Source organism: Corynebacterium sp. NML 120412, assembly GCF_002285155.1.
Lineage (GTDB): Bacteria > Actinomycetota > Actinomycetes > Mycobacteriales > Mycobacteriaceae > Corynebacterium > Corynebacterium gottingense.
This window is the reverse complement of record NZ_NSGL01000001.1, coordinates 968,863-1,194,786: the sequence shown is the minus strand read 5'-3', so window position 1 is coordinate 1,194,786 and position 225,924 is coordinate 968,863. Positions and strand designations below refer to the sequence as shown.

Annotated in this window: 209 protein-coding genes, 5 pseudogenes and 1 riboswitch (1 of these 215 only partly in view); of the genes and pseudogenes, 123 read left to right on the top strand and 91 right to left on the bottom strand. The window is 66.7% G+C overall.

What is annotated here, in order from left to right; translation table 11 throughout:
- The 4 genes from argS to thrB all read left to right on the top strand — a co-directional run.
- Positions 1-815, top strand: partial view of an arginine--tRNA ligase gene (gene argS, locus CKJ84_RS05475; RefSeq protein WP_095546174.1) — the final stretch only. It extends 838 nt beyond the left edge of the window; only the last 815 of its 1,653 coding nucleotides appear in the window; its start codon lies off the left edge, out of view; its stop codon occupies positions 813-815.
- A 17-nt stretch (positions 816-832) separates the two neighbouring features.
- Positions 833-2,188: a diaminopimelate decarboxylase gene (gene lysA / locus CKJ84_RS05470; RefSeq protein ID WP_095546173.1), complete on the top strand. Its 1,356-nt coding sequence runs from the start codon at positions 833-835 to the stop codon at positions 2,186-2,188.
- Positions 2,189-2,273: 85 nt separating this feature from the next.
- Positions 2,274-3,626, top strand: coding sequence for a homoserine dehydrogenase (locus CKJ84_RS05465; RefSeq protein ID WP_095546172.1), 1,353 nt, complete (start codon positions 2,274-2,276; stop codon positions 3,624-3,626).
- Positions 3,627-3,643: 17 nt separating this feature from the next.
- Positions 3,644-4,573, top strand: coding sequence for a homoserine kinase (gene thrB / locus CKJ84_RS05460; protein WP_095275963.1), 930 nt, complete (start codon positions 3,644-3,646; stop codon positions 4,571-4,573).
- 10 nt (positions 4,574-4,583) lie between these two features.
- Here thrB and CKJ84_RS05455 read toward each other — a convergent pair whose 3' ends face one another.
- The 4 genes from CKJ84_RS05455 to CKJ84_RS05440 are packed head-to-tail and all read right to left on the bottom strand — an operon-like array spanning position 4,584 to position 7,721.
- Positions 4,584-5,594 (bottom strand): ThiF family adenylyltransferase, encoded by a 1,011-nt coding sequence (locus tag CKJ84_RS05455; RefSeq protein WP_095546171.1) that lies wholly within the window; start codon positions 5,592-5,594, stop codon positions 4,584-4,586.
- On the bottom strand, positions 5,587-6,069 hold the full coding sequence (locus tag CKJ84_RS05450; protein WP_095546170.1) for a molybdenum cofactor biosynthesis protein MoaE: 483 nt from the start codon (positions 6,067-6,069) through the stop codon (positions 5,587-5,589). Before CKJ84_RS05450 ends, CKJ84_RS05455 begins: the two co-directional genes overlap by 8 nt.
- The gene (locus tag CKJ84_RS05445; RefSeq protein ID WP_095546169.1) at positions 6,059-6,532 is read right to left on the bottom strand and encodes a MogA/MoaB family molybdenum cofactor biosynthesis protein; all 474 of its coding nucleotides are present in this window, start codon (positions 6,530-6,532) and stop codon (positions 6,059-6,061) included. The genes CKJ84_RS05450 and CKJ84_RS05445 overlap by 11 nt, the downstream gene beginning before the upstream one ends.
- Positions 6,533-6,557: 25 nt before the next feature.
- The gene (locus CKJ84_RS05440) at positions 6,558-7,721 is read right to left on the bottom strand and encodes a molybdopterin molybdotransferase MoeA (protein ID WP_095546416.1); all 1,164 of its coding nucleotides are present in this window, start codon (positions 7,719-7,721) and stop codon (positions 6,558-6,560) included.
- Between the two features lie 40 nt (positions 7,722-7,761).
- Here CKJ84_RS05440 and CKJ84_RS05435 point away from each other — a divergent pair, with 40 nt between their 5' ends.
- Positions 7,762-8,016: a MoaD/ThiS family protein gene (locus CKJ84_RS05435; protein ID WP_095275974.1), complete on the top strand. Its 255-nt coding sequence runs from the start codon at positions 7,762-7,764 to the stop codon at positions 8,014-8,016.
- A gap of 29 nt (positions 8,017-8,045) precedes the next feature.
- On the opposite strand, the gene CKJ84_RS12340 is transcribed toward CKJ84_RS05435, so the two are convergent.
- Positions 8,046-8,405 carry a hypothetical protein gene (locus CKJ84_RS12340; RefSeq protein WP_198949260.1) on the bottom strand — a complete coding sequence of 120 codons (360 nt, stop codon included), beginning with the start codon at positions 8,403-8,405 and terminating at the stop codon, positions 8,046-8,048.
- Here CKJ84_RS12340 and CKJ84_RS12335 point away from each other — a divergent pair.
- Positions 8,404-9,099 carry a hypothetical protein gene (locus CKJ84_RS12335; protein ID WP_198949259.1) on the top strand — a complete coding sequence of 232 codons (696 nt, stop codon included), beginning with the start codon at positions 8,404-8,406 and terminating at the stop codon, positions 9,097-9,099. The two genes, CKJ84_RS12340 and CKJ84_RS12335, sit on opposite strands and share 2 nt — an antisense overlap.
- A 282-nt stretch (positions 9,100-9,381) precedes the next feature.
- Complete coding sequence (locus CKJ84_RS12695; protein ID WP_198949258.1) at positions 9,382-9,546, top strand: hypothetical protein; 165 nt, start codon at positions 9,382-9,384, stop codon at positions 9,544-9,546.
- A 248-nt stretch (positions 9,547-9,794) separates the two neighbouring features.
- On the opposite strand, the gene modA is transcribed toward CKJ84_RS12695, so the two are convergent.
- Positions 9,795-10,538 (bottom strand): molybdate ABC transporter substrate-binding protein, encoded by a 744-nt coding sequence (modA, locus tag CKJ84_RS05415; protein WP_233125506.1) that lies wholly within the window; start codon positions 10,536-10,538, stop codon positions 9,795-9,797.
- Between the two features lie 297 nt (positions 10,539-10,835).
- Here modA and CKJ84_RS05410 point away from each other — a divergent pair, with 297 nt between their 5' ends.
- A complete protein-coding gene (locus CKJ84_RS05410) occupies positions 10,836-12,122 on the top strand; it encodes an HNH endonuclease signature motif containing protein (RefSeq protein ID WP_095546165.1) in 1,287 nt (428 codons plus the stop codon).
- Here the strand turns inward: CKJ84_RS05410 and CKJ84_RS05405 are convergent.
- Genes CKJ84_RS05405 through CKJ84_RS05385 form a run of 5 tightly spaced genes read right to left on the bottom strand, consistent with a single transcriptional unit; the run spans position 12,086 to position 17,258 of the window.
- Positions 12,086-12,685: a molybdenum cofactor guanylyltransferase gene (locus CKJ84_RS05405; RefSeq protein ID WP_255407222.1), complete on the bottom strand. Its 600-nt coding sequence runs from the start codon at positions 12,683-12,685 to the stop codon at positions 12,086-12,088. The two genes, CKJ84_RS05410 and CKJ84_RS05405, sit on opposite strands and share 37 nt — an antisense overlap.
- Positions 12,686-12,688: 3 nt before the next feature.
- Positions 12,689-13,186: a cyclic pyranopterin monophosphate synthase MoaC gene (gene moaC, locus CKJ84_RS05400; RefSeq protein WP_095546164.1), complete on the bottom strand. Its 498-nt coding sequence runs from the start codon at positions 13,184-13,186 to the stop codon at positions 12,689-12,691.
- An 8-nt stretch (positions 13,187-13,194) separates the two neighbouring features.
- A complete protein-coding gene (locus CKJ84_RS05395; RefSeq protein WP_095546163.1) occupies positions 13,195-14,457 on the bottom strand; it encodes a molybdopterin molybdotransferase MoeA in 1,263 nt (420 codons plus the stop codon).
- A gap of 3 nt (positions 14,458-14,460) precedes the next feature.
- Positions 14,461-15,489 (bottom strand): GTP 3',8-cyclase MoaA, encoded by a 1,029-nt coding sequence (moaA, locus tag CKJ84_RS05390; protein ID WP_095546162.1) that lies wholly within the window; start codon positions 15,487-15,489, stop codon positions 14,461-14,463.
- Complete coding sequence (locus CKJ84_RS05385; protein WP_095546161.1) at positions 15,486-17,258, bottom strand: long-chain fatty-acid--CoA ligase; 1,773 nt, start codon at positions 17,256-17,258, stop codon at positions 15,486-15,488. Before CKJ84_RS05385 ends, moaA begins: the two co-directional genes overlap by 4 nt.
- A 393-nt stretch (positions 17,259-17,651) precedes the next feature.
- On the opposite strand from CKJ84_RS05385, the gene rho reads away from it, so the two are divergent.
- The 19 genes from rho to CKJ84_RS05290 all read left to right on the top strand — a co-directional run bounded on the left by rho (position 17,652) and on the right by CKJ84_RS05290 (position 34,407).
- Entirely contained in the window at positions 17,652-19,490 is a 1,839-nt protein-coding gene (rho, locus tag CKJ84_RS05380; protein WP_095546160.1) for a transcription termination factor Rho, read from the top strand.
- Positions 19,490-20,563 (top strand): peptide chain release factor 1, encoded by a 1,074-nt coding sequence (gene prfA / locus CKJ84_RS05375; RefSeq protein ID WP_095275994.1) that lies wholly within the window; start codon positions 19,490-19,492, stop codon positions 20,561-20,563. The genes rho and prfA overlap by 1 nt, the downstream gene beginning before the upstream one ends.
- A 10-nt stretch (positions 20,564-20,573) precedes the next feature.
- Positions 20,574-21,404, top strand: a complete 831-nt coding sequence (gene prmC / locus CKJ84_RS05370) for a peptide chain release factor N(5)-glutamine methyltransferase (protein WP_095546159.1) — start codon at positions 20,574-20,576, stop codon at positions 21,402-21,404.
- A gap of 24 nt (positions 21,405-21,428) precedes the next feature.
- A complete protein-coding gene (locus CKJ84_RS05365; protein WP_095546158.1) occupies positions 21,429-22,088 on the top strand; it encodes an L-threonylcarbamoyladenylate synthase in 660 nt (219 codons plus the stop codon).
- Positions 22,089-23,291: a glycosyltransferase family 4 protein gene (locus CKJ84_RS05360; RefSeq protein WP_095546157.1), complete on the top strand. Its 1,203-nt coding sequence runs from the start codon at positions 22,089-22,091 to the stop codon at positions 23,289-23,291.
- An 11-nt stretch (positions 23,292-23,302) separates the two neighbouring features.
- Positions 23,303-23,767: a hypothetical protein gene (locus CKJ84_RS05355; RefSeq protein ID WP_095276003.1), complete on the top strand. Its 465-nt coding sequence runs from the start codon at positions 23,303-23,305 to the stop codon at positions 23,765-23,767.
- Between the two features lie 440 nt (positions 23,768-24,207).
- On the top strand, positions 24,208-25,002 hold the full coding sequence (gene atpB, locus CKJ84_RS05350) for a F0F1 ATP synthase subunit A (RefSeq protein WP_095276005.1): 795 nt from the start codon (positions 24,208-24,210) through the stop codon (positions 25,000-25,002).
- 101 nt (positions 25,003-25,103) lie between these two features.
- The gene (locus tag CKJ84_RS05345) at positions 25,104-25,349 is read left to right on the top strand and encodes an ATP synthase F0 subunit C (RefSeq protein ID WP_095276007.1); all 246 of its coding nucleotides are present in this window, start codon (positions 25,104-25,106) and stop codon (positions 25,347-25,349) included.
- Between the two features lie 54 nt (positions 25,350-25,403).
- Positions 25,404-25,976: a F0F1 ATP synthase subunit B gene (locus CKJ84_RS05340; protein ID WP_095536947.1), complete on the top strand. Its 573-nt coding sequence runs from the start codon at positions 25,404-25,406 to the stop codon at positions 25,974-25,976.
- Positions 25,977-25,981: 5 nt separating this feature from the next.
- Positions 25,982-26,815, top strand: coding sequence for a F0F1 ATP synthase subunit delta (locus CKJ84_RS05335; RefSeq protein ID WP_095276012.1), 834 nt, complete (start codon positions 25,982-25,984; stop codon positions 26,813-26,815).
- 10 nt (positions 26,816-26,825) lie between these two features.
- On the top strand, positions 26,826-28,490 hold the full coding sequence (gene atpA, locus CKJ84_RS05330; protein WP_095276014.1) for a F0F1 ATP synthase subunit alpha: 1,665 nt from the start codon (positions 26,826-26,828) through the stop codon (positions 28,488-28,490).
- Between the two features lie 56 nt (positions 28,491-28,546).
- Entirely contained in the window at positions 28,547-29,521 is a 975-nt protein-coding gene (locus CKJ84_RS05325) for a F0F1 ATP synthase subunit gamma (protein ID WP_095546156.1), read from the top strand.
- 3 nt (positions 29,522-29,524) lie between these two features.
- A complete protein-coding gene (atpD, locus tag CKJ84_RS05320) occupies positions 29,525-31,033 on the top strand; it encodes a F0F1 ATP synthase subunit beta (protein WP_233125505.1) in 1,509 nt (502 codons plus the stop codon).
- Between the two features lie 9 nt (positions 31,034-31,042).
- Positions 31,043-31,414: a F0F1 ATP synthase subunit epsilon gene (locus CKJ84_RS05315; RefSeq protein WP_095546155.1), complete on the top strand. Its 372-nt coding sequence runs from the start codon at positions 31,043-31,045 to the stop codon at positions 31,412-31,414.
- A 220-nt stretch (positions 31,415-31,634) separates the two neighbouring features.
- The gene (locus CKJ84_RS05310) at positions 31,635-32,093 is read left to right on the top strand and encodes a DUF2550 domain-containing protein (RefSeq protein WP_095546154.1); all 459 of its coding nucleotides are present in this window, start codon (positions 31,635-31,637) and stop codon (positions 32,091-32,093) included.
- A gap of 74 nt (positions 32,094-32,167) precedes the next feature.
- Complete coding sequence (gene nucS, locus CKJ84_RS05305; RefSeq protein ID WP_095276025.1) at positions 32,168-32,860, top strand: endonuclease NucS; 693 nt, start codon at positions 32,168-32,170, stop codon at positions 32,858-32,860.
- A 16-nt stretch (positions 32,861-32,876) separates the two neighbouring features.
- Complete coding sequence (locus tag CKJ84_RS05300; RefSeq protein WP_095276028.1) at positions 32,877-33,164, top strand: hypothetical protein; 288 nt, start codon at positions 32,877-32,879, stop codon at positions 33,162-33,164.
- A 25-nt stretch (positions 33,165-33,189) separates the two neighbouring features.
- On the top strand, positions 33,190-33,534 hold the full coding sequence (locus CKJ84_RS05295; RefSeq protein ID WP_095276030.1) for a thiamine-binding protein: 345 nt from the start codon (positions 33,190-33,192) through the stop codon (positions 33,532-33,534).
- Entirely contained in the window at positions 33,535-34,407 is an 873-nt protein-coding gene (locus tag CKJ84_RS05290) for a tetratricopeptide repeat protein (protein WP_095546153.1), read from the top strand.
- Here CKJ84_RS05290 and glgB read toward each other — a convergent pair.
- Positions 34,404-36,608, bottom strand: coding sequence for a 1,4-alpha-glucan branching protein GlgB (glgB, locus tag CKJ84_RS05285; RefSeq protein ID WP_095535172.1), 2,205 nt, complete (start codon positions 36,606-36,608; stop codon positions 34,404-34,406). The genes CKJ84_RS05290 and glgB overlap by 4 nt on opposite strands.
- Positions 36,609-36,646: 38 nt before the next feature.
- Positions 36,647-38,671 (bottom strand): maltotransferase domain-containing protein, encoded by a 2,025-nt coding sequence (locus CKJ84_RS05280; RefSeq protein ID WP_095546152.1) that lies wholly within the window; start codon positions 38,669-38,671, stop codon positions 36,647-36,649.
- Between the two features lie 188 nt (positions 38,672-38,859).
- Between CKJ84_RS05280 and CKJ84_RS05275 the strand changes: the two genes are divergently transcribed.
- The 5 genes and pseudogenes from CKJ84_RS05275 (at position 38,860) to CKJ84_RS05255 (ending at position 44,149) form a co-directional block, all read left to right on the top strand.
- Positions 38,860-39,717 (top strand): ABC transporter ATP-binding protein, encoded by an 858-nt coding sequence (locus tag CKJ84_RS05275; protein WP_095546151.1) that lies wholly within the window; start codon positions 38,860-38,862, stop codon positions 39,715-39,717.
- A gap of 52 nt (positions 39,718-39,769) precedes the next feature.
- Complete coding sequence (locus tag CKJ84_RS05270; RefSeq protein ID WP_095546150.1) at positions 39,770-40,642, top strand: NUDIX domain-containing protein; 873 nt, start codon at positions 39,770-39,772, stop codon at positions 40,640-40,642.
- Positions 40,623-41,785, top strand: a pseudogene (locus CKJ84_RS05265) (SAM-dependent methyltransferase). The gene CKJ84_RS05270 and the pseudogene CKJ84_RS05265 overlap by 20 nt, the downstream one beginning before the upstream one ends.
- A gap of 21 nt (positions 41,786-41,806) precedes the next feature.
- Complete coding sequence (locus tag CKJ84_RS05260; RefSeq protein ID WP_095546149.1) at positions 41,807-42,943, top strand: cysteine desulfurase family protein; 1,137 nt, start codon at positions 41,807-41,809, stop codon at positions 42,941-42,943.
- Between the two features lie 102 nt (positions 42,944-43,045).
- Positions 43,046-44,149, top strand: a complete 1,104-nt coding sequence (locus CKJ84_RS05255) for a glycoside hydrolase family 25 protein (protein ID WP_095546148.1) — start codon at positions 43,046-43,048, stop codon at positions 44,147-44,149.
- A 13-nt stretch (positions 44,150-44,162) separates the two neighbouring features.
- On the opposite strand, the gene CKJ84_RS05250 is transcribed toward CKJ84_RS05255, so the two are convergent.
- The 6 genes from CKJ84_RS05250 to CKJ84_RS05225 all read right to left on the bottom strand — a co-directional run bounded on the left by CKJ84_RS05250 (position 44,163) and on the right by CKJ84_RS05225 (position 49,394).
- A complete protein-coding gene (locus CKJ84_RS05250; protein WP_095546147.1) occupies positions 44,163-44,993 on the bottom strand; it encodes a spermidine synthase in 831 nt (276 codons plus the stop codon).
- A gap of 31 nt (positions 44,994-45,024) precedes the next feature.
- Entirely contained in the window at positions 45,025-45,774 is a 750-nt protein-coding gene (locus tag CKJ84_RS05245) for an ABC transporter permease (RefSeq protein WP_095546146.1), read from the bottom strand.
- Between the two features lie 2 nt (positions 45,775-45,776).
- Positions 45,777-46,523 carry an ABC transporter permease gene (locus CKJ84_RS05240; RefSeq protein WP_095546145.1) on the bottom strand — a complete coding sequence of 249 codons (747 nt, stop codon included), beginning with the start codon at positions 46,521-46,523 and terminating at the stop codon, positions 45,777-45,779.
- The gene (locus tag CKJ84_RS05235; protein ID WP_095546414.1) at positions 46,520-47,434 is read right to left on the bottom strand and encodes an ABC transporter ATP-binding protein; all 915 of its coding nucleotides are present in this window, start codon (positions 47,432-47,434) and stop codon (positions 46,520-46,522) included. The genes CKJ84_RS05240 and CKJ84_RS05235 overlap by 4 nt, the downstream gene beginning before the upstream one ends.
- Before the next feature lie 83 nt (positions 47,435-47,517).
- Positions 47,518-48,219, bottom strand: a complete 702-nt coding sequence (locus tag CKJ84_RS05230) for a response regulator transcription factor (protein ID WP_198949238.1) — start codon at positions 48,217-48,219, stop codon at positions 47,518-47,520.
- Positions 48,216-49,394 (bottom strand): sensor histidine kinase, encoded by a 1,179-nt coding sequence (locus CKJ84_RS05225; RefSeq protein WP_095546144.1) that lies wholly within the window; start codon positions 49,392-49,394, stop codon positions 48,216-48,218. The genes CKJ84_RS05230 and CKJ84_RS05225 overlap by 4 nt, the downstream gene beginning before the upstream one ends.
- Positions 49,395-49,516: 122 nt before the next feature.
- Between CKJ84_RS05225 and mnmA the strand changes: the two genes are divergently transcribed.
- Both mnmA and CKJ84_RS05215 read left to right on the top strand, forming a co-directional pair.
- Entirely contained in the window at positions 49,517-50,596 is a 1,080-nt protein-coding gene (gene mnmA, locus CKJ84_RS05220) for a tRNA 2-thiouridine(34) synthase MnmA (protein WP_095536932.1), read from the top strand.
- Between the two features lie 10 nt (positions 50,597-50,606).
- Complete coding sequence (locus CKJ84_RS05215; protein WP_095546143.1) at positions 50,607-51,452, top strand: methionine synthase; 846 nt, start codon at positions 50,607-50,609, stop codon at positions 51,450-51,452.
- Positions 51,453-51,818: 366 nt separating this feature from the next.
- Here CKJ84_RS05215 and CKJ84_RS05210 read toward each other — a convergent pair whose 3' ends face one another.
- Positions 51,819-52,514, bottom strand: a complete 696-nt coding sequence (locus CKJ84_RS05210) for a 3'-5' exonuclease (protein ID WP_198949237.1) — start codon at positions 52,512-52,514, stop codon at positions 51,819-51,821.
- A gap of 144 nt (positions 52,515-52,658) precedes the next feature.
- Here CKJ84_RS05210 and CKJ84_RS05205 point away from each other — a divergent pair, with 144 nt between their 5' ends.
- Together CKJ84_RS05205 and ligA are read left to right on the top strand one after the other, a co-directional pair.
- Positions 52,659-53,399, top strand: a complete 741-nt coding sequence (locus CKJ84_RS05205) for a cyclase family protein (protein WP_095546142.1) — start codon at positions 52,659-52,661, stop codon at positions 53,397-53,399.
- A 61-nt stretch (positions 53,400-53,460) separates the two neighbouring features.
- The gene (gene ligA, locus CKJ84_RS05200) at positions 53,461-55,524 is read left to right on the top strand and encodes an NAD-dependent DNA ligase LigA (RefSeq protein ID WP_095546141.1); all 2,064 of its coding nucleotides are present in this window, start codon (positions 53,461-53,463) and stop codon (positions 55,522-55,524) included.
- On the opposite strand, the gene CKJ84_RS05195 is transcribed toward ligA, so the two are convergent.
- The 3 genes from CKJ84_RS05195 to CKJ84_RS05185 are packed head-to-tail and all read right to left on the bottom strand — an operon-like array spanning position 55,521 to position 57,336.
- On the bottom strand, positions 55,521-56,042 hold the full coding sequence (locus CKJ84_RS05195; RefSeq protein WP_095546140.1) for a helix-turn-helix transcriptional regulator: 522 nt from the start codon (positions 56,040-56,042) through the stop codon (positions 55,521-55,523). The two genes, ligA and CKJ84_RS05195, sit on opposite strands and share 4 nt — an antisense overlap.
- A gap of 5 nt (positions 56,043-56,047) precedes the next feature.
- Entirely contained in the window at positions 56,048-56,308 is a 261-nt protein-coding gene (locus CKJ84_RS05190) for a hypothetical protein (protein WP_095535034.1), read from the bottom strand.
- Positions 56,305-57,336 carry a serine hydrolase gene (locus CKJ84_RS05185; RefSeq protein ID WP_095546139.1) on the bottom strand — a complete coding sequence of 344 codons (1,032 nt, stop codon included), beginning with the start codon at positions 57,334-57,336 and terminating at the stop codon, positions 56,305-56,307. Before CKJ84_RS05185 ends, CKJ84_RS05190 begins: the two co-directional genes overlap by 4 nt.
- A 171-nt stretch (positions 57,337-57,507) precedes the next feature.
- Between CKJ84_RS05185 and CKJ84_RS05180 the strand changes: the two genes are divergently transcribed.
- Positions 57,508-58,971 carry an integrase core domain-containing protein gene (locus CKJ84_RS05180; protein WP_095546138.1) on the top strand — a complete coding sequence of 488 codons (1,464 nt, stop codon included), beginning with the start codon at positions 57,508-57,510 and terminating at the stop codon, positions 58,969-58,971.
- 89 nt (positions 58,972-59,060) lie between these two features.
- On the opposite strand, the gene CKJ84_RS05175 is transcribed toward CKJ84_RS05180, so the two are convergent.
- Positions 59,061-59,813 carry an amino acid-binding ACT domain protein gene (locus tag CKJ84_RS05175; protein WP_233125504.1) on the bottom strand — a complete coding sequence of 251 codons (753 nt, stop codon included), beginning with the start codon at positions 59,811-59,813 and terminating at the stop codon, positions 59,061-59,063.
- A 19-nt stretch (positions 59,814-59,832) separates the two neighbouring features.
- Between CKJ84_RS05175 and CKJ84_RS05170 the strand changes: the two genes are divergently transcribed.
- A complete protein-coding gene (locus CKJ84_RS05170) occupies positions 59,833-60,234 on the top strand; it encodes a hypothetical protein (protein ID WP_143340314.1) in 402 nt (133 codons plus the stop codon).
- Between the two features lie 68 nt (positions 60,235-60,302).
- The gene (guaA, locus tag CKJ84_RS05165; RefSeq protein WP_198949236.1) at positions 60,303-61,868 is read left to right on the top strand and encodes a glutamine-hydrolyzing GMP synthase; all 1,566 of its coding nucleotides are present in this window, start codon (positions 60,303-60,305) and stop codon (positions 61,866-61,868) included.
- A gap of 97 nt (positions 61,869-61,965) precedes the next feature.
- Here guaA and CKJ84_RS05160 read toward each other — a convergent pair whose 3' ends face one another.
- Both CKJ84_RS05160 and CKJ84_RS05155 read right to left on the bottom strand, forming a co-directional pair.
- A complete protein-coding gene (locus CKJ84_RS05160) occupies positions 61,966-63,708 on the bottom strand; it encodes a hypothetical protein (RefSeq protein WP_095535325.1) in 1,743 nt (580 codons plus the stop codon).
- Complete coding sequence (locus CKJ84_RS05155; protein ID WP_133064717.1) at positions 63,705-64,412, bottom strand: ABC transporter ATP-binding protein; 708 nt, start codon at positions 64,410-64,412, stop codon at positions 63,705-63,707. Before CKJ84_RS05155 ends, CKJ84_RS05160 begins: the two co-directional genes overlap by 4 nt.
- 118 nt (positions 64,413-64,530) lie before the next feature.
- Between CKJ84_RS05155 and CKJ84_RS05150 the strand changes: the two are divergent.
- Positions 64,531-64,701 (top strand): annotated as a pseudogene (locus tag CKJ84_RS05150) (transposase); the annotation flags it as partial.
- Between the two features lie 15 nt (positions 64,702-64,716).
- On the opposite strand, the gene CKJ84_RS05145 reads toward CKJ84_RS05150, so the two are convergent.
- Complete coding sequence (locus CKJ84_RS05145) at positions 64,717-65,883, bottom strand: PspC domain-containing protein (RefSeq protein WP_158221673.1); 1,167 nt, start codon at positions 65,881-65,883, stop codon at positions 64,717-64,719.
- A 132-nt stretch (positions 65,884-66,015) separates the two neighbouring features.
- Between CKJ84_RS05145 and CKJ84_RS05140 the strand changes: the two genes are divergently transcribed.
- Both CKJ84_RS05140 and CKJ84_RS05135 read left to right on the top strand, forming a co-directional pair.
- Positions 66,016-67,212 carry an ATP-binding protein gene (locus CKJ84_RS05140; protein ID WP_095546135.1) on the top strand — a complete coding sequence of 399 codons (1,197 nt, stop codon included), beginning with the start codon at positions 66,016-66,018 and terminating at the stop codon, positions 67,210-67,212.
- A 20-nt stretch (positions 67,213-67,232) separates the two neighbouring features.
- On the top strand, positions 67,233-67,892 hold the full coding sequence (locus CKJ84_RS05135) for a response regulator transcription factor (protein WP_095277766.1): 660 nt from the start codon (positions 67,233-67,235) through the stop codon (positions 67,890-67,892).
- Here CKJ84_RS05135 and CKJ84_RS05130 read toward each other — a convergent pair whose 3' ends face one another.
- A complete protein-coding gene (locus CKJ84_RS05130) occupies positions 67,893-68,300 on the bottom strand; it encodes a hypothetical protein (RefSeq protein ID WP_095535329.1) in 408 nt (135 codons plus the stop codon). It lies immediately after the preceding gene.
- Positions 68,301-68,505: 205 nt separating this feature from the next.
- On the opposite strand from CKJ84_RS05130, the gene CKJ84_RS05125 reads away from it, so the two are divergent.
- The 3 genes and pseudogenes from CKJ84_RS05125 to CKJ84_RS05115 all read left to right on the top strand — a co-directional run bounded on the left by CKJ84_RS05125 (position 68,506) and on the right by CKJ84_RS05115 (position 71,273).
- Positions 68,506-69,171 (top strand): hypothetical protein, encoded by a 666-nt coding sequence (locus CKJ84_RS05125; RefSeq protein WP_233125503.1) that lies wholly within the window; start codon positions 68,506-68,508, stop codon positions 69,169-69,171.
- Positions 69,172-70,279: pseudogene (locus CKJ84_RS05120) on the top strand (DNA polymerase Y family protein).
- A gap of 55 nt (positions 70,280-70,334) precedes the next feature.
- The gene (locus tag CKJ84_RS05115) at positions 70,335-71,273 is read left to right on the top strand and encodes a sucrase ferredoxin (protein WP_095535343.1); all 939 of its coding nucleotides are present in this window, start codon (positions 70,335-70,337) and stop codon (positions 71,271-71,273) included.
- On the opposite strand, the gene CKJ84_RS05110 is transcribed toward CKJ84_RS05115, so the two are convergent.
- Positions 71,239-72,015, bottom strand: coding sequence for an HAD family hydrolase (locus CKJ84_RS05110; protein ID WP_095535331.1), 777 nt, complete (start codon positions 72,013-72,015; stop codon positions 71,239-71,241). The genes CKJ84_RS05115 and CKJ84_RS05110 overlap by 35 nt on opposite strands.
- Positions 72,016-72,093: 78 nt before the next feature.
- On the opposite strand from CKJ84_RS05110, the gene CKJ84_RS05105 reads away from it, so the two are divergent.
- Positions 72,094-73,254 carry a hypothetical protein gene (locus CKJ84_RS05105; RefSeq protein WP_095277752.1) on the top strand — a complete coding sequence of 387 codons (1,161 nt, stop codon included), beginning with the start codon at positions 72,094-72,096 and terminating at the stop codon, positions 73,252-73,254.
- 157 nt (positions 73,255-73,411) lie between these two features.
- On the opposite strand, the gene CKJ84_RS05100 is transcribed toward CKJ84_RS05105, so the two are convergent.
- The 5 genes from CKJ84_RS05100 to CKJ84_RS05080 all read right to left on the bottom strand — a co-directional run bounded on the left by CKJ84_RS05100 (position 73,412) and on the right by CKJ84_RS05080 (position 78,011).
- Positions 73,412-74,092, bottom strand: coding sequence for a methionine ABC transporter permease (locus CKJ84_RS05100; protein WP_095546133.1), 681 nt, complete (start codon positions 74,090-74,092; stop codon positions 73,412-73,414).
- On the bottom strand, positions 74,089-75,120 hold the full coding sequence (locus CKJ84_RS05095) for a methionine ABC transporter ATP-binding protein (protein WP_095546132.1): 1,032 nt from the start codon (positions 75,118-75,120) through the stop codon (positions 74,089-74,091). The genes CKJ84_RS05100 and CKJ84_RS05095 overlap by 4 nt, the downstream gene beginning before the upstream one ends.
- A complete protein-coding gene (locus CKJ84_RS05090) occupies positions 75,120-76,004 on the bottom strand; it encodes a MetQ/NlpA family ABC transporter substrate-binding protein (RefSeq protein WP_095546131.1) in 885 nt (294 codons plus the stop codon). The genes CKJ84_RS05095 and CKJ84_RS05090 overlap by 1 nt, the downstream gene beginning before the upstream one ends.
- Positions 76,005-76,025: 21 nt before the next feature.
- On the bottom strand, positions 76,026-76,916 hold the full coding sequence (locus tag CKJ84_RS05085) for a MetQ/NlpA family ABC transporter substrate-binding protein (protein ID WP_095536507.1): 891 nt from the start codon (positions 76,914-76,916) through the stop codon (positions 76,026-76,028).
- Between the two features lie 747 nt (positions 76,917-77,663).
- Complete coding sequence (locus CKJ84_RS05080; RefSeq protein ID WP_095537205.1) at positions 77,664-78,011, bottom strand: helix-turn-helix transcriptional regulator; 348 nt, start codon at positions 78,009-78,011, stop codon at positions 77,664-77,666.
- Positions 78,012-78,093: 82 nt separating this feature from the next.
- Between CKJ84_RS05080 and arsB the strand changes: the two genes are divergently transcribed.
- On the top strand, positions 78,094-79,173 hold the full coding sequence (gene arsB / locus CKJ84_RS05075) for an ACR3 family arsenite efflux transporter (protein WP_095537204.1): 1,080 nt from the start codon (positions 78,094-78,096) through the stop codon (positions 79,171-79,173).
- A 9-nt stretch (positions 79,174-79,182) separates the two neighbouring features.
- On the top strand, positions 79,183-79,590 hold the full coding sequence (locus tag CKJ84_RS05070; RefSeq protein ID WP_095537203.1) for a low molecular weight phosphatase family protein: 408 nt from the start codon (positions 79,183-79,185) through the stop codon (positions 79,588-79,590).
- Between the two features lie 6 nt (positions 79,591-79,596).
- Here the strand turns inward: CKJ84_RS05070 and CKJ84_RS12205 are convergent, their stop codons facing one another.
- Together CKJ84_RS12205 and CKJ84_RS05065 are read right to left on the bottom strand one after the other, a co-directional pair.
- Positions 79,597-79,752, bottom strand: coding sequence for a hypothetical protein (locus tag CKJ84_RS12205; RefSeq protein WP_158221608.1), 156 nt, complete (start codon positions 79,750-79,752; stop codon positions 79,597-79,599).
- Between the two features lie 21 nt (positions 79,753-79,773).
- On the bottom strand, positions 79,774-80,376 hold the full coding sequence (locus tag CKJ84_RS05065) for a TetR/AcrR family transcriptional regulator (RefSeq protein WP_095536510.1): 603 nt from the start codon (positions 80,374-80,376) through the stop codon (positions 79,774-79,776).
- Between the two features lie 89 nt (positions 80,377-80,465).
- Between CKJ84_RS05065 and CKJ84_RS05060 the strand changes: the two genes are divergently transcribed.
- The 4 genes from CKJ84_RS05060 to CKJ84_RS05040 all read left to right on the top strand — a co-directional run bounded on the left by CKJ84_RS05060 (position 80,466) and on the right by CKJ84_RS05040 (position 86,809).
- Complete coding sequence (locus tag CKJ84_RS05060; RefSeq protein ID WP_231699057.1) at positions 80,466-81,470, top strand: ABC transporter permease; 1,005 nt, start codon at positions 80,466-80,468, stop codon at positions 81,468-81,470.
- A gap of 232 nt (positions 81,471-81,702) precedes the next feature.
- Positions 81,703-84,840, top strand: coding sequence for an error-prone DNA polymerase (locus CKJ84_RS05050; protein ID WP_095546129.1), 3,138 nt, complete (start codon positions 81,703-81,705; stop codon positions 84,838-84,840).
- Positions 84,841-84,872: 32 nt separating this feature from the next.
- Complete coding sequence (locus CKJ84_RS05045) at positions 84,873-85,385, top strand: PH domain-containing protein (RefSeq protein WP_233125502.1); 513 nt, start codon at positions 84,873-84,875, stop codon at positions 85,383-85,385.
- Positions 85,382-86,809 carry a PH domain-containing protein gene (locus tag CKJ84_RS05040; protein WP_095277730.1) on the top strand — a complete coding sequence of 476 codons (1,428 nt, stop codon included), beginning with the start codon at positions 85,382-85,384 and terminating at the stop codon, positions 86,807-86,809. The genes CKJ84_RS05045 and CKJ84_RS05040 overlap by 4 nt, the downstream gene beginning before the upstream one ends.
- Positions 86,810-86,817: 8 nt before the next feature.
- Here CKJ84_RS05040 and CKJ84_RS05035 read toward each other — a convergent pair whose 3' ends face one another.
- Positions 86,818-87,783, bottom strand: coding sequence for a hypothetical protein (locus CKJ84_RS05035; RefSeq protein ID WP_095277728.1), 966 nt, complete (start codon positions 87,781-87,783; stop codon positions 86,818-86,820).
- Positions 87,784-87,863: 80 nt separating this feature from the next.
- Between CKJ84_RS05035 and CKJ84_RS05030 the strand changes: the two genes are divergently transcribed.
- The gene (locus tag CKJ84_RS05030) at positions 87,864-88,532 is read left to right on the top strand and encodes an MOSC domain-containing protein (protein ID WP_095277725.1); all 669 of its coding nucleotides are present in this window, start codon (positions 87,864-87,866) and stop codon (positions 88,530-88,532) included.
- 18 nt (positions 88,533-88,550) lie between these two features.
- On the opposite strand, the gene CKJ84_RS05025 is transcribed toward CKJ84_RS05030, so the two are convergent.
- Complete coding sequence (locus tag CKJ84_RS05025) at positions 88,551-89,021, bottom strand: tRNA (cytidine(34)-2'-O)-methyltransferase (protein WP_095277722.1); 471 nt, start codon at positions 89,019-89,021, stop codon at positions 88,551-88,553.
- A 23-nt stretch (positions 89,022-89,044) separates the two neighbouring features.
- Between CKJ84_RS05025 and CKJ84_RS05020 the strand changes: the two genes are divergently transcribed.
- From CKJ84_RS05020 to CKJ84_RS04990, 7 genes are all read left to right on the top strand, one after another.
- Positions 89,045-89,914 (top strand): bifunctional methylenetetrahydrofolate dehydrogenase/methenyltetrahydrofolate cyclohydrolase, encoded by an 870-nt coding sequence (locus tag CKJ84_RS05020; RefSeq protein ID WP_186439346.1) that lies wholly within the window; start codon positions 89,045-89,047, stop codon positions 89,912-89,914.
- Positions 89,915-89,928: 14 nt separating this feature from the next.
- Positions 89,929-90,246 carry a DUF3017 domain-containing protein gene (locus CKJ84_RS05015; RefSeq protein WP_095277717.1) on the top strand — a complete coding sequence of 106 codons (318 nt, stop codon included), beginning with the start codon at positions 89,929-89,931 and terminating at the stop codon, positions 90,244-90,246.
- Positions 90,247-90,315: 69 nt separating this feature from the next.
- Entirely contained in the window at positions 90,316-91,173 is an 858-nt protein-coding gene (locus CKJ84_RS05010) for a hypothetical protein (protein ID WP_133064808.1), read from the top strand.
- Complete coding sequence (locus CKJ84_RS05005; protein WP_233125501.1) at positions 91,161-92,150, top strand: ABC transporter ATP-binding protein; 990 nt, start codon at positions 91,161-91,163, stop codon at positions 92,148-92,150. Before CKJ84_RS05010 ends, CKJ84_RS05005 begins: the two co-directional genes overlap by 13 nt.
- A gap of 73 nt (positions 92,151-92,223) precedes the next feature.
- Complete coding sequence (locus CKJ84_RS05000) at positions 92,224-93,294, top strand: ABC transporter substrate-binding protein (RefSeq protein WP_095277710.1); 1,071 nt, start codon at positions 92,224-92,226, stop codon at positions 93,292-93,294.
- Positions 93,295-93,345: 51 nt separating this feature from the next.
- Positions 93,346-95,100, top strand: coding sequence for an iron ABC transporter permease (locus CKJ84_RS04995; RefSeq protein WP_233125500.1), 1,755 nt, complete (start codon positions 93,346-93,348; stop codon positions 95,098-95,100).
- Between the two features lie 9 nt (positions 95,101-95,109).
- On the top strand, positions 95,110-95,763 hold the full coding sequence (locus tag CKJ84_RS04990; RefSeq protein WP_095546128.1) for a metallophosphoesterase: 654 nt from the start codon (positions 95,110-95,112) through the stop codon (positions 95,761-95,763).
- Positions 95,764-95,770: 7 nt separating this feature from the next.
- Here CKJ84_RS04990 and CKJ84_RS04985 read toward each other — a convergent pair whose 3' ends face one another.
- Both CKJ84_RS04985 and CKJ84_RS04980 read right to left on the bottom strand, forming a co-directional pair.
- On the bottom strand, positions 95,771-96,916 hold the full coding sequence (locus CKJ84_RS04985) for a homoserine O-acetyltransferase (RefSeq protein WP_095546127.1): 1,146 nt from the start codon (positions 96,914-96,916) through the stop codon (positions 95,771-95,773).
- A gap of 9 nt (positions 96,917-96,925) precedes the next feature.
- The gene (locus CKJ84_RS04980; RefSeq protein WP_095546126.1) at positions 96,926-98,248 is read right to left on the bottom strand and encodes an O-acetylhomoserine/O-acetylserine sulfhydrylase; all 1,323 of its coding nucleotides are present in this window, start codon (positions 98,246-98,248) and stop codon (positions 96,926-96,928) included.
- 201 nt (positions 98,249-98,449) lie between these two features.
- On the opposite strand from CKJ84_RS04980, the gene ppc reads away from it, so the two are divergent.
- Entirely contained in the window at positions 98,450-101,107 is a 2,658-nt protein-coding gene (gene ppc / locus CKJ84_RS04975) for a phosphoenolpyruvate carboxylase (protein ID WP_095546125.1), read from the top strand.
- A gap of 51 nt (positions 101,108-101,158) precedes the next feature.
- Positions 101,159-102,106 (top strand): hypothetical protein, encoded by a 948-nt coding sequence (locus CKJ84_RS04970; RefSeq protein ID WP_095277699.1) that lies wholly within the window; start codon positions 101,159-101,161, stop codon positions 102,104-102,106.
- A gap of 250 nt (positions 102,107-102,356) precedes the next feature.
- On the opposite strand, the gene CKJ84_RS04965 is transcribed toward CKJ84_RS04970, so the two are convergent.
- Positions 102,357-104,534, bottom strand: a complete 2,178-nt coding sequence (locus CKJ84_RS04965) for an NADP-dependent isocitrate dehydrogenase (protein WP_095546124.1) — start codon at positions 104,532-104,534, stop codon at positions 102,357-102,359.
- A gap of 91 nt (positions 104,535-104,625) precedes the next feature.
- Between CKJ84_RS04965 and CKJ84_RS04960 the strand changes: the two genes are divergently transcribed.
- From CKJ84_RS04960 to CKJ84_RS04945, 4 genes are all read left to right on the top strand, one after another.
- Positions 104,626-105,567 carry an exodeoxyribonuclease III gene (locus CKJ84_RS04960; protein ID WP_095536522.1) on the top strand — a complete coding sequence of 314 codons (942 nt, stop codon included), beginning with the start codon at positions 104,626-104,628 and terminating at the stop codon, positions 105,565-105,567.
- Positions 105,564-106,364 carry a trimeric intracellular cation channel family protein gene (locus CKJ84_RS04955; protein WP_095546123.1) on the top strand — a complete coding sequence of 267 codons (801 nt, stop codon included), beginning with the start codon at positions 105,564-105,566 and terminating at the stop codon, positions 106,362-106,364. The genes CKJ84_RS04960 and CKJ84_RS04955 overlap by 4 nt, the downstream gene beginning before the upstream one ends.
- A 122-nt stretch (positions 106,365-106,486) precedes the next feature.
- Entirely contained in the window at positions 106,487-107,533 is a 1,047-nt protein-coding gene (bioB, locus tag CKJ84_RS04950) for a biotin synthase BioB (RefSeq protein ID WP_095277691.1), read from the top strand.
- On the top strand, positions 107,533-107,736 hold the full coding sequence (locus CKJ84_RS04945) for a hypothetical protein (protein ID WP_095546122.1): 204 nt from the start codon (positions 107,533-107,535) through the stop codon (positions 107,734-107,736). The genes bioB and CKJ84_RS04945 overlap by 1 nt, the downstream gene beginning before the upstream one ends.
- 18 nt (positions 107,737-107,754) lie before the next feature.
- Here CKJ84_RS04945 and CKJ84_RS04940 read toward each other — a convergent pair whose 3' ends face one another.
- The 4 genes from CKJ84_RS04940 to CKJ84_RS12690 all read right to left on the bottom strand — a co-directional run bounded on the left by CKJ84_RS04940 (position 107,755) and on the right by CKJ84_RS12690 (position 110,027).
- Entirely contained in the window at positions 107,755-108,438 is a 684-nt protein-coding gene (locus CKJ84_RS04940) for a hypothetical protein (RefSeq protein WP_095546121.1), read from the bottom strand.
- Positions 108,435-109,118 carry a hypothetical protein gene (locus CKJ84_RS04935; RefSeq protein ID WP_095537185.1) on the bottom strand — a complete coding sequence of 228 codons (684 nt, stop codon included), beginning with the start codon at positions 109,116-109,118 and terminating at the stop codon, positions 108,435-108,437. The genes CKJ84_RS04940 and CKJ84_RS04935 overlap by 4 nt, the downstream gene beginning before the upstream one ends.
- On the bottom strand, positions 109,115-109,468 hold the full coding sequence (locus tag CKJ84_RS04930; protein WP_095537184.1) for a GntR family transcriptional regulator: 354 nt from the start codon (positions 109,466-109,468) through the stop codon (positions 109,115-109,117). Before CKJ84_RS04930 ends, CKJ84_RS04935 begins: the two co-directional genes overlap by 4 nt.
- A gap of 178 nt (positions 109,469-109,646) precedes the next feature.
- Positions 109,647-110,027 (bottom strand): hypothetical protein, encoded by a 381-nt coding sequence (locus CKJ84_RS12690; RefSeq protein ID WP_369801167.1) that lies wholly within the window; start codon positions 110,025-110,027, stop codon positions 109,647-109,649.
- On the opposite strand from CKJ84_RS12690, the gene CKJ84_RS12485 reads away from it, so the two are divergent.
- From CKJ84_RS12485 to CKJ84_RS04915, 3 genes are all read left to right on the top strand, one after another.
- Positions 109,914-110,153: a hypothetical protein gene (locus CKJ84_RS12485; protein ID WP_233125499.1), complete on the top strand. Its 240-nt coding sequence runs from the start codon at positions 109,914-109,916 to the stop codon at positions 110,151-110,153. The genes CKJ84_RS12690 and CKJ84_RS12485 overlap by 114 nt on opposite strands.
- Before the next feature lie 209 nt (positions 110,154-110,362).
- Positions 110,363-111,370: a tryptophan--tRNA ligase gene (gene trpS, locus CKJ84_RS04920; RefSeq protein ID WP_095546119.1), complete on the top strand. Its 1,008-nt coding sequence runs from the start codon at positions 110,363-110,365 to the stop codon at positions 111,368-111,370.
- Positions 111,371-111,461: 91 nt separating this feature from the next.
- On the top strand, positions 111,462-112,547 hold the full coding sequence (locus tag CKJ84_RS04915) for a YhjD/YihY/BrkB family envelope integrity protein (protein ID WP_095546118.1): 1,086 nt from the start codon (positions 111,462-111,464) through the stop codon (positions 112,545-112,547).
- Here CKJ84_RS04915 and CKJ84_RS04910 read toward each other — a convergent pair.
- From CKJ84_RS04910 to CKJ84_RS04890, 5 genes are read right to left on the bottom strand one after another with little or no spacing between them, the layout of a single operon-like run.
- Positions 112,498-113,799 carry a D-alanyl-D-alanine carboxypeptidase family protein gene (locus tag CKJ84_RS04910; protein ID WP_369801155.1) on the bottom strand — a complete coding sequence of 434 codons (1,302 nt, stop codon included), beginning with the start codon at positions 113,797-113,799 and terminating at the stop codon, positions 112,498-112,500. The genes CKJ84_RS04915 and CKJ84_RS04910 overlap by 50 nt on opposite strands.
- A gap of 57 nt (positions 113,800-113,856) precedes the next feature.
- A complete protein-coding gene (locus tag CKJ84_RS04905; protein ID WP_095277673.1) occupies positions 113,857-114,996 on the bottom strand; it encodes a trimeric intracellular cation channel family protein in 1,140 nt (379 codons plus the stop codon).
- Between the two features lie 22 nt (positions 114,997-115,018).
- Complete coding sequence (locus CKJ84_RS04900) at positions 115,019-116,257, bottom strand: hypothetical protein (RefSeq protein WP_095546117.1); 1,239 nt, start codon at positions 116,255-116,257, stop codon at positions 115,019-115,021.
- Between the two features lie 60 nt (positions 116,258-116,317).
- The gene (locus tag CKJ84_RS12630) at positions 116,318-117,406 is read right to left on the bottom strand and encodes a C40 family peptidase (protein WP_304441708.1); all 1,089 of its coding nucleotides are present in this window, start codon (positions 117,404-117,406) and stop codon (positions 116,318-116,320) included.
- Complete coding sequence (locus CKJ84_RS04890; RefSeq protein WP_095546116.1) at positions 117,403-117,684, bottom strand: hypothetical protein; 282 nt, start codon at positions 117,682-117,684, stop codon at positions 117,403-117,405. The genes CKJ84_RS12630 and CKJ84_RS04890 overlap by 4 nt, the downstream gene beginning before the upstream one ends.
- A gap of 130 nt (positions 117,685-117,814) precedes the next feature.
- Between CKJ84_RS04890 and upp the strand changes: the two genes are divergently transcribed.
- From upp to CKJ84_RS04875, 3 genes are all read left to right on the top strand, one after another.
- Complete coding sequence (gene upp, locus CKJ84_RS04885) at positions 117,815-118,450, top strand: uracil phosphoribosyltransferase (protein WP_095537178.1); 636 nt, start codon at positions 117,815-117,817, stop codon at positions 118,448-118,450.
- A gap of 70 nt (positions 118,451-118,520) precedes the next feature.
- Positions 118,521-119,705 (top strand): amidohydrolase, encoded by a 1,185-nt coding sequence (locus CKJ84_RS04880; RefSeq protein ID WP_095546115.1) that lies wholly within the window; start codon positions 118,521-118,523, stop codon positions 119,703-119,705.
- A 61-nt stretch (positions 119,706-119,766) separates the two neighbouring features.
- Positions 119,767-121,173 carry an NAD(P)H-quinone dehydrogenase gene (locus CKJ84_RS04875; RefSeq protein ID WP_095546114.1) on the top strand — a complete coding sequence of 469 codons (1,407 nt, stop codon included), beginning with the start codon at positions 119,767-119,769 and terminating at the stop codon, positions 121,171-121,173.
- Between the two features lie 3 nt (positions 121,174-121,176).
- Here CKJ84_RS04875 and CKJ84_RS04870 read toward each other — a convergent pair whose 3' ends face one another.
- Entirely contained in the window at positions 121,177-122,439 is a 1,263-nt protein-coding gene (locus tag CKJ84_RS04870; RefSeq protein ID WP_095546113.1) for a short-chain fatty acyl-CoA regulator family protein, read from the bottom strand.
- A 190-nt stretch (positions 122,440-122,629) separates the two neighbouring features.
- Here CKJ84_RS04870 and prpD point away from each other — a divergent pair, with 190 nt between their 5' ends.
- The 5 genes from prpD (at position 122,630) to CKJ84_RS04845 (ending at position 130,682) form a co-directional block, all read left to right on the top strand.
- A complete protein-coding gene (gene prpD, locus CKJ84_RS04865) occupies positions 122,630-124,141 on the top strand; it encodes a 2-methylcitrate dehydratase PrpD (RefSeq protein WP_095546112.1) in 1,512 nt (503 codons plus the stop codon).
- Positions 124,142-125,062, top strand: a complete 921-nt coding sequence (gene prpB / locus CKJ84_RS04860) for a methylisocitrate lyase (protein ID WP_095546111.1) — start codon at positions 124,142-124,144, stop codon at positions 125,060-125,062. It begins immediately after the preceding gene.
- A gap of 32 nt (positions 125,063-125,094) precedes the next feature.
- Entirely contained in the window at positions 125,095-126,234 is a 1,140-nt protein-coding gene (locus tag CKJ84_RS04855) for a bifunctional 2-methylcitrate synthase/citrate synthase (protein WP_095546110.1), read from the top strand.
- A 184-nt stretch (positions 126,235-126,418) separates the two neighbouring features.
- The gene (locus CKJ84_RS04850) at positions 126,419-129,847 is read left to right on the top strand and encodes a pyruvate carboxylase (protein WP_233125497.1); all 3,429 of its coding nucleotides are present in this window, start codon (positions 126,419-126,421) and stop codon (positions 129,845-129,847) included.
- A gap of 37 nt (positions 129,848-129,884) precedes the next feature.
- Positions 129,885-130,682, top strand: a complete 798-nt coding sequence (locus tag CKJ84_RS04845; protein ID WP_143340311.1) for a S1 family peptidase — start codon at positions 129,885-129,887, stop codon at positions 130,680-130,682.
- On the opposite strand, the gene CKJ84_RS04840 is transcribed toward CKJ84_RS04845, so the two are convergent.
- Together CKJ84_RS04840 and CKJ84_RS04835 are read right to left on the bottom strand one after the other, a co-directional pair.
- On the bottom strand, positions 130,679-131,779 hold the full coding sequence (locus tag CKJ84_RS04840) for an HNH endonuclease signature motif containing protein (protein WP_095546107.1): 1,101 nt from the start codon (positions 131,777-131,779) through the stop codon (positions 130,679-130,681). The genes CKJ84_RS04845 and CKJ84_RS04840 overlap by 4 nt on opposite strands.
- 44 nt (positions 131,780-131,823) lie before the next feature.
- The gene (locus CKJ84_RS04835) at positions 131,824-132,312 is read right to left on the bottom strand and encodes a GNAT family N-acetyltransferase (protein WP_095277640.1); all 489 of its coding nucleotides are present in this window, start codon (positions 132,310-132,312) and stop codon (positions 131,824-131,826) included.
- Between the two features lie 55 nt (positions 132,313-132,367).
- Between CKJ84_RS04835 and CKJ84_RS04830 the strand changes: the two genes are divergently transcribed.
- Positions 132,368-133,264 carry a hypothetical protein gene (locus CKJ84_RS04830; protein WP_095546106.1) on the top strand — a complete coding sequence of 299 codons (897 nt, stop codon included), beginning with the start codon at positions 132,368-132,370 and terminating at the stop codon, positions 133,262-133,264.
- Positions 133,265-133,268: 4 nt separating this feature from the next.
- Here the strand turns inward: CKJ84_RS04830 and CKJ84_RS04825 are convergent, their stop codons facing one another.
- Positions 133,269-135,047: an acetyl/propionyl/methylcrotonyl-CoA carboxylase subunit alpha gene (locus CKJ84_RS04825; protein WP_095546105.1), complete on the bottom strand. Its 1,779-nt coding sequence runs from the start codon at positions 135,045-135,047 to the stop codon at positions 133,269-133,271.
- Between the two features lie 115 nt (positions 135,048-135,162).
- Entirely contained in the window at positions 135,163-136,050 is an 888-nt protein-coding gene (locus CKJ84_RS04820) for a sulfurtransferase (RefSeq protein WP_095537167.1), read from the bottom strand.
- Between the two features lie 280 nt (positions 136,051-136,330).
- Between CKJ84_RS04820 and CKJ84_RS04815 the strand changes: the two genes are divergently transcribed.
- Positions 136,331-137,392 carry a Cj0069 family protein gene (locus CKJ84_RS04815; RefSeq protein WP_095537166.1) on the top strand — a complete coding sequence of 354 codons (1,062 nt, stop codon included), beginning with the start codon at positions 136,331-136,333 and terminating at the stop codon, positions 137,390-137,392.
- Positions 137,393-137,482: 90 nt separating this feature from the next.
- Positions 137,483-138,634, top strand: coding sequence for a nuclease-related domain-containing protein (locus CKJ84_RS04810; RefSeq protein ID WP_095277627.1), 1,152 nt, complete (start codon positions 137,483-137,485; stop codon positions 138,632-138,634).
- Positions 138,635-138,650: 16 nt separating this feature from the next.
- Here the strand turns inward: CKJ84_RS04810 and CKJ84_RS04805 are convergent, their stop codons facing one another.
- Complete coding sequence (locus CKJ84_RS04805) at positions 138,651-139,346, bottom strand: hypothetical protein (protein ID WP_143340310.1); 696 nt, start codon at positions 139,344-139,346, stop codon at positions 138,651-138,653.
- Positions 139,347-139,352: 6 nt separating this feature from the next.
- The gene (locus CKJ84_RS04800) at positions 139,353-139,748 is read right to left on the bottom strand and encodes a DUF3151 domain-containing protein (RefSeq protein WP_095537163.1); all 396 of its coding nucleotides are present in this window, start codon (positions 139,746-139,748) and stop codon (positions 139,353-139,355) included.
- Between the two features lie 89 nt (positions 139,749-139,837).
- On the opposite strand from CKJ84_RS04800, the gene CKJ84_RS04795 reads away from it, so the two are divergent.
- Entirely contained in the window at positions 139,838-140,365 is a 528-nt protein-coding gene (locus CKJ84_RS04795; protein ID WP_095546103.1) for a hypothetical protein, read from the top strand.
- 15 nt (positions 140,366-140,380) lie between these two features.
- The gene (locus tag CKJ84_RS04790) at positions 140,381-140,902 is read left to right on the top strand and encodes an ankyrin repeat domain-containing protein (protein ID WP_095278773.1); all 522 of its coding nucleotides are present in this window, start codon (positions 140,381-140,383) and stop codon (positions 140,900-140,902) included.
- On the opposite strand, the gene CKJ84_RS04785 is transcribed toward CKJ84_RS04790, so the two are convergent.
- From CKJ84_RS04785 to CKJ84_RS04775, 3 genes are read right to left on the bottom strand one after another with little or no spacing between them, the layout of a single operon-like run.
- Complete coding sequence (locus CKJ84_RS04785) at positions 140,899-141,489, bottom strand: nucleoside triphosphate pyrophosphatase (RefSeq protein ID WP_095546102.1); 591 nt, start codon at positions 141,487-141,489, stop codon at positions 140,899-140,901. The genes CKJ84_RS04790 and CKJ84_RS04785 overlap by 4 nt on opposite strands.
- A 4-nt stretch (positions 141,490-141,493) precedes the next feature.
- A complete protein-coding gene (locus tag CKJ84_RS04780; protein ID WP_095278771.1) occupies positions 141,494-141,709 on the bottom strand; it encodes an acyl-CoA carboxylase subunit epsilon in 216 nt (71 codons plus the stop codon).
- Positions 141,710-141,757: 48 nt separating this feature from the next.
- Complete coding sequence (locus tag CKJ84_RS04775) at positions 141,758-143,296, bottom strand: acyl-CoA carboxylase subunit beta (protein WP_095546101.1); 1,539 nt, start codon at positions 143,294-143,296, stop codon at positions 141,758-141,760.
- Between the two features lie 137 nt (positions 143,297-143,433).
- On the opposite strand from CKJ84_RS04775, the gene CKJ84_RS04770 reads away from it, so the two are divergent.
- The gene (locus CKJ84_RS04770; RefSeq protein WP_095278769.1) at positions 143,434-143,928 is read left to right on the top strand and encodes a hypothetical protein; all 495 of its coding nucleotides are present in this window, start codon (positions 143,434-143,436) and stop codon (positions 143,926-143,928) included.
- 79 nt (positions 143,929-144,007) lie between these two features.
- On the opposite strand, the gene CKJ84_RS04765 is transcribed toward CKJ84_RS04770, so the two are convergent.
- Both CKJ84_RS04765 and CKJ84_RS04760 read right to left on the bottom strand, forming a co-directional pair.
- Positions 144,008-147,502 carry an exodeoxyribonuclease V subunit beta gene (locus CKJ84_RS04765; protein WP_095546100.1) on the bottom strand — a complete coding sequence of 1,165 codons (3,495 nt, stop codon included), beginning with the start codon at positions 147,500-147,502 and terminating at the stop codon, positions 144,008-144,010.
- 19 nt (positions 147,503-147,521) lie between these two features.
- Positions 147,522-150,365 (bottom strand): PD-(D/E)XK nuclease family protein, encoded by a 2,844-nt coding sequence (locus CKJ84_RS04760; RefSeq protein ID WP_158221672.1) that lies wholly within the window; start codon positions 150,363-150,365, stop codon positions 147,522-147,524.
- A gap of 185 nt (positions 150,366-150,550) precedes the next feature.
- On the opposite strand from CKJ84_RS04760, the gene CKJ84_RS04755 reads away from it, so the two are divergent.
- Positions 150,551-150,892 (top strand): Fic family protein, encoded by a 342-nt coding sequence (locus CKJ84_RS04755; RefSeq protein ID WP_095536438.1) that lies wholly within the window; start codon positions 150,551-150,553, stop codon positions 150,890-150,892.
- 17 nt (positions 150,893-150,909) lie between these two features.
- On the opposite strand, the gene CKJ84_RS04750 is transcribed toward CKJ84_RS04755, so the two are convergent.
- Positions 150,910-151,275, bottom strand: coding sequence for a hypothetical protein (locus CKJ84_RS04750; protein WP_095546098.1), 366 nt, complete (start codon positions 151,273-151,275; stop codon positions 150,910-150,912).
- A gap of 670 nt (positions 151,276-151,945) precedes the next feature.
- Between CKJ84_RS04750 and CKJ84_RS04745 the strand changes: the two are divergent.
- From CKJ84_RS04745 to CKJ84_RS12685, 4 genes and pseudogenes are all read left to right on the top strand, one after another.
- Positions 151,946-152,089: pseudogene (locus CKJ84_RS04745) on the top strand (HNH endonuclease); the annotation flags it as partial.
- A 362-nt stretch (positions 152,090-152,451) separates the two neighbouring features.
- On the top strand, positions 152,452-153,678 hold the full coding sequence (locus CKJ84_RS04735) for an IS1249 family transposase (RefSeq protein WP_095546097.1): 1,227 nt from the start codon (positions 152,452-152,454) through the stop codon (positions 153,676-153,678).
- Positions 153,679-154,209: 531 nt separating this feature from the next.
- Positions 154,210-154,506: a hypothetical protein gene (locus tag CKJ84_RS12475; RefSeq protein ID WP_233125495.1), complete on the top strand. Its 297-nt coding sequence runs from the start codon at positions 154,210-154,212 to the stop codon at positions 154,504-154,506.
- A gap of 190 nt (positions 154,507-154,696) precedes the next feature.
- A complete protein-coding gene (locus CKJ84_RS12685; RefSeq protein WP_369801166.1) occupies positions 154,697-154,897 on the top strand; it encodes a hypothetical protein in 201 nt (66 codons plus the stop codon).
- A gap of 366 nt (positions 154,898-155,263) precedes the next feature.
- On the opposite strand, the gene CKJ84_RS04725 is transcribed toward CKJ84_RS12685, so the two are convergent.
- Positions 155,264-164,344, bottom strand: coding sequence for a type I polyketide synthase (locus tag CKJ84_RS04725; RefSeq protein WP_095546096.1), 9,081 nt, complete (start codon positions 164,342-164,344; stop codon positions 155,264-155,266).
- A 28-nt stretch (positions 164,345-164,372) separates the two neighbouring features.
- Positions 164,373-165,986 (bottom strand): acyl-CoA carboxylase subunit beta, encoded by a 1,614-nt coding sequence (locus CKJ84_RS04720; RefSeq protein ID WP_095546095.1) that lies wholly within the window; start codon positions 165,984-165,986, stop codon positions 164,373-164,375.
- Positions 165,987-166,140: 154 nt separating this feature from the next.
- Between CKJ84_RS04720 and CKJ84_RS04715 the strand changes: the two genes are divergently transcribed.
- Genes CKJ84_RS04715 through CKJ84_RS04705 form a run of 3 tightly spaced genes read left to right on the top strand, consistent with a single transcriptional unit; the run spans position 166,141 to position 167,739 of the window.
- Complete coding sequence (locus tag CKJ84_RS04715) at positions 166,141-166,521, top strand: holo-ACP synthase (RefSeq protein ID WP_095546094.1); 381 nt, start codon at positions 166,141-166,143, stop codon at positions 166,519-166,521.
- A gap of 21 nt (positions 166,522-166,542) precedes the next feature.
- The gene (locus tag CKJ84_RS04710; RefSeq protein ID WP_095546093.1) at positions 166,543-167,265 is read left to right on the top strand and encodes a biotin--[acetyl-CoA-carboxylase] ligase; all 723 of its coding nucleotides are present in this window, start codon (positions 166,543-166,545) and stop codon (positions 167,263-167,265) included.
- A gap of 9 nt (positions 167,266-167,274) precedes the next feature.
- On the top strand, positions 167,275-167,739 hold the full coding sequence (locus CKJ84_RS04705) for a hypothetical protein (RefSeq protein WP_095546092.1): 465 nt from the start codon (positions 167,275-167,277) through the stop codon (positions 167,737-167,739).
- A 53-nt stretch (positions 167,740-167,792) separates the two neighbouring features.
- Here CKJ84_RS04705 and CKJ84_RS04700 read toward each other — a convergent pair whose 3' ends face one another.
- Complete coding sequence (locus tag CKJ84_RS04700; protein WP_158221671.1) at positions 167,793-167,984, bottom strand: PLDc N-terminal domain-containing protein; 192 nt, start codon at positions 167,982-167,984, stop codon at positions 167,793-167,795.
- 273 nt (positions 167,985-168,257) lie between these two features.
- Positions 168,258-169,010, bottom strand: a complete 753-nt coding sequence (gene budA, locus CKJ84_RS04695) for an acetolactate decarboxylase (RefSeq protein ID WP_095546090.1) — start codon at positions 169,008-169,010, stop codon at positions 168,258-168,260.
- Positions 169,011-169,051: 41 nt separating this feature from the next.
- On the opposite strand from budA, the gene CKJ84_RS04690 reads away from it, so the two are divergent.
- From CKJ84_RS04690 to CKJ84_RS04675, 4 genes are all read left to right on the top strand, one after another.
- The gene (locus CKJ84_RS04690) at positions 169,052-170,212 is read left to right on the top strand and encodes a 5-(carboxyamino)imidazole ribonucleotide synthase (RefSeq protein ID WP_095546089.1); all 1,161 of its coding nucleotides are present in this window, start codon (positions 169,052-169,054) and stop codon (positions 170,210-170,212) included.
- Between the two features lie 40 nt (positions 170,213-170,252).
- Positions 170,253-170,762, top strand: coding sequence for a 5-(carboxyamino)imidazole ribonucleotide mutase (gene purE, locus CKJ84_RS04685; protein ID WP_095546088.1), 510 nt, complete (start codon positions 170,253-170,255; stop codon positions 170,760-170,762).
- Positions 170,755-171,246: a YdcF family protein gene (locus CKJ84_RS04680; RefSeq protein ID WP_233125494.1), complete on the top strand. Its 492-nt coding sequence runs from the start codon at positions 170,755-170,757 to the stop codon at positions 171,244-171,246. The genes purE and CKJ84_RS04680 overlap by 8 nt, the downstream gene beginning before the upstream one ends.
- A 108-nt stretch (positions 171,247-171,354) precedes the next feature.
- Entirely contained in the window at positions 171,355-171,981 is a 627-nt protein-coding gene (locus tag CKJ84_RS04675) for a DUF305 domain-containing protein (protein ID WP_158221670.1), read from the top strand.
- Between the two features lie 17 nt (positions 171,982-171,998).
- On the opposite strand, the gene CKJ84_RS04670 is transcribed toward CKJ84_RS04675, so the two are convergent.
- The 7 genes from CKJ84_RS04670 to CKJ84_RS04640 form a co-directional block, all read right to left on the bottom strand.
- Positions 171,999-173,105 carry a ThiF family adenylyltransferase gene (locus CKJ84_RS04670; protein WP_095546085.1) on the bottom strand — a complete coding sequence of 369 codons (1,107 nt, stop codon included), beginning with the start codon at positions 173,103-173,105 and terminating at the stop codon, positions 171,999-172,001.
- Entirely contained in the window at positions 173,102-173,896 is a 795-nt protein-coding gene (locus CKJ84_RS04665; protein WP_095546084.1) for a thiazole synthase, read from the bottom strand. Before CKJ84_RS04665 ends, CKJ84_RS04670 begins: the two co-directional genes overlap by 4 nt.
- A gap of 2 nt (positions 173,897-173,898) precedes the next feature.
- Positions 173,899-174,096 (bottom strand): sulfur carrier protein ThiS, encoded by a 198-nt coding sequence (gene thiS / locus CKJ84_RS04660; protein ID WP_095546083.1) that lies wholly within the window; start codon positions 174,094-174,096, stop codon positions 173,899-173,901.
- A gap of 9 nt (positions 174,097-174,105) precedes the next feature.
- Positions 174,106-175,197 carry a glycine oxidase ThiO gene (thiO, locus tag CKJ84_RS04655; protein WP_095546082.1) on the bottom strand — a complete coding sequence of 364 codons (1,092 nt, stop codon included), beginning with the start codon at positions 175,195-175,197 and terminating at the stop codon, positions 174,106-174,108.
- A 112-nt stretch (positions 175,198-175,309) separates the two neighbouring features.
- Entirely contained in the window at positions 175,310-175,906 is a 597-nt protein-coding gene (locus CKJ84_RS04650) for a thiamine phosphate synthase (RefSeq protein WP_095546081.1), read from the bottom strand.
- Positions 175,899-177,410: a bifunctional hydroxymethylpyrimidine kinase/phosphomethylpyrimidine kinase gene (locus CKJ84_RS04645; RefSeq protein ID WP_095546080.1), complete on the bottom strand. Its 1,512-nt coding sequence runs from the start codon at positions 177,408-177,410 to the stop codon at positions 175,899-175,901. Before CKJ84_RS04645 ends, CKJ84_RS04650 begins: the two co-directional genes overlap by 8 nt.
- A riboswitch (TPP riboswitch) is annotated at positions 177,401-177,497 on the bottom strand. (Overlaps the previous gene by 10 nt.)
- Before the next feature lie 26 nt (positions 177,498-177,523).
- Positions 177,524-177,916 (bottom strand): hypothetical protein, encoded by a 393-nt coding sequence (locus tag CKJ84_RS04640; RefSeq protein ID WP_095546079.1) that lies wholly within the window; start codon positions 177,914-177,916, stop codon positions 177,524-177,526.
- A 158-nt stretch (positions 177,917-178,074) separates the two neighbouring features.
- Between CKJ84_RS04640 and CKJ84_RS04635 the strand changes: the two genes are divergently transcribed.
- Positions 178,075-179,163, top strand: a complete 1,089-nt coding sequence (locus CKJ84_RS04635) for an HNH endonuclease signature motif containing protein (RefSeq protein WP_143340309.1) — start codon at positions 178,075-178,077, stop codon at positions 179,161-179,163.
- An 18-nt stretch (positions 179,164-179,181) separates the two neighbouring features.
- Here the strand turns inward: CKJ84_RS04635 and CKJ84_RS04630 are convergent, their stop codons facing one another.
- The 6 genes from CKJ84_RS04630 to CKJ84_RS04605 form a co-directional block, all read right to left on the bottom strand.
- Complete coding sequence (locus CKJ84_RS04630) at positions 179,182-179,406, bottom strand: hypothetical protein (protein ID WP_095546077.1); 225 nt, start codon at positions 179,404-179,406, stop codon at positions 179,182-179,184.
- A gap of 1 nt (position 179,407) precedes the next feature.
- Positions 179,408-180,229: a carbohydrate ABC transporter permease gene (locus CKJ84_RS04625; protein ID WP_095279030.1), complete on the bottom strand. Its 822-nt coding sequence runs from the start codon at positions 180,227-180,229 to the stop codon at positions 179,408-179,410.
- On the bottom strand, positions 180,226-181,209 hold the full coding sequence (locus CKJ84_RS04620; protein WP_095546076.1) for a carbohydrate ABC transporter permease: 984 nt from the start codon (positions 181,207-181,209) through the stop codon (positions 180,226-180,228). The genes CKJ84_RS04625 and CKJ84_RS04620 overlap by 4 nt, the downstream gene beginning before the upstream one ends.
- 87 nt (positions 181,210-181,296) lie before the next feature.
- Complete coding sequence (locus CKJ84_RS04615) at positions 181,297-182,565, bottom strand: ABC transporter substrate-binding protein (RefSeq protein WP_095546075.1); 1,269 nt, start codon at positions 182,563-182,565, stop codon at positions 181,297-181,299.
- Positions 182,566-182,668: 103 nt separating this feature from the next.
- Positions 182,669-183,343: a TIGR03089 family protein gene (locus tag CKJ84_RS04610; protein WP_095546074.1), complete on the bottom strand. Its 675-nt coding sequence runs from the start codon at positions 183,341-183,343 to the stop codon at positions 182,669-182,671.
- A gap of 19 nt (positions 183,344-183,362) precedes the next feature.
- Positions 183,363-184,961 carry an LCP family protein gene (locus tag CKJ84_RS04605; RefSeq protein WP_095546073.1) on the bottom strand — a complete coding sequence of 533 codons (1,599 nt, stop codon included), beginning with the start codon at positions 184,959-184,961 and terminating at the stop codon, positions 183,363-183,365.
- Positions 184,962-185,060: 99 nt separating this feature from the next.
- Here CKJ84_RS04605 and CKJ84_RS04600 point away from each other — a divergent pair, with 99 nt between their 5' ends.
- The 3 genes from CKJ84_RS04600 to CKJ84_RS04590 all read left to right on the top strand — a co-directional run bounded on the left by CKJ84_RS04600 (position 185,061) and on the right by CKJ84_RS04590 (position 187,731).
- Positions 185,061-185,996: a glycosyltransferase family 2 protein gene (locus CKJ84_RS04600; protein WP_233125492.1), complete on the top strand. Its 936-nt coding sequence runs from the start codon at positions 185,061-185,063 to the stop codon at positions 185,994-185,996.
- Positions 185,997-186,002: 6 nt separating this feature from the next.
- Positions 186,003-187,097, top strand: a complete 1,095-nt coding sequence (locus tag CKJ84_RS04595; RefSeq protein ID WP_095546071.1) for a sugar phosphate nucleotidyltransferase — start codon at positions 186,003-186,005, stop codon at positions 187,095-187,097.
- Between the two features lie 385 nt (positions 187,098-187,482).
- Positions 187,483-187,731 (top strand): WhiB family transcriptional regulator, encoded by a 249-nt coding sequence (locus CKJ84_RS04590; RefSeq protein WP_095279042.1) that lies wholly within the window; start codon positions 187,483-187,485, stop codon positions 187,729-187,731.
- Between the two features lie 27 nt (positions 187,732-187,758).
- Here the strand turns inward: CKJ84_RS04590 and CKJ84_RS04585 are convergent, their stop codons facing one another.
- On the bottom strand, positions 187,759-188,259 hold the full coding sequence (locus CKJ84_RS04585; RefSeq protein WP_095537131.1) for a metallopeptidase family protein: 501 nt from the start codon (positions 188,257-188,259) through the stop codon (positions 187,759-187,761).
- Between the two features lie 94 nt (positions 188,260-188,353).
- On the opposite strand from CKJ84_RS04585, the gene CKJ84_RS04580 reads away from it, so the two are divergent.
- From CKJ84_RS04580 to manA, 5 genes are read left to right on the top strand one after another with little or no spacing between them, the layout of a single operon-like run.
- Positions 188,354-188,938, top strand: coding sequence for a DUF3499 domain-containing protein (locus CKJ84_RS04580; RefSeq protein WP_095546070.1), 585 nt, complete (start codon positions 188,354-188,356; stop codon positions 188,936-188,938).
- 30 nt (positions 188,939-188,968) lie between these two features.
- Positions 188,969-190,339 carry a phosphomannomutase/phosphoglucomutase gene (locus tag CKJ84_RS04575; RefSeq protein WP_095546069.1) on the top strand — a complete coding sequence of 457 codons (1,371 nt, stop codon included), beginning with the start codon at positions 188,969-188,971 and terminating at the stop codon, positions 190,337-190,339.
- 35 nt (positions 190,340-190,374) lie between these two features.
- Entirely contained in the window at positions 190,375-190,674 is a 300-nt protein-coding gene (locus CKJ84_RS04570) for a hypothetical protein (protein ID WP_095546068.1), read from the top strand.
- Positions 190,675-190,684: 10 nt separating this feature from the next.
- A complete protein-coding gene (locus CKJ84_RS12680) occupies positions 190,685-191,560 on the top strand; it encodes a zinc ABC transporter substrate-binding protein (RefSeq protein ID WP_198949235.1) in 876 nt (291 codons plus the stop codon).
- A 39-nt stretch (positions 191,561-191,599) separates the two neighbouring features.
- Complete coding sequence (gene manA / locus CKJ84_RS04560) at positions 191,600-192,829, top strand: mannose-6-phosphate isomerase, class I (RefSeq protein ID WP_095546067.1); 1,230 nt, start codon at positions 191,600-191,602, stop codon at positions 192,827-192,829.
- Between the two features lie 78 nt (positions 192,830-192,907).
- Here manA and CKJ84_RS12600 read toward each other — a convergent pair whose 3' ends face one another.
- From CKJ84_RS12600 to CKJ84_RS04545, 3 genes and pseudogenes are all read right to left on the bottom strand, one after another.
- Positions 192,908-197,320, bottom strand: a complete 4,413-nt coding sequence (locus tag CKJ84_RS12600; protein WP_095546066.1) for a Rib/alpha-like domain-containing protein — start codon at positions 197,318-197,320, stop codon at positions 192,908-192,910.
- 23 nt (positions 197,321-197,343) lie between these two features.
- Positions 197,344-198,078: pseudogene (locus CKJ84_RS12595) on the bottom strand (Rib/alpha-like domain-containing protein); the annotation flags it as partial.
- 1,224 nt (positions 198,079-199,302) lie between these two features.
- On the bottom strand, positions 199,303-200,295 hold the full coding sequence (locus CKJ84_RS04545) for a hypothetical protein (protein ID WP_095546065.1): 993 nt from the start codon (positions 200,293-200,295) through the stop codon (positions 199,303-199,305).
- A 186-nt stretch (positions 200,296-200,481) separates the two neighbouring features.
- Between CKJ84_RS04545 and CKJ84_RS04540 the strand changes: the two genes are divergently transcribed.
- The 10 genes from CKJ84_RS04540 to CKJ84_RS04495 all read left to right on the top strand — a co-directional run bounded on the left by CKJ84_RS04540 (position 200,482) and on the right by CKJ84_RS04495 (position 210,814).
- Entirely contained in the window at positions 200,482-200,847 is a 366-nt protein-coding gene (locus CKJ84_RS04540; protein WP_095546064.1) for a DUF4259 domain-containing protein, read from the top strand.
- A 10-nt stretch (positions 200,848-200,857) separates the two neighbouring features.
- Entirely contained in the window at positions 200,858-201,472 is a 615-nt protein-coding gene (locus CKJ84_RS04535; RefSeq protein WP_095546063.1) for a dTMP kinase, read from the top strand.
- Positions 201,472-202,155, top strand: coding sequence for an MtrAB system response regulator MtrA (gene mtrA / locus CKJ84_RS04530; protein WP_095278806.1), 684 nt, complete (start codon positions 201,472-201,474; stop codon positions 202,153-202,155). Before CKJ84_RS04535 ends, mtrA begins: the two co-directional genes overlap by 1 nt.
- A gap of 63 nt (positions 202,156-202,218) precedes the next feature.
- Entirely contained in the window at positions 202,219-203,808 is a 1,590-nt protein-coding gene (mtrB, locus tag CKJ84_RS04525; RefSeq protein ID WP_304441711.1) for an MtrAB system histidine kinase MtrB, read from the top strand.
- Complete coding sequence (locus tag CKJ84_RS04520; RefSeq protein ID WP_095546062.1) at positions 203,792-205,537, top strand: LpqB family beta-propeller domain-containing protein; 1,746 nt, start codon at positions 203,792-203,794, stop codon at positions 205,535-205,537. Before mtrB ends, CKJ84_RS04520 begins: the two co-directional genes overlap by 17 nt.
- Positions 205,538-205,565: 28 nt before the next feature.
- Positions 205,566-206,183 (top strand): ComF family protein, encoded by a 618-nt coding sequence (locus tag CKJ84_RS04515; protein WP_095546061.1) that lies wholly within the window; start codon positions 205,566-205,568, stop codon positions 206,181-206,183.
- Between the two features lie 170 nt (positions 206,184-206,353).
- Positions 206,354-207,022 carry a ribosome hibernation-promoting factor, HPF/YfiA family gene (hpf, locus tag CKJ84_RS04510; protein WP_095536395.1) on the top strand — a complete coding sequence of 223 codons (669 nt, stop codon included), beginning with the start codon at positions 206,354-206,356 and terminating at the stop codon, positions 207,020-207,022.
- A gap of 279 nt (positions 207,023-207,301) precedes the next feature.
- On the top strand, positions 207,302-209,866 hold the full coding sequence (gene secA, locus CKJ84_RS04505) for a preprotein translocase subunit SecA (protein WP_095546060.1): 2,565 nt from the start codon (positions 207,302-207,304) through the stop codon (positions 209,864-209,866).
- A gap of 40 nt (positions 209,867-209,906) precedes the next feature.
- Complete coding sequence (locus tag CKJ84_RS04500) at positions 209,907-210,320, top strand: HAD family hydrolase (RefSeq protein WP_095536393.1); 414 nt, start codon at positions 209,907-209,909, stop codon at positions 210,318-210,320.
- Positions 210,320-210,814, top strand: coding sequence for a hypothetical protein (locus CKJ84_RS04495; RefSeq protein WP_095546059.1), 495 nt, complete (start codon positions 210,320-210,322; stop codon positions 210,812-210,814). The genes CKJ84_RS04500 and CKJ84_RS04495 overlap by 1 nt, the downstream gene beginning before the upstream one ends.
- On the opposite strand, the gene rsgA is transcribed toward CKJ84_RS04495, so the two are convergent.
- Both rsgA and aroA read right to left on the bottom strand, forming a co-directional pair.
- The gene (rsgA, locus tag CKJ84_RS04490) at positions 210,788-211,816 is read right to left on the bottom strand and encodes a ribosome small subunit-dependent GTPase A (RefSeq protein ID WP_095546058.1); all 1,029 of its coding nucleotides are present in this window, start codon (positions 211,814-211,816) and stop codon (positions 210,788-210,790) included. The genes CKJ84_RS04495 and rsgA overlap by 27 nt on opposite strands.
- Positions 211,816-213,096 (bottom strand): 3-phosphoshikimate 1-carboxyvinyltransferase, encoded by a 1,281-nt coding sequence (gene aroA / locus CKJ84_RS04485; protein WP_233125543.1) that lies wholly within the window; start codon positions 213,094-213,096, stop codon positions 211,816-211,818. The genes rsgA and aroA overlap by 1 nt, the downstream gene beginning before the upstream one ends.
- 12 nt (positions 213,097-213,108) lie before the next feature.
- Here aroA and CKJ84_RS04480 point away from each other — a divergent pair, with 12 nt between their 5' ends.
- Positions 213,109-213,792, top strand: coding sequence for an SOS response-associated peptidase (locus CKJ84_RS04480; RefSeq protein WP_095546056.1), 684 nt, complete (start codon positions 213,109-213,111; stop codon positions 213,790-213,792).
- 4 nt (positions 213,793-213,796) lie between these two features.
- On the opposite strand, the gene CKJ84_RS04475 is transcribed toward CKJ84_RS04480, so the two are convergent.
- A complete protein-coding gene (locus tag CKJ84_RS04475) occupies positions 213,797-214,270 on the bottom strand; it encodes an aminoacyl-tRNA deacylase (protein WP_095546055.1) in 474 nt (157 codons plus the stop codon).
- 67 nt (positions 214,271-214,337) lie between these two features.
- On the opposite strand from CKJ84_RS04475, the gene CKJ84_RS04470 reads away from it, so the two are divergent.
- The 3 genes from CKJ84_RS04470 (at position 214,338) to CKJ84_RS04460 (ending at position 218,266) form a co-directional block, all read left to right on the top strand.
- Positions 214,338-214,958 (top strand): sigma-70 family RNA polymerase sigma factor, encoded by a 621-nt coding sequence (locus CKJ84_RS04470; protein WP_095278795.1) that lies wholly within the window; start codon positions 214,338-214,340, stop codon positions 214,956-214,958.
- Positions 214,958-215,272 carry a mycothiol system anti-sigma-R factor gene (locus CKJ84_RS04465; RefSeq protein WP_143340196.1) on the top strand — a complete coding sequence of 105 codons (315 nt, stop codon included), beginning with the start codon at positions 214,958-214,960 and terminating at the stop codon, positions 215,270-215,272. The genes CKJ84_RS04470 and CKJ84_RS04465 overlap by 1 nt, the downstream gene beginning before the upstream one ends.
- 624 nt (positions 215,273-215,896) lie before the next feature.
- Positions 215,897-218,266 (top strand): hypothetical protein, encoded by a 2,370-nt coding sequence (locus tag CKJ84_RS04460; protein WP_095546054.1) that lies wholly within the window; start codon positions 215,897-215,899, stop codon positions 218,264-218,266.
- A gap of 566 nt (positions 218,267-218,832) precedes the next feature.
- Here CKJ84_RS04460 and CKJ84_RS12675 read toward each other — a convergent pair.
- Complete coding sequence (locus tag CKJ84_RS12675; protein ID WP_095066802.1) at positions 218,833-218,907, bottom strand: 50S ribosomal protein bL37; 75 nt, start codon at positions 218,905-218,907, stop codon at positions 218,833-218,835.
- A gap of 153 nt (positions 218,908-219,060) precedes the next feature.
- On the bottom strand, positions 219,061-219,324 hold the full coding sequence (locus CKJ84_RS04450; RefSeq protein ID WP_095278793.1) for a WhiB family transcriptional regulator: 264 nt from the start codon (positions 219,322-219,324) through the stop codon (positions 219,061-219,063).
- A 511-nt stretch (positions 219,325-219,835) separates the two neighbouring features.
- On the opposite strand from CKJ84_RS04450, the gene CKJ84_RS04445 reads away from it, so the two are divergent.
- Positions 219,836-220,336: a hypothetical protein gene (locus CKJ84_RS04445; protein ID WP_233125489.1), complete on the top strand. Its 501-nt coding sequence runs from the start codon at positions 219,836-219,838 to the stop codon at positions 220,334-220,336.
- A 21-nt stretch (positions 220,337-220,357) separates the two neighbouring features.
- Here CKJ84_RS04445 and CKJ84_RS04440 read toward each other — a convergent pair whose 3' ends face one another.
- Both CKJ84_RS04440 and CKJ84_RS04435 read right to left on the bottom strand, forming a co-directional pair.
- Entirely contained in the window at positions 220,358-221,563 is a 1,206-nt protein-coding gene (locus CKJ84_RS04440) for a hypothetical protein (RefSeq protein ID WP_095536386.1), read from the bottom strand.
- Positions 221,560-222,870 (bottom strand): DEAD/DEAH box helicase, encoded by a 1,311-nt coding sequence (locus CKJ84_RS04435; RefSeq protein ID WP_095546053.1) that lies wholly within the window; start codon positions 222,868-222,870, stop codon positions 221,560-221,562. Before CKJ84_RS04435 ends, CKJ84_RS04440 begins: the two co-directional genes overlap by 4 nt.
- Before the next feature lie 96 nt (positions 222,871-222,966).
- On the opposite strand from CKJ84_RS04435, the gene CKJ84_RS04430 reads away from it, so the two are divergent.
- From CKJ84_RS04430 to CKJ84_RS04415, 4 genes are all read left to right on the top strand, one after another.
- Entirely contained in the window at positions 222,967-223,191 is a 225-nt protein-coding gene (locus CKJ84_RS04430; protein WP_095278790.1) for a DUF3107 domain-containing protein, read from the top strand.
- Between the two features lie 11 nt (positions 223,192-223,202).
- Positions 223,203-224,228, top strand: coding sequence for a DUF3152 domain-containing protein (locus CKJ84_RS04425; RefSeq protein ID WP_095546052.1), 1,026 nt, complete (start codon positions 223,203-223,205; stop codon positions 224,226-224,228).
- A gap of 10 nt (positions 224,229-224,238) precedes the next feature.
- Positions 224,239-224,955: a hypothetical protein gene (locus tag CKJ84_RS04420; protein ID WP_095537111.1), complete on the top strand. Its 717-nt coding sequence runs from the start codon at positions 224,239-224,241 to the stop codon at positions 224,953-224,955.
- A gap of 18 nt (positions 224,956-224,973) precedes the next feature.
- The coding region (locus tag CKJ84_RS04415; protein WP_233125488.1) for a UvrD-helicase domain-containing protein at positions 224,974-225,924 on the top strand (951 nt) is incomplete at its 3' end.

Below are 225,924 nucleotides of genomic sequence, written 5' to 3'. Positions count from 1 at the left end.
CCGAGGGGGCCTGGTGGCTGCGCTCGAGCGACTTCGGCGACGACAAAGACCGCGTCGTGCTGAAGTCCGACGGCAACGCCGCCTACATTGCAGGCGATATTGCCTACGTGGCGGACAAGTTTGATCGCGGCCACGACCTGGCCATCTACATGCTCGGCGCGGACCACCACGGCTACATCGCGCGACTGCGGGCCGCAGCGCAGGCGCTGGGCTACAACCCGGAGGCCGTCGAGGTGCTCATCGGCCAGATGGTGAACCTGGTGCGCGACGGCAAGCCGGTGAAGATGTCCAAGCGCGCGGGCACGATCATCACGCTGGATGATCTTGTGGACGCCATCGGTGTGGACGGCGCGCGCTACTCGCTGGTCCGCTCCTCCGTCGACTCCAGCTTGGACATCGACCTAGACCTGTGGACGAAGCAGTCCAGCGACAACCCGGTCTACTACGTGCAGTACGGCCACGCGCGCCTGTGCTCGCTGGCACGCAACGCGCAGGACGCCGGCGTGAGCGCCGAGGGCGCGGACTTCGCGCTGCTCACGCACGAGAAGGAGGGTGACCTGATCCGCACGCTCGGCGAGTTCCCGGCAGTGGTCAAGGCCGCCGCCGAGCTGCGCGAGCCGCACCGCATTGCCCGCTACGCCGAGGAGCTGGCGAGCTCCTTCCACAAGTTCTACGACTCCTGCCAGGTCCTGCCGAAGGCCGGCGAGGACACCGCCCCGATCCACGGCGCACGCTTCGCGCTATCTATGGCCACCCGCCAGGTGCTGGCAAACGCGCTGCGCATGGTCGGCGTGTCCGCCCCGGAGCGGATGTAGGGGGGGGCTGGTGCACCATGGATAACGCTGTAGAAACCCCGTCTGCGCAGCAGTTTAATGAGCTCCCCGCGCACGTCTGGCCCCGCAACGCGGCGCGCCAGGAGGATGGCGTGATCACCATCGCGGGTGTGCCGCTGCCCGAGATCGCCGCGGAGTACGGCACGCCCGTCATGGTGGTGGACGAGGACGATTTCCGTTCGCGGTGCCGCGACATGGCAGAGGCGTTCGGCTCCGCCCGCAACGTGCACTACGCGTCGAAGGCGTTTTTGACCCGCCACATCGCCCGCTGGGTCGACGAAGAAGGCCTGGCCCTTGACGTAGCGAGCGAGAACGAGCTGCGCATCGCGCTGGCCGCCGATTTCCCGCCGGAGCGGATCACGGTCCACGGCAACAACAAGTCCGCCAGCTTCCTGCGCCTGTGCCTGGACGCCGGCGTGGGCCACGTGGTGATCGACTCCCGCCAGGAACTCACCGAACTCGCGGCGCTGGCGGAAGAGTGTGGCAAGGTGCAGGACGTCTTCGTCCGCGCCAAGCCGGGCGTGGACGCGCACACGCATGAGTTCATCGCCACCAGCCATGAGGACCAGAAGTTCGGCCTGTCGCTTGCCTCCGGCTCGGCGTACGAGGCCGCGGTCGCCGCGATCCGCTCGCCGCACCTGGAGCTCACCGGCTTGCACTGCCACGTAGGCTCCCAGGTCTTCGACGCGGAGGGCTTCAAGCTCGCCGCCCAGCGCGTCCTTGGCCTCTACGCCCAGATCTGGAAGGAACAGGGCGTCGCGCTCAAGTTCCTCGACTTGGGCGGCGGCTACGGCATTGCATACATGAACGGTGAGGAGCCGCTGGACGTCGGGGCGGTGGCGAAGGACCTCCTGCGCGAGGTCCAGCACGTCGCCGACGACCTGGGCATCGAGGCCCCCACGGTGGTGGTCGAGCCCGGCCGCGCCATCGCGGGCCCGTCCACGGTGACGGTGTACCGCGCCGGCATCGTCAAAGACGTCCACACCTCGTACACCGCGACGCGCCGCTACATCGCAGTCGACGGCGGCATGAGCGATAACATCAGGCCAGCGCTCTACGCATCGCTTTACGACGCCCGCGTGGCCAACCGCTTCACCGAGGGCACCCCAGTGCCGACGCGCCTGGTCGGCTCGCACTGCGAGTCCGGCGACATCCTGGTGGAAAACGCCGCGTGGCCCGACGACATTGCGTCCGACGACCTCATCGCCATCGCGGCGACGGGCGCGTACTGCTACTCCATGAGCTCGAACTACAACTCATTCGGGCGCCCGGCCGTGGTTGCCGTGCGCGCGGGGCAGGTAAAACCCATGGTCAGGCGCGAAACTGTCGAGGACATTTTGGCCCGCGAATATTAAAGCGCGCACCCGGCCCCGAAAAAGTAGACCAAGCGGTACACTGTGCCGGGTACGCAGACCCGTTACTTGAGGAGAGGGAACACGCATGACCGTCGCAAGCGCCGAAGGCCACAACGGCAACTACCCGGGCAAGGGGATTGGACACGCCGTGGGCGTGGCCGTGCTGGGCAAGGGCACCGTGGGCACCGAGGTGCTGCGCCTGCTCAAGGAGTTTTCTGACAGCCTGGAGCAGCGCGTCGGCGGTCCGCTCGAGGTCCGCGGCGTCGCCGTGTCCAACCTGGACAAGCACAAGGACGCGCCGGAAGTCCAGGACGTGTACCTGACCGATGATGCCTCCGAGCTGGTCACGCGCGACGACGTCGACGTCGTCGTGGAGCTGATCGGTGGCATCGATTACCCGCGCGAGCTGGTGCTCAAAGCGCTGCACGCGGGGAAGTCCGTCGTGACCGCGAACAAGGCGCTGGTGGCGGCGCACGGCTCCGAGCTCGCGGACGCCGCCAACGAGGCCGGCGTGGACCTCTACTACGAGGCGGCCGTCGCCGCGGCCATCCCCGTGGTCGGCATGCTGCGCCGCTCGCTGGCGGGCGACAAGGTGGAGCGGATCTCCGGCATCGTCAACGGCACCACCAACTTCATCCTGGACGCCATGGCGTCGACTGGCGCGAGCTACGAGGACGCGCTGGCGGAGGCGACCCGCCTGGGCTACGCCGAGGCCGACCCGACCGCGGATGTGGAGGGCCACGACGCGGCGTCGAAAGCCGCGATCCTTGCGTCCATGGGCTTCCACACCCGCGTGACCTTTGATGATGTGTACTGCGAGGGGATCTCCAAGATCACTGCGGATGACATCGCGGCGGCGAAGAAGTCGAACCAGACGATCAAGCTGCTGGCCATCTGCGAGCGGCTGTACGACGACGCGGGCAACACCACCGCCGTCAACGCCCGCGTCCACCCGACCCTGGTGCCCAACGAGCACCCGCTGGCCACGGTGGATAAGTCCTACAACGCCATCTTCGTGGAGGCGGAGGCGGCCGGCCGCCTCATGTTCTACGGCAACGGCGCCGGCGGTGCGCCCACGGCGTCGGCGGTGCTCGGCGACCTGGTCGGCGCCGCCCGCAACAAGGTGCACGGCGGCCGCGCCCCCGCGGAGAACCCCTACGCCGACTACGACGTCGTGGCCTTCGACGAGGTCCCCACGCGCTACCACATCAACATGACGGTCTCCGACCGCGTCGGCGTGCTGGCCGACCTCGCCCGGCACTTTGCCGACGACGGCGTTTCGCTCTCCGCGGTGCGCCAGGAAGAGTCCGGGAATGAGGCCCACCTCATCGTGGTCACCCACAAGGCGTTGGAGAAGGACTTGCGCGCGATTGTGCAGAGGCTCTCCGAGCACGACGCCGTCCAGGCGGTTAACTCCGTCATCCGTCTCGACTCCTAAGGCAGAAAGGGAACGCAATGCCCACCGACCTGCAAGTAGGCCTCAAGGCCACCGTGACCGTCCCGGGTTCCTCCGCGAACCTGGGCCCGGGGTTTGACACCCTGGGCATCGCCGTGAGCATCTACGACACGGTGGAGGTCGAGGTCACCGCCTCCGGTCTGGACGTACAGATCTTTGGCGAGGGCGCCGACGAGCTGCCGCGTGACAACTCCCACCTGGTGGTCAAGGCGATCCGCTCGGGGCTCAAGGCGGCTGACGTCGAGGCGCCGGGGCTGAAAGTGACCTGCAACAACAACATCCCGCAGTCGCGCGGCCTAGGGTCCTCCGCGGCCGCCGCGGTAGCGGGCGTTGTCGCCGCGAACACACTCGCGGGCGGTCCGCTGAGCACCGACGAAATCGTCCAGCTGTCCAGCGAATTCGAGGGGCACCCCGACAACGCCGGTGCGTCCGTACTCGGCGCGGCAGTCGTGTCCTGGACGGAAATCCCGGTGGACGGGCGCTCACTGCCCGAGTACCGGGCTGTGGGCGTAGACGTGGACCCGCGGATCCGGGCGTACGCGCTGGTGCCGGACTTCCACGCCTCCACCAACGCGGTGCGCAAGGTGCTGCCCAGCCACGTCACGCACACGGACGCGCGCTTCAACGTGTCGCGCACCGCGGTGATGACGGTGGCGATTCAGAACCACCCGGAGCTGCTGTGGGAGGGCACCCGCGACCGCCTGCACCAGCCGTACCGGTCCGACGTGCTCCCGGTGACGGCGGAGTGGGTCAACCGCCTGCGCAACCGCGGCTACGCCGCGTACCTGTCCGGCGCCGGCCCGACCGCGATGGTGCTGTGCACCGAGCCCGTCGACGAGGCGATCCTGGACGAGGCCCGCGCCGCCGGCCTGCGCGTGCTGGACCTCGAGGTCGCCGGCCCGGTCAAAGCCGAGCTGACGAGCGACTAGGGGCGAGCGCCTAACGCCGCAGGCCGTCCATCCCGCCGCGCAGGCTCGCCACCCCTCGCACGCCCCGGGCCTCGAGCGCGGCGACCGCCCGCGCGGAGCGGGCGCCCGAGGCGCAGATGAGCACCCCGCCGCCTGCTAACTCCGGCGGGGTGTAGCCGTCGAGGACCCTGCCCAGTGGCACGTTGATCGCGCCCCGGATGTGGTCGGTGGCGTATTCGGAGGGCTCGCGGACGTCGATAAGCACTGCCCCCGGCGGTATGCTGCCTACTTCCGCGGGCCCGTGCGGTGGGTCAAGCTCGCGGACGCGCTCGGTCACGGCTGGGTCCGCGTTGAGCGGGACGTATTCCCAGGTGCCGGCGAGGCCGTCGAAGTAGCCGAGCGTGCCCACGAGCGGCGTGCCCATACCGGTGGCGAGCTTGAGCGCCTCCATCGCCATCGCTGAGCCGACGACGCCGACGAGCGGCCCAAGCACGCCCGCCTGCGAGCACGACGGGACCGAGCCGGGCGGCGGCGGGGCGGGGAAGAGGTCCTCGTAGACGGGGCCGTGGCCGGCCCAGAAGACGGAGAGCTGCGCCTCGACACCGAGGATGGAGCCCCAGATGTGCGGGATGCCCAGGCGTGCCGCGGCGTGGGAGATGACGTGGCGGGTGTCAAAGTTGTCGGAGCCGTCGAGGACCATGTCGGCGCTGGCGAGCTGCGCCACGGCGTTGTCCCATGTCAGGCGCGTGCGGACCGGGTCGACCTCCGTGTCGGGGTTGAGGGCTTCGAGCGCGTCCATGGCGGAGAGCACTTTAGCGTCGCCGACGGTGCCGGTGGTGTGGATGACTTGGCGGTGCAGGTTGGAGAGGGCGACCGCGTCGTCGTCGATAAGCACGATGCTCCCGACGCCCGCGCCCGCGAGGTAGAGGAGGGCGGGGGAGCCGAGGCCGCCCGCGCCGACGACGGCGATGCGCGCGCCGCGGAGTTTCTGCTGGGCGGCCTCGCCGATGAGCGCGGTTTGGCGCACGTAGCGGCTATCCATCAATGCCCACCCACTGGGTCTCGCCGCTGGCCATGACCTGCCGTTTCCAGATCGGCACCTCGGACTTGACGCGGTCGGCGGTTGTCTCGCACGCGTCGAAGGCGTCGCCGCGGTGCGCGCTGGCGGCGAGGACGAGGAAGGCGAGCTTGCCGATGGGCACCTCGCCCGTGCGGTGCGCGGTGAAGAGGCGGACGGGGTGGGCGGCCGCGACCTCCGCGGCGACGCGCCGCAGCTCATCGGTGGCGCTGGGGTGCGCCTCGTAGGCGAGGGTACGGACGCGCTGGCCGCCGTCGTGGTCGCGGACAATCCCGTCGAAGCGGACGAGCGCGCCCATCGCGTCGGTGAGTGTGTCGGTGGTGGCCTGCTGTGCGAGCAGCTCGAGCGGTTGGTCCGTGACGACGGCGCCGATGACCTGGCCGGTCTGCGCGGCGACGTAGGCGGGATCGGGGTCGGGGTCGGGGCGGCTAGTGTGCATGGTTGCCTTCCAGCTGGTCGAGGAGGTGGGGCAGGATCGGGGCGAGCACCGCGCAGCCGTCTTGCACGCCGCCGCGCGACCCGGGCAGCGCCATGATGAAGGTGCCGCGCTGGGTGATGCCGGCGACGGTGCGAGAGAGGATAGCGGTCGGGGTGGAGGCGAGACCTTGCTGGTAGAAGGCGTGCGCGATCCCCGGGAGCTCGCGATCCACGTGCGCGGCGACGGCCTCGACCGTGCGGTCGTCGGGGCTGACGCCGGTACCGCCGGAGGTGAGGACGACGCTGGGCCGGCGGGCGATGGCGTCGCGCACAGCGGCGTCGATGTCGGCGTCCGCGACCACGGTGGCGTCCGGGGTGCGCAGGTCCATTCCGCGCAGGAACTCGACCGCGATCGGCCCGGATTCATCCTGGTAGATGCCTTGCGACGCCCGCGTGGACGCGACGATGACCTCTGCGTTTCTCATAGCGTCCCCATCGTACCGCCGGGCGCTACAGCGGGTACGCGGCGGCGAGCTCGCCGGCCCGCAGGGTGGCACCCGCGGGAATCCGGATGAGGTGCGTCGCCTGCGCCCCCTGCGCGAGGAGGTGTGAGCCGGGGCCGCCGATCGGCCGAAGCGCCCCGTGCTTGACCGCGCCGCGCAAGAACTGCTCCCTGCCCTCCAACCCCGCGACATCGCAAGCAAGCGGCGCCAGAATCGGCTCGGGCGCGTGCCCGAGCAGCGGCGCGACGTAGGTACGGAAGCTGACCAGCGTGGAGATCGGATTGCCGGGCAGGCTGATCACGGGCGTCTCGGCGAAGCGGCTGAGCCCTTGCGGGCCTCCCGGTTGCTGGGCCACGTGCCCGTACCAGCCCTGGCGGAAGATTTGGCGGACCACCTCGAACTTGCCGTGGCTGATCCCGCCGGAGGTGACCACTGCGTCCGGCGCGTGCTCCGCGATTGCATCCCGCACCTGCGCCTCCAGCTCGTCCGGGGCATCGCTGGTGCGCACGTGCGCAGCGACCCCGATGCCGTACCGCGCCGCCAACGCCCGCAGCATCGGCCCGTTGGCGTCGGGGATCGTCGCGGGGCCGGTAGGCCTTGCGGTGACTTCGGCGCCCCCGGTCACGATGACAATCCGCGCCGCCCGCACGACCTCGACCTCGCTGATGCCCTGGCTTGCCAGCGCGCCGACGAGCGCCGGGGTAACCGGCGCGCCCGCCGGAGCGAGCTCCTCGCCCGCGGCGATGTCGGAGCCCGCCCGCCGCACGAAGGCGCCTTCTTCCGTTGCCGGCAGGCGCACGCATTCGCCCTCGCCGACGAACTTGGCCGGGGCGCACGCCTCCACAGGCACGACCGCCCGCGTCCCGCTCGGCAGCTTGGCCCCCGTCATCACCGGCGCCGCCAGCGCGCCCAGCCCCACCGGGTACGCGGTGTCCGGGTCCGCGCCCGCAGCAACTGTGGGGCCGACTACCGCCTCGCGAGCGCCCACCTCACCCACCGCGTACCCATCCATCTGCGAGTTTGTAAAGGGCGGTTGCTGGCGCAGCGTCACGACGGCGCCGGCAAGCGACGCCCCGCGCGCGGCAGCGTCAAGCGGCGTGGTCAGCTCGCTGCGGCGCTCGCCCAGCGCTGCAGCCACCGCGGCGAAATGCGTTTCGGGGGTTCGGCTCATGGGGCCATCGTACGGCGCAGCACGCAGGTATCGTGTGAGCATGCAGATCCACTACTTCGCCGCCGCCCGCGCGGCCACCGGCACGCCGTGCGAGGACGTCGGCGAGTTCTCAACGCTCGAGCAGTTGCTTATCGACGCCACGTCGCGCCACACCGGCACCACCGATTCCGGCCAGACGCTCGCGGACATCGTGGCGCGCTGCACATTCCTCGTCGACGGCACCCGGTCGGACCCTTCCACGCCGCTGGCCGGCGCGTCGCGCGTCGACGTGCTTCCGCCGTTCGCGGGTGGGTAGTGAAGTTTTTCCGCACGTGCGGAAAAACTTCACCCGTGTTCCGCCGGGATGAGCCTGACCTTCCGCACGTCTAACGCGCAGGTCACCTGCGTTCCGGGCGCGAGATCCTGGCGCAGCACCGCCTCGCGGTCCACGAGCAGCGAAACGTAGTGCTCGGTGTGCTCGGTGTGCTCGGCGTCCCCGCCCACGGCCAGCTCGACGGCGGCGCCGCCTCCCGGGAGCAGGTCGACCGCGCTGACCCGCCCGCGGAGCAGGTGGGAGCCCGCGGGCTGTGGGGTGCGAATCACAGAGAGCGCGTCCGGGGGGAAGGAGGCGCGGAGGGGGCGGGGCACGGTGGCGTCGGGAAGCGGTGGCCCCTCGAGCAGGCTGAGGTCCGCGAGCAGGTTCATGCCCAGTAGGCGTGCGGAAAATGCGGTGGCGGGGGCGGCGAGCTCGTCGGCGGCGGGGCGCAGGCTGACGACGCTGCCGCTGCGCATGACGGCGACGTGGTCCGCAAGCGTCGCGACGTCGATGGCGTCGTGCGTGACCACGATCGTGGTGCGTTCGCGGGCCGTGGCCTGCAGCAGGCGGCGCCACTGGGCGGTGGTGGCGGCGTCGATGGCGGCGAGCGCGGACCAGCGCGACCTGGGCGGCCTGCCCGCCGGACAGCGCGGGGACGGGGACGTCTGCCAGCGATGCGAGCCCGGCCGCGCGCAGCAGCTGCTCGGCGCTGCGGGTGACCATAGCGAGAGCGGTGCGCGGCGTCGCGGTCGGCGGCAGTGCGGGGTCCTGCGTGAGCAGCACTACGCCCCGTTGCTTTGCAACGCCCCTGGCCAGCGTCGTCTTCCCCGCGCCATTCGGCCCGATGAGCGCCGTCGTTGCGTTGGCGGGGAAGCGGGTGGCGCCGGCACGGACTTCCTCGCCGCGCGCGTCGGGGCGGGTCAGCTGACTGAGTTTCGCGGCGTCGATCGTGCCGGTTTCCCGCGGTTGTTCCGCGGGCCGGTGTCGGCCGCGCCACTGCGCGAGCGCGGCTGGCAGGGCGGTTGCCGCCAGCGCGAGGACCGCGAACCCCACCAGAATGGCGGAAAGCCCGTAGGCGAGTGACTGGTCGACCTCGCGCGCCAGGTAGATCCCCAGCGGCATGGTTCGTGTGGTGCCAGGCATGGAGCCGGCAAAGGTGAGGGTGGTGCCGAACTCGCCCAGCGAGCGGGCGAACGCGAGCCCAGCGGCGGTGACGAGAGCCGGGGCGATGGCGGGCAGGATAATCCGGCGAACGATCCGTCCCGGCGGGATCCCGACCGCCTCCGCCGAAGCGGCCACCTCCGGCCCCAGTTGGCGCAGCGCGGAATCGAGCGTGATGACCACGAAGGGCAGGGCAACGTACACGTGAGCGGCGACAACGCCGGGGAAGGCGAAGGCGAACTGCCAGTGCAGCGCGTCGAGGAGCGGGGCGGCGAGGCCTCGCCTGCCGATGAGCGCCGAGAGCGCAAGGCCCGCGACCACCGGCGGCATTGCCAGTGGCAGGAGGACGAGGAGCCGCGCCAGCGATGACCCGCGGCGGACCCGCTGGAGCCACAGCGCCAGCGGCGTGCCGAGCGCGACCGCGATGACCGTGGCAAGCATGGCCGACGCAACCGTTACCCGCAGCAGTTCGTGCGTTTCCGGTGTCCGGAGCACGGCGCCGAGGTCGGTCCACGGCACGCGCGCTCCGAGCGCAAACACGGGCAGGACGATGAGCGCGAGCGTGATCGCCGCCAGCGCCGAAACGGCTGGCGGGGTAGGGTTCGGCCGAGCGCGCATCATGCTGCCGGGGTGAAGCCGGACTGCTCCCACATCTCGCGCGCCTGCGGGCTGTGGAGTCGGTGCACCAGTTCGCCGGCCTCGCCCGGGTGCTCGGAGCTCGTGACGACGCCCGCGACCAGGGAATTCGGGAACTCGGCGGCGTGCGGAATGTCGACGGTGTCCACGTCTCCGTCAGCCGCAGCCGCGTCGGTGCGGTACACGAACGCGGCGTCGGCTTCGCCCGAGACCACTTTGCCCAGCGTGTCTGCCACGTTGTGCTCCAACGAGACGGGGTGAACGTCGAGCGAGTTGACGCGGAGAAGCTGCTGCGACACCGCGCCGCAGGGGACCTGGGCGTCGCACATGACAAAGTTCACGTCGTCGCGCTCCAGGTCATCGGCGCTGCGCACGCCCGCCGGGTTCCCCTTCGGAACTACGAGCACCATCGAATTCGTCGCCACGATCTCGGGGGCGCGCGCCACGCCCGCGCGCACCGCGTCGTCCATGTTTTTCTGGTCGGCGGTGATGAGCACGTCTCCGGGTGCGCCCTCGCGCAGCTGCTGCACGAGGGTGGAGGAGCCTGCGTTGTTGAAGGTGAGTGGGGCGTCGATAAGCGTGCGCATCTCGTCGTTGAGGACTCTTGTCGACGCCGCGCCGAGGACGACCACCGCCTCGCTGCCGCCGGGAACGGGGTCGCTTGCGCACGAGGCGAGCAGGGATGCGAGCGCGGTCGCGGCGATGGCGGTGTGAACGGCGCGCACGGCGGCTCCTTTGTGGCGGCGAATTGTACGGAGAGAATCTACCACGCAGGGGTGTGCGCAACGGCGCGGTGCGATGGGCCGGTTTTTCCGCACAGGCGGAATTTCTGGCGGGCTGATTTTTCCGCACGGGCGGAAAACCGAATGCATGTGTGTGCGTAAATGTGGCGGGTTTTAAGGGGAGAATGTTCGGCCAGAGTATGCGCCGTTACCTGCTATGTTCGAAAATTTTGGACTCCTTGTTCGGTGAGGGTGTTACTGTTCGCACAAACATGAGATCGATGATTTGGAGACGGGACAATGACTACCACCTTGGAGCGGCCGAAGAGCCTCAAAGCGCTCTCGGCGGAGATAGTGAAAGCGAGCCACGCGCTGAGCCAGAGCCACGCTGCGGTGCTGGATGCGATAGGGCAGTTTGATGAGGCAGACTACGCTGGCGAAACCGGGTGCCGCAGCACCGCGGCGTGGCTCATCCGTTATTGCAGGATGAAGAAGTCCCGCGCCTACGAATACGCTGATGTTGCCCGCAAGCTGCGCCCATACGAGCTGCTTCGTGAGGCGTTTGCTGGTGGGGAGCTTGATTATTCGACGGTCAGGCTTGTCCTGAAGTACATCACGCCGGACAACGAGGCGGTGCTTGTTGAGCAGGCTGTTGAGCTGGGTTACCACGGGCTCAAGCAGGCGCTGGCGGGCAGTATGGAGATCGATTCGGGCGGATCCACGCACTCCGCCAATGGGTTGCAGCTGAGGGAGGATGGGGAGAAGACTCGAATCTGGGGCACGATGAGCGCTGTCGACGGAGCGCAGTTCAAAGCGGCGCTGAAGGCAGGGGCGCTTGCGTACCACGCCGGGATGAGCGACATGCGCGACTACCTGGACGCGGACGGCATGCTGGACCACGCCAAGCTGGACGCGGCGCTGGACAAGGTCGCCGACCTCCCGGACGCCGCGCAGGCTGACCTGTTGAAATCGGGGACGGGTCTGCCTCCGCAGCGGCTGCTGCTCGCGTCGCTGATGGGGATGGTGCAGCTGGTCCGCTCGGGGATGGCCAGGTCGACCAAGCTCGCCCCGGCAGCGCAGGTGACCATCATGATGGACACCCAGGGGCGGGGATATTTGCCCAACAACACTTCGGTGCCGGCGTTCAGGCTGGCAAACATCGCGGCGAACGCAGAGGCGCGCGGGGTGCTCGCCGACACCCACGGGCTGATCATCAATTACGGGAGAAAACGCAGGCTGGCCAGCAAAACCCAGATGCAGGCGCTCTCCGCGATGTGGGGAAGTCAATGTGCCATGCCCGGATGCACGCATGACCACTTCATCGAGGCGCACCACATCGACGACTGGGCCAACGGCGGGCTGACCGACCTGGACAACCTCCTCCCGCTGTGCAGTTCGTGCCACTCCATGGTCTCCGACGGGGAAATACGAATTCTGCGGCAGGGCGACGACATCCACTTCGTCGGGCCCGACGGCGCGCGGTGGGTCTCGCGGGACCGGCGCACCCCGCTGCGCGACGACGATGCCCGCGTCATGGCGGAGCTGCCAGATTACGGCGAATGCTTCGACGATTGGTTGGACGCATGAGTGGGGCCGAGTTCGACCTCACCGAGGGCGCCCAGTTCCTCTGGGGTGTCGTAGTCCTGCTCGCGGCCGTCGCCGGGTACGCGCGCCACCTGCGTGGGGGCGTCGAAAAGCCGCTTTGCGGCGACACCGCTTGCCCCCGCGCGCTCGAGCGCCCGGAGCAGCGCTGCGCGGTGCCAGACGGCGCACAACGGCTGCAAGTAGCCGTCTTCGGCTTCGACCGCAGCGACGTCGGTCTCCTTGTCGGTGAGGGTGCGCACCAGGCAGGGCAGCAGCGCGCCGGACCGGGGAGCGTCCACGGCGATCACGCCGACGAGGTCGGTTTCGAGCGCGCCCAGACCCGCGGCAATCCCCGCGACGGGGCCGCCGAACGGCGGGTCCTCTGCGACCTGGCTGACGCCGCGCAGTCCCAGCGGGAATGGGGACACCACCACGACATCCGCATCGTCCGGCAACGAGGCGATGACGTGGTCGACCAGCCGCTGGCCGTCGAGTTTGACCTGCGCCTTCTCCGCGCCCATGCGCGTGGACCTGCCGCCAGCGAGGACGATGACGCCGAGCGACACGCGCTACGCCTCCGGCTGCTCGCGCAGCGTGGGCAGCTCGCGCGACCAGTCACCGGAGCGCCCACCCGACTTCGCCGTAATGCCGCAGCGGCGGATGTACGCGGACCGGTCCACACCCTTCACCATGTCCACGATCGACAGCGCGGCGACGTTCACCGCTGTGAGCGCCTCCATCTCCACGCCGGTACGGTCAGCAGTGCGCACCGTCGCCTGGATAAACACGTGGTCCTCGCGCAGCGCAATCTCGACCGCGCAGCCGTGCACGCCAATCGTGTGCGCCAGCGGCAGCAACTCTGGCACGCGCTTCGCAGCGGCGATCCCGGCGACGCGCGCCACCGCGAGCACGTCGCCCTTCGGCACGGTTCCGTTCGCCAGCGCCGCCATCACCTCGGGCGAGCACGCGACCTCGCCCTGCGCCGTCGCCGTGCGCACGGTCGGCCACTTCTTCGTGACGTCGACCATGTAGGCCTCGCCAGCGCCGTTCAAGTGGGTGAATTCCATCATGCTCCTTAGAGATATACGTGTATTGGGCCAGAGTGCTTATCGACGACAGCGAGCCCGTCCACACCCGCCAACGATGCCACGAAACTCGAGCTCGTCGCCGCCGAAAACGGCTCCGCCACCGCCCGGTCGCCGTCGTACCGCAGCCGGACGGGAACCGCGAACGTCGTGTCCGGCTTCGATGTCGACGGGAACCCGGGTGCGCGCTCGGCCACAACCCGCGGACGCTCGGCGAGACGCAGTCGGTCGGTGCGTCCGGCGTGGGCTGCAATCAACGGCGCGGCGTACAGGACGAACGAGACGTAGGCGGCAACCGGATTGCCCGGCAGGCACACCATTGGGGTGCCGCGGAACGTGCCGGCCCCCTGTGGGCTGCCGGGGCGTTGCGCAACGTGGCCGAACCACATCGACCCGCTCGCCTCGTCCTCCGCCACCGCGCGGACCACATCGAACGCTCCGGCGCTGACGCCGCCGGAAGTAATGACCAGGTCTGAGGATGCGGCGGCGCGGGCAAGGAGGTCCGCGGCGTCGGTGGCGGCGTCGTTGGCGTGGAAGCGCTGGACGGTCCCGCGGTGCCCGGTCGCTGCGGCGGCCAGTTCTGCGAGCATTGGCAGGTTCGAGTCGGGGATCTGCGGGCCGCTGACCGCGCCGGGCCAGGGCACGAGTTCGCTCCCCGTGGACACGACGGCGATGCGAGGCGCCGCGAAGACGTCGACGGTGCGAATGCCGGTGGAGACGCACGCGGCGAGCGTGGGGGCGTCGCAAAGCGTGCCGCGGCTGGCTATCCGCGTGCCGGGGCGGACGTTCTCGCCGGCGCGCCGGATGTGGCTGCGCGAGGTGTCGGCTTCGTTGATGGTCACGTGCTGCGGGAGCGGGTGCGGGCCGCGGGGGATGCTGGTCTGCTCGACCGGGACGACAATCAGGTCGGAGTCGGCTCCGTCGACGGGGGCGCCCGTCATGACCCGGATGGCGTGGCCCGCGGGGCAGGCGAGTGCGGGCGAGCCGGCGGGGACGTCGCCCGCGACCGGGAGCGTCCACGGGCCGGGGGCGGGGAGGTCTGACGCGTGGACGGCGAACCCGTCGACGGCGGAGTTGTCAAACGGGGGAACGGCGAGCGCTGCGCTGACGTCGGAGGCGAGCACGAGGCCGGCTGCGGCGTCGAGCGGGACGTCGCGTTCGACGCGCGGGTGGGCGAGCGAGAGCACGCGTTCGAGGTGTTCGGTAACGCTCGGCCGTGTGCCCTGGCCTTCTCCGGGGTGGTGGGCGCTCATGGGTTAGCCGCCGATCTCGCTCATGAGGCGTTCGGGCTGGAGGAAGCCTTCGTCGTCAATGCCGTGACCTGGCTTCTTCAGCCACATGGCCTGGGCCCAGGCGTCGGCAAGTTCGTCGTCCGAGGCTCCTGCGCGCATGAGGTCGCGCAGCGACACCTCGTCCGCGGTTGAAGAGAATAGGCAGGAGCGGACCGCGCCATCTGTGGTGAGGCGCGTGCGGTCGCAGGCACCACAGAACGGGTGCGTCACCGATGCGATGACCCCCAGGGTGCCCGAGCGGGTGCCGTCCGTGATGTTCCACAGGGCGGCGGGTGCCGAGCCGCGCGGTGATTCGGCGGGCGAGAGCGCGTAGCGTTCCTCGACCCGGGCGAGGATGTCGGTGGCCGTCACCATGTCGCTGCGTCGCCAGTTTTCCCGCGGCCCCAGTGGCATCTGCTCGATGAAGCGCAGCTGGAGTCCCTTGTCCAGGGCGAAGTCGACGAGGTCGAGGATCCCGTCCTCGTTCACCCCCGGCATGACCACCGCGTTGACCTTGACGGGGGTCAGGCCGGCGGCGAGGGCGGCGTCGATGCCCGCGAAAACGTCGTGGATGCGGTCGCGGCGCGTCAGGCGCGTGAACAGGTCCGGGCTCGTGGTGTCTAGGGACACGTTGATGCGGTCCAGCCCCGCATCGGCGAGCGCGGAGGCGCGGCGCGCCAGGCCGAGCGCGTTGGTGGTGAGGGCGGTGGTGGGAGGGGTGGGCGTGGCGTCGATACGCATGCGCTTCGTCGCGGCGACAATCTGCTCGAGCGACTTGCGCAGGAGCGGCTCGCCACCGGTGAAGCGAACCTGGCGGATGCCCAGCGACTCGACGGCGAGACGGATGAGGCGGATGGTTTCCTCGTCCGTGAGTGCTTGCTCGGTGGGCATCCACTCGAGGCCGTCTGCCGGCATGCAGTACGTGCAGCGCAGGTTGCAGCGGTCGGTCAGGCTGACACGGAGGTCTCGGGCGGTGCGTCCGTAGCGGTCATCAAGCGTGCGGGCTCCTGTCACTTTCGCTCCTCTTCGTGCGCGGCCTCCACCTCCGCCGTCGACGGGTTGCCGTGCGACCGGTTGCCGGGGCCGGGCAGCGCAATGATGTCGAACTCGTCGCGAGCGAGGTGCTTGCGCAGGTCTTTCTTGTCAAACTTTCCCACGGAGGTTTTGTCGATGGAATCCACAAACGTCCAGTACTCCGGCGTCATCCACTTGGGCAGCACCGATTCCAGCCCGGCGCGCAGCCGCTCGGCGGTGGCGGGGGACGCCTCGATGCCTTTGAGCAGCTTCGTCACCGCGAGCGGGCGCTCGCCCCACTTCTTGTCGGGGATGCCGATGACGGCACACTCGACGACGACGTCGGACTCCATGATGAGATTTTCCACCTGTGCGGAATAAATCCACTCGCCGCCGGAGCGGATGACGTCGCGGGCGCGGTCGTAGAGCGTCATGAACCCGTCGTTGGTCACGGTGCCAACGTCGCCGGTGCGGAGCCAGCCGTCGGCGGTGAAGTGCTTGCGGGCGTCGGTAATCTGCTCCCCGCGGAACTCGGAGGCGAGTTCTCCGGGCTCCTGGGTCGGGGAGTGGTAGTAGCCCTTGGCCACGAGGTTGCCTCGGACCTGGATCTCGCCCTGGGTCAGGTCCGTCGAGGCCATGATCTGGCCGTCGTTGACCACCCGGTACTCCAGCGAGGGTGAGAACCGGCCCTGGGAGATGCGGTACGCCCAGCGGGCCTCGCCGGACGCGCCCGACGGCGGGCGCGCAACCGTGCCAACCGTGGACGTCTCGGTCATGCCCCACACGTGGACAACGTCGACGCCGTAGCGCTCCTCCCACATCTTGATCAGTGCCGGCGGGGCGGGGGAGCCGCCGACGTAGAGCTCCTGGAGGCTCATGCGTTCCGGGGGATTGTGCAGGTAGTGGACCATCAGCTGGATCCAGAGTGTCGGCACGCCGTGGGCGACGCGCGGGTGCGTGGTGGCGATGAGCTTGGCCAGCGTCGGCGCGGACATGTCCGAGTCGGGCAGGACCAGGGGCGCGCCGGCGAGGAACGCGGCGAAGGGCACACCCCAGCTCAGCACGTGGTAGATGGGGATGCAGCAGAGGAATGATTCGCCATGGGTCACGGCGAGCGAGTCCATGGCGCGCAGGCTTGTCGCCTCGAGCCACAGCGAGCGGTGCGAGTACGCCACGCCCTTCGGAGCGCCGGTCGTCGCGGTGGAGTACACCAGGGCGGCGGCCGTGTTTTCGGGGAGGGTGGGCCAGGGGAAGACGGTGCTGCGGCCGTCGAGAAGCTGCTCATAGCTCGCCGTGCGAACCCCCTCCGGAATCTCCGCCGAGGGTTCCGCGATGGGGTAGGGGCCGGTGAACACGACCGTCTCCACCAGCGGGCACTGTGCGAGGAGGCGGCCGAGCTTGGGCGCGAGGCGCGGGTCGGCGACCACGACCTTCGCCTCGGAGTGGTTGACAATGTAGGCGATCTGGTCCTCCATGAGCTGGATATTCAGCGGCGTGAAGACCGCGCCCTTCGCGGCGACGGCGAACATCACCTCGAGGTGCTCGGCGCAGTTGTACATGAAGGTGGCCACGCGCTGGTCGCCGTCAATCCCCAGGTCATCGTGCAGTGCGTTGGCGAACGCCCCGGCGCGCGCGCCAATGTCCGCAAACGTGCATTCCTCTGCGCCGGTCGCGCGCCAGGTCGTGCACTTGGTGGACCCGTGGGTGTGCTGACCGTAGTGCAAAATCTGCGCGACTGAGAACGGCACTTCCTGCATCGTTGAAAGCATGCGGTCTAGTCTAGCCAGTCCGACTCGCCGGAAAACAAGGGCAGGAAGTACACGTGTTGCGCTATGCGTTACACTGTTCGCGGGTTCGACATAGTGCCTGGGCGCTTGACGCGCAGTCGGGGTTCCAGGTAGTTCCCACCAACCCTCCGCACTCGTCGCGTCGCGCACGCAGGCGGCGCACGAATGGTGCGAGGCCAGTGATGCCTTGGCCACCACGACCTCGAGGCCTTTGAGGGGAACACTCGCGGCGAGCAAGTGCCGCATAGAGATTGACACGCCGGTTTAGGCGATGAACGTCCCACATATTGCGCACGGAAACGCGATCGCTTCCGGAGCGCCCGCCGGCTCCTTGGCGGGGGACACCACAATTGGTCAAGCGACGAAAGGACATTCGTGACCGACACGGGTAACGCGGCAGCAGGCGGCAACGCCGATCTTTCCGCACTCAAGATCCCCGAGCTGCGCAAGATGGCGGCGGAAAAGGGCCTGAAGGGCGTCTCCGGTTTGCGGAAGGGCGACCTGATCCAGGCGATTGTGACCGGGGAGGTTCCGCGCAAGGCACGCGCCGCGGCGGCCGAGGCAGCAGCCGAGGAACACACCCACGAGGAGCATCACCGCCGCGCTTCTCGACGCTCCGCTGGTCCCGCGGACGGTGAGCACGCAGCGCAGGACACGCAAGCGGAACAGCCGCAGCAGGGCGAGCAGGCTGAGAACGAGGGGCAGAAGTACGAATCGCGCTCGGCCGCGCGTCGGGCGCGCCGCAACCGCGCACGCCAGGACCAGGACGACAACAACAATCGCGACGACAAGCGCGATGAGAAGCGTGACAACAACGATCACGACAATCGCGACAACCGCGACAACAACAACGACAACAACGGTCGCGGCGGCAAGCACAACAATCACGGCGGCCGAAACAACCGCGACAACAACGACGACGGCAACCAGGGCGGTGGCGGACGCCGCGGCCGCCGGAACCGCCGCAACCGGAACCGAAACCGGGACAACCGCGACAACCAGCACAATCAGAACGACAACAACCAGCAGTTCGACCCGGAGGAGCTGCAGGAAGTTGCCGGCATCGTGGACATCGTGGACAACAACGCCGCGTTTGTCCGCACCACCGGTTACCGCAAGAACAGCGCAGACGTGTACGTGAACCAGAAGCTGGTGCGCCAGAACGGCCTGCGCGCGGGCGACGCCGTGATCGGCCAGGTTCGCCAGAATGGGCAAAGCCATTCCCACGGCAACGGCCGCAACCGCCAGCGCTACAACCAGCTCGTCCGCGTCGACTCCGTCAACGGGATGACCACGGAGGAGGCGAAGCAGCGCGCCGAGTTCCACAAGCTCACCCCGCTGTACCCGAACAAGCGCCTCCGCCTGGAGACCGAGCCGAAGATCCTCACCACCCGCGTGATCGACCTGGTCATGCCGATTGGTAAGGGGCAGCGCGCGCTGATTGTCTCCCCGCCGAAGGCTGGTAAGACGACGATCCTGCAGAACATCGCCAATGCGATCGCCACTAACAACCCGGAGTGCTACCTCATGGTCGTTCTCGTCGACGAGCGCCCGGAAGAGGTCACGGACATGCAGCGCAGCGTGAAGGGCGAGGTCATCGCGTCGACCTTCGATCGCCCGCCGTCAGAGCACACTGCCGTCGCGGAGCTCGCGATCGAGCGCGCGAAGCGTCTGGTGGAGATGGGGCAGGACGTCGTCGTGCTGCTCGACTCCATCACCCGCCTGGGCCGCGCGTACAACAACTCCTCGCCGGCGTCGGGCCGCATCCTTTCCGGTGGTGTGGACTCCAACGCCCTGTACCCGCCGAAGCGCTTCCTGGGTGCAGCCCGAAACATCGAGGAGGGCGGCTCGCTGACCATCATCGCGACCGCCATGGTGGAGACCGGTTCCGCCGGCGACACCGTCATCTTCGAGGAGTTCAAGGGCACCGGCAACGCGGAGCTCAAGCTGGACCGGAAGATCGCGGAGCGCCGCGTGTTCCCAGCGGTGGACGTCAACCCGTCCGGTACGCGCAAGGATGATCTGCTCATGAGCCCGGAGGAGACGCGCATTATGCACAAGCTGCGCCGCATCCTCTCGGCGCTGGATCCGCAGCAGTCCATCGATATGCTGATTAAGCAGCTGAAGAAGACGAAGTCGAACGGCGAGTTCCTCATGGGTGTGGCCAACTCCGCTCCCATGGTCGCGGACAAAGACGAAGAGGAGTACAAGTAATGGCGAATGAAGTCTCACTTGTAGACGACTACGTCTCCGAGTACCAGGGCATCCAGGCCCAGATGAGTGACCCGGAGGTGACCTCGGACCAGAACCTGTTCCGCAAGCTGTCCAAGCGCTACGCCGAGTTGCAGCCGATCATCAAAGCGAACGACGCGCTCCAGCAGGCCAAGGACGACCACGAGGCGGCAGCCGAGATGGCCAGCGAGGACAAGGAGTTCGCGGAGGAGGCGGAGCGCCTCGAGGGCGAGATCGTCCGCCTGGAGGAGGAGCTCGCAGACCTCCTCGCCCCGCGCGACGAGCACGATGGCGACGACGTCATCATGGAGCTCAAAGCCGGTGCGGGCGGCGAAGAGGCTGCCCTGTTCGCGGGCGACCTGGCGCGCATGTACCAGAAGTACTGCGAGAAGAACGGCCTGAAGTGGGACGTCCTCGACGCCGCGGAGACCGACCTCGGTGGCATCAAGGACATGACGGTGTCCGTCAAGGCGAAGAACCCGTCGCGCGACGGCGCCTGGTCCAAGCTGAAGTTCGAGGGCGGCGTCCACCGCGTGCAGCGCGTGCCCGTCACCGAGTCCCAGGGCCGCATCCAGACCTCCGCGGCAGGCGTCTATGTCTTCCCGGAGGCCGACGAGGTCGAGTCCGTCCACATCGACGAGAAGGACATCCGCGTCGACGTCTACCGCTCCTCCGGTAAGGGCGGCCAGGGCGTGAACACCACGGACTCCGCGGTGCGCATCACGCACCTGCCCACCAACATCGTGGTGACCTGCCAGAATGAGCGCTCCCAGATTCAGAACCGCGCCCGCGCGATGCAGGTTCTGCAGGCCCGCCTGGACCAGCTGGAGCGTGAGAAGGCCGAGGCCGCCGAGGCCGAAGGCCGCGCCTCCCAGGTCCGCACGATGGACCGCTCAGAGCGCATCCGCACCTACAATTGGCCGGAGAACCGCATCTCGGATCACCGCATCAACTTCAAGGCGAACAACCTGGATTCGGTCCTCGACGGCAACATGGAGGACCTGATCTCCGCGCTACAAACCCACGAGCGCCAGGAGCGACTTGAAGCCGAGTAGGCGCACCACGATGTGGGAGCAGCTTCTCGACGCCACCTCGATCCTCGCCGACGCCGGCGTCCCCACCCCGGACGTCGACGCCCGCCTGCTCGCCGCCCACGTGCTGGGCGTGAGCCCGATGGCGGTGACGTTTGCGGAGTTGGACGAGACGTTTGCTGAGCGTTTCGCTGGCGTCGTTAAGCGTCGTGCGCAGCGCGAGCCGCTCCAGCACATCACGGGCACGGCCCCCTTCGGGCCGCTCGAACTCGCCGTCGGCCCGGGCGTGTTCATCCCGCGCCCGGAGACGGAAGTCCTGGCCGATTGGGCCGTGCGCACCCTCGCCGGCACGCCGGCACCCGCCGTGGTGGACATGGGCACCGGCTCGGGGGCGCTGGCCATCTACGTTGCCAGCCATATCCCCGAAGCACGCGTGTACGCCGTCGAGCTCTCCGCCACCGCGCGTGAGTACGCGGCGCGCAACGCCGCCTCGCACGGGGTGCGCATCACGCTTGTCGACGCCTCCATGACCGACCCCCAGCTCCTCCGCGACCTCGACGGCGCGGTGGATCTCGTGGTGGCCAACCCGCCGTACGTCCCGGACACCCCGGACCTCGAGCCGGAGGTGTACTGCGACCCGCCCGAGGCCGTCTTCTCCGGCACCGACGGCATGGACGCAATCCGCGGGCTCGTACCGGTGGCCCAGCGACTGCTGCGCCCCGGGGGCTGGTTGGGCGTGGAGCATGACGACGTGACGTCGACAAGCACGTGCTCCGTGATTGAGGCCTGCGACGGCTTCGGTCCGCCGACGGTACTGCGCGACCTGGCCGGGCGGAACCGGTTTGTGTGCGCGAGTAAGCTGTAGCCGAAACGGAACCGAAGGAGCGATATGGGGAGCATGATCTACAACTGCCTCGAGCCGAGCGGGCGCGAGGCGGGGCTGACCGCTGCGGTCGAACAGGTGCAGGCGGGTCGCTGCGTCGTGCTGCCCACGGACACGGTCTACGGGATCGGCGCTGACGCCTTTAATAACGACGCCGTGGCGAGCCTCCTGGCCACCAAGCGCCGCGGGCCGGACATGCCGGTGCCGGTGCTCGTCGGCTCCTGGACCACCATTCAGGGGCTCGTGCGGGAGTTCTCCGACACGGCGAAGACGCTGGTCGAGGCCTTTTGGCCGGGCGGGCTCTCCATCGTCGTCCCGGAGGCGCCGAGCCTGCCGTGGAACCTGGGCGATACGCGCGGCACCGTGCTGTTGCGCATGCCTAACCAGCCGCTCGCGCTGGAGCTGCTGCAGAGGACGGGGCCGATGGCGGTGTCGTCCGCCAACATCTCTGGCAATCCGCCGGCGCTCAACGCAGCGAACGCGAAGCAGCAGTTTGGCGACGCGATCGGCGTGTACCTCGACGGTGGCGACGCGCAGGTGGGCGAGCCTTCCACGATCATCGACATCTCGGGCCGCCACCCGCAGATCTTGCGCGAGGCCGTGATCAGCGCCGAACGGCTCGGTGAAGTTCTGAACCTTGACCCGGAGAGCTTGCGGAGGAAGTAGATGACGGGAGCTGGCGTCCCGCTGCGCGAGCTCGGCCTCGTCCTGCTCGTAGCCGCCGCAATCACGTACCTAGCCACCGGCCCGGTGCGCTCATTGCTCGTGCGCACCGGGCGTGTCGCGGAGGTCCGCAAACGAGACGTGCACACGCAGCCGACGCCGTCCGTGGGCGGGCTTGCTATGTTCACCGGCTTCGTTTGCGCCGTGTTCCTCGCACAGCAGCTTCCCGCGCTGACCCGCGGTTTTGCGCCGATCACCCCGGAGATGACGGCGGTGCTGGCGGGCGCGTTTGCGATCGTCATCGTGGGCATCGTGGACGACCTCTACGAGCTCGGCGCAATGACGAAGCTGCTGGGGCAGTTCTTGGCCGCCATCATTATGTGCCTGATGGGCATTGCGTTCACCGTGTTCTACGTGCCCTTCGGTGAGGGCACCACGCTGATTCTGGACCAGATGCAGGGCATGGTGATCGCTGCCGTGTTTACGGTGCTGCTGGTCAACGCCGTGAACTTCGTCGACGGCATCGACGGGCTCGCCGCGGGGATCGGCGTCATCGCCGGCGCAGCGATCCTGGTGTTTTCGCTCACCGTCCTGCACGAGCAGGGCGGTGCCGTGTCCGCGTATCCGCCTGCGATCATTTGCGCGGCGCTCGTGGGCATCTGCGCGGGTTTCCTTCCGCACAATTTTGAGCCGGCACGCATCTTCATGGGCGACTCGGGCGCGATGCTGATCGGATTGCTGCTGGCTGCGGCGTCGATCTCGGCGTCGGGCAAGATCAACATGTCGCTGTACGGGACCGCAGACCTGGTGGCGTTGATCAGTCCGATCATCGTGGTCGCTGCTGCGATTGCGCTTCCGGTGGTGGACCTGGTTTGGGCGGTGATTCGACGCACCGCGAGGGGGCAAAGCCCCTTTGCTGCGGACGCCGGGCACATCCACCACAGGCTTCTGCGCTTGGGGCATACGCACCGACGCACCGTGCTCGTTCTGTACTTCTGGGTCGCCGCTGTGGCGTTTGGCGCGGTGAGCTTCTCCATCGTCCCGGTGCGGGTGGCAGCGGTGTTCACCGCTGTACTCTTGCTCGGCGCCTTTCTGCTCACACTCGTCCCGTTGATGGCCGGAAAGATTGGGCCGAAACCGGTCGAGGCCCCGCAGGGGTCCGGCGAGGGGAGAGGGCGCGGGGAGGTCGAGCACGCGCGTAGGTAAACTTACCCACCGTGACTACTTCCAGCCCGAATCCGGAATCCCAGCCCCGCGACCTCAACGTACGCGACGCCTCAGAGTACACGGACCAGCGTCGGCCGATCATCCGTGCCCTGAAGGTCGCCGGGGGAGCGCTTGTCGCGCTCACCTTGATCAGCCTGATGGCATGGGGCGCCACGCGTGATCTCCCCGGGATCTGGGCCGTGCTCTTGGGCGTGGCGATTGGCGGTGGGTTCGTCCTGGCCACCGCAGTCACCGTCCTGGTGACCTCCGAATCCTCGCCCAGCACCACGATGGCGGTCGTCCTCGGCGGGTGGCTGGTCAAGATGGTGGTCTTGATTTTGCTCTTCGTCTGGTTGCGTAACTTCAACTTTTATGATTCGACGGCGTTCGGTGTCACCACGCTCGCGGCGCTCGTCGTCGCGCTGGCCGCCGAGGCGTGGGGCGTTATTACGACGAGGACGTCGTACCTGAGCTAGCCCCGAGCTAGCGCCGATCCGACCTGCCCCCGGAGGTGCGCAACCGGGGGTAGCCAGGCCCTCGCCTTGGCCAAAGAAGGGGAAAATTCCACCCCTTTTCGCGTGTGTGTGACTGATGTTACAGGAGGGCAAATCTGCAGGCTGTTGAGCCAAAGTTGGCCGCAAACTTCCCAGGTTGAGAGCGCATAGTGCCCGAGTCCCCCCAAAGTCCAGGAAACTCACGATGACCTGTTAAAGTATCCGCTGGGCTTACTTGAGGCAGGGGACTGCCCAGCGCCGCTGGGTCTCGCTGCCTGAAGAGACTCCCCTGTCCCCGCGGAAGCAGATGTGCGACGGAGTCCGCCGCGGGAGACAGCCTTGATGAAGACGTCCATCGCACCGCATTCTTTGAGGATGCGGCCCGAGAACGGGAGAGAACGCTGAGCGTTACAACTTTGGCCATGAAGGGTTCATTCCACGCACCCGAACTTGGTCCAGAAATTTTCCCGGGGCACACGTACGACCAGTTCATTGGTGAAGACTTTGCCAATGGATGGTTCGCGCTCGACCGCATTATGCTTGTCCGACTTCTTGTCGCGGCAATCCTTGTGGTCCTCTTTGTTATTGCCTTTAGGAAGCCGAAGCTGGTTCCTAAGGGGCTGCAAAACTTCGCAGAGATGGGCGTGGACTTCGTCCGCGTCAACATTGCAGAAGATACGTTGGGGAAGAAGGACGGAAACCGGTTCCTGCCGGTCATTGCCACCATCTTCTTCACCGTGCTGTTCATGAATGCCGCGACGATCATTCCGTTCCTCAACATCTCACCTAACGCACGTATCGGCATGCCGGCCGTGCTGGCGGTTGTTGCCTACATCGCGATGATCTACGCGGGCGTCCAGCGCTACGGTGTGGCGTTTTTCAAGCACTCCACCGTCATTCCTGGACTGCCTTTCTTCCTCCACTTCCTCGTGGTGCCGATTGAGATCTTCTCAACCTTCATCCTGCGTCCGGTCACCCTGGCAATTCGTCTGATGGCGAACTTCCTGGCCGGCCACATCATTTTGGTCCTGCTGTACTCTGCTACGAACTTCTTCTTCTGGCAGCTCAACGGGTGGACCGCATTCAGTGGCCTGACCATCATTGCTGCGATTCTGTTCACGCTCTACGAGCTCATCGTTATTTTCCTGCAGGCATACATTTTTGCCCTGCTGACGGCGGTGTACATCGAACTATCGCTGCATGCGGATGCGCACTAACAAAGCGCGACCAACCGGTCAAACTGAATAACCCCTCCACATTGTCACTCGCCCTCCCGCACTAGGAGCGGGGGAGCACCTAGAAAGGGAACGACTTTCACATGAACGACATCATCCTCGCCCAGGCAAACGAGTCTGTCACCGCGTTCGACGGCCTCCAGTCCATCGGCTACGGCATCGCCACCATCGGCCCCGGCATCGGTATCGGCATGCTGGTTGGCAAGACCGTTGAGGGCATGGCTCGCCAGCCCGAGATGGCTGGTCAGCTGCGTACCACCATGTTCCTGGGTATCGCCTTCGTTGAGGCCCTTGCCCTCATCGGCCTCGTTGCCGGCTTCCTGTTCTAAGAAAAGCTCGCACCACCTAGCGAACAGATTTCATTTCTAGAACAGGAGCAACCAATGACTAACGTCAACGAATTTCTCGTGGCGGCAGAAGGGACCGAGGAGATTCCGATGACTTCGGAGCCCTCCGTGCTTCTGCCTGCCCCGTACGACGTGGTTTGGTCGCTTGTCGTCTTCATCATCATCTTCCTCCTCTTCTGGAAGTACGTGCTTCCGAAGTTCCGGGAAGTGCTGGCGGAGCGCGAAGACCAAATCAAGGGTGGCATTGAGCGCGCTCAGGCTGCCCAGGCTGAAGCATCGGCTGCCCTGGAAAAGAACAATGCTGAGCTTGCCGAGGCACGCGCCGAGGCCGCCGCGATCCGCGAAGCTGCCCGCACCAAGGGTAAGGAGATCGAGGCGGAGTCCCGCGAGCGCGCCGAGGCAGAGTCCAAGCGCATTGTGGAAGCTGGAGAGAAGCAGCTTCTGGCATCCCGTGAGCAGGTCGTCGCAGAGCTGCGCAACGATTTGGGCCAGAACTCGATCAACCTCGCCGAGCGTCTGCTTGGCACCGAGCTGTCGGACTCCACCCGCCGCTCGAACACGATCGACTCCTTCCTCTCTGAGCTCGACAACGTCTCGACGAGAAAGTAGGCGAGATGAAGGCAGCGAGTCGCGAAGCACAAGCAAAGGTCTCGGAGAAGCTTGATCAGCTGATCCAGAATTCCGACAATGCCGTCGCCGTGGCGATGAACGTCGGTGCTGAGCTCTTCCTCATCGTGAACCAGCTCGACGGCGAGCGCGCACTGCGCATCGCCGTTGCTGATAACTCGGTGGAAAGCTCCCAGCGCACCGGCATTATGCGCGACGTGTTCAGCGCCAAGGTCGCAGATCCGACGCTTGAGGTCCTGCTGGCAGCAGCCGAGCAGGAGTGGTCCACGCCCCGCGAGTTCCGCACCGGGCTGGTCAACCTCGGCCGCCGCGCAATCGCGCGCGGTGCCGAGAAAGACGGCAAGCTCGAGCAGGTTGAAACTGAGCTGTACCAGCTCGCCAACGTGCTGGAGCGCGAAAAGGATCTGACCCAGCTGTTGTCCGACCGCACGGCGGCCTCCGAGAAAAAGCGAGGATTGCTGGCAAACGTGATTTACGGCAAGGTGACGATGTTCACCGAGGCTTTGGCTTTGCAGGTCATCGGTCGCCCGCGCCACAACCCGGTAGATGACTTGGTGGAGCTGTCCTCCGAGTTTGCCGGTATGCGTGGCAAGACCGTGGCACGTGTCGCCACCGCGGAGGAGTTGTCCGACTCCCAGCGCGGCGTCCTGGCGCAGAAGCTTGAGAAGATTTACGGCCGCGAGATGGCCATCCACTCCGAGGTTGACCCCAGCCTCCTCGGTGGTGTGGTTATCCGCGTTGGTGACGAAGTGATTGACGGTTCGACGCGTGGCAAGCTCACGCGCCTGCGCACCGACGTCGCTGCCAACGCGGCCCTTTAGAACGAAGATAATGCTGGAACAAACTACCGAGAGCAGGAAGAACATGGCGGAGCTGACGATCTCCTCCGATGAGATCCGTAGCGCGATAGCGAACTACACCTCGAGCTACTCCGCGGAGGCCTCCCGTGAGGAGGTCGGCGTGGTGACTTCGGCTGCAGATGGTATTGCCCAGGTTTCCGGGCTGCCAGGGTGCATGACGAACGAGCTGCTCGAGTTCCCGAACGGCGTCATTGGCGTCGCACAGAACCTCGAGACCGATTCCATCGGTGTCGTGGTGCTGGGTAACTTTGAGTCCCTGACCGAAGGCGACGAAGTCAAGCGGACGGGCGAAGTCCTGTCCATCCCCGTTGGGGAAGACTTCCTTGGCCGAGTAATCAACCCCCTGGGTCAGCCGATTGACGGCCTTGGCCCGATTGAGTCCAAAGAAGAGCGCGCCCTGGAGCTCCAGGCCGCAGGCGTTCTCGACCGCCAGCCGGTCGAGGAGCCGCTGCAGACGGGCATGAAGGCGATTGACGCCATGACCCCGATCGGCCGCGGCCAGCGTCAGCTCATCATTGGTGACCGCAAGACCGGTAAGACCGCGGTCTGCATCGACACCATCCTCAACCAGAAGGCTTTCTGGGAGACCGGTGACCCGTCGAAGCAGGTGCGCTGCATCTACGTGGCTGTGGGCCAGAAGGGCTCCACCATCGCTGGTGTGCGCAAGACCCTGGAGGATCACGGTGCGCTGGAGTACACCACCATCGTGGCGGCTCCGGCGTCCGACTCCGCAGGCTTCAAGTGGCTGGCACCGTTCTCCGGCGCTGCACTCGGCCAGCACTGGATGTACCAGGGCAAGCACGTCCTGGTCATCTACGATGATCTGACCAAGCAGGCCGAGGCCTACCGTGCGATCTCGCTGCTGCTGCGCCGCCCGCCGGGCCGCGAGGCATACCCGGGCGACGTCTTCTACCTGCACTCCCGTCTCCTGGAGCGTGCAGCGAAGCTGAACGACGAGCTCGGCGCTGGCTCCCTGACCGCACTGCCGATCATCGAGACCAAGGCAAACGACGTGGGCGCGTTCATTCCGACCAACGTCATTTCCATTACGGACGGCCAGGTCTTCCTCCAGTCCGACCTGTTCAACCAGGGCGTGCGCCCGGCTATCGACGTGGGTATCTCTGTCTCCCGTGTCGGTGGCGCTGCGCAGACCAAGGGCATGAAGAAGGTCGCAGGTAACCTGCGTCTGGACCTCGCCGCATACCGCGACCTCGAGGCGTTCGCGGCCTTCGCTTCCGACCTCGACGCTGCTTCCAAGAAGCAGCTTGAGCGCGGTCAGCGTCTGGTCGAGCTGCTGAAGCAGTCCGAGAACGCACCGCAACCGGTTGAGTACCAGATCGTGTCCATCTGGGCAGCGAACGAGGGCCTCTTCGACGTCGTTCCCGTCGAGGATGTCCGCCGTTACGAGTCCGAGCTGCAGGAGGCCATCCAGTCCTCCGCACCCGAGGTCTTTAGCCAGATCGAGGGCGGCAAGCAGCTCGACGACGCTTCGAAGGACGCCATCAAGCGCGTCAACGAAGAGTTCGCTCGCACCTTCCAGGCTTCCTCGGGCGAGCGCGTCGTGCGCGAGCCGGAGGCGCAGGCCCTGGACGCCGGCGAAGTGTCCAAGAACAAGCTCAACGTCAGCCGCTCCTAGGTTCTGCAGCGCGCAGGACTTTAGGACCTACATAAAGGAAGGGAGGAAACAGCACCATGGCAACACTTCGCGAATTGCGTGACCGCATCCGGTCCGTTAACTCAACGAAGAAGATCACCAAGGCCCAAGAGCTGATCGCTACGTCGCAGATCACCAAGGCCCAGGCTCGCGTCGCTGCGGCGAAGCCGTACGCGGACGAGATGCAAGACGTCATGGAACGCCTCGCCGCCGCGAGCTCCCTCGACCACCCCATGCTCCGTGAGCGTGACGGTGGGCGAGTCGCGGCGATCCTCGTGGTCACCTCTGACCGCGGTATGGCTGGCGGCTACAACCACAACGTGCTGAAGAAGGCCGCTGAGCTTGAGCGCATGCTGAGCGACGCAGGCTACGAGGTGGTTCGCTACGTCACCGGTAACAAGGGAGTTACCCACTTCCGGTTCCGTGACATGGACGTCGCTGGCGCGTGGACCGGCTGGTCCCAGAAGCCGTCGTGGGAGGATACGCACAACGTGCGTCGCCACATCATCGACGGTTTCATGGCTGGTTCCGAGGACACCGCCAAGTGGCGCGAAGGCGTCAACGGCACGGAGGGCCAGGGCGTGCGCGGTTTCGACCAAGTGCACGTCGTCTATACCGAATTCGTGTCTATGCTCTCGCAGGAAGCGCGCGTGCACCAGCTGCTGCCCATCGAGCCCGTCCTCGAGGAATTCGAGTACGAGCAGAAGAGCATGCTGGAGCAGGACGGCTCCGTGAACCCGGATATGAGCTTCGAGCCAGATCCGGACACGCTGCTGACCTCGTTGCTTCCGGCATATGTTTCCAGGTCGCTCTACTCGATCTTCTTGGAAGCATCGGCTTCGGAATCCGCTTCTCGCCGTACGGCGATGAAGAACGCGACGGATAACGCCACTGACCTGGCGAACAATCTGTCCCGTGAGGCTAACCAAGCCCGTCAGGCAAAAATCACCCAGGAAATCACCGAGATTATCGGCGGCGCTGGCGCGCTGTCCGGTAGTGGAGAAAGTGACTAAATCATGACTACTGCTCAATCTTTTGATGAGCGCAACGATGAGCCGGTGGGCGAGGCCGAGACCAAGGCTGCAGCCCACGAGGCACAGTCCGCGCAGAACCCGCAGGGTTCTGACAACGGACGCGTCGTTCGCGTAATCGGCGCAGTCGTCGACGTGGAGTTCCCGCGCGGCGAGCTGCCCGCTCTGTACAACGCACTCGAGGTCGACATCGAGCTCGAGGGCATGTCCCGCACCATCGTGCTCGAGGTTGCCCAGTTCCTGGGCGACAACCTGCTGCGTACCATCGCCATGGCCCCGACGGACGGCCTTGTGCGTGGCGCGAAGGTGCTCGACACCGGCAACCCGATCTCCGTCCCGGTCGGCGACCAGGTCAAGGGCCACGTGTTCAACGCACTCGGCCAGTGTTTGGACGACCCGAGCGTCGGCGAGAACGGCGACCGCTGGGGCATCCACCGCCAGCCGCCGGCCTTCAAGGACCTCGAGGGTAAGACCGAGATCCTGGAAACCGGTATTAAGGTCATCGACCTGCTCACCCCGTACGTGAAGGGCGGCAAGATCGGCCTCTTCGGCGGCGCAGGTGTGGGCAAGACGGTCCTCATCCAGGAGATGATTACCCGTATCGCCCGCGAGTTCTCCGGTACGTCGGTCTTCGCCGGCGTCGGCGAGCGTACCCGTGAGGGCACCGACCTCTTCCTCGAGATGGAAGAGATGGGCGTGCTCCCAGATACGGCCCTTGTCTTCGGCCAGATGGATGAGCCGCCGGGGGTTCGTATGCGTGTGGCCCTGTCCGGCCTGACCATGGCGGAGTACTTCCGCGATGTGCAGAACCAGGACGTGCTGCTCTTCATCGACAACATCTTCCGTTTCACCCAGGCCGGTTCCGAGGTCTCGACCCTGCTGGGTCGTATGCCTTCCGCCGTGGGCTACCAGCCCACCCTGGCTGATGAGATGGGCGTGCTGCAGGAGCGCATTACCTCCACCAAGGGTCGCTCCATTACCTCGCTGCAGGCGGTCTACGTGCCTGCCGATGACTACACCGACCCGGCACCGGCGACCACCTTCGCCCACCTGGATGCGACGACCGAGCTGTCGCGTTCCATTGCCTCCAAGGGTATTTACCCGGCTGTGGACCCGCTGACCTCGACCTCCCGCATCCTGGAGCCGGGCATTGTCGGCGAGCGTCACTACGCAGTCGCGCAGAAGGTGATCGGTATTCTGCAGAAGAACAAGGAGCTGCAGGACATCATCGCCATCCTTGGTATGGACGAGCTGTCCGAAGAGGACAAGATCACCGTTATGCGTGCTCGTAAGCTGCAGCGCTTCCTCGGCCAGAACTTCTTCGTGGCGAAGAAGTTCACGGGCGACGAGGGCTCCTACGTCCCGCTCGAGGAGACGATCGAGGCCTTCGACAAGCTCTGCGAGGGCGAGTTCGACGCCTACCCGGAGCAGGCCTTCAGCAACCTCGGTGGTCTCGACGACGTCGAGGCCGCGTACCAGAAGCTGCAGGGCTAGGAGGCAGACATGGCTGAACTTACCGCGCAATTGGTGTCGGTGGACCGCATGCTTTGGTCGGGTCAGGCCAGCATCGTCACCGCCCAGACCATCGAAGGTGAGATCGGCGTGCTGCCCGGTCACGAGCCGTTCCTTGGCCAGCTCAAGGAGAACGGCGTGGTGACCATCCGTCCCACCAGCGGCGACCGCATCGTTGCCGCTGTGCAGGGCGGGTTCCTCTCCGTCCAGGGCGACAAGGTGACCATCCTCGCTGACTTCGCGAAGCTCGCGGACGAGGTTGACACCACCGAGGCAGAGTCCGGCCTGCACGCCGACGACTCCCTCGTGAAGGCCCGCTCGGAGGCCGAGCTTGCCGCGGTTCGCCGCAACAGCTCGCGCTAGACCGAGTTTGCGTCAGCGCCCGGGAGGAGGGCAACGCACGCTCCTTCCTTGCACGTTTCGCGCCCCCACCTGCCGTGAGGTAGGTGGGGGCGCGACGTCGTTAAGCGGCCGCCCCGATGATGCTTGCATTGTCTGCGCAGCAAAGTAGGATTATCGCTTAAGCGTGCTTCCACGATGTGCGGGGGGCCTGGCAACAACGGAATCTCGCAGGGAGGTGTCGATGGAGATCATCGTCTCTGTGGTGCTGCTTGTGGTCATCGGGGTCACGGGCATTGCTATCTGGCGGTTTGCCATGTTCCGGAATTCCGGCGGGCGCGCGCTGATCCGCAAGCTGCCGGCCCAGGGGCTGCACGGCTGGCGGCACGGTATTCTGCGATACACGGGGGAAGAGCTGCAGTTTTATAAGCTGCGGTCGCTGTCATCAAACTACGATTACGCGCTGGACCGCCGCGACCTGACTATCAACGGGGTGCGCGACCTGACTGCGGATGAGCAGGAGATTATGCCGGGGGTGTCGACGGTCCTGGAAATGACCAGCCCGCGCGGGCAACTCGAGTTTGCGGCGGATCGCCACGTGGAGATGGCGCTCATTTCTTGGGTGGAGTCTGCGCCGGATCGTCGCCAGCAGCGCTTGGACGTTCGCTCGCTGGCACAGCGCGTGCAGCGCGGCCGCGCCTAAGTGCTTCTCGACGCCACTGCGCACCCACCCGACCCGTTTCTGTTCCCCGTTGCGCGCCCGGTACCCTGTGGTGCATGCGTCTCGTCATAGCTCGTTGTTCCGTTGACTACGTTGGTCGCCTCGCGGCGCACCTTCCGTCCGCGCTGCGCCTCATCTTGCTGAAATCCGACGGCTCGGTGTCCGTCCACGCGGACGACCGTGCTTACAAGCCCCTGAACTGGATGACGCCGCCGTGCACCCTGAAGGAGGAAGCGGTGGTGGACATCGACGGCGAGGATACCGGCGAGCAACTCTGGATCGTGGAGAACCCGAAGGGGGAGCAGCTGCGCATCACGGTGGAAGAGATTCTGTCGGACTCCTCCTACGAGCTGGGCGAGGACCCGGGACTGGTCAAGGACGGCGTCGAGGCGCACCTGCAGGAGCTGCTGGCGGAGCACATTGGCACCCTCGGCGAGGGCTACAGCCTGGTGCGCCGCGAGTACCCCACGGCGATCGGTCCGGTGGACATCCTCGCCAGGGATGCGGACGGGCAGACCGTGGCGGTAGAGATCAAGCGGCGCGGCGGGATCGACGGCGTGGAGCAGCTCACTCGCTACGTTGAGCTGCTCAACCGCGACGAGGTGCTCAAGCCGGTGCGCGGGGTGTTCGCGGCGCAAGAGATCAAGCCGCAGGCGCGCACGCTCGCCGAGGACCGCGGCTTCCGCTGCCTGACCCTGGACTACGACGAGCTCCGCGGCATCGAGTCCGACGAGCTGCGGCTCTTCTAGGCGCGAAGGGGAAACGATGCCGAGACGGAACCGGAGACACAACGTCACCCCGTCCTACGTGCTACCGCGCGACGGGTCCACATTCATTGGGACCCAGGAGGTCGAGGGCCCCAGCTGGGCGAACGGGGAGATCTACCTCGTGCGCCAGATCGGCGCCGCAGCGGCGAATAAGTTCTACGTGTGCCCGCGATGCAACCAGAACATTCCGCCGGGCGTGGCGCACGTCGTGGCGTGGCCGCGCGACACAGGCGGGCGTGGCGACGATCGCCGCCACTGGCACAAGCACTGCTGGGAGAAGCGGTAGCGTCCGTCCGGGTAGGCTGGGCCGCATGATTGCTGCATTTTCTGTCGCCCCAACGGTGACCAATAACGCTACTGCAGAGATGTCGGAAGCCGTGTCGCGCGCCGTGCGCGTTGTGCGCGAATCCGGGCTGCCGCACGAGACGACCGCGATGTTTACCACGATCGAGGGGGAGTGGGACGAGGTCATGGACGTGATCAAGCGTGCCACGCAAGCGGTGGAGGCGGTGTCCCCACGGGTATCGTTGGTGATCAAAGCTGACATCAGGCCGGGCTACACCGACATGATGCACCAAAAAGTCGCGTCGCTAGAGAAGCACTTTTCCAATGACGCCAATGACGTCAATGACGCCAATGACGAAGGAGCGAACTAAATGCCGGATTTCGGACCAGGCGCAGTTGACCTGAACAAGCTGGTGGAGCAGAAGGAGGCGCAGCAGCAGCTCAAGGAGGGCGGATTCGAGCCGTTTATCACGGTCACCGAGAAGGACATCGAGGCCCGCGCCTTCCAGCGCTCCGTGCAGGTGCCGGTGGTGCTGATGATTGGCACTTCCCGGTCGGAGGATTCGGAGTCGCTCAAGGCGACGCTGCAGCAGTTGGCGGCGGGGCAGCGCAAGTTCCTCGTCGCGTACGTCGACGCGGACGCCACGCCGCAGGTGGCGCAGATGTTCGGTCTTCGCGCCCTGCCGACGGTGGTGGCGCTGGCAGCCGGCCAACCGGTGACTAACTTTGAGGGCAACCAGCCCGCCGACCAGCTCAAGCAGTGGGTCGACGCGCTGGTGAAGAACGTCGGCCCGCAGCTGCAGGGTCTGGACGACGAGCCGGAGACGGATGCCCCCGAGCCGGAAGACCCGCGACTGGCCCAGGCAACCGCCGCGCTGAATAGGAGCGATTTCGAGGGAGCCACCGCGCTTTATAACGCCATCTTGGCCGACGAGCCCGACAACCAGCCCGTCAAGCAGGCGAAGGCGACGGTGGCAGTCCTGCAGCGCCTCGACCCCCAGCGCCGCACCACCGACCCGATCGCGGAGGCGGAGCAGGACCCGCAGGACGTGGACAAGCAGCTCGTTGCGGCGGACGCTGAGGTTATCGCTGGCGCGCCGGAGAAGGCGTTCGAGCGTCTGCTGCGCTACGTCAAGGCCGAGCCGAAGGCGAAGGAGCGCCTGCTCGAGCTCTTCACCTTGTTCGAGCCGGGCGATCCGCGCGTGATCAACGCGCGGACCGCCCTGGCCAGCGCACTGTTCTAGCCACGCAGCGTGTACAGCTGCACGCTCATCGCCGGGATGTGCAGGTTGAGGGACTGGTCGAACTGGTCCCAGGTGGTGGGCTCGGTGTCCACGGTGGGGAGGAGCTCGTTGCCTGCTCCGCCGTAGACGGCGTCATCGGTGTTGATGAGCAGCTCCCACGTGCCCGCCTTGGGTGAGCCCAGGCGGTAATTCGGCTGCGAGGCGCCGGAGAGGTTCACCACCGCGAGGACGGCCGAGCCGTCCGCGCCCCAGCGGACGTAGGCGAGGATGTTGTTTTGCGCGTCGTCGCCCTTGATCCACTGGAAACCCATGGGCGTGTTGTCCTGGGAGAACAGCGCCGGGGTGTCGCGGTAGACCAGGTTGAGGTCGCGCACGAGGCGCCGGATGCCCTTGTGGTAGTCGTGGCCCCAGTCATCGGCAAGGTTGTCCCAGTTGACGGAGTGGGCTTCGTCCCATTCGGTGGTCTGCCCCCACTCGCAGCCCATAAACATGAGCTGCTTGCCCGGGTGCGAGAACATGTAGCCGTAGAGCGCGCGCAGTCCCGCGGCCTTGTTCCAGTCATCGCCCGGCATGCGGGTCCACAGCGAGCCCTTGCCGTGCACGACCTCGTCGTGGCTAAACGGCAGGACGTACTTCTCGCTGAACGCGTAGACCAGGGAGAACGTGATCTCGTTGTGGTGGTAGGAGCGGTGGATGGGGTCGAGGGAGAAGTACTCCAGCGAGTCGTTCATCCAGCCCATGTTCCACTTCAGGGAGAACCCGAGGCCGTCGGACTCGGTGGGCGCGGTCACGCCGGGCCACGCGGTGGACTCCTCGGCTACGGTGATCACGCCCGGGTGGGTGCGGTGGACCGTGGCGTTCATCTCCTGCAGGAACTGGACCGCGTCCCAGTGCTCGCGGCCGCCGAACTGGTTGGGCAGCCACTCGCCGGGTTCGCGCGAGTAGTCCAGGTAGAGCATGGAGGCCACGGCGTCCACGCGCAGGCCGTCGAGGTGGAACTCTTCGCACCAGTAGAGCGCGTTCGCCACGAGGAAGTTGCGGACCTCGTTGCGGCCGAAGTCGAAGACGTAAGTGCCCCAGTCCTTCTGCTCGCCGCGGCGCCAGTCGGGGTGCTCGTAGAGCGCGGTGCCGTCGAAGCGCGCGAGCGCCCAGGCGTCCTTGGGGAAGTGTGCGGGGACCCAGTCGACGAGGACGCCGATGTTGTGCGCGTGGAGCTCGTCGACAAGCGCGCGGAACTCGTCTGGCGTGCCCCAGCGCGCGGTGGGTGCGTAGTAGCCGCTGACCTGGTAGCCCCAGGAGCCACCGAAGGGGTGCTCGGCAACCGGGAGGAACTCCACGTGGGTGAAGCCGTGCTCGACCAGGTACGGGACGAGCTCTTCGCGCAGCGTGTTGTAGTTCGAGCCCTGCTTCCAGGAGCCGATGTGGCACTCGTAGACGCTCATGGGGGAGTTCGCCGGGTCCATACCCTGGCGGCGCTGCATCCACTCGGCGTCGCGCCACTCGTACTCGGTGGTGTCGGCGACGACGGAGACGGTCTCCGGCGGGGCGAGGGTGGCCTTGGCCAGCGGGTCGGCCTTGTCCACGCGGTAGCCTTCGGAGGTCTGGACCGCGAACTTGTAGTGGGCGCCGGGCGCGATTCCGGGGATGAAGATCTCCCACACGCCCGTCGAGCCCAGGGTGCGCATCGGGTACTGGTTTGGGTTCCAGTTGCAGAAGTCGCCGACGACCGCCACACCCTTGGCGTTCGGGGCCCAGACCGCGAAGGCGGTGCCGGTGACCTGGCCGAGGTCGGTGGTGTAGGTGTGGACGTTCGCGCCGAGGACCTCCCAGAGACGCTCGTGACGCCCCTCGGCGATCAGGTGCAGGTCCAGCGAGCCGACGGTGGGCAGGAAGAAGTAGGGGTCCGCGATGATCTGCGGCTCCGCGTCCGGGTAGGTGACCTTGAGGCGGTAGTCGCTCGCGTGCTCGCCCTCGAGCTCGGCGATCCAGATGTCGTCGCCGGTGTGGTGCATTTGCACGGCGTCGTTGTGAATGAGCAGCTGCACGTCGGTCGCGCCGAGCAGGCGGGTGCGCACGACGGTGTTTCCGGCCACGGCGTGGCGGCCGTAGAAGTCGTGCGGTGCGTGGTGCTTGCACTCGAGGAGGCGTTGGCGGTCGTGCTCCGGGATGAGCGCTGCGGGGGAAAGTTCGTGGCCGGTCATCATCGTCTTTCTAGTAAAGCGAATGGAGAAGGTGCTGGTTACGGGCGGTAGTCGTGGTCCGAGATCTGGCGGTACGCGAGCGCTTCACGACGCTCCGGAGCAACCTCGGGCAGGCGGAAGATATGGGCAACGTTTTGCTGCGGCACGAGCTGGACGTAGTTGTGCTCGTTCCAGGTGTAGCGGTCGCCGGTGATGAGGTCGTGGACCGGGAAGGGCTCGCCGTTGTCCAGGCCGAGTGAGGCGGCGTCGATATGCACCATGCCCTCTTGCATGTGCCAGGGGTCCAGGTTGACCACAACGAGGACGGCGTTGCCCGTGACCGCGTCGACCTTGGAGTAGGCGATGATCTGGTCGTTGGTCACCTCGTGGAAGCGGATCTGGCGCAGCTGCTGCAGGGCAGGCTGCTCGCGGCGGATGCGGTTGAGCAGGGTGAGGTAGGGCTCGAGGGACTGGCCGCGCTCGAGGGCCGCCTCGAAGTCGCGGGGGCGCAGCTGGTACTTCTCAGAATCCATGTACTCCTCGGAGCCGCCGTGCACGGGGATGGACTCGTAGAGCTCGTAGCCGGAGTAGACACCCCACAGCGGGCTCATCGTCGCGGCGAGTGTGGCGCGGAGCGCGAAGGCGGCGGGGCCGCCCTGCTGCAGCGAGGCATGCAGGATGTCGGGGGTGTTGACAAACAGGTTGGGGCGGGAGACGTCGGCGACGTCGATGAGCAGCTGGGTGAAGTCGGTGAGCTCTTCCTTGCTCACCTTCCAGGTGAAGTGGGTGTAAGACTGTGAGAAACCGGCCTTGGACAGCCCGTACATGCGCGGCGGGCGGGTAAACGCCTCGGCGAGGAAGATGACGTCCGGGTGGGTCTCGTGCACCTTGGCAATGAGCCAGTGCCAGAAGTTCACCGGCTTGGTGTGCGGGTTGTCCACGCGGAAGGTAGAGATGCCCAGCTCGACCCAGTACATGATGACGCGGTAGACCTCGTCGTAGAGGGTCTCCGGGTCATTATCAAAGTTGATGGGGTAGATGTCCTGGTACTTCTTCGGCGGATTCTCCGCGTAGGCGATGGTGCCGTCCGCGAGCACGGTGAAGAACTCGGGGTGGTCGTCGGCCCACGGGTGGTCGGGCGCGGCCTGCAGGGCGAAGTCGAGGGCGATCTCCAGGCCGAGCTGGTCGGCGTGGTGGAGCATGTCGAGGAATTCTTCCTCGCCGCCGAGCTCCGGGTGGAATGCGTCGTGGCCGCCGTCCTTGGAGCCGATGGCCCAGGGGGAGCCCACGTCGCCAGGCGCCGCGGTCACGGAGTTGTTGCGGCCCTTGCGGTTGACCTCGCCGATCGGGTGGATCGGCGGGAAGTAGACGGTGTCAAAGCCCATCGCAGCCACGCGGTCGAGCGCCTGAGCGGTCGTCGCCCACGTGCCGTGGACCGGTGCGCCGCTCTCGTCGCGGCCGCCGGTGGAGCGCGGGAAGAGCTCGTACCAGGAGTTCACGAGCGCTTCGCGACGCTCCACGAGCACGTCGCACACCGGGCCGTGGGAAACCAGGTCGCGCAGTGGGTAGGCGGCGAGCACGTCCAGGACGTCCTCGCTCAGGCCGGCTTCGATGCGCTCCTGGAGGGGGAGGGAATCGTCGGCAAGCGCCGATGCTGCGTCGCTGAGCACAGCGGCGTCGGGGGCGGGGGTTTGCTCGGCGGCGGCGGTGAACAGCTCGATGCCGTGGGCGAGGTCATTGGCCAGCTCGGCGGCGGACTGGCCGGCCGCCAGCTTCTTCGTCACCGCGTTGCGCCAGGTCGCCATGACGTCGGACCAGGCGTCTACGCGGAACTGCCACAGGCCCTGCTCGTCGGGCACGAAGACGGAGTGGACGTAGTCGGGGCGGTAGGGCTCCGGGTGCATGTGCACGGAGTACTGCTCGCCGTCGGGGGAGGTGATCACCAGGGTTGCGGCCACCGCGTCGTGGCCCTCGCGCCACACCAGGGCGGAGACGGGAACGACCTCGCCGACGACCGCCTTCGATGGCAGCGTGCGGCCAGAGACCTGGGGCCGGACATCATCAATTCCGAATCTTGCAACCATGGCGTCATCTACCTCGTACGTGGCGTAGGGATCCCGCGACGCGCGTGCTGCGCCAACCGCGAGCCGGTCAGTAACACTAGCCACAGTAGCGAAACTGCAAGGACCGCACCGGCCTAAGTTGCTCCTAACTTTCGCGCTGGTGCGACGCGCACCCCAACCTCCCCACATGCGCCGGAAAATAGGACAGAATGGGAGGCGTGAATGACGCACAAGCAACCGAACCAGTGACCGACCCAGACCTCCTGCTCGACTTCCGCGACGTGGAGTTCGTCCGCGGCGGCAATACACTCGTCGGCCCCGTGGATTGGCAAGTGGAACTGGATGAGCGCTGGGTGATCGTGGGCCCGAACGGCGCCGGCAAGACCACGCTGATCCGGATGGCATCGGCCCTGGAGTTCCCGTCCAAGGGCACGGCGTTCGTGCTCGGCGAGCAGCTCGGGCGCACCGACATGCGCGATCTGCGCGCCGCGATCGGGCTGACCTCCTCGGCGCTCGCGCAGCGCGTCCCGGAGGACGAGAAGGTGGGGGACCTGGTTGTCTCCGCCGGCTACGCCATCGTGGGCCGGTGGCGCGAGGACTACGACGAGATGGACTACGAGCAGGCCATGGACGTGCTCGAGCAGGTCGGCGCGATGCACCTCATCGACCGCCGCTGGGGCACGCTGTCCGACGGTGAGAAGAAGCGCGTCATGGTGGCGCGCGCGGTGATGATCAACCCGGAGCTGCTCATCATGGACGAGCCGGCCGCGGGCATGGACCTGGGCGGCCGCGAGGACCTCATGGCCTACCTAGGCGAACTCGCGCTCGACCCGGACGCGCCGGCGATGGTGATGATCACCCACCACCTCGAGGAGATTCCGTACGGCTTTACGCACGCCATGCTGCTGGACGAAGGTGAAGTGGTCGCGCAAGGGCTCATCGATGACGTGCTGAACAGCGAGAACGTGTCCAAGGCCTACCACCAGCCGATCGAGGTGACGCGCGCCGACGGGCGCTACTTCGCGCGCCGGGCGCGCTCCTCCCGCGCTGGGGCGCACAGGAAGTGAGTGCGGGGGCGTCGAGAAGCACTCGAGGCCCTTCGGAACTATGAGTCGAGGCATGCAGCGCAGCGTGGGGGCGTTCTCCGCCGACCGCGGCGACGAGATCGACGTCACCGAGGTCAGCGGGTTTCATGGCGCGCGCATGTCCGCCACCGTGATCCTGCTGCGCGACACCGCCGCTGGGCTGGAAGTTTGGATGCAGGAACGCGTGCTGAGCATGAAGAACTACCCCGGGGTAACGGTGTTTCCCGGCGGCGGGGTGGACAGCCGCGACTTTCCGGGCCGCTCGTGGAACGACGGCGACCTGTGGCTCGGCCGCAGCGCGATCTCCATGGCCCGCCAGCTCGGCGTGACCAAGTACAAGGCACACGCGCTGGTGTTCGCGGCGGTGCGCGAGCTCTTCGAAGAATCCGGCACGTTGCTCGCCGTCGACGAGGAGGGGCAGCTGCTTGCCGACGCCCGCCCGTTCCACCACCAGCGCCTCCAACTGGAGTCGCACGAAATCTCGCTGACGGACGTGCTGCGCGACAACGACCTCAACGTGTGCGCCGACCTGCTCAAACCGTTCGCGCGCTGGGTGGGCCAATCCGCTCGCGGCGACTGGTTCGACACGTTCAGCTTCATCGCGGCCAACCCGACGGGGCAGGAACCGGACGGCAACACGGGGGAAGCAGACGACGCGAACTGGTTCCCGCCCTCCCTTCTGCTGGAGGGGTGGCGCCACGGGCTGGTCCGCTTCGCCCCCGCGACCTGGGCGCAGCTGCGGCTCATCGAGCAGTACGGAACCGTCGACGAGGTCTTGGCCGCGGCCAAGCACGCGACCATTACGCCGGTGATCGGAGACCCGGTGGACGACGAACGCTTCGCCGAGTTTTTCACGTTCAAACCCAAGGACCGGATCGGAGGCCGCTATGGCATTCAGCCCGAGTGAGGTCGTCTACCTGGCGGAGCACGCCGCGCGGATCGAGGCGCTCGCCCCGGAGATCGCGCTGACGAAGGCGAGCGTGTTTGCGGACCGGGCGCGGCTAGACGCGGAGTTTGGGGAGCACGCCCGCGCCGTGTCCGCGCTCATCGCCGCGCAGCGGCAGGCGGACGGGAAGTTCCCCGGCTGGTGGCTCACCGACTCCGACGCCGCGCAGCAGCGGCGCTCGTGGCCGCGTACCGCGCGCGCACGCTCGCCGGCGCGGGCGCGACGCTCGTGCACGACGTGACGTGCTCGGTGGGTTCCGAGGCCCCACACATGGTGGACGCGGGGCTCACCTGGCTGGGCTCCGACTTGGACGCGGCGCGGCTGCGCATGGCGCGTTACAACCTCGGCCGCGACGCCTGGCTCGTCCGCGCCGACGCGCTGCACCCGGTGTCCGCGCCGGTGGCAAGGGGCGTGGTTGTTGCGGACCCGGCGCGGCGCAAGAACGGGCGTCGCATCACAGACCCCGCCGACCTCGAGCCGCCCCTGCCTGCGCTCGTGGACGCCTACCGGAGTTCGGAGCTGGCAATCAAGTGCGCGCCGGGCATTGATTACTCGGAGTGGAACGGTCTGGTCAGTGTCGTCTCGCTCGACGGCGGGGTGAAGGAAACCTGCCTCTACACGCCCGGCATTGGCGCCGGGCGCGAGGCGGTCGTGCTCCGCGCCGACGGGTTCGTGGACGTGGTGCGCGGCGCGGGCGACGTCGTGGGCGAGGGGGATCATCGCGCCGAAGGGCCGGGGGAGTGGATCGTCGAACCCGACGGCGCCGTCATCCGCGCCGGGCTGGTGCAGGAGTGGGCACGCCGCCACGGACTCTGGATGCTCGATCCGCACATCGCGTTTCTGACCGGGCGGGACGTACCTCCGGGGTACAGCGGGTTCCGCCTGCGCGAGGTGGTGCAGCTGAAGAAGCTGAAGGCGGCCCTCCGCGCCCACGACGCCGGGGCGGTAGAGATCCTCGTGCGCGGCGTGGACGTGGACCCCGATGCGCTGCGCAACAAGCTCAAACTCAAAGGTGCGCAGCAGCGGGCCGTGATTGTAGCCCGGGTCGGCGACGACGCGCTCGCCTACATCTGCGACGCGAGGGAGCACCGCCCGGCTGCGTAGCCGACGGCTACGATGAGCGGCATGGTGTATCTGGATCACGCAGCAACAACCCCCATGCGGCAAGTGGCTATCGACGCCTGGGTGGAACACGCACACGCCGTCAACCCGGGCGGGCAGTACGGCTCCGGCCGCGCGGCGAACGCTGTCCTCGCGCAGGCACGCGAGGACATCGCTGAGCTGCTCGGCGCGGACCCGGTCGAAGTGGTGTTCACCGGTTCCGGCACCGAGGCGGACAACATCGCGGTGCGCGGCCTTTACCGTGCCCGGACGAGGGAGGGGGCGCCGCGCCGGGTCGTCGCGAGCACGATCGAGCACTCCGCGGTCCTGGAGACGGTCAAGTCTCTGGCACAGACCGAAGGGGCGGAGGTGGCGTGGCTGGAGCCAGACCGGGGTGGCCACGTCCGCGAACTTTCGGCGCTCGATGATCCCGCCGCGGTGGCGACGCTCATGTGGGCAAACAACGAGACTGGCGCGATCCAGCCGGTCCGTGAGGCCGCCGAGCGTGCGAACGCCGCCGGCACGCCGTTGCACGTCGACGCGGTGCAGGCGGTGGGCAAGGTCGAGGTGGACTTCCACGCGTCCGGTGCGACGACACTGGCCGCCAGCGCGCACAAGTTCGGCGGACCCCGCGGCTCCGGCATCCTGCTGGCCAAGCGTTCCCCGGTCCCTCTGCCGGTGGTGCTCGGCGGCGGCCAGGAGCGAGGACTGCGCCCCGGCACCGTCGATGTCGCTGCTGCGGCGGCGACGGCGGCTGCCTTGCGCGAAGCGCTGGACGAGCGCGAGGCGGAGAACGCACGGATCGCGGGCCTGCGCGACCAGCTCATCGAGCGTGTCGTCGCCGCGGTCCCGGGGACGAAGGTGACCGCGACCGAACCCCGCCTGGCCGGCCACGCACACCTGCTCTTCCCGGGCGCGGAGGCGGAGTCCATGCTCATGCTGCTCGACTCGCTCGGTGTCGAGGCCTCAGCGGGCTCGGCCTGCTCGGCGGGCGTGCACCGCGTCTCGCACGTGCTCGAGGCGATGGGGGTGGACGCTCGCGATGGCATGGGCGCGCTGCGCCTCACGCTGGGGCGAACCACCACCGAGGAGGACGTCGACACCTTCGTGGCCCATATCGTCGGGGTCATCGAGCGTGCCCGCGCTGCCGGCTCGCTCTAGGGAAGGGGCGCTTACCAGCGCCCCTTGTGCTCCCAAAAGTTCCCGCCTCCAGTGGTGTGTCTCGTGTGAATGTTGTGACTTGAGTGCGCTAGAGTGCCAGGTATGCACGCACCCTGGACGCTTTCCCCCGCGCGCGCCTCGCGCCCGCACGCCCTGCTCAGCCACCCCAAAGCCCTCATTGCCGCGGTGGTCTCCACCGCGATGGTGTTCACCCTGCTCGTCGTGAGCCCGATCGGTCAGAAGACCGCGGACGCGCAGTCGCTACCCGGCTTGATCTCCGGCGTCGACGTTGCCGGCCACCAGCACCCGGGCGGCGGCCCAATTGATTGGAAGACCGTTTCTGGCCCGGGCGGTCAGAAGTTCGCGTTTATCAAGGCCACCGAGGGCGTCGGATTCAAAAATGACTTCTACGACCAGGACGCCCAGGCCGCCGCGGATGCGGGCATGCAGGCCGGCGCGTACCACTACGCACGGCCCGCCGAGGACGCGCTGGCGCAGGCCCGCTACTTCGCCGACGTCATCAACGCGGGCCCCAAGACAGACCTGCCGCCGGTGCTGGACCTGGAGGTCGACGAGGGGCTCGGCCCGGTCCAGCTCGCAGCCTGGACCCAGCTCTTCCTGGGCGAGGTTGAAGCGCGCACCGGCCGCAAGCCCATCGTGTACACCTACCGCTACTTCTGGTACGAGCACATGAACAACACCAATGCGTTCACCAGCTACCCGCTCTGGCTGGCCGCGTACCAGAACCAGCCCCCGGCCCCGGTTGGTGGCTGGCGCACGCTGAGCTTCTGGCAGCGCTCCGATGCCGGCCGCGTTGCCGGCATCAACACCCCGGTGGACATGAACCTGTTCAACGGCACCGGCGCCCAGTACAACGCGTTCGCGGCCGGCAACCTGGACGCAGCCGGCGGCCTACTCGAGCAGTTCCAGGCACCCGACTCCGGCGAGCTGCAGGTCCTGGAGCAGGACAACACCGCGCTGGTCGTCGCGATCCTCGCGCTGGCGGGCGGCGCCCTCGGCATCGCCGGGCTCGCCGAGGCCGCCGACCAGGCAGGCTTCGACGACGAGGACGCGCGCAACATCGCTGACCTGGTGGCCAAGCTCGCCGCCAACGGCGAGCTGCCGGTCGATGACCTGCGCAGCATGATGATCGGCGACTACCAGGTCGGCGACCTGCTCATCCTGTTGGATAACGCCACCAAGTAGCCCCGGGAGTTCCTCACTCGCCGGCAGGGGGTGTCGGCTCGGGGTCGTGGCGCGGAGTCGTCGCTAAGCTCCGTGCCCACTGCTCGCCCTTGAACTGCGCCGGCACCGCGCCCTTGAGCAGGTTGCGCGTGAGCTGCGGGCTCGCCTCGATGGGGGTGTTGGCGCCGATGAGCACGATATTGCCGTAGCGCCGCCCCTTGAGCATCGGCGGGTCCGCGATCGCCGCAACGTGCGGGAACACCTCACACATACCGGCCAGCTCCTCCTTAGCCTCCTTGAGGTCCGCGCGCGAGCCACAGTTGGCCACGTAGACGCCGGTTTCGCTTATCGACGCCCACACGTTCCCATAAAACTCCACCGTCGTCAGCTCCCGCGGAGTCACGGCGTTGGCGAACACGTCGCGGATGATGACGTCCCGGGTCGCCGGCTTGAACGAGTCGGTGACCTCGCGCGCATCGCCCACCCGGATCTTCACGGCGGGGGCGCGGGGGACGTCGAACAGCTCGCGCGCGAGCTCGGCGAGCCTGCCGTCGATTTCCACGACGGTGTTGCGCGAGCCCGGCCACCCATCCGCGAAGTATCGCGGCAGCGAGCAGGCCGCGCCGCCCAAGTGCGTCAGGCGAGGCTTGGGCCAGCGGGCCCGGTCGCTCACGCCACGGTGCTGGAGTGAGTCCAGGAAGTCCGCGATCCAGCGCATGTACTCAAAATCCAGGCGCTGCGGCTCGCCGGGGACGACGTGCGAGCTGGGGACTCCGTTGACCAGCAGCACCATCGACCCGTCAGGCTCGTGGTGGACCTCGGCCTCGCCGGTGTCGATCTGGTACGTCTCCTGTTTCGCAGCCATGCCTGGCAGGGTACCCGGCAGCCCCGGGGACTTAAGCGTTCACGTCGACGCGGCGCAGGTACATCGTTGACGCGAGCCACCCTGCCACGGCGAGTACCGCGGCTGTGAGGGTGATGCTGGCGACTGTTTTCGGGTCGAGTGCGTTGGCGTCCGCGACCGCAGAGCTGCTCATCCACAGCGCCTTGGACAATCCGACGGGCGGGAGCACGAACTGCATCGCGTGTGCCCTGGCAGCGATCGACCCGAAGGAAATGACGCCCGTGACCGCGCCGAGCGCGATCGGCATAGCAAAGTTGCGGATGACCATGGACAAAAAGCTTTGCCACGCCGCGACCGCCACCGCCGGGAGCACCGCAATGAGCGACGACGCGGGCAGCGCCCACGGCGGCATGCCGCTGAGCCCGCGCATCCACCCGCCGGCAAGACTGCACACGATGAAGATGAGCTGCATGAGAAGCGTGAGGGTAGCGATCGCCCCCAGCTTGGCGGCGACGATCGCGCCCGCGGACCGAGACGAGGTAAGCAGTGTATGCCAGTTGCCGCCGCGGTGCTCGACGCGCCACGCCGCTGCGGCGATGATGGCAATGCCCACCACCATAAACAGCATGCCGTAGAACAGGGTCGCTTGCGACCAGTAGCTTTGCCACCCCGCACTCAGCGTTTCGGAGTTTGCAGCGTAGTTGGCCACGCCGAACGCGACCGCGATCAGCGGGACGCCGCACAGCACCGCAGCAATGTGGGTGCGACGGAGCTTAGCAAGATCATTGACAAGCAGGTCCATGGCTAAATTTCCTTCCTATTGAGGTACCGGGTCGCCACGGCGAAAGCGGCGGCGAGGCAGATGGCGTAGGCGGCCCACAACACCCAATGGGGCTGGGTGAGGGCGATGCCGTCGTCGGCAAAGGTGTAGGGAAGTACCACCGCGAAGTAGCCAAACGGGTTGATCGCAGCGAGCCAGGCGGGGGAGAGCAGCGAAGCAATCCCCAGGAAACCGCCCACCACCCCCAAGGTGAGTACGCCGATCTGGGAATCCGTCACGGCGGCGAGGACGAGCATGATGCCCGTAAGGGCAAGGCTGGTCACCACAGCGGCGGCGCCGTACGCCACCCACGCGGATGCGACCGAGCCCGCGGGGAGCGGCGCTCCCATGGCAGCGGGCAAGGCGACACTTGCGCCGACTTCTATAAGCTTCAGCGCGACAACCAGCGGTGCGACAACGCGAAGCTTGCGGCGCAAGAGCGTGCCCTGCCGGATGCCCGCCACAGCGTTGAGCAGCCACCCGCCGTTGGCGTGCTCGTTATCCACGGTGCGGCTGGCAATGATCGCGGCCTGCAGGGGTGTAAGGAATGCGAGCGCGATCGCGACACCGATGAGGTGGCTGGCCCAAGAGTCGTGCGGGTCGGAGGTGAATTGCTCGATCTGATCGCCGGCAAAGACGTTCATGTTTGCTATCAAAACGATGCCGAGCGAGAGCGCCCCGCCCAGCAGAAGGACATGTGTGCGGCGCAGTTTTAACAGTTCGACGCTCATGCGCTGAGCCCCTCTCGTCCCGTCATGCCAATGAAGATCTCTTCGAGGCTGCGGCGTTTGCGCACGACCTGGTGGATCGGCACGCCGTGGCTGACAAGGTGTGCGCACGCGGCGGCGACGTCGTCGTCGGCAAGCCCGGTCAGCTCCACTCCGCCGGGCACGGTGCGGGGGCGCGATGCCCGCAGGACCTCCGTGGCCGCGTCGGCTGCTGGGGTTTGGATGAAGAGGTCGGGGAGGTGGGCGTCGAAAAGCTGCTGCTGCGAGCCCTGAAAGACGAGCTTGCCCTGGTTGATGATGCTTAGGCTGGTGGACATCTTCTCAATCTCGGAGAGGAGGTGGCTTGAGACGAGGACGGTGCGGCCCTCGTCGCGTGCGAGGCTGATGATGAGCTCGCGGATCTCCTCGATGCCGGCTGGGTCGAGGCCGTTGGTGGGCTCGTCCAGAATGAGCAGCTGCGGGTCGCGCACAAGCGCGATGGCGATCCCGAGGCGCTGCTTCATCCCGAGTGAATAGTGCTTGACCTGCTTGTCCATGTGCTGTTCAAGGCGCACGAGTCGCACCGCGCGCTGCGCGTTGGCGGGGTCGGCCTTAAACAGGCGGGTGACAATGCGCATGTTCTCGGCGCCGGTGAGGTGCGGGTACGCGGCGGGCGACTCGATGAGCGAACCAATACCGGTGAGTACCTCGCCGCGGGTCGCGCGCGTCATCGGACGGCCCAGTACGGTGATCTCGCCGGAGGTGGGGGTGGTCAAGCCGAGCAGCATTTTCATCGTGGTCGACTTGCCCGAGCCGTTCGGTCCCAGCAGGCCATGTACCGCGCCCTGGGGCACTTCGAGATCGAGCTTATCGACGACTGCGTGTTTCCCGTAGGTCTTAGTCAGACCCTTCGTTGCAATGATTGGTGTGTCCATGGCTTCCACTCTTGCCGCGCGGAGCTGCGAAAACATCGGAGCGGGGTACCATCTTTCGCGTCATACCCGGGGATGAGCGCACCTTAGGGAGCGAGCAGATCGGCGCGACTGACCAGGCCGGTGCGGTAGGCAAACAGCGCCGCGTGCACGCGGTCGCGCGACTGTGTCTTGGACAGGATCCGGCCGACGTGGGTCTTCACCGTCGGCATGGAAATGAACATGCGCTCGGCGATCTCCGCATTCGACCAGCCGCGGCCGATCGCGACGAGGACCTCGCGCTCCCGGGCAGTGAGCTCCTCGAGCGCCACGCGATCCCCGTCCGAGAGCGGTGGGGTGTCGTGGTGCTCGGCAGGAGATGGGTGCTGGGAGAATCGCGCGAGGATGCGTTTGGTGGCTCGCGGAGAGATGACGGCGTCGCCGGCGGCCACGGTGCGGATGGCGTCAAGGAGCACCTCGGGCTGCGCGTCCTTGAGCAGGAAGCCGCTCGCGCCAGCGGAAAGGGCGTTGACCACGTAGTCTTCGTCATCGAATGTGGTCAAGATGACCACCTTCGTCGCCGGGAACCGGCGGGCGACCTCGGCGGTGGCGGCAATGCCGTCGAGGACCGGCATCTGCACGTCCATCAGTATCAGGTCGACCGGGCGCGCCTCGCGCTGCTCGAGGGCCCCGGCGCCGTTGGCGGCAAGCCACTGCACCGACATGTCCGGTTGGGAATCGATAACGCGGCGAATCCCGTGGAGGAAGAGCGCCTGGTCGTCGACGATGCCGACGTGAATTGTGCTCATGCCTGCTCCTTCGGGTGAGGGTCAGCGTAGGGGACGCGCAGCTCAGTCACCCACTGCTGCGCTCCAATGTTGGAGTGCGCGGGGCCGGTGTGCACGGTGGCGTCGATAAGCGAAGCTCGCTCGCGCATCCCCCGCAAACCGTGACCGTCCGAGGGGCCGGACGGCGGGGCTGCGATGGCGTTGACCACCTTGATCACCACCAGCTCGTCCTGCCACGTCACGTCGAGCGAGGCCCGGCCGTCGCCGTGCTTGAGCGCATTCGTAAGCGCCTCCTGGACCATGCGCCGGGTCGCGATCGCCGTGGCCAGCGGCAGTTGCTCAGGCGGGGTGCCGGCCTCCGTGTAGTCCACGGCCAGGCCGCCGAGTCGGCTCGTGCGCACCAGCTCGTCCAGGTCAAGTGAATGGGGTGACGGTGCGACCGGCCGCGTTTCTGGCGCGCGTAGTAACGTGACTACCTCGCGCATCTGGGTGAGCGACTCCCGGCCGACCTCGCCGATCGTGCGTAGCGCCTCGTCCTTGGCCGCGAGCGCGGAGTCGCCGTCCCCGCAATATCGGCCGCCGTCGGCCTGCGCGACCATCACGGCCAGCGAGTGCGTGACCACGTCGTGGATCTCGCGGGCGAGGAAGGCGCGCTCCTCCGACATGGCGTGCTCGAGTGCTATCCGTTGCCGCTGTAGCGCCTGCTCCAGTTCGCGGGCCGCGGTTTCCTCCGCGCGCCTGCGGAGCTCGCCGAAGAGCCCAGCTGCGACGAGGAGCGTGGCGCTCCACACGAGGTAGGGGAGGCGCTCGTCGAGAGGCATGCTCCGCAGCACGGGCGACACCAGGGAGAGCGCGAGGAGATCGCCCACGACCAGCGCTGCGGCGGCGACGTCGCGAAGCACAGGGCGCAGGTTGCGGCGGGCGATGTACGCGGTGAAGACCGCGACGACGATCTCGGCGATGGTGAGCTCCGTGCTGCAGGCGCGGATGCCCAACAGCGCACACGCGGAGAGCGCCGTCGTGATCGGCCACCGCCACCGCGTGAATGGCGCAGCGGCCGTCCACACGACGAGCATGGCGGTTGCCCAGACGGGTTGCGAGGCACTGACGACACCGAGCGCAGCGCACGCAGCAAGCGCTATGGCAATGACAACGTCTCGCACACGAACCGGCGACGGGGGAGTTGTGCGTGGCATACCCTCAACCTAGCCAACCCGCGCAGCTGAATCGTCATGCCACGGTATGACCCTCCGGCCTGTTGAGAGCCCAGCGCCGACGGGTTTTCCCCGGCTCCTGTTGACGGGTACACTTCCGCCACATGCGAGTATTAGCAGCGATGAGCGGGGGCGTGGACAGCTCGGTGGCGGCTGCGCGCCTGGTTGAACAGGGCCACGACGTCATCGGCGTCCACCTCGCGCTGTCCAAGGACGCGCAGCAAACTCGTGAGTCAGCCCGCGGCTGCTGCTCGCTCGAGGATTCCGCGGACGCGCGCCGGGTGTGCGACAAGCTGGGCATCCCGTTTTACGTGTGGGATTTCTCGGACCGTTTCAAAGAGGACGTGATTGACAACTTCGTCTGGTCCTACGAGCACGGCGAGACCCCCAACCCCTGCCTGCGCTGCAACGAGAAAATCAAGTTCGCGGCGCTGCTCGAGCGCGCGGTCACTCTCGGCTTCGACGCGGTGGCCACCGGCCACTACGCCATCGTGGATGCGGAGGGCAATTTACGACGTAGCGCTGATCCCAAGAAGGACCAGTCCTACGTCCTGGGCGTGCTCACCCGCGACGAGCTGGACCGCTGCCTGTTCCCAGTGGGCGATACGGAAAAGCCGCAGATCCGCGAGGAGGCCGCGGCCTACGGGTTCTCCACGGCGAACAAGCCGGATTCCTACGACATCTGCTTCATCCCGGACGGCAACACGCAAGCGTTCCTCGGACGCTCGATCGGAATGCGTCCCGGCCTGATCAAGGACCAGGACGGCACCGAGCTCAAGGAGCACGACGGCGCGTTCCAATACACAATCGGCCAGCGCCGCGGGCTGAATCTGCGCGTGCCCGCCGCCGACGGCAAGCCACGCTACGTCACCGACGTGGACGCCGAGACCGGCACCGTGACGGTGGGCCCGCGCGAGGCGCTGAAGATCAACCAGATCACCGCGGACCGGCTGAAGGTGCTTCACCCGGCCATGGAGGGCGAGTTTGAGGCGAATGTGCAGATTCGGGCGCACGGTGGCGTCGTCAAGTGCACCGCGCGCATCGGTGACGACTCAATGACCCTTGACCTGCACACCCCGCTCGAGGGCGTGGCGCGCGGCCAGGCCGCGGTGCTCTACCTGCCTGACCCGGACGGGCTGGGCGATGTGGTTCTCGGCTCGGGCACGATCTGCGCGACGGCGTAGGGGAGCTGCGATGACCGCCTTTGGACTCGGGCCGATGCCCGGCACGGACTTGGCGCAGGCCGCCGACGTGGTGCTTTCGGAAACGGTCCTGCCGCACATCCCGCAGCTGCCGGAGCGCGGCGTGGGTGCGGACGCGATCGGGCGCACGGCCGCGCTGCTGGAGATCCCGATTGGTCGCGGTCCGCGCGGTTGGCGCGTCGCCGCCCGCAAGCGCGGTGACGCCGACCGCATGGCCCGCGACCTCGACGGGCTCGAGGAGGCCTGGCACGGCAAGGTTGACACCGTCAAGGCGCAGCTGGTCGGGCCGTTTACGCTTGCCGCCGAGGTGGAGATGCCCAACGGACACCGCATGATCACCGACGCCGGCGCGCTGCGCGACCTCACGGACGCGCTGCTCGAGGCATGCACCGAGCACCGCCGCGATGTCGCAGCACGCTTCGGCGACGTCGTACTCCAGCTCGACGAGCCGCTGCTGCCCGAGGTCACCGCCGGTACGCTCCGCGGCACCACAGACTACGAGACGATCCGGGCCATCCCTGAGCCGCAGGAAACCTTGCAGCGTTTCGGGGAGCACTTGCTACATACGCCGCAGCTTCTCGACGCCACCCCGTGGATCACCGCCGACCCGCGCACTTGCGACAAGGACACGCTGGCCAAGCTGCTGGACCAGGGTACTCGCATCGCGATTCCGACCATGGCCCCGCGCGAGCTCTACCGTGTCTTCGATGATCTGCAGATCGACCCGGCGCAGACCCGCGTCGACGTATATGCCGAACCCGCGGAGACGTTGGTGGGCACCGCCGCGAACTATCGCGCGGCCCGCGAGATGGCCGAAGAGCTTAGCATGGAGGTATGAGCGAGCCACTGCACTGGAGCAAGAAAACCGCTGACTACGCGACGGGTGTCACCTTTGGCGCGATGTTCTTTGTCGTCTTCGGCCTGGTGTTGGACGACCTTATTTTGGGTACCGCCCTCGGTGTGCTGTGGTTCGTTGTGTTCTCGGGATTCCCGGAAAAACGCGAAGCTCATTTCGATGGGCAAACGCTTCGCCTGGTGGAAGACGGAGAATCCACACATCTGCTCGCAGAAGACATCGAGTCTGTGGACCTGACTGACGGCGACATGATTGTCCGGACGAAGAACGGGGAGGAACACGCCCTGGGTCTGATGACGAAGGGCTACGTGAGTTTGTCGACAAGCTGCGTGCGGAGCTCACGGAGGTTTAGCCCACCATCGGCCAGCCCATGTTCACGTTGGACGCGTCGCGCCCACGCGACTCCAGCCACTTCTTCAGGTCGGTCTGGATGCGGTAGTTCTCTACGGCCTGGTACTCCATGAGCTCGTCGGTGTCCATCTTCGCGAGTTCCGGCCAGACCTTGCGCACCTGCTTCCACGCGATACGCGCGGCCGCCATCGCGTCCGAGGTTGCTTCGTGGGCGTTGTCCAGGCGCACCCCGTAGTGCTCGCACAGCGCGCCCAGGTTGCGCTTGCCCTTACGGTAGCGGTCGCGCGCCCTGTCGATGAGCAGCGGGTCAAACACCGGGCCGGTCACGGTGAAGTCGCCGGTCAGCGCGCGCAACACGCTTAGGTCGTAGGGGGCGTTGAAGACGATCAGCGTGAGCCCGTCCTCCCAGCCCTGCTTGATAGCGTCGACGGTCTCACGCAGGACCTCGTCGTGGGGGCGGCCCTCGGCGCGCGCCTTCTCGGTGCTGATGCCGTGGACCGCTGCCGCGGCTTCTGGGATTTCCATGCCGGGGTCAGCGAGGGTCTCGTTGGCGGTGACCTCGCGGCCGTCGATACGCACGAGGGCTGAGGTGACAATGCGAGCCTCGAGCGGGTTTACGGAGGTGGTTTCGAGGTCGAAGGAGAGCATGCGGGACGCGTCAAAAGCGGCGGGTGCGGAAGCCATGCCCGTCATTGTATCCGCGCCCCCAACACGGGATGGTTTTCCGTTCGAACGCACGGGGGTCGTTGCGGTGAATAGAAGTATTGAACCGAGCTGTCTAGTGGCGAATAGTCGACTCACATCACCCCGATCTATCCCGACGAAAGGCGGCCCACCATGGCACGACTCACCGACTGGCAGCAACAGATCCTCGGCGCGAAGCGCGTCGACCTCACCCACGAGGTCCACCCCGGCATCCCGCGCTTCGCGGCATTCGAGCCGATGCAGGAGCGCGACGTCCGCACCATCGAAAAGGACCGCTTCTGGGCCAAGGAGTACACCTTCGCCACGCCCTACGGCACCCACGTCGACGCGCCCGGCCACTTCGCAGCGGGCAAGCGGCTCGTCTCCGGCATCGGCGTCGATGAGCTGATTCTGCCACTCAACGTGCTGCACCTGGAGGACAAGGTGGAGGCCGACCCGGACTACGCCGTGACCGCCGACGACATCGTCGCATTCGAGGCCGAGCACGGCACGATCGAGCCCGGCAGCTTCGTCGCCTTCTCCAGCGGCTGGTCCACGCGTTGGGAGGACCCAGACGCGTTTGTGAACCTGGACGAGGACGGGGTGCAGCACACCCCCGGCTGGTCGCTCGAGGCGCTGCATGTGCTTATCGACGATCGCCGCGTCGCAGCTATCGGCCACGAAACCCTGGACACCGACCCCGGTGTCGCGGTGGCGGAACGCGGCTTCCTTTACGGCGAGCTGTACGTGCTGGAGCAGGACATCTACCAAATCGAGGTGCTGGACAACCTCGCGCAGGTGCCCGCCACCGGTGCCGTGATCGTGGCCGGCCCGGCGAATATCAAGGGCGCCCCAAGCATTACCTCGCGCGTGTATGCGCTCTTCCAGGAGTAGCCAGCACGCCACAGAGTCGGCGCACCCCGGTCGGCGCCGCGGGCAACTAGAATCCAACGGCATGACTACACCTGAGCCAGACGTACCGTCGCCCGAGCGCCTCGAGGACCTGCAGCGCACGTGGAGCGAGATGGCGGACGAGGTCCGTCACCACCGCGACCTGTACTACAACGGGCAGCCCGTCATCTCCGACGCGGAGTTCGACGCCCTGTTCCGTCGGCTGCAGGAGCTCGAGGAGGAGCACCCCGAGCTTGCCGTGCCGGACTCGCCGACCAAGGAGGTCGGTGCACCCACGGCCGCGTCCTCCGCGTTCGCGGACGTGACGCACCTGGAGCGCATGTACAGCCTGGATAACGTGTTCTCGGCCGAAGAGCTCGCTGAGTGGCTGGACAAGACCCCCGGCCCGTACCTCACCGAGCTGAAGATCGACGGGCTGTCCATCGACCTGGTCTACCGCGACGGCGTCCTCGAGCGCGCTGCCACCCGCGGCGACGGCACGGTCGGAGAGGACATTACCGCCAACGCCCGCGTCATCGAAGACATCCCGCACGAGCTTGCCGGCGACGCCCCCGCGCTGCTGGAGGTCCGCGGCGAGGTGTTCATCCGCCCCGAGGACTTCCCAGAGCTCAACGAGCAGCGCATCAGGGAGGGCGGCAAGCCCTTTGCCAACCCGCGCAACACCGCGGCCGGCGGCCTGCGCCAGAAAAATCCGGCAGATGTGAAGAAGCGCAAGCTCCACATGATCTGCCACGGCATCGGCGCCCGCGACGGCTTCGCGCCGGAGACGCAGCACGATGCCTACCTCAAGCTCGCGGAGTGGGGCCTGCCGGTGTCCGAGTACACCAAGCCCGCCAAGACCGCCAAGGACGTCCAGGACGCGGTGAAGTACTGGGCGGACCACCGCCACGATGCCATCCACGAGATGGACGGTCTGGTGATCAAGGTCGATAGCGTGGCAGCGCAGCGCCAGCTCGGCTCCACCTCCCGCGCGCCGCGCTGGGCCATCGCGTACAAGTACCCGCCGGAAGAAGTCACCACCACGCTCAAAGACATCCAGGTTTCGGTCGGCCGTACCGGGCGCGCGACCCCGTACGCGGTCCTCGAGCCGGTCTTCGTCTCAGGCTCCACGGTGTCCATGGCCACCCTGCACAACCAGCACGAGGTCAAGCGTAAAGGCGTGCTCATCGGCGACACGGTCGTAGTGCGCAAGGCCGGCGAGATCATCCCCGAGGTGCTCGGGCCCGTCGCGGATCTTCGCGACGGTTCAGAGCGCGAGTTCGTCTACCCCCAGGACTGCCCGGTATGCGGCACCAAACTCGCGCCGGCGAAGGAGGGTGACGCGGACTGGCGCTGCCCGAATACCCGCTCGTGCCCGGCGCAGCTGTCGGCACGCCTGGAGTACCTCGCCTCGCGCGGTGCATTCGACATCGAGGCGCTCGGCGAGAAGGGCGCCCAGGACCTCATCGCCTCGGGCGTGCTCATCGACGAAGCCGCACTCTTCGACCTCACCGAAGACGACCTGAAGAAGTCCAACGCCTACACGCGCAAGGACGGCCAGGTCAACGCCGCCGGCAAGAAACTGCTGGCTAACCTCGAAACCGCCAAGCGGGTCGACTTCTGGCGCGTGCTCGTCGCCCTGTCCATCCGCCACGTCGGGCCCACCGCCGCCCGCGCGCTCGCCGCCCGCTACAAGAGCATGCAAGCGCTTCTCGACGCCCCCTTGTCCGACCTTGCCGAAACCGATGGCGTCGGGCAGATCATCGCCGAATCCTTCAAGGACTGGTTCACCGTGGACTGGCACCAGGACATTGTGGATGCATGGACCGAGGCCGGGGTACGCATGGAGGACGATCAGGACGCGGAGGCGGCCCCGCAGACCCTTGAGGGGCTGACCGTCGTGGTCACCGGCACGCTCGAAGGATTTAGCCGCGACTCCGCCAAGGAAGCGATCCTCACCCGCGGCGGCAAGGCGTCGGGCTCGGTGTCCAAGAAGACCGACTATGTCGTCGTGGGGGAGAATGCCGGGTCCAAGGAACAAAAAGCCCGCGACCTGGGCCGCCCGATCCTCACCGAGGAGCAGTTCGTGACCTTGCTGGAGGAAGGGCCGGACGCCCTGTCTCGCTAGTGCGCCTCCGCGGCAATGATGATTGCCATCAGCGGCACGACGCGCGCCGGGCGGATGGCATACGCGCCGGCTTCCTTGGCAATCCACCCCGCGGCCTGCAGTGCGTTGAGGTGGTGGTAGGCCGTCCCTGTTGAGGTGACCACCTCGGCGGCGACAAGGTCTGCCGGGGTCGCGGGGCCGGAAAGCAGATGCCGCAGCATCTCGGCGCGCACGGGGTGGGCGAGCGCGGCCAGGCGCTCGATCTGTTCCTGCCAGGCGTGCTCGGTCACCGCCTCCGTCGGCCGGGTCCACTGGTAGTCGTAGGTGCCGCTGCGGGTGGTGACCGAGCCGCCGAACGCAACCGCGCCGCCGTCGCAGCCTTCCAGTGCGCGCAACGCGGCGGGGAGGTCGGGAAGGTCGGTGCCGTGCGGTACCGCGGTGGGCGCCGGGGGAGTGCCGGATCGCGCGGCTTCGAGCGCCGCGACGCGAGCCTCGAGGGCGTCCAGGCGCGCGTCGGTGGAGAAATCAGCAGATGTCATGCGTTCTAGCGTTCCAAAACCGTGGAACGCTGTAAAGCGAGTCGCGCGGCGCTCAAGCCGACGAGCACCGCCGCCCACACCGCGAGGGCCCACCACAGCCAGATGGGGAGCGTAGCGTTCCAATCAAGTGGGGTGGCGATCCACCACACTACGAGGGCGGTGAGGGCGGCGTTGACAAGCGCGAAGCCCCTACGCTGCGGGCGACGCATGGCGCGGAACGTCTCCCACGCCAGGAGGGCGATAACGAATGCGATGAGCAGGATCATGCGAGCTCCTTGGTGGTGTCGAGGAGGTTGATGCCTAGGTCATCGACCCAGGCTTCGGTGTCGCCGGCCACGAACACCGCGCGGTGCGGGTTTTCCGGGTCCCACACGAGCATCGTGCGAAACCCACCGGTCCCACCGTTGTGGAAGGTGTATGCATCGGCGGTGGCCCAGCCGTAGTCGGGCCGGCCGTGCTCGTCGACCCACTCGATGAATCGCGCCATGTCGGACGCGGTCGAGCGGATCGCGCCCGCCGGCGCCCAGCCGTCCATGTCCCAAGGCTCCGCCTCGCGCCCGTTACTGCGCAGGCCGCGCCCGAGCAGGTGCGTATCCACCCCGCCGGGGCCCGCCACGAACGATTCGTCCATGCCCGCAGGTAAGAAGATCCGCGTTCGCACAAGTTCTTCGTACGGCGTGCCAGTTTTCACCGCGAGCAGTTGCCCGAGCAGCGCGTGCCCGTAGTTGGAGTATGCGTATTCGCCGCGGCCGTGGAGCTTCATGGTCCGGGCGGCGGCAAGGATGTCGTCGGGGGAGTCGGTGCGGTACGCGTTGCCGCCCTGGGTGACGTTGGCTTTCAGGATGTCCGGCAGCCCGAGGCGGCCCATTGGCGGGAGCCCAGCGGTGTGGTTGAGCAGCTCTTCCACGGTGACTGAATCGATCGGTGCGCCGGTGGCGCCGAGGATGTCGCCGACGGTGGTGTCCAGGGTGAGCTCGTTGGCGCGGATCAGCTGCCGTACCAGCTCCGCGTTGAACGTTTTGGTCACCGAGCCGATCTCAAACTCGGTGTGCTCGTCGGCGCCCAGGCCGCCGAACGTGACTCGGCCCTGGTCGTACACCAGCGCCGAGAGCTCGTGGTACCCCGGCTCGGCGGCAGCGCTGCGCTCGAGCGCGGACGCGAGCTGCGCGTCGCCGGTGTGCGCGGTAGCCAGGCTGATGCGCTGTGGACCGAAGGTGAGCAGGAGGGCAGCCGTCGCGGCGGCGGTGACGGCGCCAATGGCACCGGCGGCAGGTCGGGAGCATGCGTGTTTCATACCTTCTAGAATTCCAAAAATCTAGAAAGTTGTAAAGGGGGGGCGGTGGCGTCGATAAGCCAACTAGCTCAGGATTGTCATGTCTAGGGACTTTTTGGACGAGGAGTCCAGGAAGTTTTTGGACAGGATGTCTAATGGCTTTTTGGACACCTACAGCGGTGGAATATCCGGATGGCTATTCCATTGCACAAGCGCAGAAAAGTCGCAGATTTCGATCCCATTCTCGACGGCAAAACAATCACACAGTTTTGCAAAGAACTGGGCATCTCGCGGCAGACGTATCACAACATCAAAAACCGGATCACGCAGAAAGGACGATCTGGCATCGTGCCAGATTCGACTGCACCGAAGCACCCGGCCGGAAAATTTCAGGACGCCGACAAGATCGCAGTCGTCCACGCCAGGCAGACGTTGATGGAGCAGGGCTTGGATTATGGTCCTTGGTCGATCTACTACTTCTTGTTCGACTCCGTTGGTCCCGATCGCACCCCTTCACGTTCCACAATCGCCGCATGGCTCCATGAGCTGGGGTTCGTCGACGCTAATGCCCGCAAACGTCCACGGAGTTCCTATAGGCGCTTTGCCCGTGATTTCGTTGGTGAACTCTGGCAGATCGATGGACTGGTCTATCGCCTCTTCGACTATGCGCACACGCTCGTGACGATCTACCAGGTCATCGACGACGCCAGCAGATTCGACGTCGGAACCAAAGCGTTCGCGTTGCCGGAAAACGGTACTGATGCGCGCGCCGTGCTGGCTGAAGCGTTCGCCACCTACGGCAAACCCCAAGAGATCCTTTCCGACAACGGCGATGCGTTTGCCGCCTACCACCGTGGATACCTTTCAGCCACTGAAACGTGGCTCGCCAGCGAAGGTGTACTCGCAATTGCGGGATTCGCTCCGACAACCCAGGGAAAAGATGAGCGCTCCCACCGCACGCTGACCCAGTTTCTTGATGCACGCCACCCCACAAGCCTTGCCGAGGTCAACACATATCTCGCTGAGTATCGACAGGTATACAACGAGCGACGACGGCACCAATCACTGCTGGTCGGCAAAATGCACATCACCCCGCACCAGGCGTTCGAGACCTTCCCTAAGGCGCCTTCGCCCACGCAACCACTTGATCCAGATCAGGTCTGGGCCCGCGTGCTGGCCTACAACCAGGCACACAACCCGCAGGCAGCATCCGAAGTCAGAAACGGCCCCAGGGAAGCGGCAACTTCACCCGAGGCCAGCACCGATGACATGGCAGCTCAGCAAGGCTTACCTGGCACCGATACCCCCACAGTAACGGTGCCGACGACACAATCAACAAACGATTGGGGTATCCCAGACCAGACCCGCGTGAGCAAAGACGGTGTCGTTCGTGTGTGTAGCTACGGTCTCTACATCGGCCTGAGGTTCAAAAACCGCCAGCTCTACGCCACGGTCACGAACGGCGATGTCGCGGAGTTCTTCACGGCCCATGACGGTGAGTTCCTCTTCAGCGTGCCACTGCCGGTCACACTGAGCCACAGGCCACCAGGTGGGCAGATCAACATCAACCTTGTTGAAGGGATGAAGCACCGCCACCCGCCGCGGATGAACCCGAAACTGTCCAAGCCCCGACCGAAGCGCAGGCCACCAGAATGACCCGCTAGAAACTGTCCAAGAACTCCATGGATTCCATGTCCAAAAAGTCATTGGACTCCTTGTCCAAAAACTCTATGGACATAACACAACTAGCTCAGGATCGCCCCGATGATGCTGCCTAGGTCGCCGATTTGCGATACCTCGGAGGCCAAGAAGTCTGGCCCGCCGACGCGGCCGACCACCAGGACCAACTCGGTGCCGGGCAGGCGGGTGATGGACAGGGCGGTGTCCAACAGCCACCACGACTCGGGGACCCAGGTATCCGTGTCGGGCAGGAGGATGCGCGCGGCGTCCACGTCCTGCATTGTGGGGTGAGAGCCGTCGTCCTCCGGCGCCGCCTGCGACGCGGCGACGCGGTCCAGGCCGTGGTCGGTCGCTCGCAGCACCACCGCCCAGGACGAGGTCATCGACCGCGGAATCGCGCCCACCAGTTCCTCCATCGCGCGCTGCTCGTCGCCGGACGCCGCGACGATGCGCTGCAGCATCTGGATCTGGCCGCGGCGATCCACGCGCCCCGTGAACGGGCGGATCGAATCCACCTCTGCGCCCTCCACCGAGGCCGCGGCGGTAATCAGCGTGTCCACCATCGTGCCGGTGGGGAGCTCGACGACAATGTCGTCGGTCACGTGACTGCTCGCCGAATCCCCCGTTTTGCCTGCGACAACGCAGGCGAGCGCGACGACGCAGGCGAGCGCGACGACCGTGACCGCAGAACCAACAGCGACTGCGCAGCCTTCAGAGCCGGCGCAGACTGCAAAGCCGGTTCGGTCGACGGCCACGACGCCCGCTGCGCCGACAACCGCGACAACTGAGGCGTCGTCAACGACAACGACCACTGTCACGTCTCACACGACAACCTCTGTGCCCACCACGGCGCCAACCACCACCCCGCCGCGGGACGGGGTGCAGGGCAAGCCGGGCTCGTCGAGTAGTGGGTCTACGGGGAGTGGGGTCGGCGGGTCGTCGACAAGCATGCTCCTCGCGCTGGCGGCCAGTCCGCTGCTGTTGCTCGTCCCGATTGCGCTGGCGCAGCAGGTGCAGGTGCCGGGGCTGACTCCGGCGCTGGACGAGCTCGACGCCAAGCTGCGCGCGCTGCCGCCCGAGGTCACCGGTGCGCTGGATGCTGCGCTGGAGGGGTCAGGCTTCCACCTCGGCGGAGCCGCTGCCGCTGGCGGGGTGGTGCTGGCCAGCATTGTTGCGCTTGGCGTTGCGGTTGCGGCGGGTCAGGCGCAGGGGCAGGGAGGATCGTCGGCCCCGCAGTAGGCCGCGGTAGACAGGGCCAATTGGGCGCGCGTGGTGCCGCGTCGGGGCCGTGGGCTAAACTCTGTGCCGTGACTACTCCGCAAAATCGCCCCGTCCTTGTCGTCGACTTCGGCGCCCAGTACGCGCAGCTCATCGCACGCCGTGTGCGCGAGGCGCGCGTGTACTCCGAGGTCGTCCCGTCCACCATCTCCGCCGCTGAGGTGCGCGAGAAAAACCCGGCCGCGCTGGTGCTCTCCGGCGGCCCGTCGTCGGTGTACGCCGAGGGTGCGCCGCAGCTGGACCCGGAGATCTTCGAGTTGGACCTGCCCATCTTCGGCATCTGCTACGGCTTCCAGATCATGACGCAGGCGCTCGGCGGCAAGGTCGCCGAAACGGGTGCGCGTGAGTACGGCCGCACGGGCATGCGTGTCGACGGGGGCGTGCTCCACGCCGACACCCCGCAGGAACACCCGGTGTGGATGTCCCACGGCGACTCCGTGACCGAGGCGCCGGAGGGCTTTACCGTGACCGCGTCGACCCCGGGCGCGCCCGTTGCCGCCTTCGAGTGCGTGGACAAGAAGCTCGCCGGCGTGCAGTACCACCCCGAGGTCATGCACTCCCCGCACGGCCAAGAAGTGCTCACCCGCTTCCTCACCGAGGTTGCAGGCCTGGAGCAGAACTGGACCGCCTCCAACATCGCCGAGCAGCTCATTGAGCAGGTGCGCGAGCAGGTCGGCGACGGCCACGCGATTTGCGCCCTGTCCGGTGGTGTGGATTCCGCCGTGGCCGCGGCGCTGGTGCAGCGCGCCATCGGCGACCGTCTCACCTGTGTGTTCGTGGACCACGGTCTGCTTCGTCAGGGCGAGCGCGAGCAGGTGGAAAACGACTTCGTCGCTGCCACCGGCGCGAAGCTGGTCACCGTGGACGAGCGCGAGGCCTTCCTGGGCAAGCTCGCCGGCGTGACTGAGCCGGAGGCCAAGCGCAAGGCGATCGGTGCGGAGTTCATCCGTTCCTTCGAGCGCGCCGTCGCCGGAATCCTGGCGGATTCCGGCGAGGATGAAAGCGTTGACTTCCTCGTCCAGGGCACCCTGTACCCGGACGTGGTCGAGTCCGGCGGCGGCACCGGCACCGCCAACATCAAGAGCCACCACAACGTCGGCGGCCTGCCGGACGACGTGGAGTTCACCCTCGTCGAGCCGCTGCGACTCCTGTTCAAAGATGAGGTCCGCGCCGTCGGCCGCGAGCTTGGTCTGCCCGAGGAGATTGTGAACCGTCAGCCGTTCCCGGGCCCAGGCCTGGGCATCCGCATCATCGGCGAGGTCACCCAGGACCGCTTGGAAACCCTGCGCGCCGCCGACGCGATCGCGCGCGAGGAGCTGACCAAGGCTGGCCTGGACGAGCAGATCTGGCAGTGCCCCGTCGTGCTGCTTGCCGACGTCCGCTCGGTCGGTGTCCAGGGCGATGGCCGCACCTACGGCCACCCGATCGTGCTGCGCCCTGTCGCCTCCGAGGATGCGATGACCGCCGACTGGGTCCGCGTCCCGTACGAGACGCTCGAGGCGATCTCTACCCGCATCACCAACGAGGTCGCAGAGATCAACCGCGTTGTGCTGGACGTGACGTCCAAGCCGCCGGGGACCATCGAGTGGGAGTAACTCCCGCCTCGACGAAAGCGCCGCCTGCCTTGCAGAACCTGCAGGGAGGCGGCGCTTCGCGTTGCGGGGGCCTCTTTAGGCGCCGGCACGCCAGTGTCTAGGGCGCATCTGCGCCACGCTCGTCCTTGTCTGGAGTTGGCAAGAAGGCAGTCGCACTCGTGCCTAAGAAGACGAGGACAAAGAGCACCCATAGCCCTGGGGGAAGGTAAGGCAGCAGCGCCCCCGGGTACGCCGAGACTGCGACATGGACGGCGACCGTGTACCAGATGCCCACTAGGAGCGCTGTCAGCATGGCAACACAGTACGGAAAGAGGATTGCCCAGAACTCTGCTCGCTGGATCGCGCCTTGGGTACGGCCCAGAAGACGCAGTGGTGAGAAGAACGCATGCAAATTGGCCCGCTTGCCCATCACAGAGACCGCGAGGACCAGGCAGATCGCCAGCAGAGTGTAGGCCGCGATGGGTACGAAGCCGGCGGTTCCGTCGCCGTGGGGCCCGTACATGATCTGGCTATCCATATCCACATGCCGTACCCAATCCTGCGCGGACTCCACTCGGAGATGATCCGGTGCGCTAGCCGATTCTGCGACCACGGGAAGCCCCCATTCCGGTTTGACCGGAGACTCGCTAGAAATACCGGAGAACGGCACCATGAAGTCTGGGTAGAAGGGGCTGTGAGCTTTCACCGGCGCCGCGGGCGAGAGTAGCTGCCCTATCACGTGGTCATTCGATCCGGCCAGAGAATAGTCATTCGCCTTCTCCATCGGTACGGAGGTCTCCCCCGCGGATTCGAAGTCCGAAGGCTGCCAGTAGACGACCCCACGGCAGTCGTCGCCGATCTCCTCACATACACCGTCTGCTTCCTGCGCTTCCAGTAGGCGAAAATCTTGGCCAACGACGACAGGGACCGTTTGGAAATTCTGGGAGCCTACGTAATTTGCCGCCCATAACGAGGTCTGTGCACCTGTGAAGCCTGCCAGCGGAATGGCTACGAGCGCGGTAGCAAGCCCCACCCTCGAGGTCGTCCCGACGGTTTCGGAGGAGCGGATGCCTAGCGCGGGTGCCGACCATCCGCTCACCTTTTTGATCGCTGCGGCTGCCCAACGAGCTAGCGCCCGGGCGAAGGTGCCGGCAAGTGTGACAGCGAGGAACGGCAAGGTGAAGACGAATATCAACACGACAGGCCCTGGCGGAGTCGTCACCATACACCAGATACCCGCGGCAATATTGACCACTGCGAGCACTAGGCCAACCAGCCCCACCAAGGATTTGGACTTACCTACTGTCGCCGCTCCCCGATCCCCGGTTTTGGCCAGCACCTTGTCGACGTTGAGAATCCCCACGCCGAGGAGGTACAGGGGGACTAAGACCAGCAGTGACGACCAGGCAACGTCAATGGGCGAGCCCCAGTGATCTGGCAGTTGCTTGTTGAGCCCTAGCAGAATCACCTTGAAAAGCGGCGTCGCTAACAACCGTCCCAACACGACCGCGGAAGCGCTTGCCAGAAGCGCCAGGCACGCCCCTTGCAGGAGCAGGCGCCTGGTGAAAAACGCCCTGCCTATGCCGAGAATCCGCAGCGCTTGCAAGGTATTTCGGTGGTCAGCGATAAAATTCTGATGCGCCAACCGGATCCCGGCGAATGCCGGGATGATCGCAATCAGGCTCATATTCGTCACGCCGGCCTTGAAGTCGCTGCTTCCGCCAGTCGAGAATGCGACGTAAAGGATGGTGCCGACGAGCGTGCCTATTACTACCGCAGCCAGTACGATTCCCCCGATGAAGGGGCGCGCCGTCACCGACAGCTCTCTCCGGTAGGCGGCGGTGGGAGTCATGGTCTTCATGAGCTATGCCCCATCTGCAGCAGCGTTTTTGCCTGCCCGTCGAAAAGCTCACGGTGGGAGCAATAGACCACTATCGCTCCCCGCTTCGCCGACTGGAGCAACAAGTCCTCGACCACGGTGACATTCGCTCCATCAAGCGCGCTGACGGGCTCATCCATGAGCACCAAGTCCGGTTGGGAAGCTAGTGCCTGGGCCACCGCAACGCGCTGGCGTTGACCCCCGGATAGCTCCCCCGGCAGGGCCTCTGTGAAAGGCTGCATGCCCAACGTGCCAAGCAGCTCATCCCTGCCCTGGGCGTCGAGGCCCCGTCCGGCGACGTGAACTGCCAGCTCGAGGTTCTCCCGGCAGCTGAGGCTAGGCAGGAGGGTCGGTGCCTGTGGTGCGTACCCGACGTGCGCGGCCCGCCACGAGGTGAGCTTCTTGGCCGCGCCCTTTCCGAACCGTTTACCGTCGATGGTTACCCTGCCTTCACTGGGTGAGCGCAGACCGGCTAGCAGATCCAGAACCGTGGATTTACCGCTTCCCGATGGGCCCCGGACTGCGTAGATGCCAGGCCGTGACAACGACAGCGCGGCATCCCGCAGAATATATGGCCCATATTTCGAGTATCGAAAAGAGATTTTATTCCAAACTATTGCGACCATCACAATTCCTATCTTGTTAGAGCGCATACGCTGCCCCAGTACGGGTGCTGCGATATTCACGTAGCGTTGTCAAAAAGCGTTCGACAATTTCATCGTTTAAACCGTTCGTCGGCTCATCCAGAATGATCCCGCGACGGCCCAATGTCAGGGCATAGATAATTGACAATCTTTTCATAAAGATGTGCTCGCCTACTTTGATACCGGTGCATCCAACGGCCCCGTCGAGGCAATCAACGGCAGACTCGAACACCTACGCGGCATCGCCCTAGGATTCAAAAACCTCAACCACTACATCTTGCGGTGCCTGATCCACTCCGGACAACTACAGGACAAAATCAACGCACTCTAAAACCGGAAGGGCCCCTTAAGGCTCGCGGACGGTGACGTTGCCGATGTTGGTGGTGGCGTTGATACGCAGCGTCTTGCCTGGTGCATCGGGGTTGACGGTATCGGTGGGGCAGTCGGTCGAGCCAAGGTTGGTCGAGCAGTGCACCTCGACCGGCACGTCCTTCGGCAGCACGACGTCCACGTTGCCGATGTTGGTGTGCAGCGTGGCGGTGCGCTCCTGATCGAGGGACGGGAGGTCGCGATAGTCCACGTTCACGTCGCCCATGGTCTCGGAGACGTCGTTGACCTCGGTTTCCGTGGTGATGGTGATATTGGAACCGCCGAACATGTTGCCCGCGTTACCGTTCTCGACGACGGCGGAGATCACTCCCAGGACGAGCACGCCGACCACGACGGCGATGGCGATCCACCAGCTGCGCTTGGAGCCTTTCGGAGGCGTGTCGTCGTCGGAAGCGTCGGCCTCGCTGTTCGGATCCGGCAGGTGCCACAGCTCCGGTGCAGTACCGAGCGGGTCCCACGACGGCGGGGTGGCAGGGTGCGGGAAGTCAGGCGGGGTGGTCAGGTTCGCCGTGGCGGATTGCGCGTAAGGGTTCTCTGGGGATTCGGCCGCGTCTGCTCGCCACGCGGTGGATCCGCCTGCGTCGGTGTTACCGGGGGCGGTGTAGGGACCGGACGGGTGAGCGTCGTGAAGCGTGCGCCCCTGCTGCGGCACGAGGAGCCCAGCGGGTGGCTCCGGGGCGCGCTGGTAGAGCAGGTACCAGCCCAGTCCGAAGAGCGCGAAGGTGATGGCGGCGCTGTAGATGGTGGTGCCGTCGCTGGCGTAGGACAGGGACGGGAAGAAGACGAACATGCCGATGAGCAGCCAGATCGCCAGAGTGCGTTCTTTTTTGCCCGTCTTCGACTCGCGCGCGATGTTGCCTCGACCGGTGGCGAGCGCGGACCAGGGGCTGAACGGGACGCCGAAGCGGCCCATGTTGATCCAGCACAGGAAGTAGAGGAATAGGCCGCCGCCGAAGCAGAGGGTGAGGACGACGAAGGCGATGCGGATGATCACGGGGTCGATGTTGTAGCGTGCGCCGAAGCCTTCGGCCACACCGGCGAGGACCGCGTTGCCGCCCTGGTCCTTCGGGATGCGGGGCGGGCGGGTCTCCCACATCTTGGTGAAGGTCTGTGTCGTTTCCATACCTTCATTATCGCCGGTCAGAGGTGGTGCGGCCATCCGGAATTCCCCTGAACTTTGCGCGCGGCGGGGTGCGCGGAAAAGTCAGGGTTGTCCCCGATCCGCGCTGCAGGTGCAGGTGGAAGAATTGAGGGCATGGCAAAATCCACCCCGTACGCCGCGCAGCCCCCCGCACTGTATTCGCGCTTCACCCGCAGCCGCCGCAACCTCATGGTGGCAGGCATCGCCTCGGGCCTGGCGCGGTATCTCGGGGTGGACGAGCGCTGGGTGCGCCTGTTTTTCATCGTTGGCGCATTCGTCGGCGGCGCTGGCGCGTTGGCCTACGCGGCGCTGTGGATGACCACGCCGCTGGAGCCGAAGACCACCGACGCTGAGCCGGCGGTGACGCCGGAGATTGTGGGACATCAAAGCTGGACGCGGGTGGTCAACCTCGTGCTGGTGGCGGTGGCGGTCGCGGGCGCGCTCGTCTCGCTGAAGGTGTCGAGCGGCTTCGGCAGCTCGGTGGTGCTCGTCCTCGGCCTGTTTACCGTGGGCGCGGTGCTGGCGCTGCAGGCCTACGACAGGGAGATGGGGACGACGGCGAACGTAATCGCCTTGTCGGTGGGTGCGCTGCTGGTGATGGGCGGGGTGTTTGCAATCGCGATGCTGGGCGAGCGCGCAGGCATCACCGGGGTGGTGGTGTCGGTCCTGGTCACGGTGTGCGGCGTGGCGGTGCTGGTCATCCCGCTGCTGATGCGCCTGACTTCCTCGCTGCTTGCGGAGCGTGAGGCGAAGGCGGTAGCGGATCAGCGCGCGGAGATTGCCGCCCGGCTGCACGATTCGGTGTTGCAGACCCTCGCCCTGATTCAGAAGCAGGCCGAGCACCCCGAGGAGGTCGCCCGACTTGCGCGCGGCCAGGAGCGCGAGCTTCGCGCCTGGCTTTTCGACGCCCCCGAGCACCCCTCGACGACGCCCACCTCACTCTTCCAGGCGCTCAACCTGGCGGCCGGGGAGGTCGAGGACGCCTTCGGCGTGGTGATCCGACCCGTCACGGTGGGCGAGGACCCGGCGCTCACGGAGGGCAACGAGCCGGTGGCGCTGGCCGCGCGCGAGGCGATGGTGAACGCCGCGAAGCACAGCGGCGCCGAAGCGATCGACGTCTACGCCGAAAACCTCGCCGGCCAGCTCGCCGTGTTCGTGCGCGACCGCGGCGCGGGCTTCGACCAGGGCTCGATCCCGGAGGACCGCCACGGGGTGCGCGACTCCATCGTTGGACGCATGGAGCGCGCCGGCGGGACGGCCCGGATCACGTCGACGCCGGGGGAGGGGACGGAAGTGGAGCTGACGCTGTAGGCACCGTTAGCCTTATGGGTATGGTTCGCGTCTTTCTAGTTGATGATCACTCCGTGTTCCGCGCCGGCGTGCGCGCCGAGCTGGCGGAAAAGGTCGAGATTGTCGGCGAGTCCGGCACCGTCGCCGACGCGATCGAGGGCATCCGCGAGAGCAACCCGGACGTCGTGCTCCTCGACGTGCACATGCCGGACGGCGGCGGGCTGGCGGTGTTGCGCGCGGTGCAGAAGACACAGCAGGCCGCGAAGTTTCTGTGCCTGAGCGTGTCCGACGCCGCCGAGGACGTCATCGCGTTGATCCGCGCAGGTGCGCGCGGCTACGTGACCAAGAACATCGACGGCGCGGAGCTCGCCGAGGCGATCGCCCGAGTTGACGGTGGGGATGCGTACTTCTCGCCGCGCCTGGCCGGCTTCGTCCTCGACGCCTTCGCTTCGGGCGGGGTGGTCGAGGATCCGGCAGGCGAGCCGGTCAAGGTGGAGGACCCTGCGGTGGACGCGCTGACCCGCCGCGAGCTGGAGGTTCTGCGCCTGCTCGCCCGCGGCTACACCTACAAGGAGATTGGCAAGCAGCTGTTCATCTCGGTGAAGACGGTGGAGACGCATGCGTCGAATATCTTGCGCAAGACGCAGACCTCCAACCGCCACCAGCTCACCCGTTGGGCTGCGGACCGGGACTTGGACTAGCTAGGCGTAGGCGAGCCGCCGCGAGCCGTCGACGTGAGGAAATAGTAGCCACGCGAGCGCGAAGAGTCCCACGAACACGAGCAGCGCGCCCCACACCGGCCACTGCAGCAGCGGCGCAAGCATGAGCAGCAGCCACCAGAGCATCAACGGCACGAGCATGCTTATCGACGCCACCGTGGACGCACCTTTCTGCGCCGCAAATTCGCGCATCGCGCGCCGGTAGGGGTGTGCAAGCGTCACACCGAGCGCCACCGCGATGCAGGCAAGCGCGACGCCCGCCCGGACCGCGATTGGCGCCGACGACGCCATGATGGCCACCGACCCGGCCACCCCCGCGGACCCCGCGGCGCGCACGGCGAGCGGGGTGGGGATCGGGGTGACGCGGGAGCGGATGTCGCTGGGGAACATGGGCAGTACTGTAGCAGGGGTAGGTGGGGTGGCGGAGGGTGTGGCGTCGAGAAGCGTGGCTCGCTATATTCGCAAACCCGTGCGACCTCGGCGGTTGCCCATGTTCGGGGTGGGGTGCATACTATGTGGCGTGAACAGAACGTCCATTCGAGCGCTCAGCGGGGTGCAGAACAGCGCAGGTCAGGGGGCGGAAAGTGTCCCTGACGTGGATCGGCATGCCCGGATTGCGCAGCTCCGCGCCCGGATGGCGGAGATGGGCGGGCAGGCAGCGCCGAACGTTGTGGTGGGCGAGGATGTGCTGCCTGTGAGCGGCGGGTTTTCGCAGGTGTTGCCGAATGGCGGGCTGTCGCGCCACGCTGTCACGCAGGTGAGCGAGACGCCCGCGCTGATAGTCGAGCTGCTCGACCGCGTCGCCGGGGCGGGAGGCAGCGTGGGCGTGATCGGGTGGCCGGAGCTCTCGTACGCAGGCGTGGCGGCCAGTGCGCTCGAGCGGGTGATCGCGGTGCCGGAGCCGGGGATCGAGGACCTCGCGGTGGCGGGCGTGCTCGCGGAGGGGCTCGACCTGGTGGTGCTGCGCACCCGGACGGCGCTCCAGCTGAGCCCGGTGCGCGCCCGGCCACTGCTCGCGCGACTGCGCAAGGGCAACGCCGCGCTGGTGGCGGTGAACGTGTCGGTGCCTTCGCCCGCGCTGCGGGTCACCGGGCAGATCGCGCAGTTCCACGGCATCGGCCGAGGCACGGGGCGCATCCGGGGGATCGACGTGCGCGTGCGCGCCGAGGCGAAGGGGTGGCCGGGCGCGACGGTAACGCTCACGCTCGGCGCAGGTGCTGCGAGCGCTGCCCCCGGCCGTCGCCTGAAGGCGGTGCCTTAAATGCGGGTGGCGGCGCTATGGTTCCCCGACTGGCCCGTGCAGGCCGCCACCCTGGACGCGGCCGATACGTTGCAAGAACCTATAGCCATCGCCGCGCAGCACCGGATCAAGGTGTGCTCGCAGGCCGCGCGCCGGGCGGGCGTGCGCCGCGGCATGCGGGTGCGCAACGCACAGGCGCTCGCGCCCGAGCTGACGGTGGTGGAGGACAACCCGGACCGCGACGGGCGCATGTTCGCCTCGCTCGCCGGCGGGCTCGACGACGTCGCCGCCTCCGTCGAGGTCCTGCGCCCCGGCCTGATTGTGGCGGACCTGCAGGCGGCGGCCCGCTTCCACGGAAGCGAGGACACGGCCCTGGAAATGATGCTGGACGCCGCCCAACGCAGCGGCATTGAAGCCTTCGTGGGCGCCGCCGACGAGCTGGCCACCGCGGTGATCGCCACGCGCACCTCCCAACTCGTCGCCCCGGGCGCGTCCGCGCAATTCCTCGCGCAGCAGCCGCTGAACATCCTGGTCGCGGAGGTGGCGCTCGGCGCGGACATCCCGACCGTCAACGCGCTCGGCCAGCTGGGCATCACCACGCTGGGCCAGCTCGCGCAACTGCCGCCGCAGGCAGTAACCACCCGCTTCGGGGCCGGCGGGATGCGCATCCACCGCATCGCGAGCGCCGCACCGGACCGCCGCGTCGCCCCCGAACTCCCGGCCGCGGACCTGGCGGTCGGGCTGACCCCGGAGGACCCGATCGAGCGCGTCGACGCCGTGGGTGGCGGTGGCGAGCGCGATCCGGGCGCCGCTGCCCGCCCGCCTCGGCGGCGGCATCGACCACCCGGCCTCGCGCATCATGCTTATCGACGCCCACGCGCACCCCATCACCGTCACCGCCGAAGCCCTCCTGTCCTCGGACCCCTACGCGCTGGCCTGGGGCGAGCACAAGTACCTGGTCACGGGGTGGGCCGGCCCCTGGCCCGTGGACGAAGGCTGGTGGGGTGCGGCCGGGCAACGCGTGGCGCGCCTCCAGGTCGTCGGGGAGAAGCCGGAGGCGGGCAGCGTCGCGGAAGCGTGGCTGCTGGTGTGGACCCGGCGCAGCTGGCGCGTCGAAGCGGTGTACTGAGGCCGTGTATTAGGGGCGTGTATTAGGGCACCCTAAAGGCTGTAGGGTGGAGGCCATGAGTGAGGAAACGTTGACCAGTACCCCGGCCGCGTCCTGTTCCGACGTCCAGGTCGAGTCGCTTCCCGGCACGGCGAAGCCGGGTTCGACGTACGTGCTCTTCGAGTGGCCGCACGCCTGGACCCACGACGTGCTCGACGGCGGCACGCTCGGGGAGGAGATCACCGAGAAGCTCAAAGCGCACCTCGCCGAGTACGACGCCTCCCTGCTCCTCATCCGCCACCCCACGCGCGAGGGCCGACAGATCGACGACCACCACGTCTACCTCGTCTTCGCCGAGGACGAGGCCACCGAGGTCATGCACGTCGACGGCCCCGAAGCACTCCTGAAGCTGGACCTGTCCGGCCCCGGCAAAAACGCCGCGGCGGGCGCGACTGCGCGCACCAAGCCACTGCTGCTCGTATGCACGCACGCCAAGCGCGACCGTTGCTGCGCGGTGAAGGGCCGCAGCATGATCAACAAGCTGGTGCAGAAGTACCCGTTCGGCCACGGCAACGACGTGGTGTGGGAGACCTCGCACATCAAGGGCCACCGCTTCGCGCCGACGATGCTGCTCATGCCGTGGGCGTACAGCTTCGGCCGGATGACGTTCGAGGCCACCGACGCGATGCTGGAGGCAGCGCTGCGCGGCGAGTACTTCGTCCCCGGCAATCGGGGGCGCGGCACGCTGAGCGCCCCGGCGCAGGCCGCCGAAGTTGCGGTCGCGGCCGAACTGGCGCGTGCCGGCGAGCAGGTGCGCTACGGCGACCTGGAAGTCACCGACGTTGCGGTGACGGATGATGGGGGATACGTGCGCGTCGATAAGCACGGGGCGTCCTACACCGTGGAGCTGACGCGCAAGGAGATTTCGGGGGTCGTGCCGTCGTGCGGCAAGCCCGCGAAGGACGGCGAGAGCTGGGTGCCTACCGCGGTGACAGCGCGTCCGCCACGCGCGTAATCACGTGGTCGGTGGCCGCGCGGACATCGGCCGGGGAGTGGGCGAAGCTGTAGGAATGGTCCGCGATGGCGTGCATGGACATGTCGTTCCATGAGTCGCCGAAGGTGAAAAGCTCCACGTCAGAGCGGTCAATGTGCAGGCGGTCAAGGAGCTCGAGGATACCCGCGCCCTTCGTGCGGCCCGGCGCCATGATGTCCACGTACTGCTGGTTTTGCGCGACGGTGTAGTCCCCGGCAAGCGACTCGCCCCAGGCCACGACCTCGCGGCGCAGCGCCTCATCCGTGGGCACCCAGATCGGCACCACCGCGAACTGATGCTCCGGGATGTCCGCGCGGGTCATGGGGGTGAAGTGCTCGGTGAAGTGGCTCACCCCGCCGGTGTTGTCAGCGAAGACGCCGTCGACGGGGCCGATCGTCGTGCCGTAGATGGCCAGGCCGGCGCGCTCGCCGAAGGCGTCCAGCGCGGCGAGGAGCACGTCCGGGTCGATGGTGTAGCCGAAGATGAGCTCGCGGTTGTCGCCCGTGGTGGCGGACGCGCCATTGGAAAGGACCTGGTAGTCGAAGGCGAGCGTGCTGCCGCGCATGCCGTAAGCGAGGGCGGAGCGGGAGCGGCCCGTGGCGGAAATGGCGAGGTGGCCGGCGTCGCGCCACGCCTGGATCGCGGCGAGGTCGGCGGGGCTGAACCCGTTCGGTTCGTCGGGGTGGTGGAGGGTGCCGTCGAAGTCAAAGGCCGCGATCTTCATACTGACGAGTCTAGGGGTGCAGCACGAGGCCATGAACTTGCACCGACAGCATCGCGTCCGCGCCCATATACTTCCCGTATGGCTATCGCACAATGGGAAACAAATGCTGGCGGCGCACCCCTGCAGATCCAGGCCGAGGTCGCGCCGCGTTTCTTCCGCCCCGAGGACGAGGAGCAGGCGGAATTCGCGCAAGCGCTCGTCGACGCGGTGCGGGAGGCCGCGGACGAATACACCGGCTCCGAGGAGCTGCCGACCGAATACCCGGATGAGGCGGTCGAGTCGCTGGCACACACGCTCAACGGCATCGGGGAGCTGCGCGAGGCGCTCGACGAGGGGATCTCGCCCGCAGAGGCAATGTTGCGCCTGAACCGGATCGACCAGGAACTGGCGCGGCTGTCGGAGCTGGACCCGCGCTTTGTCCCGGCTCGGTACTTCGCCCGCCGCGGGTGGATTGCGGCCGGCGACTTCGACCTGGGCGCGGTCGAGCAGGTCTGCGCGGAGCTGCCGGGCCTCCTTCCCGCGCCGGAGCAGACCGACGAGGGGCTGGCGTTCCACGCCTCGCTCTGGACCGAGGACCCGGCGCCCGAGCTGGAGGTGTACGCCGAGGTTGCGGACATCATGGCGGCCGTGACGCTGCGCACCGACGGCCCAGCGTTCGGTGTTCTCCGCGCGCTCGCCGCGGTGCCCGAGCGCATGCTCGACGCCCTCCCTGGCCTGCCTCCCGCGTCTTTCTACGCCGAGGCGGCCTATGCCAAGCAGGTCAGCGATCTGCGCTTCACCGACGCCTTCCAGGAGGACAACGCCTATCGACGCCTTGTCATCGACGCCCTGGCGCAGTCCCTGAGATTCCTCGCGGCCCACTCGCCCCGCTATGAGTTCCCTCTGAAAATGGCGGACGTTGTGGACAGGATGGCCGAGCGGACCGAGCCGGAGGCGCTCGGGCTGGACGCGCTGATGGGGCTCCTCGAGCACATTCAGTCCTGGCTGCCGCGCGCCGTGAACGACCTGGTGCCGCCGTGGTGGTTCGGCGAGGACAACGAGGACACCATTGAGGGCCTTGTTGCCAGCCTGACCGCCGACCAGTACGTCCGGATGGTCGCTGTGATGGACGCCAGCGCCGGGCAGCTTACCGACGAGGGCCTGCCCGACCGCGCGGCGTTCCAGGCCATCCCCGTCGACGACCTGACCATGGAGATGCTGGCCGCAGAGAACGTCACGCTCTTCGCCGAGGAGCTCTAGGCTGGCCGTCGGGCTGCGGGGGCCGCGGGGTTGCGCGGCCGACGGGACGTGCGCGGCCCCGACAAGACACATGACGAGAACCCCTTGACGAGGTCGCTGATGATTCCCAGCACCTTCGTCAAGGGGTTCTCGTCACACAGACCAGAGCAGCCTACACCTACCGGCGCATGACCTTCTTCGACAGCACGTTGCCCAGCAGCTGCGCGAGTTGGACCACGACCACGATGACGATCACGGCCGCCCAGGTGACCTGCGGCTCGAACTGGCGGTAGCCGTAGACGATGGCGAAGTCACCGATGCCGCCGCCGCCGATGTAGCCGGCCATCGCGGACATATCGATCACGGCGATGAAGATGAAGGTGTAGCCCAGGATCAGGGGACCGAGCGCCTCGGGCAGGATCACGGACTGGATGATCTTCCACGGGCCCGCGCCCATCGAGCGGGCCGCCTCGATCACGCCCGGGTCGATGGCCACCAGGTTCTGCTCCACGATGCGGGCCACGGTGAACGTGGCGGAGAAGCACATGACGAACGTGGCGGCGCCGCGGCCGATGGTCGTGCCTACCACACCGAGCGTGATGGGGTAGAGCATGGCGATCATGATGATGAAGGGGATCGGCCGGAAGAAGTTCACGGCGATGTTGATGATCCAGTACACCACCGCGTTCTGCAGAATGCCGCCGCGGCGGGTGGTGTAGAGGAAAATACCCAGAAGCAGGCCGAAGAAGCCGCCGACGACCATGGTGATGCCCACCATCCACATGGTGTCGCCGATGGATTCGATGAAGGTGGGGCCGAGGCGGTCCCAGTTGGGCTCGGCGAGGATCATTTCGTTCATCGGGTGATCTCCTCAATGTCGGTAGTGGACTGCAGGGTGTGGAGGAACTCGTTGATGGCGGCGTCGTCGCCGTTGAGGCGCACCGTCATCTTGCCGAAGGAGTGCGACTGCAGGGTGGCAATGCCCGCGTGCACGGGCTGGATGCTCACGCCACGTTCGCGGGCCTTGGACGCGGCGCCGAAGAAGCCGGAGTCCTCGGAGAGGTCGACGGTGAAGAGGCGGCCGGGTGCGGCGTCGAGAAGCTCTTGTGCCTCGACCTCGTTGGGGGTGTTGCGCAGGCTGGTGGAGACGAAGCGCTTGGCCACCGCGGTTTGCGGGTCGGAGAAGACGTCGTAGACGCTGCCGTACTCGACGACCTGGCCGGCCTCCATGACGGCGACCTTGTCGGCGATGGAGCGGATCACGTCCATCTCGTGAGTGATCACCACGATGGTGATGCCGAGCTCTTCGTTCACGCGGCGCAGCACCTCGAGGACCTCGTGCGTGGTCTCGGGGTCGAGCGCGGAGGTCGCCTCGTCGGCGAGCAGCAGCGAGGGGTTGGTGGCCAGGGCGCGCGCGATGCCGACGCGCTGCTTCTGGCCACCCGAGAGTTGCTCGGGGTAGTTCTTGCCGCGCTCGGCCAGGCCCACAAAGTCGAGCAGTTCGTTCACGCGGCGTTTGCGCTCTTGCTTATCGACGCCCGCGAGCTTCAAGGGGTACTCAATATTGCCAGCAGCGGTACGAGAATTGAAGAGGTTGAACTGCTGGAAGATCATGCCAACATTGCGGCGAATGCTGCGGAGCTGGCGCTCGGACTTGCCGACGACGTCGGTGCCGTCGAGAAGCAACTGCCCGCCCGTGGGGGCATCGAGGCCGTTGATGAGGCGAACCAGCGTGGACTTACCGGCACCCGAGTAGCCGATGACGCCGAGGATTTCACCCGGCTCGACGGTGAGCGTGACGCCGTCGACGGCGGTGACTTCGCGGTTGCCGGTTTTGAAGACCTTGGAAACGTCCCGGAACTCGATCCGGGTGCCGGTGGTGGACATTACTTGTACTCCTCCACAAGCTCATCGAGGATCTTGTTCAGGTCCTCCTTGGAGCGCTGGACCTGCACGGCGGTGCCGTTAGAGTCCTCGTTGAGCGCCTCGGTGACCTCGGCGGACTGCCAGATCTCCACGAGCTTCTCGTAGGTCGGGTTGTCCACCTCGTCCGCCTTCACGGTGAAGACGTTGATGTACGGCTCGGCCAGCTCGGAGTTCGGGTCGTCCGCGGCGACGGAGGAAGCCGGGTCGATGCTGGCGCGCTGCAGCCAGTTGTTGTTGATGATCGCCGGGCGGCCCTCGTGGTACGCGTTCGGCGTCTGGGAGGCGTCGACGGCGACGACCTTCACCTTGGAGGCGGCCTCGTCGATGTCTGCCGGGGTCGGCGTGAGCTTCGGCGCGCCCTCCTTCAGCTTCAGCAGGTCGGCCTGGACGAGCACGTTGATCGCGCGGCCCTGGTTGGACGGGTCGTTCGGGATCGCGACCTCCTGGCCCTCGATGCCGTCGACGGAATCGTGATCCTTCCAGAACAGGCCCAGCACGTTGATCTCGCCGGAGCCGACGATGCGGAGATCCTCGTCGGAGGTGGCGTTGTACTGCGCCTGGTAGTTGATGGTCTGGAACTTCGACACATCCATCTGGCCCTCGGTGTGCGCCGGGTTGACCTGCGGGTACTCGGAGAAGCGGACGATGTCCAGCTTGATGCCCTGCTCCTTGGCCTGCTCCTCAAACACGGACCACGCTTTCAGATCGGCGTCGGTGGTGCCGATCTTTACCGTGGTGGTATCGCCGGAGCTATTCGACGAATCCGACTCGGAGCCGCACGCCACAAGGCTCGTCGCGGCGATAACGGAGGCCGCTGCTGCGGCGAGGAAACAGTTGGTACGCATGACGGTAAATTCCTTTGCTAACTACTTGCTCTGCAGGCGGTCGAGGATGTCGTTGAGCTCGTTGGCCGGGCGGCTGACCTCAACGGCGGTGCCGCGGGAGTCCTCCTGGACCGCCTCGGTCACGGCCGGGTCGTGCCACAGCTCGGCGAGCTTGACGTAGGTCGGGTTTTCCACGTCCTCGGCGCGGGAGGCGAACACGTTGATGTACGGCTCGCCCTGCTCGGAGCCCGGGTCGTCCTGGAAGATGGCCTGATCCGGCTCGATGCCGGCGCGGTCCAGCCAGGAGTTGTTGATAATTGCCGGGCGGCCCTCGCCGTACGCAGACGGGGTCTGGGATGCGTCCACCGGGACCACGGAGACCTTGGACGCCTCGGTGTCTACATCGACCGGAGCCGGCGCGTACTCGTCAGCGCCGTCCTTCAACTCCAGCAGGCCTGCCTGGACCAGCACGTTGATGGCGCGGCCCTGGTTGGTGTCGTCGTTGGGGATGGCCACCTCTTCGCCCTCAATGCCGTCGAGGGAGTCGTGATCCTTCCAGAACAGGGCGAGCGGGTAAATCTCGGAGGAGCCAACGACCTTGAGGTCGTTGCCGGAGTCCTTGTTATAGGAGGACAGGTAGAGGATGTGCTGGAACTTGTTCAGGTCCAGCTCGCCCTGCGCGAGCGCCTCGTTGACCGGGGCGTAGTCGGAGAACTGGACGATGTCCAGGTCGATGCCCTCGTCGGCGGCTAGGTCCGAGAAGACGGACCACGCCTTCTGGTCCGCATCCGTGGTGCCGATCTTGACGGTGACGTTGCCGTCGCCGTCGGTGTTCTGGCCGGCCGTGTCGTCGGACTCGTTCGAGCAGGCGACGAGGCTGGTGGCAAGAAGGGTGGAGGCCGCGATCGTGGCGAGAGTGCGCGAGATACGCATGTTGGCTCCTTTGTTGAGTTCGGGAATTGTTGACGGATAGAAATCTAGCACCCAATGTACCGCTTAGTCTATTTTTGCGGGATATTGCTTACTAAGCTGTCTATCTTGTCTTTGGAATTGGCCCATGCGTATCTCTGCGAGCTGTGTTTGCTTCGGCATTTTGCGCGTCCGTTGCGATGCGGCGCAGCGCGTCGCGCAGATGGTCGGTTTCGGGGCTGGAATCCATGAGTAGTTGAGTGTCTAAATCGCGATATACCCAGAGCAAATGCCATGCAAGATCGTCCCAGTCCGGCGCACCGGTGATGAAGCTAGAGCCGTGATCAGTAGCTTCGATCTCTGAGCGGTACGGGGAGGGGATTCGGGCGGCGACTTCTTCCGGGGCCGCTGTGAGTTGGACGCGAGCCACGCAGCTGAAACGTTGTGCGATGTTGGCGCTTAAAGCTGGAGGTGGGGCTTCTCGAGGGCTAAACCTGCCGCAAGTTCCCCGGCCACAGCGTGATCACCGGCGTCGATGGCGTGCTCTGCCCGCCTGGCATGGCCATTCGTCTCGTCGAGCGGCACCGATTTTCTGGTCGTTGCACCGCGCGCAGACGACGTCTGGCTCAACCACTGCGCGCTGCGCGCCGGGTACGTCTGTCGCAAGTGAACCTCTCCGGCGGTAACGACCCCAAATCGCCGCGACGTATGCATGAGAAGACGTGGCCAAGCTACGTGCTGCGGGAGTTAGAGGGTCTGTGCCCGTTAGTCTCAGTCCATCTGGAGCACGGTGCGAAGCTCCTCGAACAGCTCTGGGCGCAGCCGGTGTATGACCGTCCTGCCCTGGCGGCTCTTTTCTAGGAGACCGGCCTCGGTAAGCATTTTGAGGTGGTGGGAAACTGTCGGTTGGCTTAGCCCAGAGCGCTGCGTGAGTTCGCCCACGCTCATCGGTTCGCAGCCATCTTCGGCGATCCTGGAAAGTAGTTGCAGCCGGCCGGGGTCCGCTAAAACTTTGAATAGGGCCGCGTAACGCGTCGCGTCGTCTTCGGAGAGCAAGCCGGAGCCCAGCGAGCAGCAGTCGAGGCCGGTGTTTTCTGTGGTGGCGACGTAATCGTTCATTCTTCCTACCTCGTCATATTGACAGTGATAAATATGCTGTTTAGTGTTCGTTTTGAATGCTGTCAATAGATAAGGATTCCAGATGGAAGACACAACCTCTCAGCCGGTAGAGCGTATGTCGTTTCTTGACCGCTTCCTGCCGGTGTGGATCATGCTCGCCATGGCGGCGGGCCTCGCCCTCGGCCGAGCGGTGCCGGGGCTTTCGGGCGCACTTGAGAGTCTCGAAGTCGGAAGCATCTCGCTTCCGATCGCGCTCGGCCTCCTGGTCATGATGTACCCGCCTTTGGCCAAGGTGCGCTACGACAAGACCCGCGAGATTGCCACCGACAAACGTCTCATGACCGTGTCCATCATCTTGAACTGGATTGTCGGCCCCGCGTTCATGTTCGCGCTCGCCTGGATCTTCCTGCCAGATGCCCCGGAGCTGCGCACCGGTTTGATCATCGTCGGTCTCGCCCGCTGCATCGCCATGGTGTTGGTGTGGTCCGACCTCGCCTGCGCTGACCGGGAAGCCACCGCAGTGCTGGTAGCTATCAACTCGGTGTTCCAGGTGGTCATGTTCGGCGTACTCGGCTGGTTCTACCTGCAAATCCTGCCTGCCTGGCTGGGGCTGGAAACCACCTCGGTGAAGTTCTCGTTCTGGGCGATCGTGTCCTCCGTGCTGGTCTTTTTGGGTATCCCGCTGTTGGCCGGGCTGCTGTCTCGCATTATCGGCGAGCGCACCAAGGGCCGCGACTGGTACGAAAACACCTTCCTGCCCCGGATCTCCCCACTCGCGCTGATCGGCCTGCTGTACACAATCGTCCTGCTTTTCTCGTTGCAAGGCGACCAGATCCTCTCCCAGCCGTGGACGGTGGCACGGGTGGCGATCCCGCTGCTGTGCTACTTCGTCGGCATGTTCGCTATTGCACTCGTGGTAGCCAAACTGTCCGGCATGGACTACGCCCAGTCGGCCTCGGTGGCGTTCACGGCTGCCGGCAACAACTTCGAGTTGGCCATCGCAGTGGCGATCGGCACGTTCGGCGCCACCTCCGCCCAGGCGCTGGCGGGCACCATCGGGCCGCTTATCGAGATCCCTATCCTCGTCGGCCTCGTCTACCTCATGCGTGGGATCGGCCCGAAACTGTTCCCGGGTGACCCAACCCTGCCCAAATTGTCCTAAGGAGACGTTATGAAGCCCTCAGTCTTGTTTGTGTGCGTCGGCAACGGCGGAAAGTCCCAGATGGCGGCGGCGCTCGCCGAGAAGCACGCGGGTAGCCAGCTCGGCATCCACTCCGCGGGCACCAAACCTGGCACGTCGCTGAACCAGGAATCGGTCGAGGCGATCGCAGAGGCCGGCGCCGACATGTCGCACGGCACGCCCAAACCCATCGATCCGGAACTGCTGCGCAGCGTTGATCGCGTTGTGGTGCTCGGCGAAGACGCGCAGGTGGACATGCCCGACGACGCACGCGGCACGCTGGAGCGCTGGCGTACCGACGAACCCTCGCTCCGCGGCATCGAAGGCATGCAGCGCATGCGCCTCGTACGCGACGACATTGACGCCCGTGTGCGCTCGCTTATCGACGAACTCCTGTAACGGCCTTTAATACGCCGGAGTCATCGGGATGCGCTGCTTATTGCGGAACCGTGACGCCTGCATGCGTGCCGGCGACGTGCCGCGGTAGTGGGTGGTGGAGGGGGAGGTTGCGTACTTCGGATTGCTGGACGGTTTTCGGGAGCGTTGCTTCTCGATCCTCACACCGCCGCATTGTGGCACGAATTACACGATTGTGCTTTGTGAGTGGTTGCTTTGTGACCCTTCGGCCTGCGCCCGCAGCCCGTCGATAAACACGTCTACGAGCCACCCCCTGCTACGGGCGAACACCTCTTCTGCGATGGTTGGCAGCGGCCGCGACAGTGTGATGATGCCGAAATGGAAGTCTAGGACGTCGAGGTCGCCGGGGCACAGCCCGTACTTTTTCGCCTCCGTGAGGAGGGGACGGTAGAGGGCTTTTACCTTTTCTATCAGTATGTTTCGTTCCTCTTGGCCCATGTGGGGTGCGAACACGGGCAGGAATTCTTGGCCGACGGCAGGGAAGCCGTTGTCCACCATCTCAGTGATGGCGCAGCGCCACGTCGCCTCGGGGGCGCCGGGGAGGCGGGGAACGTGCTTGTCTACGATCGCGCGCATCTTGTCGATGATGTTTTCCAGCACCGCGCGGTAGAGGTCATCCTTGGTAGGGAAGTGGCGGCTCGCGGTGGCAACACCCACCTCTGCTTCCTTCGCAATGGTGCGCAGCGAGACCTTCGGCCCCATCTGGGCAATGAGCGTCGTGGCCGCCTCTACAAGCGCTTTGTGGTTTTCAGCAGCATCTTTTCGCATATCCGGCACTTTACCCTTGACAACCGAAAAATGAAACAATATGATACACTTCGTAAAAGCGAAACAGTCTGTTCCACTTGGAGGAAACGATGAGCACAACCGTGGTGCAACAGGAAACCGCCACCACCGATGGCAGCCGCATCAACAACACCAACAGCACCGTGAAAAAGACCATCGCCCTGATTTTGGGCCTGCCGATAATCCTCGGCCTCATGCTGTGGGCGTTTCTTGCGCCCACCTTCGCCTCCGGCCCGGACGGGGTGCCGGTGGCAGTGGCGGGGCCGGAGCCGGTCGTTGAGAAGCTGCGTGCTCAGGCGGAGCAGCAGGAGGAGCACCCGGACTTCGTCGTGGTGAGCTCACAGGACGAGGCTGAAGATATGGTGCGAAACCGCGACGCGGTCGGCGCGATCGCAATCGGGCAGGGCAGCGCCACGGTCTACACCGCTTCCGGTAACGGTGCACCGTACGTGCAGATGCTCAATGGCCTTGCCCAGAACATGCAGTCCTCCGGCATGCCGGTGGAGACCGAGGATCTCGCCCCCACGACCGAGGATGACCCGCAGGCCCAGGGCCTCGCGTTGCTCGGCCTGCCGCTCGCGTTCGGTGGCGTGATCTCCGGAATGCTTGCAACCGTGCTGCTTCGTGGCCGCAAGTGGTCGAAGGTCGCAGTCATCACGGGTGTGTCCATCCTCGGCGCGGGTGTTGCGGTTTGGATGCTGCACGGCATCTACGGCTCGCTCAGCGGCAGCGTGGGCATGGAGTGGCTGGCTATCGCTGCCGGCATCGCCGCAACCTCGTCGGTCACCGCCGGTCTTGGCGCACTTCTTGGCGTGCCGGGTGCTGGCCTCGGCGCGGTGCTGACCATCTTTGTGGCTAACCCGCTGGCCGGCCTGGCCACAGGCCCATGGCTGCTGCCGGCCGGCTGGTCCGCACTGGGCCAGCTCATGCCGATTGGTGCGACCGGCTACCTCGTGCGCTCGCTGAGCTTCTTCGACGGCGCGGACGCGCAGGGTTCCTGGATCGTCCTGTGCAGCTGGATCGTCGTTGGCCTGATTCTGCTGGCCTTCGACCGTTCGAAGGAGAAGACCGCGTAGGTTGTCTCCACCCAAACACCCGTCGAGCGTCGGCGGGTGTTTCTCATGTCCTGTTAGATTCGGCGCACATGGCTTCGCGCGGCATGCGGGACATGCGGACATCATGCGCGAGGAACTTGATGGCGCGCAGGCGGCTGAGCTTCTTGCCGCAACCGAGGGGTGGGAGCCTAACGAGTACGTCACCCCCTGGGCGAGGTAGCACGGAGGTTCGAAACCTGTTAGCGTTTCGAACATGCGATTCAATGGAGGCGCGCCACTTTCGTGGTCCAAGCTGGAGCGGATCCTCTCCGGCGCGGAGACGGCTGCACCCGTGCCGGTGCAGCACACCGCGCCTGCTCAGAGCCCGCAGCGCGTGTCGAGCACCTCGCGCGTCCCGTTCGCCGAGCTCCACGCCGTGAGCGCCTACAACTTCCTCTCGGGTGCGAGCGAGCCGGAGGAGATGGTCGCGCGAGCCTCGGCACTGGGCGTCGAGACGCTCGCGCTGCTGGACAGGGACGGTTTTTACGGGGCGGTAAAGTTCGCGGAGGCCGCCGCGGCTGCAGGAGTGGGTACCGTCTTCGGTGCGGAGCTGACCCTGGACGGGCGCGTCCTCCCCGTCATCGCACGCGGGCCCGAGGGCTACAAGCGCCTGTCGCACCTCATGGCGGAGGCGCACATGGCAACGCGCGAGAAGGATAAGGTGGCCTACCCGCCGTTGGAGCTGATCGGCGAGGAACTCGGCGGGACCTGCGTGGTGCTGGCGGGCTGGCAGTGGACAGAAGAAAAGGGTGCCATCGATCGCCTGGTCGATGCGTTTGGGCCCGGAAATCTCGTGCGCGAGTATGAGGTGTCCATGACTCCGCAAGACGCGGAGCATCACGAGCTTTTGGACCGTCACGACACACTGCCCGCCATTGTCACTGCAGCCCCCGGCGCAGCCACCCGGGAACACGCGCGCCTCGCGCAGGCCAAGCGCGCGCTCGCCAGGCGCGACTCGCTCGCCCAGGCCAACGGCTACCTGCATCCGATGGGCGCGAACTGGCTGCGTTCCGGCGAACAGCTCGCCCGCATGCTCCCGGGCTGCGAGGACGCGCTCGCCTACACGGTGGAGCTGGCGAAGCAGTGCGCGTTTACGCTCAACCTGGTCGCCCCGGAACTGCCGCGCTTTGATACCCCGGACGGGCGCAGCGAGATGGAGCACCTGCGCGCGCTCACCCTCGCCAGCGCGAAGCTGCGCTACGCCTCCTGGTCGGAGGAGGTCCGCGCCAAGGCGCTGGCGCAGATCCGCTACGAGCTGGACGTGATCCAGGAGCTGAACTTCCCCGGCTACTTCCTCATCGTCCACGACTTCGTGGAGTTCTGCCGCCGCGAGAATATCCTCTGCCAGGGCCGGGGCTCGGCGGCCAACTCGGCGGTGTGCTTCGCCCTTGGCATCACCAACGCGGAGCCGATCTCTGCCGGGCTGCTTTTCGAGCGTTTCTTGTCCCCGGACCGGGAGGGCCCGCCCGACATTGACATCGACATCGAGTCCGGCCGCCGCGAGGAGGTCATCCAGTACGTTTATGCCAAGTACGGGCGCGACAACGCCGCGCAGGTGGCCAATGTGATTACGTACCGCCGCAAGGGCGCGGTGCGGGACGCGGCTCGCGCGCTGGGGTACGCGCAGGGGGCCGCGGATGGGTGGGCCAAGGGCGTTGAGGAGGTGCCTGGTAGCGTCGATAAGCTTGCTGCTCAGTTTGAAGGGCAACCCCGCCACCTGGGCATTCACTCGGGCGGCATGGTGATCTGTGACCGCCCGATCGCCGATGTGGTGCCCGTGGAGTGGGCGCGTATGGAAGGGCGCTCGGTGGTGCAGTGGGACAAGGACGACTGCGCGTCGGCAGGCTTGGTCAAGTTCGACATGCTGGGCCTGGGCATGCTCGAGGCGCTGCACCACATGATCGACCTGGTGCGCGACACCACCGGTCGCGAGGTGCACCTGTGGGAGCTTTCGCTTGACGACGCCCACGTCTACGACATGCTCTGCCGCGCCGATGCCGTCGGCGTGTTCCAGGTGGAGTCGCGCGCGCAGCTGGGCACCCTGCCCAGGCTCAAACCGCGCGTGTTCTTCGACCTGGTCGTGGAGGTCGCGCTCATCCGCCCCGGACCGATCCAGGGCGGCTCCGTCCACCCCTACCTGCGCAGGCGCGATGGCCTCGAGCCGGTGGTGTACGACCACCCGGTGCTGGAGAAGTCGCTGGGCAAGACGCTCGGCATCCCGCTGTTCCAGGAGCAGCTCATGCAGATCGCCGTCGACGCCGCGGGCTTTTCCGGCCGCGAGGCGGACGCGTTGCGGCGCGCCATGGGCTCCAAGCGCTCACCCGCCAAAATGGCCGCGCTGAAAGCCCGCTTCTTCCGCGGCTGCTGGGAGACCAACCAGATCGGGGAGGAGGTGGCGGAGAAGCTGTGGACCAAGATCGTTGCCTTCGCTGCCTACGGGTTCCCGGAGTCGCACTCGCAGTCGTTCGCGTCCCTGGTGTACTTCTCCGCCTGGTTCAAGCGCTACTACCCGGCGCAGTTCTGCGTGGGCCTGCTGCGCGCGCAGCCGATGGGGTTCTACTCGCCGCAGTCGCTCATCCAGGACGCGCGGCGCCACGGCGTGACCGTGCTGCCGGTGAGCGTGAACGAGTCGGGCCGCGAGGCGCGCTGCCTGGACAACGAGACGATCCGGGTAGGGCTGAACCTGGTGCGCGGGCTTGGCGACGCGGCCGCCGACCGCGTCGAGGCTGCCCAGCCGTTTAGCGGGATCCCGGACCTGTCGCGCCGGGCGGAACTGAAGGTGGAGCAGGTCGAGGCGCTCGCGCGCGCCGGGGCGCTCGACTGCTTCGACGTGGACCGCAGGCAGGCACTGTGGCAGGCGGGCGTGGCCGCCACCGAGCGCGAAGGCATGCTGCCCGGGCTCTCCGCCATCGACGCGCCCGCGCTGCCGGGGATGAACGCGTTCGAACTGCTCGCCGCCGATGTCGCCGCCACCGGGGTAACGCCGGATGCGCAACCGATGGAGGTACTGCGCGACCAGCTCCAGGCTGCGGGGATCCTGCGCGCGGTGGACCTGAAGCGCGTGGAGGACGGCACCCGTGTGCGCATCGCCGGGGTGGTGACGCACCGGCAGCGCCCGCACACTGCCCAGGGCCTGACGTTTTTGGGGATGGAGGATGAGACGGGCTTGCTTAACGTGATGGTCTCGCCTGGCCTGTGGGGCAGGCAGCGGGTGCTCGCGCGCACGTCGCGGGCGTTGATTGTGCGCGGCATCGTGCAAAACGCCACCGGCGCGGTCAGCGTGGTGGCGGACAAGTTCGAGCCGCTCGAGGTAGGGGAGTGGCTCTCGCGTGGCTCGCGCGACTTCCGGTAGGCATGCGCTGAGTCTTTGGTAGGTTGACCACCATGTCAACCACCCCGATTCCGCAAGAACCCGCGGTTCCGCAGCTGCCGACGTCCGTGGAGCAGATGCACCGCGTCTCGCCGAAGCTGATGGTGCCGAAACTGGTCTCCAACACGATCTGGGCGCTGATCGTCCTGGGCTTTCTCGGCTTCGCCTGGTGGAAGTGGGGCTGGGGCTGGGCCATCCCGCTCGGGGTGTGCGCGGTCTACTTCGTCTGGCAGTACTTCCTCATCCCGTTCCAGGTGCGCAACATGGGGTGGCTGGAAACCGAGGATGACCTGGTGCTGAGCAAGGGCAAGATGTGGCACACCATGACGGTCATCCCGTACGGCCGCGTGCAGTTTGTCGACGTCACCTCCGGCCCCGTCGCCCGCGCCCTCGGATTGAAAAAGCTGGTGGTCAACACCGCGTCCACCACCTCGGATGCCAGCCTGCCCGGCCTGCCGGAGGCGGACGCGGATGCGCTGCGTGATCGCCTGGCCGCCAAGGCTCGCGAACGGATGAGTGGCCTGTGACTCAGCCTGCGCAAGACCAGAAACAGCACCAGCCCCAGTACCGCAGGGTCCACCGCCTCACCCCGCTGCTGCGCGTGTGGACGACGCTGCTTGCCCTGCTCGCCATCGCCGTTTTCAACTTCACCATGCCGATCTATCACTGGCTGGAAGAGGAAGACGTCGGGCTCACCGACGCCGCGTGGGCGCTCGGTGCCGCGGTGCTCGCCCTGATCGTCATCTTCGGGGTGTCGCAGCTGTGGTGGGCGCGCACGGGTTTTCGCGTCGACGACGAGGAGATTGAGATGCGCCGCGGCGTGCTCACCACGCAGATCCGCACGGCGCGCTATGACCGAGTCCAGGCCGTAGACATTGTCGAGCCGTTCGCCCCGCGCCTGTTCGGCCTGGCCGGTGTGCGCATCGAGGCCGCCGGCGGCGCGCAGGCCAACATCGAAATCGCCTTCCTCCCGCGCGGCGAGGCCGAGTCGCTGCGCAAAGAGATCCTCGCGCGCATGCACGGGCAGGCCCCGCTTGACGACGCCACATTTACCGTCCCCACCGCATCCCCCGACCTCGTCGCGCCGATCCCCATCAAGCGCTCGCTCGCCGCGGCGGCGCTGCAGTTTTCCACGCTGTTCACGCTTGCGTGGGCAAGTATTCCGATCTGGTCCGGCCTGACCATCGCCGCGGTCGTGCCGGTGGTGGTGAGCTTCCTGCCGCAGATCTGGCGCACGATCGACCAGTCGTGGCGCTTCAACTCCTCCCTCGACGGCGACGTGGTCAACCTGACCTTCGGGCTGGCCAACCGCCGCCGCCAGGCGGTGCCCCTGGACCGGATCCACGCGGTGCAGCTGAAACAGTCCATGCTGTGGCGCCCGTTCGGGTGGTGGCAGGTCACGGTGACGGTGGCGGGGTACGGCTCTGAAATGAACAAGGCCTCGGGCACCTCGAAGCTGCTCCCGGTGGGCACCTACGAGCAGGCCGCCCGCGTGGTCAACGCGATCGGCCCGCTCACCGCCGCCGAACTCACAGGGCCGGCCGTGCCCACTGTGCCTACTGTGCCTACTGTTACCGTCTCAGCGCGCAGCCCGCGCCAGGCACGCTGGGTCTCCCCGGTGGATTGGCGGCAGCAGAGCGTCGCGGTGGATAGCGGCCGAGGCGTTGCGCGTGTGACCTTCGGGCGGCTGACCCGCCGCTTCCAGGCAGTCAAGATCCCGCACATCCAGGAGCTCACCTACAGGCAGGGCCCGTGGCAGCGCCGGCTCGGCCTGGCGCACGTGCGCTTCGACCTCGTCCCAGGCGCGGTGAAGGTCACCGCCCGCGACCTAGACGACGCGCAGGCGCGCACGCTTGTCGACGCCCTCCGCGCCCGCACCCTGCCCGCCCTGGAGCCCACGGACGTGATAGGTGAGGATGCGGTTGATGGGGTGGCAGAGGGGCGTCGATAAGCGGTGAGCTAGGTGTGGAGGGTGAGGCCCCAGTGCTCGATGGCCCCGGCGATCTCCATCCCACCCAGCATGGTCTTGTTGGTGTCCGAGCCGTTGGAGGTCACGCCGAGCGCCCACGCGCCCTGGTTGTTGACAGCGAAGATCGCGCCGCCCGAATCGCCGCGGTCCGAGATGTTGCGGAAGTAGAACTGCCCGTCGTGGCCGATCTCGGTGAACTCGCCGCAGGAGTAGCCGGTGGTCGCGCCGAGGCGGCAAATCGCCATGCCCTGGCGCTGCGCCTCCTGCGGGGTGATCCAGCCTTGCAGCGGGCGGTCCAACGGCAGCGAGGACGAGTACTGGGATTCGCCAGAAAGCTCGATGAGCCCGATGTCCGCGCCGAATTCGGTGGTCCGCTGGTCCTGCTGCCACAGCGACTCCACCATCGTGCCCGCGCGCGTCCAATTGCCGTTGGAATCCTTGACGTAGAAGTCGTCGCCAACCAGGCCACAGTGGCCCGCGGTGATGATAAAGAGGCGGTCGCCCTTGGATGCGAGGAAGCCCGTTGAGCACTCAGTGTCCGTCGTGGCGTTGTGGATCATGCCGCCTGGAACGACCCCGCCCGGCGCCTGGAGCCATTGCCAGTCCGTGGAGTTGTGGTAGTAAATGCCCAGGTTATCGTCGCGTCCGCGCTGGCCGGACGCGTCGTTGTCCGGGTCGATCGCGCGCCGATCGATGGGTGGCTCGGCCGAGCGCTGCGCGGAGGACGCGGTCGATCTGGACGTGGTCGGCTTGGATGAGGTCGAGGTATCCGCCTCGACGGGCGCATTGAGCATCTCCGAGATCTCGGCGGCGGCGGAATTCTGGGAGGAGGTCGTGGGCTCTGAATCGCCCGGGTCGCCCGAGTCGCCGCAGCCGGCCAACAGCGCCGCGGTGCTGAGCGCGGCCGCGACTGCGGCGAGGCTGCGACGACGCTGTGCCGTCAGAGTGGGAAACATGTGCGCCTCTTTTCAAAGCGTTGTGTGTAAACGGGGGAACAGGGGCAAATCCTAACAGTCGGGGTGTACGCTACATCACTATGAGCGGATCTGAGTCGCACGAACGTGCGACAGTGCTGAGTGCAAACGTCGCCCGCCCGCAGCGCGACCCGGGCGGGGCGGCGCGGCAGAGTGGCATTCATAAGCAGCCTGCCGAGCGGCTCGACGTGATCATTCCGGGGCCGCACTACGGCGACGGCAGCGGCGTGGTCGGCGACACGGTGGGGGACACCGCTCACCACGGCGGGCTGCAGAAGGCGGTCTACGTGTTTAGCCGCGAGCGCCTCGACTGGTGGGGCAACCAGCTGGGGTACCCACTGGACAACGGCATGTTTGGTGAGAACCTTACGACCCTGGGCATCGACTGGACCGCAGTGCTGATCAACCAGCGCTTCCGCATCGGCGAGGTGGAGCTGGAGGTGAGCGTGCCGCGCTCGCCGTGCCGCACGTTCGCGGCGTGGATGGGGGAGCCGCAGTGGGTGAAGGCGTTTACCTTAAGCGGGGACTGTGGCTGCTACTTTCGCGTGAACAAGGAGGGCGCGATCACGCCGGGCGATGCCATCGAGGTGCTGGACGAGCCTTCGCACGGGTTCACCATGGGCGAGGCGTTCCGTGCGAAGATGGGCGACGCGGAGTTGTCGCGGCGCTTGTGGGAGCTACGCATCATGCCACCGATGTATCAGCAGCGGTTGGACGCCCGGTTCGGGTGAGGCTTGGCCTAGACAGGCCTACACCCCACCGGGGAACCCCAGCTGCCGCCACGCCTCAAATACTGCGACGGCCGCCGAATTAGACAGGTTCATTGACCGCCGGCTGGGCAGCATGGGAATCCGCACCTGGTCAGTGACCTTTGGGTGGTGGCTGTGTGCCTCGGACAGCCCGGTGGGTTCGGTGCCAAACAGGAGCGCGTCGCCGTCCCGGTAGGCAACGTCGTGGTAGTACGTGGTGGCCTTGGTGGTGAACGCGAAGATGCGCGCTCCGTCCAGCGCGGCAAAGCAGGCCTCTATATCTGGGTGGATCTGCACGTCCGCGAGGTCGTGGTAGTCCAGGCCCGCGCGCTTGAGGTGCTTGTCGTCGAAGTTGAAGCCGAGGGGCTCGACCAAGTGCAGGACGGCACCAGTATTGGCGCACAGTCGGATCGCGTTGCCGGTGTTGCCGGGGATGACTGGGTTATCAAAGATGACGTGAAGTGCGCACACACCGACAGTCTAGGATGGGGTGCGTGACTGCGATCAAATTGGACGGAAAACTCTACCGCGAGGAGATTTTCGCGGACCTTGAGGCTCGCGTTGCTCGTCTCAAGGAGGAACACGGCGTGACCCCGGGCCTGGCCACCGTGCTGGTGGGGGAGGACCCGGCGAGCCAGAACTACGTGCGTATGAAGCACCGCGACTGCGAGGAACTCGGCATCGCCTCCATTATGAAGGAGCTGCCAGGCGACACTACGCAGGAGCAGCTCGAGCAGGTGATCACGGAGCTGAACGAGGACGATGCCGTCACCGGCTACATCGTCCAGCTCCCGCTGCCCAAGCACCTGGACGAGAATCGCATCCTCGGGCTCATTGATCCGGCCAAGGACGCCGACGGCCTGCACCCGGTGAACCTGGGCAAGCTCGTCCTCAACGAGCCCGCCCCGCTGCCGTGTACCCCGAACGGCTCGATCAAGCTGCTCGAGCGCTTCGGCGTCGACCTGGACGGCGCGATCGTCTGCGTCATCGGGCGCGGGGTGACCGTCGGCCGGCCGATCTCGCTGATGCTCACCTCCCGCGACGTCAACGCCACCGCCGTCCTGTGCCACACCGGCACGAAGGACCTCGCCGCAGAAACGCGCCGCGCCGACGTTATCATCGCCGCCGCAGGCAAGCCGCACATGATTACGGCCGACATGATTAAGGAGGGGGCAGCGCTTCTCGACGTCGGCGTGTCCCGCGTCGACGGCAAGACCGTCGGCGACCTGCACCCGGATGTGTGGGACAAGGCCGGCTGGGTCTCCCCGAACCCGGGCGGCGTCGGCCCGATGACGCGCACCTTCCTGGTGCGCAACATCGTGGAAAGCGCTGAGCGCGCCGCCGGCATCGCGTCCGACGCGTAAAGGTTGGGGCATTCGTGCTCTCACTCGATAACCCCCACGACATCGGCAACCCTCCCTCGCGCCTCCCCGATTGGGCACAGTGGGCGATGGTTGCCCTCTTTGTCGTGGGGTTTGTCGCCTCCGCACTGTTCGCGGCCACGGAGCACTGGCGCCGCGCGACGTTTGTGCTGGGGGCGTCGATGATGTGGCTCGCGGTGATGCGCTACGCCTGCGACTCGCGCATCGTCGGCTTGCTCGCCGTGCGCTCGCGCCGGGCGGACGCCGTCTTCTGTGTGTGCTGCGGGCTGGCCATGGTGCTACTCGCGGGTACCGTCGACTCGCTGGGGTCATGATTTGTGGCGGCCACCGGCGGACCGTGTTCACACAAACTTCATACGGGATTTTCCCGGAAGTAACATTGAATGCCTACCGTCTACCGGGTGTTTGTAAAGAAACGGTCACTTCCCGCGCTTGCGCTTTGCGTTGCCGCAGCGCTCGCGCCCTTTCCGCACGCGGGTGCCGCGGCGGTTGCGGCCCCCGACTACCAGGTAAAACTCCGCCTGAGTGATACCGCCGTCGGCGCGGACGGCGCACCGTCCGCGCAATTCCGCTCCTTCTTCGACGTCCGTGAATCCTCTGGGGCGGAGCAGTCAGTGTACTTCGACACCGCCGACGGACTCCTGGCCAACCACGGGTGGACGGCGCGCCTGCGATACAAGGACGGCGCGCAGGGATACGACGTGACGTATAAATATCGCCTGCCACTCGAGGGCAATTCGGTGTCCTCCGAAAGCGTCGGTGCCGGGCTGGAGGAGGCCCGCAAGCAGAACTTTGACGCGTCGGACACCAACTACGCGGCGCAAGTGAACGCGAGCTACGCGACGTCGACGCTGGACTTCAGCACCAAGAAGAGCGCGGCGTGCGTGACTGCGCAGTGCGAGATTCCGTCTGCCGATAAGGCCGTGGCAATTGTGAAGGACCTGGAACCCGGGAAGTTTGCAAAGGCGACCGGCACTACGCTGGCGGCGTCGGACCTCAAGATGACGCAGACCGTCGAGCAGCGTACGTGGCGCGTCGAGATCGGCGGCGTGAAGACGGATCTGGAGATCGCCACATTCGGCGGCCAGGTGTGGGCCGAGATCTCCGAGGAGGAGACCTCCCGCAAGGACGCGGTGCGCAAACGCGACACACTAGTTGCGGAGCTGGACCGGGCAGGCCTGCTCGTGCACGAGGACGCATTTAAGACCGGCAACGTGATTGAAAGCGGGTGGCAGCAGTGACGACGGCGCAGGTCGAATTGGACAGCGTGCGGCGGGAGTTTCCTGACGGGACGGGGTTGCACGCGACGTCGATAAGCATTGCGAAGGGCGAGTTCGTCTCCATCCTCGGGCCCTCTGGCTGCGGCAAGTCCACGATGCTGCGCTGCATCGCGGGGCTGGAGACGCCGGATGCCGGCACGATCACGTTTGCCGGGCGCGAGGTGTTCGGGCCGAAGACGAACACCCCGGTGAACAAGCGCAACCTGTCGATGGTGTTCCAGGACCTGGCGCTGTGGCCGCACATGACCGTGGCGAAGAACGTGGAGTTCCCGCTGACCACGGGGGCCGCGAAGGTGGACGCGAAGGAGCGCGAGCGCCGCGTGGCGGAGGCCATGGAGATGGTCAATATTGCCTCGAAGGCGGACCAGCGGCCGAACGAGCTGTCCGGCGGGCAGCAGCAGCGCGTGGCGATCGCGCGTGCGCTGGTGTCGCAGCCCGACCTGCTGCTCATGGACGAGCCGCTGTCCGCGCTGGACGCGGCGCTGCGCACCCAGATCCGCAGCGAACTCACCCGGCTGGCGTACGACCTGGACCTCACCGTCATTTACGTCACGCACGACCAGGCCGAGGCGCTGGCCATGTCGGACCGCGTCGCCGTGATGAACGAGGGCGAGGTCCGTCAGTTCGCCGCGCCGGTGGAACTCTACGACCACCCGGCGGACTCGTTCGTCGCCGGGTTCGTCGGCGTGACCAACACGCACGACACGCTACCGGACAACCGACCCGAAAACGTGCAGGTCACGGTGCTGGATGATGGAAAGCGCCCGGAATCGCTTCCGGAGAACTCCGTCATTGGCGAGGTCGTCGAGCGGCAGTACACCGGCGGGCGGTACGAGATCCGCTGCCTGGTGGACGGCGCCCCCGAGCCGTGGCTCGCCTACACCCGCGCGCCGATCGGGCGCGGGGATACCGTCCTGCTGACGGTGACCACACCGTAACCACCCGTCATCACGTCCTCCTCCTGGGCCGACCGGCCTGCGAGCACTGAACAAGAACTTTTAGGAGACAACAATGAAGAAGATTGCTGCCGCCATCGTCGGCCTGACCGCAGCGCTCACCATGACCGCCTGCGGTTCCGTCGAGTCCGCCGACAACGCGGAATCCACCGGCTCCGAAGGCGCCTCCGAGAGCCAGGCCGTATCCGCCGAGAAGTGGGAGGCCCCGGAAGGCCTCTCCGGTGAGCTGGACTACTACTCCGCGAACCCGCAGGGGCTTACCGACGCCCTCGTCGAAGCCTTCGAGGAACGCACCGATGTGAAGGTCAACGTATTCGCCGACACCACCGGCAAGATCACCGCCAAGCTCAAGGCGGAGGAAGCGAACCCGCAGGCCGACGTGGTCTACCTGGCGTCCTGGAAGGCGGCCGCGAAGCAGGCAGAGGCCGGCGCGCTCGAGGCGTACAAGCCCGCCAACATTGAGAACTCCAACCCGAAGTGGAACGCGCAGGACGACACCTTCCACGGCCGCGACGGCTCCGCGCTGACCCTGGTGGCCAACACCGACGTCATCGACGAGGCCCCGACCGACTGGGAGGACCTGGCCGACCCGAAGTACAAGGACATGGTCATCATGCCTGACCCGCGTGAGTCCGGCACCGCCGCCGACCTGCTCGCCGCCATGGTTGCAGAGTGGGGCGAGGACAAGACCTGGGAGCTCTTTGACAAGCTGTTTGACAACGGCATGATCGTCGAGGGCGCCAACGGCCCGGCGCTGGACAAGGTCACCTCCGGCTCCAAGGGCATCGTGCTCGGCGGCGTGGACTACTCCGCGTACTCCAAGAAGGACAAGGGCGAGGCGTTGGAGATCAGCCTGCCGCTGTCCGGCACCACGGTCTCCCCGCGCCCGGTGATGATCATGAAGACCTCCGACAACAAGGAGGCAGCACAGGCCTTCGTCGACTTCATGTTCTCCGAGGAAGCGCAGCAGATCTCCGCGTCCAAGTACATGATCCCGGCGAACCCGGAGGTCGAGCCGAAGGAAAGCCCGAAGCTGGACGAGATCACGCAGATCTCGGACGACTGGGAGGCCATCTCCGCTGAGTCCAAGAACGTTCGCGAGCAGTTCGCCGAGCGTTACCTGTAACACCCACCCGCGGCGCGACTGGCGCCGCCTGCGCGAGGAGCGAGGAAGTACGTGACGACCTTGAACACGGGAACGCCGGGAACGCCGCTGGCCGAGCCGGGAACGCTGTCGGCCGAGCCAGGAAGCAACAACGCGCGGGCGGGGCGGCGCCCGGGGCGTAACACCAGGCGGGGCAACGGCCCCGGCATCTACGTGGTGCTGCTCCTTCTCCTCGTCCTCGTCGCTGCCCCGCTGCTCTCCGTGCTGGTCACCGCGGTGACCGGCTACCGCGATGAGCCGTCCGCGCTAGGCGAGCTGGTCGAGCCCGGCATGCTCAAGGTCCTGGGTAACACGATTGTGCTCTCGCTCATCGTCGTCCTCTTCGCCACGCTCTTCGCCGCCCCACTCGCCCTGTTCCGCGCCTGGACCCCCATGCGCAAGGCGGGCTGGGTGGAGGTGCTCATCATGGTGCCGTTCATGACCCCGCCGTTCGCCGCGGCGATGGCGTGGATGGACTTCACCCGCGTGCGCGGCGTGGCCGACATGCTGCTCGGCGAGACGCTCGGCGGGTTCGCCCACGACGCCATCTACTCCGTCTGGGGCATGGGCTTCATCATGGCGGCGGAGCTCTTCCCGTTCCTCTACCTCATCCTGCGCAACTGCTTCGAGGGCATCCCCGCCTCGCAGCTGGAGATGGCGCAGGTGGCGGGCGCGTCCCGCTGGCAGCAGTTCACCCGCATCATCGCGCCGATGGTGGTCGGCCCGTACTCGTTGGGCGCGCTCATCGTCTTTATCAAGGCGGCCGGCGAGTTCGGCACGCCGGTGACGCTGGGTAACGCAATCGGCTACAAGGTGCTCGTGTCCTCGATCTACGAGGACGTGACCATCGACCCGCTTAGCTTCAGCAGCGCGGCCGCGACCTCGTCCGTGCTGTTCGCCCTCGGCGTCACAGCGTGGGCCATCCAGCAGTGGGCGAGCCGGAAAGACCTGACCGGAGGGGGAAGGGCGTCGCGGCCGGTGAGACTGCGGGCGTCGAAAAGCGCAATGGCCCTCGCTTGGGTCTACAGCATGGTGGTGTTTGCCCTGTCCGTGTTCATCCCGTACATCTCCATCGTCCTGGCGGCGATGACGATCCTGCGGTCCAAGGCGCCGACGCCGAACAACCTCACCTTCGACTACTTCGCCATCGTGCTGTCCATGCCGTCCGCGCAGGAGGCGCTCACCCGCTCGATCGTGCTCGGCGCGATCGGCGCGACGACCGCGGTGCTGGTCGCCCTCGCGATCACGCTGCTGACCATGCGGCGCTCCACTGTCGTGGCAAAGCTCACCGACTTCCTCGCCGTCGCCCCCGACACCGTGCCCGGCATCGTCCTGGCCATCGGCTTTATCCTCCTGTGGAACTCCCCCAACCTGCCGTGGACACCCTACGGCACCCAGATCATCCTGGTCATGGCGTTTACCGTACTGTTTACGCCGATGGCGGTGCAGAACGTGAAGACGTCCGCGGCATCCATGTCGCCGACGATGTTGGAGGCCGCCGCGATCTGCGGCGCCACCCCGGCGCAAACCTTCACCCGCGTCACCGTGCCGCTGCTGGCGCCAGGCCTGTTCGCCGGCTGGCTGCTCGCCTTTTTCGTGGGCATCCGCGAGCTGGTCATGTCCTCACTCATCCGACCGAGCAACATCAACCTGCTCGCGCCGTGGATCATGAACCAGTACGACCAGGGCCACCGCGCCGAAGCGATGGCGATGACGCTCATCGGCGTCGGCACCTCGACACTCGTGCTCGTGCTCGTGCGCTGGTGGCAGTCCCGCCACGCGCGTTAACCTGGTCCAATGACCGCTCCGATCCTCGTCCTGGCAGACATCCACCTTGGCCGCCCGCAATCCGGCGCGAAGAAAACTGGTCCCGGCATCGAGTGGGCGCTCGAAGCGCTGCAGCGCGGGGCGCAGGCAGGGGCTGCGCACTTTGTGATGCTCGGCGACGTCATCGACCGCTCCCGCTTCACCAGCGCCACCTTCGGCGAGGTCACGCGCTTCTTCGCCCGCGCCCTCGAGCTGTTCGACACCACCGTCTTCATCGCCGGCAACCACGACGTCCACCACGACCTCTCCGCAGTGATCCCGCCAGGTGTCGCTGTGGCGGGCACGCGGCCGCAGACGATCCGCGCGGGCGGGTGGGCGCTGCACACCGCCGCCGTTGAGGTGGACCGCGACCCGCGCCGATTGGTGCCGTCGTTTCCTTCGCGTATCAGCGGCGCGCCCAACCTCGGCCTCCTCCACACCTCCGTCACCGGCGAATACTCCAACAACGCCTGCTTGCCCTGCGACGTTGAGGAGCTCGAGACGCGAGGCTACGACGCTTGGGCGCTCGGCCACGTGCACCAGCGGATCGAGCTGGACGCGGCCGTGCCCGTCGGCTGGGTGGGTATGGGGCGCGGGCTCATCGCCACGCTTGACGACGCCCACGTGACCCTCCGCGACCTCTGAGTTTTTCCTAGATGTCGTAGTCGCCGCGGGCGGCCGCGATGTCGTGCGCGGACGGGGCCTCGCGGGTCAGCGCGATGAAGTTGCGCAGGACGCGGTCCATCTGGCGCGCCTCGACGAGGAACGCGTCGTGGCCGACGGGCGAGGACAGCTTCGACATCGCGAGCAGGTTGCCCAGGTTGCGGGAGAGGTGTTCCTGCTGGTGGTAGGGGTAGAGAATGTCGGTGTCAACGCCCACGATCATTGTGGGCACGGTTGATGAGGCCAGCGCCTTGTTCAGTCCGCCGCGCCCGCGGCCCACGTCGTGGCGGTTGAGGGCCTCGGTGAGGGTGACGTAGGAGGCGGCGTCGAAACGCTCGGTGAGCTTGCGGCCCTGGTGCTCCAGGTACGACTGGACAGCGAAGCGCTCGCCGTCCTCGCGGTAGGTGCCGAGCGGATTTTCGCCAGGCTGGGCGGAGGTGCCGAAGCGCTCGTCGATCTCCAGCTCGCCGCGGTAGGTGAGGTGTGCCAGGCGGCGGGCGGCTGCCAGGCCCGCATCAGGTGCGCGACCCGTGCCGTGGTAGTTCCCGCCCTGCCAGTCCGGGTCCTGCGTGATCGAGGTGATCTGCGCCGTCTGGATCCCAATCTGCCACGCGCTTGCGCGCGCGGAGACGGCAATCACCAGCGCGTAGTCCACCTGCTCCGGGTAAAGCAGCGTCCATTCCAGCGCGCGGGCGCCGCCCATCGAGCCGCCCAGGATCGCGTGCACGCGCGAGATACCCAGGGCTTCGAGGAAGCGGTGCTCGGCCAGCACCATGTCGCGGATGGAGACGGCAGGGAAGCGGGAGCCCCACACTCCGGTGCCGCCCGGGTAGGGGGACGCCGGACCCGTCGACCCGTAACAGGAGCCGAGGGCGTTGGTGCAGATCACGCACCACTCGTCGGTGTCCAGCGCCTTGCCGGGGCCGATCGCTTCGCACCACCAGTCGGAGGCGTCCGGGTCGCCGGTCAGTGCGTGCTCGACAAGCAGGATGTTGTTGGTGCCGTTGGGGTCACCGGCCGGCTCGCCCCATCGTCGGTAAGCAATTTGCGCCTCGTCGATCTGGGCGCCTGCCTCGGTGCGGAGGGTGCTGATGTCGACGGTGGCGAGCTGGCCCTCGGGGGCGAGTGTGAGCATGGGGTCCGCCTAGATCGCCGCGAATCCGCGCTTGAGGTCGTCGATGATGTCGTTGATGTCCTCGATACCTACGGACAGGCGGACCGTGGCCTGGCTGATGCCGGCGCGCTTGAGCCCCTCCGCGTTGGACTGCGAGTGGGTGGTGGAGGCCGGGTGGACCACCAGGGAGCGCACGTCGCCGATGTTGGCCAGGTTGGAGTGGAGCTTGAGGGCGTCGATAAACGCCCAGGCCTTGATGCGATCGTCCGGGTCGCCCGCGACCTCAAACGAGAGCACGGAGCCAGTGTGAGCGAGGCCGAGCTTGTCCTTGACAGCCCTGTACGGGGAATCCGGCAGGCCGGCGTAGTTGACCTTCGCCACCTTGTCGTGGTTGGCCAGGAACTCGGCGACCGCAGCAGCGTTCTCGTTGTGCTTGTTCACGCGCAACTGGAGGGTGTCCAGGCCCTGCAGCGCGACCCACGCGTTGAACGGGGAGATCGCGGCGCCCGTGTCGCGCAGCAGACCAGCGCGGGCCTTGAGTGCGAACGCGGGCGCGCCCAGGTCGGCGTACTTCAGGCCGTGGTAGGCCGGGTCCGGGGTGGTGAAGTAGGGGAAGACGTCCTCGCCGTCGCGCTGGACGGTCCAGTCGAAGGAGCCGCCGTCGATGATCGCGCCGCCGATGGCCGCGCCGTTGCCCGTGTAGAACTTGGTGGTTGAGACCACGACGACGTCCGCGCCCAGCTCGATCGGGCGCACGAGCGCGGCGGTGGCCATGGTGTTGTCCACGATCAGCGGGACCTGGTTGGCGTGCGCAACCTCGGCCACCGCCGGGATGTCCAGGATGTCCGCGATCGGGTTGCCGAAGGTCTCGCCGTAGAAGGCCTTGGTGTTGGGGGTGACGGCGGCTTGCCAGCTGGCCGGGTCATCCGGGTTGTCCACGAAGGTGACATTGATGCCCAGGCGCGGCAGCGTGACCTGGAAAAGCGTCTCGGTGCCGCCGTAGAGGCGCGGGGAGGTAACGATGTGGTCGCCGGCCGAGGCGAGGTTGAGGATCGCGGCGGTCTCCGCGGCCATGCCGGAGGCGAAAGCGACGGCGGCGACGCCGCCCTCCAGGGAAGCGAGGCGATCCTCCAGCGCCTGCTGGGTGGGGTTTGTCAGGCGTGTGTAAATCGGGCCCGCGTCCGAGAGGTTAAAGCGGTTCTCCGCGTGCTGCGCGTCGTCGAAGACGTAGCTGGTGGTCATGTAAATCGGCTGGTTGCGCGCGCCGGTATCGGAGTCGACGGGCTGGCCTGCGTGGATGGAGCGGGTGGCGAAGGCCCACTCGTTGGCGTTGGAGTTGTCGTAGTTGCTCATGGCCCCTGACCGTAACGCGCGGTCGGTCCGTTGTGTACCAAGCTGTCTATTTTGCGTGTTAAACGGCTGAATAAAATTGGGGTGGTTTGCCCAGCTCGTGAGAGTGTGATGTGCGTTGTGGTGAGCGGGGATGTGATCTGGGTTACATTAGGTGGTGTGCTGGACACCGCTTAAGAATTCGAAGCTGTAAGGAGACACCACGTGCCAACCCAACCCGCAGACCACGTCCGTGAAGACATCCGACTGCTCGGGCGGGTGCTTGGCCGGGTGATCGCCGAACAGGAGGGCCAGGAAGTCTTCGACCTGGTTGAATCCACCCGCCGCACCGCCTTCGACATCGCGCACGGCGACGCCACCCCGGATGACCTGCTCGCCGTGCTCCGCGAGCTGGACATCACGAACGTGAACCTGGTCGCCCGCGCGTTTAGCCACTTCGCGCTGCTGACCAACCTCGTCGAGGACCTGGACGACGAGAAGGTCCCCGCCCCGGTGTCGCTGCGCAACACGTTCGCGCACCTGCACGACAGTGGGGTGGGCGCAGATCGGGTCGCCGAACTGGTCGCCGGCGCGCAGGTCTCGCCGGTGCTCACCGCGCACCCCACCGAGACGCGCCGGCGCACCGTCTTCGACACCCAGACACGCATCAAACGCCTGCTCAGCGAGCTTCACGCCGGTGCGGACCCCGAGGCGATCGAGCGCGAGATGGAGCTGCGCATGACCCTGCTGTGGCAGACCGCCCTCATCCGCATCGCGCGCCCGCGCCTCGAAGACGAGATTGACGTCGGCCTGCGCTACTACAAGCTCTCGCTGCTCGAGCAGATCCCGGAGCTCAACCGCGCCATCCAGCAGTTGCTTGCCGACGCCACCGGGACCGTCCCTGCACTCACCCCGGTCCTTCGCCCGGGCTCCTGGATCGGCGGCGACCACGACGGCAACCCGTACGTCAACGCCGAAACGCTGACCTACGCCACCCGCCAGGCCGCCGACACAGCGTTGGCACACTACCTGGACGAACTGGCCGCCCTGGAGCGCGAACTTTCCCTGTCGGACCGCTATTCCACCTGCTCGGCAGAGCTTTCCCAGCTCGCCGACGCCGCCGACAACACCGCCGAGTCCCGCGTGGACGAGCCCTACCGCCGCGCCGTGTACGGGATCCGGCACCGCGTTGCGGCGACGCGCGCGGCGTTGGCGGGGGAGCAGGTGGGCGTCGACAAGCATGATCCATACGCTGACCCCGCGGAACTGCTCGCCGACCTGGACTGCATCGACGACTCGCTGCGTGCGCACGGCGGCGCGATTATCGCCGATGACCGGCTCGCGCGCCTGCGCTCGGCCGTGACCACCTTCGGCTTCCACCTGTACACGCTGGATCTGCGGCAGAATTCCGAGTCCTTCGAGGCGGTCGTGGTGGAGGTGCTCGCGACAGCCGGTGTCTGCGAAAACTACGCGGAGCTCGTGGAGGAAGACCGAGTGGAGGTGCTCGTCGAGGAGCTGCGCACACCGCGGCCATTGCTGCGCGCCGAGGCGCAGCTTAGCGACGCCACGCGCAAGGAAATGGGTATCCTCACCGCAGCAGCACGCGCCGTCCGCGACCTGGGGCAGGGCGCGGTCACACAGTGCATCATCGCCATGACGGGGGCGGTCTCCGACATCCTCGAACCCATGGTGCTGCTCAAAGAGGTCGGGCTCGACGCGGTCAACGTTGTGCCGCTGTTTGAAACGATCGACGACCTCGCGCACGGCGCGCGCATTCTCGAAGACCTCTGGTCGCTGCCTTTCTACCGCGACTACCTGCGCGAACGTGGCGACGTGCAGGAGGTCATGCTCGGCTACTCCGACTCCAACAAGGACGGCGGCTACCTGCAGGCCAACTGGGCGCTGTACGACGCCGAACTCGCCCTCGTCGAACTCTGCAACCGCCACGGCATCCGCCTCCGGCTCGCGCACGGCCGTGGCGGGGCGGTCGGACGCGGCGGCGGGCCCACCTACGACGCCATCCTCGCTCAACCCAAGGGCGCGGTTGACGGCTCGATCCGCATCACCGAGCAGGGCGAAATCATCTCGGCCAAGTACGGCTCGCCAGAGACCGCCCGTCGCCACCTCGAGGCCTTCGTCGCCGGCGCCCTCGAGGCCTCCCTGCTGGACACGGAGCCGATCGCCGACCCGACCCGCGCCTACGACATCATGCGCACGCTTGCCGCCTACTCCGGCGAAAAGTACAACGAACTCATCGGCGACCCCGGCTTCATCGACTACTTCACCCAGTCCACCCCGCTCCACGAGATCGGCGAGCTCAACCTCGGCTCCCGCCCCGCCTCGCGCAAACAAACCACTGCGATCTCCGATCTTCGCGCCATCCCCTGGGTCCTGTCTTGGGCGCAGTCGCGCACCAATGTGCCCGGCTGGTTCGGCGTCGGTACCGCGGTGGAGCGCTGGGCGGGCGAGAGCGAAGCACGCTGGGACGAGCTGCGCGAACTCTACCGTGACTGGCCCTTCTTCCGATCTGTAATGGCAAACATGGCGCAGGTGATGGCGAAAGCGGAGATGTCGCTGGCTCGCCTCTACGCCGACCTGGTCGAAGACGCTGATGTCGCTGAGCGGATTTTCGGGCTCATCTCCGACGAATTCGAGCGCACTCGCCAGGTGTACTTCCGTATCACCGGGCACACGGACCTGGTTGCCGAGAATCAGCGGCAAGCCCGCTCGCTGAAACGCCGATACCCCTACCTACTGCCGCTCAACGCCGTCCAGCTCGAGCTGCTTCGCCGCTACCGCGCCGGCGACGAAACGTTCCTGGTCTCCAAGACCATCCAGGTCACCATGAACGGGCTCGCCACAGCGCTGCGCAACGCGGGGTAGGTTTCCGCGAAGTGAGGGAACCTGGACCTGGTTTTCTTCGTCAAACTAGGTATGGGGATTGACAGAGAAAACCAGGTCGAACTGCGGCGGTGGGAAGCACGGAAGGGGGAGCTGCGGCGGGGGATCGTCGATAAGCGCGCGCTGTCGCGGGAGGCACTCGTGTATCTCGCTGAGCACTATTTGGCGCTGAGCTCAGTGATCTACTACCCGCGTAGCGCGTGGGAGGAGTTGCGATACCATGAGCGGCAATGGCTGCGCGTCGAAGCCGCTGGCAGGACAAGTAACAGCGCGATCCTAGTTGGACGTTCGGCTGCGCGGATGCACGGTATGTGGGTCATTAGCACGTCAGCGGAACACATTGAGCTCGCCTTGCCATCCGGGGGTGTCTCTACCAACAGAGATCGTAGTCAGGGCCTGGTGTTTCGTCGATCGAAACTGCTCCCGATGGACATTGGCGACGTTGACGGGCACCGACTGACAACCGGTTTCCGCACTTTCGCTGACATCGCCCGCTACCACGGATTCGTCGAGGGACTCGTGGCGGCCGACTACCTACTCCGGAGAGGGTTCGATCTGGAGATGCTGCATACACATGCTGCCTTGCTCGGAAGAGCCAAGGGAATCGGTACGGTAAGAAAATGTTTGGACCACGCGGTAGCCAACTCCGATTCACCGTACGAATCCCTCGCGCGTGGGCTGCTCATCCAAGCAGGAATTGGTCCGGTGACAACGCAGTATGAGGTGGCTGGGCGGTATGCCGATCTGTGCATCGATGGCTGGCTGCTCATCGAGATCGATGGTGAGGTGAAATACCAAGGCCCAGACGCAGAACAGGTGAGGCAGAAGGAATTTCGCCGGCAAAAGCGGATAGCGAACCAGGGGTATGTGTTCCTGCGGTACTCGCCGGGCTTCCTGCGCAGAAATCCGGAGACGTTTGTGCAAGAAGTGCGCGACACTCTGGTGGGGCAGCAGAAAGCGGTGCGGCGGAGGCTACGTTGATGCGGCTGACACGAAAGCTAAAACGTAGCGGGAGAAGCGTAGCCCCTAAAACGTAGCCTTTCGAGTAAACGGAAAAACTTTGGCCAACTCAAACATGATTTACTCGAAAGGCTACGTTCTAGAGGCTACGCATTAGGGGCTACGCTTCTGAGGCTACGTAGTGCGACATCGACAGGCCAGGTCAAGAGCCGCAAACCAAAACCCCGGCCACCGCGAAAACGCAGCAACCGGGGCCGGAACGACCGAGCGCTTATTTCTTCAGCGCGTCGATGACCTTGTTGAAGGTCGCGGACGGACGCATGACCGCGGTGGTCTTCTCCTCGTCCGGCCAGTAGTAGCCACCCAGGTCAGCGGCGGAACCCTGTGCGGCGAGCAGCTCGGAGTCGATCTGCTCGGCGTTGGCGCGCAGTTCCTCGGCAATCGGGGCGAACGCGGAGGCCAGCTCGGCGTCGTCGGTCTGGGCGGCGAGCGCCTCGGCCCAGAACAGTGACAGCCAGAAGTGGGAACCGCGGTCGTCGATCTCATTGACCTTGCGGGAGGGGGACTTGCCTTCGTCGAGAAGCTGCTCGGTGGCCTTGTCCAGCGCGGCGGCCAGGACGCCGGCGCGCTCGTTGCCGTTGGTGTTCTTCTCGTGGCGGAAGGACTCAGCCAGCGCAAGGTACTCGCCAAGCGAGTCCCAGCGCAGGTGGTTTTCTTCCTGGACCTGCTGGACGTGCTTCGGGGCGGAGCCGCCGGCACCGGTCTCGAACAGGCCGCCGCCTGCCATCAGCGGGACGACGGAGAGCATCTTGGCGGAGGTGCCCAACTCGAGGATGGGGAAGAGGTCCGTGTTGTAGTCACGCAGCACGTTGCCGGTCACGGAGATGGTGTCCTCGCCGCGGCGGATGCGCTCGATGGAGGTCTTGGTGGCCTCGACCGGGGACTGGATGGAGATTTCCAGGCCCTCGGTGTCGTGGTCGGCCAGGTACTTGTTCACCAGCTCAATGAGGTTGCGGTCGTGTGCGCGCTCCTCGTCGAGCCAGAAGATGGTCTTCATGCCGGACAGGCGTGCGCGGTTGACGGCCAGCTTGACCCAGTCCTGGATCGGGGCGTCCTTGGTCTGGGTGGCGCGCCAGATGTCACCGGCCTGGACGTCGTGCTCGATCAGCACGTCGCCTGCGGAGTTGACCACCTGTACGGTGCCGTCTGCCGGGATCTTGAAGGTCTTGTCGTGGGAGCCGTACTCCTCGGCCTTCTGCGCCATGAGGCCGACGTTCGGGACGGTACCCATGGTGGTCGGGTCGTAGGCGCCGTTGGCGCGGCAGTCGTCGATCACGGCCTGGTACACACCGGCGTAGGAGGAGTCCGGGATGACGGCCAGGGTGTCCTGCTCCTGGTCGTCGGCGTTCCACATGTGGCCGGAGGTGCGGATCATGGCCGGCATGGAGGCGTCGATGATCACATCCGACGGCACGTGCAGGTTGGTGATGCCCTTGTGGGAGTTCACCATGGCCAGCGACGGGCCGTCGACAAGCTGCTGCTCGAAGGCCTTGCGGATCTCCTCGCCGTTCTCCAGCTCGGACAGGCCGTCGAGGATGGCGCCGAGGCCGTTCTCGCCGTTGAGGCCAGCCTCGAGCAGCTCGGCGCCGTACTTGTCAAAGACGGGCTTGAAGTATGCGCGCACGACGTGGCCGAAGATGATCGGGTCGGAGACCTTCATCATGGTGGCCTTCAGGTGCGCGGAGAAGAGCACGCCCTCCTCCTTGGCCTTCTTCACGGCGTCCAGTAGGAATGCGTCGAGGGCGGCGGCGGACATGTAGGTCGCGTCGATGACTTCGCCGGCCTGGACCTTCAGGCCCTCCTTGAGCACGGTGCCGTCGGCCATCTTGATGGTGAGGGTGTCCTCGGCCGGGATAATGACGGACTTCTCGTTGTGGCGGAAGTCGCCGGCATCCATGGTGGCAACGTTGGTCTTGGAGTCCTTCGACCACTCGCCCATGGAGTGCGGGTGCTTCTTGGTGTAGTTCTTCACGGCCTCCGGCGCGCGGCGATCCGAGTTGCCTTCGCGCAGCACCGGGTTCACGGCGGAGCCCTTGACGGCGTCGTACTTCTCCTGCGCCTCCTCGTACTCCGGCAGGTCAAAGCCGGCGGCCTGCAGCTCGGCGATGGCCTTCTTCAGCTGCACCAGAGATGCGGAGATGTTCGGCAACTTAATAATGTTCGCCTCGGGCGTCTTGGCGAGCTGGCCGAGCTGCGCCAATGCGTCGTCAAGCTTCTGCTCATCGGTGAGGCGCTCCGGGAACTGCGAGATAATGCGGCCGGCGAGCGAGATGTCGGCGGTATCCACATCGATCCCTGCCTGGGAAGCGAACGCCTCCACGATCGGCTTGAGCGAGTAGGTCGCCAGCAGGGGCGCCTCGTCGGTGCGGGTCCAGATGATCTTAGCCATTGTGCTCCTCATTTTTCTGGTTGGCAGTACTCAACCTCTCAGCGTACAGCGTTTACATACCGCTTGTCCTGTAAAAGGTAGTCTCGGGGGCATGAGTCTCACTATCGCTTCTGTGAATGTCAACGGGATTCGGGCCGCGACGAAGGTCCGCAACGAGGACAACCTGGGCATGCTCGAGTGGCTGCAGCACACCAGCGCCGACGTGGTACTGATGCAGGAAGTCCGTGCGACGGAGGAGCAGGCGCACGCGGCGCTTGCCCCCGCCCTCGATGAGGGTTGGCAGCTGGTAGTTGCGCCCGCCGAGGCGAAGGGGAGGGCCGGGGTTGGCATTTTGTCGAAGCATTCGCTTATCGACGTCCACACTGGCATCCCCGGATTCGAAACCGCCGGCAGGTTCCTGGCGGGGACCCTGCCATGCGGGACGCGCGTCGCCTCCCTCTATCTGCCGTCGGGCGCGGCGGAGACCGCGAAGCAGGACGAGAAGTACGAGTTCCTCGACCAGTTCGAGCCTCTGCTCGCCGAGTGGGCCACGCAGTACCCGCAGATGGTGATCGGTGGCGACTGGAACATCTGCCACCGCCGCGAGGACCTGAAGAACTGGAAGACGAACCGCAAGAAGTCCGGCTTCCTGCCGCCGGAGCGCGCGTTCATGGACTCAGTGTTCGGCGCATTCCCCGACGACGAGGCGCAGGATATAGAGGACAAGGCGAACTCGGGCTGGGCCGGCGCGGTCGACTATGGCCCCGAGGGCGCGGCGCTTCGCACGGCCACGGCGGAGCCGGCGTGGTTCGACGTGGCCCGTCGCCTGTCGCCGGAGGCTGCGCCGTACACGTGGTGGACCTACCGCGGACAGGCGTTTAACAACGACGCCGGGTGGCGCATCGACTACCAGGCCGCGACCGCAGACATGCTTGCCCGCGCGCAGCGCAGTTGGGTGGAGAAGGCCGACGCGGTGGAGCTGCGCTGGTCGGATCACTCGCCGCTGCTGGTGGAATACGCCGACGCGTCTGAGGTCGCGGAGGGCGGCGCATGATCGCTTCCTATGTTGCCAACTTCAGCACCGCGAACCTGGTCTCCATCCTCTACGTCATCGGCATCGTGGCCGAGGCGATGACGGCGGCGGTGGCGGCGGGCCGGATGCGCATGGACCTGTTCGGCGTGATCACGCTCGGCGCGCTGACTGCGCTGGGCGGCGGCACGGTGCGCGACGTGCTGCTGGGCACGTACCCGCTGACCTGGGTTGAGCAGCCGCTGTACCTGGTCACCGTGATCGTCGCGGCGGCGGTGACGGTGCGGGTGAGCTGGTTGCTCGTGCGGCTGCGGCGCAGCTTCCTCGTCGCCGATGCGATCGGCCTGGCGGCGTTCGCCGTGCTGGGTATCCAAACTGCTGTGGAGAACGGGCACGGCTTCATCATCGCGTGCGTGGCCGCGGTGACCACGGGTGTCTCGGGCGGTGTGCTTCGCGACGTCCTCTCCGACCGCGTTCCGCTCGTCTTCCACAAGGAGATGTACGCCTCGGCTGCCGTCATCGGTGTTGTGGTGTGGTGGGTCCTGTCCTGGCTGGGCGTCCACGAGTGGGCGGTCATCCTCGTGACGCTCGTCGCGGTGCTCGGGGTGCGCCTGTTCTCGCTCAAGCGGGGCTGGAGCCTGCCGGTCTACGAGTACGACGAGGAGGCCGCCGCGGCGTACGACCCGCGATACGCCCTGACCACCTTCATGTATCACCGCGCCCGCCACATTCCGGGTGCACGCACCGCGTACCGGGGGTTGAAGAAGATGAAGCTGCCGCCCAGGAGCGAACGGAAGCGCGCCGACGGCGAGCGATCCTGACATCGCGTACCCCCGCCCCCCGGATTCGGGGACGCGGGGGATTTTTGGGGCAACAGCTGAACACTGTTCAACGGATGCGGTAGCCTTTTGTCAGTCATTACATTGAGAACGGAGTTTAACCAATGTCACACGCCCCTATTCTTGATATTGCACGCGAAAAGGCCCTGGAGAAGGGCGAGGGCCTGAACCAGGAGGAGATCCTGCAGGTCCTCCAGGTTCCTGACGAGGACCTCCAGGAGCTGCTGGAGATCGCGCACGAGACCCGCATCAAGCACTGCGGCGTCGACGTGTCGCTCGAGGGCATCATCTCCTTGAAGACCGGCGGCTGCCCCGAGGACTGCCACTTCTGCTCCCAGTCCGGCCTGTTCGAGTCCCCGGTCCGCGCCGTGACCCTGGACATCAACGAGCTCGTCGAGGCTGCCAAGCAGTCCGAGAAGATGGGCGCGGCCGAGTTCTGTATCGTCGCCGCCGTGAAGGGGCCGACCCAGCAGCTGCTCGACCAGGTTGCCGCCGCGGTCAAGGCCATCCAGGACGAGGTGGACATCTCCATCTCCGCATCCCTGGGCATCCTCACCCAGGACCAGGCGCGCCAGCTCAAGGAGATGGGCGTGTCGCGCTACAACCACAATTTTGAGACCGCGAAGTCTTACTTCCCCAACGTGGTGACCACCCACACCTGGGAGGAGCGCAAGAACACGCTCGAGTACGTGCTGGCCGAGGGCATGGAAACCTGCTGCGGCGGCATCATCGGCCTGGGTGAGTCCCTGGAGCAGCGCGCCGAGTTTGCCACCCAGCTCGCGGAGATCCAGCCGCACGAGGTCCCGATGAACTTCCTCGATCCGCGCCCGGGCACCCCGTTTGAGGACCGCCCGCTGGTTCCACAGGGCGAGGCGCTGCGCGCCGTCGCGGCGTTCCGCCTGGCCATGCCGACCGCCCAGCTGCGTTTTGCTGGTGGCACCGAGCTCGCGCTCGGCGACGACGGCACCGAAGCCGGCCTCCTCGGCGGCGCCAACGCCATCATCGGCGGCAACTACCTGACCACCCTGGGCCGCCCGATCGAGCAGGACCGCGAGGCCGTTGACCGCGTGCTTGACCTGGGCATCACCCCGGTCGGCCAGAAGATGAAGTCCGGCCACGGCGCGGTCTACGACACCATCAAGGCCCTCTAATGCGCGTGCCGGAGAGCACCGAGCTTGCCGACGCTGTCCTGTCCGGCGAGCTTCAGCTGCCCGTGAACCCGAACCGCCCCTATGACGCGCCGCGCATTTGCCCGGTGTGCGAGCGTCGCATGGTGGTCAAGATCAGCCCGTTCGGCTGGGAGGCGTGCTGTTCCCGCCACGGCATCCTGCGCTCGGAGTGGCTAGAGCGGTAGCGGAGGTGCGAGTGGTTGCTAGGGCACGAAGCGCTTTGTGCTACGAAACGCTATCGCGCTGACGGCGAGTGTGACCAGGCATGCGGCACTCATGCCACTGACTGCGGCGGTGTACCACTCACCTATATGGGATTCAATAGTCCAGCACAGTGTCACCGCGATGAGGAAGGTGGAGAAAGCGGTGATGAGGCCGCGCCCGGTGCCGTAGGAGGCGTAGACCAAACCGAGCGCAACCCCCACGATGGCAGCCACGAAGAAGAACGCGATGTGGAGCAGCATCGTCAGGGTCATAGATGTGGTGTCTTGCCCGGCGTTCGCCATGATGTAGGCATCGCCGTTCGTGTCCGTCCAGGGTACGTCTGCGCCGTTGGTGAATAGGAACAGGTCATAGGGCTGGTAGTACGGGTTCTTGAACTGGTTGTAGATCGAGGATGCCGCGGTGGACACTCCAAGTATCACCGCCGCAATGACGGCGGTGATTGTTGCAGAGTTCATCCACGCGGAAAAGCTCGCGCCGAGCTGGTTTAACGCGCTCCACTGCGTGCCAGCGTGGAAAAATAGGGCGGTCAGGGCGAAGCCTCCGAAGATGGTCCAGAAGGAACCGTCTCCACTGTAGAAACGGCCCAGAGGGGCCAGGATTAGTAATACGGCCAACGCCACCAGGTAGGACAGCGGCTTGAAGGGGCTGAGGAAGAGTTTCATCGTGCGGGCCTTTCTGTCGCAAGGAGGTCGATGAGTTCGGCATCGTCCGGGTACTCGATGGGTAGGTGGACATCGTTCTCACTGATGGGTTCGGTGAAAGTGGCGCGTGTCGTCGGCCCGAGGCTCGCTGACTCCGCAACAGGGAAGCGGGCGATAAGTTCTTTGATCTCGGCGGTGGGGCCGGTGACCGTCGGAAAACGCAGGCGGGCGTCGTCGAGTGGGACAGGGCGCGAGACCTCGTGATCGAATGTCTGCATGACATGGGTGGCCAAACCGGCGAAGTCCTCGGCGCGATGCGACGCCATCACCACGCTGCGCTGCGGGTTCTCCGCGATGTAGTCAATCAGCCGCTGGCGGACCTGTTTACGGGTGGTGGTGTCGATGCCGTCAAACGGCTCGTCGAGGAGTAGCAGGTCCTTGCCGATGGCTAGGGCCACCTCGATGGTGAGGAGGCGGCGCTGCCCAACGGAGAGGTCCCTGATACGGGTGTTGGGGAAGTCGAGCTCTGCATGTGGGTGGATGGCCGCGACCGCGCGCAGGTGGTCGTCTACGGTCGTGCCCGCAAACTTCGCGTCCGCACCAGCCGGGACAAACGCGGCGTGCGGGCCCATGAGTGTGTGTAGGAAATGGGTTTTGCCGGCGGCGTTTGGGCCGACCAGCGCGTAGAAGCCGGGGTTCATTGGGGGCGCTCCTTTTTAATCATTGCGGCCAGCTCCTCGGTGGTGATGCCGAGCTGGTTGGCCTCATGGACAAGCGGTTGGACAAAGTTGCGGGCAAATGCCTCGCGACGCGTACCTAATACCTGGTCACGCGCACTCTCTAGAACAAACATGCCGAGCCCGCGACGCTTTTCCAGCAGGCCCTCGTCGAATAGTTCGGTGAGCGCCTTGGCGGAGGTTGTTGGGTTGACGGAGTGATAGGCGGACAACTCGTTGGTGGACGGCACCCGGTCGCCGGGGGCGAGGGCGCCAGCGCCGATGAGGTCACGTAACTCATCGGCAATCTGTTGGTAGATGGGTTTACCACTCATGTGGGTAACCATAGAACCAGCAAGGCTGGCGTGTCAACCCCCAAATTTTCCAACGCGCCGGTAGGGCCGGTTAGGTCGCGAAAGCTGCTTGTCAGCGCTGATTTCTAGCAGTGCTGCATCCCTGTACTACTGGTCGGGTCGAGCAAGTGGTAGGCGAAATCTGAAATACCTACCGCAACTACCGCCACACCTGGGGGGGGGCATGGAAGGAGCCGGTGGCGAGGGTGTCGCCGGTATGGGTAAGGCGGTCGACGTGACGCGAGAGATCGTGGGCGACGGTGGTGGCGTCGTAATTGCTGCGTGCGGCCCATTGACCTGCGACATCAGGGGCGCATTCGGGGGAGAACTGCACCGAAACGATGGGGTCGAGCCACATTGCCTGGATAGGGCAGTGAGCACTCGAACCGAGTAGTTGCGCGCCGGGCGGGAGTGACACTACTGCGTCGTGGTGGGATTCGACGACAACCGGCTCGAGGATGAGGGGGCGAGGAGAAGGTCTGTGCGACCGGCTTCGGTCAGCGACAGCCGTACGGTGCCCTTTTTTGTTCTGGCTGGCCAGGCCAACGGAGACGTCGCCGCCGAAGCAGTCGGCGATGATCTGGTGGCCGAGGCGCTGGAGCGGGCGGATCGGGTCGAGCTGGAGGACAGTGATACGCACGTTGAGGAATCAAACGAGACGATGTGACGCATTTCATCAGTGACGCGGATCTGCCGTTGCCCTCGCGTTCTCTTGAGGGCCAGCTTCTCGAATGAAGTCTAGCCGCGGTGCGGATGTTCTCCCTTGGCATCCTGAACTGTCTCAGGGCGGTTACTTACAGTCATCGCTGCTCTTTTCGTGGGCTTCATCGTAGCGATAAAGAACCCCCGGTTCCCTCGATTACGTATCGGGTTAATATGTGGTGTATGAAACGCGTCCTTTCCGGAATCCAGCCCACCGCCTACTCCTACCACCTGGGGAACTACCTCGGTGCGCTGAAGCAGTGGATCGACCTGCAGGACGACTACGAGGCGTTCTACTTCATCCCGGACCTGCATGCGATCACGGTGGAGCAGGACCCCGAGGAGCTGCGCCAGCGCACGATCGCCGGCTGCGCACAGCTGATTGCGCTGGGCATCGACCCGGAGAAGTCCACCCTGTTCGTGCAGTCGCACGTGCCGGAGCACGCGGAGCTGACCTGGGTGCTGCAGTGTCTGACCGGCTTTGGCGAGGCCAGCCGCATGACCCAGTTCAAGGACAAGAGCCAGAAGCAGGGGCAGGACCGCACCTCGGTCGGTCTGTTTACCTACCCGGTGCTCATGGCCGCGGACATCCTGCTGTACTCCCCGCAGCTCGTGCCGGTGGGCGAGGACCAGCGCCAGCACCTCGAGCTGACGCGCAACCTGGCGGAGCGCTTCAACGCCAAGCGCGGCGAGACCTTCGTGGTGCCGGAGGGCTTCATCCCGGAGGGCGCGGCGAAGATCTATGACCTGCAGGATCCGACCTCCAAGATGAGCAAGTCGGGCCAGAACCCGAAGGGCCTGATTAACCTGCTGGACGCGCCGAAGACGTCGGCAAAGCGCATCCGCTCGGCCGTGACCGACGCGGACGGCGTCATCGCCTACGACAAGGAGAACAAGCCGGGCGTGTCCAACCTGCTGGTCATCCAGTCGGCGCTGACGGGCAAGTCCATCGATGACCTGGTCGCCGGCTACGAGGGCCAGGGGTACGGCGCGCTCAAGGTGGACACGGCGGACGCGCTCGAGGCGTTCACCACCCCGCTGCGCGCCCGCTACGACGAGCTCATGTCGGACCAGGCGGAGCTCGAGGCCATCCTCGCCCGCGGTGCGGAGCGCGCCCGCGAGGTCGCCGCGCCGCTGCTCGCCGATGTCTACGAGAAGACCGGTTTTCTCAAGCGCGCCTAACGCCACACGGGGCATCGAGTATCGACGTCCCAACGCTTCCTCTACGATTGTGGTGCTGACAACAGTCCACTGAGTGAGGAAGGATTGCCGCATGGCAACATCGACGTCGCCGTCCAAGGCGTACACCGACGAGCACGGCATTGAGCGTGCCACGAAGCAGCAGCAGGACGGCGCCATGGACGAGGTGCAGAAGAAGGCGCCCGCCGTTGGCCACCTGTTGCGCATGAACGACCGCTTCGGCGCCCAGGGCGGCAACCACTACGCTGCGGGCATCACGTACTTTTCCGTGCTCTCGCTCTTCCCGCTTTTGATGCTGGTTTTCGCCGGCCTTGGCTTCTTCCTCAACGCCCGCCCGGACCTCGTGCAGGACATCCAGAACCAGGTCAGCGAGAGCCTGGAGGGCGACATGGGCAGCATGGTCAATGACCTCATCCAGTCCGCGATTGATCAGCGCGGCGCGGTCGCCGGCATCGGCCTGCTCACCACCCTGTGGTCCGGGCTCGGTTGGATGAATAACCTGCGCGTCGGTGTGTCCGCGATGTGGAACCTGGACGCCAACGAGGGCGGCGGCTTCGTGTCGAAGAAGCTGTGGGACCTCGTTGGCCTGATCGGCCTGATTGTGCTGTTCGTCGTCGCGTTCGCCGTCACCGCGCTCGGTGTCTCGGGCTGGACGGACCAACTGCTCGAGTACGTCGGCCTGGACCAGGTCCCGGGCGCGCGCGTGCTGGTGTGGGTCGTCGGGCTGCTCGTGGGCATCCTGGCGAACTTCCTCGTCATGCTGTGGGTCGTGATGTTCCTGCCGCGCACGAAGGTGCCGGTGAAGTCCGGCGTGCAGGGCGCGCTGCTCGGCGCGATCGTCTTCGAGGTGATCAAGCAGTTCGCCGGCCTCATCATCGGCGCGATGACCGGCAACCCGGCGGGCGCCATCTTCGGCCCGCTGATCTCCCTGATGGTTGTGCTCTACCTGATTTGGCGCGTCGTCCTGTACGTGTCCGCGTGGACCGCGACGACCCAGGAGAGCCTGAAGCGTGCGCCCGCAGAGGTGCCGGAGCCCGCCGTGATCAACGTCCGCGAGGGCGCCGCCCGCCAGAATTCCAACACCGGCAAGGCGCTCGGTGTCGGCGCGGCTATCGGCGCCGTCGGTGTCGGGGTGGTGTCCCTCTTGACCCGAGGCTAAGCACCAGCGCCACCAGCGCCAGCACGGCCACGCCGGCGACGATCCCGATGGACTTCCACGGGGTAGTCGCCGGCGCTTTTTGCGCATCAGTGCTTGTCGACGCCCCCTCGTCCGGACCCGGAGCGAGGGGAGTGGTGGAGGGCGAGGTGGAGGGGGCGGTGGCGTCGTCAAGCGATGCGACGCCCTGGCCCGCGGCGACGGGGTAGGCGGCGGCGAGGAGCTCCTGGGCCTGGCCCCACGCGCGGTGCTCGCCGACGGTGGTGTCCAGGAGCACCGCGACGAGGCGGCGGCCGTCATGGTGCACGCCGCCGACGAAGGTGTGGTTGGCGTCGTCGGTGTAGCCGGTCTTGCCGCCGATGCCTTCGGGGTCGTTGAGGTAGAGCTGGTTGTCGTTCCAGAGCTGGAAGCCGGGCAGGTCGTCGAAGCCGGGGAACTCGTAGGAATCCGTGTCCACGATGCTGGCAAAGGTCTGGTTCTGGAACGCGGCGCGGTAGGCCAGCGACAGGTCCCAGGCGGAGGTAGACATGCCGGGGGCGTCGAGGCCGGAGTAGGACGCGACGTAGGTATCGCGCATGCCGAGGTCCTGGGCGAGCGCGTTGACCTTGCGCAGCGCCGCGTCGTCGCCGCCGATCGCCTGGGCGAGGGCGTGGGCGGTATCGTTGCCCGACGCCATGAGCAGGCCGTGCAGGAGGTCGTTGACGGTGTAGGTGCCGCCCGCCCCAATGCCGGCGCGCGAGCCCTCCTGGTTCGCAGACGCTTCCGAGACCGGGACCTGTTGGTCCAGCGGGAGCTCGTTGATCACCACGAGCGCGAGCAGGACCTTGATAATCGAGGCCGGCCGGTACCGCCCGTGCGGGTCCTTCATCGCGAGGACCTCGCCGGAGTCGGCGTCGAACACGGCCCAGGCGGAGGCGTACACGTCGCTCGGCACCGCATAACCGGGCGGGACGATCACGCCGCAGGGGCCGTCGTAGACCTGCGGCGGCGGCGTCGGCGTGGGCTGGCCCGGCGCGAGCCGCTCGGAGGTGGACATTGCTTCCGACGGCCGCTGCGCGTTCGGGCAGCTGTCGGTGTCCGGGGCGCGGTCGCGCACCGGTGGGACCCAGTTGCCAAACTCGTCAAAGTGGCCGGGGCCTGGGGTGAGCGCAGTCGTGGACGTCTCCTGCGCGACCGCCAGGTTCGGGGCGGCAGGCACCGCGATGGCTATCGACGCCACCGCCACGGCAGCGACACTTCTCCGTTGCACAAACACATCGCATGATCGTACGCGCTGCCTGCCACGGGCCCGCGGACGGACGCGCGGGCGGCGCTACTCGTCGTTCTGGGCGTAGCGGGCGGCGAGGCGCTCGATGAGCTCGTCGGTGAGCTTGTCGTCAGCGAGGATCGTATCGAGCATGTCGTTGTGCATTGCAATTGTGTCGGCGTCGGCGGGGCGGCGGTCCTCGGGGGCTGGGTCGTCGTCGTACGAGTCGCCGGCGAGGTCCACGCCCAGGCCGTCGAGGAGGCTCTCGGGTTCGGCGGGCTCAGTGGCGTCGCGAGGCGATTGCTCGGCCTTGTCCAGCATCGTCGGGTCGATGGCGGAGAACTCGTGGGTGAACTCCTGCAGGAAATCGTCCGCCTCCGTCTGCGCGGTGGCGCGGCGCTTGCCCTTGCGCACCTCGCTTTCGATGCGTCGCTGCAGCGCCTTCTCCATCTGGCGGTGGCGCCACGAGCGCACGCGGGTCGGCTCCAGCTCGCGGGCGACGGCGCGCGAGCGGTGCTCCGCCTTCTTGGCCAGGTGCGCCACCTGTACCGCGGTCTCATTCACCGGTGCGTACTCCGGGTTGGTGGACACGCGCCAGTTCCCCCAGTAGCCGGCGAGGAACAGCGCGAAGCTGACGATCGGCCCCAGCACCATGCCCACGGCGAGGAACCCGGTCGCGTTGCCCAGCAGCATGATCAGCGCGCAGGCGACCGCCGGGATGACCGTCGGCTGGTTGTCGCCGAAAATGGACGGCTCGCGCCCGGTGACCACGTCGCGGATCATGCCGCCGCCCGTCGCCGTGAACACGCCCATCATGATCGTGGGCAGGATGGGCAGGCCGTACGTGATCGCCTTGCCCGCGCCCGTGGCGGCCCACAGCGCGGAGACGAACGCGTCGCCGTGGCTTTGCAGCAGCTCCCAGGCCTTGCCCTTGAAGTAGGTGAAGCGGGCGATGAGCGCGCCCGTGAACGCCAAGATGAGGTACTCGGGTTGGTTCATGGCGGCGACGGTGCCCTGGTTGATCAGGACGTCGCGAAGCATGCCCCCGCCGAGGGCAGACAGCATGGCGATGAAGAAGAAACCGATGATGTCGTAGCCGCGGTGGCGGGCCAGGGTTCCGCCGATGATGCCCATGAGCAGCACACCGGAGACGTCGAACCAACGGTAGATAGTGGTGATAAGGGGATCGACCTGATCGGGGGTCATGGCGTGGGATGCCTGAAGCTTTCTAGAACTTGGAGAAGCGCTTGATCAGCTGGTTTTCCATCTCGGTCCACGATTCCGCCTTATCCGTGAATGGGGCGGACGGGACGTAGCCTGCGGCCTCGGTGGAACCGAGCATGTAGGCCAGGTAGTCCTGGAAGCGCGGGTTGGCCAGCAGGAAGGAGTTGAGGGAGTCGTCCTTGGCCCAGTCGGCGGCGTCGGCAAGCAGCTCGTATGCCTTTGCCATCTGCTGGGTGTCCACGGTGTCGACCCCCTTCGCGATGTCCTGCGCAAGCCCGTTGAACGAGTAGGAGTTGTCCGGGTGGACCTCCACCTTCAGGTCGCCGGCATTGGCGGCGTTGACCAAGTCCGGCCAGGTGGACAGGGAGGCCAGGTCGTGCTCGTCGTTCTGCAGGATCCAGCGGCCGAGGTGCTTCGTGGACGGGAACGTCATGATCTCGCCGTACTTGCCCATGAACACCGGGGCGGAGCCGAGGTAGGTGCGCAGGGTGTACACGCTCTTGCCCTGGATGGAGATCTTGACCGGGTCGATGCCGGCGTTGGCCCACACCGTGGCGTCGTACGGGTCCGCCGCGGCGGCCTGCTCCTTCGCCGCTGCCTCTTCGCGCTCCTTGTTCGCGGCGCGCGTTGCCTGGGCGGACTCGATCGCGGCGCGCGCATTATCGACGCTCGCAGCATCCAGCTCATCCGCCGACACCAAACGCACAGCGCCATCGAGCGACTCCACGACCTCCTTCCAGTTGGCCAGGATGACGTGGCCGAGCCCGGTCCACTCGTCCATGCCGTTCTCGCCCGCGTAGTGGTCGGTGCCGCGCGCCACGTTGCCCAGCACCGAGTGCGAGGCGAAGAAGATCTGCGCGTGCTCGGCGCTGGCAACGTCCGCCAGCGAGCGAGCAATCTGCAGCACGCCGCCCAGCGACGAGACGTTGACGTGGCTCGGGCGCCCCGCCAAGTACTCGGGCGCGCCGATGATGTCGAACGTGTGCTTCTCGTCCGGCACGACGCGGTCGTCGCCCTGGCCGCTAAAGTGCGCCCACTTCGGGTGGTCCGTCAGGTCGTGCTCGGCGTGGGTATTGATGTACGCCAGCAGCTCGGCCGGTGAATTAAACACCAGGATGGACTGGTCGTCTCCGAGGAACGCCTGCCACTCGGAGCCGTGCTCCTTCCAGGTCGGGGCCCACAGGGTGTAGAAATCGCCCTGGGTCAGTGAAATCTTGACGGGGAGGATCGCGCGCGTGCTCATGAACGCAAACTTTACTAAAGGTCGCCGCGCGCGACGCACCCAACCCGCTGCCCCTCCCGGCTACGCCGTCGGACGCCAGAAGCCGCGGAACGGCATGCCGATGTTCTCGGTGCGCACCGGATTGAGCTGGACGGGGTCGCCCGCCTCGATCATCATCCCGTCGCCGGCGTACATGGCGACGTGGCCGTCCCACACCACCAGGTCGCCTTCCTGCAGGTCCTCGTACGCCACCTGCTGGCCGACGGCCTGCTCCGCTGCGGTGCGCGGGATGTCCACGCCGGCCTGCCCGTATGCCCAGGAGGTGAGACCGGAGCAGTCGAAGCCGCCGGGCTGGCTGCCGCCCCAGGTGTACGGGGTGCCGATCTGCGACTTCGCCGCCTGCACCGCAGCGGACCCGGCCGTACTCGCAGGGCTAACCGGTTCGCCGAGCTCCGGCGGGGTCGCATCGCCCGCGGGGCCGGGTTCGCCGCCGCCCACGCTCGCCGCCATCGGCTGCGCCGCCGGGCGGGTTTCCGGCACCGGGGCGGTGGTGGGACGGATCGCGGCCAGGGGAGAGCGATCGACCAGCTCGCCGAGCGTGCGCTGCGCTTCCTGCGCGACCGGCGACGCCACCAGCGCCTCCCGGGCGTGCATCGCCAGCGTCGTCTGGTTCAGCCGGTCGGCGAGGCCGTCGAGGTCATTGCCCAGGGTTTCCAGGATCGCGCCAGCCTTGAGCAGGCCGGTGATCACCACGGGCGCGGCGGCGGAGAGCTGCGCGAGCGGACCGCCGACGGCAGCTGCGGCGGCAGCGGCGGACGCGTTGCGGACCATGGAGATGGCGGTGTCCACGAGCTCGGCCACCGCGGTGGCGACGAGCGTGGTGCCGGTGACGACCATGTCGCTGATCTCGTCGCGCTGCGTGGTCAGCGCGGTGACCGCGTCGCGGTAGCGCCCGGCATCCGCCCCGACGACGCTGGCGAGCGGGTCGAAGGCGGCGAACTGCGGGGTGGAAAACGGCGGGAGCGTCGGGAAGATCTCCGGGCAGGACGCGAAGATCTTCGTGGCCGCGTAAAGCGGGTCGATGCACGAGCCCCGCGCGGTATCGCGCACCGCGGTGAAGGTGGGATGTTGGGCGAACGCGGTCAGGGGCGATGGCGTTGCTGTGCTCATAGCGCGCCCTCCAGGGTGAGCCCCGTGGTCTCGTCCACGCAGTGGGCTGCCTGCAGCGTGAGGTCCATGTTGCCCGCGATCCGGCGGGCGGCCTCCTGCAGCTCTTCGGCCTTGCCGTTGGAGCAGCGGATGGCGCCAGCGGTGGCGCGGGCGAAGTTGGCGAGCGGGCCGGTGGCGGGGATGGGCAGTTCGGACAGGGGCGCAAGCGATGCTGCGTCATTGCGCAGCGCATCGGTGTGGGAGCGGACATATGTGGTGTCGAGTTCAAATACGTTCATGCAGTATTAGACGCAGCGAAGGCGCCCCCGGTTCCATCGAGAGCCAAAAAACTTGCAAAATTTTTCCCGCGCCTGCTGGACCTCGTTGTTTTCGCGGTCGTTTCGCGCTGGTGGGTTAGCATGGGGAGTCATGGACATCACCGTTGTGAATCATCCCCTTGCTGCCTCCCGCCTGACCATCATGCGCGACGAGCGCAGCAACAACGCAGCTTTCCGCGCGGCGCTCGCGGACCTCGGCGCCATGCTGATCTATGAGGCCTCCCGCGACCTCGAAGTGGAAACCTTCGACACCGTCACCCCGGTGGATACCGCGCAGGGGTCCCGGTTGAAGACGCCGCCGATCATTGTCCCCATCATCCGCGCCGGCCTCGGCATGATCGATCCCGCGCTGTCCATGATCCCGGACGCGCAAGTCGGCTTCATCGGCATGGCCCGCAACGAGGAGACGCACGAGCCGGTGCCGTACCTGGAGGCGCTGCCGGACGACCTGTCCGGCCAGCCCGTCTTCCTCGTCGACCCGATGCTGGCCACGGGCGGCTCGCTCATCCACGCGATCGACCTGTTGGTTGACCGCGGGGCGGACGATATTACCTGTGTGTGCATGGTGAGTGCGCAGCCGGGCGTCGATAAGCTGCAAGCTCACGGCGGTCCCATCCGGCTCATCACCGCGGCGATCGACCCGAGCTTGAACGAGCAGGCGTACATCGTGCCCGGGCTTGGCGACGCCGGCGATCGCCTCTACGGGCCGCGCAATATTGACTTTTAGCTCTGCGCTGGGCGTGCGCGCGTAGACTGTCAGGCTAAGCACACGCCACATCGAGAGAGCCGGAGGGACAATGGCAGACACGGCATCAATCGCGGCAGCCGTGGACACATGGGTCACGCAGCACCACGACGAGGTCATCGAGTGGCGCCGACATCTGCACTCCCACCCCGAGCTCTCCAACGAAGAGGTCCAGACGACCAGGTTCATCCACGACGTCCTCGTTGCGCACGGGCTGCAGCCCGTCCCGTTCCCGGGCACCGGGCTGTACGTGGACATCGGGCCGGAGGGCGGGGAGCGCCTCGCATTCCGCGCCGACATTGACGCCCTGAAGGTCACCGAACAGACCGGCCTCTCGTTCGCCTCCACTGAGCCGGGGGTCTCCCACGCGTGCGGCCACGACGTCCACACCACCGTTGCGCTGGCGCTCGCATGTGCGCTTGCCAAAGCACCCTTGCCCCACGGCGTACGCGTCATCTTCCAACCGGCCGAAGAGGTCATGGGCGGCGGCGCGCTCGACGTGATCAAGTGGGGCGCGCTCGAAGGCGTGAGCACGATTTACGCGCTGCACACCGAGCCGAAGCTGCGGGTGGGGCAGGTCGGCGTGCGCGCCGGGGCGATCACCTCCGCCTCAGACGTGCTGAGCGTGCGGGTGGAGGGGCCGGGCGGCCACACCTCGCGGCCGCAGCTGACCACGGACGTGGTCTACGCCCTTGGCGCGCTGGTGACGCAGCTGCCGGCGCTGCTGTCGCGCCGCGTGGACCCGCGCACCGGCACCGTGTTGGTGTTCGGCCACGTGGAGGCCGGCGACGCCCCGAACGCGATCCCGAAGGTCGGCGTGCTGGACGGGACGATCCGCACCGCGGACATCACCACCTGGCGCGGGCTGGAGGACCTGCTCACGGACCTGATCGACCTGGTCGTCGCGCCGACCGGCTGCACCTACCACCTCGACTACGTGCGCGGCGTGCCGCCGGTGCTGAACGACGACGCCGCCACCGCCCTTGCGGCCGCCGCCGGCCGCGCCGTGGACCCGCACGGGATCGTCACTGCCCCGCAGTCCTCGGGCGGGGAGGACTTCTCCTGGTACCTCGAGCACGTCCCCGGCGCGATGGTGCGCCTCGGCGCGTGGAGCGGGAGCGGGGAACAGTACGACCTGCACCAGGGCAACCTGAACATTGACGAGCGCGCCATCGCCGTCGGCGTGCGCTTCTTCGGCTCCGTGGTGGAGCAGTACTTCAACGCATCGAAGCTTTAGGCGGGCCTGTACACTGGCGCACGAAAAATTCCGCTCGCAAATAAAAGGGGAGAGAAACTCGGTGTCGAAGAAGATCGTCATTGTTGGTGGAGGTCCGGCAGGGTACGAGGCCGCGCTGGTCGCGTCAAATTACGGCGCGGAGATCATCGTGGTGGAGGACCAGGGGGCTGGCGGATCGGCGATCCGGAAGGACGTGGTGCCGTCGAAAAGCTTCATTGCGGGCGCCAACATTAAGACGGACTTGCGTCGCGCCGACGACATGGGCCTCAACCACGGCCTGGGCGAGGCGCACCTGGCGCTGAGCGCGTTGAACAACCGCGTGGTGGCGCTGGCGGCCGAGCAGTCGCGCGACATCCGCGCCCAGCTGGACCGCGTGGGCGTGCGCTTTATCGACGGCCGCGCGCGCTTTACCGACGAGCAGAAGGGCCACACCACGCACAGCCTCGAAGTCGAGTGCGCCGACGGCACCACCGAGCACATCGACTGCGACATGGTGCTCGTCTGCACCGGCGCGAGCCCGCGCGTGCTCAAGGGCGCCGAGCCGGACGGGGAGCGCATCCTCAACTGGCGCCAGATGTACGACCTGATCGAGATGCCCACCCACCTCATCGTCGTCGGCTCCGGCGTCACCGGCGCGGAGTTCGTCTCCGCCTTCGCTGAGCTGGGCGTGAAGGTGACCATGGTGGCCTCGCGCAACCGCATCCTGCCGCACGACGACGCGGATGCCGCCGACGTGCTCGAGACCGTCCTGGGCAACCTGGGCGTGCAGCTGGAGAAGGACGCGCGCGTCGAGCGCGTGGAAAACACCGGCGACGGCGTGGTCGTCCACACCACCGACGGGCGCGCCATCGAGGGCTCGCACGTGATGATGTCCATCGGTTCCATCCCGAACACCGCGGACCTGAACCTGGAGGCCGCCGGTGTGGAGACCACCCCGTCGGGCCACATCCACGTCGACCGCGTCTCCCGCACCAACGTCTCCGGCATCTACGCTGCGGGCGACTGCTCCGACCTCATGCCGCTGGCATCCGTGGCTGCGCAGCAGGGCCGCATCGCCGTGGACCACGCGCTCGGCGAGGGCGTGACCCCCCTGCGCATCAAGACCGTGGGCAACGCTGTGTTCACCCGCCCCGAGATCGCCGCGGTGGGCGTGACCGAGCAGCAGATCAAGGACGGGGAGGTGGCCGCCGAGGTGTACAAGCTGCCCCTGGCCACCAACGCGCGCGCCAAGATGCGCTCCCTGCAGCACGGCTTTGTCAAGATCTTTGCCCGCAAGGGCTCCGGCCAGGTCATCGGCGGCGTGATCGTCGCGCCGACCGCCTCCGAGCTCATCCACTCGCTGACCATCGCGGTGGCCAACAACCTCACCGTCGCGCAGCTGGCCAACTCCATGGCGGTCTACCCGTCGCTGTCCGGCTCCGTGACGGAGGCGGCGCGCCGCCTGGTGAAGAAGTCCGACCTGGACTAAACGTCACAGCGCCGGGAACGCCCGCTGCGGGCAGGCGCGCCGCGGGCACGTCTCGCACCCCGGCCCGATCGGGGTGGCGGAGTCCGGCGACAGGTCGAGCCCGTCCGCGTAGACCATCCGGTCCGCGTGGGCGGCGTCGCACCCCAGCGCCACGGCGTTTTCCTTGCGCGGTTTCCCAAACTCCACCGCCGGGCCCTGCACCATCCGCGCCACCCACATGTACGTCCGCCCGTCGGGCATGACGGAGACCTGCCGGGTGACGCGGTTGGAGGTCTCAAACGCCCGGTGTACCACCCACAGCGGGCAGGTCCCACCGCGCTGGGAGAAGTGGAACGAGGTGGTGGACTGCCGCTTCGAGATGTTGCCAGCCCGGTCGGTGCGGATGAACACGAAGGGGATGGCGGTCGCGCCGGGCCGCTGCAGGGTGCCCAGCCGCTGGCAGGTGGACTCGAAGCCGGTGCCGAAGCGCGCGGAGATCACGTCCACGTCGTAGCGGGTTTCCTCCGCCGCCTCCAGGATGAGCGAATACGGCATGGTGGCGGCCGCGGCGAAGTACTGCGCCAGGCCGTGGCGCGCGAGTTGGCGGGCGCGGGGGTTGGCGATGGGGGAGGCGTGGGCGTCGAGAAGCTGCCCGTGCGCGATGCGCGCGTAGTGGTACGACAGCTCGAAGCACTGCTGGGCCTCGGAAAGGCCGGTGCGCAGGCGGATCTCGCGCGCGTCGGCGCTGGCGGCCGAGCGCTCGCCGCCGGTGTGCTGGTTGAAGCGGACGGTGTAGCCGAAGTCGCGGTCCAGCACGGCGGCGATGCGGGTGAGCCGCAGCTGGCGCGCGTGCAGCGGGGTGGCGAAGTCCTCTGCGGCCGTGTCCAGGTCGTGGAAGTAGTTGTTGTGCTGCTGGAAGAAGTCGCGCACGACGATGTGCGGGTTGCTGGCGGCGCCGGCGAGCATCCCGGGAAGGTCTTTGATGCCCTGCGCGACGGCGGGGTAGCGCAGCGCGATCTCCGCGAGCTCCGACTCGGGCGCGCCGGGCAGTAGCTCCGCGAGTTCGCCGGCGACGCGCTGCTCGGCGTCGGGGGAGAAGAACGTCGCGTCCAGCCCGAAGACCTGCGTGAGCTGCAGGAGCACGGTGACGGTGAGGGGCCGCTGGTCGTTTTCCAGCTGGTTGAGGTAGCTGGTGGAGATGCCGAGCTTGCGCGCCATGTCCACCTGCGTGAGCCCTTCGTTGGTGCGCAGCGTGTGGATTCTTGCCCCCGCGTAGTGCTTGGTCATTGGGCCTCCCCGCCGCTTCGGTGCGTTGAACTGTGGTTTTACAAAGTTTACAAAAACCGCGCACCCGTGACACTCCTTTTCACACAGCGAAATATGTCGTGCGACACATTTTCCCACTTACTATGAGGTGCACCAAGTCGCTTATCGACGCCCACTCGCCCCCCACACCAGCCGAGGAGTTGCACACCGAATGATCAACCACGAAGTCCGCACCAGGAAGTCCGCCGAGGATTTCCCCATCGAGGAACACCTTGCCTACAAGGTGGCCAAGGTCGCCGCCGACCCGGTTGAGGTGCCGGAAGATACGCGCGAGATGATTATCAACCGCATCATCGACAACGCCTCCGTCGCCGTCGCCTCCTACGGCCGCCGCCCCGTCGCCACGGCGCGCGAGATGGCCCTGGCACACCCGGTCGCCGAGGGCGGCGCGCAGGTCTTCGGCGCGGACGGCGCCTACTCCGCCGAGTGGGCCGCCTTTGCCAACGGCACGGCCGTGCGCGAGCTGGACTTCCACGACACCTTCCTCGCCGCCGAGTATTCGCACCCAGGCGACAACATCCCGCCGATCCTGGCCGTCGCCCAGCACAAGGGGCTCGACGGCAAGGCGCTTATCCGCGGTATCGCCACCGGCTACGAGATCCAGGTCAACCTGGTCAAGGGCATCTGCCTGCACGAGTGGAAGATCGACCACGTCGCGCACCTCGGGCCGTCGGTCGCGGCCGGCATCGGCACCATGCTGGACCTGGACGTGGACACCATCTACCAGGCCGTCGGCCAGGCGCTGCACACCACCACCGCCACCCGCCAGTCCCGCAAGGGCCTGATCTCCTCGTGGAAGGCGTCCGCCCCGGCGTTTGCCGGCAAGATGGGCATCGAGGCCGTCGACCGCACCATGCGCGGCGAGGGCGCGCCGGCCCCGATCTGGGAAGGGGAGGACGGCTTTATCGCCTGGATGCTGCACTCCCCGGAGCGCACCTACACCGTGCCGCTGCCTGCCGACGGCGAGGCCAAGCGCGCCATCTTGGAGACCTACACCAAGGAGCACTCCGCCGAGTACCAGGCCCAGGCTCCGATCGACCTGGCGCGTCGCATGAAGCAGACCATCGCTGATGCCGGCAAGTCCACCGCCGACATCGAATCCATCGTCCTGCACACCTCGCACCACACTCACTACGTCATCGGTACCGGCGCGAACGACCCGCAGAAGATGGACCCCACCGCATCCCGCGAAACCCTCGACCACTCCATCATGTACATGTTCGCCGTCGCGCTCGAGGACGGCACCTGGCACCACGTCAACTCCTACACCCCGGAGCGCGCCGGCCGTCCCGAGACCGTCGAGCTGTGGCACAAGATCTCCACGGTGGAGGACGAGGAGTGGACCCGCCGCTACCACTCGCAGGACCCGAACGAGAAGGCCTTCGGCGCCCGCGCCGTGATCACCTTCGCCGACGGCACCGTCATCGAGGACGAGATGGCTGTCGCCGACGCCCACCCGTTCGGCGCCCGCCCCTTCGAGCGCGACAACTACATCCAGAAGTTCCGCACCCTCGCCGAGGGCATCGTCGCCCCGGAGGAGCAGGACCGCTTCCTCGCCGCGGTGCAGGACCTGGAACACCTCACCGACCTGTCCGCGCTCAACATCGCGGTCAACGACGACGCGAAGGCGAACGCGCCCGAGATCCCAGGAGGCATTTTCTAAATGTTTGCACCAGAGAAGACACCGCGTGAGCGTCGGCAAGCACTGCGCGATTCGCTCACCTCGGAGACCATCACCAAGCTGCCGGGCGCGTTCAACCCGCTCACGGCGCGGCTCATCGAAGACATCGGCGCCTTCGAGGGCGTGTACGTCTCCGGCGCCGTGGTGGCCAACGACCTCGGCCTGCCCGACATCGGCCTGACCACCCTGTCCGAGGTAGCCAACCGCGGCGGCCAGATCGCCCGCGCCACCAACCTGCCAGTGCTTATCGACGCCGACACCGGCTTCGGCGAACCCATGTCCGCAGCCCGCACCGTCGCTGAATTCGAAGCCGCAGGACTCGCGGCGCTCCACCTGGAAGACCAGGTGAACCCGAAGCGCTGCGGCCACCTCGACGGCAAGGAGGTCGTGCCCCGCGACCTCATGGTGCGCCGCATCACCGCGGCGGTGCGCGAGCGGCAGGACGACAATTTCGTCATCTGCGCGCGCACCGACGCCGCCGGCATCGAAGGCATCGACGAGGCCATCGAGCGCGCGAAGGCGTATGCCGACGCGGGCGCGGACCTCATCTTCACTGAAGCGCTGTACTCGGAGGCAGACTTTGCCAAGTTCCGCGAAGCCGTGGATACCCCGCTGTTGGCCAACATGACGGAGTTCGGCAAGACCGAGCTGCTGTCCGCCGGCACGCTGGAAAACCTCGGCTACAACGCGGTGATCTGGCCGGTGACCACGTTCCGCATCGCCATGGGTCAAACCGAGGCGATGCTGCGCGACATCGCCGACACCGGCATCCAAACGCCGTGGCTGGGCAAGATGCAGCACCGCTCGCGCCTCTACGAGCTCGTCCGCTACGACGAATACAACCAGTTCGACCAGTCCGTCTTCACCTACTCCAAGGACAGCTACTCGTCCACGTTCGAGTAGACCCCATTCCCATCCCCCCAAAGGAGCACATCATGTCTGATCAGGAAATTCGCAAGGGCCTCGCCGGCGTCGTCGCCGACTACACGGCCATCTCCAAAGTCAACCCCGAGACCAACTCGCTGCTGTACCAGGGCTACCCCGTGCAGGAGCTCGCCGAAAACTGCACCTTCGAGGAGGTCGCGTACCTGCTGTGGCACGGCGAGCTGCCGGACGAGCAGGGCCGCGAGGAGTTCCGCAACGGCTGCATGGCCAACCGCGACATCGACGAGGACCTCATCCAGGTCATCAACTTCCTGCCCAAGGACTGCCACCCGATGGACGTGCTGCGCACCGCCGTGTCCTTCCTGGGCACCCGCGACGAGTACAAGTTCACGCCGGACGCGGACCACATCCGCAAGATCGGCACCCAGCTGCTGGCCAAGCTGCCGACCGTCGTGGCCACCGACATCCGCCGCCGCCAGGGCAAGGACTACCTCGCGCCGTCGCACGACAAGAGCTTTGCCGAGAACTTCCTCTGGATGGTCTTCGGCGACGATGAGGGCTCGCCGGCCACGATTCCGTCCGACATCGAGGCCTTTGAGAAGTCGCTCATCCTGTACGCGGAGCACTCCTTCAACGCCTCCACCTTCACCGCCCGCACGGTGACCTCCACGCAGTCCGACGCGTGGTCCGCCATCACCGCGGCGATCGGCGCGCTCAAGGGGCCGCTGCACGGCGGCGCGAACGAGTTTGTCATGCACAACATGGTCGAGGTCGGCTCGCCGGACAACGCGGAGGCTTGGACGCTGAACAAGCTGAAAAACAAGGAGCTCGTCATGGGCTTCGGTCACCGCGTGTACAAGAAGGGCGACTCGCGCGTGCCCACGATGGAGGCCGCGTTTAAGAAGCTCGCCTCCGAGCACCCGGAGAAGGATTCCCAGAAGTGGGTGGACATCTACGACATCATGGAAAAGACGATGTACGAGAACACCTCCATCCACATCAAGCCCAACCTGGACTTCCCGTCGGGCCCGGCCTACTACATCCTGGGCTTCGACATCGAGTTTTTCACCCCGCTGTTCGTCATGGCCCGCATCACCGGCTGGATCGCCCACATCATCGAGCAGTACGAGAACAACTCGCTCATCCGCCCATTGTCCGCCTACAACGGCCCGGAGGAGCGCCACCTCTAACAATTTGCTTATCGACGCCAGCCCGCCCCGTCGCACACAACGCGCTCGGCGGGCTGTTGCGCGCGCTGCCTGCCCCAAATGAGTTCATAAAATGCACATCTGGCGTCGTCGGACGCGGTAGAGTCGAGGTGCTCCGTTCGATATGCGAACCGTGCCTTGCACACAGCGAAAGGACAAAGTTCTCGTGGAACAACTCCCACTTAATGACCTCCCCGCCTTCAAGAAGATCCTCGTTGCCAACCGCGGCGAGATCGCGGTGCGCGCGTTCCGCGCAGCGTTTGAGACCGGTGCGAAAACCGTGGCGGTCTACCCGCGGGAGGACCGCAACTCCTTCCACCGCCCCTTTGCAAACGAGGCCGTGCAGATCGGCACCGAGGGCCAGCCCGTCAAGGCTTACCTGGACATTGACGAGATCATCCGCGCCGCCAAGGAAACCGGCGCGGACGCGATCTACCCGGGCTACGGCTTCCTCTCCGAGCGCGCCGACCTGGCCCGCGCCTGCGACGCCAACGGCATTAAGTTCATCGGCCCCTCCGCGGACACCCTGGACCTGACCGGCGACAAGTCCGCCGCCGTCCAGGCTGCCGAGCGCGCCGGGCTGCCCACGCTGAAGGACTCAGAGCCGTCCTCGGACGTCGCACAGCTTGCCGAGTACGCGAAGGAATTCCAGTTCCCCGTCTTCATCAAGGCCGTCGCGGGCGGCGGCGGGCGCGGCATGCGCTTCGTGGAAAAGCCGGAAGACCTGGAGGCGCTCGCCGCCGAGGCGTCGCGCGAGGCGGAGGCCGCCTTCGGCGACCCGAACGTCTACGTCGAGCGCGCCGTGATCAACCCGCAGCACATCGAGGTCCAGGTCATGGCGGACTCCTACGGCAACGTGGTCCACCTCTACGAGCGCGACTGCTCCCTGCAGCGCCGCCACCAGAAGGTCGTAGAGATCGCGCCTGCACAGCACATCACCGAGGAGCAGCGCCAGCGCATCTGCGAGGACGCGGTGAAGTTCTGCAAGGAGATCAACTACGAGGGCGCCGGCACCGTCGAGTTCCTCGTGGACGAAAAGGGCAACCACGTCTTCATCGAGATGAACCCGCGCGTGCAGGTCGAGCACACCGTGACCGAGGAGGTCACGGGCGTGGACATTGTGAAGAACCAGATGTACATCGCCGCCGGCGCCAAGCTGGAGGACGTCCACCTCGAGCAGGATCTCATCGAGGTCAACGGTGCCGCCCTGCAGTGCCGCATCACCACCGAGGACCCGAACAACGGCTTCCGCCCCGACTCCGGCACCGTCACCGGCTACCGCTCGCCGGGCGGCGCCGGCGTCCGCCTGGACGGCAGCGTGTCCGTCGGCACGGAGATCACCCCGAACTTCGACTCCCTGCTGGTGAAGATGACCTGCCGCGGCCGCAACTTCCAGGTCGCCGTGGACCGCGCCCTGCGCGCGCTCAACGAGTTCACCGTCAACGGCGTCTCCACCAACATTGGCTTCCTGCGCGTGCTGCTCTCCCAGGACGACTTCCAGCACGAGCGCATCAACACCGGCTACATCGCCGCGCACCCGTTCCTGCTCGAGGCCCCGCCGGCAGCTGACGACGCCGGCCGCATCCTCGACTACCTGGCCAACGTCACGGTGAACAAGCCGAACGGTCCGCGACCGACCACGATCCGGCCGTCGAAAAAGCTGCCCACCACCGAGTACTCCGACACGCCGCGCGGCTCCCGCGACGAGCTGCTCGAGCTCGGCCCGAAGAAGTGGGCGGAGAAGCTGCGTAACCAGACCGCGCTCGGCGTCACCGAGACGACGTTCCGCGACGCGCACCAGTCCCTGCTGGCCACCCGCATCCGCACGAACACGCTCGTCGCGGCCGCGAAGCACGTCGGCCACCTCACCCCGGGGCTGACCTCCGTGGAGGCGTGGGGCGGCGCGACCTACGACGTGGGCATGCGCTTCCTGCACGAGTCGCCGTGGATGCGCCTGGACGAGCTGCGTGAGGCGATGCCGAACGTGAACATCCAGATGCTGCTGCGCGGCCGCAACACCGTCGGCTACACGCCGTACCCGGACTCGGTGACCAAGGCGTTCGTGCAGGAGGCGGCCACCTCCGGCATCGACATCTTCCGCATCTTCGACGCGCTCAACGACGTCTCCCAGATGCGCCCGGCGATCGAGGCGGTCCTGGAGACCAACACCACCGTCGCCGAGGTCGCCATGGCGTACTCCGGCAACCTCATGGACCCGAACGAGGACCTCTACACACTGGACTACTACCTGCGCCTCGCGGAGCAGATTGTCGACGCTGGCGCCCACGTCCTGGCCATCAAGGACATGGCGGGCCTCATGCGCCCGGCCGCCGCCGCGAAGCTGGTCTCCGCGCTGCGCGAGCGCTTCGACCTGCCGGTCCACGTGCACACCCACGACACCGCGGGCGGCCAGCTGGCCACCTACCTCGCAGCCGCCAACGCCGGCGCCGACGTCGTCGACGTGGCGTCCGCGCCGCTGGCCGGCACCACCTCGCAGCCGTCGATGTCCGCGCTCGTCGCCGCGTTTGCCAACACGGAGCGCGACACCGGCATCTCCCTGCAGGCCGTCTCCGACATGGAGCCGTACTGGGAGGCCGTGCGCCAGGTCTACGCCCCGTTCGAGTCCGGCATCCCCGGCCCGACCGGCCGCGTGTACAAGCACGAGATCCCGGGCGGCCAGCTGTCCAACCTGCGCACGCAGGCGAACGCGCTGGGCCTGGGCGACCGCTTCGAGCTCATCGAGGACTACTACGCCGCGGTCAACGAGATCCTGGGCCGCCCGACCAAGGTCACCCCGTCCTCCAAGGTCGTCGGCGACCTCGCGCTGCACCTCGTGGGCGCGGGCGTGGACCCGAAGGACTTCGCGGAGAACCCGCGCAAGTACGACATCCCGGAGTCCGTCATCGGCTTCCTGCAAGGCGAGCTCGGTACGCCCCCGGGCGGCTGGCCGCTGCTTCGCGACGCCGCCCTGGCCGACCGCAGCCCCGTCGACCACACCGTCGAGGTCCCTGCTGAGCTCGAGGGCGACTTGGCGTCCGACGACCACGACGTCCGCCGCGTGGCCCTGGACAAGCTGCTGTTCCCGAAGCAGTACGCCGAGTTCCAGGAGCACCGCCGCACCTACGGCGTGACCGACCAGCTGTCGGACCGCACCTTCTTCTACGGCCTCGTCGAGGGCGAGGAGACCATGATCTGGTACGGCGAGATCGACGAGCAGCGCCCGCCGCTGTCCGTGCGCCTGGACGCCATCGGCGAGCCGGACGAGAAGGGCATGCGCCAGGTCATCCTTACCGTCAACGGCCAGGTCCGCCCGATGCTGGTGCGCGACGAGCACGCCGAGTCCACGGTCGCGGAGGCCGAGAAGGCGGACGCCTTGAACCCGGGCCACGTCGCCGCGCCGTTCGCGGGCGTGGTCAACATCACCGCCAAGGTCGGCGACGAGGTCAAGGCCGGCGACCAGGTCGCCACCATCGAGGCCATGAAGATGGAGGCCGGCATCTCCGCCACCCAGGACGGCACGATCGAGCGCCTCGCGTTCTCGCAGCCGACCAAGGTTGAGGGCGGCGACCTGGTGGTCGTCATCTCCGAAAAGTAAGTTTTGCCCACCTGAGCAGTTGGGTACAATTGCTCAGGTGAGAATGCTTCCCGTGCCGATGGGCCGCAGCGTCGCGACAGCGGCTGCGGCCCTTTTCCTGGCTGCGCCCGTGGCGGGGGCGGTGACGGTGGGGCAGGGGGACGCTGTCGTCGTGAATGGCTCCGAGTGCACCGTCGGCTTCAACGGCGAGCGCGAAAGCTTCACCGCCGCGCACTGCGGCACCAGCGGCGACAGGGTGCGCAAAGTGCTTGACGACGGCACGTGGTCCCCCGCAATCGGCACCCTCGACACCTCGCCGCGCAGCGAGGAGACGACCAACGACTGGGCCCGCATCCGGTGGGACGCGGGCGTCGAGCTCGGGCCGAACGAGTACACCGGCGACGCGCAGATCCCGCTGGACGACATCCGGCGCGGCGAAACCGTCTGCTACTACGGCTGGGCCACCGGCGCCGCGACCTGCGGCACCTACTACGCGCGGGTGGGCAACTCGTTTCTCGTGGACGTCGAGCCCGGCGCCCCGGGCGACTCCGGCGGGCCGATGTGGATTCCGGGGCGCGGCTTCGTCGGCGTGCACTCGGCGTCGCTCGAAGGGCGCGACAACCTGACGGGGCGCACGAAAGCGTTCACGCTCGGCGCGACGACGGCCGACGGCGGGCCGATCCGCGACGCGATCATCGACGTGTTCGTCAGCTACTTCAGCGACGACGCGCAGGCGGGCGCGCCGAAACCGCCGCCGCCCGAGCCGACGGGCAGCAGTGATTCCTGGTTGCGCGCGGTGTTCAGCGGCGCGTTGCAGCTGCTCCTCGCGGTCCTATCCCTGATCTTCAACGGCTAGTCGGGTGGTCGGCCTTGGGCCGGGCCGCCGACGGGGGCGCGGTGCGGGGTGTAGCTCCGGCCGGTGAATTTGGGCGAGCTGTTGTTCGGCCCGACCCAGGCGATGCGGCCGTCGATGCGGGTCATGCGGCCGCGGCCCGGCTGGCCGTTGACGGCGTTGTGGTGCGGGCAGAGCCAGCACATGTTCGCCGGGGTGGTCTCGCCGCCCTGGATGTATTCGGTGAGGTGGTGGGCCTGGCACCCGCTGATTGGCGTGTTGCAGTCGGGCCAGCAGCAGGTCGGGGAGTCCGCTTCGAGCGCGAGCCGCTGCACTGGCGAGGCCAGGCGCATGCGGTGCGTGTTAATGGGGCCGAGGTGCCCGGAGGCGAGGGTGATGTAGCCGTCGGGGAGGATGTGCCGGTCGAGCACCTGGCTGGTGGTCATGCGGATCCCGGTGTTGGTCACCACGACCGGCTCGGTGTCCGGCTGGTCGTCGGTGCCGGCGAGGATGTGGTCGATCTGGTCGTCGGTGACAATGAGGTGGACGGCCGCCGGGGCCTGGGACAGCGAGCGGTTGTTCACCAGCCAATCGATCGCGTCGATCGTCGCGCCGTGCTCGTCGCGCGTCTCCAGGGTGGTGATGACGTCCTGCATCGCGTTTGATGACGCCGTGAACGTCACGCTGATCTTGTCGTGCGCCGTGCTGCGCCGGATGGTGGCGCCGTCCTTGGGAACGCGGGGCGCGAGAAACTTCTTGCGCAGCGTGGCGGCGCGCTTGGTCAGCGTCGCGGTGTCGCCGCGGGTGGCGCAGAGCTGCTCGGTGTAGTCCCAGCGGTCGGTGGGATCCGCGATGGCGCGGCCCGTGCACACGATCATGTCGAGCGTTTCGACGCAGTGGCTGTTGCGCCGCGCGGCGTCGCGGGCGCGCTGCTGATAGCGGGAGTGCGTGGTGGGCGCGAAAAATTTCGACGCCAGCTGGCACAGCGTCTCGGCGTAGTCATCGGCCGCGCCGAGGCCGGTCAGCGCTTCGGCGGAGTAGCCGGCGTCGTAGACGTGCTCGAGCGCCGCGATACCCCCGGATTTGAAGGCGAAAAAGGCCTTCAGTTGTGCTTCCCCCATGCGCACGACGCTAACCCACGCGCACGGACCCCGCAACCGGAACTCTAGAGGTCGAGGGCCATGACGTTGTCGAGGCCCTTGACGTCGTCGAAGCCGAACTGCTCGTAGCGGTGGCGCGCCCGCGGATTGTCTGGGTCGACCCAGAGGGCGAGGCGCTCGGCGCCCTGCTCGCGCCCCAGCTGCACGGCCTGCTCGAGGAGGAGCGCGCCGAGGCGCTGCCCGGCGAAGCGGCCCTCGATCGCGATGGCCAGCTCGGGGATGTCGGGGCCGAGGTTGGCGTGGCCCTTGGACGGGTCGTCCCAGTAGCGGAACCAGAGGCCGCCGGCGGGGGTATGGAATTCGTCGGTGGCGATGATGCCGCCGTCGGAATCCGGGTCCCAGCCGTAGACGTAGTCGTCGACGCCGGAGACGATGCTGTCGCGGTGCTGCTCGTGCATCGGCGCGTCCTCGTCGCCGAACACCTCGGTGAGGTAGTTCAGGCGCTGGAGGTAGGTGCGATCGGCTTCGACGGCGCGTCGGAATTGAAATGTCATGCGCCCCACGATAGCAACTCGGAGCAGGGACGCTGCTGGTTGTAGGATCTGCCGTATGCGTAACCGAGTCGCCGTCGCCCTCACCGCCACGATCGCCGCCACCGCCGCCGCCGTGGCCCCGCCCGCGCACGCGGCGACCGCGGTGGCGCAGGGCGCGCAGATCGTCGTCGCCGACAGTTCCAGCTGCGCCGTCGCGTTCAACGACCACGCCGAGCGCATCAGCTACACTTCCGCGCACTGCGGCCTTTCGGGGGACAGGGTGAGGGTCAAGCTTGTCGACGGCACGCTCACCCCAGAAATCGGCACCTTGTACCCCTCCTCGCGCTGGGGCGACAGCGTCACGGGCAACGACTGGGCGGCGATCCGCTGGGACGACGGGGTGCGCCTTGCGGGGAATGGGAGGAGTGGGGACGAGGTGGCGTCGATAAGCGAGATGCGTCCGGGGCAGCAAGTGTGCACCTATGGCGCGGCCTCGCGGCGCGTGATCTGCGGGAAGTACGCGGGGAGCGTGAACAATAACGTGTACTTCGACGGCGAGACGGGGCAGCACGGCGACTCGGGCGGGCCGGTGTGGGCGCCCGGGCGCGGGTTCCTCGGCGTGTACTCGGGGGTGAGCGTGATTGAGTCGAAGAGCGAGGGGGAGCACCAGCTGTCGCGCGCGTCGGCGGCGAAGAACGGCGGGCCGGTCGAGTCGGCCGACGAGATCGCGCTGATCTCGAAGTACTACAGCGTGCAGCAGCCGACGGCGCACAAGGCGGAGCTGCCTGACGACGCGCTCAGCGGCGCCGCCGCGGGCTCCGCCAAGCGCATCGAGGGCAGCACAGGTTTGGAAGAGGGCACGCTGCCGGTGATCGCGATCATCGTCGTCGGCGTGCTCGCGGCATCCGCGCCGGTCATCGGGCAGATCCTGCAGACCGTGGTGGAGTGGAAGGGCGAGGGGATCCTCGGGTAGGCCGCTACTTCAGCTCCATCAGCACGGCGGCCTTGTTCACCTGGGCGCCTTCCTCGGCGGCGAGGCCGGTGACGGTGCCGGCCTTGTGGGCCTTGACCGGGTTCTCCATCTTCATGGCCTCGAGGACCAGGAGGACGTCGCCCTCCTCCACCTCGTCGCCCTCGGTGACGTTGAGCTTGATCACGGTGCCCTGCATCGGGGAGGCCACGGCGTCGCCGGAGACGGCCGCCTTGGACCCGCCGGAGCGGCGCTTCTTCGGCTTCTTGCGCTGGGCGCCGCCGAAGACGAGGGAGGCGGGGAGCGCGACTTCGATGCGGCGGCCGTTGACCTCGACGGCGAACGTGCGCGTCTCGGCGTCGTCTGTAGCGTCGGCGTCGTCGGTGTTGTCGTCGCTGGTGAGCTCGTTGACCCACTCCTCCTCAATCCAGCGTGTGTACACGTCGAAGGAGTCCTCGGTGCCCACGAACGCGGGGTCGTTCACAATCGCTTTGTGGAAGGGGATGACGGTGGGGAAGCCGGTGACCACGTACTCGTCGAGGGCGCGGCGGGCGCGCTGCAGCGCCTCGGTGCGGTCCTCGCCGTAGACGATGAGCTTGGCCAGCATGGAGTCGAACTGCCCGCCGATGACGGAGCCCGCGCGCACGCCGGAGTCGACGCGCACGCCCGGGCCGGCCGGCTCGACGTACTCGGTGACCGTGCCCGGGGCGGGCATGAAGTTGGCGGTGGCGTCCTCGCCGTTGATGCGGAACTCGAAGGCGTGGCCGCGCGGGGTCGGGTCCTCGGTGAAGCGCAGCTGCTCGCCGCGCGCGATGCGGAACTGCTCGCGCACCAGGTCCACGCCGGTGGTGGCCTCGGTGACCGGGTGCTCCACCTGCAGGCGCGTGTTGACCTCCAGGAACGAGATCAGCCCGTCGGAGCCGACGAGGTACTCCACGGTGCCGGCGCCGTAGTAGCCCGCCTCCCGGCAGATGGCCTTGGCAGAGGCGTGGATGCGCTCGCGCTGCTCGTCGGTGAGGAACGGCGCGGGCGCCTCCTCCACGAGCTTCTGAAAGCGGCGCTGCAGTGAGCAGTCGCGCGTGCCCATCACGACGACGTTGCCGTGCATGTCCGCCAGCACCTGGGCCTCCACGTGCCGGGCCTTGTCCAGGTAGCGCTCGACGAAGCACTCGCCGCGGCCGAACGCGGCCGTCGCCTCGCGGGTGGCGGACTCGAACAGCTCCGGGATCTCCTCGCGGGTGTACGCCACCTTCATGCCGCGGCCGCCGCCGCCGAACGCTGCCTTGATGGCCACCGGCAGCCCGTGCTGGTCCGCGAACGCTACGACTTCGTCCGCGTCCGCGACCGGGTCCGTGGTGCCCGGCGCCATGGGGGCGTTGGCCGCCTCGGCGATGTGGCGGGCGGTGACTTTGTCACCCAGCGCGGCGATGGACTCCGGCGACGGGCCGATCCAGGTCAGCCCCGCGTCGATCACGCGGCGGGCAAACTCAGCGTTCTCGGACAGGAAGCCGTAGCCGGGGTGGATGGCGTCCGCGCCGGCCTTCGCGGCGGCGTCGAGGATCTTGTCCATGTCCAGGTAGGACTCTGCGGCGGTGGCGCCGCCGAGGGAGAAGGCTTCGTCGGCAAGCGCTGCGAACGGCGCGTCCCGGTCCGGGTCGGCGTACACGGCGACGGAAGCGATGCCCGCGTCCTTCGCGGCGCGGATCACGCGCACGGCGATTTCGCCGCGGTTGGCCACCAGGACTTTGGTGACTGGGTTCTGGCTGGTGCTCGGTTCAGTACGCACGAAAATCCCGTCTTTCTCGCAATCGATTAGTGTTGCCAAACTATATCGGTTTTCGGTGCCCAATGTTACAACCCGGAGGTCGCGGGGCGGAAGTTCCGCGCCCGAGCGCAAGATTCTAGGAGGCGCCGGAGCCCTGCTCCACCGGCACGCGCACCATGTTGCCCCACTCGGCCCAGGAGCCGTCGTACAGCGAGATGTTTTCAAAGCCGAGGATGTGGTTGAGCACGTACCAGGTGTGCGCGCTGCTCTCGCCGAGCTGGCAGTAGACCACGGTGCGGGCCTTCGGGTCGAAGTCCTCGTAGATCGCGGCGATGTTCGGCAGGTCCTTGAACAGGGCGTTCGGGAACAGGGAGCGGCCCCACGTCACGTTGACCGCGCCCGGGATGTGGCCGTGGCGCAGCGTGCTCGGGGACTTGCCAGGGGCGCGGTCCGCGGTCGGGTCCTCGGCGGTGCCGTCGTATTGGTCGGCCGGGCGGGCGTCGATAAGCTGCGCGGGCGTCTCCGCGAGCAAATCGGCGGCGAAGGTGCGGTACGGCGCGTCGTTGCGCTCGACCACGGGGTAGTCGGAGGCCGGGAACTCCGGCACGGCGAAGGAGGTGTCGCGCTCCTCGCCCATCCAGGCGTCGCGGCCGCCGTCGAGCAGGCGCACGTCCGGGTGGCCGAACAGCTCGAAGACCCAGGCGGTGTAGGCAGCCCACCAGTTGGACTTGTCGCCGTAGACCACGATCGTGTCGTCGCGGGTAATGCCGCGCTCGCTCATCAGCTTGGCAAACGCCTCTCCGTCGATGAAATCGCGCGTGACCGGGTCGTTGAGGTCGCGGTGCCAGTCAATGCGCACCGCGCCCGGGATGTGCCCGATGTCGTAGAGGTAAGCGTCCTCGTCGCTCTCCACGACGCGCAGCCCCGGCTTGCCCAGGCGCGCGGAGAGCCACGCGGCGGAGACGAACTTCTCGGGGTGCGCGAAGTCCTTGAATTTCGGGTTGTCGTCGAGCTCAATGCTCATGGTGGTTCCCCTTCGGTGCATGCTTATCGACGCTTCTTCGCCTCGTATTCACCGCTCACCCTACCGCGTGCCGCGCGCCGCCGGGGTAAAACGGTGGATTGGACGCCCGTTTGAACTGGTCGCTGCGCTGCGCGCACCCAGCCAGTTGTGAAGTTGCACACCTCACGCCCGCTCGCGCGGTGGAACCGCAGCGCTGGCCTTAAAATTCCATGGGTAACACCTGCTCGGCAGCGCCTGCCACCGAGACTCTTGCCAACCAGGCCTACAGAAAGGGCATCCCGTGCACAAAGCAATCGTCGTCTTCGAGGTCGAGGGCGGATCTGACAAGCAGTTCAACGGCCACCGGAAAGACACCATGCCCATCGTCGACGCGATCAAGGCGGCCGGCTGGCACGCCGAGGTCGTCTTCTACCGCCCCGAGTGGTCGGAGAAGCTGTTCGAGTACGTCACCGAGCGCTTCGACGCCTACATTTCGCGCGTCAACCCCGGCAACATCCCGGGCGGGGAGAAGGGGTACTTCGAGCTGCTGACCAAGCTTGCCGACGCCGGCCTGGTCGGCATGTCCACCCCGGCCGAAATGATGGCGTACGGGGCGAAGGACGCGCTAGTCAAGCTCAACCAGACCGACCTCGTGCCCGCCGACACGGCCGCCTACTACGACGTCGCTTCTTTCCACGACACGTTCCCGACCTCCCTGTCCTACGGCGAGCGCGTGCTCAAGCAGAACCGCGGCTCCACCGGCTCCGGCATCTGGCGCGTCCGCTTGGCTGACAAGGCGCAGGCCGAGGCGCTTGAGCCGGGCACCGCCCTGCCGCTGGACACCAAGCTCAAGTGCACCGAGGCGGTGGACAACCACACTGAGGAGCGCGAGCTGGGCGAGTTTATGGACTTCTGCGACCAGTACATCATCGGCGACAACGGCATGCTCGTGGATATGCGCTTCATGCCGCGCATCACCGAGGGCGAGATCCGCATCCTGCTCGTCGGCCCGCACCCCGTCTTCGTGGTGCACAAAAAGCCGGCGGCCGGCGGCGATGCGTTCTCCGCGACCCTGTTCTCGGGCGCGACGTACACCTACCAGAAGCCGGAGGAGTGGCAGGAGCTGGTGGACATGTTCGCCGCGGCCCGCCCGGTGATAGCGGAGAAGCTCGGCGGCGACAACATTCCGCTGATCTGGACCGCGGACTTCATGCTTGCCGACGACGACGAGACCGGCCAGGACACCTACGTCCTCGGCGAAATCAACTGCTCCTGCGTCGGCTTCACCTCCGAGCTGGACATGGGCATCCAGGAGCTGGTGGCCAAGGAAGCCATCGGCCGCGTGGAGGCGAAGTTCGCCTGACGCGTTTCCGGTACATTGCAGAAAAGGTAATGCTTTAATGCAATTGGCCTTATTAATCAGTGAGGCTCAACCGGAAGGAAGACGTAGCGAATGGCAACTGTGTACGGGAAGACCCGCCCCGGCCAAGGCGGATGGGCCGACTTTGCGTCCGAGGTGGACAAGTACTTGGAAAGCGAGGTCGACGGCTACGCCGTGACCTTCGCGATGCGCGAGCACGCCGAAAAGTACGGGCTGGGCGAAAACGACGACCGTGCGAAGAAGGCGCGGAAGCGCACCCAGAGACGGCTTATCGCCATCGTCCTCTTCCCGGTCCTGTTTGTCCTGGGCATCATCGTCTCCCTCTTCAACAAGGGCCTCGGCGGCATCATGATGTTCGCGGGCGTGCTCGCACTGGTCTACCTGGGCCTGAGCGGTTTCCGCTCCATGGACCGCCGCATCAACAAGGATAAGGAAAACAAGGCGTATGTGAACAAGGGCCTGGAGAAGCAGGTCAATGAGAAACGCCGCGCCGAGGTCGAGCGCCTCGTCGGGCTGGCGCGCCAGGGCCGCCCGGAGGAAACCGGGCTGCCGGAGCCGCTGCAGCGCGTCTCCCGCGGTTACCTGGCGGAGGAACGGATCGGTGAGATGCTCGAGCAACAGCTGCCGGACTCCATCGAGGTTGCCCACGACGTGACGATCCGCACCGACTCCCGCTCCGGGCTGGCCAAGGCCGTCGACGGCTTCGACGACGCAACGTCCGAGATGTTCTACGGCACGACGCCGGAGACCCGTAAGTTCGGCCTCGCGATGGGCGTGATCGGCATGCTCGGCGAGCTGTCCCGCAAGAGCGCGGTGACCGCCAACGCGGACCACGTCCTGTCCACCGCGGCGGGCGTGATCATGGTGGACACGAAGCACTGGACCGGCGAGCTCAGCCTGGATGAGAACGGCCAGTTCACTGCAGGCCCGAACCACGCGGGCAGCCAGTACCGCGAGAAGGCGGCCAGGACGACGCGCTTCGAGGCATCGCGCCTCAACCGCGGCGACGTCGCCATGATCATCCTTGCTGTGGTTGGCGGCACTGTGCGGGGCGGCAGGATTGAGCAGCACGAGGATGGCCAAATCCCCATCATCGCCGTTCCTGCGGAGGACGTGCCGCGCGTCGTCACGGAGCTCCACAACGCCGGCCGCCTGCGCGAGCCGATCCCGATGAGCTCGGTGGCGGCGAACTCCCCGGGCACCGAGTGGTACCCGCAGAGCTAGGCGCAGTTAGGCACAGTTAGTCGTAGGTGCCGAGCAGATAGTGGACCGGGTAGTTCCACCACCTGTTGAACTCGTCGATGTTGCCAGAGACGGGGACGACCGCGCCGCCGTCGTTGCGCAAATGCACCGTGTAGTGCGCGGTGATGCCCTCGGCGGTGGCGCCGGTGCGCTCGCCCCAGGCCAGGTCCACGCCGCCGTCGGGGGTGGGGGTGACGGACTCGATCTTGTCCACCGCCGCCATGTCCTGGGCGGGCGCGCCGTTGACGTACAAGGCGAGACCGTCGGCGATGGAGGCGCCGGTGCCGGCGGGGCGGTGCTCGTCGCCAAGCGAGCCGCGGAAGATGATCCAGCTCAGTGGCGCGCACGGGTCGTAGGCGTTGTCGATGTCCTCGATCCAGTAGTTGAAGTCGCTGCCGTCATCTGCCGGCATGCGGCCAGGGGCTGTGCCGGAAGGGTAGGCCTCGCGCGGGTCCTTCGGCAGCTGCGCGCAGGCATCCGCGTTGTCTTGAGTTTGCTGCGCCGGCGGCGTGGCGCTCTCCGAGGCAGTGCTCTCCGGGGCAGCGTTGTCCGAGGCAGTGTTCTCCGGGCCTGTGGGCTCCTCCACCACGGTGGTCTGCGTGACAGTCACGGTAGGCGGGTCGGCTGGCTCGTTGCTGCAGGCGGCAAGCGGGAGCAGTGTCGCGAGGACAGCGGCTGGAAGGATTCGTCGCATGGGTTCTTAGAGGAGTTCGTCGACGCTGGCCGGGTCGGCGTCGGAAAGCATTTGGCGGCAGCGGTCGTACTCGGCGTCGTCGCCAATCGCCTTGGAGGCAAGCGCGAGCATGGCGATTGCCTTAAGCACCGGCACGTTCGCCTCGTGCGAGGCCGGGACCGGGCCCCAGCCCTTCCACCCGTTGGCGCGCAGGCGGTCGAGCGAGCGGTGGTAGCCGGTGCGCGCGTACGCGTAGGCGATCAGCTCGTCGCCGCCGTCGAGCTCCTTTTCGGCGCGGGCGGCCCACACGGCGGGGGAATCCGGGTGGGTGAGCGCGGTCTCGCGGGCCAGGGGGTCCTCGCCCCTCGCGGGATCATCGGGCAGGTGGAGCGGCGGGGGTGCGAGCATGTCGTTGATTTCCATGCGCGCCAGGCTAGCAGTTTGGGCTTTTCGACGTGCCAGCGCGCACCAGTTGCCTTACAGTAGTACGCAACTGACACGAAGGAGACCCTATGGCAAGCCCGCTCTACGTTGCGAAGAAGGGAACGTACGAAGAGTTCTGCGAGGTCTTCGATCCCGCGAAAAACGATGTGACTGACATGTTGTTCGGGGCGCTGACCAACGGTGACCCGGAGGCGCGCGCGAAAATCTGCAACGACATGTTGGATCGTGGCGCGGATGCGTCGCGCGAGGAATACGGGCAGAACGCGCTGACGATCCTGCTCGGTCGGCATCGCGACCTCGGGGACGGCGACGCTGCGCTGGTGCAAAGGCTTATCGACGGCGGCGCAGACGTGAATTTCCGCAACCGTAGCGGGGACCTGCCGATACGGTTGGCGATCACGGTGCGTGTAGCTGATGACGAGCAGCGCCGCGAAGTCTACGAGGCGCTGTTTGGGACGGGCGAGCTCGACCTGAGTCTGCCGTCGAGCGTGCGCAACCCGGTCAATACCATCGGCGGGTGGCTGCGCATGAACGTGGATGGGCGTCCCGGCAAGCTGGATGTGCTCGACGAGTTCCTCCAGGCCCGTGGCGAGTGAGTGAAGGAGGCCCCCATGGCAAGCCCGCTCTATGTTGCCGGGAATGGCACCTACGAGGAGTTCTGCGAGGTCTTCGACGCGGAAGAAAACGACGTGACCGACATGCTATTCGCGGCACTGACCAACGGTGACCCGGAGGCGCGCGCGAAGATCAGCAATGACATGTTGGGCGGTGGCGCTGACGCTGCGCGGGTCGACACTGGCCAGAACGCACTGACCCTGGTGTGCTCGCACGAAGCGCTGGGCGCAGGCGACGCCGCGCTGGTGCAAAGGCTTATCGACGGCGGCGCGGACGTGAATTTCCGTAACCGTAGCGGGGACGTGCCCATCAAGCTGGCCATTGACATGGGGATGGATGATGCACAGCGCCGCCCCGTCTACGAGGCGCTGTTCGGCACCGAGGAGCTCGACCTGAGCCTGCCGTCGAGCGTGCGCAACCCGAAAAACACGATCGGTGGTTGGCTACGCATGTGCGTGGACGCGAACCCCGAAGGCCTCGCTGTGCTCGACGAGTTCCTTTCTGCCCGCGGGTACTAGTCCCAGAAGTCGGAGGCGTTGAGCCCGAAACGGTAGAGGCAGCGGCGCAGCAGCGGCATGGATAGGCCGATGACGCTGGTGGGGTCGCCGTCGATGGAGTCGATGAACCAGCTGCCGAGCGCCTCGAGCGTGAACGCGCCGGCGCATTTGAGTGGCTGGCCGGAGGCGGCGTAGGCCTCGATGTCGGCGTCCGAGACGTCGCCGAAGCGGATTGCGGTGGAAATGGTGTCCACGACCCACTCGCCCTTATGCGCAACGGCGTGGCCGGTCAGCAGGTGGGCGGTGCGGCCGCGCTGGGCTTTCCACCGCTCGATGGTGCGCTCCGGGGTGTGGGGTTTGCCCAGCAGTTCGCCGCCCAGAAGCAGCATGGAGTCGCAGCCCACGACGACGTCGTCGGGGAAGTCGGCGGCCACGGTCTCAGCCTTCGTGCGCGCAAGCTTTTCGACGATCACGCGCGGCTCTGCCGAGCCGAGCTCGGCGATGATCGCGTCCTCGTCGATGTGGGCGGGTCGCAGGACGGGCGTGACGCCGCCCTGCTCAAGCAGCATGCGGCGCGAAGGGGACTGAGAGGCGAGAACGAGGCGCATGGGGTTAGAAGTAGGTGACGTTGGCGAATGCGTGCGGGTTGAACAGCTGCTCCCCGTGGTGTGCCAGGGCGGGGGCGCCCCAGCGGTTCTGGTCTGCAGGCTGCTGCTTCGCCTTCGCGGCTGCCTGGAGGTCCGTAAGGACGGTTGCGAGCGCGGCGAGCTCGTCCTCGGTGGGGTTGCCCTTGGTCACCGTGAACCGGGTGGCAGTTGGTGCAGTCATAGCATTCCTTTCAGCGAGAAAGAATTTAGTGTAGCGAAAGTATATCGGCTACAGCGGGATGTTGCCGTGCTTTTTCTGCGCCGGATATGCAACCTTGCGCTCCAACAGGCGCAGGCCCTCCAGGACGTGGCGGCGAGTTGCCGACGGCGGGATGACCGCGTCGACGAGCCCACGCTCGGTGGCCGCGTACGGGTTGAGGTTCTCCTCGGCGTACTTCTCGGCATCGACGTTGAGGTGGCCGGCGGCGGTGGGGGCGTCGGCAAGCGCGATCTGCGCAGTAGGCCACGCGAACACCAAGTCGGCGCCCAGGCCCTTGGAGCCAAGCACCGTGTAGGCGGTGCCGAGCGCCTTGCGGGTAACCACGGTGATCGTGCCGACCTGCGCCTCGGCGAAAGCGTAGGCGAGCGCGGCGGCACCGGCGGGCGCGCCGGCGTGCTCCTCCTCGGTGGAGGGGACGAAGCCTGGGGAGTCCACGAACTGCACGATCGGTAGGTTGAACGCGTCGCAGGTGCGGATGAAGCGGGCAGCCTTGCGTGCGCCGGCCTCGGTGAGGCAGCCGGCGAGCACGCTTGGCTGGGTGGCCACAACGCCGACGGCGCGGCCGTGGATGTGCGCGAACCCGGTGAGTACGTTGCCGGCGAAGTCGGCGCCGAGCTCGTAGAAGTCGCCGTCGGTGACCGCGGCAACGATCTCGGCGACCTCGTAGGGCTGCGCGTCGTCGTCGGGGATTATGGTGTCCAGATCGGTGTCGGCGCCCTCTGTGCCCTCTGCGGTAGCGCGTTCTGCGTCCGCGCCGAGCGGGGAGGCAGCCAGGTTGTTCAGCGGCAGGTAGCTTACGATGCGCTTCACCGCATCGAGCGCTCCCGCCATGTCCGCGGCGGCGACGTGTGCCAGACCGGTGGTGGCGGCATGGACGCTCGCCCCGCCGAGCGCGTCTGCGGTCGTCGCGGTGCCGGAGACCTGGCTGACAATTCCGGTGTCGGACAGGTGGAGGCTCGCGCCTTCGACCATCACGGTGACGTCGGCAAGCGGCACTGTGGTCGCCGCGAGGGTGGCGACCTCGCCGGCCACCAGCGCAATCTGCGGCACGAGGCCGGAGGCGTGGGTGGCGGCGCGCAGCAGTTTGGCCTGCATGTGGGCGGTGACAATGCCTTCTTGCCAGCGCGGACCGACCGAGTCGTAGATGCCGATGACCGGTACGCCGGTCTTGGTTGCCAGATCAAAGAGTTTGAGCATTTTCTCGGCGTAGACCTCGCCGATGGCCCCGTCGAAGATGTCGGGATCCTGGCTGAAGATGCAGACCCGGCGACCGTCGATAAGCCCATAGCCCGTGATGACGCCATCGGTGGCGGGCTTCGTACGATCCATCTTGTACGCCTCGACGCGGTGGCGCGCGAGCGCGTCGGTTTCCACGAACGAACCGTCGTCGAGCAGCGCCTCCACGCGCGCGCGAGCCGTCATCGCGCCCTCGGTCGGCGCCTCCGCGCGATCAGCGACCGGCGTGCGCGCCTCGTCCAGGCGGTTGCGCAGGTCCTGGATGCGGCCCGCGGTGGTCTTCAAATCGGGTTTTGCAGTCTTGTCGCCCATAAGCCCTCAGTCTATGCCCCTATCTGTTATGCACCAAAGATAAAACCACACGTTGTATCGTCCGGTCGGGCATAAGCGTTTCTCTGCGAATGCTGTGTCAGCCTATACATGTTTTGCAAAAGCTTTACCCAGGCGTTGTGAAGCCGAAATCTGGGGGTGTTCCTATCTATGGCACGGGGGTCAACCCCTCCTGGGAAGAGACCCTGCTGATTGTCACCGCCGACCACGAGACCGGCTACCTCACCGGCGCCAACGATGTCCCGGGCTTCTCCCCGCTGGCCGGCGAAAGTCAGGCTGCACCGGAGCACAAGTACAACTCCGGCGACCACACCAACCAGCTCGTGCCGTTCTTCTTCAAGGGCGCTGGTTCCGAGGACATCCTCGCAGCTGCCGAGGGCGAGGATCCGGTGCGTGGCAAGTACATCGACAACACCACCATCGCCAAGCTGACCAAGGAAAACTGGTGGGCTGAGGCCAAGGCTGGTGACCAGGGCGATGCAGCCGAGGGTTCCTCCAAGGAGCAGAAGATCGCTGCCGGTGTCGCTGGCGGCCTGGCGCTGGTCCTCGCGCTGATTGCTGGCGCGTACCAGGCTGGCCTGCTGCCGAACATCCCGGGCCTGCCGAAGTTCTAATCACTTCTGGCTCACCCAAACACTGAGCGGGTGCCTCGAGTTGTTCGAGGCACCCGCCGTTTGCGTTTGGGTTTATCGTTTATCGACGCCCACGCTCAAACACCACCACCTGCGGCTTTTCGACCCCGGCGAAGATGAGCTCGAGGCGAGTCACCGGCTCGCCAAGCGCCTGCTCCAGGAACGTTGCGTAGATGTCCAGCTGCAGGAAGTAGCTGGTCACGGTCTCTGGTTTCGCGGTGACGTCGGTCTTCCAGTCGGCGATGACCCACCCGGAGGTATCGCTGTTGGTGTCGCGGTAGAGCAGGTCGATGAAGCCGTTGACGGCGGTGCCGTCGACGGTGCCAATGACCGGCAGCTCCCGCTGCGCTCGCGCGTCAGGCTCGAGGCTGCGCGTGTATGGGGCGGATGCGGCGAAGCTCGCGGCGACGCGCACCACATCCTCCACGGCCGATGCTGGCAGTTCGTAGAGCGAGGAGACGGTCGCAGCGACCTGCTCGAGGTCACCACCTTGGGGCAGGTGCTCCATCACGTCGTGGACTGCGGTGCCGAAGTCGGTGCCGGCGTTGTCCCGGTACAGACCGCTGTTGATCTGGCGGGCCGGGAAGCCGGACGCTGCCACCCGCTCGTCGAGGGAGTGGCGCAGGCGGGCGCCGGTGATCTGCGTGTGGCGAGGCAGGGCGTCGTCGGCTGGACGGGACTGCGCTGGCTGCGCGCTGGCAGGGTCGGCGGTGGGCTCGGGGTTGGCCTGGTCCTCGGCGTGGGCGATGGCGGTGACGCCCATGCGTTGGGTGATGCCGGTCGCCTTGGCGAGTGCCTCGGCCCTCGTAGTGAAGCGCTCTGCGTTCTGCGCACTGCGGTCGGCGTCCTGTGCCTTGGGTGCCGCGATGGCATCGAAACCTGGTAGTTCCTCACGGGCGATGGGGGCGTATTGGGTGGAGTCGTCGATGACCTCGGCGAGCTTCGCGCCGCGCTGCGCTTTGGTGTACTCGCGTGGTCCACCCTTCTTCTTGGGCCTGTTTTTCTTGAGTTGCAGCGGGATAGCTAGGACGGACTTGGCGCGCGTCATGGCGACGTAGAGCAGGCGGATCAGCTCGTTGGCGTCGGCTTCGTCGTCGAAGGCCTTGGCAACGAGGTAATTGGGGGTCGGCGCGTCCTTGAGCTTGAACTGCGCGGTGCTATCTACCCGGGAGAAGGTGCGTACTGCGCGACTGCTCGAGGTGTGGCCGGACATGCCAGCGGCGATGACCATGGGGAACTCGCGGCCTTTGGACTTGTGGATCGTCATGAAGCGAACCGCGTCGGTGCCGGTATCAAGCAGAGGCTCGGAGACACCCTGGTTGGTTTCAGCTTGGGTGTCAGACCAGCGAACAAATTCGCGGAGGCCGAGCCCGGTTGTGGCAGAGAAGCGGTCAGCGAGCGTGAGCAACGTCTCCACGCGCGGGAGGTGGTCGGGGTGGCCACTTGCGGCGTAGGCCTCCGCGAGTCCGAACTCCGCGACGATGCGGCGCACCATGGTCGCCGCATCGGTGCGCTGTGCTTCCGCGGAAAGTCGGCGAAGCTGCTCGACGCAAGTGTCGACGCTCGCAGCAACCTCATCCTGCGTAATCGCGGTGTCGAGCGACTCCGGGGCTTCATGGAGGTGCTCGCGGCGTACCTGCGCCCACTGAGCGATGTCCGCATCCGAGCAGCCGAGAAGTGCGGTGCGCAGGGCAGCGATGCGGGTGAAGTCGTCAGCGGGGTCGGCCACCGCGCGCAGTACAGTGAACAGGTCGTTCAGCTCCGGGGTGGCAAAAAGCGCGCCGGAGCCCTCGGAAACCCAGGGGATGTCTGCGTCGCCGAGGGCCTGCATCAGGCGCAGCGCATCATTGTGGGTGGGCACGACGATGGCGATGTCGGAGTAGCGCAGGGGCGCTCCGGCGTGCGCACCGCTGTGGTGGACGAAGCGAGGGTCCGCACCGGCAACCGCCGCACGAATGAGCGCGACAACGTCGGCGGCTTCGCGTTCGCGCAGTTCGGCGGGCGGCAGGTCTTCCGCGTCTGCGTCCTGCAGCACGATGAACGCGCCCTCGCGGCCTTCCGCGGCGTCCTGGGGGAGCATGGGCACGTAGTGGGCTTGGGCGGGGCCGTCTTTGGAGCTCGCGTGGGCGTCGAAAAGCTGCCCGTAGAGCTCGTTGACAGCGGCGACGACCGCTTCTGAGGAACGGAAGTTTCGCGAGAGCTGCTTCACACCATGGTCGGCATCGCGGGTGGCGGCGCTGGTGCGTGCGGCGACGTAGGTGTCGATGTCGGCGTTGCGGAACTTGTAGATCGACTGCTTCGGGTCGCCGACCATGAACAGGCGGCCGGGCTGCGGGGTGTCGTGCGGCCCGCGGGCGATCGCGGTGACGATGTCGAGCTGCGCGGGGTCGGTGTCCTGGAATTCGTCGACGAAGATGACGCGGTATTGCTCATGCAGCTTTGCGCGCACCTCGTCGTCGACCACGAGCTGTTGCGTCAGGTAGATCATGTCGTGGAACTCGAGGACGCCGGTGCGGTGGCGCGCGTCGGCGGCTCTGAGCACTAGAGCCGCGAGCACGGGAGCGATTGTCGACGTCGCCGCGTACCCCGCGTAGCACCCAAGCTCATCGAGCCGCTCGAGGAAGTCCTTGTACTCCTCCTTGGCCAGCTTCGCTTCCGGCTTGCTGCCTCCGGTGTTGCCAGGTTTAGACAACTTGAGCTCGGCGAGGGAGTCCGCCGCGTCGAGCTCGGCCAGGCGGTCATCGAAGAAGGCGAGGAGTTTATCGGAGACCCCGGACGTGTGCGCCCGGTCGCGGATCAGGCGCAGCTGCTTGCGCAGGCTGGCTCGTAGCTCGTCTTCGGGTGGGGCCTCGAAGGCGGGCGCTTTGATCGTGGCGCCGAGCTCGCCCCAGTGCGCGTCCATCCACTCGACCAGCTCCTGCAGGTGCTTGAAGGTCACGCCCTCGCCCAGGAGGTACTGCAGTTGGGTGATGAATTCGGCTGCGGAGATACTCGTCGGCAGGGCGTCGATAGTTGCTGTGGCTTCTTCGCTGCCCTCGAAGAGCGCGGTAATGGTCTCGATAATTGCCTCGCTGTGCTGGGCAGAGGAGAAATAAGCGGCGAGGTCATCGACGGCGTCGACTTTCGGTGGCAGGCCGGCCTCCAGCGGGTACTGCTTGAGCACGCGCAGGCAGAAGGAGTGAAGCGTGCCGAGCGCGGCGCCGGGCAGACCTTCGAGCGCTTCTTGGGCGCGCTGCTTGGCCCGCTCCGGGTCGTGGAATGCGCGGGGCAGCCCATTGCCGAGCGTGTATGCCCCGGTGTCGCGCACCTGGATGAGCGCGCGGCGCAAGCGGGCGGTGAGCTCCGCGGCTGCGGCTTCGTTGAAGGTGATGGCGGCGATCTGATCGATGCGGGTGCCGCGCTCGATAATCAGCGTGAGCAGGCGCTGGATGAGCATGACGGTCTTGCCGGAGCCGGCACCCGCCTCGACGAAGCAGGAGAGCTCGACTTGGTTCTGGATGAATTCACGGTTGGCTTCGTCCTCGGAGAGGCGGTCGGCAAATGGTGCTTGAGTCATTGATTTTCCTCTCGCGGGGCTAGGCGTCGGCGGACGCAGTGTACTCGGTGGTCAGAGGCTGCTCGAAGTCCAAAGGCGGCATAATCGCTGTCAACGCGTTGTAGTTGGAGACACCCAGGCGCAGGCGCTCGTCGCTGTCCCAGCGCTCCGGGATAGCGTGCGGCGGGAACGCACCGCGCTGGATGTGGCGGTAGACATTGCCTAGGTTTGTCTGCAGCGTTGCAACTGCGTCGTCGTCGACAGTGATTTTCACGTGCGAGTCGTCCGGGTCACGGAAGAACCAGTAGCGCGCCTGCACCTCGGTAACCTCGCCGGGCCACTCTGCGGGCCCGCCGGGGAAAAGCACGGCCGGATTACCCGTGGCGGCAAGCGCGCGCACGATGTAGCCGTACAGAGCCAGCTGGAAGTAGTAGTGCGGCGCGCCGTCTTTGACCTGCCCGGTGGGCGTCTTCTGCTTCACGTACGTGCTTGTCGTCTTGCCCTTGCCGGACTTGTAATCGGTCACGCGCACGATGACGGCGCCGTTTTCCACCTTGTAATCAACGCGGTCGGCGTAGCCCTTCACGGGCAGTTCCACGCCGAGCGCCGGCAGCAGCAGGGATGCTGCCGGTTCCTCGGTGGTGTTGCCAAAGGCGAACTCGGTGGCAAGTGGCGTCCAGCCTTCTTCTGCCTCGTTGCGCTCCTGGGCGAGCCAGCCGTGCACGTCCTTGCGCGCCTGCTCGGCAAAGGTGTCCCACACCAGCGGGTTGATCTGGTCAGTGCGGCGCGCGGCGAGATCCTCGCCGAGGATGCGGTCGAGCACCTCGATGCCCTCGCCGTCCCAATCCAGGTCCGCGTAGCGCTCCGGCCGGTTCGGGTTGTCCAGCCACACCTCGTTGGTCCAGCGCTCAAACACGGCGTGCAGGATCGTGCCGGTGTCGGCGGAGGCGACGTGCATATCTTCCGCGTCGTCCTCAAGTACCCAGTTGCCGGTCACGCGCTGGATAAAGTACTCCAGCGGCGACTTGGTAAAGCCCTCCAGCGCGGAGCTGGAAATCGGTTTCTGCAGCGTGTGCAGGCCAAAGTCGGTGCCGGTGTAGCCGGTAAATTCGCCGGCGACGCCCGCATGCCGCGCCTGCATGATCTCCGCGTAGCGCGCCGCCCGCTCGCTCGGGGCGCCGGCCAGCGCATTCGCCAGCGCCAGTTCAGTCTGGCTCGTGGGCGTGCGCTCGCCGCTTACTAGCCCCGGGTAGAGCGCATCCACGCGGGTTTCGTCCTGGTCAAGCCAGGTGGAGGGCTCGGTCAGCCCGCCGCCGGCGATCCCAGATCGGGCGCGTGTGAGCACAATGCTTCTCGACGCCCGCAGCGCCCCCGCAAGCGTCCGCTCCCTCCGCGCCAGGAACTTGTCCGGAGTGGTGTGCTGCTGCGCCTGCGTCATCGTCGCGCTGGGGGTGAGCGAGCCGGGCAGGGCAGCGTCGGTGGCGCCGGTGATGAACGCGAGCTGGAGGTTGCGCCCGTCCAGGCTCTCCAGTGGCCCAACCGAGAGCACACCGGTGTTGGTGGCGCGCGCCGGGCGGGCGGCGAGTTCGCGAGTGATCTCGAGGGCGCGCTCGCGCTGGGGTGTGCCCTGCTGGGCGGCGAGCTGATCTACCAGCGGGTCTAGGTAGATTGCCTGCTGTTGCTTCCCAAGGGCGAGTACATCGAGTGCCGCGGCGCGGAACGCGGAGGCGAAGCCCTCCCAGCTCTCGGCCTCGGTCAGCGGTGCGAGTGTGGCTCGCAGGTCCACGACCCAACGGGCTGCGGTCACGCTGCGTTCGGGCACGCGCTCGCGCTCCGGGGTGCCGTCCTCGGCCTGGCGGGCGGCGGTGTCGAGCACGGCGTCCCAGTCGCTACCGGTAAGCGCTGTGCCGAGGCGGTCGCGCGAGCCGGCGTCGAAGGCGCGCAGGCCCAGTCCGTCCGCCACCTTGCCGGTGGAGAGCAGCTCCACGAGCTGGTGGCGGTGCATCTCGGCAGGGCGCAGCGTGAGCAGGGCGGTCAGGGCGCGGAACACGTTGTGCTGAGCCCACACGTCGCGCGCGGGCGCGTGGTAGGGGATGCCCGCCTCGTCGAGGGCGTGGGTGAGGAAAGGAAGCTCCGCGTCGTCGCAGTAGGCCACGGCGATTGCATGCAGCGGGGTGCCGGCGGCGACGGCGTCGAGGATGCGGCCGGTGACGTAGGTGGCCTCGTCCGGCTCGGCGATCAGCGAGATGCGTTCGGTTTCCTCGCGAAGGTCCGGCAGCGCGGCGGGCGTGGCTTGCCGGAACTGGGCGAGCGCCCACTCGGTGCGCGCGTCGTGGGCCAGCGTGCCGACGGTGATGAGCGCTCCGCGGTGGCCTTCTGCGGCGGCGCGGACCGCATCCGGGAAGGTGAAGCGAGTGTCGCGGAACTCTTCGGTGGCGCGCTGGGCGATCTCGGCCACGATGCTGGGCAGATGCGCGCCGCCGTGGTCCGCGCGCCATTCGGCGGGGGAGTTGAGGAGGGTGAACAGGGCGTCGATAAGCGCTGCATGCGTGGCCGCGGAAGTATGCAGCTTGGCCTCATGGAAGGGGGTTGGCTCGGCGCCGTCGGCAAGGGTGCGGGCGACGAAGGCGGCGACATCGGCGCGCTGCAGCAGCGTGCGGGACTCCTGATCACGCGCGGCGCGCTGCAGCAGCATGTCGAGTGTGACCACGTCCACCCCGAGGCGTGGGCCGCCGGTGGCGATGGCGGCGACCACATCGTCGAAGGCGGGCGTGGGGCACAGCACCGTGACCGGGGCGAGGGGGTCGCCAGCTTGCGCAGTATCGACGGCCGCGAGCAGCGCGGTGGCGTAGGGGGACGAGGGCGGGTGGGGCGTAGCTGTCATGTGGCCCACAGTAATTGGGCAGCCGAACATCGGCTGGGGAAGTATCGAACGTTTGGGCGAAAGTGGCTGCGGGGCGCAATCCTATGAGGCATGTTGCGTACGGACAAGCTTGACGCAGTCATTTACTCTGCTGGCAAGGTATTTGAAAATTTGCGGTCCGGGCGGCTCGCGACCGCGGCGACCATATGCCCCCGGCTTTGGATATGGACGCGCTGCAATTGCTTATCGACGACACCGTGACCGGACCAAGCCCGACGCCCGCTGACGCAGCACGGCTTTTCGTCGTATTGGCCAGGGCTCAGCCGTTCGAGGACGGTAACAAGCGGACCGCGATTTTGGCTGCGAACGCGCTCCTGCCTGACGGCATCGTGTTGGTGGTCCCGCACGATCGGGAGGGGAGCGGGGCCGTAGAGGCGCAATTCCACGACCTCCTGGCTCGTGCCTACGTCTGTGGTGACGAGGACGGCCGCGCGATCGATGCCGTTGTCGAATTTATGCTGGCCCACCAAGCAGCCGAGGGGAAATAGCAGCGAACTGGCACGTGTTATTTCGCGCCCTGCTTATAGAGGTCCCACCCAGCGCGGATCATCGGGATCTGCAACGGGAGACGCGCGATGGCGCCCGCCTGCAGGTGCCAGGGCTTGTTGCGCCACTGCCACGCCATGTTGAAGTTGGCCGGCCACACGGCGAGCAGGAGCGCTGCCGCGACGGCGCCGCCGGTCGCGCGAGTCTTCGCGTTGGCAAGCAGGGCTGCGGTGGCGATCTCGGCCGCGCCGGAGACGTAGGTGTAGGTCCGCGCGCTGCCGGGAAGCTGCTCGGGGACGATGCCGTCGAAAGGCTCCGGCTTGATGAAGTGGAGTACGCCCGCGCCACCGAAGACGGGGATGAGCGCTTTTTGCAATGTATTCATGCCTGCCACGGTACGCCGGCCACGCCCGCAGAGGGAAAGCCCTAGCTAGGGGAGGAGGGTCGGATCTGGGGGGGGGGCGTGGTTGCCGCCGTGGGTTCCTTCTTCCCCTTCTAGTGCGTATCGGCTATCGTTGGCAGCATTCAACCCCCGCGTGTAGTGCTCCCCGGCGGGCGTTCCGGTCCCGGGAGACTGTAAGGAGGCAGCACCGTGAGGAATCGCCAACGCGGTGCAGCAGCACCGCCTATCGAAGCCACCGTGGAGATTGTGAATGGTCGCGGCACCTGTCCGGTATGTCGGAGGCGGGTCCAGGTGAACAAGGCAACCGGGCTTTTCCGACGCCACTGGCGCGAGGGCGGGGAGTGCCCGGGTGGGGCAAACATACGCATAGGGTTCGTCCCTGGTCGCAAAGGCGAAGTTATCCCGAGGCGAGCAGCAATGTCCCGCGAAGAACGCCGCACGGTTCGCGATGAATGGAACGCACGCCCCGTGACGCCAACCCGCGGAAAATCGGTCCTGGTGGAGTACAGACCGCCGCCCGGCAGCGGCAAACGGCGGTAGCGGCGACGATACGTTATACATCGTCGAACTGTGCCTGTAATCTGCGGTGATAACTGAGACCATTACGCGCCAGGGGGGCAGTTGTCGAAGATCATCACTAAGCTAACAGCTCACCCTGACCCAGGAAGTCCACCACGTGGTCCCACTCTCACGCGGAGGAAGCCACGATTTCACCAACCTCATGGCCTTGTGCAAGCCCTGCCACTCACGAATCTCTGCTCTCGACGGGGATCGGGGAACATATCGTTACAGGTAGCCCTTAAGCCACTCGGGCATGCTCGGATCGTCAACGTCCCATGACTCGATAAGTTTTTCTTCGCGTTCCCAGTTGTTCTCATGACCGTCGAAGAACTTGAATCGGTTGCACTTGTACTTGTAGACAGTGTCGCCCTCGAGCCGATACTCGTTCCAGTAGTAGTTCTGCTTGCCGTAGCCCTTCCACTCATTGGTGGTGGGTTAAGCGACAAAATGTGTGCTTTTTGAGCTATAGATTCCCGGTCTTACCTCCGGCTACGGCGGGAAAGTGCTCGTCGAATCGGGATTCCTGGCTTGCAACATGAAGGTCCACCACTCCAGCCATGAGATGTGCTACTGGCACTGGCTGTTAAACCAGCCTGCATGCCAACTCAACACAGAAAGAGAAAACACAACAGACCCCTGTGCCCGGCATGCCAGCACACCACCATAAAAATGGGCACCACCTCCAGCGGAACACAGCGATGGCGCTGCACACACTGCGGACACACCTTCACCAACCCCAACGCGGCAAAGACCAACGCATACCGGTTTGCCATCTTCATCGACTGGATTACCGGCCAGCGCCCCCTCGATGCTGTCGCTGCAGCCCACAACGTCTCCAGGCGCACACTTATCCGCTGGTTTACCTACTTCTGGTTCATCATCGTCCCGTGCAAACCAGACCCGTACCGCGTCTACGACCAACTTTTTATAGACGGCACCTACTTCCACAAAAAATGCCTGCTTGTCGCCGCAACCAGCGATCACGTCGTCGCCTGGCACTGGTGCACACGAGAAACCGCCTATGACTACGCCAAACTCTTCGACCTGATCGCCGAACCCCTCGTCGTCACCACAGACGGCTCCGGTGGCGCGCACAAAGCCATCAAACAATGCTGGCCAAACGCCTCTATCCAACGCTGCCTCGTCCACGTGCGACGCGACACCATCAAAGACACCACACGCCAACCAACACTGACCGCCCACAAAGCACTCCTTCGCCTCGGCAACCAACTGACCCACATCACCACCCGTGAACAGGCAATTGACTGGGCACTTCGCCTCAACCGTTTCCATGACCTCTACGGCGATTGGCTCAAAGACCGCACCTACCGCGACCAAGTCAGCGACAAAGAGATCCCAAAACACGTTCGCGACAACCAGCAATGGTGGTACACCCACCCCAGAGCCCGCAGAGCCTACCGCCGATTCGAACGCCTCTACCAACAAGGCCACCTCTTCGTCTGGCTCACCCCACCAAACGACACCGCAACCGGACTGAAAACCACCACAAACAGCCTGGAAGGTGGGGTCAACGCACAACTTAAACACCTTGCCCGAGCCCACCGCGGCACATTTGACGAACACCAACGAATCATCATGGACTGGTGGCTCTACCTGCACACCCAGCACCACGATGACCCGCTGGCACTAGCAATCGAGCAAAACTTCGGCCACGTCGGCTACGCACGCGCCCGCCAGGCACACATGCGCCAACGCGACCAAGCCAACTCACCCGACGGCCGGCCGAAAGTCTACGACACCGGCATCGACACCGACTTCAACCCCTCCTGGGCCATCCGACACGGCTGGGCAGGACGAACATAACCCCAGCACAACACACCCAAAAACCACCCATCCCACCCCCAAAAAAGCACACATTTTGTCGCTTAAGTCGACACGCCGAGAAAAGCACACATTTTGTCGCTTAACCCTTGGTGGTGTAGATCGTTGACATGGATACTCTTTCGTTTCCTGCCGCGACAACAGCGTAACGCGACGCTTAATAATATCTAGCACTATACCGAAACCTCATCCTAACACCCCGGCTCCACCTTTTTCGTTTTCTGCCTGCCCAACACCCGGGCGGGCTTTCTTGTTGTTGTTCGCTTTTGTGAAAGGAGCCTTCGCGTGTCTGTAGTGCGAAGTGCTGATTCTGTGTGTATCGGCCATCTCGACAAGCGGTGCGATCTGATCGCAGACCACTTCCTCTCCCCTCGAATCGGTGGCACGCGTGGCCGTTGAGGTCATGGCTACGGGCAGGCGCACCACCACCATCCGGCCCCACTGCGCGCCTGCGCATGGGAAGCACTGCGTCGGGCCGGGTACAACCCGAACCGGTTCCTCATCTACGTGTGGGTGCGCCGCCAATCCGCCGACACCGGCGCAGGCGTCACCAGCTCTCTCGAGGCGCGTGAGGGTGATGAGTCGGTGTATGCGAGCCTCGGGGCTGGCGACCAGGGCACCGTCTACGGGTACGCCACGAACAAGACCAGTCAGCGCCTGCCGCTGACGCTCGTACTCGCCCACGAGATCTGCCGCCGACTCGATGCGGCCCGCACCGACGGCACGATCCGTGGGATCGGCCCCGACGGCAAATCCCAGGTCAGCGTGGTCTACGACGAGCTGGACACCCCCTCGGCATCGACACCGTGATTGTCTCGATCCAGCACGATGCGCACAAAGACACAGGCGTTCTTGAACGCGAGGTGCGCACACCGGTCTTCGCCCCGCGATCGAGGCCCACCTGCCCGAGGTCGCGGCTGAGCGCGTGCTGCTCAACTCGTCCGGTCGGTTCGTCACCGGTGGGCCCACCGTTGACATCGGGCTGACCGGACGCAAGCTCATGGTCGACACCTACGGTGGGCTCGGCCCGCACGGCGGTGGCGTGTTTTCGGGGGCTAGTTCATCATCGATCGGGGCCCTTTTGACCAGGCGGTCGAATGCGACTGACAGCGCACAGCATGCCACCTGCGCCGATGTGTGTGGTAGGGTTTTCTTCCAGCTCTGTCGCGCAGGACACTCCAGTAGGTTCGTCGGGCACTAGTCGAAGCTCACAACTTGACATGCACCTTCCTTCCAGAGCTCACACAGACCCCCAACTCGTCCAAGCCGGTTTGGTTAGTGCGCGTGATTTGCTCTATTTGTCAGTGCCGGACACGTTGTCTCAGCCGCTCCGAACCTGCTTCGTCCGACTGAACGCGCCAAGATCGCTGCGGCGAAGAAACACTTCAAAGCAATTAGTATTTATTACGCGAAGTCCTCGCCGAAGAATTGGAACGTGTAGGTACGCCGCACCCAACACACACCAACGGGGTGGGCCGGGGAAGTGGCCCACCCCGTTCGTGTGTGCAGTGGATATATCCCCTGCAAGACTGGGTGGCGTTACCGGCGGCACACACCGCCGGAAGTTCTACGGCGCGACCGGGTACACCCCGTCCTCGCCCAAGCGGGCGTCTGCGTCCAGCAGGAGCGCGATCTCGCTGTCGTGAGTGTGGCCCTCGGCGAAGCGGCGGTTGTGCACCTGCTCGAACAGGGCGGCGCGTCCGACCATGCCTGCCTCCAGGTGGCCGGCACCGGCGCGCAGGCGCTCGGTGGCGCGTGCACGCCAGGCCTCAACGTCGCGCCCCTCGGCGGCGAGTGCTGCCTCGAACACGCCCGGGTGGGCGAGCACGACGAGCGCGCCGACGTGGCCGAAGCCAAGCGAGGTCAGCGCCGCGGCCTTCACCGCGCCCTCGCCGAGGTCGAGGGTGTCACGCAGCCAGACCAGGTTGGTGGCCTTCGGCGCAATGAGGGGGTCGACGCAGTCCAGCGATGCGTTCTGCGGCAGGAGGCCGGTGCGCAGTACCTCGAGCAGGCCGCCGATCTGGAACAAGGCGGCGCCTGCCTTGGCGTGACCGGTGAGCGACTTCTGCGAGATGACATACATCGGCGCGTGCGGGTCGCGCCCCGCCGCGGGCCAGAGCAGAGAGTGCAGCTCGGACTCGTTCGGGTCGTTGGCATTGGTGGAGGTGTCGTGCTTGGAGATGACGTTGACGTCGTCAAGCGAAAGCCCGAGCGAGGTGATGCTGCGGGTCAGGCGCGAGCGCTCACCGCCGCGAGCCGCGGCGAGCACGCCCAGGCCAGGTGCCGGGATGGAGGTGTGCGCGCCATCGCCGAAGGAATCGGCGTAGGCCACCACCGCATGCACCGGCAGGCCCAGCTCCGCGGCGAGCGAGCCGCGCACCACCAGCAGGGTGCCGCCGCCCTCGCCCTCGAGGAAGCCGCCGCGACGGCGGTCGTTCGCGCGAGAGATGAAGCGGTCGTCGATGCCCTGCGCGGTCATCTTCGCGGTCTCGGCGGTGGCGTTCATGTCGCCGAAGCCCTGCAGCGACTCGACCTGGACATCGTCGATACCGCCGGCGACAACGAAGTCGGCCTTGCCCAGTGTGATCTTGTCCACGGCCTCCTCCACTGACACCGCCGCGGTGGCGCAAGCAGCGACCGGGTGGATCATGGAGCCGTAGCCACCCACCAGCGACTGCATCACGTGCGCAGCCACCACGTTCGGCAGCGCCTCCTGCAGGATGTCGGACTGGCGCTCCTCGCTGATGAAGCGGGAAACGAAGACCTGGTGCAGGGACTCCATGCCGCCGATGCCGGTGCCCTGGGTGGATGCCACGTCCGCCGGGTGGACCGCGCGCAGCAGCTCAGCGGGGGTGAAGCCCGCGGAGATGAACGCGTCGACTGCGGTGACCAGGTTCCACACCGCGATGCGGTCCATGTTGTCCACCATCTGAGCGGGGATGCCCCACTTTGCGGGGTCGAAGCCCTCCGGCATCTGGCCCGCCACAGAGCGGCTCAGCGTGGCCTTGCGTGGCAGCTGCGCGGTGGCACCTGCCAGGCGGGTGACCTGCCACTCGCCGGCGGCGCAGGTGATGCGGGTCTTGTCCGGATCGGCCTCGGCGAACTCGCGAGCCTCTGCCTCATTCGCCACGGTGAAGGTGACGTCGCGATCCAAGAAGACCTCGGTGAGGTCGATGGAGCCACCGTCGGTGAGGAAGTACTTGTCACTCAGGCGGCGCACGCCGGCGCGCGCGATGACCTCGTCGCGGAAGCGGTCCGCGATATCCTCCTCGGCCACCCCCTGGCCGTCGGCGTCGTACCAGCCCGGGGTGGGATCCTCAGCCCAGCGGACAAGGCCGGTCATCCAGGCGAGCTCGAGCACGCCAGCGGCGGTGAGGTCGACCGCGCCGTCGCGCTGGATGCCGTACTCGGCCTCCGTGCGCGTGCGGCCAGAGCCCCAGGAGGAAACCTCGCCGATGCCGGCGATGACGATCATGTCGTCCAGCGGGCACGTGACCTCGCCGAGCTGGCCGATCGCCGAGCCGTCCGGCTGGGCGGGATTGGCCACGTTCGGCAGCGCCTTGATCCGCGTGGCGTCGGATCCCGAGCTGGTCTCCTGTGCCGGGGTGGTCTCGATGTTCGCCTCGCGGGCGAGCTCCGCGATGGACACGTCTGAGTCTGCGAGCCCACCGGTGAGGTCCAAGTCCAGCGGGTGCTCCTGCGCCTTCGCGCGCGAGGTGGCGCTCGCCAGGCCCATGAGCTTCGAGGAGATCTCCTCCGGGTCCCAGACATGGATGCCGGCTTCGCGGGCGGCGGGGATGAGGACGTCGTTGCCGCCCATGAGGTGCGTGCCCGCAACCCAGCCGATGCGCGCCTGGGCGAGGGTAACCCCCTCGGGCCAGCCGGTCTCGGCGTGCCACTTGTTCACGATCGCGTCCAGCGCGGCCTTGACCTCGCCGTACGCGCCGTCGCCGCCGAAGGTGCCGCGGTTCGGCGAGCCCGGCAGCACGATGTGCGCGCGGGTGGGCACGTCCGCATCCTGCGCGAGGCGCGCAAGGCCGGCGATGGTGCGCTCCAGCGACCAGAGCAAAAGCCTTGCCTGCGTCTCGGTGTTCCCGCCGACCTCTGCCAGCGAGCCGGAGACACCTGGCGCGGCAAACGGGAAGGCGAGCGTGGGCACAAGGGCGGGCTTGATCAGCTTGACCTCGTTGCCCACGGTCTTGCGCTGGGTAGAGCCGATCCAGTCGATGAGTGCATCGACGTCGCGGTAAGACGACAGGTTCGCCGGCACCAACCAAAGGGCCGCGCCGGGCGTGCCGTGGTCGCGGAAGAGGGTGCGCGCGAACTCCTTGCGCGCCTGGGTGATCCGCGATGCCGTCATGATGACGGTCGCGCCTCCCTCGAGCAGGCGCTTGACCAGGGCGGTGGCGATGGAGCCAGGCGCGGCGCCGGTGACAAGCGCAACGTCGTCTGCGTACTCCAGCTGCGGGGTTGCAAGCGCGTTGGCCGCGATTTCCTCCAGGACCTTGCGCGGTGCGCCTTCGGTGTGCGTGGCGTACCAGCGGGCCTGATCGGCGATCGTCTGGCCGGTGCCGGTGAAGCGTTCGGGCGCGAAGCGGGCTGCATCGGACTCTGCGCCGGTGTCGCCGGTGGCGATGCGGGCGAGGTCCTCGCGGGCCTGAGCCCAGCGGTCGTCGAAGAGAATGGCGCGGCGCGCGTCGAAGACAGGGGAGACCTGCGCGACCCAGTTCGTGCCGAGCTCAGCCTCGATGGTGTCGAGCACGTCTCGGGCCTCGGCGGCGGCGTCGGCAGCGGCGGAAGTGTCCTCGGGGGCGGTGCCCACGCCGAGCTTGTCCAGCAGGGTGCGCGCGGTGGCCACCAGCGTGTCGGCAACCTCCTCGCGGTAGGCGTCCAGCGCTGCGGAGTCGACGACCCCGCCACCGGAGGACGCCGTGGCAGAGGACTTGGCGACTTCCTGGTTGTGGTTGGCGGCGACGAGTTCAACGGCGTCGTCGAGAAGCGTGGCAACCTCTGCCTTGGAGCTGGCCTGCGGCAGGGTGGCAAGAGCGCCACCGCGGACCGAGTCCTCCTCGCGGGTGCCCAGCAGGACGGCGGCTTCGACGTGCGGGACCCAGCTTGCGGGCAGCGCCCAGGTGCCGGTCACGTAGTCGGCGACGTGCGAGGGCGCCAGGCTCGCGGCGCCGAGGACCTGGCGCAGGCGCGCGCCGATCGCCTCGGTGAGCACGGAGCCGAAGGGGGCGTAGCTCGGCGCGGCGGTGTTCACGCGCTCGCGCAGGGTGACCACGTCGGCTTCGGCGGCACCGTCGATGGCGGGCACACCGAGCTCCGCGGACATGTCCATAAGCAACTGGTTGCGGCGTGAGGACACGCCACCGGTGAGCTCCTCGATGGTGTCTGCGTCCGTGATCTGCTCGGGGCGGATCTTGTTCTGGAAAGCAAACAGCACGTCAATCGCGTCGGCGGCGCTAAACGGCAGGTCGGAAGCGGGCTGGGCAGGAGCGGCTGCCGGTGCCGCGGCGGGTGCCGCAGGCGCAGCCTGTGCCGGCTGGGCAGGAGCGGTGTCGGCCGGTGCCTCCGCTTCGGCGACGTCCTCTTCTGTCACTTCCGGCTCAGGCGCGGCGACGGTGTCGCTGAGGGTGACCTGCTCCCAGTTTGCCTCCGCGTTGACCACCGGGATGTGGTGGCCGGTCACTGCCATCTCGCGCTTGGCCAGGTTGGTCAGGGTCGGTGCGGACGCCAGGCCCACCTCGATGGCCTGCTCGACGCGGGCGAAGATGAGGTCTTGGGTCTCGATCCAGCGCACAGGGGAGGCGAATTGCCATGCCAAAAGCTGGATCAGCAGGACGCGGGCGACGTCGGAGCGGTCCATGGTGGCCGGATCGAGGTGAGCGAGTGCGTCCTGGGAGGCGTGGTCGTCGGCAGGCACTTCGGCGCGCACGGCGTCGACGAATTCCTGTGTGAGCTCGAAGGGGCGCGCGACGAGGTTGGGTACGTAGCGGTGTTCGAGCGCGTCGACGTCGATGCGCGCGGGCAGGAGTTCGTCGAGCTTGGCGGCGAAGTCAGCCACCCCGGAGCGCAGCACGCGCGAGTGGAAGGGCACGTCGATGCCCGGCACCGGCACGTAGGCACGCTCGCGCACAGCGTTTGCACGCTCGGCCAGGGCGGCAAGACCGCGCTTGGTGCCGGCAACCGAGTACTGCTGGCCCTTGATGTTGTAGTTGACAATCTCGAGGAATTCGCCGGTGTCTGCCGCCACCTGGGCGACGTAGTCGGCAACCTCTGCGTCGGACACCCCGATCATGTTGGGGCGCAGCGCGCCCATGCCGTAGTCGGAGTTGCCGTCCGCATCGCGCGGGACCAGCGAGCCCATGGAAGAGCCACGGGAGTAGACCACATCAATGACTGATTCCAGGTCGAAGATGTTGCCCAGCGAAGCGAGCGCGGTGTATTCGCCCAGCGAGTGGCCCGCGTACATGGCGCCGGTGGCCAGCGCGCCCGCATCCCGCAGGCGGGTGGTCTGCGCGTACGCGACCACGGCGAGCGCGACCTGCGTGAACTGCGTCAGGTGCAGTACGCCGTCCGGGTGCTTGAACACTTCGCCGCGCACCGTGAGCTCGGTCGGGTTGGCGTCCACGATGCGCTGGATAGAAAAGCCCAGGTTTTCGCGCGTGTGCGCGTCGGCGCGTCGCCAGATCTCGCGGGCGGCGGGGCTGGCCGCGCGGTCGCCGGCACCCATGCCTTCGGACTGGATACCCTGGCCCGGGTAGAGGTAGGCGGTCGCCGGCTGCGCGAGCAGCGCCTGGCCGCGCGAGACGACCTCGCCGGCGATCCGGCAGGTCACCTCAAGCGCAGGCTGGATGCCTGTGCGGCCGACGCGCTCGACGGTCAGCTCCACCTCATCATTGAGCTGCACCATGCCGTACATGGAGTAGGTCCAGCCGATCACGCGCCCGTGGCGCCCCGCGAGGTGCTGCGCGGTGGCAGACAGCCACATGCCGTGCACCAACGGTGCGCTCAGGCCGACGAGCCCGGAGGTGTTGTAGGAGGAGTGGATCGGGTTGTAGTCGCCCGAGACCAGGGCGAAAGGTGTCATGTCGGAAGGCGCGGTCACAGTCGCGCGGTCGACGAAGGAGCGCGGGGTCGCCTCGATGTGTGCGTCCACGCCGCCGTACTCCGGTGCGGCACTCGGCGGGGTGGTCGTCGTCGCCCGGCCGCGGATGGCAAAGCGGTGCATTTGCTTCACGACGGCGCGCTCACCGTCCTCAATGCGCAGCTCAACCGTGACGATGCGCCCGGAGACCGACTCCTCGATGCCGCTGCACCAGGAGGTGACGGAAAGCTCGCGGCCGTCGGCAAGCGCGTGCAGGTCTGTGCCCGGTGCAAGGGAGATGAGGTGGTCGAGGTGGACGGCGTTGAGCAGGCCCTCGATGACCGGGAAGCCGTCGGGCAGGGTGGCGGAGCCGAGCGCGGTGTAGATTGCCGGCCAACACGGGCCGACCAGCGCGTCGGGCGTGCCGTCGGGGACATCGGTGCCCAGGGCCGCGCCGGTGACCGCGGTGTGTGCCTTGAGCAGGGAAGCGGGCAGATGGAAGCTGGTGCGCGCAAGGCCGAAGGGGTGCGCCTTGTCCGCGGATCCCGCGATGATCGACGGCAGCTCGGTGATCGCATCGCCGGCCTCGGAGACCGAACCCACGCCGGCCAGGCCCGCGAGCAGGTCGCAGACGGCCTTCGGTAGGCGCGCGTCGTCGACCACGGGGGAGGCGCCGGTGTGCACGCCCTCGGGCAGGTTGATCGGGATGGTCACATCGCGCACGTAGAAGGGGCGCTGGTTCTCCGGCAGATCGTCCCAGTAGGAATCGGTGTGGATGCGGATGGCCAGCCCGCCTTCACCGGCCTCGTCCTCGGAGAAATTGTGGACGATCTCGAAGCTGGCGTCGTCCATGGTGTAGGCCGGGTTGTCCATCAGGTGCCCGTGCCAGAACAAGGTTGGGGCCGCGCGCAGGTACTCCTCGACGCTGGTGGCGTCGGCGAGGCGGGCGAAGCGGTCGGTGGGGGTGACGTTGGCGTCGAGAAGCGCCTGCGTCGTGGCGGCCTCGAAGCGGCCAAGCAGCTCCGCGACCGGCTCGTTCTTGCGGGTAATGCCAGCGACGGCGACCGGGCCGGGGATGATGCGGACCTCGTCGGCGGTGTAGCGCGGGTCCTGCGCCTGCCAGAGCGTGTCCTTACCAAACCACATCTTTAGGTCACCGTCGATCGCCGGGACCCACGGCATGGGCTTGGGGTACGCGTAGTGCAGGGAGATCCACCAGGCGGCATCGCGCGGGGAGACGTGGATCTCGCGGGCCTGCGGGTAGGCCTCGATGAGGTGGGCAGATGCCTCGGGCGGATCCTGTGGGCCGTCGGTAAACTGGCTTGCAATCTCGCCGCTGTCCTGCGGCGCAAGGCGCGCCTCAACGCGGCGCAGCGTGGAGACAAAGCGGGCGTCCCACGAGGCGTCGATGAACGGGTGCGCCAGCTCGATGAAGCGCTCAACCCACTCGGCATAGGTCATCTCCTCGATGTCGCCGAAGAACGGCTTGGAGGTCTTGGCCAGTGCGGCGATGATCTCCTCGCGGCGATCCTGGTACTCCTCGGCCGGCATGTTGGTGATCAGGCGGGAGGCCTTGGCAAAGGAGTTGTCCAGGTCGTGAATGTCGGCGAGCAAGTGGCTTTGCGACGACGCCACGCCGTTGCGCGCCGAACCACGCGGCACCCAACCACCGTTGTCCGCGGGGCTCAAACCCTTCGTGTTGACCAGCAGGTCCTTGACCGAATCGGTAGCTTTTGCTTCCTTGGTAGCCATCGCCACGGTGCCGAGGAAAACCGCGTCGACAGGCATATGCGGCATATCGAAGCGCTGCGCCCACGCGCCGGTGAGCAGCTCCGCGGCGCGCTCGGGCGAGTACACGCCGCCGCCGACGGTGAGGATTGCGTTGTCGTGCTCGCGGACCTGCGCGTAGGTTGCCACCAGCATGTCGTCCAGATCCACCCAGGAGTGGTGGCCACCGGCATGGCCGTCTTCCACCATGAGGATCACCGGGACGTCGGGGTTGGCAGCGGCGATGGCGACCGCGTCGTGGACCTGGGTGGGCGTGCCCGGCTTGAACGCGATGTAGGGGAAGCCGTCGCTGCGCAGGCCGTCGATGATCTCGGTGGCCTCGTCAACCTCGGGAATGCCCGCAGAGATGCACACGCCGTTCAAAGGTGCGCCGGCGGCGCGCGCCTTGGGCACCATGCGGGTCTGGCCGAAGTGCATGTTCCACAAGAAGCGGTCGAAGAACATGGTGTTGAACTGGGCGGTACGACCCGGCGCGAGGTGCTCGGCGAGCGTGTCGCGGTGCTCGTTGAATACCTCCTCGGAGTACATGCCGCCGCCGGCCAGCTCGGTCCAGTAGCCGGCATTGGCGGCCGCGGCGACGATTTCGCCGTCGGCCGAGGTGGGCGTCATGCCGCCCAAGATGATGGGGGATAGGCCGGTGACCTGGGAGAAACGGGTCTGGGTGTAGACCTTGCCGTCCGGCAGGCGCACCAGGCGCGGGGCGAACTTCTCGTAGGAGACCGCCTCGGGGATCTCGGTGCCCGGGGTGGCAAGTGCGTCGCGGGCACGCGCGGAATCGGCGGTGATGACGGGTACACCAGAGCCTGCGACGAGCTTCGAAGTAATGCCGCTGAGCGCCGAGTCGAGCGAGACGACGTGCGTCGCCCCGCCTTCGAGCAGGCCGCGTACGGAGGCGGGCCAGTCGTGGCGGTCGACCAGGATGGCCTGCGCGAGCGCGCGCGGGGAGTGATCGCCTAAGTCCAGGCCGCACTGTTCGGCCCACTCGGCGGCCAGGTCGACGGCGCGGGTGTTGGCGTCGCTTACGTGGTGGAAGGGATAGGCCACTGGCAGCTCGTCGAAGATGGGGGTGAGCTCGGAGCCACCGAACTCGGCTGCTTCCAGCTTGGCGTTGAAGGCTTCGGCGTGGCGCTCGATGGCCTCGTGGGTGCGGGCCAGCTCGGCGGGCTCGCCGGCGAGGACTGCGTGGCGCGGGCCGTTGACCACGGACAGGAGCGATTCCGCGCCGTGCTCGGCGAGCAGGTCGTTGAGCGCGAGCACCGGGAAGCCGCGCACGCTGAGCATCCGCGGGGCCGTGTCGCGCGCACCGTAGGCGGCCGAGGCGGCAGCGCCAAGGATGAGCGCGAAGGCGAGCGCGTGCTCCGGGTGCTTGACCGCGGCTACGCCGAGCGCGCCCTGGGAGTGGCCGGCGAGGTGCACGTTGTCGTTGTCTACCGCCAAGCCGAGGTCGCGCAGGTGCTGCACTGCCGCGAGCTGGGCGAGCACGATGCCGGATACCGAGACCGCTGGGTGCGCGTCAATAGGCAGTGGCGCGACGTTGTCGTCGGCGTTTAGGAGTGCGCCGAGTCGGTCGACCGTGCCCGGCACGGCAGAGGCGAGGGGACGGGCGACGGGGCCGGTGAGGGCAAGCGCGGCGTCGAGAAGCGAGCGCAGCGTCACGCGGGCGGTGGGCGAGGCAGCATCGGCAAGGGCGCGCTGCCAGTCGCTGCCCTGGCCCTGGAAAACGAGTGCGGGGCGGGCGGAATTGAGTGCGGCAATGGGGTATATCGTCATGAATCGTCCTTTGAAGCTGGTAGGAGGGTTACAGCGGCATGTTGCCGTGCTTGCGGGCGGGGCGGGCGACAATCTTGTCGCGGTAGAGGCGCAGGTTGGCGGCGATCGCGTCGCGGGTTTCCGAGGGCAGGATCACCGCGTCGATGAGCCCGCGCTCGGCGGCGTTGTAGGGGTTCAAGATGGTGTCCTCGTACTCGCGCTCGAAGCTGGCGATCAGCTCGGCGAGCTCCTGCTCTTCCATCCCGGATTCGCGCGCGGCCTTGATCTCCTTGCGGTTGATAAACCCGACGGCACCGGCCGCGCCCATCACCGCGATCTGCGCGGTGGGCCAGGCGAGGTTCACGTCCGCGCCCAGGCCCTTCGAGCCCATGACGCAGTACGCGCCGCCGTAGGCCTTGCGCATGGTGACGGTGATCTTTGGCACGGTCGCCTCGCCGTAGGCGTAGAGCAGCTTCGCGCCGCGGCGCAGGATGCCGCCGTACTCCTGGCCCGAGCCGGGCAAAAACCCAGGCACGTCCACCAGCATGACGATGGGGATGTTGAAGGCGTCGCAGGTGCGCACGAAGCGGGCGGCCTTCTCGGAGGAATCGATGTCTAGGCAGCCGGCGAAGACCTGCGGCTGGTTCGCCACAACGCCGACCACCTCGCCGTCGATGTGCGCGAACGCGGTGACCACGTTTTCGGCGCGCTGCTCCATAAGCTCGAGGTATTCGCCGTCGTCGGCAAGCTCGGCGATCACCTCGCGCACGTCGTAGGGGGTGTTGGGGGAGTCGGGTATGAGCCCGTCGAGTGTGTCGCAAGGTGGCGCGTCTTCGGCCCCGGCCACGCGTGCCACCCGCTGTCGGCTATTGGCGGGCAGGTAGCCCACCAGGTCGACGACCCAGTCCAGCGCTTCCTGGTCCGTGTCGGCGACGTAGTGGCAGTTTCCAGCGGTGGCCATGTGCGTCCACGCCCCGCCGAGCTCCTCCTGGCTGATCTCCTCACCGGTAACGGTTTTGATCACGTCCGGGCCGGTGACAAACATCTTGGAGGACTTATCCACCATCACCACGAAATCGGTGAGCGCGGGCGAGTACGCGTTGCCACCGGCGCAGGCGCCAAGGATGACCGAGATTTGTGGGACAACGCCGCTGGCCTGCACGTTCTGATAGAAGGTCTGCGCGATCCAGTCGAGCGAGACGGCGCCGTCCTGGATGCGCGCGCCTGCGCCCTCGTACAGACCGATGAGCGGGCGGCCGGTGGTGACAGCCAGCTTCTGGATCTTGATCATCTTTTCGCCGTAGACCTCGCCGAGCGCGCCACCGAAGACGGTGCCGTCCTGGGAGAAGATGCAGACCTCGCGGCCGTCGATGGTGCCCCAACCGGTGACGATGCCGTCAGTGACCGGGCGCTTGGCGTGCATCCCGAAGTCGTGGGTGCGGTGGCGGGCGAGCATGTCGGTTTCCACGAACGATCCCTCGTCCAGGATGTAGTCGAGCCGCTCGCGAGCGGTGAGCCGGCCGGCGTCGCGCACTTTCGCGTGCGCTTGTGCGCCCATGGGGGCATGGGCCTCGGCGCGGCGTGCGCGCAGGTCGTCGAGTTTCTCAGCCGTGGTCTGCGGGCTGGTGCGCGTGGAGGGTGGGATCTTCGCTGAAACTGTCATGCGAGGAAGCATATGCTTTTGTGGGGATAATTAGCTAGGTAAAATGAGTGGAGTCTACGCTTTAGTAAGTTTTGTGAGGCAAACTTTCGGGCTTACGGTGGGAGAACGCCTCACTGTGAGTTTCGTCACAATCGTCGCCGGAAGGAGTCCGCACATGCACATCGGCACCGACCTCGTCCACATCCCCACGTTCCGCGCGCAGCTCGCCACACCCGGGACCACCTTCGCCCGCGCATTTACCGACCGCGAACTGCGCGACTGCGCCACCAAACCCGACCGCGACGCCTCACTCGCCGCCCGCTGGGCCGCCAAAGAGGCCTACATCAAGGCGTGGGGTTCCAGCCGTTTCGGCCTCCCGCCCGCGCTCGAGGCCTTCGACTTTCGTCAGCTCGAAGTGCTTATCGACGCCCACTCGCGCCCCACCCTTGCGCTGCACCCACAGCTCGCTGCTGCCGGTGCCCCGGAGGTTGCGTCGCTGTCACTGAGCCACGACGGCGACTACGCCACTGCCACGTGCTTGGTGGACACCGCTTAAACACCGCTTAAACTCGGTGGCATGACAGTAAAGGACCTCGCCCGCATTCAAGACGCCGTCGCCGACTTCTGGCCGAAGGTGCGCTACGTCGAGACCACCGGCTCCACCAACGCCGACATGGTCAAAGAGGGCGGGGCCGGGATGGTGCTCATCGCCGACGAGCAGACCGCTTCCAAAGGGCGCCTCAACCGCACGTGGGTCACGCCGAAGGGCGCGCAGCTGGCCATGAGCATGGTTATCGACGCAGGCCAAGACCCCAACCACTTCGGCCTGCTCTCCATCGCGCCGGGAGTGGCGGTGACCGACGTCGTGCCGCAGGCGCGCCTGAAGTGGCCGAACGACGTGCAGATCGGCGGCAAGAAGATCGCGGGCATCCTGTCCAACCTGGCGCTGCCGAACGTGGTCGTGGGCATCGGTATCAACGTCAACTTCCGCCCCGAGCAGCTGCCCGTCGACACTGCGACCGCGCTCAACCTCGAGTGCATCGACGTGGATTTCGACGACTTCACCATCGAGATCCTCCGCGCCATGGGCCACCGCCTCGGCCAGTGGCAGGACCGCGATCCGCAGCTGCTCGCCGATTATCGTAAGGTCTGCTCCACGATCGGCCAGACGGTGCGCATGGAGCTGCACGACCGCGATGTGCACGGTCGCGTCGACGGAGTCAATGACAATGGCGAGGTCATCATCGACGGCACCGCGTACTCGGTCGGCGATGTGCATCACCTGCGCCCGAAACAGTAGCCTGGTCGCATGTCAAGAAAGGTGCGGTTTCAGACGAGCAAAGACGAGCAGGTGCTTGTCGACGTCTGCGCCCCCCTTTCAACCCTCACCTTCCCCCTGATGGAACTCATCGTGATCACGGGCGTGGCTTGGATCGCGATCGGCTGGATGGACGTGACACCCAACGTTGACCCGGCGTTGCGCAACCTGGTCGTCCTCGCGTGGGCGCTGTTGGCGCTGTGGCGCTTCGTTGCGCCGCTGGTGAGCTCCCGTCGTCGCCGCTTCGTCCTCACAGACCGCCGCATCCTCGCGCGCGGACGCCGCGGCGCGGTCGACTCGATTCCTTTAGAGCAGGTCCATTCCGCCCGCCGCGTCAAGGGTTCGATCTCGGTGGCAGTCTACGGCTACGACCGCCCGCTTCTCTTTGAGCAGGTGGGCAAGGCGCGCGCCGTCGACAAGGCGCTGCAGAAAGCGCTCGCTGGCGAGCTGCGCTAACCGACGATCTGCGAGAATTTGTGCCTTTCGTCCGTGTTCAACAGCACGCGCCGTCAACCCGCTCGCTTCCGGTACACGAAGTACAGAATTGGCCCCAATAACGGCAGCAGCAGAACGACGAGAAGCGAAACTACGGCAGATTTCATCGTGTGCCTGTCGCGTGCAATGAGCACGAGCGCCACGATGGTCAGCACGAACGCCAGCGCCGTCGCGCCCCAGAAGACGTAGTCAATTGGTTCCGGCACTAGCGGTGAAGACGCACTACCCATCTCATAACCACCCCTCGTTGACTACATCAATGCCTGCTGCAAAAAACTGCTTTCTTGCCGGTGGTCACTTCAACATCCTTTCTGTTCCACGAAGATGACCAGGTCTGGTTTTAGCATGCGGGCGCGACAGACTCACGGACTCAGTTCGTAATTCGGCAGAAAGTAACGAACTTTTAATGAAATATTGCGAGGCGGAAAAAGGGTACGTGCGAGGTTGGTGAACGCACTCAAGCATTTTCCAGGTTTTAACTAGCCGTTAATCTGCGCGCCCTTGATCTCGGTGTCGTGCAGCTGGCTGTCCAAATCTTCCGGCGTGAGGTCGCTTTGCTGGAACTCGGCTGTAACGGGCAGGTGGAGGTCCATGTCGGTGCCGGGGCACAACTCGATGTGGGCCTCGCGCACGGTGTAGTCGAGGACGTGGCCGCCGGAGGTGCGCTCGTCGTCGATGAAGTGGACGTGGCAGCCCGGCACGCTGATGCCCTTGGCGTAGGCGGGGGTGCGGAAGCCGCCGATGACGCCGGTGACGTTTTCGAAGTGGTGCTCGGCGTCGTCGTTAATTGCTTCGGTCATGGGGCGGTAGGGCTTTTCCTGCTTGCTCACGGTGCGGGTGACCACCTTGTCGAAGGTGCCGGTGATGCGCACGGCGTAGAAGAAGTTGCGGCTGGGCTCCAGGCTGTCCACGAAGGCGGACAGTTCGCCGCGGCGCATGCCCTGGGGCGCGTCGACGGTGATGCGCGGCACGAAGTTCGTCACCACCGTAAACGGCGTGCGCTGGTCTAAGTCGGCGACGCGCGCTTTGCCGTCGCTGGTGAGCTGGTAGCAGACCCCGTCGAGGATAATCATCTCGCCGTCGAGCGCATCGAAGGTGCCGAGGCCGAAGTTGCCTTTAGACAGGATGTCGCTGATGGTCAGCTCGCCGTCGTAAATACCGTCGAGGAGTGCGGTCATGAGCGAGTTCTGAAAGATGGTGTGGCGGGAAAGCGCCTGATAATTCGAAGCCATAGCACCAGGGTAAGGTGAAGTGCGTGAAAGACGCACAACAAATGCCAACTGTCGTGGTCGTCGGTGACGGCCAACTCGCCCGCATGATGCACACCGAGGCCATCGAACTCGGCCTGCACACTCGCCTGCTTGCGGGGAGTGAAGACTCGTCGGCCGCGCAGGTGTTCGGCGATGTGCGCATCGGCGATTACACCAACTTGGAGGATCTCCAGGAGGTTGCGCACGGCGCGGCCGCGGTCACCTTCGACCATGAGCACGTGCCCAACGAGCATTTGGAGCAGCTTATCGACGCCAACGTGGTCGTCGAACCCCGCCCCGAAGCCCTCATCTACGCCCAGGACAAGCTGGAGCAGCGCCGCAAACTCGAATCGCTCGGCGTGCCGGTGCCGGACTACGCGCCGATCGACTCGGTGGATGCGGCGAAATCGTTCTGGCAGCGCCACGAGCACCGCGTATGCCTGAAGACCACCCGCGGCGGCTACGACGGCAAGGGCGTGTGGTTTCCCGACTCGCTCGACGAATTCGTGGAGCTGGTGGGCGACATGCTCGACCAAGACATCGTGCTGTACGCCGAGGAGAAGGTCGACTTTGTCCGCGAGCTGTCCGCCATGGTGGCGCGTACGCGCTCCGGTGAGATGCGCGTGTGGCCGGTGGTGGAGTCGCGCCAGACAGACGGCATCTGCCACGTCGCGATTGCCCCGGCGCCGAACCTGTCCAGGCAGCTGTCGCGCGAGTGCCAGAACTTGGCCAAGCTCATCGCCCGCAAGCTTGATGTCACCGGTGTGATGGCGGTGGAACTGTTCGAGTACGAGACGGAGACCGGCACCGCCGTGTCCGTCAACGAGCTGGCCATGCGCCCCCACAACACGGGGCACTGGACGCAGTCGGGCAGCCTGACCTCGCAGTTCGAGCAGCACCTGCGTGCCGTCCTGGACTTCCCGCTCGGCGAGACCGAAATGGTCGCCCCCGTCACCGTCATGGTCAACGTCCTCGGCGGCGAGGAAGATCCGGAAATGCCGATGGAGCGCCGCGTTAGGGAAGTCATGCTGCGCTACCCGGAGGCGAAGGTCCACCTCTACGGCAAGGACTGGCGCCCGGGGCGCAAGATCGGGCACGTCAACGTCACCGGCTACGACGTGGCGACGACGCGTAAGCTCGCCGAGCACGCCGCGCAGTTCCTGGTGACGGCGAGTTGGACGTAGGCTGGCGTCGAAAAGCGCTGCAACAAGAAAGGTTGAACCGATGACCGCACAGCAACCCCTCGTTGGCCTGATCATGGGCTCCGATTCCGACTGGGGCACCGTCCAACCCGCCGCCGAGGTGCTCGCCGAGTTCGGCGTGCCCTTCGAAGTCGGCGTGGTGTCCGCGCACCGCACGCCCGACAAGATGCTCGCGTACGCGAAGTCGGCGCACGAGCGGGGCCTGCGCGCGATTATCGCCTGCGCCGGCGGCGCCGCCCACCTGCCCGGCATGGTCGCGGCCGCAACGCCGCTGCCGGTCATTGGCATCCCGCGCGCGCTGGACACGCTCGACGGCATGGATTCGCTGTTGTCCATCGTGCAGATGCCGGCGGGCGTGCCCGTGGCCACCGTCTCCATCGGCGGGGCGAAGAACGCCGGCCTGCTCGCCGCGCGCATCCTCGGCGCAGCCGATGCCGAGCTGCAGTCGAAGATGGTGCGCTACCAGGAGGACATGGCCGCCGCCGTGGAGAAGAAGGACGAGGCGCTGCGCAGCCGGTTGCTGGGTGAATAGCAGCCCCATCGTGGTGCTCGGGGCGCGCATTATCGACGGTCGCCCCTCCCGCATGCTGACCCGCCGGCTCGTGGCCGCACTCGTGCGCTGGCGTATCGACGCCCGCGCCGGGGTAGAGCGCACCATCGTCGTCACCGGCCGCGGCGAGTCGGGCGTGATGGCGCGCTGGCTCGCCGAGCGAGGCGTACCCCGCGAACTGATCGTCGAGGAGCCTCACGCGACGTCGACGAACGAGAACCTGGAGAACTCCCGCGCGCTCTTCCCGCGCGCGTCGCGCCTGATCGTGGTGACGAGCAACTTCCACGTCCGCCGCACGCGCGTGTGGGCCTGGCACCTGGGCATTCCGGTGGAGATGGTGCCGGCGCGCACCCCGCGGCGCTCGCGGGCGAAGAACTACGCCCGCGAACTCATCGCGCTGCCGCACTCGGCGGCGCGCGTTGCTTGGCGACGCCTCGCGCACACCCTGGGAATCCCGCCTAGATAGGGCGAGCGCTGGCCCCCTTCGGCGTGGTGTGAGCGCTCTGCGATACCCTAAGGGGGTATACCCATTCTGGGTATGGCGCAGATACTTCGGTCTGAGGAGGGCCCTTTCATGACACACACACCACTACGACGACGCATCATCGGCCTGGCTGCCGTTGCACTACTGGGGGTCAGTGCAGTCTCATGCGCCGGAGAAAACGCCACCCAGACCGACAAGGACGGTGTCGAGGTGACATCCGGGGCCAACCAACCCGCAGAAGTCAACGGGGTGGACCTGCACTTTCTCGGGATGATGACACCGCACCACCAACAAGCCGTGGATATGAGCGACATCATCCTGGCCGCGGACGGCACCAGCGAAGCCACAGGGGACTTAGCTGAACGGATTAAAGTCGGGCAAGAGGAAGAGATCGACACCATGGTCGACTGGGCCGAGCAATGGGACCAAGGCGACCTGATGGCACAGCACGCCCCGCACGTCGCCAACGGCATGCTGATGCCAGAGCAGATGGAGCAGCTGGAAAAACTTGATGGCGAGGACGCAGACACCCTGTTCCTCCAGCTGATGCACTCCCACCACGAGGGTGCCGTTGCCATGACCCAAGACCAGATCGACAACGGCGGCTACCAGCCCCTCGTGGACCTGGCCCAGCAAATGCTCGACGTCCAAACCGCCGAGATGGACGAGATGGAACAGCTCCTCGAGGCCCGAGGCGAAAGCACTCTGACTGAGTAACCTGCACGGCGCGGCGGCTAGAGCCCGCCCGGCAGGCTGCGCAGCGTGACTCCGCGCTCCGCGGCGGCCTCGCCGAAGCGCTCCACAAAGTCCGCGGACCGCTTCCCGGAGGCGCAGTACACCACGACGTCGCCCGCACCGCGCAGCTCGTCGAGCAGCGCGATCGCCGCGTCCGGGTCCTCGCGCCACGCGGACGTGGGCAGGTGCGCGGATTCCTGCGGCAGGTCCTTGATCGCCTTCTCGCCGAGTTCGCGCACGTCGAGCGCGGTCGCTTCGCCGTCCGCGATCTGCGCGAGTAGCCGCGCTTTCTCGCCGTCGCCGTGCTGTGGCACCGCGCACGAGGCGGCCGGCGCGGCGTGGGCGTCCAGGCTCGTCACCAGCTCGCGCTCCGGGTCGGCCGCGACCTGGAAGCGCTTGAGCGTGCCGGCGAGCGCCTCGTAGACGGTGAGCACGCCGATCTCCGCCTCGTCCATCCCGGCGAGGAGCTTGACCGCCTCGGTGGCCATAAGCCCGCCGACGACGGACGTGGTCACGCCGAGCACGCCCGCGGTGGCGCAGTCCGGGGTGTCCTCGGGCGCGGGGTGGGTGGGGTAGAGGTCGCGCAGGCCCACGCCACGCGAGCCCGGGCCGGAGTGCCAGACCGCGATCTCGCCGTGGAAGCGCAGCACCGAACCCCACACCAGCGGGGTGCCGGTGAGTTCGGCGGCGTCGGCTGCGAGGAACTTCGTGGTGAACGTGTCGGAGCCGTCGATGACCAGGTCCGCGTCGCGGAAGTACTCGACGGCGTTGGACGCGTCGAGTCGTTCGTTCAGGGCGTTGACGCGCACGTCGTCGCGGTGCCGTCGCAGCTGCTCGGCCGCTACCTCGACTTTGGGCCGGCCGACGTCGGCGGCGCTGAACAGGATTTGGCGGTGGATGTTGGTGTCGTCCACGACATCGTCGTCGATGACCGTGATCGTGCCGACGCCCGTTGCCACCAGCGACTGCATCACCGGGCACCCGAGCCCGCCCGCGCCGATGACCAGCACGTGCGCGCGATTGAGCGCCTCCTGGCCCGCCAGCCCGAAGCCCGGGAGCAGCGTCTGGCGTGCGGTGCGGCGCAGCTCAGCGTGGGGGAGGCTCATAGCACCTGGTCCTCCCAGCTCGCCAGGCCCGCAAAGCTTGACGACGCCAACGCCCCCTCCGCATGCGTCCGCCGCGGAATCCGGCCCGCGCCCCGCGCCAGCCGGCCCGCCTCCACCGCGTGGCGCATCGCCTGCGCCATTGCGACGGGGTCCTGGCAGCGGTTCACGGCGCTGGCCAGCAGCACCCCGTCACAGCCGAGTTCCATGGCGAGGGCGGCGTCGGAGGCGGTGCCCACGCCGGCGTCGAGAAGCACTGGCACCTCGGCGCGCGAGCAGATCAGCTCAATGTTGTGCGGGTTGAGGATGCCGAGCCCGGTACCGATCGGGGAACCCAGCGGCATGACCGCGTGGACGCCGACCTGCTCGAGGCGCGTCGCCACCACCGGGTCGTCGGAGGTGTAGGCGAGGACGGTGAAGCCGTCGGCGACGAGGAGTTCGCAGGCGTCGACGAGCTCGACCACATCCGGCAGGAGCGTGTGATCGTCGGCGATGACCTCCACCTTCACCCAGTTCGTGCCGAGCGCCTCGCGCGCCAGCTGCGCGGTAAGCACCGCGTCGCGCGCCGTGCGGCAGCCCGCGGTGTTGGGCAGCGGGTCGATCTTTAAGCGTGTGAGCAGGTCGAAGACGCTCTCGCCGCCGCCGTCCGCGCGCGCCGCGTGCCGACGCATCGCCACCGTCGTCAACTGCGTCCCACTAGCAACGAGCGCGTCTTCTAGCAGCTGCTGGCTCGTCGCCCCGCCCGTGCCCATAATCAGGTGCGAGTCGAATGTCTTCTCCGCGATCTGCAGCACGGTTAGCCTCCTTGGACGGCGGTGAGGATGTCGGCCACGTCGGCGTCGTTAAGCATGAGGCCCCACTGGCTCGCGGGCACCACCTTGCCGTTGACGGCCACGGCGACACCCTCGGAACGGCCCACCACCTCGTCGACGAGCTGCGCGACGGTGGGCGCGGCGTCGAAGGTGCGGGGTTGATCGTTGACAGTAATGCGCATGATGCTCCTTTACTCGTGACGGGCGGGGTCGCACGCGGCGATGTCCACCGCCGTGGTGCGCCGAAGCCCAAGGTCAGCGCCGACGCGCGCGCCGAGCGCCGCCAGCAGGATGCCGTGCCGGAAATAGCCGGTGGACACGACGAGGTTCTCGCCGCCAAGCCCCAGGTACGGCAGGTCGTCGGGCGTGCCGGGGCGGTTGCCCACGAGCGCCTCGATGAGTTCGCAGTCCTCGAGCCCCGGCACGATGCGGATGGCGTCGCGCAGCAGCGTGTACACCCCGTCGACGGCTGGTCGCTCGCGCGCGTCCTCGCGACTGGTCGCGCCCACGGCGATCGTGCCGTCGGTGCGCGGAATGATGTAGACCGGCCGGTCCTCCACAAACGCGCGGATCACGCGGCCGACCGGCATCCGGCCGCCGAGCCGCAGCATGTCGCCGCGCACCGGCCGCAGGTTCAGCGGCAGGCCGAGTGCGCGCGCCCCAAGCCCGTTGCACACATAGGTCGTCGCGCCGAGCACTTTTCGCTTCTCGACGCCCACCTCAACCCCCACACACGCCGCCCCCTCCCACAGCAGCGCGCCCGCCTTCTCGCGGACCAGCGTGACGCCGTTGTGGTCCAGCACGCGCAGCAGGGCGGCGGCGAACATCCGCGGGTTGACCTGGTGGTCGCCGGGGATCTCCACCACGCCCGCGAGCTGCGGACTCAAGCCCGGCTCCTGGGTGCGGGCCTGGCGCAGCGTCAGCCTGTCGACGTCCATCCCGTGAGCGTGTTGGTGCTCGGTGAGCTCGCGCAGATGCGTGGCGTCGGCGCGGTCGGCGGCGACGACGAACGTCGACTCGGTGCGGTACCCCACGTCGGTGCCGGGTGCGGCGGCTACGAGGTCCTTCACCAGCGACGGGTACAACTCCGCCGACTGCAGCATGAGCGGGTAGAGCGGCTCCTGCCGGTACTGCACCTCCGCGGCCGGGGCGAGCATGCCGCCAGCAACGTTGGTCGCGCCGCTGGCGGGCGCGGGGTCCACGAGCGCAATGCGCTGCGGGTCCACGCCGCGGCGCACGAGCTCGAAGGCGGTGGTCAGGCCGATGATGCCGGCGCCGACGATGACGTGTTCGTCTGTCTCTTAGACACATCGAGCTGTGTATAAGAGACAGGCTCAACCGTGACGATGCGCCCGGAGCCGCCCGACCGCGCAGTGCACGGTCGCCACGACCGAGTCAATGACACATGAAGCCGCGCACGATCGCCACGCCCGCCACGCCGGTGGCGGCGAGGTCGGCGGCGTCGGACGCGTGGACGTCGCCGATTGCCACCACCGGCAGCCGCGACGCCTCCACCAGCGCCGGGTACCCGTCAAGCCCGATCGGGGCGCGGCCCGAGTCCTTCGTGGGCGTGGGGCGGAACGGGCCCGCGCCCACATAGTCGATCACGCCCGCGTACTCGTTGGCCTCCTGCACCAGGTCGAGGGTCCCAGTGGTCAGGCCGATGATGGCGTCGGGGCCGAGCAGCGCGCGGGCGTCGCGCGGGTCCATGTCGTCCTGGCCGATGTGTACGCCGTGGATGTGGTGGGTGGGCATGAGGCGGGCGGCGAGGTGCACGTTGTCGTCGATAAGCACCCGCGTGGCGGGGTTGGCTTGAGCGACGGCGTCGGCGACCGCGCAGGCCAGCGACTCGAGCGCGGCCTCGTCGATGGGCTTGCTGCGGACCTGGATGACGCCCGCGCCGCCAGCAGCAGCCGCCGTTGCGATACGCGGGACCTCCTCGGCGGGCTGCCCGGTGACGAAGTAGCAGCGCAGGTCGAGCGGCCTAGACATCGCGGATCACCCACGCGCGGTCGGCCTGGTCGAAGAAGTCGAGCTCGTAGCGCGAGGCGACGGCGCACGCGCGCACCGCGTCGTCGAGCGCGTCCGGGTCGTCCGCGAGCGTGCGCTCGCAGCGGTCGATCGCGCCGCGCACCGACGCCAGGAACTCGTCGCCGGCGTAGGTGGCCAGCCAGTCGCGGTAGGGGTGCGCGTCGTGGTTGCGCTTGGCCAGGCGCGCGCCGACCTCGTAGTAGAGCCAGTAACAGGGCAGCACCGCGGCCTGGCCGATCGCCGCGGGCTCGCCGAGCGTGGAGGCGAGCAGGAAGTCGGTGTAGGCGCGCGTGACCGGCGACGGCTGCGTTTCGCGCCCCAGGTCAGCGAGCCAGGTGCGCTGCATCTCCTGCTCGTCGGCGATCGCCTCGTCGGCATCCGAAGCCCACGCCCCGCCGAGCGCGTGCAGGGAGCGCGCGTACCTCACCAGGTAGTACGCGTCCTGCTCGAGGTAGAAGAGGAAGTCCTCGCGGCGCAGGGTGCCGTCGCCGAGCGCGCGGATGAACGGCAGCTCCATGATCGCGGTGAGGTACGGCGCCGAGGCGTCCCACAGCGCCTGTGTGTGGGGGCCGGCCGGGGCGGCGAGGGGAGGGGTTGGTGGGGCGTCGATAAGCAAAAAGTGCTCGGGGCGCGTATCGGCCGCGCGCTGCATGCGACGGTTCATGTGCCCATGGTCGACGGGGCCGTGCCCGCGGCCGACGGCGAGCGCATCGGCGTGCGCGATCGCCTCGTGCAGCCAGCGCGACGCCCACTCGGTCGCCGCCGGGGTGTCAAAGCCGGCTCCCAGCCGCGTGGCCAGCGCCGAGGAGAACGAGCAGCCGGTGCCGTGCGTATTTTTCGTATCCACGCGCTGCACGGGCACGCGGTGCACGCCATCGGCGGTGACCACGGCGTTATCCGCGTGCGCGCCGCCCAGGTGGCCGCCCTTCACAATCACGGTCGTGCCCAGCTCGCGCGCCAGCCCCTGCGCCTGCGCGATCGCGGCGTCGAAGTCGGTGGCGGTCTCCGCGCCGACGAGCACGGCCAGCTCGGGCAGGTTCGGGGTAATCACGTCGGCGAGCCGCGCCAGCTCGCGCAGGGCCGCTTCAGCCTCGCGCGTAAGGAGCCTATCGCTTGACGACGCCACCATCACCGGATCCAACACCACCCTGCACGTGTGCGCGTGCGCGGTGAGGAAGTCGCGGACCACGTCGATGATCTCGGTGGTGCCGAGCATGCCGATCTTGATGGCGTCGATCTCCACGTCGTCCGCGACGGAGCGCAGCTGTGAGCGCAGGAACTCGACCGGCGGGGCGAAGATCTCCTGCACGCCGGTCGTGTTCTGCGCGACCAGCGAGGTCACGACGCTATACGAGTACCCGCCGGCGGCCTGGATCGATTTGATGTCGGCCTGGACTCCGGCGCCGCCGGTCGGATCGGTGCCGGCGATGGTGAGGATGCGGGGCAGTGCGGGCGCAGCGTGCATGGGGACAATCCCTTCGCTAGTTCGAGCTAGTGCAGGTTCGACGGGTCTGATCTCAGCCCCTCGCTCGGGGCACCCCGTGTCACACTGGCGACGCTAGCACAGCCCCCGCGCCGCTAGAACGGCAGGTTGAGCGTGGGCAGCTCGATGCCCAGGACCGGCGCGGCGAAGTACAGCCAGCCGGCGGCCAGCGCGGCGACGAGCGCGACCAGACCGAGCAGCATCGCGGCGACGTCGAGCTCCTTGCCCACGGTGACGTCGGTGTCCTGGGTTTCCTCCGCGGCCGGCTGCTCTTGCGCATCTTGCTCGCCTGAATCGGCGGTGCCGTCGGCGGCGACGTCGACGTTGACGACGACCTCGTCGCCCTCGCCCTGCTCCACGCTCACCGGCTCGCCGTTGACGGTCACGCCCATCTCGCCGGCGCCCTCCTGTGCGAGGGCCGGCTGCGCGGCGGCGATCATGGCGGTGGAAGTTGCTGCGGCGATAAACGCCCTGGTTGCTCGTTTCATAGCATCAGTTGTAGCACTTTCCTGTGCGCGCGCTGCCTTGAAACCCCGAAACCTTATTAGACGTTGAAAACACCCCTCCGGTTCCCTGCTCGGCCGAAAGTGGAATCCTTCTCACAAACCATTGAACCCGCAGGTCAAGCAGGTTTATGCTGTGTGGCATGACGCTTCTCGACGACCTGATCACCCTCGACAGCCGCGGCATCGACCTTATTGCTGCGGCCGCGTCGTCAAGCGCCGAGACCCTGATCTCCCGCGGCATGGACCCCGACCGCGCCGCCCAACTCACCAGCGCCGCCGAGGTCTTCTTCGCCCCGGTGCGCAACCGTCGGGCGCAGACCGCCTGCGTCGACGCCGCACGCGACCGCGGCCACCGGATCGACACTCTCGCTTTTATCGCCCGCTCGTCGCGCAGCCTGACCAAGGATGCGGATCGCTGGAAATACCGCCGCGCCCTGTGCGAGACCGACGGCGATCTACGCACCATCATGCGCGCCGCGAAGAAACTGAAAAAGAAACTCGCCCCACCGACACCGCGGGCACCGAAAGCGAGCATTACCTACCACGACAAGGGCTTATCCACCTTGCACGTAACGGGGCGCACCAGCGACGTGCTCGCCGCCTACCACGCAGCACGCCTTGACCCGGCAGCCTGGCTGACCGGTGATGCCACCACCCGTGCTGCCGCACCTGTGATCACCACGGTGCTTAACATGGACATCGGCGAGTTCGCCACCTGGCGCACCCACCCCGACAACGCCGCCGAGATCCAAGTCCAGCTAACCAACGGTGAGTGGCTTGACGGTGCCGAGCTGGTCAACCGGAAGCTCGACAAGGCGGGCTATATCGCGTTGATCTCGCCGACTGACGGGCCGGTCAACCTGTATGCGACCACCCTTGCCGGTGATGACCCTGCCAACCCGAGGCGGGCGACCCGGGAGCTGCGGCTGTTGATGAGTGCGGACGGGCCGAGATGCGCCTGGGCGGATTGCCACCAGCCGGCGGATGTCTCCGAGGCGCACCATCTCACTGAGTGGGCGAGCGGGGGTGGGACGGAGATTGGGAACCTGTGTTGGTTGTGTACGTATCATAATCGGCAAAACGGCAGGCCAGGACGCGGCCGGATGCACCGGCACCGCGGGCGCGTCACCTGGCAGAGCCCGAGTGGGTATCGAATACCCGGCGGGGTCGATCACGCCGACCCCGACAGACGCGAACAACGCCTCGCCCACACCCCAGCAACCACGTAGCGCCAGTACCCCTGGCGCCTATTGGGGTGTCTGGGTGTCGTCGTCAAGCTCGGTGCTGCGCCACGCCAGCCAGCGGCGAGCGAGCCACCACTCGGCGAGCGCGAGCGCGCCGGCGAGCAGGCCTGGCCAGATCGCGGGTTGGTCGCGGAACACGTTGACCAGCCCCTGCACGAGGGCGAGGAGGGCGAAGAAGCCGACGAACCCGACGATTGCCTGCCACATCAGGTCTGTGCGCTGGTCCATGCTAACCCTTCACGCCGCCGGCGGTGAGGCCTGCGACGATGCGCCGCTGGAAGATGAGCACCATGATGATCAGCGGCACGGTCACCAGCGACCCCGCCGCCATGATCGCCGCGTACGGGTACTCGAACGCGCTCGGCCCGGAGAAGCGCGCGATCGCCACCGTCACCGGCTCCGTCGAGGTGTTGGACAGCTGCCTGGCCAGCATGAACTCGTTCCAGGTTGTGATGAACGCGATGATGGCGGTGGTGAAGATCGCGGGCGCGGCCAGCGGCAGCAGCACGAGGCGGAAGGCCTGGCCGCGGGTTGCGCCGTCGACACGCGCTGCCTCCTCGAGCTCCCAGGGCAGCTGCTGGAAGAACGAGATGAGCGTGTACACGGTCAGCGGCAGCGCGAACGAGATGTTCGGGATGATCATCGCACGGTAGGTGCCGATCCACCCGAGGTCGCCAAACAGCTGGAACAGCGGCGTGACCAGCGCGATCCCCGGGAACATCGACGCGGCGAGGATGATGCCGGTGACGATGCCCTTGCCGGGGAAGTCGAGGCGCGCGAGCGCGTACGCGGTGAACACACCGACGAGCACGGCGAGCGCGGTGGTAGTCAGCGAGATGAGCAGCGAGTTGCCGATCGCCCCGAGGAAGTCGTTGCCCTTGTCGGTGGCGAGCGCGTCGCGGAAGTTGTCCAGCGTCACGTGCGTCGGCCACGGTGTGGTGTCGAAGGTGTGCGCTTGGTCGCGCAGCGCGGTCACGAGCATCCAGTAGAAGGGAGCGAGCCCCCAGAACATGATGAAGATGACGCCTGCGTAGTGCCAGAACTTTTTCATCGCGTGCCTTTCATGCTTTTCGACGCCTGCCTGCCACCCACATCAGCGCCCAGGAACCGGATCATGACGAATGCGACGGCGAAGATGAGCAGAAAGATGAGCGTGGACAGGGCGGAGGCGCTGTTGAAGTTGCCTTGGCGCATGTCCTCGACCACGAGCTGGGAAATCGTGGCGGTGGGGGAGTTGGAGGACCCGGAGATCATGATGACGGGCAGGTCGTACATGCGCAGCGCGTCGAGGGTGCGGAACAGGATGGCCACCATGAGCGCGGGGCGCACCAGCGGCAGGGTGATGCGGGTGAAGGTTTGGAGGGACGACGCGCCGTCGACACGCGCTGCCTCGTAGACGTCGCGCGGGATCATCTGGAGGCCGGCGAGGATGAGCAGCGCCATGAACGGGGTGGTCTTCCACACGTCGGCGATGATGACGGCGAAGCGCGCGGCCCACGGGTCGGTGGTCCAGGCGATGTTGTGGCCGAGCAGCGAGTTGACGATGCCGCTGGGCGCGAACATGAACTGCCACAGTTTCGCCGTCACGGCGGTGGGGATGGCCCACGGGATGAGCACGGCGGCGCGGATGAGGGTGCGGACGCGCGACGGGTGGTTCATCACCAGTGCCATGCCGATGCCCAGCACCGTCTCAAGCGCGACCGTCACGACGGTGAAGAAGAGGGTCACGCTTACCGACGGCCAGAAGTCGGTCGCCAGCACACCCGGCGGACACGCGCCGACCTCGCCGGAGGCGGTCATGCACCGGTTGGTCAGCCAGTACAGGTAGTGCTCGACGCCCGCGAAGCCGCCCTCGGTGAACAGGCCGGTGGCGGGGTCGAGGTGTTTGTCGGACTGGAACGAGAGCCAGATGGCGCGCACGATCGGGTAGCCGATCACGACAGCCAGCACGGCGAGCGCCGGGGCGACGAGCGCGGCGGCCTTGCCGGCGTCGCTGCGGTGCCTTCGCCGTTTGGGGGAAGCGGTTGTCATACACCACACTCCATTTCTTTTGGTGCGTAAACGGGCAAAACGCCCGCGACCGAAGTGTAAACGGTGGCGGGCGTGATGCGTGGGCTATTAGGAGGCCTGCTGGATGGCGCTGGCCATGTCCTTCGTCGCGTCGTCAACGCTCTTTCCGGAGGTCAGCGCGGCGTACGCGTTGTCCTGGATGGCCTTGGAGATCGCCGGGTAGAACGGGGAGACCGGGCGCGGCTTCGCGTTCTCCAGGGACTCCTTGAGCGCCGGCAGGTACGGGTGCTCCTTGACCAGCTCGGGGTCGTCGTAGATGGAGGCGAGTACCGGCGGGAAGGAGTTCTCGGCGAGCGAGAGCTGGTTTTCCTCGTTGATCACGAACTTGATGAAGTCCAGCGCGGTCGCCTTGTGCTTCGAGTTCACGTTGATGCCGTTGTTGTAGCCGCCGAGTGTGGACACGCCGACGCCGTCCTTGCCCACCAGCGGCTGGACCTCGAAGTTCAGACCGGCTTCCTCGGCGTTGGCGTACATGTACGGCCAGTTGATGGCAAAGGCGGTCTTGCCCTCGGTGAACGCCAGGTTGGTTTCCTCCTCTGTTGCGGCGGTGGAGGACTGGGAGATGGTGCCGTCCGCGTAGGCGTCGACAAGCGCCTGGAGCCCCGCCTTGGCCTCGTCGGACTCGACGGTGGGCTGGCCGGAATCGTCGAGGACCTCGCCGCCCCAGCCGTTGATGAAGCCGAGAGAGTTGACGGTCAGGCCCTCGTACTGCTTGAGCTGGGTGGTGAGGCAGTCGGTGTTGCCCTCGACGGCGGCGCAGGCGCTGCGGATGTCCTCGAAAGTGTCCGGCGCTTCCTCGATCACGTCGGTGTTGCGGAACAGGAGCTGGCCGTTGGTGTTCTGCGGCAGGGCGACGAGCTTGTCGCCGTAGGTCGCGGACTCGACGGTGGCCGGCAGCAGCCCGGAGGTGTCGACGGCGAAGTCGCCCTCGAGCGGCTGGAGCCACTGGTTGGCGGCGAAGTCGGCGGTCCACACGACGTCGAGCGCCATGACGTCGTAGTCATCGCCGCCCGCCTGGAGGGACTGCACGAGGGTGTCGCGCTGGTCGTCAGCCTCGCCGGCGAGCTCGGAGAGGGTCACTTCCTCGTCGGGGTGCTCGGCGTTCCACTTGTCGATGATCGGAATCAGCTTGTCCGTGTCATTGCGCCCCATGGCGAAGGTGATGGGGCCGCGCTCGTTGCCCTCGGCTGCGGCGCCGCTCGCGCCCCCGGAGGCCTCGGAGTCGGATTCGCTGTTGGAGCAGGCGGTGAGCCCGGTGGCGGCGAGCGCGATCGCGCAGAGCGCTGCGCCGGTCTTGCGGGTGGCGGTGAGCTTCATACCAATACCTTTCGTATTCGCTGGTCCCTCACAATGTATTCCGCCGGTGCCCGTTTCCGCACAAAATTTCTGGTTTTTGCCCACCAACGGGGGTGCGCGCGGGCTATCGCTTATCGACGCCCAACCGCCGCCCCACCTTCTCAATCTCCATAATTTCCTGCTGCCTGTCTGCGGAGATGAGCCCTGTCGCGGCGACGACGGACCCGCCCGCGGCGAGCGGTGCGAGCACGTACTGCTCGAACTCCGCTGCGGTGGTCCACGCCGGGACCCAGTACCGCTCCGGCCCCAATTCGGGGGTGGACCACGCGGCGAGGTCGGCCGACGCGCCGAAGTACTGGTCGCCGTAGAAGCGCACGGTGGGGCCGAAGTCGATGGTGCCCGTGGGGAGCTCGCCGCCCGCTTCGACGACGCCGCGGCCGAAGGGGTCATCCGACACCACGACGCAGTCCGGAACGTGCGCCCACCGCGCCGCATCATCGACGCCCACGAACACCACCTCCGGCGCCCCGCAGTCCCACGGCCCGATGTGCGGGACGCGCGACGAGTTGTAGGCGCCCAGCGCGATCACTGCGGACTGCCACGACGCGGGGAGGTCGATGCAGATGGCGCCGGCGGACGGCGGGAGCTCGAACTCCTCGTCGAGCATGTTAGCGACCTTGTTCGCCCAGTTGTCCAGCGTTTGGGCAGAGAACTCCATGCGGGTGCCGCGCGCTTCGTCGTAGACGGTCAGCCGCGGGCTTGCAGGGTCAGTACGCAAGAGGGGGGTGAGCATGCTCATGCCCGCCCATCATAGGTTGCTAGTTCACGCAGCGGGGGCCGTTGCCGCCCGCCGTAATCTCCGGGCCGGTCTCGGCGGCGCCGAAATCCTCGCCCGGGGTGCCGACGGGCGCTTCGGACGGGACCTCCTCGCGCTCCTCGGGGCTGAGCATCGCCGGGCCTGCGTAGTCGGCGGCGATGACCACGATGAGGCTGCCCGGTTCGACGTTCGCGTTGGCGGTCACGGGCACGTTGCCAAGGCGCTCGGCGAGCTGCTGGGCGGCCGGGTCCGCCGGATCCGCGGTGACGATCTGGCTTTCCCAGTACACGCCGTCCATGGCGTTGGAGACGTCGGCGACGTTCATTCCCTCGTCGGTGAGGTAGTCGCCCACCGCGCCCGCCTGCCCGGTGCCGGCGCCAGCGTTGAGCACGTAGAGACTGTAGTTCTCAAAGCCCTCGGCGGTGCCCGCGCTTTCCGACGCCACCGAGTCCTCTCCGGTGCCATCATCCTGCGCTTCGTCCTGCGGTTCCACGACCGTCTCCATGAACCTGTGCACCTGCGGCGGGTCGACCGTGATAATGGATTCGCCGTAGTCGCCGACGCCGTTCACCGAGGTCACCGGGATGGTGGTGAAGGTGACGTTGCCGCCGCCCAGGCCGGACATCTGCTGCGCGAAGCGGACCACGTCCCAGCCGCGGTCCAGCGTGACGGAGCGCTCCGCGGCGTTGGACAGGTCGCGCAGCTTCGACGGGTTGGTCAGCGTGCCGGCCGACAGGATGCGCTGGACCAGCGACGCCATGTACGCCTGCTGGCGCACGATGCGGTCCAGGTCGCCGCGCGGCAGGTCGTGGCGCTGGCGGACGAACGAGAGCGCCTGGGTGCCGTCGAGCGTCTGCTCGCCGGCGGGGAAGTTCGCGCCGGACAGCGGCTCGTTCACCGGGGCGTTGAGGCAGACGTCGACGCCACCCACGGCGTCGGTGAGCAGGACGAAGCCGAGCAGGCCGACCTGCGCGAAGTGGTCGACCTCGACGCCGGTGAGGTCGGCGACGGCGTCGATAAGCCCCTCCTGGCCCGCGCGGGCGACTTGCTGCTCGAGCTCGGGGCCTTCCGCCTCGCCGTCGTCAAGCAGCTCCTCACGCTTCGCGCCCGCGTGCGCGCCGTAGACGCCGTTGATCTTCATGTTGCCGTAGTCGTCGGTGTGCACGTAGGTGTCGCGCGGGATGGAGACGGCGGTGGCGCGGGAGCCGTCCTCGGGGACGCGGATGACCATCATCGTGTCCGTATTAATCTCGCCGTCGGCCTCGCCCGCGTTGAGGCGCGCGAGCTCGTCGGGGGACAGCGGGTTGCCCTGGGCGTCGGTGCGCGAGTCGGAGCCGACGAGCAGGATGTCGACGGCACCGTCGAGCGCCTCGTTGTCGTCGTTACGCTGCTTCTTCCCGATGTTCAGCTCAGAGGCGCTGAGCTGGCTGTCCAGTTTGCCCACGGTGAAGTAGCCGACCCCGGAGACGACGAGCGCGGCCGCGGAGCACGCGGCGAGGATCCCCTTCACCACCGGGTGGCCCGATTGCTTCAGGTCCCTCGTGCGGGAAGGGGCCGGCTGGATGTCGCGGGCGCGCCTAGGGTTGTCGTTCACGGCCATGCATTATACGACATGCCTCCGCCGGATCCGCGTTTTCGGTGCGCCTCGCCGTGCGCCGTGCGCGGAATCCGGCGCGCCAGTGGGTATGCTGAGCGCATTGTGAGAAACGACGATCGACTCAACGGCGGCCCCGACGCGCAGCCCGCGCTGGCGGTCATCACCGTGACCTATTCGCCGGGCGAGCACCTGGCGGCGCTGGTCGCCTCGCTCGAGCGCGCGACCTCCCGCAGGGTGCGCTTGGTGTGCGCCGACAACGGGTCGACGGACGGCGCGCCGCAGGCGGCGGCCCGCGCGCACGAGCACGTTGAATTCTTCCCTACCGGCGGAAACATCGGCTACGGCGCCGCGATCAACGCGGCGGTGCGCCACCTGGAGCCGCTGCGCGCTTCCGGCGAGATCGACCCCGATGCCTTTCTTATTGTGAACCCCGACGTGGAGTTCCGCCCTGGCAGCCTCGACGAGCTGCTGCGCTGCCTCGACGGCGCGCCACGCGCCGGTGCGGTCGGCCCGCGCATCGAGGAGGCCGACGGCTCCGCGTACCCCAGCGCCAGGCGCGTGCCCGGCCTCACCGTGGGCATCGGGCACGCCTTGCTTTACGACGTCTGGCCAACGAACCCCTTCACCACCGTCTATAAGGCGGGCTCCGCGATGGACGTGCAACGCGAAGCTGGCTGGCTTTCGGGCGCGTGCCTGCTCGTGCGCTGGGAGGCGTTCGCGGCGATCGGCGGCTTTGACGAGCGCTACTTCATGTACCTCGAGGACATTGACCTGGGCGATCGGTTGACGCGCGCTGGGTGGCTGAATGTGTACTGCCCGTCGTCGATAATCCTGCACGACCAAGGCCACGTTGCGGACAAGTTCTCGCTGGTGACGGTGCCGGCGCACCACGCGTCGGCGTACCGGTTCCAGCGCGACAGGCACCCGGCCTGGTGGCAGGCGCCGGTGCGATGGGCGCTGTGGGCGGGGCTGAAGCTGCGCAGCGTGATGCAGACCCGGGCGAAGGCGAACGCCACACGACATACGGAAGCGAAGTGAGAAGAGATGGTTGAAAACGTTGTTGCGCATCCGGAGCGAACGGATGCGGTGATCCTCGTTGGCGGTCGCGGCACGCGCCTACGCCCGCTGACCGTGGGGACGCCGAAGCCGATGCTGCCCACGGCGGGGCACCCGTTCCTGAGCCACCTGCTCGCCCGTATTAAGGAAGCCGGGATGCACCACGTGGTGCTGGGCACCTCCTACAAGGCCGAGGTGTTTGAGGAGTACTTCGGCGACGGCTCGGACTTCGGGCTGGAGATCGAGTACGTCGTGGAGGAAGAGGCGCTTGGCACCGGCGGCGCGATCCGCAACGTCGCCGACAAGCTGCGCTACGACAACGCGATGGTGTTCAACGGCGACGTCCTCTCCGGCGCGGACTTGAGCGCCATCCTGGGCACGCACGTCGAGCACGACGCGGACGTGACGCTGCACCTGGTGCGCGTGCCTGACCCGCGCGCGTTCGGCTCGGTGCCCACGGACAAGGACGGCAACGTGCAGGCGTTCCTGGAGAAGACGGAGGATCCGCCGACGGACCAGATCAACGCTGGCTGCTACGTGTTCAAGCGCAGTGTGATCGAGCAGATCCCGGCGGGCCGCGTGGTCTCCGTGGAGCGCGAGACCTTCCCGGGGCTGCTGGAGTCGGGGGCGAAGGTGGTCGGCCACGTCGATTCCTCGTACTGGCGCGACATGGGCCGCCCGCACGACTTTGTCGAGGGGTCCTCCGACGTGGTGCGCGGCATCGCGTACTCGCCGCTGCTGGCGGGCAAGACGGGGGAGTCGTTTGTGGACGAGTCCGCGGGCGTGTCCGGCGGCGTGATTCTCATCGGCGGCACCGCGGTCGGCCGGGGCAGCGTGATCGGCGCGGGGTCGCGTGTCGACGCCTCCGTGATCTTCGACGGCGTCACCATCGAGCCGGGCGCGGTCGTGCGCAACTCCATCATCGCGTCGGGCGCGCGGATCGGCGCGAACGCGCGGATCTCCGACTGCGTGATCGGCGAGGGCGTGGAAATCGGCGCGCGCTGCGAGCTCCAGGCAGGGATGCGCATCTGGCCGGGCGTGAGCATCCCGGACTCGGGCGTGCGCTTCTCGCCGGACGCGTAACGACACGCCAAAACCGCGAACTAGTTCCCAGATTTCGGCACCCCCACTACATCTAGTACCCCCGCCTTTTACCCCCTCCGGGCGGGGCGTGTGACGCATGTGATTTGTGTGGCGAATGACGTGGGAAACGCGCCGGACGCGTGAAGTAATCACTGATTTATGTTGCGGCTATTTAGGGCTTCGGTGTGTAATCGTTTTCGTAATCACATCGACGTGAGTCGTCAGTGGAGACCCGCTCGCAGGCACTGGCCGTAGTGCCCGAAGCGGCGGGGGCTTCACGTGGCAAGCGAGTAGAACAAAAGCAACAACGGAAGGAGGGGGAAGCGTGGAAGACTCGGCGAATCAGGCGAATAGCGCCCACCTCCGCGGCGCGGTCGCGGGTGGCATGACCCTCGAGGAGTTGTTTGGCGCTGTCGAGAAGGAATGGCAGGACCAAGCGCTGTGCGCGCAAACCGATCCGGACGCCTTCTTCCCGGACAAGGGTGGCTCGACCCGTGAGGCGAAGCGGATCTGCAAGGCGTGCGCCGTGCGCGACGAGTGCCTCGAGTACGCGCTGGAGCACGACGAGCGCTTCGGCATTTGGGGCGGTCTTTCGGACCGCGAACGTCGCCGTCTGAAGAAGCAGATCGGCTAAGGGGCGCAAGCAAGCGCCCGCCCCTGGCTACCAGGGGAATGTGTCGTCAATGTCGCGCGGATCCAGGTTGAGGTACTGCGCGACCAGAGCAGTCAGGATCCAGGTGAGGAGCTCCGACTGCTCTTCTGCTGTGCGCGCACGCTTTTCGACGGGACGCCGAAACACCACCAGGCGCGCCCGGGTCGGACGGCCGTTGCGGTCCACGCCCGCGGGGAGGACGCGGCCGAGGGGGACGGGGCCGTCCGCGATGATCTCTTCGGGCAACACAGTCATGTCCGCGCGCAGGCGCATCCGCGGGATCGTGTCAACGGCGAGGTCCACCCCCGACAGCTGCACCGCGTACGCGTTGTGCAGCGGCGCGTAAGACTCGAGCACCAGCTGGTCAAACGCCGTCGAGCGGGTGCGGTAGCGCGGGACGCCGACCGGCAGCAGCGGCCCGCGGGCACCCCGGCCGTGCCGGTCGCGCGCACTGCGCAGCTGGAGCGGCGAATCCTCCGGCGTGCCGCCAATCCGAGTGGAACCTCTCATACGGCCACATCCTAGGCGGAGGGGTGCGCGATTCCGGCGGGGCGCGCCGCGTCGCACTTCACAAACCTCAAGCCGGGGTTTAGACTTGTGCGCCGTGAGTGTATTCCGTCGTTGCTGTCGCCCGGGCTGTGGCCGCCCCGCCGTGGCCACCTTGATCTACGCCTACGCGGATTCCACGGCAGTGGTCGGCCCGCTCGCCCCAGAGCAGGACCCGCACTCCTGGGACCTCTGCGAGCGGCATTCCGCGCACATCACCGCCCCCGTCGGCTGGGACATGGTGCGCGTCGAACAGGTGGACATCACCGAAGACCCCGCCGACCTTGAGGAGTCCGAACAACCCGAAGCGACTGAAGACGTCGCCCACGCCGCGTTCTTCGCTCGCAGCCTGAACACCAGCCTGGACGACCTCGATGAGTCCGAGCTGACGGCGCTCGCGGAGGCAGTGCGCGAGGCGGGGGAGGCCGGTCGCGTGACCACCGGCCTGGTGGACACCTCCGCCGACCCCATCGAGTACTCGGCCTCCCACGACTTCAACGACCCCGCCACCTCCAACCACCCGGTACACCGCACGAAGCGGATCGAGGCGCACCTGGCGGCGCACAAGGCGCAGCGGCGCGCGCACCTGCGCGTGGTCCCCGACCCGTCCGAAAACGCCGACAAGGACTCCGGTACTGAGTAGCACGGTGTAGCGCGGCGCTAGACTGGCGCCATGGCAATTGCACACACTGAAGCAACGTTAAAGAACGTCATCAAGGCGTACGACGTGCGCGGCGTGGTCGGCGAGACCATCGACGCCGACTTTGTCCGCACCGTCGGCGCGGCGTTCGCCCACATCCTGCGCGGCGAGGGCGAAACCCGCATCGCCGTGGGCTACGACATGCGCCCCTCCTCGCCGGAGCTCGCCGGCGCCTTCGCGGAGGGCGCGACCTCCCAGGGGCTCGACGTGGTTTCGTTGGGCCTGACCAGCACCGACGAGCTCTACTTCGCCGCCGGCACGCTCAAGTGCGCCGGCGCGATGTTCACCGCCTCGCACAACCCGGCCAAGTACAACGGCATCAAGTTGTGCCGCGCCGGAGCAACCCCGGTGTCCACCGATACCGGACTGGGCGAGATCGGGCGGATGGTGCTCGAGGGCGTGCCCGCCGCTGACGTGGCCACGGGCACCGTGACCGAGAAGGACATCCTGGCCGACTACGCGACGTTCCTGCGCGACCTGGTGCCGGTGCCCACAGACCGGAAGCTCGTCGTGGCCGTCGACGCCGCCAACGGCATGGCGGGCCTTACCGTGCCCGCCGTGCTGGACGACATGGACGTGCGCCCGCTCTACTTCGAGCTCGACGGCACGTTCCCCAACCACGAGGCGAACCCGCTGGACCCGAAGAACCTGGTGGACCTGCAGAAGTTCACGGTAGAGCAGGGCGCGGACATCGGCCTGGCCTTCGATGGCGACGCGGACCGTTGCTTTGTGGTGGACGAGCGTGGGGAGCCGGTGAGCGCGTCGTCGATTAGCGCTTTGATCGCGCACCGCACGCTGGCGCAGCACCCGGGCGCGACGATCATCCACAACCTGATCACCTCGCAGGCGGTGCCGGAGATCATCGCTGAGCAGGGCGGCGAGGCCGTGCGCACGCGCGTCGGGCACTCCTACATCAAGGCGGAAATGGCGCGCACCGGAGCGCGCTTCGGCGGCGAGCACTCCGCGCACTACTACTTTGCCGACTTCTTCAACGCCGACTCCGGCCTGGTCGCCGCGCTGCACGTGCTCGCCGCGCTGGCCGAGCAGGACGCGCCGCTCAGCGAGCTGATGGCCGAGTACAACCGCTACGCCGCCTCCGGCGAGATCAACTCCGAGGTGGCCGACCAGGACGCGACCACCCAGCGCGTGCTCGACGCGTTTGCGGAGCGCACCGAGAAGCTCGACCGCCTCGACGGCGTCACCGTGTGGCTCAAGGGCACGAAGGCGTGGTTCAACGTGCGCGCGTCTAACACCGAGCCGCTGCTGCGCCTGAACGTTGAGGCGGAGACGGAGCAGGAAGTCCAGGAATTGGTCGAGGAGATCCTGGGAATCATCCGCGCCTAGGCCCGCGCGCGCCGGCGCTGCGTAAGATCGCGGTCATGAGCGACTACTACGAGGGCACCGGCGATTACGACCGCGAGACCGTCCGCTTCTTCGACATCGCCCACGAGGGGGCGCAGGTCAGGGCTATTATCGACGCCCTGCCGTCCCTCGCCAACCTCCGCGGGATGCAACCCCGCAGCGTGATCGTGGTGGCGACCGACCAGGTCGCGCGCGCCGCCGCCCGCGCCGTGGCCCAGGTGCGCGCACCGCTCCCGCTGCCGGTGGTGGTGACGGACACGCTGCCCCACCGAGCACGGAGGTGTGCGTCGGCGGGTGGGGCGCACCCGGCAGGGTAGCCGCACCTCGGTGCCCCCCCCACCGCGCTCCTCCTACCTGGGCGCGGCCTACGGGCGGCGGATCGCCGGGTTTGTCACGCCGAACCCCAGTATCGAGCAGAGCCCCCGCGACGTCATCGCCTTTACCCGCACGCGGGAAAACCTGCACGTCCCCGCGGTCTTTCTGGAACCACAGCTGGAAGGCAGCAGCAGCGTGCTCACGGAGACGGCGGCGCAGCGCGGCGCGGAAACGGTGCTGGCGGGGCCAGCCCGCGGCCCGATCGTTGACGAGGCGCCCACATCAACCGTCGTCGTCCCGGCCCTGCCCACCACGATGGGCCCGTCGCCGGCGCGCACGATCGCGGTGCTGTCGGCGGTGATCGACGCGCTCGACCCCCGCGCGGCGGCGGAGGCGCTGGCAGAGCGGTTCCGCATGCTCGCGGACGAGCTGGACGCCGAGCTCACCGCCGTCTCCCCGGAACGCGCCGAGGACGTCAACGCCGCCCGCCAGCTGCGCGCCTTTGCCCGCGACGCGCACGTCGTGCACTCCGGCACCACCCGCCACGGCCTCGCGCTTGCGGAGCTCGTGGCCGCCCTGTGGTCCTGCCGCGGCCTGGCGAGCGGCTTCGTCGACGCCGACGGGCTCCCGCAGGCCCTCGAGCTCGCCCGCGGCGGTGCGCCCGCCCCGGCCGACGACATCTTCCACGATCCATTCCTTGACGGCCCGGTGGAGCTGGTACCCTTAAAGGTCGTTCTTTGGGCGCAACCGGACGCGCACGCCCCGGTCGCGCCCAACACCCGCGCTGAGACGGTCGCGTCGCAGCACCTGGGCGAGTCCGTCACGGTGCTGCGGCTACTGGCGCGCGCGTACGCCGTGACTGCGCTCGACGACCCCAGCGACGGGTAGCCCACACCCATCACCGAAGGAAACGAGGCACAGACACCGATGGAGCTCCTCGAACCTGCCCTGCGCACCTACCCGTGGGGCTCGCGCACCATGCTCGCTGACCTGCGCGGCACCGCGTCGCCCGCCCCCAGCCCGGAGGCGGAGCTGTGGTTCGGTGCGCACCCGGCTGCGCCGTCGACAATCGGCTCCCGCGGCCTGGACGCGATCATCGCGGACGATCCCCGCGCGGCGCTTGGGCAGCGCGTGGCCGACAAGTTCGACGAACACCTGCCGTTCCTGCTCAAGCTGCTGGCGGCGGGCGCGCCGCTGTCGCTGCAAGCGCACCCGTCGAAAGCGCAGGCCGTCGAGGGGTTCCGCAGCGAGGAGGCGGCGGGCATTGACCTGCACGACCCGCGCCGCAACTACAAGGACCCGAACCACAAGCCCGAGCTGATCGTCGCGCTGACGCAGTTCAAGGCGCTCGCCGGGTTCCGCCCGTACGCGCGCACCGCCCGCCTGCTCGACGCTCTGGGCTCGCCACTGCTCAACCGCTACACCAGCATGGTCGACCCCAGCGAGGAAGAGGCGAGCCTGCGCGCGCTGTTTACCACCCTCATCTCGCTGCCGCGCAAGGCGAGCAATTTGCTTATCGACGAAACCGTCAACCGCGCCCGCACCCTCCTGGAAAATCCTGACAAAGCCGGGGGGACCGACGTGGAGCTGTGGATGGTCGAGGTGCTCACCATGTTCCTCGAGCTTGCGGCGGCCTACCCGGGCGACATCGGCGCCCTCGCGGCGCTGCTGCTGAACTACTTCACCCTGGAACCGGGCGAGGCGCTGTACCTGGACGCCGGCCAGCTGCACGCCTACCAGTCGGGTCTGGGCGTGGAGATCATGGCGAACTCGGACAACGTGCTGCGCGGCGGGCTCACGTCGAAGCACGTGGATGTGCCGGAGCTGGTGCGCGTGCTCAAGTTCGAGGCGCTAGAGTCCCCGCGGGCGAAGACCCGCGCGGCGGATGGCGGCGCGTCGGGGGAGGAGTTCGTCCTGCCAATGGAAGACTTCCGGCTGAGCCGTTACGCCCTGAGCGAGGGCGCGGAGCTGGCGGTGGAGTCGGATGGGCCGGCGATCGTGCTGTGCACGAGCGGCGAGGCCGTGGGGCGCGGCGCGGCAGGGGAGGAGCTCATCCTGCGCCCTGGCCAAGCGGCGTGGGTCCCGGCGAGCGACGCGCGCGTAGTGTTCACGGCGGAGGGCGCTGACGGCGCAGAGCTGTTCCTCGCCAGTGTGTAGCGTCTGCTGCAGTAACGAAGAACGCCGGCCCCGCATCCTCTGGAGTGAGGAGCGGGGCCGGCGTTGCCGTTGGGTGAGCTAGTTGGAGCTGGTCGGGCCGCCCGGCTTGCAGCTATCGACGATCAGGGCGGTGACGCCGATGCCTGCGGCGAAGAGCAGCAGGCCGCCGCCGATCGTGGCCACGTTCGTGCCGTACTGGCGGAGCTGGCCGTTAATGTCAGAGACCTGCTTGGCGATCTGCGGGTTCATGATGCCCAGGCCGTTTTGGATCTGGGAGTTCACCTGCTCGATCTGCACGGCAACCTGCTCGCGGAAGCCGGCCAGGCCCGGGATGGCTGCCTGGGTGGCGATGGCGAGCGGGACGATTGCCAGCATCGGGAGTCCGAAGCCGATCGCGGCTGCGGAGCACTTGCCCTGGTCAATGTTGGAGCTCAGGGACGTGTCCTTGCCGGGCTCGCCGACCGCGGTGTGGGTGTTGCTGTTCACCTTCGCGTTGACGATGATGACGATCCTCTGGATCTCAGCGCCCTGCTCGTCCTTCACGGTCGCGGTGATCTCGTCGCCCGGGATGGCCTGCTCCTCGACTGCGACAACCAGGTTGCCGCGGTCGTCGATGACGGCGCTGCCGGGGCCGGCGACGTCGACAATCGCTCCCTTCGGAATCTTGCCGCCCTTGTTCGGGATGGTGAGCTTGCCGCCCGGCTCGGCGCTGCCTTCGCCCTCGGTGGCATCCCAGTGGGGCTCGAAGTAGTTGCGCTCGAACGGGTTGGTGCCGGTGTCGACTTCCTGCTTGTTGGTGCGGCCGTCGTCGTCGAAGTCAGCGTCCGGGTCGAGGATGGACTTGTCGTTGGCGTCGGTGAGCTCGAAGCGGGCGTTGGCGAAGTCGTTGGAGCCGTCGGTGAACGTGAAGTTCACGCCCACGGTCGGTGCGACGACCGGCGCGAGGGCCTCGGCGAGCTTGTCCCAGTCCTTCTGGACTGCCTTGTCCAGCGCGGAGAACTGTGCCGCCAGCTGCGCCGCGGATGGTGCCTGGGCGGTGACGGTGCCGTCCTCGTTGCCCTCGAACTTCCAGTCGGTGGCGTCGGCGGGCACCTGGACGGTGATCTCGGTGTCATCCGGGATCCCGAACGGGCCGAACGGGCGGTTCGTGTCCTTGGTCTCGCCCGGGATGAGCACGTACGGGTCGCTACCGAAGGAGGCGTTGGTCTTGTCGCCCTGCAGGCGCTCGTCCTCCTTGACGGAGACCTGGACGATGTCGATCTGGTTGCCGTCCGAGTCCGTCATCGTTGCCACGATCTTGTCGCCCGGCTTGGCGTCCTCGTTGGCGGTGATGACCAGGTCGCCGTCCTTGTTGATCTCGGCGGTGCCCGGGCCATCGACCTTCACGGTGGTGCCCGCCTGGACGCGGCCGCCGTTGTTGGGAACGGTGACGTCCTCGCCGGGGTAGACGGTGTTGGCGTTGGAGGTGTTCCAGTCTGCCGGCGGCACGGGAACGCTTTCCTCGTCGAACGGGTTGGAGCGCTTCTCTACCTCGTCGCGGTTGGTGTGACCGTCGCCGTCGGCGTCGGCCTCGGGGTCGAGGAGGGAGTGGCCGTCGGCGTCGACAAGCTCGAATGCTGCGGTCGCAGCGTCGAAGGAGCCGTCGGCATAGTCGATGTCTACCTCGACGGAGGTAGTGACCATCGGCTTGAGCACCGCTGCGAGGGTGTCCCAGTCGAGGTGCGAGTACTTGGTCACGCGGGCGAACTCCTGCGCCAGATCCCTGGCGGATGGTGCCTGAGCGGTGACGACGCCCGTCTCGTTGGCTTTGTCCTCGTCGAAGGTCCAGTCGGTGGCGTCCGAGCGGAACTTGGCCTCGTACTTCGTGCCCTCCGGCGCCGTCTCGTCGCCGAATGGGTTCTCGGCGCTCTTGGACTCACCCGCGGTGAGTTGCACGATGTCGCCGTAGTTGGGGTCGAATTGCTTGTTGGTCAGCGGCTTCGGATTGACGATGATGGTCGAGCCGACGCGGTCCTGGGAACCGTCCGGGTAGGTGACCACGACCTGCGGGTTGTACGCGCCCGGGGTGGAGGTGTCCACGTCGCCGTCGAGCTCGACCTCAATGTCCTGCGGCAGCTCGTGAAGGTTCTCGATGACGTCGCGAGCCTCGAGCGTATCGCCGGCGGTGATGACCTTTTCGCGGACCTGCGGCTGGAAGTCCCAGTTGTCCGGGCGAGGCTTGATGGTGATCTTGGTGTCGATCTCCTCGGTAGAGCCGTCCGGGTAGGTGACCACGATGGTGACATCCTTGTCGATGTCATTCGGAGTCGGGTTCTCTGTGCTCAGCGAGCCCTCGCCCTTGTCCTTGAAGTCCGCGGTGGTGCCGCTGGGCAGGGAGCCGATATTTTCAATGATCTTCTCGGCATGTTCCTGGCGCAGCTTGGAGCCAGCGATGATTTCGAATTTCTCGTCGACCGTCGGGTCGTTCTTTTCCGCGTCGGTGCGGCGCTCGACGGTGAGATCGGTCTGGATCTCTTCGCTGGTGCCGTCGGGGTACTTGACGACGATTGTGACCTCGCTCGTGCCGGCCGAGCTGGTGTCGACCCTGCCCTTGAAGTTCGCAGTGATGCCCTTCGGCAGCTCATCCTTGTTGGAGATTGCCGCAAGCGGGTCGGCGGTTTCGCCTTCCTTGATGGTGATACCGGTTGGAGCCGGGTTGTACTTCTCGGCGTCGGTGAGGTCGTTGACGTGGACGTTGACCTCTACCTCGTCCGTGCTTCCGTCGGTGTAGGAAACGACGATGGTGGCGGTGGTATCGCCAGGCTCGGACGTGTCGACCGGGTTCTTGAAGGTGACGTCTTTGACCGGGAGCTTGTCCAGGTTGGTGATGGCCTTCTTCGCGGCGTCGTTAGTCACCTCCGTGCCGACCTTGGTAGCGATACCGTCGCCGACGATCGGGTCGTTGACCTCTGCGTCCGTGCGGCGCTTGATGGTGAGGTCAGTAGTGACCTCGTCGGTAGAACCGTCGGGGTAGGTGACGACGATTGTGACCTTGTTCGTGCCGGCCGAGCCGGTGTCGACCTTGCCCTTGAAGTTCGCAGTGATGCCCTCCGGTAGCTCATCCTTGTTGGAGATTGCCGCGAGCGGGTTGGCCGATTCGCCTTCCTTGATGGAGATACCGGTTGGAGCCGGGTTGTACTTCTCGGCGTCGGTGAGGTCGTTGACGTGGACGTCGACCTTTACCTCGTCCGTGCTTCCGTCGGTGTAGGAAACGACGATGGTGGCGGTGGTATCGCCAGGCTCGGACGTGTCGACCGGGTTCTTGAAGGTGACGTCTTTGACCGGGAGCTTGTCCAGGTTGGTGATGGCCTTCTTCGCGGCGTCGTTGGTCACCTCCGTGCCGACCTTGGTAGCGATAGCGTCGCCGACGATCGGGTCGTTGACCTCTGCGTCCGTGCGGCGCTTGATGGTGAGGTCAGTAGTGACCTCGTCGGTAGAACCGTCGGGGTAGGTGACGACGATTGTGACCTTGTTCGTGCCGGCCGAGCCGGTGTCGACCTTGCCCTTGAAGTTCGCAGTGATGCCCTCCGGTAGCTCATCCTTGTTGGAGATTGCCGCGAGCGGGTTGGCCGATTCGCCTTCCTTGATGGAGATACCGGTTGGAGCCGGGTTGTACTTCTCGGCGTCGGTGAGGTCGTTGACGTGGACGTCGACCTTTACCTCGTCCGTGCTTCCGTCGGTGTAGGAAACGACGATGGTGGCGGTGGTATCGCCAGGCTCGGACGTGTCGACCGGGTTCTTGAAGGTGACGTCTTTGACCGGGAGCTTGTCCAGGTTGGTGATGGCCTTCTTCGCGGCGTCGTTGGTCACCTCCGTGCCGACCTTGGTAGCGATAGCGTCGCCGACGATCGGGTCGTTGACCTCTGCGTCCGTGCGGCGCTTGATGGTGAGGTCAGTAGTGACCTCGTCGGTAGAACCGTCGGGGTAGGTGACGACGATTGTGACCTTGTTCGTGCCGGCCGAGCCGGTGTCGACCTTGCCCTTGAAGTTCGCAGTGATGCCCTCCGGTAGCTCATCCTTGTTGGAGATTGCCGCGAGCGGGTTGGCCGATTCGCCTTCCTTGATGGAGATACCGGTTGGAGCCGGGTTGTACTTCTCGGCGTCGGTGAGGTCGTTGACGTGGACGTCGACCTTTACCTCGTCCGTGCTTCCGTCGGTGTAGGAAACGACGATGGTGGCGGTGGTATCGCCAGGCTCGGACGTGTCGACCGGGTTCTTGAAGGTGACGTCTTTGACCGGGAGCTTGTCCAGGTTGGTGATGGCCTTCTTCGCGGCGTCGTTGGTCACCTCCGTGCCGACCTTGGTAGCGATAGCGTCGCCGACGATCGGGTCGTTGACCTCTGCGTCCGTGCGGCGCTTGATGGTGAGGTCAGTAGTGACCTCGTCGGTAGAACCGTCGGGGTAGGTGACGACGATTGTGACCTTGTTCGTGCCCGCGAGGCCGCAGTCCACCTCTGCGCCGTGGAGTTCGCAGTGATGCCCTCCGGTAGCTCATCCTTGTTGGAGATTGCCGCGAGCGGGTTGGCCGATTCGCCTTCCTTGATGGTGATACCGGTTGGAGCCGGGTTGTACTTCTCGGCGTCGGTGAGGTCGTTGACGTGGACGTCGACCTTTACCTCGTCCGTGCTTCCGTCGGTGTAGGAAACGACGATGGTGGCGGTGGTATCGCCAGGCTCGGACGTGTCGACCGGGTTCTTGAAGGTGACGTCTTTGACCGGGAGCTTGTCCAGGTTGGTGATGGCCTTCTTCGCGGCGTCGTTGGTCACCTCCGTGCCGACCTTGGTAGCGATAGCGTCGCCGACGATCGGATCGTATTGATCGTTTTGCGTCGTCACGGTGATAGGGACGTTAAACGCGGGGGAAACCGAGCCGTCAGCAAATTCGACCTGGACGGGCACGTTGTGTGTGCCCTTGAGCGACACGTCATTGGGGCGGGCAACAATTTGTCCTTTTTCGATGCGTACCCAGTTGCGGTTGTTGTTCACATCGGAGACGAAGAGCTTAGCCCCCTGCGGGGTTTCCGAGACGTCATTTTTGTTTACGGCTGTAGCGTCGATGAATTTGGGGCCGTCTACTGCACCCGGCTCTTTGACGCCGACTGTGATCGACCCGCGGAAGTCTGCCGTGAATCGGGCTGCGTCCTTCAGATTCCCGACGAAGATCTGGAAATTCGGGATGTCGTACTCGGGACCGTCATTCTTCCCGTACATAAACGTGAATGGGAGTTCTACCAACCCAAGTTCGGGAGATTTGTCGGCGACTGTAATTTTCGTACCGATGGTTTTGCCGGGGGTGTCGTACGTGATCTCGGCGTCGTTGCCCTCTACGGCGTAGAACTCTTTGGCGTTATTGCTCGCATCGACGATGTGTTGTTGTTTTTCAACCTTGTATTCGATCTTGTCGCCGTTGTCATTCAACGGCCAGTCGACGTTCGTTCCGGGGTCGCGAATCGGGTCATCGAAGGCTACTCCTTCGAAGGTCTTGGTTTCGCCCGGTGCAATAACAATTGGGTGCCGGGGGAACTTAGGCTCGTAGCGGACAAAATCAGGCAACTTTTCTTTGTCGATGTCGCCGTTGCTGTTTCGCGGAATGCCGTCGCGATTGACGTACAGGGTGATGCTTGTTTTGAACGTGGAGCCAGACGGATCCTTCGCCTCGGTGGATAGCGTCCAAACATTTTGGTTCATGCCGTAGCCGCTGTCCGGCACCACTTTGGGGACGTTGACGGTCACGCTGCCGTCGTCATGAAACTCTGCCCAATCCGGATTTTCCCAGGGCTGGTCGCCAGCAGGTTGCGTGGACCATGTGAGCCCTACGGGCGCGCTGCGCTTCACTGTTTCCGGATAGAACTCCCAGTATTCGGGGGCGTCGATCTTAATTGTTTCGCCCGGGTCAGCCACGTAGTAATCGGCGTAAGTCGGCCGGTACGTCAGGAACCAGGGCAGCTTGTCTTCGTTGGTCCCCTGGAGCCCGACGCTCGGAACCTCCGTGTCTTCCCTGTCCGGAACCACGGCTTGTGCGTACGCGGCGACCGGAGCGGTCATGCTGACTGCGGCGGTGCCGGAGATAGCCAGCGTAGCTGCCATGGATGCGGCGAGGGCCGGGCGAAGATCAACCTTGCGGGGGGTGAAGATAGACCGCATGTGGGTCCCTTTCTGAGGAGACGGCTAATAGGAAGAATCAGTCCCGGGAACCTGATCTACGGCACCAAACTGTTTTGAAAAACGCTTGATGCAGGGTTGGAGGGACCTTTGTATGGAATGTTACGGCATTGGTCATACAAAGGCACGGGGAGGCGCTGATACGTGTCGCCAAAATGGGGGTAGCCGGGGAATCCCAGCGCAGTGCGGGTGGGGTGGCTGAAAACGGGGAACTCGGAGAATTAGTGGCGCACCTTGGGTTTTCCTGTAGCCGTCGGCGCTCGTCGCGAGCTCTTAGTGGCGGAAGTTGCCCACCCAACGCTGCCAGGCGTGCTGGGCGTCGGAGGAGAAGCCTCCGGGCTGCGGCGCGGCCGCTTCCTGCGGCTGCTCGGAGGGAGCTGCGGGTGCTTCCGGCGCTGCCGGCTCGGGCTGCGGCTGGCCGGGCTGCCCGGCCTGCTCAGCCTGGTTCGCCGACTCGGCCGGTGCCTGCTGCTGTGGAGTGCCCGGCTCGCTCTGGCTTTCGTTGGCACCATCGTTGAGGCCCATCGGACGCAGTGCCTCGGAGGCCTGCTGGGCTGCCTCGCTGGCGGCGGACTGTGCTGCGGATTCCGCTGCGCTCGCCGGGTTCTCCGCGCCTTGGCCGCTCGGGCCGCCCGGGGTTGCGGAAGCGGTCGGCTCCGTCGCCGGTGCGGCGGTCGTGGGCTCGCTGTTCTGGGCGCCGGCGGTGTCGGCGGTGCCCGGGGTGCCCGCAGCGCCCGGCTGCGCCGAATCGTTCGCGCCGCCGGTGGTGCCCGTGGTCGCCTCCGCCTCGGGGCCTGCCACCGCAGTCGTGGGCATCACGGTCGTGGGCACCACGTTGGTGGGGCGGAAGACGCGCGTGGACTGGTTCGACGGCTGTGCGGTACCCACCACCGCGTGCTGCGGCGCGTACGGGTCGGAGTTCAGGTTGTAGTTGGAACCGCCGCCCTGCTGGGCGGGTGCGGCCTGGTACGCGTCGGTGTCGTGGTTCGCGTTCTGGTGGCGGGGGTTCTGGTTGTCCCCGCTGGTGGTGGAGGAATTGTGGTCCGCGGGGGCGTCGCTAAGCGCCGTTGCCTTCGTGGACTTCGAGATTGCAGACTCGGTGCTGGAGGCGGAGGTGTCCGGATGCTTCGTGTCGCTGTCCGTGACGTACCCGGCCTGCGCGGAGCGGTCGGAGGCGGAGGTGTTGAACACCACGATGCCCACCACGATGGCTACCAGGATGCCGGCCGTCATGAAGAGGCCCACGCGGGGCTGGTTGTCCTTCATCGCTCCTCCTCTCGCATGTCACGCTATTGAGTCAAAAGTATTACAACCCTATAACAAAAGTTGCGCTGAAGCCGTTATAGCACGCCGCAGGGGAAATTTTGTGTCCGAGTGATCGCAAACACACCCGCGGTGGCGCGATCGTGGTAGACCTAAGGGGCAAACTGCCCAATATAGAAGGAGACGCCGATGAGTACGTGGGACGAGGAAATCTTTTCCATCGACGCCAACACTGACTTTCTCGACGAGCTGGATGCCCTCGAGGGTGACGAGCTCGAGCAGGCGCTTATCGACGCCGTGCTGCTGGCCGCCAACCAAGACCCCAGCACCGTCAGCGAGGACGAGCTGCTGAACGCCCAGGCCGCGGCGACGATCGTGGCCATCTGGTCCGGCGCCCCCTTCTCCGCGGGCGAGACGGCCGATACGTACACCTTTATCCGCACGCACAACGGCGCGCTGGACGAGGAAACCGCGGAGGCGGCCACGTCCGTGCTCGAGGCCGCGGCCGAGCGCACCGACGCGGACCTGGACCAGTTCCTCGAAGCGCTGGCGTAGGCGCGCGAGCATGATCATTGCAGTCGAAGGCATCGACGGCGCCGGAAAGAACACCCTGGTCCAGGCGCTGCGCCGCGAGCGGGGCGCGGACGCGCTGGCGTTTCCCCGCTACGCGGACTCGATCCACGCGCAGCTGGCGCAGCAGGCGCTGCACGGGAAGATGGGCGACCTGACCGACTCCGCGTACGGCATGGCCACCATGTTTGCGCTGGACCGCTTCGGGGCGAGGGCGGACATCGCACGCTACAAGGGCAGCGACGAGCTCGTGATCCTGGACCGCTACGTGGCGTCCAACGCGGCGTACTCCTGGGCGCGCACCGGCGACGAATCGGTGGTGGAGTGGGTTCGCGAGCTGGAGTTTGACCGGCTCGGCCTTCCTCTGCCGGACCTGCAGGTGCTCGTGGATACGCCCCCGGAGGTCGCGCAGGAGCGGGCAGTCCAGCGCGCGGCGCAGGACGCCTCGCGCGAGCGCGACCGTTACGAGCGGGATGCGCAGCTGCAGCGCGACACCCACGGCGCCTACGTGTCCCTGGCGGAAGCCGGCTGGGTGAGTCCGTGGATTCGCACCAGTGATGCGGGCACTATTATGCAAGCAGTGAAAGACTTCTACGCCAAGGAGCCGTGATGCAGCCGAAGATCCTCGTTGTTGATGATGACCCAGCCATCAATGAGATGCTCACCATCGTGCTGGAGGCCGAGGGCTTCCGCACCGCGTCCGTCCAGGACGGCGCGGAGGCGGTGGACGCGTTCCATAGCTTTGACCCGGACCTGATCTTGTTGGACCTCATGCTCCCGGGCGTCAACGGCATTGACATCTGCCGCGAGATCCGCCGCACCTCTCCGGTGCCCATCGTCATGCTCACCGCGAAGACCGACACGGTCGACGTGGTGCTCGGCCTGGAGTCTGGGGCGGACGACTACATCACCAAGCCGTTCAAGCCGAAGGAGCTGGTGGCCCGCATTCGCGCCCGTCTGCGCCGTACCGACGACCAGGCCAGCGACGTCCTCCACGTGGGCGACCTGACCATTGACGTCCCGCAGCACATTGTCAGCCGCGGCAGCGAGGAGATCTCGCTGACCCCGCTGGAGTTCGACTTGCTGCTGGAGATGGCGCGCAAGCCCAACCAGGTGCACACCCGCGAGGAGCTGCTGGAAACGGTGTGGGGCTACCGCAACGCCTCGGACACCCGCCTGGTCAACGTGCACGTGCAGCGCCTGCGTTCCAAGATCGAGCGCGACCCGGAGAACCCGGAGATCATCCTGACCGTGCGCGGTCTGGGCTACAAGACCGGCAAGCCGGGGGTGTAGCACATAAAGCGCAACGCAGTCTGGCGGGCGAGAGAGCGCGTCGCAGAATCTTGGCGCACCTCCCTGCAGGTGCGGTTCGTGGGCACGGTGCTCATCGTCTCCACCGTGGTCATGCTCGTGCTCGGCTTCGCCATGGCTTCCGTGGTCACCCAGCGCATCGCCGCCACCAAGCTCGACGCGGCGAGCGTGGAGATTGACCGCGCGCGGGTGATGGTGGAGGACCAAATCAACACCACGGGCAGCGCGTCCTCCCTGCAGGTGCGGCTGAACTCAGCGCGCGCCGCGCTGACGCAGCGCTCCCAGCAAAGCGCTGAGGCCCCGAGCGTGTACGAGCCGGTCCTGGTGGTCAGCGGCGGCCCCGGCGCCGGTACCTCTTCGCCGGAGTCCTTCTCCATCCCGGAGCGGCTGCGGACTTACGTGTCCGAGGGCAACGTGGCCTACCAGTATTCCAGCGTGGAGCGCGCTGACGGCACGACCTACAACGCCCTCATCATCGGTACGCCGACAAACGCGGACGTGCAGGACCTCCAGCTGTACCTGGTCATGAACATGGACAACGAGGCCTCCACGCTCGCGCTTATGCGCGGCCTGATCGCGTCGGCGGCGGTGATTGTCATCGTGCTGCTGGTGGGCATCGCGTGGCTCGCCTCGCAGCAGATCGTCGCGCCTGTGCGCTCGGCGTCGCGCACGGCGGAGCGCTTCGCCTCCGGCCACCTCCGCGAGCGCATGCCCGTGGACGGCGAGGACGAGATGGCGGTGCTCGCACTGTCCTTCAACAACATGGCGGACAAGATCTCGCAGCAGATCAACCACCTCGAGCAGTACGGCGACCTACAGCGGCAGTTCACCTCGGACGTCTCCCACGAGCTGCGCACCCCGCTGACCACGGTCCGCATCGCCGCCGACATGATCGCCGCCAATGAGGACGAGCTGGACCCGGCGACCAAGCGCGCCTCGCAGCTGATGATCAGCGAGCTCGACCGCTTCGAGGCCCTGCTCACCGACCTGCTCGAGATCTCCCGCCACGACGCCGGTGTCGCGGACCTCTCGCTGGCAAACATCGACGCCCGCGCGCCCATTGAGTCGGCCTGGGCACAGACGAAGCACCTGGCAGAGGAGCTCGAGGTCGAGGTGCTTTTCGACGTCCCCGAGGACCCCGTCAACATCGAGGGAGACCCGCGACGCATCGAGCGCATCGTGCGCAACCTCATGGCCAACGCCATCGACCACTCCGAGGGCAACCCGGTGCGCGTGGTGCTGCGTGCCAACGACGAGGCCGTCGCCATCACCGTCACCGACGGCGGCGTGGGCCTTAAGCCCGGCCAGGAGGAGCTGGTGTTCAACCGCTTCTGGCGCGCGGACAAGTCGCGCAAGCGCCATTCCGGCGGCACCGGGCTGGGACTGGCCATTGCCCGCGAGGACGCGCTGCTGCACAAGGGCACGCTCGACGCGGCGGGTACCCCGGGCGTGGGCGCGCAGTTCCGGCTCATTCTGCCGCGCCACACCGAGGACGGGTTCACCGAGGAGCCCCTGCCGCTGGTCGCCCCGGGGGCGGAGCTGGAAGCGGCGGCGGAGCCTGCGGAACCTGCGGGGCCGGCGGCACAAGAAGACACTGCGGCGCTGAAGGAGGCGACAGATGCGGAGGAACGGTAAGGCCAAGGCGGCGGTGGCGGTGGCGTCGATAATCGCCCTGACCACTGGATGCACCTCCTTGCCCGCGAATACTGACCCGCACGTGCTGCATCCCTTTGACGAGCAGACCGCGGGCGGCCCGGACGTGACCCCGGTGCAGGGGCGAGAGCCGGACCTGCTGCTGCGCGACTTTTACAGCGCGGCCGCGGTTCCCGCCGGCGACTACGAGGCGGCGCGCGCGTTCCTCACGGGCGACGCGCGCTCGGCGTGGGACCCGCGCGTGCAGACGCTGGTGGTGGACAGCCTCGGGGTGACCACGCTGGTCGGCAGCGCGGGGAACAAGCGCAGCTTCAGCGTCCACGGCGACGTGGTCGGCGAGCTGCACGACGGCGGCGCGTTCACTCCGGAGCATGGCTCGTACGAAGCCACGATCGAGCTCGAGCTTGTCGACGGCGAGTGGCGCATTTCCTCGCTTCCGTCCGGCGTGGTGCTGGAGCGCAGCGAGATGCGCGACGAGTACCAGCCCTACGACCTCTACTTCTTCGACCCCGCCGGCAACGAGCTCATCACGGATCGCCGCTGGGTCTACGCCCGCCGCGAGTCGCTGCCGAGCGCCCTGATCTCCCTGCTCACACAGGGGCCGTCGGACCGCCTCCAGCCCGCGGTGTCCGGCCCGAACGCGCTCGCCTCTGCGGAGGAAGAGGGCGCGACGATCGCGTACACCGGCTTCAACGACGGCGCGTACGAGTTCACCGGCTTCGGCGGCATGGACGAACAGACGCGCAAGCAGTTCGCCGCGCAAGTGGTCTGGACGCTCGCCTCCGCCGGCGTGACCGGGCCCTATAACCTGCAGGCCGACGGGGAAGCGCTCTTCGACGGCGCCGACAAGCTCACCGTCGACGACTTCGCCGAGTTCAGCCCCCTCGTGGACCTCGTGGGCGACAGCACGCTCTATTCGCTTACCGACGGCCACGTGTCCCGCGTCAGCGGCGGCACCGCCAGCCAAGTCGACGGCCCGCTTGGGCAGGACGGCAACGTCATGACCGCCGACATCTACGGCGAGGACGCCTGGGCCGGCGTCTTCGGCGACGGGCCCGAGGGCGAGGACGACGCGTTCCGCGTCGGCCGCTTCGGCGGAGGAGACGAAGAGGTAGTGAAGGGAAAGACGTTCTCCAGGCCCACCTTCGAGCCGAACGCGGCCGCCGTGTGGATCGTTGCGGAAGGCAAGAACGTGCTGCGCACGTGGCGGTCCACCGCCACCGGCGAGTACACCACGAGCGAGATCACCGTCGACCTGCCGGAAGGCGTGGAAGGCAACATTTCGGTGCTACGCCTGTCGCGAAGCTCGGCGCGCGTCCTCATGATCATCGACGGCCACCTGTACACCGGCATCGTGCAGCGCGGGCAGACCGGCGATCGCTCCATCGTGAACGTGATGGAGTACGCCTCCGAGCTCGGCGGGTCATTCATTACCGCCGAGTGGCAGCCGGACGGGTCGCTGCTGGCCGGCACCTCCAGCGCGGCCGCGCCGGTGCTGCGGGTGGAGCAGGACGGTTCCTCCACGACCACGCTGTCCGCCGGCAACATTTCCGCGCCGGTGGTGGCCGTGGGCACCTCGCCGAACATGCTCTACGTCACCGACGCCAACGCGTTGCTGCAGATGCCCATCTCCGGTGCGGATAACCCGCTGTGGCGCGAGGTCCCGGGCCTGCTGGGCACCCGCGCGCTGCCGATTGTGGCCCGCCACTAGGAAGCGGTGCCTGGGGAGGGGGAAGACAATGCTTGGGGGCGTCGCCGACCTGATCCTGCCGCGCTACTGCGCCGGCTGCGGCGAGCCGGGTGCGGTCCTGTGCGGGCGTTGCCGTACCTTGCTGGCGGCGCCGCCGACCCGCGTGTTCCCCAACGTCGCCGTCCACGCGCCCGTCTTCGCGCTCGGCCCGTACGCGGAGGCGCACCGCGGCGTCATCCTGGCGATGAAGGAGCGCAAGAACCTCGCGGTGCGCCGCCACGTCGGCGCCGTCATCGGGGCCGCGGTGGAATTCCTCGAGGTGCGCGGTGACCTCCCAGACGTGGACGTGCTCGTCCCCGCGCCGACGCGTGCCGCGAGCGCGCGAGAGCGCGGCGGCGACCCGGTGCAGGCCGTGTGTCAAGCGAGCGGGCGCGCGACGGTGCCCGCGCTGGAGTTGGACCCGCGCACCGCGGACCAATCCGAGCTGGACGAGGCGGGCCGCAGGGCCAATCTGGCGGGGGCAGTGCGGGTGACGGCTACCCCCGCTGGAAACGTAGTGGTCGTAGATGACGTGGTGACTACGGGGGCAACGCTGGGGGCAAGCGTGGCCGGACTGCTGGCCCACGGGGTGCGGGTCGTCGGATGCCTCACGCTGGCCGAGGCGTGAATGAAAGTGCAGGCAAGGGTGGGTTCTGCGTGGTATACGTGCCACCGGCTGCGTGGCGCGGGCGCGTTCAGGAAATTGGGCGGGAGTTCTTTGGAAAAACAGACATATTGGTTATGACCAGTTGTATAGTGGACGTAGACCGAGTTCCTACTACTCAAGGGAGGACGCAGATGACTTCTGCAGACCAACACGACAGCCTGAGCCCCAACGCGCAGGTGACCATCACCGGCCGAAATGTCGATGTCCCTGAGCACTTCCAAGAGCGCGTGAACGCCAAGCTGGCCAAGGTGGAAAAGCTTGACCCGTCGCTTACCTTCTTCCACGTCGAGCTGCAGCACGAGCCCAACCCGCGCCGCGAGGCGCAGGCGCAGCGCGTGCAGATCACCGCAACCGGCAAGGGCCACCTCGCCCGCGCCGAGGCGAAGGAGGACAGCTTCTACGCCGCGCTCGAGTCCGCGCTGGGCAAGATGGAGCGCTCCCTGCGCAAGGTGAAGGTCCGTCGCCAGGTTGCCCGGTCCGGCCACCGCGCGCCGAAGTCCACCGGCCAGATCGCCGCTGAGCTGGCGCAGGAGGCCGAGGAGGCACGCAACAAGGCGGAGAATAACTACGACGTTGACCCGTACGCGGCCACCATTGAGGACGTGGAGCCGGGCCAGGTCGTGCGTCGCAAGGAGCACCCCGCCACCCCGATGAGCGTGGACGAGGCCCTCTCCGAGATGGAGCTGGTGGGCCACGACTTCTTCCTCTTTGTGGATGAGGAGTCCAAGCGCCCGTCCGTGGTGTACCGCCGCCACGCCTACGATTACGGCCTGATCGTCCTCGCGGACGCCGAGGCCTAAGCGCTGACGCCGGCTGTACCGCCCGCGCATCCCAAGTTCGCACGGGGTGCGCGGGCGGTTGTTGTATGCGGTGGCGGAGGGGAGGGGGCTCGGGGGCGTCGATAAGCATGCGCCCTTGCGCTCACATCAACCTTTTACCGGACAGTCAGGCCGGTGGTTGCCAACAGCTGGAGGAATATGCGTACAATTGCCCGTTGGTACACCATAATGAACTCCACGTAGAACGCGTTTTTTCGCATTCGCTACGCCAAGAACTGACTCAAGAAGGATTCGCACAACGTGTTTGGACTTTCCAAGTTGCTCCGCGCCGGTGAAGGGCGCACCGTCAAGCGCTTAGCCAAGATTGCTGACCAGGTCATGGCGCTGGAAGGGGAATACGAGGCCCTGACCGACGAGGAGCTCAAGGCGAAGACCGACGAGTTCAAGCAGCAGGTCGAAGAAGGCGCGTCGCTGGACGACATCCTCGTTGACGCGTTTGCCACCGCCCGCGAGGCGTCGTGGCGCGTGCTGGGGCAGAAGCACTACAAGGTGCAGATTATGGGTGGCGCGGCGCTGCACTTCGGCTCCGTCGCCGAGATGAAGACCGGTGAGGGCAAGACCCTGACCTCGGTGCTGCCCGCATACCTCAACGGCCTGTCCGGCAAGGGCGTGCACATCGTCACGGTCAACGATTACCTGGCCAAGCGTGACGCGGAAATGATGGGCCGTGTGCACCACTTCCTCGGCCTGGACGTGGGCGTGATCCTCTCCGAGATGCGCCCGGACGAGCGCAAGAAGGCCTACGCGGCCGCGATTACGTACGGCACCAACAACGAGCTGGGCTTTGACTACCTGCGCGACAACATGACGCGCTCCATGAACGACATGGTGCAGCGCGGCCACAACTACGCCATCGTGGATGAGGTCGACTCGATCCTCATCGATGAGGCGCGTACGCCGCTGATTATTTCCGGCCCCGTCGACGGCTCGAGCCAGTACTACACCGTCTTCGCGCAGCTGGCGCCGCGCATGCGCGAGGGGAAGCACTACGAGGTGGACCACCGCAAGCGCACCATCGGTATTACTGAGGACGGCGTGGAGTTCGTCGAGGACCAGCTGGGCATTACCAACCTCTACGCGCCGGAGCACTCGCAGCTGGTGAGCTACCTCAACAACGCCATCAAGGCGAAGGAGCTCTTCGAGCGCGACAAGGACTACATCGTCCGCCAGGGCGAGGTCATGATCGTGGACGGCTTCACCGGCCGCGTGCTGGCCGGCCGCCGCTACAACGAGGGTATGCACCAGGCCATTGAGGCCAAGGAGCAGGTGGAGATCAAGAACGAGAACCAGACGCTGGCTACCGTCACGCTCCAGAACTACTTCCGCCTGTACGACAAGCTGGCGGGCATGACCGGTACCGCCGAGACCGAGGCGGCCGAGCTGCACCAGATTTACAAGATGGACGTCGTGCAGATCCCGCCGAACCGTCCGAACCAGCGCCAGGACCGCGACGACCTGATCTACAAGACGCAGGAGGCCAAGTTCGCGGCCGTGGCCGAGGACATTGCAGAGCACTCGGAGAAGGGCCAGCCGGTGCTGGTGGGCACCACCTCGGTGGAGCGCTCCGAGTACCTGTCGCAGCTGCTTACCCGCAAGGGCGTGAAGCACAACGTGCTCAACGCGAAGCACCACGAGGAAGAGGGCCGCATCATCGCCGAGGCCGGCCTGCCGGGCCGCGTGACCGTGTCCACCAACATGGCCGGCCGCGGTACGGACATCGTGCTGGGCGGCAACCCGGAAATCCTGCTGGACGCGAAGCTGCAGGCGCAGGGCCTGGATCCGTTTGAGAACGAGGAGGGCTACCAGGAGGCGTGGGACGCACAGCTCCCGGCCGCAAAGGAGCGCTCCAAGCAGCTTGGCGACGAAGTCCGCGCCGCCGGCGGCCTCTACGTCATCGGCACCGAGCGCCACGAGTCGCGCCGCATCGACAACCAGCTGCGCGGCCGCTCCGGCCGCCAGGGTGACCCGGGCGAGACCCGCTTCTACCTCTCCATGCGCGACGAGCTCATGGTGCGCTTCATGGGCCAGTCCATGGAGAACATGATGAACCGCCTCAACGTGCCGGACGACGTGCCGATTGAGGCGAAGATGGTCTCCAACGCCGTGAAGGGCGCGCAGGCCCGCGTGGAGAACCAGAACTTTGAGATGCGCAAGAACGTGCTCAAGTACGACGAGGTGCTCAACGAGCAGCGCAAGGTGGTCTACCGCGAGCGCCAGGAAATCCTGGGCTCCAAGGACATCAAGGACCAGGTCCGCCGCATGATCGATGACACCGTCGGCGCCTACGTCGAGGGAGCCACCATGAACGGTTACGTGGAGGACTGGGACCTGCGCGAGCTGTGGAACGCGCTCGACTCCCTCTACGGCCCGACGGTGTCCTCCGAAGAGCTCGTCGAGGGCTCCACCTACGGCAGCCCGGGCGAGATCAGCGCCTCCGAGCTGCGCCAGGCGCTTATCGACGATGCGCAGGCCCAGTACGACAAGCTCGAGGAGAACGTCGCCGCGATCGGCGGGGATGACCAGATGCGCAACATCGAGCGTTCCGTGATCCTGCCGATCATCGACACCAAGTGGCGCGAGCACCTCTACGAGATGGACTACCTGAAGGAAGGCATCGGCCTGCGCGCGATGGCGCAGCGTGACCCGCTGGTGGAGTACCAGAAGGAAGGTGGCGACATGTTCGCCGCCATGAACGAGGCCGTCCAGGAGGAGACGGTGCGCCAGCTCTTCCTCATCCGCAAGCAGTTCGAGGGGCAGAACGGCACTGAGGGCTCCGGCGACGCACCGCAGGGTCAGCAGGCCTAAGTTCCCGTACACTACCGGGAGTGAAGAAAGGAGAGAGGCAATGCAGGGACTGATTATTGATTACGCCGGCGTCCTGGACCAGGACCCGGAGGATGTCGCCCGCTGGCGCGAGCTCATCGCCGAGGTAAAGAAGCAGGAGATCTCCGTCGGCATCCTGTCCAACGAAGAGGCGGACAGCCCGATGGCGGAGGCCATCCGCGAGTGGGAGTTCCGCGGCGACGTGGACGCCGTCGTCCTCTCCGGCGAGGTCGGGGTGGGCAAGCCTGACCGCGCCGCGTTCCAGGCTGCGGCCGACGCCATCGACGTGATCATCAACGACTGCGTGATGATCGACGACGACATTGTCAACGTCCGCGCGGCCGTCGAGTTCGGCATGATCGGCATCCTGCACACCGCATTCGAGCGCACCGCGGTGGAGATCCAGACCCTGTTCGGAGTTGAGGGCGAGTTCTAATGCGCGTCTACATCCCCGCCACCTTCGCCATGCTGGAACAGCTCAACGAGCAGGGCGTCCTGCACGCCCGCAATGGGTGGGGCTTCGCCGCCACCCCGGAGCTCACCGAGTTTTTCACCTCCGGCGACCAGGAGGAAGTCGAGGCCGTCGCGTTCGATGACGCGGCGCTCGCCTCGATCCGCTTGCTCGCCATCGGCGACGAGGAGCGCTTCCCGCACCGCCGCGTCGTCGTGTCCGCCGACGTTGACGCCACCGGCGAGCCGGACATGGGCGAGTCCGTGGTCAAGGTTGTCGGCCCCGTCGAGCTCAAGGACGTCGCTGCCGTCCACGTGGACGTGCGCGAGGCCGAGGACGCCACGAAGCGGGCCACCGAGCTTATCGACGCCGCCGATCTCGGCGACGAGGACGCCGAGCTGGCCGTGGGCGACGCCCAGGACAACTACATGGCGTTCTTCGATCCCAGCGAGCTACCGTTCCTCATCGAGCTGCTTTAGCTCCCACTCATTATTCGAGTGCAGCGCAGCCAACAGGTTGCGCACCGCCGCCGCTCGCCTGCCCCCAGGCGAGTCGGCGGCGAAGTCGTCCCACGCGCACTCCGGGTCCGCGGGCGGTCCCAGGTGGGTGCAGCCGCGCGGGCAAGCGTCCGCGGCCTCGGACAGGTCCGGGAAGACGTCGATGATCTGCTCCGGCTGGACGTGCGCCAGCCCGAACGACCGGATGCCGGGGGTGTCGATGATCCAGCCGCCGCCCGGGCCGGTGAGCTCCAGGGCGACGGATTGGGTTGAGGTGTGGCGCCCCTTGCCCACGCCGGAGACGTCGCCGGTTTCGCGCTGGGCGTCCGGCACGATGCGGTTGACCAGGGTGGACTTGCCCACGCCGGAGTGGCCGATGAGGGCGGAGACGTGGGCGTCGAGAAGCTGCTTGAGCGTCGCCAGGTCGTCGTCCGTGCCCGTGCGGAGCACCTGGACGTCCAGGTCTGCGATCTCGCGCTCAAAGTCGGTGGGGTCGTCGAGGTCGGACTTGGTCACGCAGACCACCGGGCGCACCCCGCCGACGAACGCGGCGATGAGGGCGCGCTCGACAAAGCCGGTGCGCGGCGGAGGGTCGGCCGCGGCGACGACGATGAGCAGGAGCTCCGCGTTGGCCACGATGATCCGCTCGTAGGGGTCCGTGTCGTCGGCGGTGCGACGCAGGACGGAGGTGCGGTCGGCGCGTTTGACGATGCGCGCGATCGTGTCCTTCTTGCCCGACGTATCGCCGACGACGCCGACGCGGTCGCCGACCTCCAGGCTCGTGCGCTTCAGCTGGCGGGCGCGGATGCAGTTGACCACCGGGCCGTCATCGAGGACGACGCCCCAGCGGCCGCGGTCCTTGGTGACCACCATGCCGTAGACGGCGTCGTTGTGGCTGGGCCGGTCCTTCGAGCGGGGGCGCTTGCCCTTGCCGGGGCGGACGCGGACGTCGGACTCGTCGTAGTCGGAAAAGCGACGGCCCATTAGCCCTCCACCATCGCGGTCCACATATCGGCGAAGCCCGGAAGGGTCTTCGCGGTCGTGGCGATGTTTTCCACCTGCACGCCTTCCACGGCCAGGCCGAGGATCGCGCCGGCGGTGGCCATCCGGTGGTCCTCGTAGGAGTGCCAGGTACCGCCGTGCAGCGTGGCAGGGGAGATGCGCAGCCCGTCTGGCAGCTCCTCGCAGGAGCCGCCGAGCCGGTTGATCTCCGTGGTCAGCGCCTCGAGGCGGTTTGTCTCGTGGCCGCGCAGGTGCGCGATGCCGGTGAGCTCGGACGGGGTGGCCGCCAGGGCGGCCAGCGCCGCGACGGTCGGGGTGAGCTCGCCGATGTCGCTCATGTCCAGGCGGATGCCGCGCAGGTTGCCGCGCTGCGGGCCGCGCACCTGGAGGGTGTGGTCGGCGCCGGTGGCGTGCAGCTCGACCTCGCAGCCCATGCGCTCGAGGATGTCGCGGATCACGTCGCCCGGCTGCGTGGTCTGGATCGGCCAGTGCGGCACTGCGGCGACGCCGCCGGTGACGGCCGCGGCGGCGAGGAACGGGGTGGCGTTGGACAGGTCCGGCTCGATGACCCACCGGTTCGGCCGGATCGGTTGCGGCTCGACCTTCCAGGTGTGGGCGGTGGCGGTGGTGTGCACGCCGGCGTCGGCAAGCATGGCCACCGTCATCTCGATGTGGGGCATGGACGGCAAGGTGCTGCCGGAGTGGGTGATGGTCACGCCGCGGTCGAAGCGCGGCGCGGCCAGCAGGAGGCCGGAGACGAACTGGGAGGAACCGGACGCGTCGATGGTCACCGCGCCGCCGTCGGCGTGGCCGGTGCCGTGGACGGTGAAGGGGAGCGCGTCGCCCGCCACGGCGACGCCGAGGTGGCGGAGCGCGTCCAGGATGGTGCCCATGGGGCGGGCCTTGGCTTGCACGTCGCCGTCGAAAAGCACCGGGCCCTGCGCAAACGCGGCGGCGGCGGGCACGAACCGCATGACGGTGCCCGCGAGGCCGCAGTCCACCTCTGCGCCGTGGAGTTCGCCGGGCGTGACGCGGATTTCCTCGCCGCTGTGGGTGAACGTGGTGCCCATCGCGGCGAGCGCGGATTCCATGAGTTCCGTGTCGCGCGAGCGCAGCGCGCCGACGACGGTGGACTCGCCGTTGGCGAGCGCGGCGAGGACGAGCGCGCGGTTGGTCATCGACTTCGACCCCGGCACCTGCTGCGTGTGCGAGATGGGGTCGGGCGAAAACGGTGCGGTCCACAGTTCAGTCATGCGGTCCATCATAATAGAGGCATGTGTGGACGTTTCGTGCTTTTCACCACCGGCGACGAGCTGCTTGACGCCGTCGGCACCCTGCCCGGGGCCGGCACCGTCGACGCCCCCGACGGCACGCCGCCCGCCCGCTACAACATCGCCCCGACCCAGCAGGTGCCGCTCGTGCGCTTCCAGGAGCAGGGGGCGCTTGTCGACGCCGCCCGCTGGGGCCTCCTCCCGTCCTGGAAAAACGACGAAACGGGGCCGCCGTTGTTCAACGCCCGCGCCGAGACCGTGGCCGAAAAACCCTCGTTCCGCTCCGCCTTCAAGTCGCGCCGCGGCCTGATGGTGCTGGACGGGTACTACGAGTGGAAGGGGGAGAAGGGCAGCAAACAGCCCTACTTCGTCCGGCCCGAGTCCGGTCTGCTGTTCGCCGCGGCACTGTGGGAGACTGGTCTGGACCGGTTGTCCACCACGATGGTGACTACCGCGACGGCCGAGAACATGGCGTGGCTGCACCACCGACTCCCACTGTTCCTGGCCGCAGAAGAGGTGGAGCAGTGGGTGTCCGGCACCCCGGAGGAGGCTGCGGAGCTGCTCGCGCCCTCGCGGGTGGCGGACACGCTGCGCTGGCGCGAGGCGGACCCGGCCGTGGGCAGCGTGCGCAACGAATATGCGGAGCTGACCGGGGTGGGCGAGCTGACGGACGTGCCCGCGGAGTAGGGGCTTACTGCGCGGCGATGTCGGCGAAGTCCGCGCCGGTGAGGGCGGCGAGGTCCTGCGGGGCGAGCTCCGCGGAGAGCCCGCGTTGGCCGGCGGAGACGATGATGGTGGGGAAGGGGGAGACGGAGGCGTCGATAAGCACTGGCAAACGCTGCAGGGTACCGAGCGGCGAGATGCCCCCGACGACGTAGCCGGTCGCGTGCTGGGCTTTCTTGGGGTCCGCCATCGCCGCCTTCTTCCAGCCGAGTGCTTTGGCGGCGGCCTTGAGAGAGAGGTGGCCGGCGACGGGGACGCAGCACAGCGCCATCTCGCGCTCGTTGGACTCGTTGCGGACAACGAGCGTCTTGAGCGCGGCGGCGGGGTCCACCCCGAGCTCGTCGACGGAGTGCTCGCCGAAGTGGTCCTGGCTGGCCGCATATTCCAAGATGGCGTGCTCGGTGCCTTCGAGCGCGGCGATCGCGCGCGTGCGTGCAGACATAATTGGTACTCCTTTTGGTTGCTCCCGCCCGATCGTACGCCCGGCGCATTGCCCTACAATGGCGGGCATGCCCGAGACAGACCTGAAATCGCGCTTCACTGATGAAGCCATGCCGCTGCTTGACCAGCTCTACGGGGGCGCGCTGCGGATGACGCGGAACCCGCAGGACGCCGAGGACCTCGTGCAGGAGACGTACCTGAAGGCCTACAACGCGTTCGATCGGTTCAAGCCGGGCACGAACCTGAAGGCCTGGCTGTACCGGATTATGACCAACACGTATATCAATACGTACCGGAAAAAGCAGCGCCGACCGCTGGTGACCTCGGCGGATGACGTGACGGACAACCAGCTTTATACGTCCAGCTCGCACGAGTCGACGGGGCTGGAATCCGCCGAGGTGGAAGCGCTGAAGCTGATGCCCAATTCGCGGATTTCCCACGCACTCAACGAGCTGAACGAGGACTACCGCATGGTCGTGTACTACGCGGACGTTGAGGGGCTGGCGTACAAGGAGATCGCCGAGGTTATGGACATTCCGCTCGGCACGGTGATGAGCCGGCTGCACCGTGGAAGAAAACAGTTGCGCGAGATGTTGAAAGACGTAGCGCGCGATCAGGGCATCGGACTGGATCACGCTGACATGCAGGACAGCGCCAAGAAAAGCGCCAAGAAAGCGGAGGAGAAGTGATGAGCACGCCCGGAAAGCACAACGACGCCGCTGGTCGGAGCCAGGACGGTGCAGGCGGATGCTCGGGGGACTGCAGCGACGTGCACCCGCTGCTGTGCGAACTGTTCGATCCGGATACTCCGCCCGCGCGTGTACTGGAAATTCGTGAGCAGATTGCGGCGTGCCCGCACTGCTTTGGCAGGCTTGAATCGGAGCAGGCCGTGCGCGATCTGGTCCGCGATTGTTGCGGGGAAGCGCGGGCGCCGGAGCCGCTGCGTGACCGGATCATCGCTTCCATCACGTCTGTGAGTTACACAGAAATTCGGTATAACTGACCATCAGTCAGCTTTTATTAATCCCGTGATCTCGCAGGTCACGGGATTTTTTGCGCCTAGATTTTGCTGAAATATGGGGGTATAGCAGTTCTTTGCTTAGAACGTTCCACAGGTGCAAACGGGGGTGATTTTCGGGGGTGGCGATTGGTGAACAATTGCCGCCTAAGCCAGCTGAGGAAACCTAAGTATTTTTTGCCTAGATGTTTCCTAATTGGCCTGTCTTAGGAAAACGTTCACTATTCGGAGGAATGTCCAAAAAGTCCAGGTTGCTGGGAATGATAGCTGTGATTGCATGTATAACTATTCTTAGTAGGTATAATATGCAATCTTGTGGGCTGTTGAACAATTCTTATGGTTCTTAAATGTCGGCCGTATTTCGGGGGCGGTTGTAGAACAATTTACGTATGCACGTGACCACAAATCCCAGCCAGACCCTGATAACGTGTTGAACAATCAGTAAATAGAACGGGTAAAACGGTAAAAATTCGGAGTTGGATTTACACAGCTTCCCTCTGCATACTCCTCGTGCATAAACTAAAGCCCGTAAACAACAGAACAGACACGCTGCGGACAGCGCACGGACACCATCCACGCGGCCCGCTGAACCGAGAAGAGGAACCAGTCATGAACGCCATCGCCCGCAAAACACTTGCCGCCACTTGCGCGCTCGCAGTAATGGTTCCCGCCTTCCAGGTTCCCGCGGAGGCAAAGGTTGTTGACGACCCGAGCGTGGTCACCGTGACCGCCGACGAGGTCGGCCCCTTCTTCCACAACGTCGAGCTGGACAAGGGCCGCATCTCCTCCTTTAAGTTCACCGACCCGGCTTCCGTTGGCGGTACTCAGGACTCTTCCTTCTACATCGATTTCCGCTTCGGCGGCCAGAAGCTTGAGATGAGCGGTGCGAACACCAGGGTGCAGACCCGCAAGGACGGTAAGGCCGACGTGATCACGATGCGCAACGAGGACCGCAACCTCGGAGTGCAGTTCACCCGCGAGTTCCGCATCGATGGCAACACGGCCACCGTCCGTACCGAAATCACGAACACCAGCGGCAGCGACTCCTACTACCAGCTGGACATGACCAACCAGATCAACACCGCGCGCGAGCTGCAGGGGTCGTACGAGGATGGCCGCTTCACGGTCGGCCCCGAGTCCCTGGGCTACGATACGGAGATCTCCTTCGATGGCGCGACCTACTCCGGCGCTGCGAGCTCCTTCAACGGCACGACCAACCCGGACGAGGTCGGCTTCGTCGACGAGTCCGGTGCCCAGTTCCAGCGCGGCCGCTGGTTCGACGACATCGCCGCCGGCCAGACCGTCGTTGCAGAGACCACGATGACGATGCGCACCCAGGACGGCGCCGAGGACACCGACGGCGACGGCCTCGCCAACGCGTGGGAGGAGCAGGGGCTCACGCTTAACGACGGCACCGAGCTCCCCCTTAACGCGTGGGGCGCAGATCCGAACCGCCCCGACATTTTCCTGCAGATGAACTGGATGCCGTCCGAATACGAGTCTCTCGGCTGCTTTGACAATCCGCAGCAGGCAGCCTGCGCGGACGCAAACACGAAGAGCTACCGCCCGAGCAACGACATCCTGCAGCAGCTTGTCGACCTTTTTGCGGACCACGACGTGAACCTGCACATCGACGCCGGCGAGTCCTACACCAACATCCCGAACTACTCGGAGCGCCACGGTGGCGTCTACGGCGACTATGCGAAGTACTACTTCCAGAACGAGCCGCAGGGCGTCAAGCTCATGGACAACATCGATGAGATGCTGGGCGACCGCTCCGCAGTCTTCCGCAGCGGCATGGTCGGCGACCAGATGGACCCGAGCACCTACTCGGTGGGTGTCTCCACGGTTGGTGACAACGCGTTCTACGTGGCCAACCACGACCGGATGACCACTGACGAGCAGTTCCGCAACACCATCCTCCACGAGCTGGGCCACACCCTCGGCCTGGACCACAACGGCTCCACCAAGTTTGCCAACCAGGTCCCGGACTCCGACTACCTGCCCAACTACTACTCGGTGATGAACTACCTCTACCAGTTCAGCCACTTTGACTACTCCGACCACGAGTCCGTCTCCGGCGGCGAGCTGCCGCAGGAATGCTACAACCCGGGCGCAAACTGCTACACCGGTGACTACCGGGTCCCCGCCGACTGGGACAACCTGATCATCAACACCGGCCACATTGGCAAGCCCGTGGGCACCGCCGGCGTCAAGAGCACGAAGGTTGATGCCGCTGCCGCGAAGACTGCAGCCAAGTACCAGCAGGACCTGACCAAGGCGGAGAAGAACGAGGGCACCGTCGACGTCGAGGTGGCAAGCTCCAACCTCGAGGCGGGCAAGGCCGGCAAAGTCACCCTGAAGGTGAACAACATGGGCGCGGACCTGAACCGCTACACCGTCCAGGTGGTCACCCCGCACGGCGACGCCTCCAAGGACATCGTCCTCGACGGCGCGCTGACCGACCGCGACGAGGCCACCGTCACCGTGCCGGTGACCGCTGGCGACGCAGCCATCATGCCGCTCGACGTGAAGGTCACCAACCAGAATGGCGAGACCGCCTTCGAAGATCGCTTCGCCGTTGACGTCAAGGCCGGCAAGGCATCCGCGAACCCTGCAGCGATGGCAGGCGCTACCAACGCGCCCGCAAAGACGACCAAGACCGCGAAGTCTCAGGAGGCTGCGACCGAGACCGTGACGGCAAATCCGACCGTCGAGGCGGCACCGTCCAAGGCGGCGCCGGCGAAGTCGGCACCGGCAAAGTCGAAGGAATCCACCAAGAACGACGACGGCGCAATGACCACGGTGGCGTCGCCGAAGACGCAGGACCAGCCGGAAAAGAAGGAGCTGCACACGGCTTCCGACGACAGCCGTACGGAAGGCGGCCCGAACATCGCCGCCATCATCGTGCCGATCATCGCGATCCTAGCCATTATCGGCGGCGCTGCCGCTGCCCTCGGCTCCGGGGTGCTCGGCTAAGCGAGGCGGATTGTGCGGAAGGCCTGGCCATGTTGGCCAGGCCTTTGGCGTATCTACGCCAGGGTTTTCTCGTGCGCGGAGGCGGAGTTTTCCGGGCTCTGGGGCGCTTGGGTTGGGTGCGGTGCGGCGTCTGTTGGTGGTGCGGTGGCTGTTGGTGCGGCGTCTGTTGGCGGTGGCGGATCAGATGGAGCTAGCTCCGTTTGGGTGGCGGGCTGAACGTCGACCTGGGGTTTTGTTGGTGGCGGCGGGCCAGATGGAGCTAGCTCCGTTTGGGTGGCGGGTTGGGAGCCTACCTGGGGTTTTGTTGGCGGTGGCGGGCCAGATGGAGCTAGCTCCGTTTGGGTGGCGGGCTGGGAGCCGACCTGGGGTTTTGTTGGTGTCGGCGGGCCAGATGGAGCTAGCTTCGTTTGGCTCGTCACCGTGGGTGAAGCGGCCATCACCGGGTCAGGCGGCGCGCCCGGACGCAGTTGCCAAGACAGGCGCCGATGTCACCGATCGACCCCGCGCATGACAACGCCCCCTCGCCGACATTGCGTGAAAGTCGGGGAGGGGGCGCTGCGCTGTTCTTAAGAGTTAGGACGCTTGCCGCGGTTTGCACTCTTCTTGCGACGGTCCTTGCGCTTACGACCACGCTTGCTCATGGGAGCCTCCTTAGTTCTGTTCGGTTCTGGGCGATCAAAGTTCAGGTACTCCACTTTATCGCTCGGACGTGCCTACAGGGAAATTGTCCCTGCTTCACGGGGATGTACGCCCGGGCGACGCGATGCGTGATGCGGAGTGGGGGGGAGTTCGCGTTACGCGGACAGGCGGGCGCGGTTGCGAGCCAGTGCCTTGTTGCGACGCTTGATGGCGCGGCGCTCCTCCTCGGACAGGCCGCCCCACACGCCTGCGTCCTGGCCGGTCTCCAGGGCCCACTTCAGGCACTGGGAGGTGACGGGGCAGCGGTTGCAGACCATCTTGGCCTGGGCGATCTGGGACAGAGCCGGGCCGGAGTTACCGACGGGGAAGAACAGTTCCGGGTCCTCGTCGCGGCAAATTGCTTCGTGGCGCCAATCCATGATGAAATACTCCTTACATAAGCGTTGAACAGGTTTCGCGCACACCACTTCTTCGCCTCTTCGCGGGAGGCGAGTTGCAAACTAAGTTTGATTCCAGGTTCCGGGCGGTGTTCCCTTCGGTGGGATCCGGCTGCCGGTTTCCCTGGCGTTAACCCTGTGGTGTCTTGGGGTTAAGGGCTGTGTTACCAGCCCGTTGTTTTTGCTACCTGAGAATAATGGCACGAATTGCCAATGTGCGCTAGGGGTAAAGGCCGAAATGTGACACTAATCATATGAATTTTTCCCCTCCGGGCAATTCATATTGGGATTTCCAACGAATTTGGGAACGCATCATCAACGGTTTGAACTGCGGAAATGGGAATTTTCGCGCACGCACACGCGGGTGGGAAGGTCAAATCAAGAATCTGTGATTCCGCCCTGATTCTTCCGCGGTGGCTGTGACGGTGCTGCTACTGCACCCGGTTATGTCGCGGTGAAGTCGACCGCAAAGTGACGGTTAGACTAACAAGACGTGACTGAAAAGAAATCCCGCTCTCCTCGTCAACCACGCCCGCCAATGGACCTGGAAACGGCACGGCGTGCCTCCGCAGTGGTTCCGCCCATCATGCGGTTCGGCGCCGTCGTCGTCCTCGTCCAATGCCTCGCCATGTTTGTGTACGCGGGCAGCCTCCTTGTCGCCCAGGTCCGCGGGGTGCAGGACAGCTCGCTGGAGTCCGATTCCGCAGCGACGCACTTCGTCCCCCTCGGCACTGCGGTCTTCCTGCTCATCATCTTCGGCTTTGTCGCGTTCGTGGCCGTCCGCACGCTGCAGGGCCGGCCGCGCAGCACGGGCGCAATCGTCTTGATCCAGGCGATCCTCATCGGTGTCGCCTTCTATATGGTGACCGGCGGCGCGGTCGCCCTGGGCATCGTTACCGGCATCTCCGCCGCACTCGTGTTGTTCACCGTGTTCCACCCGCAGACGGCGCAGTACAACGAAGCCCGTTACGAGCTGCGCAAAGCAGAGCGCTAATCGACGCCCCGGTGCCCGCGACTACTCGGCGCTGAGCGCGACGATCTCGTCGCCGCGCTTTTCCACCACGGTGGCGCCCGCGGAGTCGATGGAGATCGGCCCGTTGTAGTCGCCGCGGTCCACGGGGATGATCTTCTCCACGGAGTTTTTGTCCCAGTTGATGACCGCGACACCGGAATCCGAGGCGTAGAGGAGGCGGTCGTCGGCGGCAAAGCCGGTGCCCTTCGCGCCCTGGAACACGCCGGTGACGTTGAGCTCGGCGGGGTCCAGGAGCAGAAGGTAGTCGCCCACGTGGTACGTCATGTGGTGGGGGAGGTCGTGGACGGGGAGGATGCGGGTGGCGTCGTCAAGCTGCTCAGGCTCTGGCAGCTCCGGGACCTCCGAGACCTTGAGCTCCTTGCCGTCCTTGTTGTAGGAGCGTACTTCTGAAGACTGCGGGTCGTAGATCGCGGCGGCGTCCTGGGAGATACCGACGAGGTAGGCGCCCTCGGGGAGCTCGACGGAGCCGTTCATCTCCGGGGAGCGGGAGTCCTCCGGGGTGGCGTTTTGGAAGCGGAGGAATGTGCCGCCGTCGCACACCTCGGTGACGGCGAGGAGCTCGGTACGGGTGAGCGCCGACGTGATCGGGCACTCGTTGGGCTGCATGTCGGGCTCCTGCGGGGCCTCGATGGTGCCGTACTCCACGGTGCGCACCAGGTCAGAGCGCCACAGCTCGACGTGCTGCGAACTGACGTACCCGACGCGGTCGTTGGAGGAGACGTTCGCCACCTGGTCGGGGCCTGGGGCGGAGCGTGTCGACGCGTACTCGCCGGTCTTCGCGTCAATCCCCACGACGTCGCCGCAGCCGCCATTGCCGCGGTAGTCCGCAACCACCTTGTCCCACGCCCCGGCGAGCGTGCACAGCTCCTTGTCGCGAGTGTACGTCCAGGCGGTGTCGCCCTCCGGGGTGGTGGCGGTGATGGTGTGGTCGTTGTACGTGATGATGAGGCCGTTGACCACCAGCGGAGCCGAGTTGGGGGAGGAGTCGGGCAGGCGGAACGACTCGGTGAGCGACTCCGGCACGACCGCCAACTGGCCGTAGTCCTCCTGCTGCTCGGCAGCCGGGGTGAGCTCAGAGGAGCGAATCGGCGCGGTGAAGAACGCTGTGGCCAGGAGGCCTGCCGATACGGCGGTTATGACACCGGTGGCGATCAGATCGCCCCGGGTACGTCGCAACGGTCTATTCAACGCCGGTTCCTTCCCTGCTTTTTCTGGCTCTTTTCCGCTGGCCGTTTTGGCCGCGCCCCGAGAACTTTACGCGGGTGGCCCACGGTTGGTGCAGCCGAGTCCGGAATGTCCAGCGCCTCGAACAGCTCCGGGGAGGTGGAAAACCAGGTGGGCAGCTCCTTCTTGCCTAGCGAGAGCTCGGAATCGATGAGTTCCCACTTGTGTTGCTCGTCGAACCCGACCAGGGTGACCGCCGTGCCGGAGTGGCCGGCGCGCCCGGTGCGTCCGATGCGGTGGACGTACGTCATCGGGTCATCAGGGGTCTGGTAGTTCACCACGTGCGTGACGTCGTCGACGTCGATGCCGCGGGCTGCGACGTCTGTGGCCACGAGGATCTCCACCTCGCCGGTGCGGAACGCGTCGAGTGACTTCTGCCGCGCCTCCTGGCGAAGGTCACCGTGGACGGTGCCGACAGGGAAGCCGCGCTGCGCCAGGTCCTCGGCGACCTCGGCGGCGGTGCGCTTCGTACGCGCGAAAATAATGGTGCGACCGCGGTGCGGGGCCTGCAGGAGACGTGCAAGGACTTCCGGCTTGTCCATCCGGTGGGAGCGGAACACCACCTGTTTCGTGCTCGTATGGGTGGCCGACGCGTTCGGTGCCTCGGCGCGGATGTGCACGGGGGTGCGCATCATCGACCGGGCGAGCGTGAGGATCGGCGCCGGCATCGTCGCGGAAAAGAGCATGGTTTGGATCTGTTGCGGCAGCGCCGACCAGAGCTTCTGGATGTCGGGAAGGAAGCCCATGTCCAGCATCTCGTCGGCCTCGTCGAGCACGAGGATGGCCACCTGACTCAGCGAGAGGTCGCCGCGCTGCAGGAGGTCGAGCAGGCGACCCGGGGTGCCGACGATGACGTCCACGCCGGCGTCGATAGCCGCGAGCTGCTCCTCATACGGCCTGCCGCCGTAGATTGTGGCGACACGGACCGGGGTGTGTATGGAGGCGCGCTCGAGGTCCTCGCCGACCTGGGCGGCGAGCTCGCGCGTGGGCACGACGACGAGGGCGCGCGGCGTGCCGTCGAGTTCCGCAATCGCGGCGTCATCAAACACGCGGTCCAGCAGGGGGATGCCGAAGGCGTAGGTCTTGCCCATGCCGGTGCGGGCCTGCCCGATGAGGTCGCGCCCGTCGAGCGCGAGCGGGATGGCCAGCTCCTGGATGGAGAAGGTCCGCTCGATGCCCTGCTCCGCCAACGCGTCGAGCAGCTCGGCGGCGACACCGAGTTCCTCGAATGTCGGGGCGGGGCGGTGTTCACTCTCAGCTGATCTAGGCACACGCTCATCTTAGCTTGAGGCCGTTACAATAGGGCCACCGCTTAACAACGAGCCGGTACAAGCAAAACTACTAGTGAAGGAACGTGACCCGCTTTTATGGACATCAAGTTTGGTCTGGCCGACACCGCGCGCGAACTCGTGATCAAGCTGCCGGAAGGGCAGGAGGACATCCTCAGCGTGGTTGAACAGGCGATTGAGTCCGGGCAGTCGACCCTGAAGGTGGTGGATGAGAAGGAGCGTACCTACCTCATCCGCACGGACCGGATCGCGTACGTGGAGCAGGGCTCGACCACCGCGCGCTCTGTCGGCTTCATGCGATAGATTGAGAGGTTATGACGACGAGGCAGAGCAACGCCGAGTGGCCCGACGCGAACGACCGGCGCGATGTGGACGCAAACGCCAACGCGGAGGACTTCTTCGGTGAGTGGGATGGCGACGATGACGGCGGCGAAGGCCGCCTCGTCCGCTTTGCCCGCGAGTACGGGTGGCGTGCCTACGCAATCCCGGTCCTCGCGGTCCTGACGCTGCTCGTCGTAGTGAACATGTTCCAAAACCCGGGCTCTCCCGTGGTGGACGCTGCCGGATCGGAGGGGCACTCCGAGCGCGGAATTGGCGCCGCGGGCCAGGATTCGAGCAGCGGCGAGGGCGGCGTTGAGGGCGACGTCGAGCGCAAGCCCGCCGAACTGCCGGAGGGGGAGCAGAACGCGTTGGAGCTGCCGCCGGGTGGACCGATCGCGGAGGCCGGAGAGGGCACGTACCGCGAGGTGGGTGCGCCGGGCGCCAACGGGGGCAAGGGCGACGAGCTGACGCTGCGCTACGTCGTCGAAGTGGAAAACGGGGTGGATACCAACCCGTACGGCGGCGACCAAGCCGTCGCTGAAATGGTGGACGCGACGCTGCTGGATCCGCGCAGCTGGACCAACGACTCGCGCTTCCGCTTCGAGCACGTCTCCGGCGCTGACAACCCGGACGTGAAGATCCGCCTTACCTCCTTGAACACCGCTAAGGAGATGTGCGGCATGGAGCTGGACATGGAAACGAGTTGCCGGACCATGATCACGGGGGATGACACCGTCGTGCTCAATGAGGCCCGCTGGGTGCGCGGCGCAGCGCCGTTCGAGGGCGACCTGGGCCGCTACCGCCAGTACCTGATCAACCACGAGGTGGGGCACGCTCTTGGTTTCGCATCGCACGAGCCGTGCCCGGCGGATGGCGCCCTCGCGCCGGTGATGATGCAGCAGACCCTGAGCCTGAACAACGGCCAGCTGCACTCCTTTGACCCGGAAGAGGTCTACCCGGATAACCCGGACACGTGCCTGGCCAACCCGTGGCCCTACCCGCGCCCTGCGGCGAGCTAGGGGGGGCGCCTTGATTCCGGAGCACGTACTTTCCGCCTTCCAGTTGGAGGGGCGCGGTGAGCCGACCTCGCCCGCGTGGGACAACGGCCTGCGCTTCGGCCACGTTGTCGTGGCTCGCGCGACGCAGACCGCCGCCTGGTCGGGCAAGGTGCGCGACAAGCTGGGCGATTCGCTCGGCGGCGTCCGCTTCGCGCGACCGGTGCGCTCCACCGACGGCCGCCTCGTGGTCAACGGGTTTTGCGCCAACGAGTTCGCGCCGGGGGAGCCGGCAGCGCGCGTCGATGAGGCGATCGCTGCGGCGTTGCTTATCGACGCCCCACTGACCCAGTTCAACGCCCCACCCGCACCCCGCGACGATGCATGGGCGGAGGCGGACCGCGCGGCCTGGCGAGGCTTCGACCTGGACCCCGCGGAGAACCAGCTGGTTACTGCCCATATCGATTTCCTCGCCTGCTGCCTGTTTTCCGGCACGGATGCGCCGGTGGTGACGGAGCTGGTGCCCTCGGTGAGCCCGCGCCCCCGCGGGTATACCGCCGCGCTGACGATGGTGGACGGCCTGCTCGCCGGGGCGGTGGATGACGGCGTGGTGTCGCGCTGGGCGCACATCCCCGACGTGGGGTTCTTGGCGGAGCGGGCGCTCGAGTTCCGCGAAATCGCAGCCCGCACCGCGGGAGCGAACATAGGTTCGAGGGTTTCGTGGGTGCGTGAGGTCCTCGTGTCCGCCTAGCCTGGCAGACTAGGGCGCATGCCAACCCCACGCACCGAACCGATGACTCCCGCCGCGCGGATCCCCCGCGCGCGCCTTGTCCCGCGCCGCCGCACGACCACGCAGCGCTCGTGGCCCGTCACGCTTCCGGCGAGCGGGCTGTGGAAGGTCACCGGCGAGGCCGGCTCCGGCGTGTCCAGCTTCCTAGTGGATACGGCGGTGGCCGCGGCGCTTCGGCTGGCCGAGCAAGGCGGGGACGCCAGCGGCGTCGTCGTGGTCACGGACTCCAAGGAGGCGGCGGCCCGGCTTCGCGCGGAGATCTCCGACCGGCTCGCGCGCAGCGGGTTTGTCGCCAGCGAGCCGATGGTGCGCTCCGTCCACTCGCTCGCGTTCGCGGTGCTGCGGCAGCGCTTCGACGAGGAGATCCGCCTGATCTCCGGCGCCGAGCAGGACGCCGTGATCCGCGAACTTCTTGCCGGCCAGGTGGAGGACGTACGCGGCACCTGGCCCGAGGAGCTGCGCCCCGCGATGGGCATGCTCGGCTTTGCCCGACAGCTGCGCGATGTGCTCCTGCGCTCGGTCGAGCGCGGGCTCACCGCCGACGAGCTGCGCGGACTCGGCGAGCGCTACGACGTGCCCATCTGGTGCGCCTCCGCCGACTTCCTGCGCGAGTACCAGCAGGTCATGGCGCTCACCCCGGCCACCAGATTCTCCGCGTCCGAGCTGGTCAGCGAGGTCCTGCGCGGGGAGGTGCCTAGGTGGGACGCAGTGCTTGTCGACGATGCCCAGCACCTCGCCCCCGCCCCCGCCGAATTCGTGCGGCGGCTCCTTTCCGGCGCAGACCTCGGCGTGGTCGGGGGAGACGTCGCCCAGTCCATCTTCCACTTCCGCGGCGCCTCCCCGCGCTTCTTCCACGACCTGGGCGGTCTCGACCACCAGGTGATCGACCTGGGGGAGTCGCGCCGCGACCCCGAGCGGCGCGTGGCCGTC

What these genes read in the sequence shown, in the direction of transcription:
- lysA (WP_095546173.1), top strand. Translation starts at nt 833, where the DNA reads ATGGATAACGCTGTAGAAACCCCGTCTGCGCAGCAGTTTAATGAGCTC.
- CKJ84_RS05465 (WP_095546172.1), top strand. Translation starts at nt 2,274, where the DNA reads ATGACCGTCGCAAGCGCCGAAGGCCACAACGGCAACTACCCGGGCAAG.
- thrB (WP_095275963.1), top strand. Translation starts at nt 3,644, where the DNA reads ATGCCCACCGACCTGCAAGTAGGCCTCAAGGCCACCGTGACCGTCCCG.
- CKJ84_RS05455 (WP_095546171.1), bottom strand. Translation starts at nt 5,594, where the DNA reads ATGGATAGCCGCTACGTGCGCCAAACCGCGCTCATCGGCGAGGCCGCC.
- CKJ84_RS05450 (WP_095546170.1), bottom strand. Translation starts at nt 6,069, where the DNA reads ATGCACACTAGCCGCCCCGACCCCGACCCCGATCCCGCCTACGTCGCC.
- CKJ84_RS05445 (WP_095546169.1), bottom strand. Translation starts at nt 6,532, where the DNA reads ATGAGAAACGCAGAGGTCATCGTCGCGTCCACGCGGGCGTCGCAAGGC.
- CKJ84_RS05440 (WP_095546416.1), bottom strand. Translation starts at nt 7,721, where the DNA reads ATGAGCCGAACCCCCGAAACGCATTTCGCCGCGGTGGCTGCAGCGCTG.
- CKJ84_RS05435 (WP_095275974.1), top strand. Translation starts at nt 7,762, where the DNA reads ATGCAGATCCACTACTTCGCCGCCGCCCGCGCGGCCACCGGCACGCCG.
- CKJ84_RS12335 (WP_198949259.1), top strand. Translation starts at nt 8,404, where the DNA reads ATGCCCAGTAGGCGTGCGGAAAATGCGGTGGCGGGGGCGGCGAGCTCG.
- CKJ84_RS12340 (WP_198949260.1), bottom strand. Translation starts at nt 8,405, where the DNA reads ATGAACCTGCTCGCGGACCTCAGCCTGCTCGAGGGGCCACCGCTTCCC.
- CKJ84_RS05410 (WP_095546165.1), top strand. Translation starts at nt 10,836, where the DNA reads ATGACTACCACCTTGGAGCGGCCGAAGAGCCTCAAAGCGCTCTCGGCG.
- moaC (WP_095546164.1), bottom strand. Translation starts at nt 13,186, where the DNA reads ATGGAATTCACCCACTTGAACGGCGCTGGCGAGGCCTACATGGTCGAC.
- CKJ84_RS05395 (WP_095546163.1), bottom strand. Translation starts at nt 14,457, where the DNA reads ATGAGCGCCCACCACCCCGGAGAAGGCCAGGGCACACGGCCGAGCGTT.
- CKJ84_RS05385 (WP_095546161.1), bottom strand. Translation starts at nt 17,258, where the DNA reads ATGCTTTCAACGATGCAGGAAGTGCCGTTCTCAGTCGCGCAGATTTTG.
- prfA (WP_095275994.1), top strand. Translation starts at nt 19,490, where the DNA reads ATGGCGAATGAAGTCTCACTTGTAGACGACTACGTCTCCGAGTACCAG.
- prmC (WP_095546159.1), top strand. Translation starts at nt 20,574, where the DNA reads ATGTGGGAGCAGCTTCTCGACGCCACCTCGATCCTCGCCGACGCCGGC.
- CKJ84_RS05365 (WP_095546158.1), top strand. Translation starts at nt 21,429, where the DNA reads ATGGGGAGCATGATCTACAACTGCCTCGAGCCGAGCGGGCGCGAGGCG.
- CKJ84_RS05360 (WP_095546157.1), top strand. Translation starts at nt 22,089, where the DNA reads ATGACGGGAGCTGGCGTCCCGCTGCGCGAGCTCGGCCTCGTCCTGCTC.
- atpB (WP_095276005.1), top strand. Translation starts at nt 24,208, where the DNA reads ATGAAGGGTTCATTCCACGCACCCGAACTTGGTCCAGAAATTTTCCCG.
- CKJ84_RS05345 (WP_095276007.1), top strand. Translation starts at nt 25,104, where the DNA reads ATGAACGACATCATCCTCGCCCAGGCAAACGAGTCTGTCACCGCGTTC.
- CKJ84_RS05340 (WP_095536947.1), top strand. Translation starts at nt 25,404, where the DNA reads ATGACTAACGTCAACGAATTTCTCGTGGCGGCAGAAGGGACCGAGGAG.
- CKJ84_RS05335 (WP_095276012.1), top strand. Translation starts at nt 25,982, where the DNA reads ATGAAGGCAGCGAGTCGCGAAGCACAAGCAAAGGTCTCGGAGAAGCTT.
- atpA (WP_095276014.1), top strand. Translation starts at nt 26,826, where the DNA reads ATGCTGGAACAAACTACCGAGAGCAGGAAGAACATGGCGGAGCTGACG.
- CKJ84_RS05325 (WP_095546156.1), top strand. Translation starts at nt 28,547, where the DNA reads ATGGCAACACTTCGCGAATTGCGTGACCGCATCCGGTCCGTTAACTCA.
- atpD (WP_233125505.1), top strand. Translation starts at nt 29,525, where the DNA reads ATGACTACTGCTCAATCTTTTGATGAGCGCAACGATGAGCCGGTGGGC.
- CKJ84_RS05315 (WP_095546155.1), top strand. Translation starts at nt 31,043, where the DNA reads ATGGCTGAACTTACCGCGCAATTGGTGTCGGTGGACCGCATGCTTTGG.
- CKJ84_RS05310 (WP_095546154.1), top strand. Translation starts at nt 31,635, where the DNA reads ATGGAGATCATCGTCTCTGTGGTGCTGCTTGTGGTCATCGGGGTCACG.
- nucS (WP_095276025.1), top strand. Translation starts at nt 32,168, where the DNA reads ATGCGTCTCGTCATAGCTCGTTGTTCCGTTGACTACGTTGGTCGCCTC.
- CKJ84_RS05300 (WP_095276028.1), top strand. Translation starts at nt 32,877, where the DNA reads ATGCCGAGACGGAACCGGAGACACAACGTCACCCCGTCCTACGTGCTA.
- CKJ84_RS05295 (WP_095276030.1), top strand. Translation starts at nt 33,190, where the DNA reads ATGATTGCTGCATTTTCTGTCGCCCCAACGGTGACCAATAACGCTACT.
- CKJ84_RS05290 (WP_095546153.1), top strand. Translation starts at nt 33,535, where the DNA reads ATGCCGGATTTCGGACCAGGCGCAGTTGACCTGAACAAGCTGGTGGAG.
- glgB (WP_095535172.1), bottom strand. Translation starts at nt 36,608, where the DNA reads ATGACCGGCCACGAACTTTCCCCCGCAGCGCTCATCCCGGAGCACGAC.
- CKJ84_RS05280 (WP_095546152.1), bottom strand. Translation starts at nt 38,671, where the DNA reads ATGGTTGCAAGATTCGGAATTGATGATGTCCGGCCCCAGGTCTCTGGC.
- CKJ84_RS05275 (WP_095546151.1), top strand. Translation starts at nt 38,860, where the DNA reads ATGGGAGGCGTGAATGACGCACAAGCAACCGAACCAGTGACCGACCCA.
- CKJ84_RS05270 (WP_095546150.1), top strand. Translation starts at nt 39,770, where the DNA reads ATGCAGCGCAGCGTGGGGGCGTTCTCCGCCGACCGCGGCGACGAGATC.
- CKJ84_RS05260 (WP_095546149.1), top strand. Translation starts at nt 41,807, where the DNA reads ATGGTGTATCTGGATCACGCAGCAACAACCCCCATGCGGCAAGTGGCT.
- CKJ84_RS05255 (WP_095546148.1), top strand. Translation starts at nt 43,046, where the DNA reads ATGCACGCACCCTGGACGCTTTCCCCCGCGCGCGCCTCGCGCCCGCAC.
- CKJ84_RS05250 (WP_095546147.1), bottom strand. Translation starts at nt 44,993, where the DNA reads ATGGCTGCGAAACAGGAGACGTACCAGATCGACACCGGCGAGGCCGAG.
- CKJ84_RS05245 (WP_095546146.1), bottom strand. Translation starts at nt 45,774, where the DNA reads ATGGACCTGCTTGTCAATGATCTTGCTAAGCTCCGTCGCACCCACATT.
- CKJ84_RS05240 (WP_095546145.1), bottom strand. Translation starts at nt 46,523, where the DNA reads ATGAGCGTCGAACTGTTAAAACTGCGCCGCACACATGTCCTTCTGCTG.
- CKJ84_RS05235 (WP_095546414.1), bottom strand. Translation starts at nt 47,434, where the DNA reads ATGGACACACCAATCATTGCAACGAAGGGTCTGACTAAGACCTACGGG.
- CKJ84_RS05230 (WP_198949238.1), bottom strand. Translation starts at nt 48,219, where the DNA reads ATGAGCACAATTCACGTCGGCATCGTCGACGACCAGGCGCTCTTCCTC.
- CKJ84_RS05225 (WP_095546144.1), bottom strand. Translation starts at nt 49,394, where the DNA reads ATGCCACGCACAACTCCCCCGTCGCCGGTTCGTGTGCGAGACGTTGTC.
- mnmA (WP_095536932.1), top strand. Translation starts at nt 49,517, where the DNA reads ATGCGAGTATTAGCAGCGATGAGCGGGGGCGTGGACAGCTCGGTGGCG.
- CKJ84_RS05215 (WP_095546143.1), top strand. Translation starts at nt 50,607, where the DNA reads ATGACCGCCTTTGGACTCGGGCCGATGCCCGGCACGGACTTGGCGCAG.
- CKJ84_RS05210 (WP_198949237.1), bottom strand. Translation starts at nt 52,514, where the DNA reads ATGACGGGCATGGCTTCCGCACCCGCCGCTTTTGACGCGTCCCGCATG.
- CKJ84_RS05205 (WP_095546142.1), top strand. Translation starts at nt 52,659, where the DNA reads ATGGCACGACTCACCGACTGGCAGCAACAGATCCTCGGCGCGAAGCGC.
- ligA (WP_095546141.1), top strand. Translation starts at nt 53,461, where the DNA reads ATGACTACACCTGAGCCAGACGTACCGTCGCCCGAGCGCCTCGAGGAC.
- CKJ84_RS05195 (WP_095546140.1), bottom strand. Translation starts at nt 56,042, where the DNA reads ATGACATCTGCTGATTTCTCCACCGACGCGCGCCTGGACGCCCTCGAG.
- CKJ84_RS05190 (WP_095535034.1), bottom strand. Translation starts at nt 56,308, where the DNA reads ATGATCCTGCTCATCGCATTCGTTATCGCCCTCCTGGCGTGGGAGACG.
- CKJ84_RS05185 (WP_095546139.1), bottom strand. Translation starts at nt 57,336, where the DNA reads ATGAAACACGCATGCTCCCGACCTGCCGCCGGTGCCATTGGCGCCGTC.
- CKJ84_RS05180 (WP_095546138.1), top strand. Translation starts at nt 57,508, where the DNA reads ATGGCTATTCCATTGCACAAGCGCAGAAAAGTCGCAGATTTCGATCCC.
- CKJ84_RS05160 (WP_095535325.1), bottom strand. Translation starts at nt 63,708, where the DNA reads ATGAAGACCATGACTCCCACCGCCGCCTACCGGAGAGAGCTGTCGGTG.
- CKJ84_RS05145 (WP_158221673.1), bottom strand. Translation starts at nt 65,883, where the DNA reads ATGGAAACGACACAGACCTTCACCAAGATGTGGGAGACCCGCCCGCCC.
- CKJ84_RS05140 (WP_095546135.1), top strand. Translation starts at nt 66,016, where the DNA reads ATGGCAAAATCCACCCCGTACGCCGCGCAGCCCCCCGCACTGTATTCG.
- CKJ84_RS05135 (WP_095277766.1), top strand. Translation starts at nt 67,233, where the DNA reads ATGGTTCGCGTCTTTCTAGTTGATGATCACTCCGTGTTCCGCGCCGGC.
- CKJ84_RS05130 (WP_095535329.1), bottom strand. Translation starts at nt 68,300, where the DNA reads ATGTTCCCCAGCGACATCCGCTCCCGCGTCACCCCGATCCCCACCCCG.
- CKJ84_RS05115 (WP_095535343.1), top strand. Translation starts at nt 70,335, where the DNA reads ATGAGTGAGGAAACGTTGACCAGTACCCCGGCCGCGTCCTGTTCCGAC.
- CKJ84_RS05110 (WP_095535331.1), bottom strand. Translation starts at nt 72,015, where the DNA reads ATGAAGATCGCGGCCTTTGACTTCGACGGCACCCTCCACCACCCCGAC.
- CKJ84_RS05105 (WP_095277752.1), top strand. Translation starts at nt 72,094, where the DNA reads ATGGCTATCGCACAATGGGAAACAAATGCTGGCGGCGCACCCCTGCAG.
- CKJ84_RS05100 (WP_095546133.1), bottom strand. Translation starts at nt 74,092, where the DNA reads ATGAACGAAATGATCCTCGCCGAGCCCAACTGGGACCGCCTCGGCCCC.
- CKJ84_RS05095 (WP_095546132.1), bottom strand. Translation starts at nt 75,120, where the DNA reads ATGTCCACCACCGGCACCCGGATCGAGTTCCGGGACGTTTCCAAGGTC.
- CKJ84_RS05090 (WP_095546131.1), bottom strand. Translation starts at nt 76,004, where the DNA reads ATGCGTACCAACTGTTTCCTCGCCGCAGCAGCGGCCTCCGTTATCGCC.
- CKJ84_RS05085 (WP_095536507.1), bottom strand. Translation starts at nt 76,916, where the DNA reads ATGCGTATCTCGCGCACTCTCGCCACGATCGCGGCCTCCACCCTTCTT.
- CKJ84_RS05080 (WP_095537205.1), bottom strand. Translation starts at nt 78,011, where the DNA reads ATGAACGATTACGTCGCCACCACAGAAAACACCGGCCTCGACTGCTGC.
- arsB (WP_095537204.1), top strand. Translation starts at nt 78,094, where the DNA reads ATGGAAGACACAACCTCTCAGCCGGTAGAGCGTATGTCGTTTCTTGAC.
- CKJ84_RS05070 (WP_095537203.1), top strand. Translation starts at nt 79,183, where the DNA reads ATGAAGCCCTCAGTCTTGTTTGTGTGCGTCGGCAACGGCGGAAAGTCC.
- CKJ84_RS05065 (WP_095536510.1), bottom strand. Translation starts at nt 80,376, where the DNA reads ATGCGAAAAGATGCTGCTGAAAACCACAAAGCGCTTGTAGAGGCGGCC.
- CKJ84_RS05060 (WP_231699057.1), top strand. Translation starts at nt 80,466, where the DNA reads ATGAGCACAACCGTGGTGCAACAGGAAACCGCCACCACCGATGGCAGC.
- CKJ84_RS05050 (WP_095546129.1), top strand. Translation starts at nt 81,703, where the DNA reads ATGCGATTCAATGGAGGCGCGCCACTTTCGTGGTCCAAGCTGGAGCGG.
- CKJ84_RS05045 (WP_233125502.1), top strand. Translation starts at nt 84,873, where the DNA reads ATGTCAACCACCCCGATTCCGCAAGAACCCGCGGTTCCGCAGCTGCCG.
- CKJ84_RS05035 (WP_095277728.1), bottom strand. Translation starts at nt 87,783, where the DNA reads ATGTTTCCCACTCTGACGGCACAGCGTCGTCGCAGCCTCGCCGCAGTC.
- CKJ84_RS05030 (WP_095277725.1), top strand. Translation starts at nt 87,864, where the DNA reads ATGAGCGGATCTGAGTCGCACGAACGTGCGACAGTGCTGAGTGCAAAC.
- CKJ84_RS05010 (WP_133064808.1), top strand. Translation starts at nt 90,316, where the DNA reads ATGCCTACCGTCTACCGGGTGTTTGTAAAGAAACGGTCACTTCCCGCG.
- CKJ84_RS05000 (WP_095277710.1), top strand. Translation starts at nt 92,224, where the DNA reads ATGAAGAAGATTGCTGCCGCCATCGTCGGCCTGACCGCAGCGCTCACC.
- CKJ84_RS04990 (WP_095546128.1), top strand. Translation starts at nt 95,110, where the DNA reads ATGACCGCTCCGATCCTCGTCCTGGCAGACATCCACCTTGGCCGCCCG.
- CKJ84_RS04985 (WP_095546127.1), bottom strand. Translation starts at nt 96,916, where the DNA reads ATGCTCACACTCGCCCCCGAGGGCCAGCTCGCCACCGTCGACATCAGC.
- CKJ84_RS04980 (WP_095546126.1), bottom strand. Translation starts at nt 98,248, where the DNA reads ATGAGCAACTACGACAACTCCAACGCCAACGAGTGGGCCTTCGCCACC.
- CKJ84_RS04970 (WP_095277699.1), top strand. Translation starts at nt 101,159, where the DNA reads ATGGGGATTGACAGAGAAAACCAGGTCGAACTGCGGCGGTGGGAAGCA.
- CKJ84_RS04965 (WP_095546124.1), bottom strand. Translation starts at nt 104,534, where the DNA reads ATGGCTAAGATCATCTGGACCCGCACCGACGAGGCGCCCCTGCTGGCG.
- CKJ84_RS04960 (WP_095536522.1), top strand. Translation starts at nt 104,626, where the DNA reads ATGAGTCTCACTATCGCTTCTGTGAATGTCAACGGGATTCGGGCCGCG.
- CKJ84_RS04955 (WP_095546123.1), top strand. Translation starts at nt 105,564, where the DNA reads ATGATCGCTTCCTATGTTGCCAACTTCAGCACCGCGAACCTGGTCTCC.
- bioB (WP_095277691.1), top strand. Translation starts at nt 106,487, where the DNA reads ATGTCACACGCCCCTATTCTTGATATTGCACGCGAAAAGGCCCTGGAG.
- CKJ84_RS04945 (WP_095546122.1), top strand. Translation starts at nt 107,533, where the DNA reads ATGCGCGTGCCGGAGAGCACCGAGCTTGCCGACGCTGTCCTGTCCGGC.
- CKJ84_RS04940 (WP_095546121.1), bottom strand. Translation starts at nt 108,438, where the DNA reads ATGAAACTCTTCCTCAGCCCCTTCAAGCCGCTGTCCTACCTGGTGGCG.
- CKJ84_RS04935 (WP_095537185.1), bottom strand. Translation starts at nt 109,118, where the DNA reads ATGAACCCCGGCTTCTACGCGCTGGTCGGCCCAAACGCCGCCGGCAAA.
- CKJ84_RS04930 (WP_095537184.1), bottom strand. Translation starts at nt 109,468, where the DNA reads ATGAGTGGTAAACCCATCTACCAACAGATTGCCGATGAGTTACGTGAC.
- trpS (WP_095546119.1), top strand. Translation starts at nt 110,363, where the DNA reads ATGTGGTGTATGAAACGCGTCCTTTCCGGAATCCAGCCCACCGCCTAC.
- CKJ84_RS04915 (WP_095546118.1), top strand. Translation starts at nt 111,462, where the DNA reads ATGGCAACATCGACGTCGCCGTCCAAGGCGTACACCGACGAGCACGGC.
- CKJ84_RS04905 (WP_095277673.1), bottom strand. Translation starts at nt 114,996, where the DNA reads ATGACCCCCGATCAGGTCGATCCCCTTATCACCACTATCTACCGTTGG.
- CKJ84_RS04900 (WP_095546117.1), bottom strand. Translation starts at nt 116,257, where the DNA reads ATGAGCACGCGCGCGATCCTCCCCGTCAAGATTTCACTGACCCAGGGC.
- CKJ84_RS12630 (WP_304441708.1), bottom strand. Translation starts at nt 117,406, where the DNA reads ATGAGCACAGCAACGCCATCGCCCCTGACCGCGTTCGCCCAACATCCC.
- CKJ84_RS04890 (WP_095546116.1), bottom strand. Translation starts at nt 117,684, where the DNA reads ATGAACGTATTTGAACTCGACACCACATATGTCCGCTCCCACACCGAT.
- upp (WP_095537178.1), top strand. Translation starts at nt 117,815, where the DNA reads ATGGACATCACCGTTGTGAATCATCCCCTTGCTGCCTCCCGCCTGACC.
- CKJ84_RS04880 (WP_095546115.1), top strand. Translation starts at nt 118,521, where the DNA reads ATGGCAGACACGGCATCAATCGCGGCAGCCGTGGACACATGGGTCACG.
- CKJ84_RS04870 (WP_095546113.1), bottom strand. Translation starts at nt 122,439, where the DNA reads ATGACCAAGCACTACGCGGGGGCAAGAATCCACACGCTGCGCACCAAC.
- prpD (WP_095546112.1), top strand. Translation starts at nt 122,630, where the DNA reads ATGATCAACCACGAAGTCCGCACCAGGAAGTCCGCCGAGGATTTCCCC.
- prpB (WP_095546111.1), top strand. Translation starts at nt 124,142, where the DNA reads ATGTTTGCACCAGAGAAGACACCGCGTGAGCGTCGGCAAGCACTGCGC.
- CKJ84_RS04855 (WP_095546110.1), top strand. Translation starts at nt 125,095, where the DNA reads ATGTCTGATCAGGAAATTCGCAAGGGCCTCGCCGGCGTCGTCGCCGAC.
- CKJ84_RS04840 (WP_095546107.1), bottom strand. Translation starts at nt 131,779, where the DNA reads ATGGGGGAAGCACAACTGAAGGCCTTTTTCGCCTTCAAATCCGGGGGT.
- CKJ84_RS04835 (WP_095277640.1), bottom strand. Translation starts at nt 132,312, where the DNA reads ATGACATTTCAATTCCGACGCGCCGTCGAAGCCGATCGCACCTACCTC.
- CKJ84_RS04830 (WP_095546106.1), top strand. Translation starts at nt 132,368, where the DNA reads ATGCGTAACCGAGTCGCCGTCGCCCTCACCGCCACGATCGCCGCCACC.
- CKJ84_RS04820 (WP_095537167.1), bottom strand. Translation starts at nt 136,050, where the DNA reads ATGAGCATTGAGCTCGACGACAACCCGAAATTCAAGGACTTCGCGCAC.
- CKJ84_RS04810 (WP_095277627.1), top strand. Translation starts at nt 137,483, where the DNA reads ATGGCAACTGTGTACGGGAAGACCCGCCCCGGCCAAGGCGGATGGGCC.
- CKJ84_RS04805 (WP_143340310.1), bottom strand. Translation starts at nt 139,346, where the DNA reads ATGCGACGAATCCTTCCAGCCGCTGTCCTCGCGACACTGCTCCCGCTT.
- CKJ84_RS04800 (WP_095537163.1), bottom strand. Translation starts at nt 139,748, where the DNA reads ATGGAAATCAACGACATGCTCGCACCCCCGCCGCTCCACCTGCCCGAT.
- CKJ84_RS04795 (WP_095546103.1), top strand. Translation starts at nt 139,838, where the DNA reads ATGGCAAGCCCGCTCTACGTTGCGAAGAAGGGAACGTACGAAGAGTTC.
- CKJ84_RS04790 (WP_095278773.1), top strand. Translation starts at nt 140,381, where the DNA reads ATGGCAAGCCCGCTCTATGTTGCCGGGAATGGCACCTACGAGGAGTTC.
- CKJ84_RS04785 (WP_095546102.1), bottom strand. Translation starts at nt 141,489, where the DNA reads ATGCGCCTCGTTCTCGCCTCTCAGTCCCCTTCGCGCCGCATGCTGCTT.
- CKJ84_RS04780 (WP_095278771.1), bottom strand. Translation starts at nt 141,709, where the DNA reads ATGACTGCACCAACTGCCACCCGGTTCACGGTGACCAAGGGCAACCCC.
- CKJ84_RS04775 (WP_095546101.1), bottom strand. Translation starts at nt 143,296, where the DNA reads ATGGGCGACAAGACTGCAAAACCCGATTTGAAGACCACCGCGGGCCGC.
- CKJ84_RS04765 (WP_095546100.1), bottom strand. Translation starts at nt 147,502, where the DNA reads ATGACTCAAGCACCATTTGCCGACCGCCTCTCCGAGGACGAAGCCAAC.
- CKJ84_RS04760 (WP_158221672.1), bottom strand. Translation starts at nt 150,365, where the DNA reads ATGACAGCTACGCCCCACCCGCCCTCGTCCCCCTACGCCACCGCGCTG.
- CKJ84_RS04755 (WP_095536438.1), top strand. Translation starts at nt 150,551, where the DNA reads ATGCCCCCGGCTTTGGATATGGACGCGCTGCAATTGCTTATCGACGAC.
- CKJ84_RS04750 (WP_095546098.1), bottom strand. Translation starts at nt 151,275, where the DNA reads ATGAATACATTGCAAAAAGCGCTCATCCCCGTCTTCGGTGGCGCGGGC.
- CKJ84_RS04735 (WP_095546097.1), top strand. Translation starts at nt 152,452, where the DNA reads ATGCCAACTCAACACAGAAAGAGAAAACACAACAGACCCCTGTGCCCG.
- CKJ84_RS12685 (WP_369801166.1), top strand. Translation starts at nt 154,697, where the DNA reads ATGGTCGACACCTACGGTGGGCTCGGCCCGCACGGCGGTGGCGTGTTT.
- CKJ84_RS04725 (WP_095546096.1), bottom strand. Translation starts at nt 164,344, where the DNA reads ATGACGATATACCCCATTGCCGCACTCAATTCCGCCCGCCCCGCACTC.
- CKJ84_RS04720 (WP_095546095.1), bottom strand. Translation starts at nt 165,986, where the DNA reads ATGACAGTTTCAGCGAAGATCCCACCCTCCACGCGCACCAGCCCGCAG.
- CKJ84_RS04715 (WP_095546094.1), top strand. Translation starts at nt 166,141, where the DNA reads ATGCACATCGGCACCGACCTCGTCCACATCCCCACGTTCCGCGCGCAG.
- CKJ84_RS04710 (WP_095546093.1), top strand. Translation starts at nt 166,543, where the DNA reads ATGACAGTAAAGGACCTCGCCCGCATTCAAGACGCCGTCGCCGACTTC.
- CKJ84_RS04705 (WP_095546092.1), top strand. Translation starts at nt 167,275, where the DNA reads ATGTCAAGAAAGGTGCGGTTTCAGACGAGCAAAGACGAGCAGGTGCTT.
- budA (WP_095546090.1), bottom strand. Translation starts at nt 169,010, where the DNA reads ATGGCTTCGAATTATCAGGCGCTTTCCCGCCACACCATCTTTCAGAAC.
- CKJ84_RS04690 (WP_095546089.1), top strand. Translation starts at nt 169,052, where the DNA reads ATGCCAACTGTCGTGGTCGTCGGTGACGGCCAACTCGCCCGCATGATG.
- purE (WP_095546088.1), top strand. Translation starts at nt 170,253, where the DNA reads ATGACCGCACAGCAACCCCTCGTTGGCCTGATCATGGGCTCCGATTCC.
- CKJ84_RS04675 (WP_158221670.1), top strand. Translation starts at nt 171,355, where the DNA reads ATGACACACACACCACTACGACGACGCATCATCGGCCTGGCTGCCGTT.
- CKJ84_RS04670 (WP_095546085.1), bottom strand. Translation starts at nt 173,105, where the DNA reads ATGAGCCTCCCCCACGCTGAGCTGCGCCGCACCGCACGCCAGACGCTG.
- thiS (WP_095546083.1), bottom strand. Translation starts at nt 174,096, where the DNA reads ATGCGCATTACTGTCAACGATCAACCCCGCACCTTCGACGCCGCGCCC.
- CKJ84_RS04650 (WP_095546081.1), bottom strand. Translation starts at nt 175,906, where the DNA reads ATGTCTAGGCCGCTCGACCTGCGCTGCTACTTCGTCACCGGGCAGCCC.
- CKJ84_RS04645 (WP_095546080.1), bottom strand. Translation starts at nt 177,410, where the DNA reads ATGCACGCTGCGCCCGCACTGCCCCGCATCCTCACCATCGCCGGCACC.
- CKJ84_RS04640 (WP_095546079.1), bottom strand. Translation starts at nt 177,916, where the DNA reads ATGAAACGAGCAACCAGGGCGTTTATCGCCGCAGCAACTTCCACCGCC.
- CKJ84_RS04635 (WP_143340309.1), top strand. Translation starts at nt 178,075, where the DNA reads ATGACGCTTCTCGACGACCTGATCACCCTCGACAGCCGCGGCATCGAC.
- CKJ84_RS04630 (WP_095546077.1), bottom strand. Translation starts at nt 179,406, where the DNA reads ATGGACCAGCGCACAGACCTGATGTGGCAGGCAATCGTCGGGTTCGTC.
- CKJ84_RS04625 (WP_095279030.1), bottom strand. Translation starts at nt 180,229, where the DNA reads ATGAAAAAGTTCTGGCACTACGCAGGCGTCATCTTCATCATGTTCTGG.
- CKJ84_RS04620 (WP_095546076.1), bottom strand. Translation starts at nt 181,209, where the DNA reads ATGACAACCGCTTCCCCCAAACGGCGAAGGCACCGCAGCGACGCCGGC.
- CKJ84_RS04615 (WP_095546075.1), bottom strand. Translation starts at nt 182,565, where the DNA reads ATGAAGCTCACCGCCACCCGCAAGACCGGCGCAGCGCTCTGCGCGATC.
- CKJ84_RS04610 (WP_095546074.1), bottom strand. Translation starts at nt 183,343, where the DNA reads ATGAGCATGCTCACCCCCCTCTTGCGTACTGACCCTGCAAGCCCGCGG.
- CKJ84_RS04605 (WP_095546073.1), bottom strand. Translation starts at nt 184,961, where the DNA reads ATGGCCGTGAACGACAACCCTAGGCGCGCCCGCGACATCCAGCCGGCC.
- CKJ84_RS04595 (WP_095546071.1), top strand. Translation starts at nt 186,003, where the DNA reads ATGGTTGAAAACGTTGTTGCGCATCCGGAGCGAACGGATGCGGTGATC.
- CKJ84_RS04590 (WP_095279042.1), top strand. Translation starts at nt 187,483, where the DNA reads ATGACCCTCGAGGAGTTGTTTGGCGCTGTCGAGAAGGAATGGCAGGAC.
- CKJ84_RS04585 (WP_095537131.1), bottom strand. Translation starts at nt 188,259, where the DNA reads ATGAGAGGTTCCACTCGGATTGGCGGCACGCCGGAGGATTCGCCGCTC.
- CKJ84_RS04575 (WP_095546069.1), top strand. Translation starts at nt 188,969, where the DNA reads ATGGCAATTGCACACACTGAAGCAACGTTAAAGAACGTCATCAAGGCG.
- CKJ84_RS04570 (WP_095546068.1), top strand. Translation starts at nt 190,375, where the DNA reads ATGAGCGACTACTACGAGGGCACCGGCGATTACGACCGCGAGACCGTC.
- manA (WP_095546067.1), top strand. Translation starts at nt 191,600, where the DNA reads ATGGAGCTCCTCGAACCTGCCCTGCGCACCTACCCGTGGGGCTCGCGC.
- CKJ84_RS04545 (WP_095546065.1), bottom strand. Translation starts at nt 200,295, where the DNA reads ATGAAGGACAACCAGCCCCGCGTGGGCCTCTTCATGACGGCCGGCATC.
- CKJ84_RS04540 (WP_095546064.1), top strand. Translation starts at nt 200,482, where the DNA reads ATGAGTACGTGGGACGAGGAAATCTTTTCCATCGACGCCAACACTGAC.
- CKJ84_RS04535 (WP_095546063.1), top strand. Translation starts at nt 200,858, where the DNA reads ATGATCATTGCAGTCGAAGGCATCGACGGCGCCGGAAAGAACACCCTG.
- mtrA (WP_095278806.1), top strand. Translation starts at nt 201,472, where the DNA reads ATGCAGCCGAAGATCCTCGTTGTTGATGATGACCCAGCCATCAATGAG.
- CKJ84_RS04520 (WP_095546062.1), top strand. Translation starts at nt 203,792, where the DNA reads ATGCGGAGGAACGGTAAGGCCAAGGCGGCGGTGGCGGTGGCGTCGATA.
- CKJ84_RS04515 (WP_095546061.1), top strand. Translation starts at nt 205,566, where the DNA reads ATGCTTGGGGGCGTCGCCGACCTGATCCTGCCGCGCTACTGCGCCGGC.
- hpf (WP_095536395.1), top strand. Translation starts at nt 206,354, where the DNA reads ATGACTTCTGCAGACCAACACGACAGCCTGAGCCCCAACGCGCAGGTG.
- CKJ84_RS04500 (WP_095536393.1), top strand. Translation starts at nt 209,907, where the DNA reads ATGCAGGGACTGATTATTGATTACGCCGGCGTCCTGGACCAGGACCCG.
- CKJ84_RS04495 (WP_095546059.1), top strand. Translation starts at nt 210,320, where the DNA reads ATGCGCGTCTACATCCCCGCCACCTTCGCCATGCTGGAACAGCTCAAC.
- rsgA (WP_095546058.1), bottom strand. Translation starts at nt 211,816, where the DNA reads ATGGGCCGTCGCTTTTCCGACTACGACGAGTCCGACGTCCGCGTCCGC.
- aroA (WP_233125543.1), bottom strand. Translation starts at nt 213,096, where the DNA reads ATGGACCGCATGACTGAACTGTGGACCGCACCGTTTTCGCCCGACCCC.
- CKJ84_RS04480 (WP_095546056.1), top strand. Translation starts at nt 213,109, where the DNA reads ATGTGTGGACGTTTCGTGCTTTTCACCACCGGCGACGAGCTGCTTGAC.
- CKJ84_RS04475 (WP_095546055.1), bottom strand. Translation starts at nt 214,270, where the DNA reads ATGTCTGCACGCACGCGCGCGATCGCCGCGCTCGAAGGCACCGAGCAC.
- CKJ84_RS04470 (WP_095278795.1), top strand. Translation starts at nt 214,338, where the DNA reads ATGCCCGAGACAGACCTGAAATCGCGCTTCACTGATGAAGCCATGCCG.
- CKJ84_RS04465 (WP_143340196.1), top strand. Translation starts at nt 214,958, where the DNA reads ATGAGCACGCCCGGAAAGCACAACGACGCCGCTGGTCGGAGCCAGGAC.
- CKJ84_RS04460 (WP_095546054.1), top strand. Translation starts at nt 215,897, where the DNA reads ATGAACGCCATCGCCCGCAAAACACTTGCCGCCACTTGCGCGCTCGCA.
- CKJ84_RS04450 (WP_095278793.1), bottom strand. Translation starts at nt 219,324, where the DNA reads ATGGATTGGCGCCACGAAGCAATTTGCCGCGACGAGGACCCGGAACTG.
- CKJ84_RS04430 (WP_095278790.1), top strand. Translation starts at nt 222,967, where the DNA reads ATGGACATCAAGTTTGGTCTGGCCGACACCGCGCGCGAACTCGTGATC.
- CKJ84_RS04425 (WP_095546052.1), top strand. Translation starts at nt 223,203, where the DNA reads ATGACGACGAGGCAGAGCAACGCCGAGTGGCCCGACGCGAACGACCGG.